The organism is Rhodovulum sp. 12E13, assembly GCF_003340565.1.
Lineage (GTDB): Bacteria > Pseudomonadota > Alphaproteobacteria > Rhodobacterales > Rhodobacteraceae > HLUCCA09.
The window spans coordinates 56,418-275,465 of sequence record NZ_QPLK01000002.1; the positions used below are offsets into that span (position 1 = coordinate 56,418).

A 219,048-nucleotide genomic window follows, 5' to 3' on the forward strand; every position below is an offset into this window, starting at 1 on the left:
CCCAAGAAAAAGGGGGGCGGACACGAGGAGACCCACATGGCCAACAAGCCGATGACTAAGACGCAGCTCGTCGCCGCGCTCGCCGACGAAATGGGCAGCGACAAGAAGACGGCGGGCGCCGCGCTCGACGCGATCACCGACATCGTCACCAAGGAGGTCGCCGGCGGCGGCGCCGTAACGCTGCCGGGCATCGGCAAGATCTACTGCCGCGAGCGCCCGGAGCGCATGGTGCGCAACCCGGCGACGGGCGAGCAGATCAAGAAGGAGGCCGACAAGCAGGTGAAGGTCACCATCGCCAAGGCGCTGAAGGACAGCGTCAACGGCTGAGGCTTGCCTCTCGCTGAAGTTTGCTGAAAGGGTCGCCCGCGCGGGCGGCCCTTTCTCACTCCCGACCCGCCCATGGGAGGGCGTCATGGCACAGGTGACCGGCATCGGCGGCGTGTTCTTCCGCGCGAAGGATCCCGAGCAGCTGGCCGGCTGGTACGAGACGCATCTCGGCGTGGGCGGCGGCGAGGCGCCGTGGAGCCAGCAGGCGGGGTATACCGTTTTTGCTCCCTTCCCCGCCGATACCGATTACTTCCCGCCCGGGCGGGATTTCATGCTCAACTTCCGTGTCGACGACCTCGACGATCTGCTGGCCCGCCTCGCCGTCTTTGGAATCGCGGCCGAGCGGCGCGATGAATGGGACGGGCCGCACGGCCGTTTCGCCCGCATCTACGACCCCGAGGGAAACCCGGTCGAGCTCTGGCAGCCGCCCTCCTGATGGAGCTGCGCGCACTGGTCATGGGGCTGGCCTTCGCGGTCATGTGGTCGTCGGCCTTTGCCTCGGCCCGCATCATCGTGGCCGATGCGCCGCCGCTCGCAGCGCTCGCCATCCGCTTTCTGATCTCGGGCACGCTGGCCGTCGGCATCGCTGCCGCGCTGGGTCAGACATGGCGGCTCACCAAGGGGCAGGCGCGGGCGACCGTCGTCTTCGGCCTGTGCCAGAACGCCCTCTATCTGGGGCTCAACTTCGTGGCGATGCAGACGGTCGAGGCCTCGCTCGCCGCGATCATCGCCTCGACCATGCCGCTGGCCGTGGCGCTCGCCTCGTGGCTGGCCTTCGGCGAGCGCCTGCCGCCGCTCGGTATCGCGGGGCTGGTGGCGGGCCTTGCAGGTGTCGCGCTGATCATGGGCACGCGGGTGCAGGGCGGGGCCGACCCCTGGGGGGTCTCGCTCTGCGTCGTCGGCGTGGTCGCGCTCACCTTCGCCACGCTGTCGGTGCGCGGCGCCTCGTCGGGCGGCAACGTGCTGATGATCGTGGGCCTGCAGATGTGGGTAGGTTCGGCAGCGTTGTTCGTGCCGGCCGTGCTGTTCGAGACGTGGGAGGTGCAACCGTCGTGGACGCTCGCCGCCGCCTTCGCCTACACCACGCTGGTGCCCGGCCTCGCTGCGACGGTCGTCTGGTTCCTGCTGGTGGGGCGGATCGGCGCGACGCGGGCGGCCACGTTCCACTTTCTCAACCCGTTCTTCGGCGTGGCCATCGCGGCGCTGGTGCTGGGCGAGCGGATGGGCTGGACCGATCTCGCCGGCGTGGCGATCGTGATGGGCGGCATCCTTGCCGTTCAGCTCGCCCGGGCGGCGCCGGCGCCGCTGGCACCCGACAAGGGATAAGGCCGGGCGCCGGCGGGGCAGGCGCGCACGGCCGCCCTCGCGCCGGGCGCCGCCGGACCGGAACAGCGCGCGGGAACCTCGCCGGCCTCAGCCGATGCGGCCGCGGATGCCGCCGGTCTGGGCGCGGTCGAGGAGCAGGTGGTCGAGCAGCACACAGGCCATCATAGCCTCGCCCACAGGCACTGCGCGGATGCCCACGCAGGGGTCGTGCCGGCCCTTGGTGACGATCTCGGTTTCCGCTCCGCCCGTGGTGATCGTGCGGCGGGGGGTGAGGATCGACGAGGTGGGCTTGACCGCGAAGCGCACCACGACGTCCTGTCCGGTCGAGATTCCGCCGAGGATTCCGCCGGCGTGGTTGGACGAATAGACCGGCCCGCCCGCGCCCATGGCGATCTCGTCGGCATTCTGTTCGCCCGTGAGGGCCGCGGCCGCCATCCCTGTGCCGATCTCGACGCCCTTGACCGCGTTGATCGACATCATCGCCGCGGCGAGGTCGGCATCCAGCTTGGCGTAGATCGGGGCGCCGAGGCCGGGGGGCACGCCCTGCGCCACCACCTCGATCGTGGCACCCACGGAACTGCCCGACTTGCGCTGGGCGTCGAGATAATCGGCCCATTCCACGGCCGCGGTGGCGTCGGGCAGGAAGAACGGGTTCTTGTCGATCTCGCCGAGATCCATCCGGTCCCGGTCCAGCCGCTTCGGCCCCATCTGCACCATGTAGCCGATGATCCGCAGCTCTGGTGCCAGCGCCGTCAGCGCCGCGCGGGCGACGCCGCCCGCGGCCACCCGCGCCGCCGTCTCGCGCGCCGAGGAGCGGCCGCCGCCGCGATAGTCGCGCAGGCCGTATTTCTGCCAGTAGGTGATGTCGGCATGGCCGGGGCGGAACTTGTCGGCGATCTCGGAATAGTCTTTCGACCGCTGGTCGGTATTGCGGATCATCAGTTGTATCGCGGTGCCCGTCGTCACCCCCTCGAACACACCCGACAGGATCTCGACGGCGTCGGCCTCCTTGCGCTGGGTGGTGTAGCGGCTCTGCCCGGGCTTGCGCCTGTCGAGCCACACCTGCAGATCGGCCTCGGTCAGCGGCACGCCGGGCGGGCAGCCGTCGATCGTGGCGCCGAGGGCGGGCCCGTGGCTCTCGCCCCAGGTGGTGACGCGGAAGACGTGACCGAACGTGTTCAGGCTCATGGGGCGCGCTCTCCTTCCCCGCCCGTCTAACGGGGCGGGAGCGGCCCCTCAAGCGATCATCCCGGCAGGAACGGGACGTGCGGCGCTCAGCCGGCCATGTCCTCGACGCGGGTGCCGTCCGGCCCGATCAGGTACCATTCGCCGCCGAAGCTCTCGACATGGTTGCCTCGTGGTGGCTCGCCGGCAGTGTCGCGCTCGAACGTATAGAGCGGCCAGCCGTTGTAGGTGGCGACGGAGCGCCGGTCGAATTCGACGGTGCCGGCCATCTCCGCGTTCACGTCGTCGCCAAGACGCACGTCGCCCTCGACCTCGACAGGCGGCCAGACCTCCCTGCACTCGACCGGGCACGAGAGGACGGGCGGCTCCCCGTTGCCCTGCGTGTCGGTGGTGAAGAGGTAGACGGGCTTGCCCTCGGGGCCGACGAGGTAGTCGCCGGTTTCGGCGACCGACAGCGTCGCCCGGCCCTCCTGAGCCGAGACGTGGGCGGCGAGGCCGGCCGCGACCAGCGCGGCGAGGGGAAGGGCGGTTGCAGTGCGGGGGGGCATGGCAAACTCCGGTGCTGGTCGGATCTGATCCGCCGGGGCAACGGCAGGCCGTGACGCGTGTTCCGCTCCTCCGGGGGAGCTGCGCAACGAGAAAGGGCGCGCCTGGCAGGCGCGCCCCACTCATCGCGTCGTCGCTGGCGCGAGATGTCACTCGGCCGGCGTTTCCTTCGCGCGGGCCTTGATGGGGGCCCAGAGCCGCTTGTTGGTGAGATACAGCAGCACCGTCAGAACGCCGAGGAAGATCACGGCGGCGAAGCCGGTCTGCTTGCGCGCCATCATCTTGGGCTCGGCCGTCCACATCAGGAAGGCTGCCACGTCCTGCGCCTGCTGCTCGATCGTCGCCGCGGTGCCATCCTCGTAGAGGACGTCGTCGCCGTAGAAGACGGGGGCCATCTGCGTCCAGCCGCCCGGGAAGACGGTGTTCTCGTAGAGCAGCGTGCCCGCCTCCATCCTGTCCTCGCCGGTATATCCGCTGAGGTAGGACGCGATGTATTCCGGGCCGCCCATACCCTTGAAGAGCTGGGCGAGGCCGGTGCCATAGGGGCCGCTGAAGCCCGCCCGCGCCTTGGCCATCAGGCTCAGGTCGGGCGCACCCTCGAACTGGCTCTCGGGAAAGTGGTCGACCGGCGTGGCCGGGCGGAAGCCACCGAAGCCGCCGTCGAGTTCGGGATCGAACACCTCGAACATCTCGGCATAGGCGCGCACCTGATCTTCCGGCAGGCCGGGGCCGCCCGGGTCGCCCAGCGTGCGGAACGGCACGTAGCGCAGGCCGTGGCACGCCGAGCAGATCTCGGTGTAGACCTGCATGCCCCGCTGGAGCTGCATCTGGTCGTAGGTGCCGAACGGCCCCTCGAACGAGAAGTCGTAATCGGTCACCTGGCCTGCCTCGCCGGCAGCCATCGCCCCCCCGGCCGTCAGGCCGAGGGCAGCGATCACGGAAAGGGTGAGGTTTCTGAACATCTGTCTTGCGTCCTTTCCGGTCATTCCGCGGGCGTCGGCGCCGCGACGGCATCGTCGTCGTCGTCACGCTCCACGTACTTGGCCTTGAAGTCGTCCTCGATCGTCGCGGGCTGCGGCAGCGGCTTCTCGATCACGCCGAGCAGCGGCAGGATTACGAGGAAATAGGCGAACCAGTAGGTCGAGCCGATCAGCGCGATGTAGGGGTAGATCCCCTCGGCCGGCATCGCCCCCGCCCACATCAGGACGAAGAAGTTGACGACGAAGAGAGCGAACCACCACTTGAACATCGGACGGTAGCGACCCGAGCGCACCGACGACGTGTCGAGCCACGGCGCCAGCGCCATCACCACGATCGCGCCGAACATCGCCAGCACGCCGAAGAACTTGGCGTCCACGATGCCGAAGGTGATCCAGTCGACGAACATCACCAGCCACACCTCGGAGTCGAAGGCGCGCAGGATCGCGTAGAACGGCAGGAAGTACCATTCGGGCACGATGTGCGCCGGCGTCACCAGCGGATTGGCCTCGATGTAGTTGTCGGGGTGACCGAGATAGTTCGGCATGAAGCCCACGATGGCGAAGAACACCACCATGATCACGCCCAGCGCGAACAGGTCCTTCATGACGAAGTAGGGCCAGAACGGCACCGTGTCGCGTTCGGCCTCGTCCTTCGAGGTGCGCCGCACCTCGACCCCCGTCGGGTTGTTGTTGCCCGTCGTGTGGAAGGCCCAGATGTGCACGACCGTCAGGCCCGCGATCACGAACGGCAGCAGGTAGTGCAGCGAGAAGAAGCGCTGCAGCGTCGCGTTATCCACCGCCGGGCCGCCCTGCAGCCACACCAGGATCGAGTCGCCCACGAAGGGGATCGCGCCGAACAGGCCGGTGATCACGGTGGCGCCCCAGAACGACATCTGCCCCCAAGGCAGCACGTAGCCCATGAAGGCGGTGCCCATCATGCAGAGGTAGATGAGGATGCCGATGATCCACGTGATCTCGCGCGGGCTCTTGTAGGAGCCGTAGTAGAGATTGCGGAAGATGTGCGCATAGACCGCGACGAAGAACAGCGACGCGCCGTTCTGGTGCAGGTAGCGCAGCATGTGGCCGCCGTTCACGTTGCGCATGATGTGCTCGACCGAGGCGAAGGCCAGGTCGACATGCGGCGTGTAGTGCATGGCCAGCACGATGCCGGTGACGATCTGCAGCACCAGCGCGACGGTCAGCACGATCCCCCAGATCCACATCCAGTTCAGGTTCTTGGGGGTGGGGATCATGATCGTGTCGTAGATCAGCCCGACGAGGGGCAGGCGGCTGTGCAGCCACTTCTCGCCCCGGCTCGTCGGCTCGTAATGGTCGTGGGGAATTCCGGACATCTCTGTGCTCTCCCTCAATCAGTCAGCCGAGCAGGATGGTCACGTCGTCGACGAATTCTGCTGCCGGGATGGGCAGGTTCTCGGGCGCGGGCCCCCTGCGGATGCGGCCCGACGAGTCATAGTGCGACCCGTGACAGGGGCAAAACCACCCGCCGAAATCGCCGGCGCCATCGCCGATCGGCACGCAGCCGAGGTGGGTGCAGACGCCCCACTGGACGAGCCATTCTCCGGATTCGTCGAGGGCGCGGTTCTCGTCGGTCGCCGGCACGTTGCCGGGGATGTTCACGTTCCGCGCGATCTTGTCGGGAAGCGAGTCGACGTCAACGGCGCGCGCCTCGGCGATCTCCTCCTCGGTGCGACGGCGGATGAAGACCGGCTTGCCGAGATACTTCACGGTCATCTGGCTGCCGACCTCGATGGTCGAGATGTCGACCCGGATGGTCGAGAGGGCCTGAACGTCGGCCGACGGGTTCATCTGGTTGACGAGGGGCCAGATCGCCGCGCCGGCGGTCACGGCCCCGGCCCCCGCGGTGGCATAGTAGAGAAAATCGCGGCGCGAGCCGCCGCCGTGGTCTTCTGCCTGGGACACGTGGCTACTCCCTTCTTGCTCGTATCGTCGGATAGAGTCCGCGCAGGGCGTACCCGTCCTCGCCGACCTTGGCGGGGTATCTAGAGGGCGGTTGGCGAACAGTCCACCGGACACGCGCGCACAGATGCGGCAGGTTGTCGCGATTGGGGCGCTAACATCAGCCAGTGTGCCGATCCGACCGCGCGTCGCGTCCTTCCGGCCGCGTCGGCGCCGCCTCCGGGCCGGCCCCGAACGGGGCGGAAGCCCGTCCCCCAACGGGGCGGATGCCGGTCAGCCGGGCCGGGTTGCCGCCAGCGCCGGCCGCTCGGCGAAGCGCGCCTCCCATGCCGCGAGGGCTGGCCGCCCCTGCCGCCAGTCGCGCCCGTCGTGGCGCAGGTCGAGGTAACCGAGGGCACAGGCGACGGCGACCTGCGCCATCGTCAGACGGCCGGCGAGGTGCGGCATCCACCGGTCCTCGAGCGCGTCGAGCGCGCGGCTCGCCTTGCCCCACTGCGCCTCGACCCACTCCGCGCTCACCCCCTCGGGGGGGCGGCAGCGGTGCTCGTAGACCATCAGCACGGCGGCATCCATGATCCCGTCGGCCAGCGCCTCGAGCGTCAGCACCTCCCACAGGCCGGCCTCGGGGTAGAGGCCGCCGCCGGCGCGCGCGTCGAGGTAGCGGCAGATCACCCGGCTGTCGAAGAGGGTCGGCCCGTCGGGGCGCACCAGCGCGGGGATCTTGCCCAGCGGGTTGACCGAGATGCGCCGCGGGTCCGGCGTGGTCGGCGTGGCCTGCGTGTCGATCAGCTCCACCTCGTCGGCGTGGCCGGTCTCGATCAGCGTCACGACCGCCTTGCGCGCGAAGGGCGAGGCGGGGGTGTGGTACAGCTGGAGGGGGCGCGCGCTCATTCGCCCGGGCCCACGAGGATGTAGAGCACGACCTTCGCCGCGATGACCAGGGCGATAATCCGCATGGCGCTCTCCTTTCGTCGTGGCGTAGGCGACGGCGGGGCGCTGATCAACCGCTTCCGTGCGCCGTCAGGCCGGCTCGGCCAGCAGACGTGTGCCGTCGTGCCCGACGACACGGGCGGCCACGATGCGACCCACCGGCTGATCGGTGGCGAAGATCACCTCGGCGAACTGCTCCGTCCGGCCCATGCGCGGACTCTCGACCAGCACGGTCGGCTCCCGCCCGACCTGATCGGCCAGGAAGGCGGCGACCCGCTCCGTCCCCAGCCGGCGCAGGCGCGCGGCGCGGGCCTTGATCGTGCCGCCGTCGACCTGCGGCATCCGCGCGGCGGGCGTGCCGGGGCGGGGCGAGAACGGAAAGACATGCAGCCATGTCAGCCCGCATTCCTCGACAAGGCGCAGGGAGTTGGCAAACATCGCCTCGGTCTCGGTCGGGAAGCCCGCGATGATGTCGGCTCCGAAGGCGATGTCGGGTCGGCAGGCACGCGCCTCCTCGCAGAAGCGGATCGCGTCGTCGCGCGCGTGCCGCCGCTTCATCCGCTTGAGGATCATGTCGTCGCCCGCCTGAAGCGACAGGTGCAGGTGCGGCATCAGCCGCGGCTCGGTCGCCAGCGCCTCCATCAGCGCCGGGTCGGCCTCGACCGAGTCGATCGAGCTCAGCCGCAGGCGCGGGAGGCCCGGCACCAGCCTGAGCACCCGCCGCACCAGGTCGCCCAGCCGCGGCGTGGCGGGCAGATCGGCCCCCCACGAGGTGAGATCGACGCCGGTCAGCACCACCTCTTCGTAGCCGCGGTCGACCAGCCGCGCGATCTGCTCGACCACGACACCCGCGGGCACCGAGCGCGAGTTGCCGCGGCCGTAGGGGATGATGCAGAACGTGCAGCGGTGGTCGCAGCCGTTCTGGATCTGGACATAGGCGCGTGCCCGCGTGCCGAAGCCGTCGATCAGGTGGCCCGCCGTCTCTCGCACCGACATGATGTCGTCGACCTGCACGCGCTCGGTTTCGCCCAGCGCGAGCGCGCCCCATGTCTCCGGGCGCATCTTCTCGGCGTTGCCGACGACATGATCGACCTCGGCCATGTCGGCGAAGGTCTGCGGCTCGACCTGCGCGGCGCAGCCCGTCACCACGATCCGCGCGGTGGGGTTCTCGCGGCGCAGACGGCGGATTTCCTGCCGGGCCTTGCGCACCGCCTCGGCGGTGACGGCGCAGGTGTTGACCACCACCGAGTCCGACAGGCCCGCGGCTTGCGCGAGTTCCTTCATCGCCTCGGTCTCGTAGGCGTTGAGGCGGCAGCCGAGCGTGGCGAAGCGGGGGGCGCGCGCATCCATCAGGCGGGCTCCGTCTCTGCGAGCGCGGCGAGGAAGGCTGCGGTCAACACCCCGTCGAAGACATGCGCGGTCGCTCCGGTCATCCACACCCCGTCGTCGCGCCAGTCGACATGCAGCGTGCCGCCATCGACCTCGACCCGCACGGCGCGGCCGGTCAGCCCCCGCCGCGCCGCGGCGACCGCCGCCGCGCAGGCGCACGAGCCCGAGGCGAGGGTCACGCCCGTCCCCCTCTCCCATATCCGCAGGCGGATCGTCTCTGGCGAGCGCACCTCGACCACCTCGACATTCGTGCGCTCGGGGTAGAGAGGGTGCGTCTCGTGCGCGGGGCCGAACGCGGCGAGGTCCACGGCGTCGGCGTCGCTCACGAAGAACACGCAATGCGGGTTGCCCATGCCCACCGCGACGGGGTCGCCCGGGATCGGCAGGTGCAGCGTGTCGACCGTTTCGGCCAGCGGGATCGCGCGCCAGTCGAGCACCGGCGGCCCCATGTTGACCCGAGTCAGCCCCCCGCCCGCATCTTCGCAGGCGAGCAGGCCGCGCTCGGTGCGCAGGGCGAGGGCGCGCGCGCCCGTCTCGTCCATCAGGTGACGGGCGACGCAGCGGGTGGCGTTGCCGCAGGCGGCCGACAGCGAGCCGTCGGCGTTGCGGAAGGTCAGCCGGGCCGCCGCCTCGGCATCCGCCTCGATCACCGCGAGCTGGTCGAAGCCGACGCCGCGGTGCCGGTCGCCCAGCGCGCGGGCCAGCGCAGGCGTCACCGTCACGCCGCCCGCGCGGGCGTCGAGCACGACGAAGTCGTTGCCGAGGCCGTGCATCTTCATGAAGCGCAGGCGCGTCTGCGGGTCGGTGCCATCCATCGCGCGCCGGATACACAACGCGCGCGGTCTGATCCAGTCCGTCGCGCGGAGCATCGGGGTTTTCGCCCTTGACCGGGCGCGCCCCGGGCCGTATCTGCCCGCCCCTGAGTGGGCCCGTAGCTCAGTGGTAGAGCAGTTGACTTTTAATCAATTGGTCGAAGGTTCGAATCCTTCCGGGCTCACCATCCTCGGCCATTCACGTCCGGTGTGACCGCCGCCGCAGCGATGGGCTGCGATGCCGAACCAAAGGGCATCGGCGCCATCGGGCGACACGCTGTCCCGGGCCGCACGCTGCTCGTCCGGTCAATGCTCGGGCGGGCCCTGCGATTCGGGCAGGCGCCGCGATGCGACGGCCCCGCCCTCAGTCGGGGTCGGTTCCGCCCATCTCGCAGACTCGCCGCCATTCGGCCTCGGTGACCGGCTGCACCGACAGGCGCGAGTTCTTCAGCAAAGCCATGCCGGCCAGCGCGGGCTCGGCCTTGACCTGATCGAGCGTCACCGGCCGGGCGAAGGGGCGCACCGCCTTGACGTCGACGCACTCCCACCGGTCGTCGTCGGTGGTGGAATCGGGATGCGCCTCGGCGATCACCTCGACGATGCCGACGACCGCCTTCTCCTTCTGGGAATGGTAGAAGAACCCGCGGTCGCCCTCCCGCATCGCGCGCATGTGGTTGCGCGCCTGGTAGTTGCGCACGCCGTCCCATTCCTCGCCGGCCGCGCCCCTCGCCACCTGGTCGTCCCACGACCATGTCGACGGCTCGGACTTGAACAGCCAGAAGGCCATCAGCCAACCGTCTTCTTCCAGGCGTCGATGGTGACGCTCTCGAAGAGACCGGCCCTGACGTACGGGTCGGCCGCCGACCATGCCTTCGCCGCCTCGAGACTCTCGATCTCGAGGATGATGAGCGAGCCGGTCATGTTGCCCGCCTCGTCGAGGAACGGCCCGCCCATCCACACCGCGCCCGTCTCGGCGGCGTAGGCGAGATGCGCGTCGCGGTTGGCGGCGCGGATGTCGTGCGCCCCCGGCTTGTCGCGGCAGATGAGCACCACCTTCATTCGTCCCTCGCTCCGGCCTGTCCTTCTGGTCGCGCCGCACTTTCGCGCCCCGGGCCGTCGGGTGCAAGGCTCAGGCCTTGGCGCCCTTGCGGCCGCCGCCCACGAGCGGCGCGGCGCCCGAGTCGAGCGGCCAGCGCGGGCGGGCCGGCAGGTCGAAGCCATCGCGCGCGCCGAGGCGCAGGCGCTCGATCCCCGCCCAGGCGATCATCGCGGCATTGTCGGTGCACAGCGCCAGCGGCGGCGCGGTGAAGGGCACGCCCGCCTCATCGGCCACCTGCATGAGCGCGGTGCGGATCTCGCCATTGGCCGCGACGCCGCCCGCCACGGCGAAGGCCGCGACGTCTCCGGCGACCGCCAGCGCGCGGCGGCTCTTCTCGGCGAGCACCTCGGCCACGGCGCTCTGGAACCCGGCGCAGAGATCGGCCCTGTCCTGCCGGCGCAGCCCGCCCGCCCCGGCCATCGCCGTGTCGCGGGCGCGCAGGACGGCGGTCTTGAGCCCCGAGAACGACAGGTCGCAGCCCGGCCGGTCGAGCAGCGGTCGGGGGAAGGCGAAGCGGGCGGGGTCGCCCTGCGCCGCCGCGCGCTCCACCGCAGGGCCGCCGGGCTGGGGCAGGCCGAGCAGGCGCGCGACCTTGTCGAACGCCTCTCCCGGCGCGTCGTCGATCGTGCCGCCCAGGCGGCGGAAGCTCTCTGCCCCCTCGACCACGAGGAACTGGCAGTGCCCGCCGGAGACGAGGAGCATCAGGTAGGGGAAGGTCAGCCCGTCGGTCAGCCGGGGCGTCAGGGCGTGGCCGGCGAGGTGGTTGACCCCGATCAGCGGCAGGCCGGCGCCGAGCGCGATCCCCTTGGCGCACATCACCCCCGCCATCACGCCGCCGATCAGCCCCGGCCCCGCGGTGACGGCCACCGCATCGAGGTCGGAAAGCCCGAGCCCCGCCTCGAAGAGCGCCCGCTCCGCCACGAGGTCGAGCTTCTCGGCATGGGCGCGGGCGGCGATCTCGGGCACCACGCCACCGAAGGCCGCATGCAGATCGGCCTGCCCGGCGACCACGTTCGACAGGATGGCGGGCGGCGCCCCCTCGGCCCAGCGCACGACGGCCGCGCCGGTATCGTCGCAACTGCTCTCGAGGCCGAGCACGGTGAGGGGGGTAGGTGAGGCGGCTTGCATGGCGGCGAGGCGGTGGCTTAGGTCGGGCAGCCAGTCAAGCCCTGGGCGCCTGCACGTGACCCCGATCGACATCACGCTCCTGCTGACCCGGCCCCGCCCGGCAGCGATTCGCTTCGCCGCCGAGCTCGAGGCGGCGACCGGCCCCTTTGCCGCGGCCGTGATCTCCCCTCTGCTCGACATCGTGCCGTCCGGGTCGTTTCCACGAGTCTCCGCGGAGGCCGCGCTCGCCTTTACCTCGGAGAATGCGGTGGCCATCGCCGCCGCGCGGCTGGCGCCCGCGGGGCGGCGCGCGTGGTGCGTCGGCAGCCGCACGGCCGAGGCGGCGCAGGCGGCCGGGTTCGACGCGGTGGCCGCGGGGGGCGACGCCGACGCGCTGGTGGCGATGCTTCTCGCCGAGCGGCCGGCGGGCGAGATCGTGCACCTCGCGGGCGCGCATCAGCGCGGCGAGCTCGTCGAGCGGCTGGCCGCCGCCGGTCTGACCGCGCGCCGGTCGGTGATCTACGATCAGGCGCCCGTGCCGCCAACGGCCGAGGCGTTGGCCGCCCTTGGCGGGCCGCGCCCGGTGCTGCTGCCGCTCTTCTCGCCGCGAAGCGCCGCGCTTGCCGGGGCGATGGCAGAGGGCGCGGAGGCGCCGCTGCTGCTTGCCGCGTTGTCGTCCGCCGTGGCGCGGGGCTGGGCCGGACCCACCCCGATGGCGCTGGCGACCGCATCGCGGCCCGGGTCGGAGGCGATGATCGACGCCATATCCAGCCTTCTCGCCGCAGCGCCCGGCGCTTGAGGCTCCGATACCGGCGGGATAAGGTTGCGTCCGGCGGGGCCGCCCGGCTCCCGTGGGAAGATTCGCAGCAGGACAGGGGGGCCGTTTCGTGACCGAGCCGAACAAGCCGGAGGATGCCCCCCCGGGCGCGGGCGAGGATGCGCGCAAGCGCCCCGACGACGACACCCGAGACGATGCCGCGTCGACCGAGGCCGAGACGGGCGAGGAACCCTCGCACACCGACGGCGATACGGCGGGGGCAGAGGCAAAGCCAGACGAGCTTGCCGCCGAGGAGCCAGCCGTGATGGGCGGGTCCGATGCGCCCGACCTCCCTGACACGCCCGATGCCCGCGCCCACGACGAGACCACGCAGGAGGAGGGCGAAGCCGCGCGCGCCGCCGACGCGTCCGACGGGGCCGACCGGCCCCACGAGGCCGAAGATGCACCGGCGGAGACGGGGGCGGAGACGGGCTTGCGGGCCGTGAGCCACGATCCCCGAACCGGGGGGCAGGACGCCGGTGAGACCCCCGGCACTGCCGGCGACGCGGCCGAGTCGCCACCGCCGGAGCCCGAGCCGGTTGCCTCCGAGGCGGCCGCTCCTGCAACCGCCGCGGCCGAGGCGCCGGCCGGCGAAAAGGTCGTGGTCGAGCGCCGCGGCGGTGTCATACCCGGCTTTCTCGGCGGTGTGATCGCGGTGGCCGGCGCCGCCTTCGCCGCGCCCTACGTCCTGCCCGACGCGATGCGCCCCGTCATGTCGCTGGAGCCGGTCGAGGCCCGTCTCGCCGAACAGTCGGACGAGATGGAGACGATGGCCGGCCGCCTCGACGAGGCGATCGGAGCGCTCGAGGGCGCGCCCTCGCAGGCCGACCTCTCGGCCCTGTCCGAGCGGGTCGCCGCGCTCGAGAGCGACCTCTCCGCCCGGCTCGACGACCTGTCGTCGCGGATCGCTGCGCTTCAGACGACCGACGACGAACTCGCCACCCGGATCGAGGAGGCCGAGCGCGCGCCGCTCGAGGATGCGACCGACCCCGCCGTGGTCGCCGCCCTCGAGTCCTACGGCCGCGAGGTCGAGGCGCTGCGGGCCGAGGTGCAGCGCCAGACCGAGGAGAATCAGCGCCTGATCGAGGAGGCCGCGGCCGCCACCGCCGAGGCGCGCGCCGCGGCCGAGGCCGAGGCGCAGGCTGCGGCGGAGCGGGCCGCGATGGCCGCACGCCAGCAGGCCCTCGTCGACGTGCAGGCAGCGCTCGATGCCGGCCAACCCTTCGCCGAGCCGCTCGCGGAGCTGTCGGACATGGAGATCCCCGCCGCGCTCTCCGCCGTGGCCGACGCGGGCGTGCCGACGCTCGCCGCGCTGCAGGCCGACTTCCCCGGCGCTGCACGCGAGGCGCTCGACGCCGCGCGCCGCGCCAATGCCGGCGACGATCCGGGCGACCGCGCGCTGACCTTCCTGCAGTCGCAGCTCGGCGTCCGCTCGCTCGAGCCGCGCGAAGGCGACAGCGCCGACGCGATCCTCAGCCGCGCCCAGGCCGCCGCGCAGAACGGCGATCTCTCGACCGCGGTCGAGGAACTTCAGGCCCTGCCCGAACCGGCGCTCGCCGCGATGCAGGGCTGGATCGACCGCGCCCGCACCCGAGCCGAGGCGACGGACGCGGCCGATCAACTCGCGGCGTCGCTCGCGACCAACTGAGGAACCGCCCATGCTCTGGTCACTCATCAAGATCCTGTTTTTCGTGGCGCTCGTGGCGGCCCTCACCATGGGCGCCAACCTGCTGATGGAGACAGGCCCCGGCGTGCGCCTCGCCGTCGGCACGCTCGAGTTCAACCTCGGTCCTCTGCAAGCGGTCATCGCCGCGCTTGTGGGCCTTGCGGTCATCTGGGGTGTGTTCAAGCTCGCGGGCCTTCTGGTCGCGTTCCTTCACTTCCTCAACGGCGACGAGACCGCCGTGTCGCGCTATTTCAGCCGCAACCGCGAGCGGAAGGGCTACCAGGCGCTGTCGGAAGCTCTGCTGGCGCTGTCGTCCGGCGAGGGGCGGCAGGCGATGGCCAAGGCCGCCAAGGCCGAGAAATATCTCAGAAAGCCCGAGGTGACGGCACTCGTCACGGCGCAGGCCAGCGAGATGGTGGGCGACCGCAAGCGTGCCGAGGCGGCCTACAAGACGCTTCTCAAGAGCGACAAGACGCGGTTCGTCGGCATTCGCGGCATCCTCGGCCAGAAGCTCGACGAGGGCGATACCGACACCGCCCTTGCACTCGCGCAGAAGGCCTTCGCGCTCAGGCCCCGCAACGAGGGCGTGCAGGACACGCTCCTGAAGCTGCAGGCGGAGAAGCACGACTGGAAGGGCGCGCGCCAGACGCTCGGCGCCAAGCTCAAGCATGGCGGCATGCCGCGCGACGTGCACCGGCGCCGCGATGCGGTGCTCGCCGTCAGCCAGGCCAAGGAGGTGCTGGCCGAGGGCAACTCGATCCAGGCGCGCGAGGCCGCGATCGAGGCCGCGCGTCTCTCGCCCGATCTCGTGCCTGCCGCGGCCATGGCCGCGCGCGCCTACATCGAGCAGGACAAGGCGCGCTACGCTGCCCGCGTCATCAAGAAGGCGTGGGAGTCGCAGCCCCATCCCGAGCTGGCCACCGCCTTCGCCGAGATCGAGGCCGGCGAGGGGCCGAGGGATCGTCTCAAGCGCTTCGAGCAGCTTCTTCGGCTCAAGCCCGATCACCCCGAATCGAAGATGCTGCGCGCCGAGCTTCTTATCGCTGCCGAGGATTTCCCCGCCGCCCGCCGTGCCATGGGCGACCTCGCCAGCGAGGACCCGACGACTCGCACGCTCGCCATCATGGCCGCGATCGAGCGGGGCGAGGGCGCCGACGAGGCCGTCGTGCGCGGCTGGCTCGCCCGTGCGGTCACGGCGCCGCGCGGTCCGCAATGGGTCTGCGACAAGTGCCAGGCCATCGCTGCCGAATGGGGGCCGACCTGCAGCAATTGCGGCGCGTTCGACACCCTGTCGTGGCGCCGCCCGACCGTGCCCGAGACCACCGCTTCGCCCACCGGCGCCGAGATGCTGCCGCTGATCGTGGGCGCCCCGGCCCCGGCGCCCGACGCCGCGCCCGAGGCCGATGTGGTCGACATGCCCGGCGCCAGGGCGGAAGACGGTGACGGGGCGACCCCGTCGAAGGAAGCGGAAACCGCCCGCGCCTGACGCGTCTGCAGGCGCTGTCAACGGGGCTGTCGTGCGCTGGCGGTCCTCGCCCGACGGGCGGGGCAAAAATCGGCCGCTCGGCTGCGGAAGGGATTTGCAGTCGGTGCCAACAGTGGCTAAGACGCCCGCGAGGCCGGTGTAGCTCAGCTGGTAGAGCAACGCATTCGTAATGCGTGGGTCGGGGGTTCGAGTCCCTTCACCGGCACCACAGGAAGAGGTTGCACGCTGAAGGCGCGGGCGCAGGCGTGGATGGTGCCAAGGTGCGCGCGGTCGGCTCGCCCGGGATCGGCGCGCCGCGAGGGCGGGGCGGCGTCGGGGCCCTGCTCCGGAGACGTGGCGCCCACCGTGGTTCGTCGCCCCCGCATCAGGCGACATATTCCCAGGTGCCCGGAACGGCCTCGAACAGCGTATCGACCAGGTCGTCGTTGGCCTCGCGGTATTCCTGGCTCTTCGAGAAGTGGAAGACGAGGTCTTCGCGGGGCACGCCCTTGTTGACGATCGCGTCCACCCAGTAGTCGAAGCCGCCCGAGTCCGGCACGCGATCGAGCGTGTTCAGGTAGAGTTGGCGGACATACTGGTCGGCCGGCAGGCTCTCGATCGGCCCGTAGAGCTGCTCGAACTCGCCACCCTCCTCGTTGGTCATGAACTTGGCGATCTGGAAGATCGACATGCCCGACTCGTACTGGTCGATCCAGTAGTTCAGGCCGCCGATGTCAGGGTCGCGGTCGAAGGCGCAGCCATAGAGGAACGCGACCATCTTCTCGTAGGACACCTCGCGAGCCGGGTCGGCTTCGGGCAGAAGAAACTCGCCGTCATCGAACAGCAGGCTCTCGACATTGGCGAGCACGTCGATGCCCTCTGGGCCCTCGATCCGGGCGTTCAGGGTCGAGCCGCTGATCTCGTAATCCTGCTTCCGGCCCAGGAAGCGGGCGATATCGAAGTTCTCGCCGCCGTCGATGAAGTCGTTGCCCGGCCCGCCCATCAGTACGTCGGTCCCGAAGCCGCCGTCGAGGTGGTCGTTGCCGCTGTCGCCGCGCAGCGCGTCGTTGCCGCGGCCGCCGTCGAGCATGTCGTCGCCGCCGAGCCCGACAAGGAGATCGTTGCCGAAGCTGCCCGGTTCCAGTCGATTGCCGCTCGAGTCGCCGAGAATGTTCTCGCCGGAGGCGAGCCGCTCCAACTGGTTGGTTGTCCCGACGACATCGAGATATTTCAGGTCGCGCAGGTCCTCGCGGTAGAGGTCGTCGCGGGCCTCCGACCGGGCCTGGCCGCGTTCGATGGCGAGCCGTGCGAGGAAGACCGTGTTGGGTTCGAAGAATTTCTGCTCGATCCGGAAGGTCTCGGAATTGCCGGTGTTCAGGCTCTTCCACGTCTCCTGGTAATAGCCGGGGGCGAGACCAAGGGTCGGAAACGGGAGCGGGGGGAGCGCGGCGACTGCGTTGTCCTGCTCGCGGTAGATCGCGCTGCGCAGCAGGCCTTCTGCCGCCTCGAACAGATCGCTGGCCGTCGTCACCTGCTCGCGGACCCCGAGGGCGCCGAGCAGCCCCGCCTCGAGCTCGAGCCCCACCTTGAACCGCACGCCCAGCGCGAAGCTGACGGCGCCCAGCGTCTCCATGACGGTTTCGTAGCTTGCACCGGCCGACAGGCGCGCATCGGCCTGCGCGAGGACGTCGTTGAGCGCCCCGTCGGCGCGGTCGACGATCTGGTCGCGCTCGCGCTCTCGAACGCCGGGGTCGGATGTGTCGAGCACCGCGAAATTGTCGAGCTGCTGGCGTGCCGTGCGCGCCTCCGACACGGCGCTCTGCAGGATCTGCGAGCTCACGGTGCCGATACCGGCATCTATATCGTCCAGCTTGCTGTCCATCTCCTCCAGCTTGGCAGAGGTCTGGGCATCGCTCCCCAGCCCCACGACCGCCAGTACGAATTCCAGGCCCGCTACGGCCACTCCCACTCCCGCCATTTTCGTCCTCCTGACATGGCATGTGGCCGACGTCTCCGCCCCGGGGCGTGCGGCGCGCGGCCGCCCGTCGGCATCTGCGAGCCTTGTGCCGCACCGGGGCGGGGCCTGGCGCATGTCGCACCGGATGCGACAGGGGCCGCGCGTCGATGACCGGCCCCGATTCCGGCGGGGCGGTCGCCGTGCGCCCACGCGGTGCGCCGGACCATCCGCTTGTCGGCGCGCGCCGGGCGGGATAGCACCGGACAAGGGGGAGCCAGATGACACAGCAATCGCCCGAGACCCTCGACTTCCTGCGCCGCCGCCGCTCGCGACCGGCCAAGACGCTGTCGCCGCCCGTTCCCGGCCTCGACGAGGTGCGCGACCTGCTCGCCATCGCGGCCCGCACGCCCGACCACGGCAAGCTGGAGCCGTGGCGCTTTCTCGTGCTCGAACGACCCGCGCTCGAGCGGCTCGCGGCCTCGGTCGCGCCGCACGGGCACATGGTGGGCATCGAGGAAGAGAAGATCGCCAGGATGGAGCGGCAGTTCACCGAGGCTCATCTCGCGGTCGTGGTGGTGGCGAGCCCGAAACCCTCCGACAAGATCCCCGATGTCGAGCAGCTCCTGTCGGCCGGCGCCGCGTGCTACGGCCTGCTGATCGCCGCGCTCGCCGCCGGCTGGGGCGCCAACTGGCTGACAGGATGGGCGATGCACGACCGCGGCTTCGTCGAGGGCGCGCTCGGCCTGACCGAACGCGAGAGCGTGGCGGGCATCGTGCATATCGGCACCGAGACCGCCGCGCCGCCCGAGCGGCCGCGGCCCGATCTCGACGCGCTGGTGACATGGGTCGAGGCGTGATCCTGACGGCCTTCGGCCGCGCGCTGGCCCAGGCGACCGACCGGCGCTTCTTGCGGGTGCTGCTTCTCGGCATCGGGCTGACGGTCGCGCTGCTCTTTTCCGTCTACGGCGTGTTCCTGTGGTTGCTCGACTGGGTGCTGCCCGAGACGATCACCCTCCCCGGCGGGCGCGAGATCGCGTGGGTCGACGACCTTCTGTCGGTCGGCTCGATCATCCTTATGCTGGTGCTGTCGGTCTTTTTGATGGTGCCGGTCGCCTCGGCGTTCACGGGGCTGTTCCTCGAGGATGTCGCGGCGGCGGTCGAGGGCCGCTACTACCCGCACCTTCCGCCCGTGCCGCGGCTGCCGTGGTCCGATGCCCTGCGCGACTCGGTCGGTTTCTTCGGGCTTCTGGTGGCGGTGAACCTCGTGGCGCTCGCCCTCTACTTCGTGGTCGGGCCGTTTGCGCCGTTGCTGTTCTGGGCGGTCAACGGCTTCCTGCTGGGGCGGGAATACTTCCAGCTCGTCGCCATGCGGCGGCTCGGGCGGCAGGGCGCCATCGCCGCCCGCAAGCGCCACCGCGGGCGCATCTGGCTCGCCGGCACGCTGATGGCCGCGCCGCTGTCGATCCCGCTCGTGAACCTCGTGATCCCGATCCTCGGCGCGGCGACCTTCACCCACCTGTTCCATGCGTGGGAGCGGCCGGGGCAGGGCACGCGGCCCTAGTAGCGATCGGGTGTCGCGTCCTGCGGGCCGAAGCGGCGGAACAGGTCGAAATCCTCGACCGTGATGACGCCGGTGATGATGACCGTGCAGGCCACCACCCAGATCGGCAGGCTGACGAGCGTGACGATCCTGGCCTTGCGCCTGAGCTGAGGGTCGACCGGGGCGGAGCCGGGCGTTCCCGGCACCACGCTGCCCTCCTCGCTCTGCGTGCGCAGGTTGAGCGGCAGAACGACGAACAGCACCATGAACCAGATGACCGCGAGCAGGACGAGGGCCGAGGTGATCTGCACTAGACCTGCTCCAGTTCCACCAGAGTCCCGGCGAAGTCCTTGGGGTGGAGGAACAGCACCGGCTTGCCGTGCGCGCCGATCTTCGGCTCGCCGTCGCCCAGCACGCGCGCGCCCGTCTCCTTCAGGTGGTCACGGGCCGCGAGGATGTCCTCGACCTCGTAGCAGACATGGTGAATGCCGCCCGCCGGGTTCTTCTCGAGGAACCCCTTGATCGGGCTGTCCGCGCCCAGCGGATGGAGCAGCTCGATCTTGGTGTTGGGCAGCTCGATGAAGATCACCGTCACGCCGTGGTCGGGCTCGTCCTGCGGGGGGCCGACCTGCGCGCCGAGCGCGCCGCGATACTGCTCTGCCGCGGCCTCGAGATCGGGCACGGCAATGGCGACATGGTTCAGGCGGCCGATCATGCGGGTCTCCCTCTCTGGCGCCGGCGGTTATCGGAATTGCAAGGCCCCGGCGCAAGGGGCGCGTTTCTGCACTGGCATTTACCGATCGTTAGCCCCGTCGGTCGTTAAATTCTGGCAGACCTTCGACTCGCCAGGGGGACGACAGCGATGCCGGACGATCTGACGCGCCTCACGCTTACCCGCAGGCCGACCGCGGCGCAGCCACTGATGGGCCTCACCATCCTCGCCGTGGAGGACAGCCGCTTCGCCTGCGAGGCGCTGCGCCTGCTGGCCATGCGCTCGGGGGCGCGGCTTCGACGCGCCGACTGTCTCGCCTCGGCCCGGCGGCATCTCGCCGTCTATCGGCCCAGCGTGGCGCTCGTCGATCTCGGCCTGCCCGACGGCTGCGGGCTGGATCTGATCGGCGAGATCGCTCGCGGCACCGTCGCCCGCCCCATCGTGCTGGCCGTCAGCGGCGACGCCGCCCGGCGGGGCGAGGCGATGCAGGCCGGCGCCCAGGGCTTCCTCGAAAAGCCGGTCGCGAGCCTCGGCGCCTTCCAGGAGGCGATCCTCGCCCACCTGCCGGGCGAGGCCCGCCCTGCGGGCCTGCGCGCGCTCGAGAGCGGCGAGGTTCGCCCCGATACCTTTGCCCTGAAGGACGACCTCGAACATGCGGCCGAGGGGTTGGCCGCGGGCACGCTTGACGACGGGTATGCCGCGCAGTTCGTGGCCTCGGTCGCCCGCGCCGCCCGCGACGCGCCGCTGGCCGAGGCGGCGCAGCGGCTCGCCGCGACGCGGGCCGAGGGCCGCTGCGCCGACGATGCGCGCGGCCAGCTCGCCCGCGTCGTGCAGGAGCGGCTCTCGGAGAGGCGCGCGATCTGAGCCGACGCCCCGGCGGCGGCCCAGCCAGGCTCGACGGTCAGCCCGGCTAGACGGTCAGCCCGGCACGACGGTCAGTCGGGTTCGACGACGCGCAGCGAGAGCTCGCGCAGCTGCTGGTTCGTGGGGGCCGAAGGCGCGCCCATCATCAGGTCTTCCGCCCGCTGGTTCATCGGGAAGAGGATGACCTCGCGGATGTTCACCTCGCCCGCGAGCAGCATCACGATCCGGTCGATGCCGGCCGCGCAGCCGCCGTGCGGCGGGGCGCCGAAGCGGAAGGCGTTGAGCAGGCCGCCGAACCGGGTGCGCACCTCGTCCTCGCTGTAGCCCGCGACGGCGAACGCCTTGAACATGATGTCGGGGCGATGGTTGCGGATGGCACCCGACACGATCTCGTAGCCGTTGCACGCCAGATCGTACTGGAAGCCCTTGACCGCGAGCGGGTCGCCCTCGAGCGCCTCGAGCCCGCCCTGGGGCATCGAGAACGGGTTGTGAGAGAAGTCGACGCGCCCCTCGTCGTCCTTCTCGTACATGGGGAAATCGACGACCCAGGCAAAGGCGAAGCGGTCGTGCTCGGTCAGGCCGAGCTCGTCACCGATCACGTTGCGCGCCTTTGCGGCCACGCCCTCGAACTCGTGCGGCCGCCCACCGAGGAAAAACGCCGCATCGCCCTTGCCGAGGCCGAGCTGCTGGCGGATCGCCTCGGTCCGCTCGGGGCCGATGTTCTTGGCCAGCGGGCCTGACGGTTCCATTTCGCCAGTGGTCGGGAAAAAGACACGCCGAAGGTCGGAAGCTATCTGGATGTCCAGAGGATCTCCGGACCTGATCAGATCAACGATCTTGTTGAAGCGTTCAAAGCCTTCTCCTTCGGCGGCTGGACCTTGAACAAGCTCGTTAAGTCGTTCCTCGTCCACGGTGCGGTCCGCAAGCCATTCATTGAGCGTTTCCGCGGTTTTGTTTGGCGCCTGACATTCGCGCCAGAAGATGTAGCCCATCCCCGGCAGGCCCTGCTGCTGGGCAAAGGAATTCATCCGGTCGCAGAACTTGCGGCTGCCGCCGCCCGGCGCGGGGATCGCGCGGATCTCGGTGCCCTCGTTCTCGAGCAGCCTGGCGAAGATGGCGAAGCCCGAGCCGCGGAAATGGTCGGAGACGACCTGCATCCGGATCGGGTTGCGCAGGTCCGGCTTGTCGGTGCCGTAATGCAGCATCGCGTCGGCGAAGGGGATGCGCGGCCACACCTTGTCGACCGTCGCGGTGCCGCCGAACTCCTCGAACAGCCCCTCGATGACCGGCTGGATCGTGTCGAACACGTCGTCCTGCGTGACGAAGCTCATCTCCATGTCGAGCTGGTAGAAGTCGGTCGGCGAGCGGTCGGCGCGCGGGTCCTCGTCGCGGAAGCAGGGCGCGATCTGGAAGTACCTGTCGAAGCCCGACACCATCAGGAGCTGCTTGAACTGCTGCGGCGCCTGCGGCAGCGCGTAGAACCGGCCCGGATGCAGCCGCGACGGCACGAGGAAGTCGCGCGCGCCCTCGGGGCTCGAGGCGGTGATGATCGGCGTCTGGTATTCGCGGAATCCGATCCCCCACATCCGCTTGCGCAGCGACGCCACCACGTCGGAGCGGAGCGTCATGTTGCGCTGCATGTGCTCGCGCCGCAGGTCGAGGTAGCGGTAGCGCAGGCGCGTCTCCTCGGGGTATTCCTGCTCGCCGAACACCTGCAGCGGCAGCTCCTCGGCCGCGCCCAGCATCTCGATGTCGCGGATGAACACCTCGATCTCGCCGGTGTTGATGCGTGGGTTCACCAGATCGGGGTCGCGCGCCTTCACCTCGCCGTCGATGCGGATGCACCATTCGGCGCGGACCTTCTCGACCTCGGCGAAGACGGGCGAATCCGGGTCGGCCAGCACCTGAGTCACGCCGTAATGGTCGCGCAGGTCGATGAACAGCACGCCGCCGTGGTCGCGCACGCGGTGGACCCATCCGGCAAGGCGGACCGTCTCGCCCACGTTCTCGCGGGTGAGGTCGGCGCAGGTCATGCTGCGATAGGCGTGCATCGGCAGGCTCCTTGGGCGGCGTGGCGCAGTCTGGCGCCCCCAAACCGCGCGCGGGCGGCGAAGTCAAGCCAAGGGGGGCGGGCCACGCCGCGCCGTGCGCGCCCTCCGTTCGCGCGCGGGCCGGGGCCGCCCGCCCCGGGCCGCAGGAGCCCCCTGAGGGCGAATGTCACATTCACGGAAGCGAATTTTTCCTGCATGCTCGTGCGCACGGGGGAGATGGCGCGCAGGCTCGGAGGGCCGCGCGGCCGGGCTTCCCCGTCTTGGTGACTAGGTCACAGAGTGCCGCCGCCCGGCCCTGTAGACAGCGGGCAGACACACCGAATCGTCGAAAGGATTCACCCCATGCAAGCCAATGTCGGAAACATCGACCGGATCGCCCGCGCCGCGCTGGGCGTCATACTGCTGGTCGCCGCCTTCACCGCCGGGTGGGGCACCGCCGGCACCGTCATCGCCGCCGTGGTCGGCCTGGTGATGCTCGGCACCTCGGCCATGCGCTTCTGCCCGGCCTATCGCCTGCTCGGCATGAATACCTGTCAGGTGAAGTGATGGAGACGGCCTTCACCCCCTTCGCCTCGCTGGGCGGCGGTATCCTGATCGGCCTCGCGGCGACGCTCCTGATGCTCGTCTCGGGCCGGGTGATGGGCGCGACCGGCATCCTGTCGGGCGCCATCTGGGGCCCGCAGGGCCGCGACTGGCGGATCGCGCTGCTCGCCGGCATGGCCACCGGGCCGCTGGTGCTGCTCGCGCTCACCGGCAGCTTCCCCACCATCGAGGTGCCGGTCTCGACGCTGGCCATGGTGCTCGGCGGCGTGCTCGTGGGCATCGGCGTGACGTTCGGCGCCGGCTGCACCTCGGGGCACGGCGTCTGCGGCATGGCGCGGCTTTCGACCCGCTCGATCGTCGCCACGCTCACCTTCATGCTGACGACCGGGATCACCGTCTACGTCGTCCGCCACGTTCTGGGAGGCTGACATGCGCCTGATCGTCCTCTACCTGATCGGCCTCGTCTTCGGGATCGGCATCTCGATCTCGGGCATGGCCAACCCCGCCAAGGTGCTCAACTTCTTCGACGTGGCCGGCACATGGGATCCGTCGCTGATCTTCGTGATGGGCGGCGCGCTGGTCACCACCTTCATCGGCTACCGCTTCGTGCTGAAACGGCCGGCACCCCTGATGGAGGGCACCTTTCACCTGCCGACGAAGACCGACCTCGACGCGCGCCTGATCGGGGGCTCGGCGGTCTTCGGCATCGGCTGGGGCATCTCGGGCTTCTGCCCGGGCGGCGCATTGCCCGCCCTCGGCACCGGCAACCTCAACGTGATCGCGTTCGTCGTCTCGCTCGTCGCCGGCATGGCGGCTGCCCGATACGCCCAGAACATGACAGGCCCGGCCCAGCCGGCCCGCGCCTGACCGGAGGAGAAACAGATGTTCGACTACCCCGTGGACACCCAGGTCAAACCCGAGGTGACGGCCTTCTTCGACGAGGCCACCAACACCATCAGCTACGTGGTCAAGGACCCGGCCACCAACGCCTGCGCCGTGGTCGATTCGGTGCTCGACATCGACTACGCCGCCGGCCGGATCACCTACGATTCCGCCGACGAGATCATTGCCTACATCCAGAGCCACGATCTCAAGCTCGAGTGGATCATCGAGACCCACGTGCACGCCGACCACCTGTCGGCCGCGCCCTACATCCAGGACAAGCTCGGCGGCAGGATCGCCATCGGCGAGAACATCCTGATCGTGCAGGACACGTTCGGCAAGATCTTCAACGAGGGCACCGAGTTCCAGCGCGACGGCTCGCAGTTCGACAAGCTGCTGAAGGACGGCGACACCTATACCGTCGGCGAGATGGACGTCTTCGTGATGCACACGCCGGGCCACACGCCGGCCTGCATGGTGCACGTCATGGGCGACGCGGCCTTCGTGGGCGACACGCTGTTCATGCCCGACGGCGGCTCGGCGCGCGCCGACTTCCCGGGCGGCTCGGCCGAGGATCTGTACGACTCGATCCAGAAGGTGCTGGCGCTGCCCGACGAGACGCGCCTGTTCATGTGCCACGACTACGGCCCCGGCGGCCGCGAGATCGCGTGGGAGACCACCGTGGCCGAGGAGAAGGCGAACAACATCCATGTCGGCGGCGGCAAGACGAAGGACGAGTTCGTCAAGTTCCGCACCGAGCGTGACGCGCAACTCGCCATGCCGCGCCTGATCCTGCCGTCGCTGCAGGTCAACATGCGCGCCGGCGAGGTGCCCCGCGACGGCGACGGCAACATGATGCTCAAGGTCCCCGTCAACAAGCTCTGAGCCGACCGACGTGACCGGGGCCGCCCGCGCGGCGGCCCCGGCCCCTGTTCAGGCCGGGCGCAGGAGACAGCCCGCCCCATCGGAGGAGACGCGCACATGGACGCCCGCAGGATCACCGACGAGATCTCCGTCGCCCCCCAGATCACCCCGCAGGACGTGGCCGAGGCCGCCCGCGCGGGTTTCCGCGCCATCGTCTGCAACCGCCCCGACGGCGAGGGCGCCGACCAGCCCACCTTCGAGGAGATCGAGGCCGAGGCAGAGAGGCACGGGATGAAGGCCGCCTACATCCCGGTCGTCGCCGGCCGCGTCCGCGACGAGGACGCCACCGCCTTCGGTGCCGCGCTCACCACGCTGCCCGGCCCGGTGCTCGCCTATTGCCGCACCGGCACCCGCTCGGCCACGCTCTGGTCGCTCGCCGAGGCCGATTCCCGCCCGCTGCCCGACATCCTCGCCGCGACGCAGGCGGCAGGCTACGATATGAACGGCGTCGCCCGCCGCATCGCCAACGGCGGCCGCACGCCCACCGACGAGGCCGACGCGAGCTACGACGTGGTGATCGTGGGCGGCGGCGCGGCCGGCATCGCCACCGCCGCCTCGCTCAAGGCGCGCAAGCCGGGCCTGTCGGTCGCCGTGATCGACCCCGCAGACATCCACTACTACCAGCCCGGCTGGACGATGGTCGGCGCCGGCATCTTCGACCCCGCCACCACCGCCCGGCCGATGGGCGCTCTGATCCCTCAGGGCGTGCACTGGCTGAAATCCGCCGTGGCCGCCTTCGAGCCGCAGAACAATGCTGTGATCCTCGATGGCTGCCGCGTGGTGAAATACCGCCGCCTGATCGTGTGCCCGGGCCTGAAACTCGCGTGGAACAAGGTCGAGGGGCTCGTCCAGACGCTCGGCAAGAACGGGGTCACGTCGAACTACCGCTACGATCTCGCGCCCTATACCTGGCAGCTGGTGCGCGAGATGAAGAAGGGCCGCGCCCTCTTCACCCAGCCCCCCATGCCCATCAAGTGCGCCGGCGCGCCCCAGAAGGCCATGTACATGTCGGCCGACCACTGGCTCCGCAGCGGCCGGCTCAAGAACATCTCGATCGACTTCATGAATGCCGGCGGCGTTCTCTTCGGCGTGAAGGACTACGTGCCGGCGCTGATGAAATACGTGCGCAAGTACGACGCCACCCTCAACTTCCACCACAACCTCACGGCCATCGACGGGCGTGCGAAGAAGGCGTGGTTCGAGGTGGCCGAGCCTGACGCCGAGCCCCGCACCGTCGAGGCCGACTTCGACATGATCCATGTCGTGCCCCCGCAGGTGGCGCCCGACTTCATCCGCGTCTCGCCGCTGGCCGATGCGGCCGGCTGGGTCGATGTCGACCAGACGACGCTGCGGCACAAGACCTACGACAACATCTGGGCGCTGGGCGACGTCACCAACGCCCCCAACGCCAAGACGGCCGCCGCCGCCCGCATGCAGGCCCCCATCGTCGCCGAGAACGTGGTTGCCGACATCCGCGGCCGCAGCCCCGTGGCCGCCTACAACGGCTACGGGTCCTGCCCGCTCACCGTCGAGCGCGGCAAGATCGTGCTGGCCGAGTTCGGTTACGGCGGCACGCGCCTGCCGTCCTTCCCCAGCTGGTTCATCGACGACACGCATCCCTCCCGGGCCGCCTGGATCCTCAAGGAGCAGATCCTGCCGCCGGTCTACTGGAAGGCGATGCTCAAGGGCCGCGAATGGATGATCAAGCCGGAAAAGGTCCGCGCGGCCGAGCCGGCCGAGTGACCCGCCGCGCTGCCTGAGGGCGGCCACCGCCCCATGGCGTCCCCGCCCCGGCGGAGGCGCCGCCCGAAAGAGCGTCACGCGCGCCCCTCTACGCCGCCCCGTGCGCTTCTTCTTGCTCCAAGTATCCCGGGGGGTCCGGGGGGCTGGCCCCCCGGTCCTGCCGGCCCTGCCAGAGACCGATCCGAATGATTCCGCCCGCCCTCCGCCGCTATCTGCCGATCCTCGACTGGGGCGCCGCCTATGACAGGCGCACGTTCGAGGCCGACGGCCTCGCCGCCGTGATCGTCACGATCATGCTGATCCCGCAATCGCTGGCCTACGCGCTGCTCGCGGGCCTGCCGGCCGAGATGGGGCTCTACGCCTCGATCCTGCCGCTGGTGGGCTACGCGGTCTTCGGCACCTCCCGCGCGCTCGCCGTGGGCCCCGTCGCCGTCGTCTCGCTGATGACGGCCGCCGCCATCGGCAATCTCGGGCTCACCGACCCGCGCGCGATGGCGCTCGCGGCGATCACGCTCGCCTTCCTGTCGGGCGTGTTCCTGATGGCGATGGGCTTCCTGCGGCTGGGCTTCGTCGCCAACTTCCTGTCGCACCCGGTGATCGCGGGCTTCATCACCGCCTCGGGCATCCTCATCGCCACGTCCCAGCTCAAGCACATCCTCGGCGTCACCGCCCACGGCCACACCCTGCCGGACCTGCTGTCCTCGCTCTGGGCGCACCTGCCCGAGACGAATTTCTGGGCGCTGGGCATCGGCGTGGCGGCGACCGCGTTCCTGTTCTGGGTGCGCAAGGGTCTGAAGCCGCTGCTGCTGGGCTGGGGCCTCCCGCCGCGGCTCGCCGACATCCTCACCAAGGCCGGCCCGGTGGCTGCGGTGGTCGTCACCACGCTCGTCGCGTGGGGCCTCGGCCTGGCCGACCGCGGCCTGTCGATCGTTGGCGACGTCCCCCGCGGTCTGCCGCCCGCGACCCTGCCCTCGTTCGACCTCGAGCTCTGGGGCGCGCTGATCGGCTCGGCGGTGCTGATCTCGATCATCGGCTTCGTCGAATCGGTCTCCGTCGCGCAGACCCTGGCCGCCAAGAAGCGTCAGCGCATCGTCCCCGACCAGGAGCTGATCGGGCTGGGCGCCTCCAACGTCGCGGCCTCGGTCTCGGGCGGCTATCCGGTGACGGGCGGCTTCGCCCGCTCGGTCGTCAACTTCGACGCGGGCGCCGCGACGCCGGCCGCCGGCGCCTTCACCGCCATCGGCATCCTGCTCGCGGCGATGTTCCTCACGCCGCTGCTCTACTTCCTGCCCACGGCGACGCTTGCCGCGACGATCATCGTCGCCGTGCTCAGTCTCGTCGACTTCTCGATCCTCAAGACCGCCTGGGGCTACTCCAAGGCCGATTTCGTCGCCGTCGCCGCGACGATCGCGCTCACCCTCGGATTCGGCGTCGAGGCGGGCGTATCGGCGGGCGTGGCCCTGTCGATCCTGCTCTATCTCTACAAGACGTCGCGCCCTCACGTGGCCGAGGTAGGGCTGGTGCCCGGCACCCAGCACTTCCGCAACATCCGCCGCCACCGGGTCGAGACCGCGCCGAACCTGCTGACGCTCAGGATCGACGAGTCGCTCTACTTCGCCAACGCCCGCTTCATGGAGGACTACATCCTCGACCGGGTCACGCGCGACGACCAGATCCGCGACGTCGTCCTGCAGTTCTCGGCCGTCAACGAGGTGGATCTCTCCGCGCTCGAAAGCCTCGAGGCGATCGCGTCGCGGCTGCAGGACATGGGGCTCAGGCTGCACCTGTCTGAGGTGAAGGGCCCGGTGATGGACCGCCTCAAGCGCTCGCACTTCCTCGAGCACCTGACGGGCGAGGTCTTTCTCAGCCAGTACGACGCCTGGGCCAGGCTCGCCCGCCCGCCCGAGGGGCCGGGCGGCCTCGCCCGCGCGGCCGAGTAGGCTTCACAAGCGGCCCGGCTTGGGGCAGGAGGCGGGCGTCATGCCCGCGCCGCCCGATTTCCACGTCGCCCGGATGGCGAGCCTGAGCCTCGCCGGCTCGGGCCGTGCCCGCCCGATCCGCGTGCCGGAGGAGCACCGCGCCCCCGGCTTCGGTGCGGCCTACGACTTCGACACGCTGTGGTACGACGCGGTGCGGATCGGCGGCGTGGTGCACCTCGTCTGCCCGCGCCTCTACGATCTGCGCCCCCTGCTCGACACGGTCGAGGCCGACGGGCAGAGGCTGCGGCCCCCGCGCGTCAGGCGCTCGCGCCGCCACGAGATCGCGACGCTCGCCGCGCCGAAGCGGGCAGAGCGGCTGTCGCTCGCGCTGCGCGACTGGCAGGCAGACTGCGCGATCAGCGACGACGCGGCAGGGCATTTCGCCGGGCTCAACGCCTCGCTCCACATCAGCCGCGACAACCGCCCGGAATGGCTGGCCGACTGGGCGCGCTTTCACGTCGCGGAGCACGGGCTGCAGGCGATGCTGGTGATGGACAACGCCTCCGACTACCCGCCCGATGCGATCCTCGACGCGCTCGCGCCGACCGGGCTCGAACGCGCGGTCGTGCTGGTCGTCCCCCAGCCCTATGGGCCCACGCGCGGCAAGTCGGGCAAGGGAGGGGCGAAGTTCCTGCAGCCCGCGATGCTCAATCTCGCGCGGCTGCGCTTCCTCCGCCGCGCCCGTGCGGTGCTCAACGTCGACATCGACGAGCTGGTATGGGCGCACGGCGGCTCGGTCTTCGACGCCGCGGTGAAGAGCCCGCTCGGCCTCGTCTCCTTCGCCGGCGAATGGCGCCAGCCGCCGCCCCGCACCGCGCCGCCCTTCATCCACGCCCAGCATGTCCACACCCGCACCGGCGAGTGGCCGTGCCCGACGAAATACTGCATCCGCCCGGACGGCCCGCTGCGCTGGGCGGGGTGGGACGTGCACCGCCCCGACACGGCGCTCCCCGTCGGCCTGCGGCCGAGGCGCGACATGGGCTACTGGCACTGCCGCGGCATCACCACCGACTGGAAGGGATACGGCCGGCTGAAGCCCGGCGATATCGGCCCCCGCGACGCCTCGACGGCCGCGATCCTCGAGCGGGCTCTGGGCACCTGCGCGCTTGCCGGCCCGCCGCACAAGTGAGACCGTGCGCACGAGGGAGGCCCGAATGGACGGCGACACCACGACCACGGCCCGGAGCGAGGGCGACGGCAGGCAGGGCGGCCACGCGCTGCCGCAGGTGAGCGCGCCGCGCAACCCCGGCATGCCGCTCGACCTCGACCGCGTGATGCGCGTGCAGGCCAATACCTCGGCCATCGAGCGGCGCTGCGCGGCGCTGCCCGGCCGCCGCTCGATCAAGAAGGACTGGCAGGCGGCGTGGCTCGTGCGCGCGATCCAGTGCATCGACCTCACCACGCTGTCGGGCGACGACACGCCCGGCCGCGTCCGCCGCCTCTGCGCCAAGGCGCGGCGGCCCCTGCGCCACGACATCGCCGAGGCGCTCGGGGTGGAGGGTGTCACCACCGGCGCCGTCTGCGTCTACCACGCGATGGTGCCGACGGCCGTCGCGGCGCTGAAGGGCTCGGGCATCCCCGTTGCCGCCGTCTCGACCGGGTTCCCCGCGGGCCTGTCGCCCTACCGCCTGCGCGTGGCCGAGATCAGCGAGAGCGTGGCGGCCGGCGCCGAGGAGATCGACATCGTGATCTCGCGCCGCCACGTGCTGACCGGCGACTGGCAGGCGCTTTACGACGAGGTGGCCGAGTTCCGCGCCGCCTGCGGGCCCGCCCATGTCAAGGCGATCCTCGCGACGGGCGAGCTGGGCAGCCTGCGCAACGTCGCGCGGGCGAGCCTCGTCTGCATGATGGCCGGCGCCGACTTCATAAAGACCTCGACCGGCAAGGAGAGCGTCAACGCCACCCTGCCGGTGACCCTGGTGATGCTACGCGCGATCCGCGACTACCACGAGCTGACCGGCGCCCGCGTCGGCTACAAGCCCGCGGGCGGCATCTCGACCGCGAAGGACGCGCTGATGTACCTCGCGCTGGTGAAGGAGGAGCTGGGCGACCGGTGGCTCTCGCCCGACCTGTTCCGCTTCGGCGCCTCCTCGCTGCTGGGCGACATCGAGCGGCAGCTCGAACACCACCTGACCGGCGCCTACTCGGTGTCGTGGCATCAACCGATGGCCTGACACCCCGGCGGTCGCGCCCGGCGGCGCGCGCCGGATCGTGGATATTTGAAGCAAGAAGAAGCCCGATGACCGTTCAAGAGATCCTCGAGACGATGGAATACGGCCCCGCGCCCGAGAGCGCCGAGGCGGCGCTGGCGTGGATCGAGGAGGCAGGGGGCGCCTTCGGGCATTTCATCGGTGGCTTGTGGACCGAGCCGGGCGAGGGGTTCGACAGCCGCAACCCGGCCACGGGGGACGTGCTGGCGCGGCTGACGCAGGCAACGCAGGCCGACATCGACGCGGCCGTCGCGGCGGCTCGGGCCGCCCAGCCGGCATGGGAGGGGCAGGGGGGGCCTGCGCGCGCTCGGGTGCTCTACGCCCTCGCCCGCCTCCTGCAGAAGCACGCGCGGCTCTTCTCCGTCCTCGAGGTGCTCGACAACGGCAAGCCGATCCGCGAGGCGCGCGACATCGACGTGCCGCTGGCCATCCGCCACTTCTACTACCATGCCGGCATGGCCCAGCTGATGGAGGCCGAGCTGCCCGACCGCCGCGCGCATGGCGTCTGCGGCCAGATCGTGCCGTGGAACTTCCCGCTGCTGATGCTGGCCTGGAAGGTCGCGCCTGCGCTCGCCACCGGCAACGCGGTGGTGCTGAAGCCCGCCGAATACACCTCGCTCACCGCGCTGCTGTTCGCGCAGGTCTGCCAGGAGGCGGGCGTTCCCCCGGGCGTCGTCAACATCGTCACCGGCGACGGCGCGGCGGGGCGGATGCTGGTGCACGCGGAGGTCGACAAGATCGCCTTCACCGGCTCCACCGCCGTGGGCCGCGAGATCCGCCGGGCAACGGCCGGCTCGGGCAAGGCGCTGACGCTCGAGCTGGGCGGCAAGTCGCCCTACATCGTCTTCGACGACGCCGATCTCGACTCGGCCGTCGAGGGGCTGGTCGACGCCATCTGGTTCAACGCGGGCCAGGTCTGCTGCGCCGGCTCGCGCCTTCTGGTGCAGGAAGGGGTGGCGGAGCGGCTGCATCACAAGCTCAAGGCGCGGATGGACAGGCTGCGGATGGGCGACCCGCTCGACAAGTCGATCGACCTCGGTGCGGTGGTCGATCCGGTGCAGCTCGCCGCGATCCGCAGCATGGTCGACGCGGGCGGCGCCGAGGGCGACGTGTATCACGCCGCCGTGCAGGTTCCCGAGGGCTGCTACTACCCGCCGACCCTGGTGACCGGCCTCGCCCCTTCGGCCCGACTGATGCAGGAAGAGATCTTCGGCCCCGTCCTCGTGTCCACCACCTTCCGCACGCCGTCCGAGGCCGTGGCGCTGGCCAACGACACGCGCTACGGCCTCGCCGCCTCGGTGTGGTCGGAGAACGTCAACCTCGCGCTCGATGTCGCGCCGAGGCTGGCGGCGGGCGTCGTCTGGGTCAACGGCACCAACTTCTTCGACGCGGCGGCGGGCTTCGGCGGGGTGCGCGAGAGCGGATTCGGCCGGGAAGGCGGGTGGGAGGGGCTCGGGGCCTACCTGCGCGAAGACTGGCCGGCGCCGCTGCCCATCCCGCACCCCGCGCCCGCTCTCGCCGCGCCGCAGGCCGCCCCCGGCATCGACCGGACCGCGAAGATGTATGTGGGCGGCAAGCAGGCCCGGCCCGACGGTGGATACTCGCGCGCGATCCGGGCGGCGGGCGGCCACCTGCTCGGCCATGTGGGCGTGGGCAACCGCAAGGACATCCGCAACGCGGTGGACGCGGCCGAGAGGGCGGAAGCCTGGTCACGCATGACGGGGCACAGCCGCGCGCAGATCCTCTATTACGTCGCCGAGAACCTCGCCGCCCGGACGGGCGAGTTCGCGGCCCGGATCGACGCGATGACCGGAGGCGACGACGGATCGAAAGAGGTCGAAGCCGCCATCCGCCGCCTGTTCACCTGGGCCGCCTGGGCCGACAAGCATGACGGCGCCGCCAAGGGGGTGCCGATGCGGGGCCTGGCGCTGGCGCTCAACGAGCCCATCGGCGTGATCGGGGCCCTCTGCCCGGCGGAGGCGCCGCTCCTGGGGCTGATCTCCGCGATGGGGCCGGCCGTGGCCACCGGCAACCGCGTGGTGCTGATACCGTCCGAGCCGTTTCCGCTCGCGGCGACAGACTTCTACCAGGTTCTCGACACCTCCGACGTGCCGGCCGGGGTGGTCAACATCGTCACCGGCGCGCCCGCCGATCTCGCGCCCGTGCTCGCCGCCCATGCGGCAGTGGGCGCTGTGTGGAACTTCGCCGACCCTGCGCTGACGCGGGCAATCGAGGAGAAGGCCGCCGATACGATCAAGCGCACGTGGAGCCTGCGCACCGACTGGCACGCGCCTCAGGCCGAGGGTCGCTCGTTTCTGCGCGCGGCGACCGAGGTCAAGACGGTCTGGGTGCCCTTCGGCGAGTAGTCGCCACCTGTCCGATCTGGCGGGTTGCGGTCGCCGGCCTCTCGGCCGAATCTTCCCCCTGGATCGGGAACGAGAACGAAACGATGGAAATGCATCAGGTCCGCTACGTCATCGCGGCGGCGGATCACCTGAACTTCACCCGGGCCGCCGCTTCGTGCGACGTGAGCCAGCCCGCCCTGACCAAGGGCATCAAGGCCCTGGAACGGGAGCTCGGCTCGCCCCTCTTTCATCGCGAGGGCCGGCGAATCCTCGTCAGCGAGTTCGGCCGCTCCATGCTGCCCCACCTGCGCCAGATCGCGGCCGAGGCCGAGGCGGCACGCATGCTGGCGCAGAATTTCCAGTTGCTGCACGACGTGCCGGTGCGGATCGGTGTGCTCGCCTCGATCGGGCATGTCCGGTTCGGACGGTTCCTGCGCGACTTCGGCACTGCGCAGGAGGGGGTCGAGCTCGCCGTGACCGAGGGCAAGGAAGCCGAGTTGCGGCAGGCGCTGCGCGACGACGAGATCGACATTGCCGTGACCGCGCGCCTCGCCGAGACGGAAGATGCCTTCGCCCTGCTGCCCCTCTACTCCGAGCGCTATGTGGTGATCCTTCCGCCGAACCATCCGCTGGGGGGGCGCGACGCGCTGTCCCTCTCGGCGTTGAACGGTCAGCCCTACGTCGACCGGCTCGGCTGCGAGATGCGCACGCTCGTTGCCGAGGCGTGCGCCGAGCAAGGTGTGGATCTCTACGCCCGCTTCCGCTCCGAGCGGGAAGACTGGGTGCAGGCCATGGTGCTCGCCGGGCTCGGCTTCGCCTTCATGCCGGAATACTCGGTGACGCTGCCGGGCCTCGTGCAGCGCCCGCTGATCGAGCCGTCGCTCAGCCGCGAGATCTGTATCGCTTCGGTGCGCGGCCGCCCGTTCCCGCCGCCGGTGGCGGCGCTGATGCGCAGGGCGCAGAGCTTCGCCTGGCCGGGCTGATCGAGGCGCCGCGCCCCGCGTGAGCGGTGCGCCCCCCTCGCGCCGTTCGGGGGCCCGGGCCCGCCGCCTTCGTCTTGCCGTTCGCGGCGGCGCATGGCGACGGTGCGCGATACAGGACGGCGCATGCGCTCCGACGGACAATAATGTCGCAGACCCGGCGCATCGTTTGGACGGCACGGCAAATCTCCCTACCTCACCGGCAGGTTCGGCGCGCGAACAGGCCGGGCTTCATGGGTATCAGCACGTTGGCCACCCTGCTGCGACAGCAGGGCCTGGCCGGCGATTGTCCGGCGCCGGCCGGGCGAGGAGGGTCGATGGACACGCTGCTTCTGTCACGCATCCAGTTCGGGGCGAACATCTCGTTCCACATCCTGTTCCCGACGATCACCATCGCGCTCGGCTGGGTGCTCCTGTGGTTCAAGCTGCGCTACAATGCGACGGGCGATTTCAAGTGGATGGAGGCGTATCGCTTCTGGGTGAAGGTCTTCGCGCTGTCCTTCGCGCTCGGCGTCGTCTCGGGCATCACCATGTCGTTCCAGTTCGGCACCAACTGGCCGGGTTTCATGGAGACGGTGGGCAACGTGGCCGGGCCGCTCCTGGCTTACGAGGTGCTGACGGCGTTCTTCCTGGAAGCGGGGTTCCTCGGGATCATGCTGTTCGGCTTTTCCCGCGTGCCCGGCTGGCTGCACACCTTCGCCACCTTCCTCGTGGCCTTCGGCACCACGCTGTCGGCCTTCTGGATCCTCGTGCTGAACTCGTGGATGCACACGCCCGCGGGCTTCGAGCTGCGCGACGGCGTGGTGCACGCGACCGACTGGCTCGCGATCATCTTCAACCCCTCGATGCCCTACCGCCTCGCCCACATGCTGCTCGCCTCGGGCCTGACGGTCGCCTTCCTGATCGCCGGCATCTCGGCGCTGCGGCTGCTCTTCGGCGACCGTTCGCGCTCGGTGGCGGCGACGCTGCGCTTTGGCGCGGTGATGGGGGCGGTGCTCATCCCGGTGCAGATCTTCGTGGGCGACATGCACGGGCTGAACACGCTCGAGCATCAGCCCGCCAAGGTCGCCGCGATGGAGGGCCACTGGGAGCAATACCCCGACGGCGAGGGCGTGCCGCTGGTGCTCTTCGCGGTGCCCAACGCCGAGACGCGCGACAACGATTACGAGGTCAAGATCCCGCATCTGGGCTCGCTCGTCCTCACCCATAGCTGGGACGGCACGATCCCCGCGCTAGACGAGTTCGTGGCCGAGGACGGCACGGTGACCCACCCGCCGGTCGCGCCCGTGTTCTACTCGTTCCGCATCATGGTGGCGACGGGCGTGGCCATGCTCTTGCTGTCGTGGACCGCGGTCGCGCTGATGGCCCGTCGACGGGGCCCCGACGGCGCCCGCTGGAGCGTCGAGGCGCTGCCGCGCTGGGTGCTCTACGCGTTCGTGGCGATGGCGCTGTCGGGCTGGCTCGCCGTGCTCGCCGGCTGGTACACGACCGAGATCGGCCGCCAGCCCTGGCTCGTGCATGGCGTGCTGTCGACCGCGCAGGCGGTGGCCGAGGTGCCCGCGCCAATGGTTCTGTCGACGCTCGTCGCCTATCTCGCCGTCTATGCGGTGCTCACGGGGGCCTACGTGGCGGTGCTGGTCTACCTCGCGTGGACCGCGACCCACGGCAAGTCGCTGCCCACTCGCGGGGGCACGGCAGACCCCGTCGAGCGCGCGGTCGAGACGGGCGCGCGACCCGGCGCGACAACTCCGGCGGAGTGAGCGCGATGGCCGAGATTCTCGCCGACCCGGCCCTCTGGCTGCCGCTCACCTTCGCGGGGCTGATGGGGCTGTCGATCCTCATCTACGTGGTGCTCGACGGCTTCGACCTCGGGGTGGGGCTGCTGTTTCCCTTCGCCGACGAGGCCGAGAAGGATCGCATGGTCGCGTCGATCGGCCCGTTCTGGGACGCGAACGAGACGTGGCTGGTCATGGCCGTGGGCCTGCTGCTCGTGGCCTTCCCCGTCGCCCACGGCGCGATCCTGACGACGCTCTACCTGCCCGTCGCGGTGATGCTGGTGGGGCTGATCCTGCGCGGCGTCGCCTTCGAGTTTCGCGTCAAGGCGCCCGAGCGTTACAAGCGGGGGTGGAACGCGGCCTTTTTCGCGGGCTCGGCGCTGACCTCGCTGTCGCAGGGCTTCATGCTGGGCATGTACATCATGGGCCTCGAGGTGACGCTCGCCACGCTCGCCTTCTCCGCGGTGACGGCGGTGTTCCTGACGGTGGGCTACAGCTTCATCGGCGCGGCGTGGCTGATCGGCAAGACCGAGGGCGCGCTGCAGGACAAGGCGGTGGAATGGGCGCAGGGCGGCATCTGGGGGCTGTTGCTGGGGATCGGGGCGATCTCGGTCGCCTCGCCGCTGGTGAGCGCGCGCATCTTCGAGCGGTGGTTCTCGTGGCCCGAGATCCTGTGGCTGTCGCCCTTGCCGCTCCTGTCGGCTGCGCTGCTGGTCGCGCTCTGGGCGGCCCTGCGCCGCCTGCCCTCCGACGACGACCGGGGGGCCTGGGTGCCGTTCTCCTGCGGGACCGGCCTTTTCGTACTTGCCTTCTTCGGGATGGCGTATTCGTTCTACCCCTACGTGGTGCCGGAGCGACTGACGATCTTCGAGGCGGCAAGCGCGCCCGAGTCGCTCATGATCATCCTCGTGGGCGCGATCGTGGTGATGCCGATGATCGCGGCCTACACGGTGCTGGCCTACGTGGTCTTCCGCGGCAAGGCGACCGAGCTGCGCTACGATTGAGGGGCCGGCCGCGCCCCGGTCGGGCGGGGCGCCCACCCGCCCACCCCTGCGCCCCGCCCGACCGGCGCGCGGCCGGCGGAGGAGGGACGGTCGAGCCGCTCCTGCCTGGCGCCCAGCAGCCCTCGCCCTAGCGCCCGTCTGCCCCGTGGCGCCCGTCTGCCCCGTGGCGCCGTCTGCCCGTCGCTCAGAACCCGTCGCGCGCGATCAGCCGCGCCAGGTCGCGCACGGCGGCCGCGCGGGCGGCGGCGATCCCGGGCAGCCCGCTTTCGGGCGGGATCGGGGCAGAGACCGCGAATTCGGCCGACCGGTCGCGTCCGCGCTCGCTGTCGATCGCGAAGTACTGGCCCGAGATGTGAAACCGGCCGTCGGCGCCGGCGACGAAGCGATCCGCCCGGACCTCGACCCGGGCCTCGGACAGGTCGTCGAAGGGCCACGGCTCGGAGGCGACGCGCGCGCCGGTGATCGTGGCGAGCTGCCGGGCCAGTTCCAGCGTCATGCCGCGCACCGGGTCGTCGGCCCAGAGCTGCCCCTCCGACGGCACGAGCGCGCCCTCCGCCGTCTCGATCCATATCTCCTCGTCGAGCGCATAAGAGGGCAGCGAGACCTGCCGCACCTCGATGGAGCGCGCGCCAACCGCGACGCGCTCGCCCGAGGGTGCGAGCGGGGCCGCGAATCGCTCGGGGGGCGGGCCGCAGGCCGTGAGCCCGGCAAGCGACGCGGCGATCAGAAGGAGGCGCATGACGATCCGTCCAGTTGGGGCGCGGCCGACCATATCTCCCACGCCGGCAGGGACAAGGCATCCTCCCCCGGCGTGTCCGGGCGCCGCCCCTAGCGGCAGGTCTCGACGATCGGTTCGACCACGGCGCGCACGGCGTCGTCTGCGAGGCCACGGGTGGCGCCGTCGGGCAGATAGGCGAGGCGCACGCCGTCATGCACGAGGCTGCCTTTCTCGATCCAGCCCGCGGGCGGGCTCGACCAGACGCGCAGCTTCAGCCGCCAGCCTTGCGCGATCGGCGCCGGCTCGGCCATGACGGGGCTATCTGCCAGCAGGCGCTGCGCGCAGGAGAAACCCGCCGTCGCCGCGCCGCCGCGCGCCGGCTCGGGGCCGCCCGGCATCCCGAGGGGGGCGCCTGTGTCGGCCGGCGCGAGTCGGGCCGGCGTGGCGGTCGATCCGCCGCCACACCCGGCCAGACCGAAGATCGCCCCCAGCGCGAGGGCGAGGGCGAGCGGGAGGCTGCCGATCCGTGCTTGCGTCATATGTTCGTCAATGTCTTCCAACCCCGGAAGCGGCGTATCGGGCCGCCGCGCGCCGATCATCGGCAAAGACGGTTGAGGAGCCATGAAGCGATGCGACCTGCCGCCACGATCGCGCCGCAACATGCCGCCACGTCGCCCATTTCTTGCCCCTGGATGAGATTAGTGAACGATCAACCGTGTTCTGTGACGGAGGTAACGATGGACCTGTCTCTTTTCCTGCGCAGAGCGCGCGCGCTTCTGGTGCCTTTCCGCCCCGATGCGTCGGCCGGGGGTGCGGCGCCTTCACCGGTGCCGGCCCCGCATGGCGGGCGCGCCGCGCTGCTGCCCGAGATCGCGGCGAGCGCCGGGGCGCCGCGCAGGCGCCGCGAGACGCTCCGCGCGGTGATCTCCGCGACCCGCTTCGGCGCCAGGCCGCGGGGAGGGCGGCAACTCTCGCCCCGTGCCGAGCGGCGGCTCGCCGCCGACCCGTTCGTGCGGCGGCTCGCTGGGCTCGACTGACGTCAGAAGGCCACCTTCACTCCCGGCAGGTCGAGCGCGCTCATGAGGTCGCGCAGCTCCTGCCGGGCGGCGACGCCCGAGAGCGACAGCCGCGCCTCGCCCACGTCGCGCAGGTCAAGCAGCGTCAGCCCACGCGGGAACAGCTCGCGGAAGATCACCCGCTCGGAGAAGCCGGTGGCGATTCGGAAGCCGATGCGCTTCGACAGGCGGGTGAGCGCGTCGCCCACCTTGCGCTTGTTGACCATCTGCGTCTGGCCGAGCCGGTTGCGCGTGACGATCCAGTCGATGGGTTGCAGCCCGCCATGCGCCCGCCATTGCCGCGCCTGCCAGACCATCTCGGAATAGACCGAGGGTCCGAGGATCCTGCCGGTAGCCGCGTCGATTCGCCCGAGCAGGTCGAAATCGACGAAACTGTCGTTGAGAGGGGTCACCAGGGTATCGGCCAGCGTGTGCGCGACCTGCGCGAGCCGGGTATGCGAGCCGGGACAGTCGATCAGCACGAAATCGTGGCGCGAGGCGAGGTCTTCCACTGCCGCATGCAGGCGGGCATCGGCCGGATTGCCCGTCGCATCCGGCACCTCGTCGGGCAGCTGGCGGAACTCGGGGATGGCGAGGCGCCTGCCCTCGGCCGCGCACCACGCGGCGCGGTTCTCGATGTAACGGCCAAGGCTCTGCTGGCGCAGATCGAGGTCGAGGCAGCCGACCGAATGCCCCATCCGGACCAGCGCCGTGGCCACGTGCATCGCCGTGGTCGACTTGCCGCTGCCGCCCTTCTCGTTGCCCACGACGATGATGTGCGCCACGCCGACCGCCCCCTGTCTGCCTCGGTGCGCTTCTAGCCGCTCGCCGCGGCGGGCAGAAGGGCGCGCGTGGCATGGAACGCAAGGGCGCGGCGCGCGCTGGTTCGCGGTGAGCAACATGCGATGAGAAGGGGGATGACGATGAGCAGCGGATTGCAGGTACTCGACCGCAACATCGACGTCACCAACGAGTGGCTCAACCAGATCTCCGAGGTAACCGGCGCGTCGAGGCAGCAGGCCTACCATGTGCTGCGACGCGGTCTGCACGTCCTGCGCGACCGCATGACGGTGGAAGAGGCCGCGCACCTCGCGGCGCAACTGCCGCACTTCGTGCGCGGTGTCTTCTACGAAAGCTATCGCCCCGCCGCGACGCCGACGAAGGAGCGCAGCCTCGAGCAATTCCTCGACAGGCTGGCCGAGGATCTGCCCGACGGCATCGAGCCGCGCCTCGCGGCCAACGCGCTCTTCACCGTGCTCAAGCTGCACTGCGATCCGGGCGAGCTGGCCCATGTGCGCGATGCGCTTCCCGGCCCCGTGGCCGAGGTGATGGAAGCGGCCTGAGCGCCGCCCGAGCCGACACAAGCGAAGGGCCGCCCCGAGGAGCGGCCCTTTTCGTGTCGTGCGAGCGGGCGGCTCTCAGAAGCCGAGGCCCTCGTACTTCTTCTTGAACTTCGAGACGCGGCCGCCCTGGTCCATCAGGCGGGTCGAGCCCCCCGTCCAGGCCGGGTGCGAGGTGGGGTCGATGTCGAGGGTCATCGTGTCGCCCTCCTTGCCCCAGCACGTCTTCATCTGGATCACGGTGCCGTCGGTCATCTTGACGTCGACGATGTGGTAGTCGGGGTGGATGTCCTTCTTCATCGCCGTGCTCCTCAGCCCTGGGTCTGTGCCGCCGCGCCGGCCTTCGGCTTGCGGGGCTTGTAGGTGTTGTCCTCGGCGATGCGGGCCGACTTGCCGCGGCGCGCGCGCAGGTAGTAGAGCTTCGCGCGGCGCACCTTGCCGCGGCGCACCACCTGGATGTGCTCGATGTTCGTCGAGTAGAGCGGGAACACGCGCTCCACCCCCTCGCCGAAGCTGATCTTGCGGACGGTGAACGAGCCGGCGATGCCCTCGCCGCCCTTTCGGGCGATGCACACGCCCTCGAAGTTCTGCACGCGGGTGCGCGTGCCTTCCGTCACCTTGTAGCCGACGCGCACGGTGTCGCCGGCCTTGAAATCGGGGATGTCCTTGGCCAGAGCGCTGATCTGCTCGGCCTCCAGTTGTGCGATCAGGTCCATCAGACCGATCTCCTCTGTCGCTCGCGGTTACGCCGCGAAGGTGGGTGCGCCCTCAGAGCTCTCGGTCTCCGTCCGGGTCCCTACCCTGACGCTCAAGGTAAGCCCGCCAGAGATCAGGGCGGCGTTTCCGTGTCAGCCTCTCGGCCTCGGCCTTTCGCCAACGGGCGATCTCCGCGTGGTGGCCGGACAGGAGAATGTCGGGCACCGCGCGACCCTGCCAGACGGTCGGCCGCGTATACTGGGGATGTTCGAGCAGACCCTCGGAGAACGACTCCTCCTCGGTGGACGCCTGATTCCCGAGCACGCGCGGTATAAGGCGCACGGTGGCGTCGATCAAGGCATGTGCGGCGATCTCGCCGCCGGTCATCACGAAATCGCCGAGCGACACTTCCTCGATCTGCCGTGCCTGCAACACCCGCTCGTCGACCCCCTCGAAGCGGCCGCAGAGCAGGGTCACGCCCTGACCCTCGGCAAGGCGCCGAACGCGGCCCTGCGTCAGCGGCGTGCCCCGTGGCGAGAGGTAGATCACGGGCCAGTCGGCGCCGGGGGGCACGCCGGCGCCGGCCGCGGCCAGCGCGGTGTCGACCACGTCGGCGCGCAGCACCATGCCGGCGCCGCCGCCCGCGGGCGTGTCGTCGACGTTGCGATGCTTGCCTTCGCCGAAGCGGCGGAGATCCAGCGTCTCCAGCCGCCACAGCCCCGCGTCGAGGGCCCTTCCGGTGAGCGAGGCGCCGAGCGGGCCCGGAAAGAGCTGCGGGAACAAGGTGATCACCTGTGCCGTCCAGGCGCCGGCGAGGGCAGGCCGGTCGTCCATCAGGTCGCGCGGGCGGGTGCTCGGCGCTATCGAGAGGCGGCCGTGCGAGCGGCCGGCCTGCCGGGGCGTGTCAGGCATCGGCGCCGTTCTCCGCCTCGAGCGCCAGATCCTCGATCCGATGGGCAAGCGAGATCAGCGCCTCGGCCTGATCCTCGTGGTTGTCCTCGATCTGGTCGGCTATCTCGATCAGCCGGGCGACTCCGGGCATGTCGGCCCGCGCCTCGGCATCAGCGTCGAGCAGGGCGTCCGCAAGCGCGACGAAGTCGGCGAGAGCCGCCGCGTCGGCTGCGGCGACGATGGCCTCGAATGCCGCGGCCGCCTCGCCCGCGCCCCGTCGCCGCATGGCCAGCGAGGTGTCGAGAGCGTGCAGCAGCAGGGCGCGGCGGTCTCGACGGGGCCGGTCGGGCGCGGCGCGGGCGACGAGCGCGGCAAACACCCGGTCGGGCGGGCCGGCACCCGCCACCTCCCGCAGGCTGGCGCGCACACGTTCGGCGCTCGCCGTTTCGGGCAGCGCGTCAAGCGCCGCGAAGGCGGGCTGCAATTCCGGATCGACCGTGGCGCCGGGGCGCGCGCGGTCATCGGCCGGCGAGTCCGGCGACGGGGCCGGATCGGTCGATGCGGCCTCCGCCATGGCGGGGGGGGCGTCGATCGACCGATCGCGGGTGTGGCGCGGCGTGGCGCGCGGATCGGAGCGGGGAGGCAGGCGCCGCTCGCCCGACCTCCGCTCGGCCCCCCGCTTCGCCGGCCGATGCGTGGCCCCCTTGCGCTCTGCCGCGCGCCGGTCGGAGACGGCCTGCTCCGTCGCGCGGTGGTCGGTCTCGGCCGCCTCCTCCCGCGCCCGCTCGCCCGCGCGATGGACTTCCCGCAGGGCGGCCTCGGCACTGCGGGCGGCCCGGTCGGTCAGTCCCGGAGGCCAGACGATCCGCGCGAGCACAAGGGCCCAGGCCCCGGCAAAGAGCCAGCCGAAGAGCTCCACGCGGCCCTCGATGCCGGCCAGCGCCCGCAGCGACTGGCCGAGGCCAACGAGCAGCGCGGCGAACGCCGCCGCCGTCACCGCCTGCACGGCAAGGTCGCCGGGCGCGTCGAGCCGTACCGAAGTCGGGCGCATGACCGCGTTGCCCAGCAGGAAGAGGCCCGCGAAGCCGAGCATGGCGAGCGAGGCGTGGCCCGATGCACCCGCCCCCACCGGCATGGCGACGAAGACGAGCATGGCGAAGATCAGCCCCGCGCGGCGCATCAGAACAGCCCCTCGGGCGGGTCGGCCACGATCTTTCCCCCCGCGATGTCGACCGTCGGCACCGCCTCGTGCGTGAACGGCAGCAGCACCGTCTGCTTCAGGCCCGGACCGTGGACCTCGAGCAGGTCGCCCGCGCCGTGGTCGTGGATCGCGCGGACATGGCCGAGAAGGTGGCCCCCGGTGTCGCGCACTTCAAGCCCGATCAGGTCGGCGTGGTAGTATTCCCCCTCCTCGGGCGGTGGCAGGGCGGCGCGGTCGGCATAAAGCCGGGTGCCGCGCAGGGCGTCGGCCGCCTCCTTGCTGGTCACGCCCGACAGGCGCGCGGCATATCCCGCCTTGACCGGCTGCATCAGCGTCACCTCGAAACGGCGCGTGCCGTCCTCGGTGGTGAGCGGTCCGTAGGCGGCGATGGCCTGCGGCTCGGCGCAGAAGCTCTTGAGGCGCACCTCGCCGCGCACGCCGAAGGCGCCCGCGATGGCCCCGACGCAGACGCGCCCGGTCATGCCGCCGCGTCGCGCCGCGGCGCCACACGGCAGGCGGCCGCCTGCGGTTCGGGCCCTGCCCTGCGGCGGTGCGACACGCTGCCGTGGCGCTGCGGCATGGGCGACCTCCCCGGCTTATGCCTCGGCCGATTCCCCGGCGGGAGCGGACGCCTCGGCGGCCTTGGCCGCGCGCTGCTCGGCGCGCTCCTTCGCCTTCTTGCCCGGCTCGCCCTTGTTGGGGTTGGCGCGCTCGGTCTTCGCCCTGACGCCCGCCGCCTCGAGGAAGCGCGAGATGCGGTCGGTCGGCTGCGCGCCCTGGTCGAGCCAGTACTGCACCCGCTCCATGTTCATCTTCACCCGGTCCTCGCTGTCCTTGGGCAGGAGCGGGTTGTAGGTGCCGAGCTTCTCGATGAAGCGGCCGTCGCGCGGCATCCGGCTGTCGGCGGCGACGATCGAGTAGTGGGGGCGCTTCTTGCTGCCGCCGCGGGCGAGTCTGATCTTCATGGCCATGCGTTCTCTCCTTGGTTCGATGGCTTGGCGGCGGTGCCGCCGTGGTCTCTTCGGCCCGTCAGGACTGGTGGGCCTCGTGGTTCTTGATGACTTCCTGGATGACGAAGGCCAGGAACTTCTTGGCGAATTCGGGGTCGAGGTCGGCGCGCTTGGCCAGGTCCTCGAGCCGGGCGATCTGGGCCGCCTCGCGGTCAGGGTCCGACGGCGGCAGGTCGTGCACGGCCTTCAGCCGGCCCACCGCCTGGGTGTGCTTGAACCGCTCGCCGAGCGTGTAGACGAGGATCGCGTCGAGCCGGTCTATCGACTCGCGGTGCTCCTTGAGCAGATCCGCCGCGCGGGCGGCCTCGTCGGGGAGAGCGGTCTCAGTCAAGGGCCCATCCTTTCGGCGTGAATTGCGGGTCGGCGTAGTTGGCGATCTCCATCGCGATCCCGTCGGCGAGCTGGGTGTTGCGCAGTTGCGCGGGCGCGGGGTGGCGGTAGACCACATCGTTGCCGTCGACGGTGCGGGCCTGCGCGTCGCGCTTCGCCCCCAGCCGCTCGGCCAGGCGGATCGAGGGCAGGTTGTGCGGGTCGATATAGCTCACCGCGCCGTCCCAGCCGCGTTCCTCGTAGAAGTAGCGGCGCGCGCGGTCGGTCGCCTCGAGCGCATAGCCGTTGCCGGCCACGTCGGGCCAGATGATCCACGCGATCTCGGGCTCGGGCCACATCGCGGGCTGCCAGCCGCCCGCCATGCCGTAGGTCTGGCCCGTGCGCCTGTCATGGATCACCCACATGCCGAATCCGCGGATCTCCCAGTGGCCGATCTCGGCGGCGTAGAGCATCCACGTCTCGTAGGCGTTGAGCGGCCCGCCCATGAAGCGCGAGCGGTAGGAGGCGAAGGTCGCCTTGAAATCGGGGTAGTCGCCCGGCTCAGGCCCGGCGAGGATCAGCCGCTGCGTCTCCAGCACGGGGATGTCGCGATGTCCCATCAGGCCGCCTCCCCCGGGGCCGGGTGGCGCCAGACATCCATCGCGCCCAGGCTCGGATGGTGGAACACGCCTTCGCGCGTCGCCCCGAGCCGCTCGGCCAGCGCCGCCGAGCGCGCGTTGCGCGCGTCGATCAGGCTGACGACCGTGCTCCAGCCCAGCGTTTCGTAGGCGTGGCGGCGCGTCGCACAGGCGGCCTCGAAGGCGATGCCGCGGCCCTCTGCCTCGTCGAACACCGACCAGGCGATCTCGGGCTCGAGCCAGTCCTCGGGGTAGTAGAGACCGACGACGCCGAGGGGACGGTCGCTCTGCCTGTCGGCGACCATCCAGCGGCCGTAACCGCGCAGCAGCCAGTGGCCGATCAGCGCCGACAGCTGATCGAACGCTTCGGCCCGCGTGTAGGGGCCGCCGAGAAAGGTCGCGCGCGGTCCGGTGCGGAAATCGGCATAGGCCTCGAAATCGGATGCCAGCGGCGCGCGCAGGCGCAGCCGCTCCGTCTCGAGCGTGGGGATGCGGAGGACCGTCTCGCTCATGCCGCGCTCCGCGCCGGCGCGGGGTGCCGATAGACGAGGTCGCCTTCGTCGACGACCGCGGCCTGCGGATCGCGCACCGCACGAGGCTGCTCGACCAGAGCGACCGAGCGGGCGTTGCCCGGGGCGATGGAGCTGACGGCCGTTTCCCCGCCCAGCACGTCGAAGGCATGGGCGCGGGCGGCCTGCGCGGCCTCGAAGGCATAGCCCTTGCCCTCGGCGGCAGGGTCCCACACCGCCCCGCCGATCTCGCGCTCGGGCCCGCCCTCGGGAAACCACGGGCCGCCATGGCCGAGCGGCACGTCGCTGCCTTCGAGGCCGAAGACGAACTCTCTCCAGCCACGGAGCACCCAATGCCCGACGACATTGGCGAAGGCGCGCCACGGGTCGCGCGCCCTGTAGGGCCCGCCCATGTATCGTGACCGATCGCTCTGCGCGGAGGTGTCCCACATGCCGAAATCCCCGGCGCGCGGGACGCGCAGGACCAGACGCTCGGTTTCGGGCACGGGGGTGTCGGAGAGGTGAGGCATCGGCTCGGGTCGGGGATCAGGCGGCGCGGGGCAGGGGGCGGCGGGGCGCGCGGGGATGGCGGTAGGCGATGGCCCCGGCACAGTCGGCGAAGGGATCGGCCAGCGCGCCGGTGAGCTCCGCCACGGCGAGCGAGCGGGCATCGGCCGGGCAGAGAAAGCTCGCCGCCTCGCGCCAGCCGAGCCGGGCGCAGGCATGGTCGCAGGCCGCCGACACCGCCTCGGCCGTCAGCTCCACCGCGTCGTCGGCCTGCCGCCAGACCAGCCAGCCGATCTCGGGCTCGGGCCAGCCCGAGGGCTGCCAGGGCCCGACGAGGCCCATCGGCACGTCGGCGCCCTCGGGCACCGCGGCGAACAGGCCGAAGCCGTTCAGGTGCCAGTGCGTCATCAGCACGGGGAACTGCCGCCGCGCGGCCGCCCCGCTCAGCGGTGCCGTGGCGAGGCAGGCGCCCGAGGCGAGGTGGCGCATGGCGCAGGCGAGATCGCGCTCGGACGGCGGGCGGAGAAACAGCCGCCCCGTTTCGATGATGGTCAGTCTCATCGGTGACATCCTCGCTGCGAAAGGCCGGCCCGCGGCGCGGAACGACGTGACACGGCCATGGCCGTCATTTCTTCTTGCCGAAGCCGGACAGCCCGGGGGGAAGTTGGCCGCCCGGCATGCCGCCGAAGCCGCCCATCCCCTTGGGCATCTTGGCGGCCTGCGCCTGCGCCGCCGCTTCGAGGGCGGCCATGTCGGGCTGCCCGCCGCCGCCGCCCTTGCCGAACATGCCGCCCATCATCTGCTTGAGCATGCCCTTCTTGCCCATCTTCTTCATCATGTCCGACATCTGCCGGTGCATCTTGAGCAGGCGGTTCAGCTCCTGCACCTCCAGCCCGGCGCCCTTGGCGATGCGCTTCTTGCGGCTGGCCTGCAGGATCTGCGGGTTGGCACGCTCCTTCCTGGTCATCGAGTTGATCAGGGCGATCTGGCGACGCAGCATCGAATCGTCGATGCCCGCCTCGGTCATCTGCGCGCCCATCTTCTTGGCGCCGGGCAGCATGCCCATCATGCCTTCCATGCCGCCCATCTTCAGCATCTGGTCGAGCTGCATCTTCAGGTCGTTCATGTTGAACTGACCCTTCTGGAAGCGCTTCATCATGCGCTCGGCCTGCTCGGCCTCGATCGTCTCCTGCGCCTTCTCGACGAGGCTGACAATGTCGCCCATCCCGAGGATGCGGCCGGCGATCCGCTCGGGGTGGAACTCCTCGAGCGCGTCCATCTTCTCGCCGAGGCCGACGAACTTGATCGGCTTGCCGGTGACCGCGCGCATCGACAGGGCCGCGCCGCCACGGCCGTCGCCGTCCATCCGCGTGAGCACCACGCCCGAGACGCCGATCCTGCCGTCGAACTCGGTGGCGACGTTCACCGCGTCCTGCCCGGTCAGGCCGTCGACCACCAAGAGAGTCTCGCGCGGCTCGGCCACGTCGCGCACATCGGCGGCCTGCTGGATCAGCTCCTGGTCGATGTGCAGCCGGCCCGCCGTGTCGAGCATGTAGACGTCGTAGCCGCCCAGCGTGGCCTGCTGCTTCGCCCGCCTGGCGATCTGCACCGGCGTCTCGCCCTTGACGATGGGCAGGGTATCGACCCCGACCTGCGCGCCGAGGATCTGAAGCTGCTCCATCGCCGCGGGGCGGTTGGTATCGAGCGAGGCCATCAGTACCCGCTTGCCGTCGCGCTCCTTGAGCCGCTTGGCGAGCTTGGCGGTCGTCGTCGTCTTGCCCGAGCCCTGCAGGCCCACCATCAGGATCGGCGCGGGCGGGTTGTCGATCTTGAGCGTGCCGATCTCACCGTCGTCGCCGGCGAGGAAGTGCACCAGCTCGTCGTGCACGATCTTGACCACCTGCTGGCCGGGCGTGACCGATTTCGTCACCGCCTGGCCCGTCGCCTTGTCCTGCACCGCCTTGATGAAGTCGCGCGCCACCGGCAGCGAAACGTCGGCCTCGAGCAGCGCGACGCGCACCTCGCGCAACGCGGTCTTGACGTCGTCCTCGCTGAGCGCGCCCTGCTTGGTGAGCCGGTCGAAGACGCCGGACAGGCGTTCGGAGAGATTTTCGAACATGTCGGCCCCTCTGCCTTTTCCTCGTCGCTCTCAGATGGGAGAGCGCGCGCCAAACCGCAAATGCCCCCACGGGCGCGACGCGCTGGTGGGGGGCGATCCCGCCGCCGGGGCGGGACCGGAAGCCTGACACTCCCGGAACGTGACGGGGCGGTTAGCGCCTCGATCCCGCCAAGTCAAGCCGGCGGCTGCGGCAACGGGACCCGGCGCCCCGACCTAAGGTGAATTTCGCTTCCCGGGCCCTTCCGGCTGGTGCAGGCTGGCCGCGATCATTGCCTTCCCTAACGGAGCCATTTCGCCATGTGCCATTCCTGCGCCGAGGCCGCCGCAGCCGGGGCGGCCATCGACATGTGCCTGTGCGGTGCGCCGCAGACGCAAGCCGCCTTCGCCCGGATGGAGGCGGACCTGACACGCCGCCAGATGCTCGGTGGCACGGCGGCGGTGCTGGGCATGTTCGCAGGCTTCGGCCTCGCGCCGCGCGAAGTTCGGGCGCAGACGCCGGGGCGGCCTCTCCTGCTGACCAACCTGCGCTTCTTCGACGGCACGACGCCGGCGATGCGGGAGGGGCGCGACATCCTGATCGAGGGCGGCCGCGTCGCCGCGCTGCCCCCCGCGGGGCAGGGCCCGGAGGATGCCGAGCGGATCGACTGCGGCGGCCGCGCCGTCATCCCCGGCCTGATCGACGCGCACTGGCACTCCACCCTCGTCGCGGTGACGCAGACGCAGGCGATGGCCGCGGACATCGGCTTCGTCCACCTCATGGCCGGGCGCGAGGCCGGCGCGACGCTGATGCGCGGCTTCACCACGGTGCGCGATACCGGGGGCCCCGCCTTCGGCCTGCAGCTTGCCATCGACCGGGGGTTGCTGCCCGGCCCGCGCATCTTTCCCTCCGGCGCGATGCTCTCGCAGACCTCGGGCCACGGCGACTTTCGCCTGCTCAACGAGCTTCCGCGCGCCGACGGCGATCTCTCCCACGCCGAGCGGGCGGGTGTCGCCGCCCTCGCCGACGGGCGGGCCGAGGTGCTGCGCCGCACCCGCGAGCAGCTGATGAAAGGCGCGAGCCAGATCAAGATCATGGCCGGCGGCGGCGTCTCGTCGCTCTACGACCCGCTGGAGTCGCTCCAGTTCCTCGAGGAAGAGATGGAGGCCGCCGTGCGCGGCGCCGCCGACTGGGGCACCTATGTCTGCGCCCATGTCTACACCTCGGAGGGCATCCAGCGGGCGCTCCGGGCCGGCGTGAAGTCGATCGAGCACGGCCAGCTCGCCGATACCGCGACGATCCGCATGATGCGCGAGGAGGGGGCGTGGTGGTCGATCCAGCCCTTCCTCGCCGACGAGGATGCCAACCCCAAATCCGATCCCCGCCAGCAGGCCAAGCAGACGGAGGTGGCGCAGGGCACCGTGCGGGCCTTCGAGGAGGGACGGGCCGAGGGTGTCAACATGGCCTTCGGCACCGACATCCTGATGAACCCCGCCGGCACGGCCAGCCAGGGCCGGCAGCTCGCCAAGCTGACCCGCTTCATGCCGCCGCTCGAAGCGCTGCGCATGGCCACCGGCGCGGCGGGCGAGCTTCTGGCTCTGTCGGGCGAGCGCGCGCCCTACGAGGGCCGGCTGGGCGTGATCGAAGAGGGGGCGCCGGCCGACCTGCTGGTCGTCGAGGGCGACCCGGAGGCGGGGCTCGACTGGCTGGACGACCCGGCCGCCAACCTGCCTCTCATCCTGAAGGGCGGCGCTCTGGTGAAGGACGCGCTCGCATGATCCGCCCGGCCGCCGCCCTTGCCGTGGCGCTCGGCGTTCCCGCCGTCGCCCCGGCACAGCCTGCCGACCGTGCCGCGCAGATCACGCCCTACGTCTGGGCGACCGGCATCGGCGGATCGATCCGGCCCGTGGCGCGCGGCCCCGAGCTAGAGTTCGACAGCTCGTTCTCGGAGGTGCTCGAGGATCTCGATGGAGCGTTCTTCGTCTCGGGGCTGGTGCGGCAGGGGCGCTTCGTTGCACTCGGCGATTTCAGCACCTCGACCAGCTCGCGCGGGGGCACCCTTCCGCCCGGGCTGCCCGCCGAGGGCGAGGTCACGCAGAGCTCGCTCACCCTCGCCGCCGGGTACCGGGCGCAGGCCGATCCGGCATGGACGATCGACTTTCTCGCCGGTGTCCGCTTCTGGACCCTCGACGCTCAACTCGACGTGCCGGCCCTCGGCGTCTCGGCCAGCCGCGACGTGACCTTCGCCGACCCGATCCTCGCCGCTCGCACCCGCGTGAGCCTGGCCGATGACTGGTCGCTCATCGTCTATGGCGACGTCGGCGGCTTCGGCGTCGGCTCCGAGCAGACGGGGCAGGTCATGGCGACGGTCAACTACGCCGCGACCGATCGGCTCTACCTTTCAGCCGGCTACCGGCAGCTGCATGTCGACTACGAGGACGACGGGGTGGCGATCGACGCCACGTTCTCAGGCCCAATCCTCGGTGTCACCTTCGCGTTCTGAGGCTCAGGCGCGGATCTCGAAGCCGTCGCCGGCCGGCGCGTCGGTCGGCTCGGTGTCGACCCGCGCGACCCTGGCGAGGCGCGGCCCCTCGTTCAGCCGCGCGAGCAGGGTGTCGACCGCGCCCGTAGGGCCGGCGGCCACGCCCTCGACGTCGCCATCGTCGCGGTTGCGCACCAAGCCCGACAGCCCGAGACGCCGTGCCTCGGCCTCGGTCCAGGCGCGGAACGACACGCCCTGCACCCGGCCGGCCACGCGGAACGCCACCGATTTCGTCTCCAGCGTCATGGGCGTGAGTCTGGCGCACGACGTCACCGTGCGCAAGGCGGCGGGGCTCGTGCCCTTTTGCAAGACATGCGCAAGAAGCAGGCTGGAACCTCTTGATCGTGCGATTTTGCACAATTAGACCAGGCGTCATTCGCAAGGGAGCAGCACATGGCCGTCGACACCTGGGACGAGATCCGCACCGCCTTTCACGTCGCGCGTATGGGCACCGTGTCGGGCGCGGCCGAGGCGCTCGGCGTTCACCACGCCACGGTGATCCGCCACGTCGACGCGCTCGAGGCGCGTCTCGGCACCAAGCTCTTCCAGCGGCATGCCCGCGGCTACACCCCCACCGAGGCCGGGCAGGATCTGCTGCGCGTCGCCGCCACGACCGAGGACCAGTTCACGCAGCTCATCGGCCGCATCAAGGGCCAGGGCGCCGGGGTGACGGGCGACCTGATCGTCACCTCGCTGCCCATCCTGTCGCCCCGCGTCGCGCCCGCGCTGGTGGAGTTCATGGAGGGGCATCCGGACGTCTCGGTGCGCTTCCTCTCCGACGAGCGGCTCTACCGCCTCGAATACGGCGAGGCGCATGTCGCGATCCGCGCGGGCGCGCGACCGGAGGAGCCCGACAACGTCGTGCAGCACTTCTTCACGATGGAGATGGCGCTCTACGCGACCGGGGGCTACCTTGACCGGCACGGCCCCGTCACGCCCGGCGAATGGGCCGGGCACCGCTTCGTGTCGATCCAGTCGGACGGGGCGCGCGCGCCCTTCTACCGCTGGATGCACGAGACGATCCCCGCAGACCAGATCCGCTACCGCGCCTCGCGCGACCGCACGGTGACCGACGGGGTGGAGGCAGGCGCCGGTATCGGCTTCATGCCCGTCTGGATGGCCGAGCAGCGGCCCGGGATGGTGCAGGTGGCGCCCCCCGAGCCGGATTGCGCGGTGCCGGTCTGGCTCGTCACCCATGTCGACCTGCACCGCACCGCGAAGGTGCAGACGCTGGTGAAGTTCCTCAAGGACAAGGCCGGGGAGTGGGGCGGCAGGGTCTGACCCTCACGGTGCCGCGTCGTCCTCTGCCGCGTCGGGTCGCGGCAGCAGCCCGCCGCCGACGAGCAGGCCTTCGAGGCTGTCGAGGTCGAGCGGCTCGAACTGGCCGAAGCCCTGCATCCAGGCAGACGCGGCGCGCAGCGCGTCGGGCTCGAGCCGGCACCAGGTGATCCGGCCGCGCTTGTCCTGGCTGATCAGCCCGGCGCGGGTCAGCACGCCCAGATGCTTGGAGATGGCCGCGAGCGACATCTCGAAGGGGTCGGCCACGTCTGTCACGGCCATGTCGTCTTCCAGCAACATCGCCAGAATGCGACGGCGGGTCGGGTCAGCCAGCGCCGCGAACACGGCGTCGAGCGCGGCGGCCTCGGCCTCGGGGCCGGGGCGCCGATGCAGCGGAACGATATCGGCGCCCGTGTGGCTCATGACCACGTTCGCATGGCAGCGCCTGCCCTACGCGTCAACATGCTCCGTGCGTCATGCCTCGTGCGTCCGGGGCGCCATGCTCAACCGAGCGGTTGAACTTGGGGCTTCCGCCCGCGCCCGCGCGTCGCCGGGCGCCCAAGGTGGGGTCGCGCAGAAATCCATTACAAATCAAATATTTGACGCTTTCTGCCGCGCCGCGGCACGGCGATTGACTCCCGCGTGCCCTCTGCCTAGACACCTCGGCGACGGAGCGGGGGGCGCCACGTGCCCGACGAAAGCGACAGCGAGCGTCTGCGCCGGCTCGAGGCGAGGATCGCCGCGGCCAAGGGCAGGACGGAGCCGCGCCCGCACCAGGAAGAACACTACAGCCAGGCCAACATCGCCTGGCGGATGGTGACGGAGCTGGTCGCCGGTCTCGGCATCGGCCTCGCCATCGGGCTCGGGCTGGACACGCTGTTCGGCACGACCCCCATCCTGATGGTGATCTTCCTCGGCTTCGGGCTGGCCGCGGGCATCAACGTGATGCTGCGCACCGCCCGCGAGGTGCAGGCCCGCGCGCCGCAGGCGCACGAGGCGGGCGGCGACAAGACGGGGCAGGGCGGCGACGCCCCGCGCGACAGGACGGAAGGGCAGCCCGTCGGGGCGCCCGACAGGACGGACGAGAGGTAGGCACGTGGCAGACGAGGCGACAGGCGGCGGCTTCTCCATCTACCCGATGGACCAGTTCATCGTGAAACCGCTCTTCGGCGGCGACGTGGTGCACTGGTACACCCCCACCAACGTCACCCTTTGGATGGCGCTCGGCGTGGCGGGTATCGCGCTGCTGATGGTGGCCGGCTCGTCGGCGCGCGCGGTCATTCCCTCGCGCGGGCAGTCGATGGCCGAGCTGACCTACGGCTTCATCCACAAGATGGTCGAGGACGTGGCCGGCCGCGACGGCCTGAAATACTTCCCCTACATCATGACGCTGTTCCTGTTCATCCTGTTCGGGAACATGCTGGGCCTCGTGCCCACCGCCTTCACCACCACCAGCCACATCGCCGTTACCGCCGTCATGGCGCTCGCCGTCTTCGTCACGGTCACGGCCATCGGATTCGTCAAGAACGGCAAGGACTTCCTCAGCCTGTTCTGGGTCGAGAGCGCGCCGCTGGTGCTGCGCCCGGTGCTCGCGGTGATCGAGCTGATCTCGTATTTCGTGCGGCCGGTCAGCCATTCCGTCCGTCTGGCGGGCGCGATCACGGCCGGCCACGCGGTGATGAAGGTGTTCGCCGGCTTCGCCGCCGCCGCCGCCATCGCGCCTCTCGCCATCGGCGGCATGGTGGCGATCTACGCGCTCGAATTGCTCGTGGCCTTCATTCAGGCCTACGTCTTCACGATCCTCACCTGCGTCTATCTGAGGGACGCACTGCACCCGCATCACTGAACGCGGGCCGCCGAGGACATCACCCAACGCCAAATCCGGACAAACGCAAGGAGCATCGGACATGGAAGGCAACATCGCGGAAATGGGTCAGTTCATCGGTGCGGGCGTCGCCGGCCTCGGCGCGGGCCTCGCCGCGCTCGGGGTGGGCAACGTCGCCGGCAACTTCCTCGCCGGCGCCCTGCGCAACCCCTCGGCCGCCGCGGGCCAGACCGCGACCCTCTTCATCGGCATCGCCTTCGCCGAGGCGCTGGGCATCTTCTCGTTCCTCGTCGCGCTTCTGCTGATGTTCGCCGTGTGATCGCCCCCGCGCCGATCCTTGCCGCCGGCGGCGGGGTCCGACCCCGCCGCGGCACCCTTTCTCGACGGAGGGCCTGAATGGAGAGCGAAGAGACGGCAGGCGCGGTCGGCCGCTGTGTCGGGCCCGACGGTGGCGCCATCGGGATGCCGCAGCTGTGCTTCGACTGGTTCCCCAACCAGATCTTCTGGCTGATCGTCGCCCTGGGCGCGATCTACCTGATCCTCACGCGCGTGGCCCTGCCGCGCATCGAGGCGGTGATCGCAGAGCGCAACGGCGCCATCACCAACGACATCGCCGCGGCCGAAGAGCTCAAGCTCAAGGCGGCCGAGGCCGAGCGTGCCTACGAAAGGGCGCTCGCCGACGCCCGCGCCGAGGCCCAGAAGATCGGCGCAGAGACCCGCGCCGAGATCGACGCCGAGGTGGCCACCGCGACGGAAAAGGCCGAGGCCGAGATCGCCGCGCGCACCGCCGAGAGCCAGAAGCGTATCGGCGAGATCCGCGACACCGCCGTGCAGAACGTCGAGGCCGTCGCCAAAGACGTCGCGGCCGAGATCGTCGCCTCCCTCGGGAGCAGGGCCGACCCGGCCGCCGTCGAAAAGGCGGTGGCGCGCCACATGACGGGAGATGCACCATGAAGCCTGCCCGCGTCGCTGTCGGGGCTGTCGGGGCGCTGGCCCTCGCTGCCGCCCCCGCGGTCTCTGCCACCGGCGACTACCCCTGGGTGTCGCTGCGCAATTCCGACTTCGTGGTGCTGATCGCCTTCGTGCTGTTCGGCGGAATTCTCGTCTACTTCAAGGTGCCCTCGATACTCACGGGCATGCTCGACAAGCGGGCGGACACGATCCGCAAGGAGCTCGACGACGCCCGCGCCCTGCGCGAGGAGGCGCAGACCCTGCTGGCAGAGTTCGAGCGCAAGCAGAAGGACGTGCAGGACGAGGCGCAACGGATCGTGGCCCAGGCCAGGGCCGACGCCGAGGCCGGCGCTGCCGAGGCGAAGCGCGACCTCGAGCGCACCATCGCCCGTCGCCTCAAGGCGGCCGAAGACCAGATCGCCTCGGCCGAGGAGGCTGCGGTGCGCGACGTCCGCAATCGCGCCGTGCAGGTGGCCGTCGCCGCCTCGGCTGATGTCATCCGTGCCCAGCTCGGTCCGAAGGACAGTGCGCGGCTCATAGACGAGAGCCTGTCGGTGGTCGACGCCCGGTTGCACTGACGCGAGGCCGGGTCCGGCCCTGCGTCCCGGCCGCGGTCGGGGGGTGTGCGATGGCGCGGCTATCGGCGCGTCTCGTGCTCCAGCCGCTGTCGCGCCACTGTTTCGTTCCGCTCGGCCTTGCGGCTCTCCACCAGCGCCTGCTCGACATAGTCGAGATGTGCCGCCACCGCCGCACGGGCAGCCGCGGCGTCGCGCGCCTGCAGGGCGTCGTTGATCGCCCGGTGCTGGGCGAGCAGCGCCGCCCGCGTCGTCCGCCGGCGAAACATCATCTGCCGGTTGTAGAACACGCCCTCGCGCAGCAGGTCGTACATCGACCGCATCATGTGCAGCATGATCACGTTGTGACTCGCCTCGACGATGGCCATGTGGAACTCGGCGTCGAGCGCCGCCTCGTCGGCGCCCGAGCGCTTGGAGTGCGCCGCCTCCATCTTGCCGAAGATCGTGTCGATCACGGCAAGATCGGTGTCCGACCCCAGCCGCGCCGCCCGCTCGGCGGCCAGCCCCTCCATGTCGCGGCGAAAGGCGATCGTGTCGAACACCGCCTCGTCATGCGCCGAGAACAGCCGGACGAGCGCCGGCGAAAAGGCCGAACCCAGCACGTCGGCCACGAAGATGCCGGCCCCCGCCCGCCGCGCGAGCAGACCGCGTGCCTCGAGCTCCGCGATTGCCTCGCGCAGCGAGGGGCGCGAGACCCCCAGACGCTCCGCGAGATCGCGCTCCGCCGGCAGCCGCTCGCCGGGCCGCAGGATGCCCCGCAGGATGAGGAGTTCGACTTGCCGCACCACTGCGGCGCTGATCTTCTCAGGCTCAACCGGTGAAAACGGCATGCCGTCACTCCCGCCAGTCTGGCCCGCGCGCCCTGTCCCCATCATCTTGGCCGAAATACTCCGGGGGGCGCGGGGGGCTGGCCCCCCGCCCCGGTCGGCTCAGCGCGAGGGGCGGATGATGATCTCGACGCGCCGGTTCTGCGCCCGGCCCTCGGGCGTCAGGTTCGACGCGCGCGGCTGGTCGTCGCCGACCCCTCGCACGACCAGACGCCCCTGCGGCACGCCGGCCGCGGTCAACACGTTGGCGACCGACTGCGCCCGACGCTGCGACAGCTGCAGGTTGTAGCTCGCGGCGCCGGTATTGTCGGTATGGCCCACCACCTCGACCGTCCCGTCGGGGAAGCGGTTGAGGTTGGCGGCCACCGCCCGCAGGTCGGGCACCACGGCCGGCTGCAACTCGGCGCTGTCGACGGGGAAGAGGATGTCCTGAGGCATCCGCACGATCAGCACCTCGCCGGTATTCTCGATCGTGATCCGCCCGTCGCCGAGCTCCTGGCGGAGCGCGGCCGCCTGCCGGTCGAGCCGGTTGCCGATCGCCGCGCCGACGCCCGCGCCCAGCGCGGTGCCGATGATCGCGTTGCGCCCCCTGTCCTCCTCGTCGGAGCCGAGCGCGCCGGCCGCGCCGCCGATGATGCCGCCGATGATGGCGCCGCCCTGAGTGCGGTTCGGGTCCGGGCCGGTCGAGAACGCGGCCGGGTCGGTGCAGGCCGAGAGGGCCATGACAGCCGAGACGGACAGGGCGGCGGTGATGCGGATGCTCATGGGACTGCCTTCGATGCTTTTGCCTGTTGCGTGGCATGGTAACGTCTGCGCGGCGGTATTGCACCGTCGATCCGCCGATGAAAGGGCGCGGCTCGGCAGAGGCCCGCCTACCGGGCCGTCGCGTCCGCTCCTGCCTCGGCGCGCGCCGCCTCCCACGCCAGCATCGCGCGCTTGAGCGGCAGGCCCCAGTGATAGCCGCCGAGGCCGCCCGACCTGCGCAGCGCCCGGTGGCAGGGGATCAGCCAGCCGACCGGGTTGCGCCCCACGGCCGTGCCGACCGCACGCACCGCCCTGGGGTGGCCGATGGCCGAGGCGATGTCGGAATAGGTGGTGACATGGCCCGAAGGCACGGTGACCAGCGCCTCCCACACCTTTATCTGGAATGGTGCGCCGATCATCATCACCCGTGCCTCGCCGCCCCCGCCGAACGCCGCCTCGACCCAGCCGCGCAGGGGGGCAGCCTCCCCGACGAAGGTCGCCGCCGGCCAGCGCCCGGCGAGGTCGGCGAAGGTCTCCGCACGCCCCGCCTCGGCGGCGAAGCCGATGCCGCAGAGCCCCCGCTCGGTGCCCATCGCCAGGGCCTCGCCGAAGGGCGTGTCGAACCACCCCCAGCGGATCACCAGCCCAGCGCCGCCTTTCGCGTAGTCGCCCGGGGCCATCGCCTCCCACCGCAGGAACAGGTCGTGCAGCCGCCCGCCGCCCGACAGCCCAACCGCGCCCGCGGTCTCGAGCGTGGTGTGCCGCGCGCGCAGGAGCGCGCGGGCATGGTCGATAGCGAGGTATTGCTGGTAGCGCTTGGGCGAGACGCCTACCCAGCGGCTGAACACCCGCTGGAAATGCGCGGGACTCATCCGCATCCGCGCCGCCAGATCCTCGAGCGAGAGCGGCTCACTGGCCGCGTCGATCTCGTCGAGCGCCCGCCGCACCACGTGAAAATGATAGCCCTCGCGCGCCGTGTCGATTTCGGTGCCATCCATCTCTCGCCCTCCTGGCCGCCGATCTAGCGCCGGGGAAGCGCCCGCGCGACCCGGATCCTGCGCCTCGCTTGCATCGCCCGCCGCGCACGCTACACCGCGCAGGACCCCAGCGACAGGAGCGACCGTGCCCGCCAAGCAGCTGCCCTACGCCGCGATCAAGACGATCTTCGAGCGATTCCGGGCCGCCGAGCCCGAGCCGAAGGGCGAGTTGGAGCACACCAACGCCTTTACCCTGCTCGTGGCCGTGGCCCTCTCGGCACAGGCGACCGACAAGGGCGTGAACAAGGCGACGAGGCCGCTTTTCGAGGTGGTCGACACCCCGCAGAAGATGCTCGCCCTCGGTGAGGAGGGGCTGATCGAGCACATCAGGACGATCGGTCTCTACCGCAACAAGGCCCGCAACGTGATGAAGCTCTCGCGCATCCTCGTCGACGAATACGGCGGCGAGGTGCCCTCGTCGCGCGCCGCGCTGCAATCCCTCCCCGGCGTGGGGCGCAAGACGGCCAACGTGGTGCTCAACATGTGGTGGGGGATGCCGGCGCAGGCCGTCGACACCCACATCTTCCGCGTCGCCAACCGCACCGGCATCGCACCGGGCAAGGACACCCTTGCCGTCGAGCGTGCGATCGAAGACCATGTGCCGGCCGAATTCCAGCGCCACGCCCATCACTGGCTGATCCTGCACGGTCGCTACGTCTGCACCGCGCGGAAGCCCCGCTGCGACGTGTGCCTGCTGGAAGAGTATTGCTGCAAGGAAGGAGTCGCATGACCCGCACGTATCAGGTCGCCGGTATCGGAAACGCCATCATGGACGTGCTCACCCACGCCGGCGAGGACTTCCTCGAGATGATGGACATCGAGAAGGGGATCATGACGCTGGTCGACCGCGACCGCGCCGAGCGCCTCTACGCCGCCATGGACGGGCGCACGCAGGTGCCCGGCGGCTCTGTCGCCAACACCATGGCGGGCCTCGGCGCGCTGGGGGTGCAGACGGCGTTCATGGGGCGCGTCCACGACGACGCTCTGGGCCGCCACTACGCCGACGGCATGGCCGAGGTGAACTGCGATTTCGTCAACCCGCCCGTCACCGTCGGCGAGCTGCCCACCTCGCGCTGCATGATCTTCGTCTCGCCCGACGGCGAGCGCTCGATGAACACCTATCTCGGCATCTCCGCCGAACTGGGGCCGCGCGACGTGCCCGACGAGGTGGCGAAGGGCGCAGAGATCCTATTCCTCGAGGGTTACCTCTTCGACAAGGACAAGGGGAAGGAGGCGTTCCTGCGGGCTGCGCGGCTGTGCCACGAGGCCGGCGGCAAGCCCGGCATCGCGCTGTCCGATCCCTTCTGCGTCGACCGCCACCGCGAGGATTTCCGCGTGCTCGTGCGCGACGACATGGCCTTCGTCATCGGCAACGAGAAGGAGTGGCTGGGCCTCTACGAGACCGCCAGCCTCGACGACGCGCTCGCCCATGCGGCGAAGGACTGCGAGACGGTGGTCTGCACGCGTTCGGGCGACCCGGTGATCCTGATCCGGGGCGGCGAGCGGGTGGAGGTGCCTGTCGAGACGGTCACCCCGGTCGACGCCACCGGCGCGGGCGACCAGTTCGCCGCCGGCTTCCTCTACGCGCTGTCGACGGGCCGCGACCTGGAAACCTGCGGCAGGATGGGAGTGATGGCCGCGGCCGAGGTGATCTCGCACATGGGTCCGCGCCCCGAGGCCGACATGCGCGCGCGCTTTGCAGAGGCAGGGCTGGCCTGACCGGCCAGGCCAGCCAGCGCGCGCCCGGCAAAAGGCTGACTGCCCGCGGTATCACAGGGCAGGGACGGACGAGGCCGGGGGAGGACGTTGGTGCTGCGGCGAGGCGCGTGATCCGGGCCGCGCCGGCACTGTCCGCGAAAGACCTCGCGGAGTTTCGTGCGAGAGTTCGACCCCATTCTTCGTACGAAGAATGGGGCCCGGTCCCGGGCTGCCTCACTCCCCCAGCGTCGCGTGGACCTCGTCGAGGTCGACGCCCCGTTCGGGGTCTTTCCGGGCGGGGTCGAAGGCATAGCCGAAGAGCTGGAAGTCGCGGTGGTAGATCTCCCACATCAGGTGCATCGCGAGGTCGTCGAAATAGGCCTCGACCGGGTGCGCCCGCCTGGGGCCGTGTCCCTCGCTCTCGTTGAAGCGGGGGATCGCCGCGAGGTCGACCGGGTGGGGTGTCGTGCAGCGGGCCAGCACCCCGGCCATGCCGGCGTCGAAGCGCTCGACGGGAAAGATCGCGTCGTAGCGGCCGCCATTATGCACGAAGGTCGCGATGTGGCTCGACATCGCCGACCAGTGAATGTCGGGCTCCATCGGGCGCTTCCAGCGGATCGTGTCGCGCGCGAACAGCAGGAAGCGACGGAAGCTCCTGACCTGGTCGAAGGCGAAGCCGTCGTCGGGGCTGCCCACCTCCACCCCGTATTTCTCGATCAGAAGCGGCACGAGGTTGCCGCGATAGCGCCGGCCGTTGCGCTGGATGCCGCAGATCTTGTCGAAGAACGACGACAGGATGCGCGAGAACGGGTTGCGCACTGCGGTGAAGGCGGGCGCCCCGCGCTCGCGCACGACCCGCGAGATGGCGTCGCGGCTATCCTCGCGCGCCCATTTGTGCAGGCCCTCGGTCGCGTCGTGGATGTCGCCGTCGAAGAAGCGGCCGTGGTCGGAGTGAAACATGATCTGACCGATGGTCGAGCAGGCGCATTTCGGCACCACGCGATAGACCATGCTCTCGCTCTCGGTCATCCACACGCCGGGAAAGCCCATCTCCCTCGCTCCCTGCCCCTCGCCGCCTGCGCGCCGCGCCGCCACATTGACCCCACAAAGGATCGACCTGCAATTGCCCCCGCCGCCGTGATGGGCAAAGTCGGCTCGAGTGTGTGACAACGGAGCTTCGATGGCGCGGATCGCCTTTCTCCTTATCGCCCACAAGGAGCCGGAGACGGTGATCGCCCAGGCCCGCGGCCTGCTGGGCGGGGGGAGCGCGGTCGCCATCCACTACGACGCGCGCGCGCCGAGGGCCGAGTTCGACCGTATTCGCGCGGGACTGGCGGGCGAGGCGGGCGTCGCCTTCGCCCCGAGGCGGCTGCGCTGCGGCTGGGGCGACTGGTCCCTCGTCGCCGCCACGCTCGCGACGATGCGCGCCGCCCTCGCGGCCTTTCCCGACGCGACCCATGTCTACCTTCTGTCGGGCGATTGCGCCCCGGTGAAGTCGGCGGCATATGCCGGGGCTCTCCTCGACCGCGAGAACGCCGACTTCATCGAGAGCCACGACTTTTTCGACAGCGCCTGGATCAGGACCGGCCTGAAGGAAGAGCGCCTGATCTACCGCCATGTCTTCAACGAGCGGCGTGCGAAGCGGCTGTTCTACGCCGCGCTCGCCGTGCAGGAGCGTCTGCGCCTGCGACGGGCCCTGCCGCAGGGCCTTCGGGTGCACATCGGCAGCCAGTGGTGGTGCCTGCGCCGGACCACGGCCGAGCGTGTGCTCGACTTCGTCGATCGCAGGCCCGACGTCGTGCGCTTCTTCCGCACGACATGGATCCCCGACGAGACGTTCTTCCAGACCCTCGTGCGCCACCTCGTGACCCGGGACGAGATCCGAAACCGGTCGCTCACCTTCCTGCTGTTCACCGATTACGGGATGCCCGCGACCTTCTACAACGACCATTACGACCTGCTCGTGGCGCAGGACGCGCTGTTCGCCCGCAAGATCAGCCGCGAGGCGGCGGGGCTGCAGGGGCGGCTGCGCGCGCTCTGGGCCGACGACGACGCAGAGTTCCACGTCTCGGGCGAGGGCGCGCGGCTCTTCCGCTTCCTCACCGCGCAGGGGCGTGAGGGGCGCCGCTTCGCCCCCCGCTTCTGGGAGGCCGACGCGACGCTCGAGCGCCACCAGGAACTGCTGCTCGTCGCCTGCAAGAAATGGCATGTGGCGCAGCGGCTGGCCGAGGCGGTGCGCGCCGCCGGGCTTGTGCCGGCGCACGGATACGTCTTCGACGACTGGGGCGCGGCGCTGCCCGACTTGGGCGGTGCCGAGGGCTCGCTCGACAAGCGCACCCGCCATCGCCGGGCGCTGGTGCACCTGCTGCTTGCCCATCACGGCGCCGACCGACTGCTGCTCTGCGTCGATCCCGAGCGGCTCGACATCATGCAGGATTTCGATGCGGCGCATGCCACCGTCCGCGTGCTCGAGATCCAGTGCGCCATGGATGACGACTGGCTCGCGGGCCATGCCCGGCGCTCGGGCCTCGCCGGCGAGGGGACGCCGCCCGAGGTGATGGCAGGGCTGCTGCCCGTGGTGCGCCGGGCGATCCGCCACGAGAGCGACGTGCTCGCCACTGCGGGGCTCACCCACCTGCACCGCCTGCGCGAGGAGGCGAGCGGGGCCGGGGGGGACGGGGCGGTGTCGCTCGCCGCGTTTCTCTCTATACCCGAGGGCGAGGCAGAGGCGCTGCTGCAGGCGGCCCGCCTGTTCGACGATTGAAGGAGGAACGCATGCCCTACGCTTACGACGACGACAACATCTTCGCCAAGATCCTGCGCGGCGAGATTCCGAACACCACCGTGGTCGAGACGGAGCACACGCTCGCCTTCGAGGATATCCGTCCGCAGGCGCCTGTGCACGTCCTGGTGATCCCGAAGGGCAGGTACGTCAATTTCGACCACTTCGCGTCGGAGGCGTCGGACGCCGAACTGGCCGATTTCAACCGCGTCGTGGGCGAGGTGATCCGCAAGACGGGCGTCGCGCCGGAAGGGGCGGAGAAGGGCTATCGCCTGCTGTCCAATGCCGGGGTCGACGGTGTGCAGGAGGTGCCGCATTTCCACCTGCACGTGGTGGGCGGGCGCAACCTGGGCCGGATGCTCCAGCCGGGGTGAGGCTCAGCGCGACAGGGCGTCGGTCACAAGGTCCAGCGCGGCCTGCCACTGGGCCGCGCCGTGGCTCGCGTAATAGTCGAGGCCAGGCGCGGCGTTGACCTCTATCACCACGGCGTCCGCCGTGCCTTCCGCCAGATCGGCGGCGCGCAGGTCGACCCCGGCAAGGCGCAGCCCGACCGTCTCTGCCGTTCGGGTCGCAAGCGCCTCGGCCTCGGGCGAAAGGCGCCCCGTCAGGTCGTCGAGCCGCCCGCCGGCCGACAGGTTCGCCGTGTCGAGCAGGCGCAGTTCCGCCCCGGCAGCGGGCACCGTGTCGAGGGCCGCGCCCTGCGCCGCGAGCGCCCGCGCCACGCGCGGGTCGTCGACCGACAGCTTCGGCCCCCGGTGCCGAGCGGCGAGCGCGGCCAGCGCCACCTCGGCCAGCGCGCGCACGTTCTGCACCCCGTCGCCCACCACCATCGGCGGCAGGCGGCGGTAGGCCAGCCGCACCGCCCCGTCGAGCACGGTGACCCGCGTGTCGAGGCCCGGCACCCATTCCTCCATCCGCACCCGGTCGTCGGTGGAAAACAGCGCGGCGAGGTCTGCGGCGAGGTGCCCGGGCGTCTCCACGCGCGACACGCCGCGCCCTTCCGACCCGCTGTTGGGCTTGACGATCAGTGGCCAGCCCAGCCCGTCGGCGGCCGACAGCGCCGCATCGGGGCCGGGCAGCGCGGCGGCGACGGCTTCGTTCTTGAGCTGCATCCGCGCGGCATAGGCGGGCGAGAACAGCACCGCGCCCCTCGGCACGGGCAGCCCGGCGGCGGCCAGCGTCTCGGCGGTATAGCTCTTGTCGGCCGCCAGCATCGCGGCGGCCTCCGCGTTCAGCCCCAGCGCGTTGCCGAAGATCGGGCGCACGGCGCCGCCGGGCGCGTGGTAGCGCCCGACATGGCCGAACCGCTCTTCCAGCTCCAGCCGTCCGCCGAGGTGCTCCGCCGCCTCGGCCATCAGGGTGAGGAAGGGCCGGCGGCCCGCGAGCCAGGCGTCGCCCGGCCGCACGGTGCGAAACATCAGGCGGCCCGGGCCGCGGTGCTCGAGGTCAGCGCGAGGAACACGTCCTCGAGGTCGGGCTCTTCGGTCGCCACGTCGGCGATGCGGATGCCGGCCGCGCGCACCGCGTCGAGAACGTCTTCGACCCGCGTCCGACCGCGCCGGTAGCCGAAGGCGAGCGTGCCGCCCGCCCGCCGCTCCAGCGTCACGCCCTCGGGGAGCGGGATGTCGGCCGGCGCCTCGGCCTCGGGCTCGATCACCATCGTCTTGGCGTCGAGCCGGCCGAGCAGGTTGGCGGTGCTGTCCTGCGCCACCACGCGGCCGTGGTTCACGATGGCGATCTCGTCGCACATCTCCTCGGCCTCCTCGAGGTAGTGGGTCGTCAGGATGATCGTCATGCCGGCCTCGTTGAGCCGGCGCACGTTTTCCCAAAGCATCTGGCGCAACTCGATGTCGACGCCGGCGGTCGGCTCGTCGAGCACCAGCACGGCGGGCGAATGCACCAGCGCCTTGCCCAGCAGGAGCCGCCGCCGCATCCCGCCCGAGAGCGAGCGCGAATAGGCGTCGGCCTTATCCGAGAGCCCGATCATCTCGAGGATCTCGTCGGTGCGCCGGGCCTTTCTGGGCACGCCGTAGAGGCCCGCCTGCGTGTCGAGGCTCTCGCGCGGGGTGAAGAACGGGTCGAGGTTCAGCTCCTGCGGCATCACCCCGATCGCGGCGCGGCTCTGGCGCGGGTTCACGTCCTGGTCGAACCCCCAGATCGAGACGCGGCCCGTGGTCTTGGTCACCAGCCCGGCGAGGATGTTGATGAGCGTCGACTTGCCCGCTCCGTTCGGACCGAGCAGGCCGAAGATCGCGCCGCGCGGGATCGCGAGGTCGACGCCCTCCAGCGCCACCTTCTCGGGCATGCCGCCCTCGGCGCGATACGTCTTCGACAGGCCCTCGATGTCGATGGCGTTGCCCGCCATGGGCGTTCCTCCCGCTTGTCGGACCGGCTGCGATTGCGTAAGCCGCACCTAGCCGGCCCGCGGACCGGCGGCAACAGGAAGGCCCCGCAGATGAGCGCCACCCCACAGGATTACGCCCCGCCCGAGTTCGAGATCGTGTCGGCCTGGCGCGTGGCCTGCGACGGCGGCGAGGGCGCGCTGGGGCATCCGCGCGTCTGGCTCTCGGTGGATCGCGACGAGGGCTATGTCGAGTGCGGCTATTGCGACAAGCTCTTCGTCCACGAGGATTTCGCGGCCCGGGTGCTGCCGCGCTTCGGGCTCGAGGCACCCTGACGCGGCGCTTGCCCGTCTTCGGCCCGCCGCTGCCTTCGCTGGACCGCCGCCGCCCGGCGCGATAGATGCGTCGGCGCATCGCGCGGGGAGAGACGGCCATGGCGTTCGGCAAAGGCGACCATCTGCATCTGATCGACGGGTCGGCCTTCATCTTCCGGGCGTTCCACGCCCTGCCGCCGCTCACCCGCAAGTCCGACGGCGCGCCCATCGGCGCCGTCGCCGGCTTCTGCAACATGCTGTTCCGCTACCTCGACGGGAACGGCGGCGACGACGGGCCGACCCATATCGCCGTGATCTTCGACAAGGGCAGCCACACCTTCCGCAACGATCTCTACGATGCCTACAAGGCCAACCGCGACGAGATGCCGGAGGATCTGCGCCCCCAGATCCCGCTGACGCGCGAGGCGACGCGCGCCTTCAACGTCGCCTGCGAGGAGATGGAGGGCTACGAGGCCGACGACATCATCGCCACGCTCTGCCGGCAGGCGCGCGAGGCGGGCGGGCGCGTCACCATCGTCTCGTCCGACAAGGATCTCGCGCAACTGGTGAACGACGCGGTGGAGATCGTGCGGCCCGGCATGCAGGGCAAGCCCGACGAGCGGCTCGGCATCGAGGGCGTTCGCGCGCGCTTTGGCGTGCCGCCGGAGCTGATGATCGACCTGCAGGCCATCGCCGGTGACACGATCGACAACATCCCCGGCGTGAAGGGCATCGGCGCGCCCTCGGCGGCGCTGCTCCTGCAGGCCGTCGGCCCGGTCGAGCGGCTGTTCGACGAGGGGGCGCGCGAGGCGGCGCTGGCCGAGGTGGCCGACGAGATCGAGACCTGGCAGCGCGACGTCGAGGAACGGCTCGAGCGCAAGGTCAAGCTCGGCTCCAAGGCCGACGCGGCGGCCATCGTGCAGGTGCTTTCGGGCGAGGACGTGGGGCCGGAGCTGTCGCCGAAGGATCTCGAATTGCTGGTCGCCAAGGGCAACGAGGCGGCGCGCCAGCTGGTCACGATGCGCGAGAGGGGCAAGGTGCTGCGCTCGATCGCGCCCAAGGTCGCCGCCGCCGAGGACGCGGTGCGCCTGTCCAAGAAGCTCGTGGCGCTCGACGATCAGGTGCCGCTCGACTTCGCGCTCGACGATCTGGCGACTCGCGCGCCCGACATGGACCGGCTGATGGAGTTCCTCGCCCGGATGGAGTTCCGCACGCTGACGCGGCGCGTGGCCGAGGCCTTCGGCATCTCCGCCCCCGCCGTGCCGGAGCCGACGAAACCCGAGGGCGAGGCCACGCCCGAGATGCCGCCCATCGACCCCGGCGCCTACGAGGTGATCCGCAACGAGGCGGCGCTGCAGGTCTGGCTCGACCGGGCCGATGCCAGGGGCGTGATCGCCGTCGATACCGAGACGACGGGTCTGAACGAGATGACCGCCGAGCTGGTCGGCGTGTGCCTGTGCGTGGAGCCGGGGCAGGCGGCGTATCTGCCGCTCACGCACCGGGGCGAGGGCGGCGGAGACCTGTTCGGCGAAGCCGCACTGGCCGAGGGGCAGATGGACCGTCGCCGCGCGCTCGAGATGCTCAAGCCGATGCTCGAGGATCCGGCGATCCTCAAGGTCGGGCAGAACATGAAGTACGATGCCAAGATCTTCGCCCGGCTCGGCATCGACGTCGCCCCCATCGACGACACGATGCTCTTGTCCTACGCCATGCACGCCGGCCTGCACGGCCACGGGATGGACACGCTGGCCGAGCGCTACCTCGCCCATACCTGCATCCCCATCAAGGAGCTGATCGGCTCGGGCAAGACGCAGATCACCTTCGACCGGGTGCCCATCGACAAGGCCGCCGCCTATGCCGCCGAGGATGCCGACGTGACGATGCGGCTCTGGCGCACCTTCAAGCCGCAGCTCCACCGGGCTCGCGTGACGACGGTCTACGAGACGATGGAGCGCCCGCTGATCCCCGTGCTCGCGGCGATGGAGATGCGCGGCATCAAGGTCGACCGCGACGTGCTGAGCCGCATGTCGGCCGCCTTCGCACAGAAGATGGCCGGCCTCGAGGCCGAGATCCACGAACTGGCGGGCGAGCCCTTCAACGTCGGCTCGCCCAAGCAGCTCGGCGAGATCCTGTTCGAGAAGATGGGGCTGGAGGGCGGCAAGAAGGGCAAGGCCGGCGCGTGGTCGACGCCTGCCGACGTGCTGGAGGACCTTGCGACGCTGCACGACCTGCCCGCGCGGGTGCTCGACTGGCGTGCCCTGTCGAAGCTGAAATCGACCTATACCGACGCGCTGCAGGACCACGTCAACCCCGAGACAGGCCGGGTGCACACCTCATATTCCATCGCCGGGGCGAACACGGGGCGCCTCGCCTCGACCGACCCCAACCTGCAGAACATCCCCGTGCGCACCGAGGAGGGGCGGCGCATCCGTCAGGCCTTCGTCGCCGAGCCGGGCAAGGTGCTGGTGTCGCTCGACTATTCCCAGATCGAGCTGCGCATCCTCGCCCATATCGCGGGGATCGAGGCGCTGAAGCAGGCGTTCCGCGAGGGGCAGGACATCCACGCCGCGACCGCCTCGGAGATGTTCGGCGTGCCGCTGGGCGAGATGACGCCGGAGGTGCGGCGCCAGGCCAAGGCGATCAATTTCGGGGTGATCTACGGCATCTCGGCCTTCGGCCTGTCGCGCAACCTGCGCATCCCGCGCGAGCAGGCGAAGGACTTCATCGACCGTTACTTCGAGCGCTTCCCCGGAATCCGCGCCTACATGGACGAGACCGTGCGCTTCGCCAAGGAGCACGGCTACGTCCAGACGCTCTTCGGGCGGCGCATCAACACGCCCGAGATCAACGCGAGCGGGCCGGGTGCCGGGTTTGCCCGGCGGGCGGCGATCAACGCGCCGATCCAGGGGACGGCGGCCGACATCATCCGCCGCGCGATGGTGCGGATGGAGACGGCGCTGGGGGATCTGCCCGCCGGTATGCTGCTGCAGGTTCATGACGAGTTGATCTTCGAGGTCGACGAGACGGCGGCCGATGACGTGATTGCCCACGTGCGCGAGGTCATGGAGGGGGCGGCCCGGCCGGCCGTCGAACTGTCGGTGCCACTGGTCGTCGATGCCGGGCGCGGCAGGAGCTGGGCCGAGGCACATTGATCGGGGCCGCGGCAAGGCGCTTGGAAGCGCCTTGAGACGCGCGTTCGAACGCGCGTGCGCAACGCCTTTTGAAAGGCGTTTCGGGCGTTGCGCGGAGGGTCAGCCCGTCCCGCGCCGAACCGCGCCCCTGATCTCGCGCAGCGAGGTGGCCCCCAGGATCTGGGCGGCGGCGAAATAGACCGCGATGCCGGCGGCGACGAGGGCGGCGAGGGCGGCGTAGCGCAGGGTCGTGGCGTAGAGCGCGCCGCCGAGCGCGGCCTCGAGCGCGACGAGCGCCGCGCCCATCAGGGCGGCGGCAGCGGCGATGCGGGGGGCGCGGCGGCGCATGCGCGGGTCGAGACGCGCCGCCTCGCCCATGCCGCGGCTACCCCACCACAGCAGGCCCACCATCGCCCAGCCGGCGAGCGTCGTGGCCCAGGCGGCGGCGGTGAAGCCGATGAGGGGTGCGAGGCCGATGGCGAGCACGGCATTGACCACCATCGCCACCACGGCGAACCGGAAGGGCGTAACCGTGTCGGCGCGGGCGAAGTAGAGCGGTTGCAGCACCTTCTGCAGCACGAAGGCGGGCAGGCCCGCGCCGTAGATCGCGGTGACGCTGGCGGTGTTCGCCACCGCCTCGGCGTCGAAGGCGCCCCGCCCGAACAGGACCGAGACGATCGGGTGCGCGACGAGGATCAGGGCCAAAGCGGCCGGGACGGTGAGCAGGAGCGCGAACTCGGTGGCGCGGTTGAAGGCGTCGCGCCCGCCTTGCGTGTCGTCTGCCGCGAGCTTGCGCGAGAGATCGGGCAGCAGCACCACGCCGATGGCGATGGCGACCACGCCGAGGGGCAACTGGTAGAGCCGGTCGGCGAGATTGAGATACTGGATCGCGCCGTCGAAATAGCTTGCCACCTGGCGGCCGACGATCAGGTTCACCTGCATCACCCCGCCCGCGAGCATCGCGGGGGCGGCGATCCTTGCCAGGCGCCGCAGTTCCGGTGTCAGCCGCGGCAGGCGCGGCGCGAGTCGAAAGCCGGCGCGCCTGGCAGCGACCCAGAGCAGCGCAAGCTGGGCGATGCCGGCGATCGGCACGGCCCAGGCGAGCGCGAGGCCGATATCGGCGCCGATCCAGCCGGCGCCCAGCATCGCCGCCACGAGGATCAGGTTGAGCACCACCGGCGCGGCGGCCGCCACCGCGAAGCGTCCCGTCGCATTGAGCACGCCCGAGAGCAGCGCGGCGAGCGAGATGAACAGGATGTAGGGAAAGGCGATACGGCCGAACACCGTGGCAAGGTCGAGCCGTTCGTCGCCGGCGAAGCCCGAGGCCATCGCCAGCACGAGCCACGGCATGACCACCTGTGCGGCGACCGTGAACACCACCAGGATCGCCGCAAGGCCCGAGAAGGCGTCGCGCGCGAACCCTTCGGCGTCGGCCCCGCCTTCGAGCTTCTTCGAGAACATCGGCACGAAGGCCATGTTGAAGGCGCCCTCGGCGAAGAAGCGGCGGAACATGTTGGGCAGGGCGAAGGCCACGACGAAGGCCTCTGCCACCGGGCCGTCGCCCAGTTTGGCCGCCAGCAGGATGTCGCGGGCGAAGCCGAAGACGCGGCTCGCCATCGTCCAGGCACCGACGGTGAGGAAGCCCGCAACGAGGCGGATGGGTTTCATGCGGCCGGGTCTCCCTCCGGTCCGGCGGTGCCGGTGCCAGAATTTTCATGAAAATTCTGTGCAAAATCTTCTGGAAGATTTTGCTAGCCGCCGGGGTGGGCGGGTGCAAGCGGCCTCACCCGGCGCGGTGGGCGCGCTCGGCGCCGGCGGCGATCGCGGCGCGCAGCTTCCTCTCGAGCGCGGCCTGCTTGGCCTCCTGCCGGATCTTCAGCCCGAACATGTCCTTCACGTAGAAGCTGTCGACCACCTGTGCGCCGTAGGTCGCGATCACCGCCGACGAGATGTAGATGTTGGCACCGGCCAGCGTGCGGGCAAGATCGTGCAGCAGGCCGGGCCGGTCGCGCGTGTCGACTTCGATGATCGTGTAGATGTCCGAGCCCGAATTGTCGAAGGTGATCGAGGTGGGGAAGCGGAAATCCTGCTCGCGCTTCTTCAGCTTGTCGCGGCGGCCGAGCGCTTCGTTCGCCACCACCTCGCCCGCGAGAGTCTTGAGGATCATCTGGCGCAGGCGCGGCAGGCGCTCGGCCTCGTAGGGGCGGCCCTCGCCGTCCTGCACCCAGAAGATCGCGGTCGCGTAGCCGTCCTTGGTGGTGTAGGTCCGCGCGTCGACCACGTTGGCGCCCACAAGCGCCAGGGCGCCGGCCATGCGGGCGAAGAGGCCCGGGTGGTCGGCCAGCACGAAGCAGACGCGCGTCGCGTCGCGGTCGGCGTCGGGCGTGAGGTCCATCCTGATCTCGTCGGGGCCGATCCCCTGCAGAAGCCGCGCGAAGACGACGTGCGCCTCGGTCGGCAGGCCCTGCCAGTAGGGCGGGTAGTGCCGGCCGATCTCGGTGCGCAGCGCCCCCTCGGGCCAGTCGGGCAGCGCCTCGCGGAAGGCGCGGCGCGCCTCGTTGCCCCGCCGGTCGCGGTTGAGCGCCTCCATCCCCTCGTCGAGCACGGTCGAGGTTTCGCGGTAGAGCGCGCGCAGCAGCTGCGCCTTCCAGTTGTTCCAGGTGTTCGGGCCGACGCCGCGGATGTCGCAGACCGTGAGCACCGTCAGCAGGTCGAGCCGCTTCTGCGTCTTCACGATCTTGGCGAAGTCGCGCACCGTGCGCGGGTCGGAGATGTCGCGCTTCTGCGCGTAGTCGGACATGGCGAGGTGATAGCGTACCAGCCATTCGACCGTCTCGCATTCGCTCTTCCTCAGTCGCAGGCGGGGGGCGACGATGCGGGCGATGCGCGCGCCGAGGATCGAGTGATCCTCGGGCCTGCCCTTGCCGATGTCGTGCAGGAGCATCGCCACGTAGAGCACCTTGCGGTTGACACCGTTGCCGACGATGCGCGTCGCCAGCGGCAGCTCTTCGGCCAGCTCGCCGTTCTCGATCTGCGCCAGCGCCCGGATCACCTGGATGGTGTGCTCGTCGACCGTGTAGGAATGGTAGACGTTGAACTGCATCATCGCCACGATCGGCTCGAACTCGGGCACGAAGGCCGAGAGCACGCCGAGCTCGTTCATGCGGCGGAGCGCCCGCTCGGGATTCCCGTGCTTGAGCATCAGGTCGAGGAAGATGCGCGCGGCCTCCGGGTTGCGGCGCATCCTGTCGTCGATCAGGTGCAGGTTGGCCGTGATGAGCCGCATCGCGTCGGGGTGGATCAGCAGGCCCGTGCGCAGCCCCTCGTCGAAGATGCGCAGCAGGTTCAGCGGATCGTCGAGAAAGCTCTCGGGGTCCGCCAGCGCGAGGCGGCCCTGCTTCACCGCGTAGCCCGCGCGCACCCTGCGCCGCCGCCGGAACAGGCCCGCGAGCGGCGGCGCGCTCTTGACGTGGGCGGCCTCGAGCGCGGTCAGGAAGATGCGGGTCAACTCGCCCACGCGCGTGGCGTGCCGGAAATAGGCCTGCATGAAATGCTCGACCGCCCGCCGCCCGCCGTGGTCGCGGAAGCCCATGCGGTCGGCCACCTCCACCTGCATGTCGAATGTGAGCTGATCCATCGCGCGGCCCGCGATCAGGTGCAGGTGCGCGCGCACCGCCCAGAGAAAACCCTCCGCTTCCTCGAAGGCGCGGTATTCCTCCGCCGTGAAGACGCCGAGGGCCACAAGGTCGTCCGTGCGGTCGACGCGGTGGATGTACTTGGCGATCCAGAACAGCGATTGCAGGTCGCGCAGGCCGCCCTTGCCCTCCTTCACGTTGGGCTCGAGCATGTAGCGCTGCCCGCCCTGCTTCGTGTGGCGCTCGCCCCGCTCGGCCAGCTTGGCTTCGATGAAGTCCTTTCCGGTGGACCTGAACAGCTCGTTCCACAGCCTCTCCGAGAGGTCTTCGGCCAGCGCCGCGTCGCCTGCGATGCGCCGATGCTCGAGCAGCGAGGTGCGGATCGTGTAGTCTTCCCGCCCGAGGCGGAGGCACTCCTTCACCGTGCGCGTGGCGTGTCCGACCTTCAGCCGCAGGTCCCAGAGGATATACAGCGTCTCCTCGATCACCGTCTCGATCCACGGTGTCACCTTGCCGGGGGCGAGGAACAGTAGGTCGATGTCGGAATGCGGCGCCATCTCGGCCCGGCCGTAGCCGCCCACCGCGAGCAGCGCGAGGCGATCGGCATTGCTCGACGAGAGGCGCGGGTGCAGCAGGTCGGTCGCCACCCAGAGCGCAGAGGTCACGATGCCGTCGGCCAGCCAGGCGTAGGAGGCCGCGAGGGGGCGTGCGGCGAAGGGGTCGGCGGCGAATGCCGCCTCCAGCCGCGCGCGCCCGGCCTTCAGCGCGGCGGCGAGCACCGGCACGGCGGCCGCACGCCCCGCGCTCGGCCCGTCGCCCGACGCACGCGCCGCCGTCACCTCGCGCGACAGCGCCGCGCGCAGCGCGTCGACGTCGAGGATCTCTCCCGCGGGAAGGAGAAGCCGCCGGTTGCCGCTCGTGCCGTCCAGTGGCGCGGCGGGGGCGCGGGCCGGCTCAGAAGCCGGCGCCGCCGAACCGTCTTGGAGCAGGGTCAATCACTACCACCTGGTTGTTCCGGATCTGCGCGACCGCGAGGCCGCGCTCGTTCGTTCCGTCGGCCCTGAGCCTGAAGATCCCGTTGACGCCGACGAAGCCCGAGCCCGTGGTCAGCGACGAGCGCGACAGCGCGTCGCCGCGGGCCGCCAGCGCGCCGATCGCGGCGATCCCGTCATAGGCGAGGCCGGCCAGCGGATGCGGTTGCCCGCCGAAGGCCTGGGCGTAGCGACCTCGGAAGTTGGACTGCAGCGCCGGGTCGGGCAGGGCGAACCACGCGCCCTGCAGGCCGGGCTGCGACAGCGCTTCCGGCGGGATGTCGAGCCGGGTGAGACCGATGAACTGCGTCGTCTGCGAACTGATGCCCTGCTCGCGGAGGTATTGCGGCAGGAAGGCCATGGCGCCGGCATTGCCCGAAGTGAAAAAGATCGAGTCGGCCCCCGTTGCGCGCACCTGCTCGGCGATGCGCGGAGCGGCGCCCCGGATCGCCGCCTCGTTGAGCGCGAACGAGAGGTTGCCGACGAGGTTGGCACGGCTCGCGCCGACAGCGCGGGCGACCGCGTCGCGCCCTGCCTCCTCGGCCGTTGTCTGGGCGGAGACGAGGAAGATGTCGCCCTTGCCCTGCGACGCGGCGTAGGCGGTCAGGCGCCCGGCCACGTTGTCGAAGGTGTTGCCCAGAACGAAGACGTTTCCGCCGGCGATGGCGGCGTTGTTGGAGAAGGCGAGCACGTTGAGCCCGTCTCCTGCCACGGTGCGGCCGGCGGCGTTGGCGGCCTCGGCGTAGAGCGGACCGAGCAGGATCAGCGCGCCCTCGTCGGCGGCCTGCCGCGCGGCGGCCTGGGCGCCGCCGGCGGTGCCGCCCGTGGGATAGACGCGCAGATCGACCGCGACGCCCTCGAGATCGGCGATGGCCAGGCGCGCGGCGTTCTCGAGATCGCGCGACACCACCGCGTCGCCGGCATTGCCGCCGCCGCCCGGCACGAGCAGCGCCACGGGCACGGGCTCGCCGGCTTGCACCCGAGGACCGCCCCCCGGGCCAGGGCCGGCAGTGGGCGTGCAGGCCGCGAGCACCAGGGCCGCGGCGAGGGCGAGGAAGCGGGCGGAGAAGGCGCGGGGGATGTTCGGCAGTGCCGGCATGGTCTAGACCTCAGGCAGTTTCTGGCCGTCAGGGGTGGGCGGGCGACGCGGAGGGGGGCGCCCCGGCGTCGCGGGCGCAACAGGGCGCGCATCGGTTCGCGTGGCTCGGCCTCGTCGGTCGGTTCGGGTCGCGGGTCGGTCTCGCTTCGTGTCGGTCCACCGGGTGTTGCCGGCGAAGGGCAAAGCCCTCGGCCACGTTATGCGGCGGAGAAAGGCAAGGCAATGACGGAAGCCGAGGGCGAGCGAGGGGCCGCCGGAGCGCGCGGGACCGGGCAGGAGAGCGGCCACGGCATTGCGGCGGAGAGCGGGCACCCCCTCGCTCCCGGGCTCTACCTCGTCGCCACGCCCATCGGGGCGGCGCGCGACATCACCCTTCGGGCGCTCGACGTCCTGGCGGCGGCCGACGATCTGGTGGCCGAGGACACCCGCACCCTGCGCCGGCTGATGGAGATCCACGGCATTCCGCTGCGCGGCCGGCGCGTGACCTCCTACCACGACCACAACGGCAAGGCGCGGCGACCGCGACTGCTGGCGGCGCTGGCCGAGGGGCGCAGCGTCGCCTATTGCTCCGACGCCGGCACGCCGCTCGTGGCCGACCCGGGATACCGGCTGGCGCGCGAGGCGGCCGGGGCAGGCCACGCGGTGCATGCCGTGCCCGGCGCCTCGGCCCTGCTCGCCGCGCTGAGCGTCGCGGGCCTGCCCACCGACCGCTTTCTCTTCGCGGGCTTCCCGCCGCCGCAGGCCGGCCCGAGGGCGCGCTGGATCGCCGAGATCGCGTCGGCGCCGGCGACTCTGGTGATCTACGAGACCGGCCGGAGGATCGGCGCGCTGGCTGCAGAGCTGGCTGCGGGCGGACACGGGAGACGCGACGCCGCGCTCTGCCGCGAGCTCACCAAGCTCCACGAAGAGGTGCGTCGCGCCCCGCTGGCCGACCTGGCCGAGACGCTTGCGAAGGGAGAGCCGCCCCGGGGCGAACTCGTGCTGGTCGTCGGCCCGCCGGTGCAGGCCGCGCCGAGCGAGGCGGAGGTCGAGGCACAGCTGCGCACCGCCCTCGCGGAGATGCCGCTGAAGCGGGCCGCGGCACAGGTCGCGGAACGGACGGGGATGGGGAAACGAGATGTTTACCAGCTGGGTTTACGCCTCAAGCGGGATGACCGATAGGAAGGGCCATGACACATCCGAGCCTGTTTTGTGACACCGGGCGGCAGGATCGCCGGGGCGATCGTGCCGATGCCGCGGCGGCCCTTGGGGGCAAGCGCAGACGCGGCGAGCGTGCGCATCTCGGCGGTGCCGCGGCAGAGGACAGCGTCGCGCGCCACTATGCCCGCTGCGGCCGCGAGGTCACCGAGCGCCGCTGGCGGGGCACGGGCGGCGAAATCGATCTCGTCACGCGTGACGGCGACGGCCTGATCTTCGTCGAGGTCAAGCGCGCGCGCACCCTCTCGGAGGCGGGCTGCCGCCTGACGGAGCGCCAGATCGCGCGAATCGTCTCGGCGGCCTCCGAGTATCTCGGCCGCATGCCCCAGGGGCAGCTCACGCCGGTCCGCTTCGATCTCGCCCTTGTCGACGGGGCCGGGCGCGTCGAGGTCGTGGAGAACGCCTTCGGCGCCTGATCTCGATCGTTCGCCCGGCTTGCGCCCCTTCGGCTCATCGGCGATGAAGACGTGCCGGGCAGGGCGAGGGAGCGGGCGATGCGCGTGGCGTTTCAGATGGATCCGATCGGCGCGGTCGACATCGACGCCGACAGCTCGTTCCGGCTGGCCGAATCGGCGCAGGAGCGAGGGCACGAGCTGTTCTACTACGACCCGCAGGATCTCGTCTGGGCGGGCGGGCGCGTGCGCGCGGCGGGGCATCGGATGACCGTCAGGCGGGTGAAGGGCGACCACGCCACGCTGGGGCCACGCGAGACGCTCGACCTGCACGCGATGGACGTGGTGTGGCTGCGGCAGGATCCGCCCTTCGACATGGGCTACATCACCACCACCCACCTTCTCGACGCGCTCATGCCCGAGGTGACGGTCGTCAACCACCCGTTCTGGGTGCGCAACCTTCCCGAGAAGCTGCTCGTCCTCGACTTTCCCGAGCTGATCCCGCCCACCGTGATCGCCCGCCGGCTGGACGAGCTGCGCGCCTTCAAGGCCGAGCATGGCGACATCATCGTCAAGCCGCTCTTCGGCAACGGCGGCGCCGGCGTCTTCCGTCTGCGGCGCGACGACGGCAACCTCGCCTCGCTGCACGAGCTCTTCGCGCAGATGAGCCGCGAGCCGCTGATCGCGCAGAAATTCCTGCCCGACGTGGCCGAGGGCGACAAGCGCGTGATCCTCGTCGACGGCGAGCCCGTGGGCGCGATCAACCGGGTGCCGGCGAAGGGAGAGACACGCTCGAACATGCATGTCGGTGGCCGCCCCGAGCCCGCGCAGGTGACCGAGCGCGACCGCGAGATCTGCGCCGCGATCGGGCCGCTGTTGCGCGAGCGGGGGCAGGTCTTCGTCGGGATCGACGTGATCGGGCCCTACCTCACCGAGATCAACGTCACCTCGCCCACCGGCATCCAGGAGCTCGAGCGCTTCGACGGGATCGACGTGGCCGGCCGCATCTGGGATGCCGTCGAGGCGAAGCGGCCGGCGTGATACGGTCGCGCGGGTCGGTGCCCGCGCCCTCCCGGCGCCTCCGCGCGCTGGTCGCCCTCCTGCGCGTGACGGCGAAACCCGCCCTCGCCCGGATGTCCGGCCCGGAAGCGGCGCGCCGCGCCTTCGAGCGGGCGGCGGCATGGGGGCTTTTGCGGCGCCCGCCGTTCGTGCTGCACCTCGTCGACGACGGCGCGCCGCCCATCCACTGGGTGTCGTCTGGCCGCAGCAGGGTGCGCGGCGTCATCCTCTATCTGCACGGCGGTGCCTACATCGCCGGCAGCCCGGCGACCCACGCGGGGCTTGCGGCGCGTCTGTCGCGGCTGTCGGGCGTGCGTGTGGCGCTGCCGGCCTACCGCCTGGCGCCGGACCACCCCGGGCCGGCGGCCTTTGACGATGCGCGTGCGGCCCACGCGGCGCTGTGCGCGCGGGGCTATCGGCCGGGCGAGATCGTGCTGGCGGGTGACAGCGCGGGCGGCGGCCTCGCGCTGGCGCTGCTCGCCGATCTCTGCGCAAGCGGTCAGGCGCCGGCCGGCGTGATCGCCTTCTCGCCCTGGGTCGACCTCACCCTCTCGGGCGCCTCCCTGCGCGAGAACGCGCGTGCCGACCCGCTCCTGCCCGTCGCCCGGGCCGAGGAGGTCGTGGGCTACGTGCGCGGCCCCCTCGCCGCAGACGATCCGCGCCTCTCGCCGCTCTTTTCCCGCTTCGAGCGGCCGCCGCCCGCGATGATCGAGGTCGGCGAGACCGAGATCCTGCGTGACGACGCGCTGCGGATGGCCGATCGGCTGCGGGCGGCCGGCGGCGAGGTGCGCCTCGGCGTGCGCCCGCTCGTGCCCCATGCCTGGCCGCTTTTCGACGGCTGGGTTCCCGAGGCGCGGCAGACGCTGCACGGGGCGGCGCGTTTCGTGGCCGAGGTGCTGCCTAGGCCCCGGGGCCGAAGCTGAGGCGAAAGCCGACCGCCTCGGCGACATGGGCGCGGCCGACTGCCTCGGCGCCGTCGAGATCGGCGATGGTGCGCGCCACCCGCAGCACCCGGTGATAGCCGCGCGCCGACAGGCCGAAGCGTTCGGCGGCCTTCTGCAGCAGGTCGCGGCCTTCGGTGTCCGGCGTGGCGATCTCGTCGAGCAGGGCACCCTCGGCGTCGGCGTTGCAGCGGGCATGGTCGTGGCCCTCGAACCGCCCCGCCTGCACCTCGCGCGCCGTCGCCACCCGCGCGGCGATCTGCGCCGATCCCTCGGGGGGCGCCGGCAGGTCGAGATCGGTGAAGGGGACGGGCGGCACCTCGACCCGCAGATCGAACCTGTCCATCAGCGGGCCCGAGATGCGGCCGAGATAATCCGCGCCGCAGGCCGGGGCACGGGCGCAGGCGCGGCCCGGGTCGGCGAGGTAGCCGCACTTGCAGGGGTTTGCGGCGGCGACCAGCAGGAACCGGCAGGGGTAGCGGACATGGGCATTGGCGCGCGCCACCACGACCTCGCCGGTCTCGACGGGCTGGCGCAGGGTTTCCAGCACGGGGCGCGCGAACTCGGGGAACTCGTCGAGAAACAGCACGCCGTTATGGGCGAGCGAGATCTCGCCAGGCTTTGCCCCCTTGCCGCCGCCGATGATCGCGGCGGGCGAAGCGGTGTGGTGCGGCGACCGGAAGGGGCGGGTGCGCGAGATCCCGCCCTCCTTCAGCAGGCCCGCGAGCGAGTGGATCATCGACGTCTCGAGCGCCTCGGCGGCCGAAAGCGGCGGCAGGATGCCGGGCAGGCGAGCCGCGAGCATCGACTTGCCCGAGCCGGGCGGGCCGACGAGCAGCACGTGGTGGCGCCCGGCGGCGGCGATCTCGAGGGCGCGCTTGGCGCGTTCCTGCCCCTTGACCTCGGCGAAGTCGCGGTGGCCGGCCTCTGTCACCACCTCGCCCGGTGTCGAGGGGGCGAGGGCCGCCTGCCCGGTGACGTGGCGGATCACCTCGGCCAGCGTCTCCGGCGCGATGACCTCGGTCGCGCCGACCCACGCGGCCTCGGCCCCGCAGCCGCGGGGGCACAGGAGCGCGCGGTGGTCGCCTGCTGCCGCCATCGCCGCGGGCAGGGCGCCGATCACCGGCACCAGCGTGCCGTCGAGCGACATCTCGCCCAGCGCCAGCATGCCGTCGACCGCGTCGCGCGGCACGATCTCGAGCGCGGCGAGCAGGGCGAGCGCGATCGGCAGGTCGAAATGCGAGCCCTCCTTGGGCAGGTCGGCAGGCGCGAGATTGACCGTGATCCGCTTGGAGGGGAGCGCGATGGCCATGGCCGACAGCGCCGAGCGGATGCGCTCGCGCGCCTCGCTCACCGCCTTGTCGGGCAGGCCAACGATGGAAAAGGCAGGCACGCCGGGCGAGACGGCGCACTGCACCTCGACCGCGCGCGCGTCGATCCCCTCGAATGCCACCGTATGGGCGCGCGCCAGCACCTCCCGCCTCCCGAACCCGCCGAATATGGTTAATCAGTAGTCGCCGGCGCGTTACGGATGGGTTAACGCGCGACTGTCCGTGCCGCGGCGTATCGGCGCGCGGGACGCGCGGTCAGGGCTGCCGGTTGATCTCTTCGAGCCGCCATCGCCCGTCGCAGACGATCCGGGTGACCGAGAGCGGCGCGACTTCGCGGGTGAAGACCTCGGCCGCGGTGCAGCCCGTGGCCCGCTGCACCTGGGTCAGGATCGGGCCGAAATGAGCCACCGCGATCACGTCGCCCGCCATGCCGGTCAGCGCGTCGACGGCGTCCGAGACGCGTGCCGCGAGCGCGTTCCACGATTCGCCGCCGGGCGGCGCGACGTCGCCCGGCTGATCGAGGTAGCGGCGCACGAGCGGGCCGTCTTCGGCCTCGATATCGGCGAAGGGGCGTGCCTCCCACGCGCCGAAATGGATTTCGCGCAAGGCCCGCTCGTGCGGCAGGCGGGGGCGGCCGGCCGCGATCGCGTCGGCGGTGGCCACGGCGCGTGACAGGTCGGACGAGATCACCGGCGCGTCTTCGGGCAGGAAGGCGGCCACCCGGGCGAGTGCCGCCCGGTCGGAGAGATCGGCGGGCACGTCGGTCCAGCCGTTCATGTCGGTCCTGCGGGTCGGCCCGTGCCGCACCCACCACCAGCTGACCATCGCGCCTCCGTTAACCTGAAATACAGCGCCTGCGGGGAACCATGAGGCACCGTCAATCGTTGCCTTGCGATTATCCCGAAGGTGTCATGCGATGAACTACCCGATCCAAGTCCCGGCAGGCAGCGCGGCATACGTGCCGCAGGTGATCCGATCGGGTCGCGCTGTCGTATCAATGTCGCAAAGCCAAGAACGGGCGGCGCGTGCAGCCCGGAACCGGGGGGTTTGACATGGCACTTGATGGCACGTTTGACCGGACGCTCTCGCGCCGCGCGATGCAGGCGGAATTGCTCGACGCCGAGACCGAGCTGGAGCTCGCCTATCGCTGGCGCGACCAGCGCGACGAAGAAGCCCTTCACAGGCTCGTGACCGCCTATATGCGGCTAGCTATCTCGATGGCGGCGAAGTTCAAGCGCTACGGCGCGCCGATGAACGACCTGATCCAGGAGGCGGGGCTGGGCCTGATGAAGGCCGCCGACAAGTTCGACCCCGACCGCGGGGTGCGGTTCTCGACCTACGCGGTTTGGTGGATCAAGGCGTCGATCCAGGACTACGTGATGCGCAACTGGTCGATGGTGCGCACCGGCTCCACCTCGTCGCAGAAATCGCTGTTCTTCAACATGCGGCGCGTTCAGGCCCGGCTGGAGCGGGAGGCCGCCGCCGAGGGCATGACCCTCGACAGCCACCAGCTTCGCCAGCTGATCGCCACCGAGGTCGGCGTGCCGCTTGCCGACGTCGAGATGATGGAGGGCCGGCTTTCGGGTTCCGACTACTCGCTCAACGCCACCCAGTCGGCCGAGGACGAGGGGCGCGAGTGGATCGAGACCCTGGAAGACGAGAGCGAGCAGGCAAGCGAGACGGTCGAGGCCGCCCACGACACCGAGCAGCTGCGTGAGTGGCTTCTGGTCGCGCTGCAGGGCCTCAACCAGCGCGAGCGGTTCATCGTGACCGAGCGCAAGTTGCGCGACCAGCCCCGCACGCTCGAAAGCCTCGGCGACGAGCTGGGCCTTTCCAAGGAGCGTGTGCGCCAGCTCGAGGCGGCCGCCTTCCAGAAGATGCGCAAGAGCCTCGAAGGCCAGTCGCGCGAGGTGCTGCAATTCCTCGCCTGAGTTTCATCGGGTCCCTCGTGGCGGGCGCCGCACTTGCGGCGCCCGTTTTTTCGTCGGAGCTGACCGATCTGGCAGAGTTCGATCCGGGTGCGGCGCAGGTCGTGATCCTCGGCGAGGTGCACGACAATCCCGCACATCACGAGGCGCAGGCCGAGCTCGTCGCGCGGATGGCCCCGGCGGCCGTGGTGTTCGAGATGCTGACGCCCGAGCAGGCCCGAACGATCGTCGACATGGGCGCGGATTCGGGCGTCGAGGCGCTGGCCGAGGCTCTGGGCTGGGCGCGCTCGGGCTGGCCCGACTTCGCGATGTATCACCCGATCCTCGCGGCCGCGGGCGACGCCGCGATCTACGGCGCCGCCCTGCCGCGAGACCGGGTGCGCGCCGCGGTGACCGACGGGGCGGCCGAGGTCTTCGGGCAGGGCTACGAGCGGTTCGGCCTTGGCGACCCTCTGCCCGATGCCGAGCAGGCGACGCGCGAGGCCGGCCAGATGGCCGCCCATTGCGACGCGCTGCCCGAGGACATCCTGCCCGGCATGGTCGCCGCCCAGCGCCTGCGCGACGCCCATTTCGCCCGCGTCACGCTCGATGCCCTGGGCGAGACGGGTGGCCCCGTCGCCGTCATCACCGGCAACGGACATGCCCGCACCGACTGGGGCATCCCCGCGGCGATCGCCCGCGCCGCGCCGCAGGTCGATGTGCTTTCGTTCGGACAGGTCGAGGCGCCGCCCGAGCCGCCCGTGCCCTTCGACCTCTGGCGCGTCACCGTGGCGCCCGAGCGAGACGACCCTTGCGCCGCCTTCCGATAGGCTATGTTCTCCGGGCGAGGCCGGGGTTGGCCGGGGCGCGGAGCGGAGAAGGTCATGGTGGCGGGAAAACGGCTGCTCTTGGTGATCGGGGGCGGGATCGCCGCCTACAAGAGCCTCGATCTCATCCGCCGCCTGCGCGAGCGAGGGGCCACGGTAACGCCGGTGCTGACGCCGGCCGCCGAGCATTTCGTCACGCCGCTGAGCGCCTCGGCGCTGGCCGCCGAGAAGGTCTGCCGCGACCTGTTCGACCTGACCGACGAGGCCGAGATGGGCCACATCGAGCTGTCGCGTGCCGCCGATCTCGTGGTCGTCGCCCCGGCCACGGCCGACCTGATGGCGAAGATGGCAGGGGGGCACGCCGACGACCTCGCCACGACGCTGCTGATGGCTACCGACAAGCGCGTGCTGATCGCCCCGGCGATGAACGTGCGGATGTGGGAGCACCCGGCGACCAGACGCAACCTCGCCAAGCTGCAGGGCGACGGGGTGATCGTGGTCGGCCCGGACGAGGGGCCGATGGCCTGCGGCGAATACGGGCCGGGCCGCATGGCCGAGGTGCCCGCCATCGTGGCGGCCATCGAGGCCGCCTTTTCCGGCGGGCCGCTCGAGGGGCGGCATGTCGTGGTCACCTCGGGCCCCACGCACGAGCCCATCGACCCGGTCCGCTACATCGCAAACCGCTCATCGGGCGCGCAGGGCACGGCGCTGGCCGAGGCGCTGCTCGCGCTCGGCGCGCGCGTCACCTTCGTCACCGGCCCGGCCGAGGTGCTGCCGCCCGAGGGCGCCCGCGTCGTGCCGGTCGAAACGGCGCGCGAGATGCGCGACGCGGTGCTGGCGGCCCTGCCGGCCGATGCCGCCGTCTTCGCCGCCGCGGTGGCCGACTGGCGGGTGGCCAACGCCTCCGACCAGAAGATGAAGAAGGACGGAACGGGCCGGCCCCCCGCGCTCGACTTCGCGGAGAACCCCGACATTCTGGCCGAGGTGGCGCATCTCGCCGAGGGGCGGCCGCGCCTCGTGGTCGGATTCGCCGCCGAGACCGAGGACGTGGTCGCCCATGCAGAACGCAAGCGCGCGCGAAAGGGCTGCGACTGGATCGTGGCCAACGATGTCTCGCCCGCGTCCGGCGTCATGGGCGGCGCCGAGAACGCGGTGACGGTGATCGACGACGCGGGCGCCGAGGACTGGCCGCGCGCCTCGAAGCGCGAGGTCGCCCGCCGCCTCGCCGCCCGCATTGCCGAGGCGCTGGCATGAGGCCCCGGGTCGCCTGCTTGCGGGAGGACTGGGCCGACCCCGCGGTTCCGCTGCCCGCCTACGAGACGGGCGGTGCCGCAGGGGCCGACCTGCGCGCCAACCTGCCCGAAGAGAGCCGCGCCCACGGCCTCGCTCTCGCCCCGGGCGCGCGGGCGCTGGTGCCAACGGGCCTGCGCGTCGCCGTGCCCGCGGGATGGGAGATGCAGGTGCGCCCGCGCTCGGGGCTCGCGCTGAAGCATGGCGTGACGCTGGCAAACGCGCCCGGCACCGTGGATGCCGACTACCGCGGGCCGCTCGGCGTGATCCTGGTCAACCTGGGGGCCGAGCCCTACGCGATTGCCCACGGCGAGCGCATCGCGCAGGCGGTTCTGGCCCCGGTTGCGCAGGCGGAATTCGAGCCGGCCGAGGCGCTCGACGAGACGGCCCGCGGCGCGGGCGGCTTCGGCTCGACAGGGCGCGGGGTGACGCGGTGATCCTCGTCGGCCTGCTCGCCCTCGGTATCTGGTTCGGCGGCCGTGCCTTCGGCATCGACCGGCAGGCGCGCGCCCTGCTGCTGGGCCTGCTGTTCGTCGTCGTGCTCGCCCTGCAGGTCGCGCTGCCCGATGGCCATCCCGTGCGCGAGGCGACGGGCGGAGAGCCGGGCCTGTGGCTGCTGCTCGCGGGCATCGCCGGCGTCGTCTACCTCTACCGCGCCGTGCTGAAACGGGTGCGGGCGCGCGCGGGCACCGACGTGCCGGTCGAGGCGCCGCGATCCGAGGGGTTCTCGGAAGCCGAGCTCGAGCGCTACGCCCGCCACATCGTGCTGCGCGAGATCGGTGGCGCGGGGCAGACGCGGCTGCGCGAGGCGCGGGTGCTGGTGATCGGGGCCGGCGGCCTCGGCTCGCCCGCGTTGCTCTATCTCGGGGCGGCGGGCGTCGGCACGCTCGGCGTGATCGACGACGACAAGGTGGCCAACGCCAATCTCCAGCGGCAGGTCATCCACCGCGACTGGGTCATCGGCATGCCCAAGGTGTTCTCGGTGCAGGAGGTGATCGGCGCGCTCAATCCCTGGGTCACGGTGCGCCCCTACAACCGCCGCCTGACCGACGAGATCGCCGCCGACCTGCTGGCGGACTATGACCTCGTTCTCGACGGTTCCGACAATTTCGAGACGCGCGATCTCGTCAATCGGGCCTGCGTCGCGGCAGGCAAACCGCTCGTCTCGGGCGCGCTCAGCCAGTGGGAGGGGCAGGTGAGCGTGTTCGACCCTGCCCGCGGCGCCCCCTGCTATGCCTGCATCTTTCCCGAGGCGCCGGCTCCGGGCCTCGCCCCTTCCTGCGCCGAGGCGGGCGTGCTCGGGCCGCTGCCCGGCGTGGTCGGGTCGATGATGGCGGTCGAGGCGGTCAAGCTGATCGCCGAGGCGGGCAGGGTCCTGCGTGGGCAGATGCTGATCTACGACGCGCTCGAGGGCGAGACCCGGCGCATCTCCGTCGCCCGCCGCGAGGGCTGCCCGGTCTGTGGCGTGGTCTGATCCTCTCCGATTGCCGTTTGCGGTGCGTGTGCTACATTTCGCCGCATGTGACAGGGAGGAGCCACGTCATGAAACCGATCCTTGCGGCACTCTGCCTCGCGGCGATGCCTGCGCTCGCCACCGCGCAGGGCACACCCCGGCCGGACGCGGCCGAACTCTACTTCGTCAACGTCGACGACGGCGACACGGTCGCCTCGCCCCTGACGCTCGTGTTCGGTCTGCGCGGGATGGGGGTGGCGCCGGCAGGGGCGGAGATCGAGAATACCGGCCATCACCACCTGATGATCAACCGGCCGCCGCTGGGCGAGGGCCAGTTCGGCGCGGAGGAGTTCACGCTGCCCCTGCCGGCCGACGACAACCACCGTCATTTCGGCGGCGGGCAGACAGAGGTGACGCTGGAACTGCCCCCGGGCGAGCACGTTCTGCAACTGGTGCTGGCCGATTACGGCCATGTCCCCCACGACCCGCCGCTGCTGTCGGACCGCATCACGATCACCGTCGAGTGATCCGGGATCGGCGCCCGCGCCGCGGGCGCCGATCCGCTCTGGTCGGCTCGCGGGTGCGCCCCTAGCTTGCGTGGAGCACACGCAGGAGCCCGCCCCCATGACCGACGCCAACCCCCTGCTCGCCCCGCGCGAGACGCCCTTCGGACTGCCGCCCTTCGCCGCTATCGACGACATGCACTTTGCAGAGGCGGTCGACACGGCGCTCGCCGATGCGCGCGCCGAGGTCGAGGCGATCGCGACCAGCCCGGAGCCGCCCAGCTTCGCCAACACGATCGACGGGCTGGCGCTTGCGGGAAAGACGCTGTCCGACGTGCTGTCGGTCTTCTTCACGCTGGCGAGCGTCGAGTCGAATCCCGCGCGCGAGGCGCTCCAGCGCGAGATCTCGCCGAAGCTCGCCGCCTATTCCTCCGACGTGATGCTGAATGCCGCGCTCTTTGCCCGGGTCGCGGCGCTGTGGGAGGCGCGCGAAACGCTGGGCCTCACCCCCGAGCAGATGCGCGTGCTGCACCTGACGCACCGCAATTTCGTGCGCGCGGGCGCGGCGCTCGACGGGGCAGGGCGGGCACGGCTGCGCGAGATCGCCACGCGGCTCGCGGAACTCTCCACCGCCTTCGGTCAGAACCTGCTCGCCGACGAGCGCGACTGGGCGCTGCCGCTGGCCGAGGCCGATCTCGACGGGTTGCCGGGCTTCGTCGTCGAGGGGGCGCGCGCGGCGGGTGCCGAGCGTGGGCTCGACGGGCCGGCGATCACGCTGTCGCGCTCGCTGATCGTGCCCTTCCTGCAGTTCTCGCCGCGGCGCGACCTGCGCGAGCGGGCGTATCGCGGCTGGGCCGCCCGGGGGATGCAAGGTGGCGCAACCGACAACCGCGCCATCGCCGCCGAGACGCTGAAGCTGCGTCACGAGCGCGCGCGCCTGCTGGGCTACGACAGCTTCGCCGACTACCGCCTCGAGGTGGAGATGGCCAAGACCCCCCAGGCGGTGCGCGACCTGATGCACGCGGTCTGGGCGCCCGCTCGCGCGCAGGCCGAGGCGGACGGCACCGCGCTCGAGGCGCTGCTGCGCGCCGACGGCGTGGCCGGCCCGCTCGAGCCGTGGGACTGGCGCTACTATTCCGAGAAGCGGCGGCAGGCCGAGCACGATGTCGACGAGGCTGCGCTCAAGCCGTATTTCCAGCTCGACCGGATGCGCGAGGCTGCCTTCGATTGTGCGACCCGCCTTTTCGGGCTGGAATTCGCGCCGCTCGACGTGCCCCTGCACCACCCCGACGCCCGCGCCTGGGAGGTGAGGCGCGAGGGACGACATCTCGCCGTCTTCATCGCCGACGACTTCGCCCGTGGGGGCAAGCGGTCTGGCGCGTGGTGCTCGGCCCTGCGCCCGCAGAGCCGCCTTGCCGGCGAGGTGCGGCCACACGTGCTGAACGTGTGCAACTTCGCCAAACCGCCTGCGGGGCAGCCGGCGCTCCTGAGCTATGACGACGCGCGTACGCTGTTCCACGAGTTCGGTCACGCGCTGCACCAGATCCTGTCGGACGTGACCTACGAGATGATCTCGGGCACGTCCGTCGCGCGCGATTTCGTCGAGCTGCCCTCGCAACTCTACGAACACTGGCTCGAGGTGCCGCAGGTGATGGAGCGGTTCGCCACCCATGCCGAGACCGGCGAGGCGATGCCACGCGAGATGCTCGACCGCGTGCTCGCCGCGGCGACCTACGACATGGGGTTCCAGACGGTGGAGTTCATCGGCTCGGCGCTGGTCGACCTCGAATTCCACGCGGGCGAACCTCCGGTCGACCCGATGCAGAAGCAGGCCGAGGTGCTGGAAGGGATCGGCATGCCGCGGGCCATCGGGATGCGTCACGCCACGCCGCATTTCGCCCATGTCTTTTCGGGCGGCTACGCGTCGAGCTACTATTCCTACATGTGGTCCGAGGTGATGGATGCCGACGCCTTCGCCGCCTTCGAGGAGGCGGGCGACCCGTTCGACCCGCCGACCGCTGCAGCGCTCGAGCGGCAGGTGCTCTCGGCAGGCGGCTCGGCCGAGCCCGAGGATCTCTACACCGCGTTTCGGGGGCGGCTGCCGGGGATCGAAGCCCTTCTGCGCGGCAGGGGGCTCGATCGTGCCGCCTGATCGACGAACGGGGCGCGCGCCTTGCGGCCCATGCTCACCGCCGGCGCCCCCGCGGGAGAGCCGTCAGGTGGCAGGCTGCGCCTCGCGGATGGCGTCGATCTCGGAGGCGGGCACGGCCTCGCCGCTGGCGAAGACGACCTCGGTGCCGTCGGCCCCTGCGCGCACCTCGGTGATCCGGCCGTAAACCTCGGGCACCGTCCGGTCGAGCACCTGGCCGCTTGCGTCGTAGCTGACGACCTCGAACTGGTAGGTGCCGGGCTCGAAGGCGACGGTGCCGCCGCCGCCCGGCCAGTCGACTGGGCCGCCCTGCACAGCGATGTCGAAGCGGTCGACGACGCTGCCGAACGCGTTGGCGATCACCAGCTCGGCGCGCCGGGCCTCGGCCGTCGGGGCCGTCTCGACGGTCAGCGCGTTGCCCTCGTAGCGGGCGGGCACCGCGGCGCGCCCCTCCATCCCGACCCAGCCGGCCACCTGCGACAGGCCGGACGAGGCGAGCTGGCCGAGCAGTTCGTTGGTCTTGACCTGTTGCTCGACCGTCGAGAACGTCGCGAGTTGCACGGCGAACTCGGTGGAATCCATCGGGTTGAGGGGATCTTGGTTGACGACCTGCGTTGTGAGCATGCGCAGGAACGTCTCGAAATCCGAGCTGATCAGGCGGCGGTCGTCCGATGCGTCTGCCGTCTCCGGGGCGGCTCCGGCTGACCGGGCCGCAGCGGCGGGCGGCGGCGGCGCCTGCGGCGGGGCGCCGAGGGGGGCGGCCGGAGAAAGGGGGGCGGTATCGCTCACGGAACCTCCTGTTCTTGTGCAAGGGGACGGGCCGCTGCCCTAGAGCCTCAGGTCGAGGCCACCGGAATGCGCGGTCTCCAGCGTCGGGATTGCGGGGGAGACTGGATCGTGCTGCACCGGTCCGTCCGGCCCGGCGGTCTCGGCCGACGAAGGCGCTGGACCCCGCGTGTCGGCGCCGCGCCCGTCACGGCCGCCCTGGGCGCCGAACTCGAAGGAAATCGTGCCGAAGCCCTGCTGACGCAGATCGTTGCCGAGCAGGTCGGCGTGGCGGCGAAGAAGATCGAGCGTGTCTGGCCGATCTGCCTGGATCGTGACGGTGAGACCCGCCTCGGCCGGGCTGAAGGATAGGCGGACGCGGCCGAGCTCCTCCGGGTGCAGGGCAACGTCGACCGAGCCGCGCGCAAAGCCCTGGCGCACTGCGTCGGCCACCTGTTGCGCCGGCCCGGCCGCGCCGTTGAAAGACCCTCCTGCGGCGTTGCCCGCGCCGGAGCCGCCGGCGGCGCGAGAGGCGCCCGCCTCGGCTGCGACGAGCGAGGGGAAGGATCCCGAACGCCCCTCGCCGCCAGCCCGGTCGCCCCGGGTGTCGCCGTCAGCGAGGGGCGCCTCGGGCTGCAGGAGTGCGCCGGAGGGGCCATCGGCCCCGACCGGGGCCGCCTGGGCGACGCCTGCATTGGCCGGCGTCGCCATGCCGGTTGCGGCCGGCCCAGCCGTGCCGGTTCCGGGCCGGGGGGCGGGGATCGACGCGCGGTCGTCCGCCCTCTCCCTGTCACGCCCGTGCCGGCCGGACGGGTCGCTCGATGCGGCCCGTGCCGCGGCGGTGTCGGGCGTACCGGTCATCGCCTGCGGGGCCGGCGGAGCTGTTGCCTGCACCGGAAGCGCGTGCGCCGGAACCACCGCCTGCGGGGCAGCCGCTTGTGCCGCAGACGATGCGACGGTCGCCATGCCCGGTGCCTGTCCGGAAGCGCCTCCTGGCGGAGTGCCCTCCGCCTCGCCCGCTCCCACCGCTTGGCGCCCGCCATGGGGCGCGACAGATCGCGTCTCGCCGACAGGCCCGACAGGCACCCCCTGGGGGGGGCGGACGCCGCTCGTTCCGTTCCGATCGACACGGGAGGCCGGCTTGGCGGGTGCCACGGATCCAGTCGTGCTCTGGGCGGCGATCTCCGCCCGGGCGGCATCGTGCAGGCCGGGTGACGCTGCGGGAGAGGGCGAGCGCAAGGTCTCATCGATGACAGGCCCCGACGCTGCCAGCCTGCCTCCGCTGCTCCCACCTGGCGGGGCTGGACGAGCGGGAACGGCGGATCGGTCCGACAGCTGCCCCGCGCCGGGCGAGAGACGTGCCACCGGATCAACCGCTTCGGGCCGCGCGCGCGTGCCGGTCGCGGGCGCCTCGGAGCCGATCGCTCCCGGTGCGACGGTCTCGGCCCCCGGACGTGCCTGTTCAGGCACTAATGCCGATCCCGAAACATCCGGGCGGCCGAGGGCACGCAGGCTGCCCGCCGGCAGGCTCTGCCTTTCGTCGCCGCGCGCGTCGATGGCGGAGGACACCCTCGCGGCCACCGGCGGAAGGGCGCTGTCCGAGGTCTGCCGGCTCGACCGGTCTCCCGGTTCGACGTTCATTGATACGCGCATCTCGATGGATTCGGCCCCGCCGGGGGGGAGGCGCGGTGCGGTGGCCTGCCGTTCGGCGCCGGCGGCCCCGCGTGTTCCGGTCACCGGCTGTGAGGGTGAGGTCACTTCGGCGTCGGCCGACGGGATCGGACGAAGCAGGCGGCGGGGCGCCGTCGATCCGGATGTTTCCTGCCGCGGCGCCGTCGCGGTGTCGTCAGGGCGGGAGGCGGCGAGCGCGCTCCCGCCCGGTATCGGCCCTTCTCCGGGGCTCTCTCGTCTCGAAGCGGGCGCGGCCGACAGATTGCGGCTCTCGAGCGCTCCGGTGCCGATCCGCGAGCCGCAGCCATGGTCCGATGCCAGCGCCCCCTGCGGGGCGCCGGCCGCCTCCGGCGCCGGGGTTGCTCGAGGGGGCGCAGAGGACTGTCCGGTGCGCAGGTCATCCGGCCGGGCGAGCGGGAGCGGGTCCGGCCGTGTCGCCCCGCGACGCGACCCGCCTGCGCCGTCGACGTCTCCTGTCGCGGCGGCCTCGCGGACAGTCGCCGGCCTTGGCCCCCCGGTAGAGAGCGGCGGAGATACCTCGGGCGAGACCTGCGGCAACGCGCCTTCGGCGTCTCCAGACGCGTTCGGCTCTGGCGCGGGGCGGGTCGGCCTGTCCGCCGCCTCTGCGCCGGGGGTCTCTCCGACGGCGCGCCTTGCCGCCGGTCCGACCTCGTTCTCCCGCATGCGGCTCTCGGGGAGGAGGCGCATCTCGGATGCACCTTCCCCTGCACCTTCCCCGTCGACATGCCCGGCGAAGGCGGTGCCGCTGTCGGACGTGCCGGGCCCTGCTGCGGCCGACCCAGGGTCGGCCCGGCCCGTGACCGCCCGGAATACGTCGAACAGCGCGCCGATCTGCATGTCTGACAGCCTTCTGCCGAAACTCTGGCCGAAGTCGTGCCATGCGGAGGCTTACCAAGCCTTTACCGAATTCTGCGACAAACCGAGAAATTGCAGCAAACTGACGAGGCTTCCGATGGCCGATTCGACCCACGGCGCGACCGGCGCGCTTCCGCCGGCGGCCGCGCTCCGCCCATCGCGCGCGGCGGAAGAGGCCACGCGCGAGGCGATGCGCGCGGCGGCGCGCGCCTTCGAGGCCGCTTTCCTGGCCGAAATGCTCAAGCACGCGGGTCTCGGTGAGACGCCCGAGGCCTTCGGCGGCGGGGTCGGCGAGGATCAGTTCGCCAGTCTCATGCGCGAGGCACAGGCCCGCCACATGGCCGAATCGGGCGGCATCGGGATCGCGGAGCGCCTGTTCGAGGCGATGATCGCACGGGAGCAGGCAGATGGCTGATACCCTTGCCGGGCGCCTGCGCGCCCTCCTCGACGCCGAGCGCGCGGCGCTCCGCGACGGCGCGCTCGAGCGGCTCGGCGATATCCTGGCCGCCAAGGAGAGCCTCGCGGAGGAGCTCGCCACGAGCGGCCTCGGCTGCGCGGAGGGCGAGGCCGAGGCGCTGCGCGAGGCCGCCCGCCGCAACGCCCGGCTGCTCGAGGCCGCCCGCGCCGGCCTGCGCGCGGCGATGGAGCGGATGGCCGAACGCGCCCGCCTCGCCCGCAGCCACGACACCTACGACGCGGAGGGGAACCGCCGCGCGCTGGCCTCTACCCCCGGCAACCTGCACCGCCGCCTGTGACGGCCCGCTTGCCCGCGCGCGCGGCGCCCCCGGTCGTCACCGATGAACGAACGGAGTTTGCATCGAATGCAGACCAATCCCGGCCCTTCCCTTAGGCGTCTGTAAACCGGCCCCCGCCAGTGTCGCCCTCGCACTTCGAGAGGGGGTGGCACGGTCAGGGCCCGGATCAGGGCCTCCCGTAGAGGGCAGAACGCCTCGCGAGCGCCGGCACGCGACCCAACGCGCCGGCTGACGGGACCGCGGCGAAACTGCCGCCCAAGGGAAGGACCAGAGATGTCCAGCATTCTCACGAACACCGGCGCGATGACCGCGCTGCAGACCCTGCGCGGGATCAACCAGAATCTGACCAAGACGCAGGACATGATCTCGACCGGCAAGAAGGTCGCCACCGCGAAGGACAACGCGGCGATCTGGTCGATCTCGAAGGTCATGGAGTCGGACGTCAAGGGATTCACGGCGATCTCCGAGTCCCTGTCGCTCGGCCAGTCGACCGTGGCGGTCGCCCGAAACGGTTCCGAGCAGGTGACCGAACTGCTGGGTGAGATCAAGAAGAAAATCGTTGCCGCGCAGGAGGATAACGTCGATCGCGCCAAGCTGCAGGACGATCTCGAATCCCTGCGCAACCAAGTGACAAGCATCGTCAACGCCGCGCAGTTCAACGGCCAGAACCTGCTCAAGCAGACGTCCGTGACGGCGGGCGACGGCACCATGGAGGTGCTCTCGTCGCTCGATCGCAACGCGTCCGGCGGCGTCGGCAATTCCACCGTGGATGTCACGAAGCGGGATCTTTCGGTGGACGCGGAACAGGCTGTTGGTAGTGATGGTGCCGGCACAGCGGTTGACTTAAGTGACGCCAAGACTGTCGCCGACGGTGACGCTGTTACGGCGGTCACCGATTCCACCGGACAGGACGCCGTCGCGGGGGCGCAATACTCAGCGACTATCGGCGGGCTAGCCTCCCAGACCTACGTTGCCCGCGACGGTGACACCTTCACCGACGTCTACCGCCAGCTCGCTGCGCGGCTGAATGCGGCGGCGGGCGAAGCCGGCGAAGATCTAGTCTTCTCCATTCAGAACGGCGAACTCGCCCTGCAGAACAATTCAGGGACGGATGTCACCATCGCTGCGAATGACATCCAAGGCGACAACAATACCGATGGAACCGCCGGCGGCGGCCTCGAACTGCTGGACGACCTCGACATCTCGACCGAAACTGGCGCTGCCGGCGCGCTCGGCGCCATCGACGGGCTGATCGAGATCGCGGTGGGCGCGGCCTCGGAGTTCGGCGTTTCCGAGAGGCGCCTCGAAATCCAGAACGACTTCGTCTCGCGGCTCTCCGACAGTCTGAAATCCGGCATCGGCGCGCTCGTCGATGCCGACATGGAGGAGGCCTCGGCACGGCTGCAGGCGCTCCAGGTGCAGCAGCAGCTCGGCGTGCAGGCCCTCTCGATCGCCAACCAGGCGCCGCAGAACATCCTCGCGCTCTTCCGGTAAGCGAGCGGGGGAGGGCGGCGTGATCCGCCCTTCCCTCGCCCTGCGGGGCACCAGCCCACGTGACACGGACATCGCAACCGGAAGGACCGACCGTGACCATGATGACCACGGCCAAAATGGCCGAAACCGCCTACGGCGCCCAGTCCGCCGCCGCCCGCACCCCCCGCGGCACCGAATACGCCGTCTTCTCGCAGGTCACGCGCCGCATGAAGGCCGCCGCCGAGAAGGGCCGCGCGGGCTTTCCCGCCCTCGCCGAGGCGCTGCACGACAACCGCAGGCTGTGGACGACGCTCGCCGTCAACGTCGCCGACGGTGACAACGGGCTGCCGCGGGACCTGCGCGCGCGGCTGGTCTACCTCGCCGAGTTCACCTTTCAGCACAGTTCGAAGGTGCTGGCCCGCGAGGCCGACGTGCGCCCGCTGATCGAGATCAACGCTGCCGTCATGCGGGGCCTGCTCGGCCAGCCCCCCGCACAACCGGCAGAGACGGCAGAGCCCGCCACGCGGCCGGAGGTCGTGCGATGAGCGGGCTCGTTCTCAAGCTCGGGCCGAAGGAGCGGGTCCTGGTCAACGGGGCCGTGATCGAGAACGGTGACCGCCGGGCGCGAATCTCGATCCTCACGCCGGGCGCCAACATCCTGCGCCTCAAGGACGCCATCCACCCCGAAGAGGCGACGACCCCGGTGCGCCGCGTCTGCTACATCGCCCAGCTCGTCCTGTCGGGCGACGCCGATGCCGAGGAGGCGCGGCTGCAGCTGCTGCGCGGCATCGAGCAGCTCAGCCAGGTCTTCCTCGACGAAGACAGCCGCATCCAGCTCGCCGCCGCGACGCGCGCCGTCAACGAGGGCCAGGCCTACCAGGCGCTCAAGGCGCTTCGCGCGCTGCTGCCGCGCGAGGAGCGGCTGCTCGCCGCCGCCCCGGCCCCGAACGGCGACTCCGGCGGGCCGCGATCCTCTGCGCTGGGCTCTGCCGAGCCGCGACGGGCGATGGGCCGGGCGCAATGAGCTTTCAGCCCGTCGTCCCGTTCGGCGGCATCGCCGGCTGGCAGTTCCTCAAGCGGACGATGGAGACCCAGCGCGCGGCGTTCGACGCCGCGCCCGGCCGTCAGCGCGACCTGGACTATTTCCGCCAGAACATCGCGAAGGTGACCACCGCCGAGCAACTGGTGGACGACCGGCGCCTTCTGTCGGTCGCTCTCGGCGCGTTCGGCCTGGACGACGACATCAACAGCAAGGCGTTCATCCGCAAGGTGCTCGATGAGGGCACGCTCGATCGCGGGGCGCTCGCCAACAAGCTGGCCGACAGCCGCTACCGCGAGTTCTCGGCGGCCTTCGGCTTCGGCAACGGGGTTCTGCCGCGCACTGCCCTGTCCGGCTTCGCCGACGAGATCGGCGGGGCCTATCTGCGTCGCCGGTTCGAGGCCGGCGTGGGCGAAAGCGACCAGACGATGCGCCTCGCCCTGACGCTGGAGCGCGAGTTGCCCGGGATCGCGTCGCGCGACGTGAGCGACGACACCAAGTGGCTGACGGTCATGGGCAACCCTCCGCTGCGCCGGGTCTTCGAGACGGCGATGGGCCTGCCGCAATCCTTCGGCGCGCTCGACCTCGACCGCCAGCTCGTCGAGTTCCGCGAGCGGGGGGAGCGCCTGTTCGGCCTGTCCAGTTTCGCCGACCTTGCCGATCCCGAAAAGCAGGAAGAGCTGATGCGCATCTTCCTCGCGCGTGCGCAGATCTCGGGCGGGTTCGGGGCTGGCGCCGGCCCGACCTCCCCCGCGCTGCAACTGCTGCAGTCGGCGTCCGCCGGCGCGCCGATCTCGCTTTTCTAGGCCTTCCCCTCCGCAGGGCGTGGCGCGGCGCCGCCGGGTGCCGGCTGACCGAGACACGCGGCGAGGCGGCGGAACGCGGCCGCCGCGCCGTCGGACGACGGTTCGGCCACGAACGCGTCGAGCGCAGGCCAGGTCGCTACCGCAGTATCGGTCTCGCCGTCGGTGCCGGGGGTATAAAGCCCTGACTGGATCATCAATTCTGCGTCCTCGTAGGCCGCGAGCCGCCGCCGCGCGATGCCGATCAGGCGGTTCTCGTCTTCGCTGGCGCAATCTGGCAGGCTGCGCGAGACCGAGCGCAGAACGTCGACGGCGGGAAAGCGGCCGCGCTCGGCGATCGCCCGCTCGAGCACGACGTGGCCGTCGAGAACGCCGCGCAGGATGTCGGCCACGGGCTCGTCCATGTCGGCGCCCGCGACCAGAACGGCGAAGAGCGCCGTGATGTCGCCCGCCGCGCCCTCGGCGCCGGGCCCCGCCCGCTCGGCCAGCGCCATGATCGCATGCGCCACCGAGGGCGGATACCCTCGCAGAGCCGCGCTCTCGCCCGAAGCGAGCGCGATCTCGCGATGCGCCTCCGCGAACCGGGTGACGGAGTCCGCCAGAAGCAGAACGTGCCGCCCTGCATCGCGGAAATGCTCGGCCACCGCCATCGCCGTCCAGAGCGCACGGCGGCGGACGAGCGGCGGCTGATCCGACGTGGCCACCACGATCACTGCACGCGCCATCCCCTCGGGCCCGAGCGCGCGCTCGACGAACTCGCGCAGCTCGCGACCGCGCTCGCCGATCAGGGCGATGACGGTGACATCGGACTGCACCTGCCGCCCGAGCGCGCCGAGCAGCCGCGACTTGCCGACGCCAGCCCCGGCGAAGAGGCCCATGCGCTGCCCCCGCACGATGGGCAGGATTGTGTCGAACACGGCCATGCCGGTGGCCAGCCGCGGCCCGAGGGCCCGCCGCGCCACCGCAGGCGGAGGCAGGCCACGCAGCGGGCGCGCGGTGTCGCCGCGCGGCAGGGAGCGCCCGTCGAGCGGGGATCCGTCGGCATCGACGATCCGGCCGATCCAGCCGTCGTGCGGCGCCACGCGTGCGGGGCCGAGGTGCAGCGCCGCGTCGCCCACACGCAGCCCCTCGCCTGGCCCCTCGGGCAATATCTCGGCCCCGTCTGCGCGGATCTCGACGATCTCGCCCGCGATCGGGCCGTCGCGCGACTCGAGGCGCACCCGGTCGCCCAGAGCCGCCGCGTCGGCCAGCCCCGTGACGTGCACGAGGCCACCGCCCGCCCGCGTGACGCGCCCCACCGCGCGCGCCGGCCTGATCGCGGCAATCTCTGCCGCGAGCCCCGTCAGACTTCTGCCCTGCATCCTGCCCTCCTGGCGATGGTGCACCGTTTCTAAAGGAATCAGCCTTAAGCCGACGTTGAAGACAGAGGGAGAAGCCCGATGTTCGGCGAATTGCAGATCTTCCGCATGGCGCAGGGCCTCGCCCGCCATGCCGCCGCCCGGCAGGAGGCCGTCGCCCGGAACGTGGCCAACGTGAACACGCCGGGCTACAAGCGGGTCGGCATCCCCGATTTCGCGGCGCTCTACGCCCACCGCACCCGCTCCGGCGAGGGTCTGGGGCTGCAGGCCACCCGCGCCGGCCATTTCGGTGCCGGCCACGGCTATCCGACGCCGGCCGCGCGCGAGGTCGCCGGAGCACGCGAGGCGCCCAACGGCAACTCGGTCTCGCTCGAGACCGAGATCATGGAGGCCGCCACACTCCGGCGCGACCACGACATGGCGCTCGCCGTCTATCGCAGCGCGATGACGGTCCTGCGCGCCGGCATCGGGCGGAGGTAAGGCGATGAGCGATCTGCTTCGCACCATGGCGCTGTCGGCCTCGGGCATGAAGGCGCAATCGACCCGCCTGCGCCACGTTTCCGAGAATATCGCCAACGCCGACACGCCCGGCTTCCGGCGCAAGCTCGTCTCGTTCGAGCCGGCGCCGGCGCGGATGGGCGAGCCCGCGCTGGTCGAGACCGGCCGCGTACGCCTCGACACGTCCGAGCTGCCGCTGGTTCACGACCCCGGCAACCCGCTGGCCGACGAGAGCGGCAATGTCCGAGGGTCAAACGTCGATCTCGTGGTCGAGATCGCCGACGCCAGGCAGGCCCAGCGAAGCTACGAGGCCAACCTCAAGATGTTCGACCAGGCACGGCAGATGACCACGAGCCTGCTCGAGCTGCTGCGCAGATAAAGGAGACCAGAATGGATATCCGCGCGACCCAGGCCGCCCGCCTCTACCAGGGTGCGGCGGCGCCCAGCCCGTCGCTCACCGCACCCTCTTCGTCGGGTCCGCCGGCCGCCGGCCCGTTCGCCCCCGGCAGCTTCGGCCAGACGGCGACCGCCGCAGCCCGCGACTTCGCCGAGACGCTCGGCGCGGCGGAGCGCACCGCGCAGGACGCGCTCGTGGGCAAGGCCGACCCGCACGCCCTGGTCGAGGCGCTCAGCCAGAGCGAGCTCGCGGTCGAGGCCGCCGTCGCCGTGCGCGACCGGGTGGTCGAGGCCTACCAGGAAATCCTGCGGATGCCGGTCTGACCCATGCAAGAGGCCGTCTTCTACGACACGATGCGCCATGGCCTTTGGGTGTCGGTGATCATCTCGGTGCCGATCCTGTCGATGGCGCTGATCGCGGGCCTCGCGGTCGGCCTCTTCCAGGCGCTGACCTCTGTCCAGGAAATGACGCTGACCTTCGTGCCGAAGCTGCTGGCCATCGTCCTCGTCTTCTGGGGGTCGATGGGGTTCATGACCCAGACGCTGACCGGCTACTTCCAGGCCGACATCGTGCCCCAGATCGCCGGAGGCGGCCCATGAGCACCTCGATCGTCACCCTCGCCCGCCAGGTCGGCCTGATGCGCGAGATGAACACCGTCGCCAACAACATCGCCAATTCCGCGACCACGGGCTACCGTCGCGAGGGCGTGCTCTTCACCGAGTACATCAAGGCGACGCCGGGCGGCGACAGCCTGTCGATGGCCGCAGCCCGCGCTCGCACGATCGACCTGTCGCAAGGCGCGCTGACGCAGACCGGCGGCACGTTCGACCTGGCCATCGAAGGCGAAGGGTTCTTCCTCGTGCAGACTCCCGCGGGTGAGCGGCTGACCCGGGCGGGCACGTTCACGCCAAACGAGGCGGGAGACCTGGTCACCCCAGACGGGCACCCCCTGCTCGACGCCGGCGGCGCCCCCGTATTTGCCCCGCCCGGCGCCGAGGTCGTGACCATCGCGCCCGACGGCACGATGTCGGCCAACGGCGCGCCGATCGCCCAGATCGGTCTCTGGCGGCCCATCGACCCCACCGACCTCGTGCGCGAGGCGGGCGCCCTCTTTCGCGCCGAGCAGGGCACCGAGCCCGTGATCGACGGCGGGCGCATCCTGCAGGGACGGATCGAAGGGCCGAACGTCGATCCCGTCACCGAGATCGCCCGCATGATCGAGGTCCAGCGCGCCTACGAGCTCGGGCAGGCCTTTCTCGACCGCGAATCCGACCGCCGCTCCAAACTGATCGACACGCTCACCCGCTGAGGAGATACCGATGGAATCGCTCAAGATCGCCGCCACGGGGATGGGCGCGCAGCAGATGCGCGTTGACACCATCGCCAACAACCTCGCGAACATGTCGACCACCGGCTACAACGCCCGCCGCGCCGAGTTTGCCGATCTGCACTACCGGCAGGAGGTTCGCCCCGGCACGGTCAGCGCCAGCGACGGCACGGTGCTGCCCACCGGCGTGCAGATCGGTCTTGGCGTTCGGCCCGCAGCGGTCAGCGTCCAGCTCGCCCAGGGCGCGCTCGGCCGCACGGGCGGCGAGCTCGACGTGGCCATCGAGGGGCGCGGCTATCTCGAGATCGAGCTGCCGGCGGGGCTGCCCGCCTATACCCGAGACGGCGCCCTCAAACGCTCGCCCGACGGCCAGATCGTGACCGCGCAGGGCTACCCTGTGGTGCCCGACATCACGATCCCCGACGACGCCCGCGCGATCTCGATCTCGGCCGACGGCGAGATCTACGCCTTCTTCGCCGACGAGGTGGAGCCCGAGCTGCTCGGCCAGTTCACCCTCGCCACGTTCTCCAACGAGAAGGGCCTCGAGGCGATGGGCGACAACCTCTTCCTCGAAAGCCCCGCCTCGGGCCCGCCGCTCGTGTCGAACCCGGGCGAGGACGGGCTCGGCACCCTCCGGCAGGGCTTTCTCGAGGAGAGTTCGGTCGACGCCGTGCGCGAACTGACCGAGCTGATCGAGGCGCAGAGGGGCTACGAGCTCAATGCCAAGGTGATCACCGCAGCCGACCAGATGCTCGGCACGACCACGCAGATCCGATGACGCGGATCGCCTCCCTCCTGCTTCTCGCCGCGCTCGCGCCGCCCGCGTCCGCCGAGACCCTGATCGCCGCAGCGACCATCCGCAGCCACACCGTGCTTGCGCCCGAGCATCTCGCGGTGGTGCCCGAGACGGTGCCGGGGGCGCTCGCCGACCCGGTCGAGGCGGTCGGGCTGGAGACCCGCGTGGTGCTCTATGCCGGCCGGCCGATACGCGCCGCCGACCTCGGCCCGCCCGCCCTGATCGACCGCAACCAGATCGTGCCGCTGATCTACCGGCAGAACGGGCTGGCCATCGAGACCGAGGGCCGCGCCCTCGACCGTGCCGCCGCCGGCGAGGCGGTGCGCGTGCTCAACCTCGCCTCGCGCAACACTGTGACGGGAATCCTCGACGCCCAGGGCCGCGTGCACGTGGGCGACCTGCCCCAAACGACGGAGTGATCATGACCGCCAATCGCCCGCTCGCCGGCCGCCCCCTCACGAGGGCGCTCGCCCTTTGCTGTCTCGGCGGCGTCGCGCTCGCCGGCTGCGACCGGCTCGACCATGTGGGAAAGCCGCCCGCCCTGACACCGATCGAAGGCAACTCGGAGCAACGGGCGATGTCGGTCACGCCGCTGCCCGACCGGCTCGATCCGGCGCTTCCCGCCGACGCGGCCTCGCTCTGGAGCCGCGACCGCAGCTCTTTGCTCGGCGACCGCCGCGCGCGCGCCCGCGGCGACATCCTCACCGTGGTGATCGAGATCGACGAGAGCGCGCAGATAGAGAACTCGACCGAGCGCTCGCGCAACGCCGGCGAGGAGCTGGGTATTCCGCAGCTGTTCGGCCTGCCGCAGCGCGCCAACGAGCGTCTGCCCGAGGGGGTGACCCTCGACGACGCCGTGTCGCTGGACTCCTCCAGCCGCTTCGGCGGCGAGGGCTCTGTCCAGCGGAGCGAGGAACTGACGCTTCGGGTCGCCGCGACCGTGGTCGAGGTGCTGCGCAACGGCGTGCTTCGGGTCGAGGGCCGCCAGGAGGTGCGTGTGAACTTCGAGGTGCGCGAGCTGATCGTCAGCGGCTACGTCCGGCCCGAGGACATCTCGCGCCGTAACGAGATCACCTATGACAAGATCGCCCAGGCGCGCATCTCCTATGGCGGTCGCGGCCAGATCACCGACGTGCAGCAGCCGCGCTACGGGCAGCAGATCGGCGACATCCTCCTGCCGTTCTGAGGCCCGCGATGAAGGCGCTGATCCTCCCCATCGTTCTCGGCCTCGCGGGCGCCGGCGCCGGCATCGGCGCCGGTCTGTGGCTGCAGCCAACGCCGCAGTCGCCGTCCGGTGGCGAGGCCGGCCCCTCCGACCCCGGTCAGGAGAGCCCCGGCGGCGATCCGGTCTCCGGCGGAGATCCCTCGGCAGAGCCGGGGCCAGGCATGTCGCCGATGTCGGGTCGCGACCGCCCGCCGATCGAGCAGATCGACTTCGTCCGCATGACCAACCAGTTCGTCGTCCCCGTCCTTCGCCAGGGCGACGTGGCCGCGCTGGTCGTCGTGTCGGTCGGTGTCGAGGTTCGGGCGGGCCTGCGCGACATGGTCTTCGCGCGGGAGCCCAAGCTGCGCGACGCCTTTCTGCGCGTGATGTTCGATCACGCGAATGCCGGCGGGTTCGACGGGGTCTTCACCTCCGGCCCGCAGATGGCCACCTTGCGCCGCAACCTGTGGGAGGCCGCACGACCCGTGCTCGGGGCCGATCTCTTCGACGTGCTCATCACCGACATCGCCCGGCAGGACACCTAGCGCCGGGTCTCCTTCTCGCGCGCAAGAAGCCGCTCCAGAACGGAATGGCGCGCGATCAGGCGCGCGCTGTCCTGCCGGATCGTCAGGGTCTCGGCGCGGCGCGCGGCCTGCTCCGTCAGCAGCCGGCGGCGCTCGCGCTCGGCCCAGCGCAGCCAGGCCGCCGCCGCCCGTGCCCCGGCCGGGCCGTCGGCAGGCCCGGCGGCGAGCGCCGCAAGACGCCCGCCCTCGAGCCGGCCGAGGCTCTGCCGCGTCTCGACTTCCGCACGCTGGGCGGCGGCAAGCCGCTGCCGGGCGGCCCGGGCCTGCAGGTCGGCCAACCGCTCCAGCCGCTCGAGCTGCGCCTTCCGCCGCGCCGCCCGGCTCACAGCACCGACCGGCGCGCCCGCGCGCGCACCTCCTCGGAGAAACGGATCGCGGCGGCGACCTGGGCGTAGAGCTCGGGGCCGATCTCTTCGCCGATCTCGACGGTCGCGTGCAGGGCGCGCGCCGTCGGCGGATCGTGTCGGATGGGCACGCCCGCCTCCTCGGCCACCTCGCGGATCCGCAGCGCCACCTGATCGGCGCCCTTGGCCACGCAGATCGGCGCGCCCTCCTGTATCCGGCTCCATTTCAGGGCGACGGCATAGTGGGTGGGGTTCACCACCACGACCGAGGCCTGCCCGACATCGGCCAGCATCGCGTTCTGCGCGATCGTCATGCCTTTCTGCCGGCGCCGCTCCTTGAGGTACGGGTCGCCCTCGGATTCCTTGACCTCGTCGCGCAACTCCTTGTGGCTCATGCGGTTTTTCCGGCGATGTTCCACATGCTGCCAAACGAGATCGAGCGCCCCGATCACCAGCATGATCCCGACGACGATGGCGAGGAACTCGACTCCCAGCCGTCCGACCAAGAGGGCCACCTGACGCGGGTCGAGCGTCGCCGAGAGCACCAGGTCGTCGAGCGCGCTCGCGATGTAGACGGCCAGCGCGCCCGAGTAGACCACGAGCTTGACGAAGCTCTTGAGGAACTCCACCAGGCCCGACAGGCCGAACTTGTTCTTGGCGTTCTGCAGGGGCGAGATGCGCGAGATCTTGGGCAGCAGCTTGTCGGGTGTGAAGATGAGCGCCCGCTGCACGATGAGCGCCAGAACGACAAGCGCCGCCGGCGCCGCCCAGATCGGCGCAAGCGCTACCCCGGTCGCCCCGAGCAGCGCCCCCGGCAACGCTGCACCGTGCCCGTCGAACAGCAGCGGCGCGATCCGCTCGGGTCGGGCGATCAGCGCGGTGGCGAGTGCGCCGAGCCGATCGACGATCATGCCGCCCGCCGCCACCAGAGCGAGCAGGATGCCGGCATAGCCGATCGCGGTGGCCAGGTCGGCCGAGCGGGGTATTTCGCCCTTGCGCCGAAGCTCGTCGAGCCGCCGCGGCGTCGGGTCGTGGATCTTGCTTTCCTGGCTCTTCTCTTCGGCCATGTCGGTCGCCTCTCACGGGGTGGCGAAGGGCCGGTCGAGCGTGGCATGCAGCGCCGTCAGCCAGACCTCGAGCATCAGGGGGGCGGTGAGCGCGAGCAGGGCGAGGGCGGCGCCGGTGATCGCGGGGGCGCCGACGAAGGCCACCATGAGCTGCGGCATGGCGCGATTGATCGCCCCGAGCGCGAGATTGTAGACGAAGGCGGCGAGCACGAAGGGTGCGGCGAGGCTGAAGGCCAGCGAAAAGGCGCGCGCCACGTGGCCGATACCCAGTTGCGCGAGTTCGCCCGAGGCGAGCGGGGTGCCGGCGGGAAAGAGCTGGTACGTCAGGATCAGCGCCTCGGCCACGCGCAGATGCAGGTCGGTCATCGCCGCGAGCGCGAGCCCGCTCACCACGAGAAGGTGGCCGATGGCGGGCAGGGGCTCGGCCGCCGCACCGCCGAAGAGCTGGGCGAGCGACGTCGATTGCGCGGCTATGGTTCCGGCGATCTGCAGGGCGTGGATCAGAAGGCGCAGCATCAGCCCGAACGCGAGACCGACCGCCGTCTCGGTGCCGAGCAGGCGGGCGAACTCGCCCCAGGCGGGCGGGGCCATTCCGTCGGCCACGGCAGGCGCGACCAGCAGGGTGAGGGCCAGCGTGGCTGCGAGGCGGACGCGCATCGAGAGCGTCTGCTCGCCGAAGCCGGGCAGCACGGCCATGGCCGCCCCGATCCGCAGGAACACGGCCAGACCGCCGGCCAGCGCCCCCTCCCACATCAGGGTCGCGGCCGCGATCAGCTCGGTCACGCCGGCACCTGGCCGACCATCGCGGGGCGCGCATCGAGGCCGATCTCCTCGAACGACAGCACCGGCGCCGACAGGCCCTTGGCGGCGACGAGCGTTGTCAGGAACCGCCGCCGTCGCATGGAGGTCACGAGGGCGGGGAAGGTGCCGCTGTCGGCGGCGCTCGACAGTCGCTCGGCGATGCCGTTGACGAGGCGGGTAAATTCGTCGGGCGGCAGCGCCACGTCGCCGCCGCCTGCGCCATCGACCTGGTAGCGCTGGAACCGCTCTTCCCATTCGGGGGCCAGCTGTATGAGCGGCACGGTGCCGTCGTCGCGCCGCAGCTCGGCCACGAGCTGGAAGCCGAGCCGCTGGCGGACATGCTCGCAGATCGCCTCGGGCGTGCCGTAGCTGCCGCGGGCCTCCGAGATCGCCTCGAGAATGAGCGGCAGGTTTCGGATCGACACCCGCTCCTCGAGCAGCAGGCGCAGAACCGACAGCAGCAGATCGACCGGCACCTTGTCGGGCACCAGTTCGTCGATCATCTTGCGGTTCGCCTCGGCGCGGGCGGGGTCGGAGACCTCGGTCAGAGAGGCGAGCAGGCGGCGCAGGGCCTTGAGCGTCATCAGGCGGGGGAAGTTGCGCTTGATGATCTCGAGAAGGTGGGTGGCCAGCACCTCGGCCGGGGTGACCACGGTCGCGCCGTCGAGCGCGGTGCGTTCCCGATCGTCGGCGCCGATCCAGCGCGCGGGCGCGCCGTAGACGGGCTCCGACACGTCTTCGCCCGGCGGCAGGGCGCCCGCATCCTCGGGCTTGAGTGCGAGGAAGCCCTCGGGCCGCAGCCGGTCGCGCGCCTGCACCACGCCCTGGATACGGATCGCGTAGGTGCCTGGGGGCAGGGTCGCGTTGTCGGTCAGGCGTATCTCGGGCAGGATCAGGCCGTAGGTCTGGGCGACGTGGTTGCGCATGTTCGAGATGCGCGCGTCGAGCCCGGTTGCCGGATCGAGCACCATCGACACGAGATCGGGCGCGAACTCGACGTGGATCTCGTCGAGATCGAGCATGTCGCCGATCGACGGCTCCGCGCGGGCGGGCGGCTCCACGACTTGCTCGGTGGCGGCCTCGGCCTCTTCCCGGCGCCGGCGGGCCTGGGCGCGCAGGCCGATCGCGATCAGCGCGAGCGCACCCAGCATGAACGGCAGGAAGGGCAGGCCGGGCACCAGCGCGAAGAGACCCATCAGCACGCCCACGGCGAAGAGCGCTGCGGGGTGGCGTCCGAGCTGGGTGGCGAGCGCGAGGTCGGTCGCGCCGGTTGCGCCGCCGCGGGCGAGCAGCAGAGCCGAGGCGATCGAGATGATCACGGCGGGGATCTGCGTGACGAGGCCGTCTCCAACCGTGAGGATCGCGTAGGTCTGGAAGGCCTGGCCGATCGGCATGTCGTGCATCGCCAGCCCGACGGTCAGCCCGACGACGAGGTTGAGCAGGGTGATGAGCAGCCCCGCGATGGCGTCGCCCTTGACGAATTTCGAGGCGCCATCCAGCGAGCCGAAGAAGTTCGTCTCGGCCTGCTCGCGCTCGCGCCGTTCCTTCGCCTCGGCATGATCGATGGCGCCGGCCGACATGTCGCTGTCGATGGCGAGCTGCTTGCCCGGCATCCCGTCGAGGGCGAAGCGCGCGCCCACCTCGGCCATCCGCGCGGCGCCCTTCGTGATCACGATGAAGTTCACGATCAGCAGGACGCAGAAGATCACGAGGCCCAGCACCGTCGAGCCGCCCATCACGAAATTGGCGAAGCCCTCGATCACGCCGCCTGCTGCGTCGGTGCCGGTGTGCCCCTCGCCGATGATCAGCTTGGTCGACGAGACGTTGAGCGACAGGCGCAGCATCAGCGAGGCCAGCAGCACCGTCGGAAAGGCGGAGAAATCCAGCGGGCGCTCGATGAACAGCGTGACGGTGAACATCAGGATCGCCAGCGAGAACGACAGGGCGAGACCGATATCGAGCACCCAGGCGGGCACCGGCAGGATCATCATGACGATGATCGCCATGAGCGCGATGGCCAGCAGGACGGGCGGGCGGAAAAGCGCCCCGAAGTCCAGCCCGCTCATCGTGTCGCCCCGAGCGCCGCCGTTGGCGTGGCCGAGGGGCCGCCGAGGGGCACGAGGCTGCCAAGCCGTGGTGGCTGCGTCGCGGCGAGCGGGCGCGCAGTGGCCGTGCCGACGGAAGGCGTGGCGAGAGGCAGGAGCGCTGCGAGCCCTTTACCGTCGGAGTCGCGGGCGCGCTCGGGGATCGTCTCGACGATCGCGGCGAGACGGGCCACGTAGGCGCGGCCGTGCTCCGGCGTCCGCGAGTGGTAGGCGGCGGCGGCTCGCGTCCAGTCGCCGAACTCGTCGTGGAGAGCGGCGAGGAAGCGGGCGGCATAACGGGCGTTGCGCGCCGGGTCGATCATCTGATCGAGCCCGGCGAAGGCGCGCGCGTGCCAGCCGACATTGAGCTGGAAGCAGCCGATATCAACCTGCGCGGCGCCGGCGGCGAGCCGCGCGCCGGCATAGTCCAGCGCCTCCTGCCGGCTGTCGAACCAGTGGCCCTCACCCTCCACATTCACGGCCCAGGGCCAGGCGCGCACGGTTCCCAGGCGCTCGCGCCCGGTCTCGGCGCGGGCGATGGCGCGCATGAGACGCTCCGGCACGGCGTGCTCGGCAGCCGCGACGGCGGCCCAGTCCTCGCACAGGGTGGCGGCGTCGGCTTCTGCCGTGATCGGGCGGACGGCCTCCGCGACGCTGGCGTGGGCTAACAGGCCCAGCAGGCTCGCCGCGATAGCGGCCCGACGCGCAGGGCCGGTCGCCCTGCGCCGGCCGGTCGCGCAGATGCGGCCGTCGACACGCGAGGTGGGTCGAGCGCCGGGCTCGTGGGCTGCACCCCGCGTGTTGGCGGGGCGGGCTGGAGGAGTAGCCATGGATCGCACCGTTCTGGTGTCTGCCTGTCCCGGTTAGGGCATTTGCCTTAACCAACGGTTTTCGAGCGATGCACGCGGCGGTCCTTGCATCGGCTCGTTCACGCGCCTGGACGTCTCAGGGATCGGTCTGGCTCGCATCCAGCAGTCGCTCCAGAGACTGCCGCAGGGACGTGGTGTCATCCACGAGAGAGCGGGCGGCCGATAGCGAGGGTGGCCCCGAATCGGGTAATGCGCGAGCCTCGGGCGGGTCGGCCGCGGCGGATACTCCCACCGTGCCGTCGTCGAGGGGCTGGCGCGGGTCCGCCCCCGCATCGGCCGCCATGGTGCTCGCTGCGGGGGCCGTGCCGCCCGGTGCGGTCGCGGACGTGACTGCAGGGATTACGGCCTGCGCCGCGGAGTCCGCGGTGTCGGTCTCGGGCCGAGCACGTGGCGGAAGGATCGCCGCGGCGAGGTCGCGCTGGTCCTGATTGCCGTAGCGTTCGATCGAATCGGCGTCGCCCGACAGCCAGGCCTCGCGGGCGGCACGCTCGGGCTCTCCCGCTGCCGCGAAGGCGGCCGCGGCGAGCGCGTGGCTGCCCAGTTGCGCGAGGGCGGCGCCGCGCAGACGAGCCGCTTCCGGCGTGTTCTGCCCGGCGACGAGGGCGAGCGCCCGCGCGGCGTCTCCGGTGGCGAGCGTGGCCCGCGCCCGCGCGCGTTCCGCGGCGGAGCCCGGCGTGATTTCGATCGTCTCCAGCGCCGCGAGCCCGAGCGCAGGGAATCCCAGCTTTGTGAGGCGATCGGCGACATCGGCGGCCTGCGCCGAAGTGAGCTTTTGCATCAATCCGGGCGCGGATGGATGCAGGGCGAGAGCCAGCAGGTCGGAATCGGGCATGGCCGCGATCGTGGCCGCGGTCGCGCCGCGCAGGGCGGCGCGCCAGCCGGGATCCTCCGGCCGGCCTGGGCGGAGGAGGATCTCCGCCGCGGTGTCGAGATCGCCGTCGGCCAGAAGGCGCAGACCCACCAGCCCCTCGAGGCGGTCGCCCCGCTCGGTTCCGGCATGTTCCCGGGTGAGCGCCTCCGCGACGGCGAGGTCGTCCGGGGCTGGCAGGCGGTTTCGCTCGAGCCGGCTGCGCGCGTCGTCCAGCAGTGCATCGACCCGCGCCTGCGACTGGCCCGGCACGATCCGAGGTGTGCCAACGGTGTCGGACGCCCCGTCCTCGTCGGGGTCGTCGGGCCCGGGGTCCGGAGGGCGCCCATCGGGTGCATTCAGGACCGCGAGGTTGCCGTCGATGGCAGCGGCGGCAGCGGGCAGGCCGCGCAGGCGGAGAAGCGTGGCCAGATCGGGCCCGGTCTGCAGCCGCAGATGGGCGGGCAAGGCGAAGAACGCCCGCTGCAGCGCGCCGGAATCGGTCGGGGGTGCGCCCGGCTCGGGCGTATGACCAAGGAATGCCCAGAGCGCCGCCGCAGACGGGCAGCGCTGCATCCCCGACCAGACAAGGGGCGCCTCGTCTCGACCGAAGTCCAGGATGCGTGCGAGGCTGCCATAGGTCTGTGTCAGCGGTGCCGGAAGGGGGCTGTCTTCGGCCAGCGCAGCCGCTTCGGCGCCGAAGCCGAGAGCGAGCCAGGCTTCAGTCAGGCGGCGTGCCCCTTCCGGGTCGAGCGCACCGGCTTCGTCCACGATGCCGGCGCGCAATTCGGGAAGTCTGCCGAGAAGCTCGTCGGATGTGCCGTGCCCGTGGAAGAAGGCGAAGCGATCAGCCGGTGGGCAGGGATCGAGCCCCGCGGCCGCCCCGTCGTCGGGGCGTGCGGGGGCGAGCGAGGTGCGCAGCGCGATGTTCCTCTCCGGGTCCGGTGGGGGCGCGTCCGTGCCCCAGGCAGCCTTGGCGTCATCATGGACCGGGGGCGCCGCGTTCTCCGGCGCTCTCGTGTCCGGCGGCGCTCGGGGCTCGGCCGCGGGGGCGGGCCCGGTCGCTCTGGTCGCCGGCGGCTGATCGTCGGCGAGCTCCACGAGTCCGGCTTCTGCGGCGCGGCGCATGTCCTCGCGCAGCGATGCTTCGAGGTTGGCTCCGGCGATCGCGCGGTCGAGGGCCTCGGCGGCCAGGTCGGAGGGCCGCTGCGGAAGGGGCGCGGAGCGGATCCCCGTTTGCGGCACGGCCGGTGGTACCGGAGGCGGGACGGCCTGTGCCGGCGTCGCCGTCGATCGGATGGTCAGATCCGCTGGTAGCGCCGAAGAGGCGGGCGCAGAAGCCGAGGGTGTCGCGCCCGGCTGTCGCGCATCGACGGCGTCGGGGTCCGGGCCATGCTTGACATCGAGGGCGACGACGCTCGGCCCCGCGTCGAAGGCGTCGAGGTGGCAATCGCAAGCGCTGGCAATGAACAGGCTTCCATCCGCCTCGTCCTGTCGGACGGCTTCGATGCGGTCACGCGGTATCAGGTCGAACACACGCCCAAGGTCGATCTGTCCGACTGGTGGCTCGAAGGTCACGCGCCAGCCACCCTCGACCCGCTCGGCGTCCCACTCCGTCTGCGCGGGTAGAATCACCGCAAGGCGCGAGAAATCCTCGTGTTCGCCCGAAAGGATGCGCGCCTGACCCCAGGCGCACGCCGGCCACAGGAGAACCGCCATGACCGCGGCGATGCTTCGCAGACTCGCGGTATCCGGAGCGGTCATGCAGCCTCCTGGTTCTTCACGGCGCGCAAGGCATCTTCGAGGTCAGAGAAAGCGGGGCGGATGTGGCTCGGCGTATTCTGGCGGCCGACCTCGATGCAGATGTTGGTTGCGTGATTGTGCAGGTTGGCGACCAGAACCTCGCGGATCAGTTCGTAGAAATGCGCGTCTTCCTCCGTCACCGTTCGGATGCGGTTGGCGAACGGGCCGACCAGCCCGTAGGAGAGGAACACACCGAGAAACGTCCCCACGAGCGCGCCGCCGATAAGCTTGCCGAGTACCTCTGGTGGCTGGTCGATGGAGCCCATCGTCTTGATCACGCCGAGCACGGCGGCCACGATCCCCAACGCGGGCAGGCCGTCGGCCATGGTCTGAAATGCGTGCGCGGAATGCAGCGCGTGATGCCGATTCGCTTCCATCCGCTTTTCGAGCACCTCCTCGACCTGGTGCGGGTCGTCGAAGTTCATCGAGGCGGAGCGCAGCGTGTCGCAGATCAGCTCCGTCGCCTCGCGATCTGCCAGGACCTTGGGATATCGCTGGAAAATCGCGGAGTCCTTCGGGGCCTCGGTGTGCTCTTCGAGGGCGACCGCATTCTGCCGGGCGAGGCGGATCAACTCGAAGAGCAGGCAGAGCAACTCCCGGTAGTCCTCCGGTTTCCACTTGGGACCCTTGAAGACCTTGCCGAGATCCTTCACCGCGTGCTTCACGGAGGCGAAGTCGTTGGAAATGAGGAATGCGCCGATCGCGGCGCCGCCGATCATGGTGAACTCGTAGGGCAGGGCCTTGAGGATGATGCCCATCTTTCCGCCGGCGAGCAGGTAGCCGCCGAACACCATGACGAACACCACGACGATGCCGACGATTCCCAACATGCCCGTCCGCTCCCCTGCCCATTCGTGACTTGGCGATGCGGCGACTTTGGCGCCGGCCGGTTAACATTCCATCTTCGGTCGGATGAAACCGGGCCTGCTCGTCCGGTCGATCACGGCTGAATCGATCACCCGGTGCAACGAGAGCTGCCGGCGGGCCGCCCGGCGGGCTTCGCGCTGTGAAGAGTGCCGTTGCGGCGCCATCGTGACGGCGTCGATCGCCGCGGGGCTGCCTGCCTATTCGGTCGGGACCCGCATGTTGCGGCCTGCGAGCACCAGGCTGATCGTGTAGGCCGTCTCGGGGGTGAGGCCGGCCAGGACGGCTGCCGCTGCGTCGGGCCGCATCTGGCCGAGAAAGCCCGCCGCGAAGTTCGGGTCCATCGTCTCGAAAAGGGCGGCCGCTTCCTTCGGCTTCATCGTTTCGTACATTCGCGTCAGGCGCGCGAGGTCGTCCGCCGCGGCGCCGTCGGCGAGCGCGATGGTCTCGCGCAGCCGGCGTTCCGCCTCTTCCATCGCGTCGAGGTTGGCTGCGATGCGCTCTTCGGCGATTGCCACGGCCCGCTCGCGATCGGCCAGCGCCGCTGCGCGGCGATCGAGGTCTCTCTCGCGCTCGGCCAGGGCGGCGAGCAGTGCGTCGGGCGAAGGTCGCACCTCCTGCGAGGTTGCTCCCGGGTCGGATGTCTCTCCGTCGGTGTCCGAGGCTGCGAAGGCGCGCAGACTGTCGCCGATATTGCTGCCGTTGCCCTCTGCGAGGCGGAGCCCGCCCGAAACGAGGAACAGGGCGGCGAGGAGACCGAGCGTGCCCCGGCCGGCCGCCCTTCGCCGGCGGGCCCGCGCCGGTCGCATCTGCGCCGTTCGGCTCCGACCGTCCTGCTGCCGCGATGCGTCGCTCATCCCGTCTTACCCCTTTTGATTACGCTCTCGGTGACGGCACGCCGCCACGGCGCCGGCAAGGCGGTCCTGGCCATCGTGCCGGCTGTCATCGATGGCTCCGGAGGCGTGCCCCTGGCACGGCCGCCTCCGATCGAGCGCCGATTGCGCGAGGCCCGCGATGGCATTTCGAGGCGATTCCGGCGAGACGAGGCAGGCAGTCGGGCATCAAACGGCAGGGCAAGTGCCGAGAGCATGTAAGGGAACGCCGGCGCTGCCCGCGCGTCATCTTGCGCCCGCCGAGATCCCGTGCGGCGGTCAGTCTCGCCCGCGCGCCCGTCAAGGCAACATGCCGCGCCTGCATGGGACAGATGGCCTCGTCGAGCGTGCGCCGCAGACCGGCCAGGCGCAGCATACCGTCGTGCCGGGCGAACCATCGAGGGTGACGCCGTTCCTGCGACGAGGGCAATGCGCTCAAGCGTCTCTGCTAGCGGAACGCCGTCTCTGCCGTCGCAGTCGCAGACCCGCTCTCCCGGGGCTTGCGTGACCGCAAGCGACGCAACGGGACGCACCGCACCGAGGCGGTCAACGCGCTCCCACGGGGCCGCGTCGCCGCGATCCCGACCATGCTCTGGCGCCGCGAAGCCTTCGATCGCGGTCGCACGGCCGCTTGCCCTGCCCATCACGCGGCTTCGCCGACAGCGCCCTCGGCACCGCCGCGTCGGCGACGTCTGACCTGTCGCTCCCGGCCATCCGGCGCGCTGCGGCCATGCGGAACGTCGTGGCTGGACGCCATCGCCAGCTCGAGCCGTCGCGCGGTCTCTTCCGCGCGCTCGGTGGTGTCTTCGAGGTTGGCGGAGGCTTCGGCCGCGGTGGCCTTCGCCTGTTCGAGCGCCCGCTTGAGGTCGTCGACCTGCACCGAGAGCATCGCCACCGCGCCGCCCATGCCGTTCTCGAGGTCGTTGAAGCGCGTGAGACGCCGCGACAGGACGAGGCAGTAGAACCCCGCCCCGATCGCGCCGGCGGCGAGAAGGATATCGGCGATAAGCATCATCTTGTCGGCCTCCTAGTTGAGCACGAATTCGGTGACGAGCAGGTCGCGCACCGCTCCTTCCGCGGTGACGAGCTGGATCCGGCGCAGCATCTGCGCGCGCAGGCGCACCAGAGCCGCCGGCGACTCGATCTCGGAGACCGGGACGGCTCTCAGGTAACTGTTCAGCACGTCGAGGATGCGCGGCATCTGGCCCGAGACCGAGGCAGCGGCTGCAGGCGCGACCTCGAGCTGCGCACGGAAGCGCAGATGCCGGCTCTCTGCGGACTGTCCGAGCATCACCACCATCGGCTCGATCGGCACGAAGACCGGCATCTCCTTGCCCGTGTCCTGCGCGACGGCCTCCGCTGTCGAGGGCGCGTCGCGCGTGGTCTCGTGCCCGGGGCCGAACGGCAGGAGGCCCGACCACGCTGCATAGAAGCCGCCCGCCCCCAGCGCGAGCGCGAGGACGATCCCGAGCAGCAGCGGCAACCTGGACTTGCGCGGCGGTTCTGCCGCGTCGGCGGTGTCGGTGGCGGACATCGACGCGAATCCCCTGTCGTGACGCCCGTCCTTCATAGGTCGTCGGGGCTAACCGAATCTTAAGCGAAACCGGCGAGGGATCGGGGCATCCCAGAAGGGTGCACACGAGGGAGTGGCCGATGCAGAATGTTGCCGGGGTATGGTCTGGTCTCGACTTGCGTCAACGGGTGACGGTGGCGGTCGCCACGGTGGCCATGTTCGCCGCGGTGCTGTTCCTGTCGCGGCTCGCGATGTCACCCAGCATGGCGTTGCTCTATGCCGGGCTCGAAGGGCCGGCTGCGTCGGAGGTGATCACCGCGCTCGAGCAGCGCGGCGTGCCCTACGAGGTGCGGGGCGCCGCGATCTATGCCCCCGAGGCCGAGCGCGACGCGCTGCGCATGGCCCTCGCCGGCGATGGCCTGCCGCAGAATGGCTCGGCGGGGTACGAGCTGCTCGACGGGCTGTCGGGCTTCGGCACCACGTCGCAGATGTTCGACGCCGCCTACTGGCGCGCCAAGGAAGGCGAACTGGCGCGCACGATCACGGCAAGCCCGCAGGTCCGGTCGGCGCGAGTGCACATCGCCAATCCCGCATCGCAGCCGTTCCGGCGCGACTCGGCGCCGTCAGCCTCGGTCTTCGTGACCCCCGCCGGCGCGAGCCTGTCGCAAGAGCAGGCGCAGGCGCTGAAGTTTCTCGTGGCTTCCGCGGTCTCGCGGCTCCAGCCGCAGAACGTCTCGGTGATCGACGCCGCCTCGGGGACGGTGATCGACGGGCAGGCCGAGGCCTCGATCGGCGAGATGGAGGCAGAGCGCGCCGCCGAGCTTCAGCGCTCGGTCGAGCGACTTCTGGAGGCGCGCGTCGGGCCGGGCCGGGCGGTCGTCGAGGTGCGGATCGAGCCGCAGACCGACCGCGAATCGATCGTTGAGCGGCGGATCGACCCGGAGGGCCGGGTGGCCATCGCCACCGAGACCGAGGAACGCAGTTCGCAGAGCCAGGGACCCGCGGACGGCGCGGTCACGGTCGCCTCCGACCTTCCCGACGGCGATGCCAACGCCGAGGGCGGGCAGCGCAGCAGCCAGGACACCGAACTGCGCGAGCGCACCAATTTCGAGGTGTCCGAGACGAGCCGCGAAATCCTGAGGGAGCCGGGCGGCATCCGTCGGCTCACCGTGGCCGTTCTGGTCGACGGCACGCGCGAGACGGGGCCCGACGGCGCCGAGATCTGGCAGCCGCGCAGCGCGGAAGAGCTGTCTGACATGCGCGAACTGGTAGCCTCGGCCGTCGGATTCGACGAGGCGCGCGGGGACGCGATCACCATCAAGTCGCTGCCCTTCGAGACCTTGCCCGGGGCCGACGAGGCGACCGCGCCGGCAGAGGCCTTTCCGCTCGACATCATGCAGCTTGCGCAACTCGCCACACTCGCCGTGGTCGCGCTCGCGCTGGGGCTCTTCGTCGTGCGTCCGATCCTGACGGGCGCACGCAGCACGCCCGACGCGCTGCCGTCCCCGGATGGCGAGGCGGGCGCCCCGCCCGCGCTGACGGGCGAGATTGCCGACGATTTCGGCGGCCCGGCCATGAACACGGTCGCGGATTTCGACTTCGATCTCGGGGACGGCGGCGCCTTGTCGGGCCTCGAGGGCGACGACGCCGTCGCCCGTCTCAAGACGCTGATCGACGAAAGACAGGAGGAGACGATGGAGATCCTGCAGAGCTGGATGGATGACGGAAAGGAACGGGCCTGATGGGCAAACCCCTGACGCTGGAGGATTTCGACCGCAGCGTGCCGGCGCGGCAACAGCCCGAAGGCGACAACCCGGGCCCCACCGCCGCGGAGCTCGAACAGGAACGGCTGCAGGCCTTCGAGAAGGGCTACGGCGCCGGCTGGGAAGATTCGGCGCGCGCGCACCGCGAGGAGCAGGACCGGATCTCGGCCGAGTTCGGGCGCGCACTGCAGGAGATGTCGTTCACGTTCCACGAGGCGCAGGCGGCGCTGATGCAGGAGGTCGAGGGCGTGCTCGCCGGGCTGGTTGAGGCCGTGCTGCCCGAGGCCCGCGTGCCGGCACTGGCCGCGCTGGTCCGGGACCGGGCGCGCGAGCTCGCCGGGCAATCGGGCGCGACGGTGGAGATCGTCGTGGCGCCCGACAACGTCGCCCGTATCGAGGCGCTGGCGGAGGGCCGGCCGGCACCACCGCTGCGCGTGGTCGGCGAGCCCTCGCTCGGCGCCGGGCAGGCCTTCCTGCGCTTCGGTGACGGCGAAGAGAAGGTCGATCTCGACGCGGCGCTCGCCGATCTGCGCGCCGCTGTCGCCCGCTTCGCGGCGGAGGGGAGCGCCGGCGCGACCGCAGCGGGCCGGGACGACGCTCCGGAGGGGGACGACGAGACAGGCCGGGGCGAGTCGATGGAGATGCGATATGCCTGAGGATGGACCGAGCCACGCCAGCCCCTTCACCCAGGTCCCCGTCGAGGTCACGGTCTGCGTCGGCCGTGCGCGCCCCCGAGTGCGCGATCTGCTGCGCCTCGGCCCCGGCGGCGTTCTGCCCCTCGACCGCAGCGTTGACGACCCCGTGGAACTCTTCGTGGGCGACCGGCTCATCGCCCGCGGCGAGCTCGTCGAGGACGACGACGGCCCCCCCGGCCAGCTCGCCGTGCGCCTCACCGAGATCGTCGCCATCGAGGATCGGGTCTGACCGGATGCGCGAGGCCGCCCATCCGGAGCCGCCCTGCCGTGGCCGGGCGTCCCTGCCGGACGGGGGCCGCGCTCGCGTGAGGTCTTCCCCGATCGTGCCAACCTCCCCCGTGCCGGGTCTCCGCGGGAGAGCGGGCAGCCCCCCCGTGGTGCGCCCGGGCTCCGCCGGGCGCGCGGCGCCCGGCCGCAGCGGCACGGCCAGCGCCCTCGTGGTCTGCGCGGCGGCGTTCCTGTGCGCAGCGGCCCCTGCCGGGGCTCAGGAACTGTCGATCTCGCTCGGCGAGGATGCCTCGCTCACCGCGACCACACTCCAGCTCATCGCCGCGATCACCCTGCTCAGCCTCGTTCCGGGCCTTGCGGTGATGGTCACCTGCTTTCCGTTCATCGTGACGGTGCTGTCGATCCTGCGGATGGCGATCGGCCTGCAGCAATCGCCGCCCAACATGCTGATCGTCACGCTGGCCCTGTTCCTCACCTACTTCGTGATGGACCCGGTGCTGACCGACGCCTGGCAGGCGGGCATCCGCCCCCTGCTCGACGAGGAGGTCGACCTCGCCACCGGCTTCACGCAGACGATGGAGCCGTTCCGCCTGTTCATGGCCAGCCGCGTCGATCCGCAGACCTTCGCCACCCTGCAGGATCTGCGCCCCGACAGCGCCACGCCCGGGGGGCTGACGCAGGATGCGGCGTTGTCGGTGCTGGTGCCCTCGTTCCTGCTCAGCGAGATCGAGCGCGCCTTCGAGATCGGCTTTCTCATCTTCATGCCGTTCCTGATCATCGACCTCGTCGTGGCGGCGGTACTCATGTCGATGGGCATGATGATGGTGCCGCCGGCGCTCGTCTCGCTGCCCTTCAAGCTCGCCTTCTTCGTGGTGGCCGACGGCTGGAGCCTCATCTCGGAGGCGCTGGTGCGCAGCTACCTCTAGCGGACGCGTCGGCCATGGCGGGGCGGCTGCCGCCGGGCCGTCAGCCGCGGCAGGGGCCGGCGCCCGCCTCCGCGAGGCGGCGCAGCGTTGCTGCGTCGACCAGCCCTTCCGTCGCTGTCCCTCCCACCACGGCCGAGGGGGTGCCGCGAAAGCCGAACAGGGCGGCGAGGCGGGCAGTCTCGGCGAGGCGGGCCGCGACTGCCGGCCCCTGCATGTCGGCCACGAGGCGCCCTGCGTCGAGCCCGATCGCCTCGGCCGCTTCGTGTGCGCCCGCTTCGGAGGGGCGCAGGAAGCGGCGGGTGAGGTGGGCGTGCATCTCGTCGTGGCGCCCCTGCAGCCCCGCTGCCAGCGCCACCTTCGCCGAGAAGACCGATGCCGCCCCCAGGATCGGCCATTCGTGCCACGTGATCGACAGGGCCGGCCCGCCCAACCCGCGCAGCCGGCTCGCGAGCGCGGGGCAGGTGGGGCAGCGGTAATCCGAGAACACCGCGACGGGCACCCCGGGGTCGCCGGCGCGGAACAGTGCGGCGCAGAGCGCCTCCCGCGCCATCGGCTCGGGGGGGGTGCCCGCGTCCAGTCCGAGGGTCAGGAGGTCGGCGCCCGACGCGGATGCGCCCCTGTCGAGGCGAAGGAACCCCGGCGCGGTGGGGATCGGCCGTGTGGGGGGCGGGCCGGCCCGGTCGCGCCAGGCGCCCCAGCCCGCCAGGGCCGCGAGCCCGAGCGCAGCTGCGCCGAGCAGGGCGTGGCGGCGGCTCTCGCGCCGGGTCGACGGCGCCCCGGTGCTCACCTCAGGCGGGCGGCTGACCGGCGGCCGCGGGCTGCCCCTCAAGCACGCGCCGGCGCGCGGCGCGCTCGGAGGCCGACTTCAGCTGGCCGCAGGCGGCCATGATGTCTTCGCCGCGCGGGGTGCGGATCGGCGCGGCGTAGCCCGCCTTGTAGACGATGTCGGCGAAGCGCTCGATCCCCTCCCAGTCGGAGCGTTCGTAGGGCGCGCCGGGCCACTCGTTGAAGGGGATGAGATTGATCTTGGCGGGGATGCCCTCGATCAGCTTCACCAGACGCCGCGCATCGGCATCGGTATCGTTCACACCCTTGAGCATGACGTATTCGAACGTGATCCGCTCCGAATTGGACAGCCGCGGATAGGCGCGCAGGCTCTCGAGCAGCTCGGCGATCGGCCACTTGCGGTTGATCGGCACGAGCCGGTCGCGCACCTCGTCGGTCGTGGCGTGGAACGACACCGCCATCAGGCAGCCGATCTCCTCGGCGCAGCGGGCGATCTCGGGCACGACGCCGGAGGTCGACAGCGTGATCCGGCGCCGCGAGAGCGAGATGCCCTCGCCGTCCATCACGATCTGCATCGCGTCGCGCACGTTGTCGAAATTGTACAGGGGCTCGCCCATCCCCATCAGGACGATGTTCGACAGAAGGCGCGTCTCGTCCTTCGGCGCGCGGTCCGGCTCGGGCCATTCGCCGAGATCGTCGCGCGCCAGCATCACCTGCCCCACGATCTCGCCCGCCGTCAGGTTGCGCACCAGCCGCTGGGTGCCGGTGTGGCAGAACGAGCAGGTCAGGGTGCAGCCCACCTGGCTGGAGATGCACAGCGTGCCGCGATCCGCCTCGGGGATGTAGACCGTCTCGACCTCGTGCCCCCCGGCGATGCGGACGAGATACTTGCGCGTGCCGTCGGCGCTCACCTGCCTGGAGACGATCTCGGGCACCTCGATGGCGAAGTGTTCGGCAAGGTGCGCGCGATAGTCCTTGGCGAGGTTGGTCATCGCGCCGAAGTCGCGCACGCCCTTCTGGTAGATCCACTGCCAGATCTGCCCGACGCGCATCTTTGCCTGCCTCTCGGGCGTGCCGGCCGCGATCAGCGCCGCGCGCAGCTGCGCGCGCGTCAGGCCGACGAGGTTGCCCCGCCCGTCGGCCGCCTCGGGCAGCTTGCGGGGCAGCGTCAGCACGTCCTGCGTGATGGGCGCGGTTGCGGTCATGGCTCGGCTCTCCGGCGGTCAGGGCTCGACCGACTCCATATAGCGCGCGTCGACCCCGGCGAAACCCGGGCGCGGCCGACGCCAGGCGAGGTCACTCGGCGCAGCGGCTCTCGGCGTCCTCCATCGCGGCGGTGAAGCCCATGAGCGAGAACGTGTCGATGGTCGTCGTCCCGCGCGACGAGACGGCCGTCACCGTCGCCTCCGCGCCGGCCTTCATCGCCTCGACGATGGCGGCGTCCGATTCGGCGTCGGCCGGCCAGGCCCACTCGCCGTCGGTGAACATCTGGTATTCCTGCCCGCCGATCTCGACCGTCGCGGTCGAGCCGCCGGCGAAGGGGTAGCCGCCGGTGAACGATACTTCACCGGCCGCGCCCGAGCCGGGGCGGAACGTGACGAAAAGGAGGATGTCGCCGCGGAGCACGTCGTCGGTCACGTCGGAGCCGTTGCGCTGCGCCTGCCACGATTTCGGGGCCGAGACGCCCCAGCACTCGCGCGGGCTGTCCTCGACGAAGACCGACCAGTCGGTCTTGGCCGCCACGCGGTTGGTCGATTCCTCCTGCGCCTGCGCGCCGTTCGTTCCCGCGAGAATCGCGCCCGCGAGCGCCAGTGCAAAGGCCACGTGTCCACCCTTCGCCCGTGCCGTCATCTGTCCGCTGCCTCCGTCCATTGCCTGATCGCCTGCCCCGCGTTCGGGATGCCCGGTCCGTGTCTCCCGCGGCCCCATCGGCCCGGCCAGTGCCGGACGACCATCGACCGCGCCGCGGCATGGCGGAAAGTCGGGGGCGACCGCAAGCTCCCGTCGGGACACTAGCGCAAATTTTACAGGGCGCGAAAGCCGTTCCGGCGAAAACTCGCCGCCCGCGCGGGACGGCGGAGCGCCACCGGGCCTCAGGCGAACGCGCCGGCGGAATAGCCCTGCAGGTAGAGTGCCGCGGTCAGGTCGCCGTGATTGATCCGCAGGTCGCATTGCGCGGCGACGGCCGGCTTGGCGTGCATGGCCACGCCCATCCCTGCGCGCCCCAGCATCCCGAGGTCGTTGGCGCCGTCGCCCAGCGCGATGACGTCGGCCGCATCGATGCCGAGCCGCGCCGCGCCGGCCTCGAGCGCGGCGACCTTCGCCGCGCGCCCCAGGATCGGCTCGGCCACGCCCCCGGTAAGGCGCCCGTCCGCCTCGAGCAGCACGTTCGCCTGATGGTCGTCGAAGCCGAGGCGCGCGGCGACGGGCCCCGAGAAGGACGTGAAACCGCCCGAGACGAGCAGCGTGTGCGCCCCGTGCGCCCGCATCGTGGCGACGAGCGTTCGCCCGCCCGGCGCCTCGGTGATCCGCTCCTCCAGCACCCGCGCGATGACGGCGGTCTCGAGCCCTTCGAGCAGGGCCACCCGTTCGCGCAGCGCGCCCTCGAAGTCGATCTCGCCGTTCATCGCCCGCGCCGTCACCTCCTTCACGCGGTCGCCGACGCCGGCCGTCTCGGCCAGCTCGTCGATGCATTCCTGCCCGATCATGGTGCTGTCCATGTCGGCGATCAGCAGCCGCTTTCGCCGGTCCGCCTCGGGCACGACGCACAGATCGACGTCCAGCGCCTGCATGTCGGTCCAGGCCTGTCCGAGAGTGTCCGGGATCTGCGGAATGGTGAATTCGACCGCCAGGTCGGGTGCGAGCCAGGTCGCCGCGCCCCCGCCCCAGGCATCGCGCAGGGCGCGCACGGCTGCGGGGTCGAGCGTGGGCCGGGCGGGGTTCGTGATCAGGACGACGACGGGCATGCGGTCTCCGGTTTGCGGCGGCGGGTAAAGCACGGCACGGCCCGACGGGCCAGCCCCGGCGAACCTGCGACAAAGCTCATCATCTTCCTGCGGATTTCCCAATTGCGCTCATGTCTGCGCAGGCGTAGGGCCAAAGGCGGGACACCTCTCCCCAACGAGGGGCGCATATCTGGAAGGATACCATGACAGAGCCCGTCAAACCGGCCGCGCGGCCGGACAATCCGCGTTTTTCCTCCGGCCCCTGTGCCAAGCCCCCCACCTTCTCGCTCGACAAGCTGGCCGACGCGCCGCTCGGACGCTCGCATCGCGCAAGCGCCGGCAAGGCGAAGCTCAAGGCCGCGATCGAGGGCACCCGCGAGGTGCTGGGCATCCCCGCCGACTACCGCATCGGCATCGTGCCGGCCTCCGACACCGGCGCCTTCGAGATGGCCATGTGGACGATGCTGGGCGAGCGCCCGGTCGAGATGGTGGCGTGGGAGAGCTTCGGCGCCGGCTGGGTGACGGACGCGGTCAAGCAGCTCAAGCTCGACGCGCAGGTGCACGAGGCCGACTACGGCGAGATCGTCGACATGGCCGCCCTGAACTACGACCACGACGTCTGTTTCACCTGGAACGGCACGACCTCGGGCGTGCGCATGCCGTCGGGCGACGCGATCCCCGCCGACCGGGGCGGCCTGACGCTGTGCGACGCGACCTCGGCCGCCTTCGCGATGGAGCTGCCGTGGGACAAGCTCGACGTCGCCACCTTCTCCTGGCAGAAGGTGCTGGGCGGCGAGGCGGCGCATGGCGTGCTGATCCTCTCGCCGAGGGCGGTCGAGCGGCTCGAGAGCTACACCCCGCCCTGGCCGCTGCCCAAGATCTTCCGCCTCACCAAGGGTGGCAAGCTGAACGAGAGCATCTTCGAGGGGGCGACGATCAACACGCCGTCGATGCTGTGCGTCGAGGATTACCTTTTCGCGCTCGACTGGGCGCGCTCGCTCGGCGGCCTGCCGGCGCTGATCGCCCGGGCCGACGCGAACGCCGCCGTGCTGGACCGCTTCGTGCATTCGCACGACTGGATCGACTACCTGGCGAACGACCCTGCCACGCGCTCGACCACGTCGGTCTGCCTCAGGTTCACCGACCCGGCCATCGCCGACCGCGAAGCCTTCGCCAAGGCCGTGACGAGGCGGCTCGAGGCCGAGGCCGTCGCCTGGGACGTGGGCGCCTACCGCGACGCGCCGCCGGGGCTGCGCATCTGGTGCGGCTCGACCGTCGAGGCTGCCGATCTGGAGGCGCTGATGCCCTGGATCGCATGGGCCTACGAGACCGAGCGCGCCGCGCTCTCGGTCGACGCCTGACATCGCGGACGGGCTCCAGAATTTTGGACAAAATTCTGGAGCCCGGCGGCACCGTAGTCATTCCATTCCAGAGGCTCATCCATGGCTCTCGATTCCAATCTTCCCCGCGTGCTCGTCTCCGACAAGCTGTCCGAGACGGCCGTCCAGATCTTCCGCGACCGCGGCATCGACGTGACGTTCGATCCGTCCATCGGCAAGGACAAGGAGCGCCTGCTCGCCGAGCTGCCCGACTACGACGGGCTCGCCATTCGCTCCGCCACCAAGGTGACCGAGAAACTGCTCGAGGCCGCGCCGCGGCTCAAGGTGATCGGGCGGGCGGGCATCGGCGTCGACAACGTCGATATCCCGGCCGCCTCGAAGCGCGGCGTGATCGTGATGAACACGCCGTTCGGCAACTCGATCACCACCGCCGAGCACGCCGTCGCCATGATGATGGCGATTGCACGGCAGATCCCGCAGGCCAATGCCTCGACCCATGCCGGGCTCTGGGAAAAGTCTCGCTTCATGGGCACCGAGCTCACGGGCAAGACCCTGGGCGTGATCGGTGCCGGCAATATCGGCGGGATCGTCTGCGACCGCGCCCACGGCCTGCGCATGAAGGTGCTGGCCTACGACCCCTACCTCTCGGAGGAGCGCGCCGCGAAGATGGGCGTGACCAAGGCGGAGCTGGACGAGCTGTTGCACCGCGCCGACTTCGTCACCCTGCACGTGCCGCTCACCGACAAGACGCGCAACATCCTGTCGGCCGACGCGATCCTGAAGATGAAGCCGGGCGTGCGGATCGTCAACTGCGCCCGGGGCGGCCTCGTCGACGAGGCGGCGCTGGCGGAGGCGCTGAGGAACGGGCATGTCGCCGGCGCGGCCTTCGACGTCTTCGCCGAGGAACCGGCGACCGAGAATCCGCTCTTTGGCCTGGACAACGTGGTGGTCACCCCGCATCTCGGCGCCGCCACCTCCGAGGCGCAGGAGAACGTGGCCCTTCAGGTGGCCGAGCAGATGTCGGACTACCTTCTGACGGGCGCGGTGCAGAACGCGCTGAACATGCCCTCTGTCACCGCCGAGGAGGCCGCGGTGATGAAGCCGTGGCTCAAGCTGGCCGAGCATCTGGGCGCCTTCATCGGGCAGATGACCGACGAGCCGATCGAGGCCATCAACATGCTCTACGACGGCGCCGTGGCCGAGATGAACCTCGAGGCGATGGGCTGCGCGGCTATCGCGGGCGTCATGCAGGCCACCAACCCCGACGTGAACATGGTTTCCGCGCCGGTGATCGCGGCCGACCGGGGCGTTCGCGTCAGCCGCACGACCCAGCCGCAGACGGGCGTCTTCGAGGCCTACGTCAAGATGACCGTGGTGACGAAGACGCGCGAGCGGTCGATCGCCGGCACCGTCTTCTCCGACGGCAAGCCGCGCTTCATTCAGATCAAGGGCATCAACATCGACGCCGAGATCGGGCGCCACATGCTCTACACCACCAACGAGGACGTTCCGGGCATCATCGGCACCCTGGGGCGCACGCTGGGCGAGAACGGCGTGAACATCGCCAACTTCACCCTCGGCCGGTCGGAGAAGGGGCGCGACGCCATCGCGCTTCTCTACGTTGACGACGTGGTGCCAGAGCCGGTGCTGACGCAGTTGCGCGACACCGGTCTGTTCGGCCAGGTGCGGCCGCTCCAGTTCGACATGTGACCCACGCGTCCCTGCGCGCCCTGCCGAGGGCGCGCAGGGCGCGCACGAGCGTCACACCGAAGAAGAGGCCCGCGACGGCAAAGACCTCGGCCAGAGCGGCGGCGTTGGGCACGCCATGGACCGCCACCGCCACGCCGAGCAGCACGAGGCCGCCCACGCTGATCGCGACACGCAGGCGAAGTTCGGAGCGGTCGGGCGCGCGGGACATGGGCAGAGCGATACCGTTCGTGCGCCGCCCGTCAATCGGGCACTCGCGCTGGGGTTGATTCCTTTTTCGGCCTCGCGGCGAAATCGGGCCGCACAGGGCGTCTTGCCCGGCCATTCTTCATACCCTCTCAATCATCTGGCGGTTCCCTCGTTGTCCACGATGGCCACGAGGAGGCGGTCATGACCATCACCCCCCCAGGCGGCCCGGGCGACGGCCGCCTTCCGACGGCAGAGCGCGGCCCCCTGGCCGAAAGCCCGCTGCTGCGCGCGCTCGTCGCGCGGTTTCTCGACCCCGAGGCGGCGCGCGCCCATGTCGCCCCGCCCGCACCGCTGAACCGTCCCGCACCGCTGCGCTGATCCGCACGGGACGTTACGTCATCTCGGCGCCGGCTCGCGTTCGGCGCTAGCCTTCGCCCGTGACCAGACGGGGAGGGCAGGCGCATGGACGATATCGTGATTCTCTCGGGGCGCCGCACGGCGATCGGCACCTTCGGCGGCGCGCTGGCGGGCACCCCGCCCATCGCGCTGGGCGCCGCGGTGACGCAGGCCGCTCTCGCCGATGCCGGCGTCGAGGGGGCGCAGGTGGGCACCGTCGCCTTTGGCCACGTCATCAATACCGAGCCGCGCGACATGTATCTTTCCCGCGTCGCGGCGATGGAGGCGGGAATCCCCGACACCTGCCCGGCGATGAACGTCAACCGGCTCTGCGGCTCGGGCGCGCAGGCGGTCGTCTCGGTCGTGCAGGGGCTGGCGCTGGGCGACGCGGAGTTCGGCGTGGCCGGCGGGGCCGAGAGCATGAGCCGCAGCCCTCACGTGCTGACCGAGGGGCGCTGGGGGGCCAGGATGGGCGACGTGCGCGCGCTCGACATGATGCTCGGCGCGCTCAACTGCCCGTTCGGCACCGGGCATATGGGCGTGACCGCCGAGAACGTGTCGGACGAGCGCCAGATCAGCCGCGAGGACCAGGACGCCTTCGCCCTCGAGAGCCAGCGGCGCGCGGCGCGCGCGCTGGCCGACGGTCTTTACGACGGCCAGATCGTGCCGGTCGAGGTGAAGCGCAAGCGCGAGACGGTCGCCTTCGCCTGCGACGAACACCCCAAGGAGACGAGCGCCGAGGCGCTGGCGGGGCTGCGGCCGGCCTTCCGGAAGGACGGCACCGTGACCGCCGGCAACGCGAGCGGCATCAACGACGGGGCGGCGGCCCTCGTCTTCGCCCGCGCCGAGGCGGCGGAACGCGCGGGGCTGAAGGCGCGGGCGCGGGTGCTGGGCTATGCCCATGCCGGCGTCCGGCCCGAGGTGATGGGCGTCGGCCCGATCCCGGCGGTCGAGGCGCTCTGCGCGAGGGCCGGGCTGAGCGTGGACGACTTCGACGTGATCGAGTCGAACGAGGCCTTCGCGGCGCAGGCCATCGCGGTCAATCGCGGGCTGGGGCTCGACCCGGCAAAGGTGAACCCCAACGGCGGCGCGATCGCGCTTGGCCACCCGGTCGGGGCGACCGGGGCGATCCTGATGGTGAAGGCGCTCCACGAGCTGGAGCGGATGGGCGCGCGCCGGGCTCTCGTCACCATGTGCATCGGCGGCGGACAGGGCATCGCGCTGGCCATCGAGCGGGTCTGACGCGCGTTCGGTCGCGTTTGGTCCGGCGGCGCCGTGGCGTGGGGCGCTGCCCCCGCCGCCCCGTTCCGGGGCGGCTCCCCCGGAGTATTCGGGCCAGGATGATTATGGGATCGGCGGTGTCTGCGGCGTGGGCGGACTCGACTCGGGGTGGATTCAGCAGGTAGAACATAAAGAGAACAACTGGCTGCCGGTTCGCACGCTGCCCCATGCCGACCCGACGGATCCTTTCGCTGTGGTTTCCGCGCCTTGCCGCGGAGCGCTGCCTGCGCGCCGAGCCGGGGCTCGGCGCTGCGCCCTTCGCCGTGGTGGGCGAGCGGCGGGGCGTGCCGCTGCTCGTGGCGCTGTCGGGAGAGGCGCAGGCGGCGGGGCTCGCCCGCGGCCAGCCGGTGCGGGATGCGCGCGCGATGTGCCCCGAGCTCGTGACCCGGATCGAGAACCCGAGGGCCGAGGCCGATTTCCTCGCCGCGCTCCAGCGCTGGGCCGGCAAGTTCTCGCCCTGGATCGCGGCCGAGCCGCCGGCGGGGCTGGCCGCCGACCTGACGGGCTGCGCCCATCTGTTCGGGGGAGAGGCGGCGCTGCTCGCGCAGGTCGAGGCGGACTGCGCGGGGCTAGGCCTGACGGTACGTGCCGGGATCGCCGACACGCTCGGCGCGGCCTGGGCGCTCGCCCGCTATGGCGGGGCCGGCGGCCCGGCGGCCGCGCGCAGCGGCGACGCGATCGACCAGGAGGCGCGGGCGACGCGCTCTCGTGCGGCCAGGCGCCGGCACTGGGAGCGGGGCGGCGTGCGCCCCCCGCCACAGGCCGTGCCGGCGCCCGAGGGGCGGATCGCGCCGCCGGGGCGCACGCGCGGCGCCATCGCCGCGCTGCCCGTCGCCGCGCTCAGGCTGCCCGACGCGGTGGTGACGCAGCTCGCCAGGCTGGGGCTGCGGCGGATCGAGGATGTGGCCGGCCAGCCCCGGGCCGGCCTCGCCCGGCGGTTCGGGCAGGAGCTGGTGCTCCGGCTCGACCAGGCGTTCGGCACGGTGCCCGAGCCGCTTGCGCCCGCCGCGCCGCCGCCCCGCTTCGCCGTGCGGCTGACCCTGCCCGAGCCGATCGGGCTCGAGGCCGATCTCGCCGCGGCGCTCGACCGGCTGCTGCCCGAGCTCGCGCAGCGGCTCAAGGCGAAGGGGAGGGGCGCGCGTCGGGTGCGCCTGCGGGTGGAGCGCACCGACCGCACGCAGCACTGGGCCGAGGTGGGCCTCGCCCGGCCCACGGCCGACCCCGAGCGGCTGCGGCCCCTGCTCGCGATGCGGCTGCCCGACATCGAAGCCGGCGACGGGATCGACGTGGTGCGCCTCGAGGCGCACGTGACCGAGCCGGTACACACCGCCCGCCATCGCGGCCAGCTCGCGGTGAGCGACGCGGTGCAGCGGGGGGAAGCGGCCGGCGCCGCAACGGCGCTCGACGACCTTGTGGGGCGGCTCGGCGCGCGGGTCGGCGAGGCTTCGGTGCTGCGCCTGCATCCTGGCGACAGCCACATCCCCGAGAAGACGACACAGGTGCAGGGCGCGGCCTGGTCGGAGCCTGCACGCGGCTGGGTCGTGCCCGCCCCGGTGCCTCGGCCGCTGGCCGTTTTCCGCCCCGAGCCCGTGCACCCCGAGCCCGTGCACCCCGAGCCCGTGCACCCCGAGCCCGTGCACCCCGAGCCCGTGCACCCCGAGCCCGTGCTCGCAGCGCCGGTAGGTGCCGACCCCGGCGCTGTGCCCAACGCTCCCCCCGAGCCCGCCCCCGAAGCGACAGCATCGGTCCGCTCCGCGGGCCCGCCCGCGCGGTTCCGCTGGCGGCGGCGCCGCTTCGAGACGGTGGCGGCCACCGGGCCCGAGCGGATCGCGCCCGAGTGGTGGCTCGACGAGCCCGACTGGCGGACGGGCGTGCGCGACTACTGGCAGGTGGAGGTGGCAGGCGGCGAGCGGCTCTGGCTCTACTACGCCCATGGCGCCGCGCTTTCCGCCGGCTGGTTCTGCCACGGGCGGTTCGCCTGAGCGCCCGAGGGCCGACCCGCAGCCGGCCTCACCCAAGCCCAGGCAGCGCGCCCGGCCGACGACAGGGTCGCGCGTGCCCCGCGTCTTTCTGTTCCAAATACGCAGGCGCCCGACCGCCGCCGCGCTGCGCCGCGGGATCGGAGCGCCTCGCCTGCCACGGGCGGCGCGCGCAGGCGAGGGCTGCCGGGGCGGGTGGGCCGATGCCGAAGGCGAGGTCCGCGCGTCCCGGCGCGGGGCGCCTCAGTCCGCCGCCTCCGCGACCCCCACGATGGGGCCGAGCGGCCAGCCGACATCGGCTCGGCCGATCGCGGGTGCGTAGAGGCGCGAGACCTTGCCGTCGAGATAGAGCGCGTTCGGCACGCCCAGGCCGTCGCGGAACAGCCGTCCGAAGGCATGGAAATTCACCCGCTCGTCTGAGATGGCGAAATGGACCGTCACCCCGTCGGCTGCCACGCCCACCCCGTTGCGGATGTGCACGCTGTCGGAGGCAGGCAGGAAACGCGGGTGGAGCGCGCCGTCGATCACCAGCATCGGGCCCGACTGGGTGGCGAAGCGGCAGGCGGGCCGGCGGGCGGCGTAATCGGTCGTCTCGATCACCGCCGCGCGGCCGTCGCCCCAGCAGAACACGCCGTTGGGCAGAAGGCCGAAATTTCCCGGCCCGTCCCCCTCGATCAGCGGCACCCGTTCGACCCCGTTCTCGACGTAGTGGCCGACCGGCGCGCGGTCGTCGTGATACATGCCGCCGTTCGTCGCGAAGGCCAGCCGCAGCCCCTCCCCCCGCAGCGCGCGGTCGATCGCGTTGAACGAGCCGTAGAGCGCGCCGGTCGCGTCGCTGTGCCAGAGGCGGATGTCGTCGGTATCGGCGCGGTAGCTGCACACGGTGTAGGCGGCGCCGTCGTGCTCCATCGCACGGCAGGCGGCTTCGGCGTCGGCCGCGGCGGCCGTGCCCCCGGTCAGCGCGGCGAGGACGAGCGCAACGAATCGGAGCATCCGGCTACTCGTTGTCGGGCGTCTCGCCCGCATGGGGGGCGAGGTCGCGCGCCACCCTGTCCTGCGAGAACAGGCGGCGGGTCTCGTCCATCCTGTCGAACGTGTCGTCGATCCGAAAGCGCAGGTCGGGCGCGTATTTCAGCGTCAGCTGCTTCGAGACGAGCCGGCGCAACTCGGAGTGGTTGCGCTTGAGCGCGGCGAGCATCTCGTCGGCGCCCTTTCCGCCCAGCGGGAGCACGAATACCGTCGCGTGCTTGAGGTCGGGCGAGAGGCGCACCTCGCCCACGGTGATCGAGACGCCCGACAGGTCGGGGTCGTGCACCTCGCCGCGGGCGAGCACGTCTGAGAGCGTCCGGCGGACGAGTTCGCCGACCCGCAGCTGCCGTTGCGACGGGCCGGGGCCGGAGTGATGCGCGTTGCGAGCCATGCGGGTCACCTAGGGCGGGCCGCGCCCCCGCGCAAGCGGCGCGGTTTGCAGCCCGCGCGCGCCCGGCGTAGAGGGGGGCGAACGGGAGCGGGAGGGCGCAGATGTCCGAGATGCCGAGGATCGTGGTCGCGGGGGCGTCGGGCCGGATGGGACGGATGCTCCTGCACGAGATCGCGGGGCGCGACGACATGGAGCTCTCGGCCGCGCTCGAGCGGCCCGGCCACGCCTGGCTCGGCGAGGATGCCGGCGTGGCGATGGGCGCGGCCCCCCTCGGCGTGCGCGTCACCGACGACCCGTGGGAGGCGCTTGCGCAGGCCCAGGGCGTCGTCGACTTTACCGCCCCCGAGGCGAGTTGCGAGCTTGCGGGCATCGCCGCGCAGGCCCGCGCGGTGCACGTGATCGGGACGACGGGCTTCACCGAAGATCATCTCGCGCGGATCGACGCGGCGGCGCGGCACGCGGTGATCGTGCGGGCCGGCAACATGAGCCTCGGCGTGAACCTGCTGCTCGCGCTGACGCGCCAGGTGGCCGCCGCGCTCGGCCCCGAGTTCGACGTCGAGGTGATCGAGGCGCATCACCGCCACAAGGTCGACGCGCCCTCGGGCACCGCGCTGATGCTGGGCGAGGCCGCGGCCGAGGGGCGTGGCGTGGCGCTGCGCGACGTCTACGAGGCCGCGCGCGACGGCATCACCGGCGCCCGCGAGCCGGGGCGTATCGGCTTTTCGGCGATCCGCGGCGGCGACATCGTGGGCGAGCACGACGTGCTTTTCGCCGGTCCGGGCGAGCGGATCGTGCTGCGCCACGCCGCCTCCGACCGGGCGCTGTTCGCCCGCGGCGCGCTGCGGGCGGTGCTCTGGGGGCAGGGGCGCCCGCCCGGCCACTATGCCATGACCGACGTGCTCGGGCTCTGACGGCGGCAGCGGCCGACCGCCTTGCGGTCACATTCCCGTGAGGGTGCGGGTGCCGGAAATCCATTCCCGGGCCGCGCTGCGTTAAAACGCCGCGAACCTGGGAGACGACCATGCCTGCCAAGACTTCGATCGCGGCGCTTGCCGCAGCGACAATCGCCATGTTCGCCGCGGAGGCGAGCGCCGAGTCCTTCGAGCTGGTGCGCGACCGCTCGGAATTCGTGAGCCTCGTGGACGGGCGCACCCTCAAGTACCCCGGCGTGCGCCTGCGCGTGACGCCCGACGGCGCGATCCGGGGCAAGGGCCTGGGCATCGACGTGACCGGCGACTGGCGCTGGCGCGACAACTTCTTCTGCCGCGACCTCTACTGGGGGGATCGCGAGATCGGCTACAACTGCCAGGCTGTCCTGCGCAACGGCTCGACCCTGCGTTTCGTGTCCGACCAGGGGCAGGGGCAGTCCGCCGATTTCCGCCTGCGCTGAGCGGGTATCGCCCTTGGCGTCCGAGGGGGCTGTGGTGCCGGCTCAGAAGTCGCTGGCGATGCCCTTGCGCTCCCAGTCGCCGTAGCGCGCGGGCTCGGGGCCGTCGCGCCCGCCGATCTCCTTCGGCAGGGCGGCACTGCGGGCGTCGATCCCGGCCCGCCGCGCCTCGGCCTCGGCAAGCGCGCGTTTCGCGGCCTCGGGCAGGTCGGGCGGGCCGGGCTCCGCCTCGCCGGTGTCGCTATCGTCGCTCATAGCCGCCTCCGTCGCTTGTCGGCCCCGTGCGCCTGATATACGCGCGCAGCGAGTTCCGGCAACGTGGCCGGCGCCCACGCAGGGAGAGAGACGATCGCCGAGGATGCGCGCGCCCTGGCCCTTCGCCTGCTGACCGGCGTGCTGGAGCGGGGGCAGACGCTGGCCGAGCAGGAGGACGCGCCGCCCCTCACCGCGGCCGCCCCGGCCGAACGGGCGCGTGCCGGCCGTCTGGCCCGCGCCACGCTGCGCAAGCTCGGACAGGCCGATGCGGTGCTCGCCCCGCTCCTGCGCCGCCCGCCGCGCGCCGACATCCGCACCGTCCTGCGCCTCGGCACCGTCGAGATTCTGGAGGAAGGGGCCGCGCCCCATGGCGTCGTCAACGCCTGCGTCGATCTGGCCCGTCTGCGGCAAGCCCGCGCCGCCGGAATGGTCAACGCGATCCTCCGCCGGGTGGCCGAGACCGAGCCGGAGATGTGGGCCGCGTTGCCGCCGCAGCGGCTGCCGGGCTGGCTGCGCGGTCGGCTCTCGTCGGCCTACGGCAACGCACGGGCGGCGCGGATCGAGGCAGCGTGCTCCGCGCCCGCGCCGCTCGACCTCACCCTGCGCGACAATCGCCGCGACTGGGCCGAGCGGCTGGAGGCCGACGTGCTGCCGACCGGCACGCTGCGGCGACGCGCGGGCGGGCAGGTCTCGGCCTTGCCGGGATACGCCGAGGGGGCGTGGTGGGTGCAGGACGCGGCCGCGGCGCTGCCGGCGCGGGCCCTCGCGCCGTCGCCGGGTCAGCGCGTTCTCGACCTTTGCGCTGCGCCGGGCGGCAAGACCCTGCAACTGGCCGCCACGGGGGCCGAGGTCACCGCCCTCGACGTGTCGGATGCGCGGCTCGACCGCCTGCGGGATAACCTTGCGCGCACGGGCCTCGCCGCGCAGATCGTCACGGCCGATGCGCTGCAGTGGGCGCCCGAGGCGCCCTTCGACGCGATCCTTCTCGACGCGCCCTGCAGCGCAACGGGCACGCTGCGCCGGCACCCCGACCTGCCCTTCGTCCGCAAGCGGGAAGACCTCAAGCCGCTCGCCACGATCCAGTCAGCCCTGCTCGAGCGTGCGACGGGGTGGCTGCGGCCGGGAGGGCGGCTTGTCTTCTGCACCTGTTCGCTGCTGCCCGAAGAGGGCGAAGCGGTCGTTGCCGACGCCCTGGCGTGCCATCCGGGGCTCGCGCCCGACCCCGCGGCGATCGGGGCGCTGCCGGGGCTCGAGGCGGCGTGGGATGCCGGGCCGGGCGCCCTGCGCATCACCCCCGAGACCTGGGAGGACCGTGGCGGTCTCGACGGTTTCCATATCGCCGCGTTGCGCCGCGAGTCCTGAGGCGGACCGCCCGGGCGACGGAGGAAACGGCCTTCGAAGGCCGTTGGCCCAAGCCGCGTCGACGCGGCTTGTCACGCGGCTTCGAAGCCGCGTCGTCACGGCGTTTCGAAACGCCGTGCCGCGAGTCCCGCGCCCTGCGCCGTGCAGTCCCGCCACGCCCCGACCAGGCTCGGGGCCCGGACCGCCCGGCCGTCGTGACAGCGCCGGCCGGCTCGCCTAGCCTGGCGCGGCGGCTGAGAGAGGCGAGCGGCGGAATGGCGGCGGCGAGGAAGCAGGCGGGGCGGAGCGAGGCGGACGGCGCGTGGAACCGGGTGCACGCGCGTCTTGCCGGCCGGGGTCGCGGCGCGACCGGATTCGTGTCGCAGCCCGAGCCGCGCAGCTTCGGTTCCGTGGCGCGGGGGCGGCAGCTCGTCGCCGGCAACTTCCTGTTCTCGGGGTTCCTGATCGAGGCGCCGGGCACGCCGCTGTGGGATCTGCCGATTCCGGCGCCGCGCTTCGAGCAGGAGCTGCACGGGTTTCTCTGGCTCGACGATCTCGCCGCGCTCGGCACCGCAGAGGCCCGCGCCAAGGCACAGGACTGGCTGCAGGGCTGGATCGCACGCTACGGCACCGGCCGTGGCCCGGGCTGGACGCCCGACCTGACGGGACGGCGCCTGATCCGCTGGATCAACCATGCGCTCTTTCTTCTCCATGCCCGCGACCGGGCGGCATCCGACGCCTATTTCGCCGCGCTCGGCCGTCAGGCCGCCTACCTCGCGCGGCGCTGGCGGGCCGCCTCGCCCGGCCTGCCGCGCTTCGAGGCGCTGTGCGGGCTTGTCTATGCCGGGCTTTCGCTCACGGGGCTCGAGACGCGGCTCGAGCCCGCGCTCGCCGCGCTCGACACGCAGTGCGACCGCGAGATCGACGCGGCGGGGGGCATTGCCTCTCGCAACCCGGAGCAGCTGATGGAGGTGTTCACGCTGCTGAGCTGGGTCGCCGAGGCGCTGCATGGCCTGGGTCGGGGGGGGCGCCCGCCGCTCACCGCCGCGCTGGAGCGGATGGCGCCGACCCTGCGCGCCCTGCGCCATGTCGACGGGGGGCTGGCCCGCTTCCACGGCGGCGGGCGGGGTGCCGAGGGGCGGCTCGACCAGGCGCTCGCGGCCGCCGGCATCCGCGGCGGCGCGCGGCGGGAGGGGCTGGCCATGGGCTTCGCCCGGCTCGCCGCGGCGCGCACCTCCGTCATCGTCGATGCCGCCGTGCCGCCCGGCGGCGCGGCCTCGCGCAACGCGCACGCCTCCACCCTCGCCTTCGAGCTCACATCGGGCCGGCGGCCGGTGATCGTCAACTGCGGCTCGGGCGCGATCTTCGGCGAGACGTGGCGACGCGCGGGGCGGGCGACGGCCAGCCATTCGACCCTCGCCATAGACGGAACGTCGTCGTCGAGGCTGGCTCTCTCGGCGCTGAACCGCGGTCGCGGCACGGGCGAGGTCGAGGTGCTCGAGGAGATCCCCCGCGACGTGCGCGCCCAGGTCACCCGCAACGCCCGCGGTCAGCACCTGATGGTGGGCCACGACGGCTACGTGCCCACGCATGGCATGACCCATGTCCGGAAGCTTTCGCTGAGCCGCGACGGGCGGGTGCTGACGGGCGAGGACACGCTGGGTGCCCTCACCGAGCGCGATCGCGCGGCCTTCGACGACGAGATGACGCGCAGCCGCATGCAGGGCGTGCCCTACTCGATCCGATTCCACCTGCACCCCGATGTCGACGCCGAGGAGGACATGGGCGGCGGCGCGGTGAGCCTCGTGCTGCGCTCGGGCGAGACATGGGTGTTCCGCCACGACGGCAGCGCCGAGATGCGGCTGGAGCCGTCGGTCTACCTCGAGGCGGGGCGGCTGCGGCCGCGCGGCACCGAGCAGATCGTGCTGTCCGGGCATGTGACCGAGGGCGCGCGCCAGATCGGCTGGACCTTGGCGAAGGCAGAGGATACCCCGCGCGTGACCCGCGACTTCGCCCTTGCCGAGGTGGAGGACGAGGCGGGCTGAGCCGATCCCGGAGGGCTTGACCATGGCCGACCCCGACATCCTGCCGATCCGCCGTGCGCTGATCTCCGTCTCCGACAAGAGCGGGCTGGTCGACTTCGCCACCGCGCTCGCCGGCGCCGGGGTCGAGCTTATCTCGACCGGCGGCACCGCGCGGGCGCTGCGCGAGGCCGGCCTGTCGGTGCGCGACGTCGCCGAGGTCACGGGCTTCCCCGAGATGATGGACGGGCGGGTCAAGACACTGCACCCCCGGATCCACGGTGGCCTGCTCGCCCTGCGCGACGAGGTCGATCACCTGACGGCGATGCAGGAGCATTCCATCCCCACGATCGACCTGCTGGCGGTCAATCTCTACCCGTTCGAGGCGGCCGTGGCCGGTGGCGCCGGCTGGGACGAGGCGATCGAGAACGTCGATGTCGGCGGCCCGGCGATGCTGCGGGCTGCGGCCAAGAACCATGCCTTCGTGACCGTGGTGACCGACCCCGAGGATTATGCGGAAGTGCTGGCCGAGATCGAGGCCGAGGGCGGCACGCGCCACGCCACGCGGCGGCGCCTCGCGGCAACCGCCTTCGCCCGGACGGCGGCCTATGACGCCGCGGTGTCGGGCTGGATGGCCGCGCGGATCGGCGACGAGATGATGGAGCCGCACGCGCCTCGGCGCGTCGCTGTCGCGGGGCGGCTGGCGCTCGATCTGCGCTACGGCGAGAATCCCCACCAGCAGGCGAGCTTCTACGCCGACGGCTCGGGCGGTCCCGGCGTGGCCACGGCAGAGCACGTGCAGGGCAAGGCGCTGTCGTACAACAACATCAACGACACCGACGCCGCCTGGGCGCTGGCGGCCGAGTTCGAGCCGCACCACCCCACCTGCGTCATCGTCAAGCATGCCAACCCGTGCGGCGTGGCCCGCGGCGACACGCCTGCGGAAGCCTATCGCAAGGCGTTCGACTGCGACCGCGTTTCGGCCTTCGGCGGGATCGTGGCCCTCAACCGGCCGCTCGACGAGGACACGGCGCGCGCCATCACCGAGATCTTCACCGAGGTCGTCATTGCCCCCGGCGCGTCGGACGCCGCGCGAGAGGTGTTCGCGGGCAAGAAGAACCTGCGCCTGCTGCTGACAGGGGGCATGCCCGACCCCCGCGCGCCCGGGCAGGCGATCCGGCAGGTCTCGGGGGGCTTCCTCGTGCAGGATCGCGACACGGCGCTGGTCTCGGCCGAAGACCTGAGCGTGGTGACCGAGCGGGAGCCCACCGAGCAGGAAGTGGCCGACCTGCTCTTCGCCTGGGCCGTTGCCAAGCACGTCAAGTCGAACGCCATCGTCTATGCCAAGGGCGGCGCGACCGTGGGCATCGGCGCGGGCCAGATGAGCCGGGTCGATTCCACCCGCATCGCCGCGCGCAAGTCGGCCGACATGGCCGGGGCGCTCGGCCTGCCCGAGCCGACCGTGAAGGGCTCGGTCGTCGCCTCCGACGCCTTCTTCCCCTTTGCCGACGGTCTGATCGCCGCGGCCGAGGCGGGGGCGACCGCGGTCATCCAGCCGGGCGGCTCCGTGCGCGACAAGGAGGTGATCGCGGCGGCCGACGCGCGGGGCCTCGCCATGGTCTTCACCGGCATGCGCCACTTCCGGCACTGATGCGCGCGCTCTGGATCGCGGCAGCGATGGCCTTCGCCATCGACCAGGCGACGAAATACGGCGTCATCTGGGGGCTCGATCTGATCACGCTGCGCCAGATCGACGTCGCGCCGCCCTACCTCGTCTTCCGCAAGGGGCTGAACACGGGTGTCAATTTCGGGCTTCTCTCGGGCGACTCCGATGCGCTGCGCTACGGGCTGATCGCGGTGGCCCTGGTGCTCTGCGGGCTGGTGCTGTGGTGGGCGCGCGGCTTTTCCCGGCGCGTCGAGTTCGTCTCGGCGGGCCTTCTGGTGGGCGGTGCGCTCGGCAACGCGCTCGACCGGGTGTTCCATCCGGGCGTGCTCGACTTTCTCAACATGTCGTGCTGCGGCATCGACAATCCCTACATCTTCAACGTGGCCGACGTGTTCATCTTCGCCGGCGCCATCGGGCTGGTGCTGTTTTCGGGCGACGGACGGCGCGACGCCCGACAGAATGGGCCGTGACGGCGGCGGCGACCCCTGCTAGGAGAAGGGCAATGATCGGGGCGCGGACATATCGGGCGGTCGCGGCTCTGGCGCTCGTGGCGCTGGTGTCTGCCTGCGCGCGGGGCGAGCCCAATCTCATGCGCATCCAGAGCACGCAGGGTCCCGACGAGTTTGCCATCGTGCCGGGCAAGCCCATCGAGATACCCGACGACCTGTCGGCGCTTCCGCCGCCGTCGGCCCCCGGCAGCGGCAACCGTACCGATGCCACGCCGGATCGCGACGCGGTGGCGGCCCTCGGCGGCAGCCCGTCGCGGCTGGTGCGCGACGGCCGCACGTCCGCCCCCGATCTGGTGCGCTCGGCCAGCCGGTACGGCGTGCAGCCCGGCGTGCGCCAAGAGCTGGCGGCGGCCGATCTCGAGTTCCGCCGCAACAATCGCGGGCGGGTGCTCGAGCGGCTGTTCAACGTGACGACCTATTTCGACGCCTACGCGCAGACCGAACTGAACCAGCATGCCGAGCAGGAGCGCTGGCGGCGGGCCGGGGCCCGCTCCTCCGCCGCGCCGCCCTTGCCTGCCGAGTGACGCCCGAGTCCCCGGCAACCGCCCCTCTGAACAGGCCCGCCGCGTCGCTGCCGAGGCCGGTGCGGCGCTCACAAGCGCGTAGCCCGGCTTGAAGCGGGCCGCGCCGGCAACACCTATGGGCGGCCAAGTCAGAACGGAGAGCCCATGCGCCTGATCGCCCCGCTCGCTGCGCTCCTCCTCGCCGCGCTGCCCCTGCGCGCCGCCGAGGTCACCACCTTCACCCTCGACAACGGAATGGACGTCGTCGTGCTCGAAGACACCCGCGCGCCCGTCGTCGTGCACATGGTCTGGTATCGCGTCGGTGCCGCCGACGAGCCCCCGGGCGCCTCGGGCATCGCGCATTTCCTCGAGCACCTGATGTTCAAGGGCACCGAGACGCTGGGCCCGGGCGAGTTCTCTGCCGTGGTCGAGGCGCAGGGCGGCAGCGACAACGCCTTCACCGCTCAGGATTACACGGGTTACTTCCAGCGCGTCGCCGCCGACCGCCTCGGCCTGATGATGGAGATGGAGGCCGACCGGATGACGAATCTCGCGCTCGACCCGGCGCTCGTCGCCACCGAGCGCGACGTGATCCTCGAAGAGCGCAACCAGCGCATCGAGAACAGCCCCGGCGCCGTCTTCGCCGAGCAGCGGCGCGCGGCGCAGTATCTCGCCCATCCCTACCGCATTCCCGTCATCGGCTGGGAGCACGAGATGCGCGAGCTGACGCGCGAGGACGCGCTTGCCTTCTACGAGGAGCACTACGCCCCCAACAACGCCATCCTCATCGTCGCGGGCGATGTCACCCCCGACGAGGTGCGCACGCTTGCCGAGGCGCATTACGAGCCGATCCCCGCCAACCCTGACATCGTGGATCGCGCCCGCCCGCAGGAGCCGCCGCAGCGTGCGCCCCGCACGGTCACCTACGAGGATCCGCGCGTGGCGCAGCCCTACGTCATCCGCACCTACCTCGCGCCCGAGCGCGACGCCGGTGCGCAGAAGGAGGCGGCTGCGCTGACGCTGCTGGCCGAGCTTCTGGGCGGCGACGGGCCGACGCCGCTGATGAAGCGGGTGCTCGAGATCGAGGAGAGCCGCGCGCTCTACGCCGCCGCATTCTACAACGGCACCTCCCTCGACGACACGACCTTCGGCCTCGTCGTGGTGCCCACGCCCGACAGGACGCTGGCCGAGGCCGAGGCCGACATGGATCGCATGATCGCCCGCTTCCTCGACGAGGGCGTCGACGCCGCGGCGCTCGAGCGGCTCAAGCTGCAGGTCCGCGCGCAGGAGATCTATGCCCGCGACGACCTGCAGGGCCTCGCCCGCCGCTACGGCGTGGCGCTCACCAGCGGCCTGACGGTCGAGGACGTGGAGGCCTGGCCCGAGATCCTCGACTCGGTGACCGAAGACGACATCATGGCGGCCGCCCGCGCCGTGTTCGACCCGCGCCGCTCGGTCACCGGCTACCTGCGCACGCCAGAGCGCGACGAAACCGCCGAGGTCGCGCCTGTGCCTGGCGCCGGCGCCGCGGAGGTGACGCAATGACCGCCCCGCTCCGCCTGGTCGCGGCTCTCGGCCTCGCGCTCGCCGTGGCGGCGCCCGCCCGCGCGGCCATCGACATCACGCCGGTCACCTCGCCCGGCGGCATCGACGCCTGGATGGTCGAGGAGCACTCGATCCCCATGGTCGCGCTCGAGCTTCGCTTCGAGGGGGGCGGCTCGCTCGACGCCGAGGGAAAGCGCGGCGCCATAAACCTCATGGCCGCGCTGCTGGAGGAGGGCGCGGGCGACATGGACGCGCAAGCCTTCTCCATCGCCGCCGACGAGCTGGCCGCCCGCTTCGACTTCGACGTGGGCCCCGACTCGCTCGCCGTGTCGGCGCGGTTCCTCAGCGAGAACGCCGACGAGGCCCTGGAGCTTCTGCGCCTCGCCCTGACCGAGCCGCGCTTCGACGAGAGCGCGATCGAGCGGGTGCGCGGGCAGGTTCTGTCGAATCTCGCCTCGGACGCGAAAGATCCGCAGACCATCGCGACCGACCGCTACAATGCGCTCGCCTTCCCGAACCATCCCTACGGCTCCCCGCACGAGGGCACGCCCGAGAGCGTCGCCGCGCTTACGCGCGACGACCTGGTGGCGGCGAGGGGCCGTGTGATGGCACGGGACCGGGTGCATGTCGCGGCCGTGGGCGACATCGACGCCCAGGAGCTCGGCGCGATGCTCGACGACCTGCTGGGCGGTCTGCCCGAGACCGGTGCGCCCTTGCCCGATCAGGCCGCGAGCGCCCTCGAGGGCGGTCTGACGGTGGTGGAATTCGACACGCCGCAATCGGTCGTCGCCTTCGGCCACGAGGGGATCGGGATGGATCACCCCGATTTCTTCCCCGCCTTCGTGCTGACGCAGATCCTGGGCGGTGGCGGGCTCAACTCGCGCCTGATGGAAGAGGTTCGGCGCGAGCGCGGCCTGACCTACGGCATCTATGCCGGGCTCTGGACGCAGCTCTACGCCGACCAGCTGCGCGGCTTCGTCTCGACGGTCAACGACCGGGTGGGCGAGACGGTGAGCGTCGTGCGCGACGAGTGGCAACGCATGGCCGAGGAGGGCGTGACCGAGGAAGAGCTCGAGCGCGCCAAGACCTACCTGACCGGCGCCTACCCGCTGCGCTTCGACGGCAACGAGCGGATCGCCAACATTCTCGTCGGCATGCAGCTCGACGACATGCCGATCGACTACGTCAACACCCGCAACGCCAAGGTCGAGGCGGTGACGCTCGACGACGTGCAGCGCGTCGCGGCCCGCGTGATCCGCCCCGACGACCTGCATTTCGTCGTGGTGGGCAAGCCGCAGGGGCTGGACGCGGGCAACTGAGCCCGCTGGACGGGAGGCGCCGTGCCATGCTACCCCTTGTGGCATGGTGCTGCACGACCGCAACATAGGCGCTGAACGGCGCGGGATCGCTCAACTCGACGAGACGGTCGTCAACCGCATCGCCGCCGGCGAGGTGGTCGAGCGCCCCGCCTCGGCGGTCAAGGAGCTGGTCGAGAACGCGCTCGATGCGGGCGCGCGGCGCATCTCGATCGAGATCGCCGAAGGCGGCAAGCGGCTGATCCGGGTGGCCGACGACGGTCATGGCATCGCCGCGGCCGACCTGCCGCTTGCGCTCGCCCGCCACGCCACATCCAAGATCGACGGCGCCGACCTGCTCGATATCCGCTCCTTCGGCTTCCGGGGCGAGGCGCTGGCCTCGCTTGACGCCGTCGCCCGGCTGACGCTGACCTCGCGGGCCGAGGGCGCGGCCGAGGCCGCCGAGATCCGCGTCGACGGGGGCAGAGGCGGCGCGGTGCGCCCCGCCGCCCTGTCGCGGGGCACCGTGGTCGAGGTGCGCGACCTGTTCCACGCCACGCCGGCGCGGCTGAAGTTCCTGCGCACCGATCGGGCCGAGGCGCAGGCCATCGGCGATGTCGTGCGTCGCCTCGCCATGGCCGAGCCCGCGATCGCCTTCACCCTCACCGACTGCACCGCCGAGCCGCGCGTCACCTTCCGTGCCGACGCCGAGACGGGCGACCTGTTCGGTGCGCTCGCGGGCCGGCTCGCGCGGATCGTGGGAGCGGAGTTCGTCGACAACGCCGTGCGCATCGAGGCCGAGCGCGAGGGACTGCGGCTGACCGGCTTCGCCGCGCTGCCGACCTTCTCGCGCGGATCGGCGGTGGCGCAGTATCTCTTCGTCAACGGCCGCCCCGTGCGCGACAAGCTGCTGATCGGCGCGCTCCGCGCCGCCTATGCCGACCTGATGTCGCGCGACCGGCACCCGGCGGCGGCGCTCTTCCTCGACTGCGACCCCCAGCGCGTCGACGTCAACGTGCACCCGGCCAAGGCCGAGGTGCGCTTTCGCGAGCCCGGGCTGGCGCGGGGGCTGATCGTCTCGGCCCTGCGTCACGCGCTGGCCGAGACCGGGCATCGCGCGTCGACCACGCTCGCCGGCGCCGCGCTGGGCGCGATGCGGCCCGAGCCCGCCGGAGAGGCCCATGGCCGCCGCGTCTACCAGATGGACAGGCCCGGCCCCCGTGCCCTGTCTGCCGCCCGGGCCGCGCAGGCGCCGGCCGGGTGGGGGGCGCCGCTGCCCGTGTCGCCAGAACCTGCCGCGCCCGGCTTCGCCGAGGCGCCCGCGGCGCGGGTCGAGCCGCTGGCAGACGATGCGCCCCTGGACAGGCCCCTCGGTGCGGCGCGGGCGCAACTCCACGAGACCTACATCGTCGCGCAGACCGAGACGGGGATGGTGCTGGTCGACGCCCACGCCGCGCACGAGCGCCTCGTCTACGAAAAGCTCAAGCGGCAGGCGGCCGAGGCGGGCATCGCCGCGCAGGCCCTGCTGATCCCCGAGATCGTGGAATTGTCGGACGACGATTGCGCCCGCCTGCTCGCCGTGGCCGATGACCTGTCGCGTCTCGGCCTGACGGTGGAGCCCTTCGGGCAGGGCGCCGTCGCCGTGCGCGAGACGCCCGCCCTGCTCGGCCCTGTCGATGCCAGGGGCCTTGTGCACGACATCCTCGACGAGATCGCCGACATGGGGCACACGACCACGCTCGGCGCGCGCCTCGACGCCGTGCTCTCCCGCGTCGCCTGCCACGGGTCGGTCCGCTCGGGCCGCCGCATGAGCGCCGACGAGATGAACGCGCTGCTGCGCGAGATGGAGGCGACGCCGCATTCCGGCCAGTGCAACCATGGCCGGCCCACCTGGGTCGAGCTGCGGCTCGCCGATATCGACCGCCTGTTCGGCCGGGCATGAGCCCCGAGTCGGTGCTGGCCGCCCTGCCGGTCGACCCCGCCGACCCGCTGGTGCAGGCGGTGGGCGGTGCGGTGGCGCTCCTGTTGCTCCTTCTTGCGCTCGCCGTGATCCGCGCGGGCCGCGCCGCGCGCACCGCCGCGCGCCTCGCCGCGCAGGTCGAGGCGCTGGCCCACGCCCAGAGCCGCAGCGCGGGCGCGCAGGCGCAGGCCGTGCAGGCGGTGGAGGCGCGGCTGGCCGACGTCTCGGAGCGGATGGGCGAAAGCCTGTCGGGGGCCGCCGCCCGCACCGCCCATTCTCTGGGCGAGTTGCAGGAGCGGCTGGCGGCGATCGACCGGGCGCAGGCCAATATCGAGAAGCTGTCGGGCGACGTTCTGGGCCTGCAGGACATCCTGTCGAACAAGCAGACGCGCGGCGCCTTCGGCGAGATCCAGCTGCACGACATCCTGTCGAAGGCGCTGCCGCCCGACGCCTTCCGCTGGCAGGCGACGCTGGCGAACGGCAAGCGCGCCGATTGCGTGATCGACCTGCCGCCGCCGACCGGGCCGCTGGCGATCGACGCCAAGTTCCCGCTGGAATCCTACGAGGCGCTCCGTGCAGCCGCGACCGAGGCCGAGCGCAAGGAGGCCGCACGCGCGTTTCGGACGGCCGTGCGTGGCCACATCCGGGCGATCGCGGAGAAATACGTGGTGCCGGGCGAGACCGCCGACGGCGCGCTGATGTTCCTGCCGTCGGAAGCGGTCTATGCCGAGCTCCACGCCCGCTTCGGCGACGTGGTGCGCGAGGGCTTTGCCGCACGGGTATGGATCGTCTCGCCGACGACCTGCATGGCGGTATTGAACACGCTGCGCGCCGTGCTCAAGGACGCGCGGATGCGCGAGCAGGCGGGCGCGATCCGGGCCACGCTCGGTCTGCTGCACCGCGATGTCGAGCAGGTGGTCGAGCGCGTCGGCAAGCTGCAGACACACCTCGCCCAAGCGCAGGGCGACCTCGACGGCATCGGCACGGCCGCGCACCGGGCCATGGGACGGGCGGCGAAGCTGGAGAACTTCGAGCTCGACACCACGGCGCCGGACGAGCCCCAGCGCAAGGGCGTGACGATCCTGCGGCCCTGATCAGATGCCGATGAAAGGCTGCGCGAGCCGGGGAAGCAGCCCCGAGAACCTCAGCCTGCCCTCGCAGGCCACGAGGCACACGCAATCCTCGCCGACATCGGCGATGGGGCGGTGCTCCATCCCCTCGTCGGCCACGTCCACGTCGCCACGGGCATAGCGGGCGTCGCCGTCGAGAAAGGCGCCCTGCAGCACGAGCGTCATTTCGAGCCCCTTGTGGCCGTGATCGGGCAGCTCCGTTCCGGCCGGAATGTGCAGCAGCCGGGCGCTCGCCTCGCCCGAATCGTGCAGGATCGCCTGCCGCGCGCCCAGGCCCACCGGCCGCCAGCGCACCGCGTCGATCCCGCCCCCGACGTATTCGCGGATGGGGGCAGGCAGCACGTCGCAGGGCGCGGATACCGCTGCGTCGGCCTCGGGTTCCTGCGCCTGCTCGGCGATCTTCTTCAAGGTCGCCTCGAAGCTGCCCAGAGCCATCTTGCGGCTCTCGCCGAGCGCCAGCAGACCGCCGCCGATCGCCTCGAGTTCGCGCAGACGCTCGCGCGTGACCGGGCAGATCGACGCCTGCGCGGCCACCACGATCGCCAGCGCCTCGGGCAGGGTGCCTGCCGCGTAGGCTGCCAGTATCTCTTCGTCGAGCTGGTGCGCGGCGGGGGTGGCCGCGTGCAGGGTCGCCTCTGTCGTCATCGTCACTCGCTCACCTTCATCTCGTGGCGGAGCTTTTCCAGCGCCAGCCTGATCCGCGACTTGATGGTTCCGAGCGGCAGGCCCGTGGCCTCGGCGATCTCGGAATGGCTCAAGTCGGCGAAATAGGCCTTTTCCACCAATTCCCTCTGCTTTTCCGGTAGCCGTCGCAGGGCCGCGACGAGCTGCTCGCTCTCCTGCCTGAGCGCGACCTGCTCGGCCGGCTCCGGCTCGTGTTCCGGGCCCCAGGGCAGCGCCTCGGGCTCGGGCCGTCTCTCGCGGCGGATCATGTCGATCCGCCGGTTTCGCGCGATGGTGAAGATCCATGTCGCCACCGTCGCGCGCTGCCGATCGAACATGTGCGCCTTGCGCCAGAGCGTGGCCATCACGTCCTGCGCGCATTCCTCCGCCGTCGTCTCGTCGGCCCCCGCCTTCATCAGGAACCACTTCACCCTCGGCGCGAAATGGGCGAAGAGCTCGGCGAAGGCCGCGTGATCCTTGTGCTCGTGTATGCGACGCAGGTGCCAGACCCACGCCTCGTCCGGTGTGTCGGTCTCGCGATCCTCCGCATCCTCCGCGTCACGCGCGTCGGTCGTCCGCGCGAGGCTGTCGTCCTTGGCCACGAGGCGCCTCCAGTCCTGCGCCGGCGAAGGCGCATGGGGGGAAGGGCCGCACGGCAGGACCGTGGATGAGAAGTGCGACACGTCGGTCAACATGCCACGGATACGCGCGCCGGCCTGGACTGGATCAACGCGGCAAGCTGTGATCCGGTTCCACCGGGCCTCCGTAAGAATTAAGCAACGACCAAGGAACGACCTCTCCATGCCATTCGAAGCCATTGCGCCCGCCCCCCGGCGGATCGCCGTCGTCGGCGCCGGGATCGCCGGAATGGGCGCGGCGCACATGCTCGCCGACAGCCATCGCTTGACGCTCATCGAGGCCGAGCCGCGCCTCGGCGGCCATGCCCGCACGAAAATCGCCGGAAAACGGGGCGACCAGCCGGTCGACACCGGTTTCATCGTGTTCAACGAGCCGAACTATCCGCATCTGACCGCGCTGTTCGAGCGGCTCGGGGTTCCGCGCGTCGACAGCGAGATGTCGTTCGGTGCCTCGATCCGGGGCGGCTGGCTCGAATACGGTCTGGCGAGCTACAATTCGATCTTCGCGCAGCGCCGCAACGCCGCCCGCCCGGCCTATCTGCGGATGATCCGAGACATCGTGACGTTCAACCGGCAGGCCGAGGCGGCGGCGCGGCCGGGCATGACCATCGGCGGGCTGATCGACGCGCTGCGGCTCGGGCCGTGGTTCCGCGACCATTACCTCACGCCGTTTTCCGGCGCGATCTGGTCGACGCCGGTCGATCGCATCCTCGACTTCCCCGCGAAGGCGATGATCGACTTCTTCCGCAACCACGCCCTGCTCGACTACGAGGGCCAGCACCAGTGGTACACCGTGCCCGGCGGCTCGATCCAGTATGTCACGCGACTCGAGGCCGCCATGCGGGCGCAGGGCGTCGACATCCGCCTTGGCACGCCGGTGGCGGGCGTGCGCCGCGTGGGCGCGGAGGTCGAACTGCGCGTGGCGGGGGCGGAGTGGGAGGCGTTCGACGAGGTCGTGTTCGCCTGCCATACCGACCAGGCGCTCGCGGCACTCGCCGACGCGACGCCGGAGGAACAGGGCGACCTGGGCGCGATCCGCTACCAGCCAAACGAGGTGGTGCTGCATTCGGACACGCGGGTGATGCCGCGCCGCCGGCTGTGCTGGTCGTCGTGGAACTACACCGAGGACGCGGGCGAGCGGCCCGAACGAATCGGCGTGACTTACTGGATGAACGCGCTCCAGCCCATCCCCAAGGACGATCCGCTCTTCGTGACCCTCAACCAGACGGGCCGCATCCGCGAAGAGCTGATCCACGACGCCACGGTGATGCACCACCCGATGTACGATCTCGCCGCGCTTGCCGCGCGCGAGCGGATCGCCGCGCGGAACGGGAGCCGCAACACGTGGTTCTGCGGGGCATGGATGAAGAACGGCTTCCACGAGGACGGGCTGGCGAGCGCCGTCGACGTGGTCGAGGCGCTCGGCCGCGAGCGTGCATCCGAGGTCGCCGCGGAATGACCGCCGTGCTCGATCACGTGCCGGGGCAGACCTTTCACGGGCGACGGGGCGGCGTGGGCAACACGTTCCGCTACGGGGTGGATTACGTCATCCTCGACCCTGAGGCGGCGTATGACCATCTGCCGCGCCTGTTCTCGCGCAACCGCGCCAACCTCGCCGCGCTGCACGATGCCGACCACGGCGGCCCGCCGAAGCTGGGGCGCGGCGCCCCATGGGCACGCGAGGTGCTGGATGCCCACGGTCTGGTCGAGGCCGACGGGCAGATCCTGCTGATGGCGCAGCCGCGGGTGCTGGGGCATGTCTTCAACCCGGTCTCGTTCTGGCTGTGCCACGATCGGGCGGGCGCGCTGCGGGTGGTGATCGCCGAGGTGAGCAACACCTTCGGCGACCGTCATTCCTACCTCGCCTATCGCAACGACAGGCAGCCCATCGCGCGCGAGGACGTGCTGGAGGCGACCAAGATCTTCCATGTTTCGCCCTTTCAGCCCATCGAGGGGGGCTACACCTTCCGCTTCGACATCCGGCCCGACAAGGTGGGCATCTGGATCGACTATGCCCGTGGCAACGGCGGCCTGATCGCCACGCTGACCGGTCCCCGCCTGCCCCTGACGAGCCGCGGCATCCTGCGGTCGAGCCTGCGCCGGCCCTTCGGTTCGCGCCGGGTGCTGGCGCTGATCCACTGGCAGGCGCTCAAGCTGTGGTGGAAGGGGGCCACCTTCCGCTCCCGACCCGAGCCACCGCTGGAGGAGGTCTCGCGGTGACAGGGCGCGCTCCGGAAGGGATCCTGGGGCCGTGACGGCCGTCGTCTCGCGGGCCGGGGGGGACAGGCTGTGGGCCTATTCGCTCTACGCCGCCGTGCTCTCAGGGGCGGGGCTGCCGATCTACATCTATGCGCCCAAGTTCTACGCCGACAGCTATGGCGTCAGCCTGACGGCCCTCGGCGCGGTGCTGTTCGGCCTGCGCCTGTTCGACGTGGTGCAGGATCCCGCCCTCGGCTGGCTTTCGGAGCGACTGGGGTCGGCGCGGCCCGCGGCCGTGGCCCTCGGCGCGGCCGTGCTTGCGGGCTCGATGGTGGCGCTCTTCGCCGTCGCCCCGCCCGTCGCGCCGCTCTGGTGGTTCGGCATCGCGATCACGGGGCTCTTCAGTGCCTTCTCGTTCCTGACCATCAATTTCTATGCCCGCGGCGTCGCCAAGGCGGGCACGCTGAGAGGCGGCCATGTCGGTCTCGCCGGCTGGCGCGAGACGGGCGCGCTGCTCGGCGTCTGCCTCGCTGCCATCGCGCCGACCGTCCTGAGCGGCGTGGCGCCCGCGCCCTTCGCCGTCTTCGCGTGGGGCTTCGCGGCGGTGACGGTTCTCGCCGCGCTGGCCATGGCGCCCGAATGGGGGACGGTGGCCGGGGGCGAGGCGACACCGATCCGCGAGATCCTTTCGGACCGGCAGGCGCGGCGGCTCCTGATCCTCGCCCTCGTCAACGCAACGCCGCTTGCCATCACCTCGACCCTGTTCCTGTTCTACGTCGAGAGCCGGCTCGAGGCGCCCGGCTGGGAGGGGCCGCTTCTGGTGCTGTTCTTCCTCGCCGCAGCCGCCTCGGCCCCCGTCTGGAGCCGCCTCGCCGCGCGCTTCGGCGAGAAGCGGGTGCTGCTGGTCGCCATGGTGCTCGCCATCGCCTCCTTCGCCGTCGTGCTCGCCCTCGGCCCTGGCGATACCGTGGCCTTCGCGCTCGTCTGCATCGTCTCGGGCGCCACGATCGGCGCCGACCTTGTCCTGTTGCCCGCGCTCTTTGCCCGGCGGATGGCCGCGGTCTCGCCGAACGGGGGGCAGGGCTTCGGCCTGTGGTCGTTCACCACCAAGTTCACGCTCGCCTTCGCCGCCGCGCTGCTGCTGCCCGCTCTCGAGGCGGCGGGATTCCGCGCCGGGGCCGGGGCGGACAATCCCGAGGACGCGCTGCGCCTGCTGACCCTGCTCTACGCGCTCGTGCCCTGTGTGTTGAAAGTCGCGGCGATCGCGCTGCTCGCCGCCACCAAGCTGGAGGAAACGCCATGACCATCCTGTGGCTGCTGATCGGCGCCGCCCTCGCGCTCGGCGCCGTCTGGGCGCGCACGCGCTTCGCCGACTTCCCCGCGCAGGCGCCGGCCGACTATGCCGCAGCGCCGGGGCCGGTGCTCGACATCCGCGAGCACCTGAACGGCAAGATCCTGTGCGAGGGGGTGATCTACGGGCCGACGGGCCGCGTCACCTCGCGCTTCGTGGCCGATTTCGAGGCCACTTGGGAAGGCGACACGGGCCGCATGACCGAGCATTTCCGTTATGATTCGGGCCGCACGCAGGACAGGGAGTGGACACTGAGCGTCGGCGCGAACGGGCAGGTAAAGGCCGCCGCGCCCGATCTCGTGGGCACCGGGCGGGGCCGCCAGCAGGGGCCGGCCCTGATGCTGAGCTACCGCATGAAGCTGCCCGAGGAGGCGGGCGGGCACGAACTGGACGTCACGGACTGGATGTATCTGACCGAGAACGGCACGATCATGAACAGGAGCCAGTTCAGGAAGTTCGGGATCAAGGTGGCCGAGCTTGTGGCCACGATGCGGCCGGTCGCCGTGGCCTGAGACGAGGGCGCGGGACCGGGGTCTGAGGACGGGGGCCAAAAGCGTGGCCCGAGGAAGGAGACGACATGCGGGAATGGGCGGGCAAGCGCTACTGGGTCGTGGGCGCGAGCGAGGGGCTCGGCCGGGCGCTGGCCACGAAGATGAGCCGTGCCGGCGCGCATCTCGTCGTTTCGGCACGCGACGAGGGGCGGCTCGCCGAACTGGCCGAGGAGTTGCCGGGGCAGACGACCATCGCGCCGTGCGACGTGTCCGACGACGAGTCCGTGAAGGAGGCCGCCGGCCTCGCCGGCGATGTCGACGGGGTGGTCTACCTCGCCAGCGTCTACTGGCCGCAATCGGCGCGGGAGTGGAACGCCGGCCAGGTCACGGCGATGTGCGACATAAACTTTACCGGATGCGCCCGCGTTCTCGGGCAAGCCGTGCCGGGGATGGTGGCGCGCGACTCGGGCCATGTCGTCATCACCGGCTCGCTCACGGCGTTCCGCGGCCTGCCCGGCTCGATCGGCTATACCGCGTCGAAGGCGGCGCTGCTGTCGCTGGCCGAGTGCATGCATTACGATCTGCGCAAGACCGGCGTCGACGTTCAGGTGATCCACCCCGGCTTCATCCGGACACGGCAGACCGAAAAGAACGACTTTTCGATGCCGTTCATCATGGATCCAGAGCCCGCAGCCGAGATCATGTTCGATTTCATGCAGACCGATCGCTTCAAGAAGAGCTTCCCGGCGCTGTTTTCCTACGTCTTCCGCGGCAGCCAGTTCCTGCCCGACTGGGCCTATTACCGCATGTTCGGCGGGTGAGCCGCTCCTGTTCCGGGTGCGGCGCCGCGGGGCGCTTGTGACCGCGGGGGGCCGCGCCTAGGCTGACGCTCATGAGCGCCGATCCCCTCCCGCGTCTGCGTGCCGAGATCGATGCCCGGCGGGGCGAGATGGTGGCTCTCGCGCAGGAGCTTGTCCGCATCCCGACGCTCAACCCGCCCGGCCTGCGCTACCGCGAGATCTGCGAGGCGCTGGGCGCGCGGCTCGAACGGTCGGGGTTTTCGGTCGAACTCATCCGCGCCGAGGGGGCGCTGGCCGATAGCGAGGCCCATCCGCGCTGGAACCTCGTCGCGCGGCGCGAGGGGGTGCGGCCGGGCGACTGCGTGCATTTCAACGGCCATCACGACGTGGTGGAAGTCGGCCACGGCTGGACGGTCGAGCCGTTCGGCGCCGAGCTGAAGGACGGGCGAATCTACGGCCGCGGTGCCTGCGACATGAAAGGCGGCATCGCGAGTGCGGTGACGGCGGCCGAGGCGTTCGCCGCCGCCTTCCCCGACTTTGCGGGCGCCATCGAGATCAGCGCGACGGCCGACGAGGAATCGGGCGGCTACGGCGGCGTGGCGTGGCTCGCCGAGCGGGGCTGGTTCTCGCCCGAGCGGGTGCAGCACGTCATCATCCCCGAGCCGCTCAACCCCGACCGCATCTGCCTCGGCCATCGAGGGGTCTGGTGGGCCGAGATCGAGACGCAGGGGCGGATCGCGCACGGCTCGATGCCGTTTCTCGGCGACTGTGCGGTGCGTCACATGGGGGCGGTGCTGGCCGAGATGGAGGCGACGCTCTTCCCCCTGCTGGCCGCACGCGGCACGGCAATGCCTGTGGTGCCCGAGGGCGCGCGGGCCGCGACGCTCAACATCAACGCGATCCATGGCGGCGAACCGGAGCAGGCCGAGGATTACACGGGCCTGCCCGCGCCCTGCGTCCCCGACCGCTGCCGCATCACCATCGACCGGCGCTTTCCGGTCGAGGAGTCGCTCGACGCCGTCAAGGCCGAGATCGCCGCGCTGATGGAGCGGGTAAAGGCAAGCCGACCGGGCTTCTGCTACGAGATCCGCGACCTGTTCGACGTCGCTCCCTCGATGACCGATGCGGAGGCGCCAGTCGTGCGGGCGGTGGGCGCGGCGGTGGGGCGGGTGCTCGGCAGGGCGCCGGCGCATGTGGCGAGCCCCGGCACCTACGACCAGAAGCACATCGACCGGATCGGCCGGCTGAAGAACTGCATCGCCTACGGCCCGGGCATCCTCGACCTGGCCCACCAGCCCGACGAGTGGGTGGGGATCGACGACATGGCCGACGCGGCGCTCGTGATGGCGCTCGCTCTGCACGACCTGCTCGGGCGCTGACCGGCAGCGGACAAGCGGCGTGCCTGCGGCGGCTACCTGCCCGCGACTGGCGCGCGCTGGGCCTCGTCGCCAAAAGGCGCGTTCGGCAACAACCGCTAATCGGGGGAAACCGGGGCCCTTGGCCGGCCAGATCGTCGGACGGCACGGGCGTGCGCCACCCGTGCCGAGGTCGCCGCGCGCGCCTTCGCCCCGGAGCGCCGCCTGGGCGCCTGGCAGCCCGTCGATGCCGGAGCCGCGAGCATCCGGGCGAAAACGCCCCTTTTGCTCCCGCGCGTCCGGCGCTTGCCGGGCGTCTCGGGCCGGCCGTATTCCCGGAGCGCGTCACGCCAGCACAAGCCATTGTGATCGGCGGGGTTGCGCGCGGGGTCGGAACGAACGAAACGGCGGCCCGCACGAGGCCGCCGTTCTGCTAGTGCCCGGAGCTGGGGAGAGCCGCGGCTTGCAGCCCTCCGGCGCTCACTGCCGGTTTTCGACGAACGCCGCGAGGGCCGCAGGGCCCAGCGCAGACAGGCCCTTGAGGATGTCGATGGCGTAAGCCAGCTGGTAGTCGTCCTGCCGCAGTTGCGCCGCCTCCTCGGCGGTGCGCCGCTCGTCCTCGATCTGGCGGCGTTCGTCCTCCGAAAGCGAGTCGTTGTCGAGACGGCCGCGAAGCCCCGCCTCGGAGCGGGAGGGAAGGTTCGACGCCTCGTCGTCCTCCGCGACCTCGGGGGTGCGGGGCGGCTGCTCGACCACAATGTCGGGCGACACCCCCAGCGCCTGGATCGAGCGGCCCGAGGGCGTGTAATAGCGCGCCGTGGTCAGTCGCATAGCCCCCTCCGAGCGCAGCGGCATCACCGTCTGGACAGAGCCCTTGCCGAAGGATTGCGTGCCGATGACCACCGCCCGGCGATGATCCTGCAGGGCGCCGGCCACGATCTCGGACGCCGAGGCCGAGCCGCCGTTGATCAGCACGACGATGGGCTTGCCCTCGGCGAGGTCGCCGGGGGTAGCATTGTAGCGGTCGCCGTCCTGCGGGTTGCGGCCGCGGGTCGAGACGATCTCGCCCTTGTCGAGGAAGGCGTCGGCCACCTTGATCGCCTGGGTCAGCAGGCCGCCCGGGTTGTTGCGCAGGTCGAGCACGATTCCGTTGACGCTCTCCATGCCGCCCTTTTCCTCGACGGCCTCGGCGAGCCCCTCCTCCAGATTGGGGTAGGTCTGGTCGTTGAAGGTGGTCACGCGCAGCACGACCGTGTCGCCCTGGGTGCGGGTGCGCACGGCAGTCAACTTGATCGTGTCGCGCACGATGGTCACGTCGAACGGGTTGTCGACACCCTCGCGCACCACGGTGATCACGATGTCCGATCCCACGGGGCCGCGCATCAGCTCCACCGCCTCGTCGAGGGTGAGGCCCAGCACCGACTCGCCGTCGACATGCGTGATGAAGTCGCCCGCCTCGATGCCCGCCTCGTCGGCCGGCGTGTCGTCGATCGGCGAGACGACCTTGACGAAGCCTTCTTCCTGCGTGACCTCGATGCCGAGGCCGCCGAACTCGCCCCGGGTCTGCACGCGCATGTCGTCGGCATCCTGCGGGGAGAGGTAGCTCGAATGCGGGTCGAGCGACGTCAGCATTCCGTCGATGGCCGCCTCGATCAGCTCGGCCTCGTCGACCTCCTCGACATACTGGGCGCGGATGCGCTCGAAGATGTCGCCGAACAGGTCGAGCTGCTCGTAGACGGAGGCGTTGCGGTCCGCCTCCTGGGCGATGAGGGGGCCGGCCACCTGCGTGGCGATCACCGCCCCCGCGAGGGTGCCGCCCAGGGCGGCCATGACGAATTTCTTCATTGGCTCCTCATTCCTGTCTGTCGATGGCGAACCATCCGGCCGGGTCGACCGGCGTCTCTCCGCGTCGCACTTCGATATAGAGCGTCTCGCTCCGTTCCACACCTGTCGAGTCGACCAGTCCGGCCGCGGGCGGGGCGGACGCGCCGTCCATCAGCCCCAGCGGGTCGCCGGCGGCCACGATCTGCCCCGCGCGACCATAGAGCGTGCCGAGGCCGGAGAGCACGAGCAGAGTGTCGGCTTCCGGCTCCAGAATCATCACGTTTCCGTAGTCGAGCAGGGGCCCCGCGTAGCGCACGGTCGACGAGACGGGCGCGGTGACCAGTGCGGCGGGTCGCGTGGCCAGCGTCACGCCGGGGCGGGCGGTGCCGGAAGCGTCGGCCTCGCCGAACCGGCGCAGGACGACGCCGGCAGCGGGAAGGGGCAGCGCGCGGCCCGCACGCGGCGGCCACCGGGGCGGCCCGGACCCGGGGGGGCGGGCTTCCGGCGAGGGTGGAGGGGCAGCCTTGGCCTCGAGCGTGCCGAGCCCGGCGACGAAGGCGGCCAGCGTGTCGGACGCGGCGACCAGGTCGCGCAGGCGCTCGGGGTCGGCATCGAAGCGACGCGGCAGCTCGATCCTCTCGGCGATGGCCTGCGACAGGTCGGTGCGCGCCTGTTGCACCGCGCGCAATGCCTCTTCCAGCGTTTCCTGGGCGCCGCGCTGCACGTCGCGCAGGGCCCGGATCTCTGCGAGGTCTCGGCGCAGGCGCTCGGCCTCCGCCTGCATCGCGGGTGTCACCTCGCCCAGCATCATTGCGGCGCGTGCCGTGCCGACCGGACCCGCGGGGTGCAGGAGCGTGAGCGCCGGCGGCGCCCGCTCGATGCCCGCGAGCGCTCCAAGCAGGCGCGACACCTCGCCCGAGCGCGCCTCGAGCGCCGCGCCGAGCCGGGCCTCGGCGGCGGCGGCCTGCCTCAGCCCCGCGCGCAGGGCGGCGAGCCCGTCCTCGTAGGCGCGCACCGTCGCGGTGAGGGCGGCGACGCGGTCGGCCCGTGTCTCGGCCGCCGAATGCGCATCGGCGGCCTGCGCCAGCCGTTCCATCGCGGCGCCGGCGAGCGCCGCGGGATCGTCGGCCGCGGCGGGGGCGCCCGAGAGCAGGGCGGCGATGAGGGCTGTCGCGGCGGCCTTCATCGCGCGATCAGGCTTTCCCCGGTCATCTCCTGGGGTTGCGGCAGGCCCATGAGCTCGAGCAGCGTCGGCGCGAGGTCGGCGAGGCGGCCGTCGCGCAGCCGTGCCCCCTCGGGGCCGCCCACGAGGATCACCGGCACGAGGTTGGTCGTGTGGGCGGTGTGCGGCCCGCCGTCCTCGGCGATCATCGTCTCGCAATTGCCGTGGTCGGCGGTGACGACGGCCGCGCCGCCGGCCCGTTCCAGCGCCGCGAGCGCCCGCCCGAGGCCGGTGTCGACGGCGTGGCAGGCGGCCTTGGCCGCCTCGAGATCGCCCGTGTGGCCGACCATGTCGGGGTTGGCGTAGTTGACCACGATCAGGTCGTAACCCGCCCCGATCGCCCCCACGAGCGCATCGGTCACCTCGGCCGCCGACATCTCGGGGGCGAGGTCGTAGGTGGCGACCTTCGGCGAGGCCGGCATGAACCGGTCTTCGCCCGCCTCGGGCGTCTCCCGGCCGCCGTTGAGAAAGAAGGTGACGTGCGGATACTTCTCGGTCTCCGCGAGGCGGAACTGGCGCAGCCCGTGCTTCGCGACCCATTCGCCCAGCGTGTTGACGATCACCCGGTCGGGAAAGATCGCGGTGAGGTGGCGGTCGAGCTCTTCCGAGTATTGCGCCATCCCGGCCGCCGCGGCCCAGTCGGGCCGCGGCCCGGGGTCGAAGGCGTCGAAGCCGGGCACGACGAGCGCCGACAGGATCTCGCGCGCCCGGTCGGCGCGGAAATTGGCGAAGAGCAGGCCGTCGCCGTCCTTCGGGGCGACGTAGGCGGAGAGCTTCGTCGGTGTCACGAATTCGTCGGTCTCGCCGCGGGCATAGGCGGCTTCCACGGCGCCCTCGGCCGTCTCGGCCGCGTGCCCCTCGCCGCGCAGGACGAGGGCGGCGGCCCTTTCGACCCTGTCCCATCGCTTGTCGCGGTCCATCGCGTAGTAGCGGCCGACGACCGAGGCGATGCGGGCGGGCTCGGGCAGCGCGGTGTCGAGTTCGGCAAGCTGCGTCGAGGCCGATTTCGGCGGCACGTCGCGCCCGTCGGTGACGGCGTGGATCAGCACCGGCACGCCCGCGTCGGTCAGGATGCGGGCGAGGGCGGCCACGTGGCGCTGATGGGCATGCACGCCGCCCGGCGAGCACAGGCCCATCAGGTGCGCGGTGCCGCCCGTCTCCTTCAGCCGCGCGACGAACTCGACGAGGGCGGGCTGGTCGGCGAGCGTGCCCTCCTCGATGGCAAGGTCGATCTGGCCGAGATCCATCGCCACCACGCGGCCCGCGCCGATATTGGTGTGGCCTACCTCGGAATTGCCCATCTGCCCCCTGGGCAGGCCCACATCGGGGCCGAACGTGGTCAGCGTGGCGTGCGGGCAGGTCGCCATCAGCCGATCCATCGTGGGGGTGTCGGCCAGAAGGGGCGCATTGCCCTCGGGCGAGGGGCCGATGCCCCAGCCATCTAGAATGCACAGGATCACGGGCTTCGGCGCGGCCATGGCGGTCTCCTCTCCGGTGCCCCGGTTTCCGCCCGTTCTAGGGGGGCGCTGGCGCGGCCACAACAGGGGCAAGCCCGTCGCAGCGCGCTCCGGCCACGACGGGAGACGGGCGGCGCCGGCGCAGGGCAGGGGGCTGGCGCGGGCCCCGCCCGCAGGGACGGTGCGGGGCGCCGCCGCTCATGCCGCGGCATCGAGACTTGCAAGCTCGATGGCGGGACGCCGGGCGCTTCCGGATCACGCGGCGGGGCGGACCTGCCCCTGCCGGACAGACCGGCGCGCTCACCCCCGGTGATAGGGTGCGCCGGCGAGGATCGAGGCGGCGCGGTAGAGCTGCTCGGCCACCATCACGCGGGCCAGCAGGTGGGGCCAGACCATCCGGCCAAGCGAAAGCGAGAGGTCGGCGCCGGCCACGAGCGCCGGGTCGAGCCCGTCGGCCCCGCCGATCAGGAACGCCGCGCCGCGGTGGCCGCCGTCGCGCCAGCCGGCGATCGTTTCGGCAAGGTCGGGTGAAGACAGCTGCCGGCCCCGCTCGTCGAGACAGACCAAGACCGCGCCGTCGGGGATCGCGCGGCGGAGCGCCTCGGCCTCGGCCTCCGGCCCCCCTCGGCCGCGCGGCTCGACCTCGGCGAGGCGCACCTCCGTCAGACCGACGGCGCGCCCGGTCTTCGCGGCCCGGGTGAGATAGTCGGCAACAAGCTCTCGCTCGGGCCCCGTGCGGGTGCGGCCCACGGCGACCAGGGTCAGGCGCATGGCGCGCTCAGGCGCAGGGCGACAGGCTGGCCGCGGTGCCCACGCCTGTCAGTCGGCGGATCCGGCCCGGCCCGGCTGGCCCTGTGGCAGCCACATCTTCTCGAGCTGGTAGAACTCGCGCACCTCGGGGCGGAACACGTGAACGATCACATCGCCCGCGTCGATCAGAACCCAGTCGCCGGAGTCCTGCCCCTCGACCTTGCAGAGCACGCCGTGGTCGTGCTTGAGCCGGTCGGTGAGCTTTTCGGCGATCGATTGGACCTGACGCGACGACCGCCCCGAACAGATCACCATGTGGTCGGCGATCTCCGATTTTCCGGCGAGCGGTATCGTGAGGATATCCTCGGCCTTGTCGTCGTCGAGGGAAGCGAGGACCGCGTCGAGCAGCCGGTCGGCCGCCTGCGTTTCCTGGGTGCCTGTCATGGCGGGGTAACCGCCGGGAGAGGCGTTGGTTGCCGCCGTTCGCGTGGCGACCTGCGCATAGGTGGACAGGATCGTCTCCCTTCGCTATCGCGCCGCTCGGCCCCGGCGCTCGGGCTGTGAGTAAGATAGCATCGAGGCCGTGACATAACAATGACTCGCGGATTAACCGGTGGCGGAGCAGGGCGCCGCGCCAGTCAGAGCGCGACGGCCGCCGCCGTCCGCTCTGGCAGGAACTGGCCCGAGGCGACGGTGTTTTCGTCGGCGGCGGCGATGGCCGCGACGAGCATCGCGGCAATGAGCAGGATGTGGAGGACGGGATAGGCCCGGCGCATGGGGCGACCTTTCATCAGAGGTCTCGGCCAACACGCGGGGCAGCAGGGCGGTTCCCCAATGCGCCGGGACAATCCGGGATCCGGCCCATCTGTCGCACCTTGCCCGGCCGCCCGCCCTGCGCTAACCCCCGCGGCATGATCCGGACTCGTGTTCTCGACCTTGCCGACCATGCGCGCCTGCCGTGGCGCTTCCACGGCGCGCTCCGCGGGGCGCCGCCGGCGGGGTGAGCGCCACCCCCCCCGTCGACACACGCCCCCGTCGACTACGCCCCCGCGACCGATCTGCCGGAGACCCGAGAATGACCGCCCCCAAGACGCTCTACGACAAGATCTGGGATGCCCATGTCGTCCACGAGGCCGACGACGGCACCAGCCTGCTCTACATCGACCGCCACCTCGTCCACGAGGTCACGAGCCCGCAGGCCTTCGAGGGGCTGCGCATGGCGGGGCGCGGCGTGCGCGCGCCCGACAAGACGGTCGCCGTGCCCGACCACAACGTGCCGACCGATCCCGACCGGCTGTCGGGCATCAAGGACGAGCAGAGCCGCATCCAGGTCGAGGCGCTGCGCCAGAACGCGAAGGACTTCGGCATCGAGATGTACGATGTCGACGACGTTCGGCAGGGGATCGTGCACATCATCGGCCCCGAGCAGGGCTGGACCCAGCCGGGCATGACCATCGTCTGCGGCGACAGTCATACCGCGACGCACGGCGCCTTCGGCGCGCTCGCCCATGGCATCGGCACGTCCGAGGTGGAGCACGTGCTGGCCACGCAGACGCTGGTGCAGTCGAAGTCGAAGAACATGAAGGTGGAGGTGACGGGCAGCCTGCCGCCCGGCGTGACGGCGAAGGACATCGTGCTGTCGATCATCGGCGAGACGGGCACCGCCGGCGGCACCGGCCACGTCATCGAGTATTGCGGCGAAGCGATCCGCGAGCTTTCGATGGAGGGCCGGATGACCGTGTGCAACATGGCCATCGAGGGTGGCGCGCGGGCGGGCCTGATCGCGCCCGACGACAAGACCTACGCCTACGTCAAGGGCCGGCCCCACGCGCCCAAGGGCGCCCAGTGGGAAGCGGCGCTGGCGTGGTGGGAGACGCTCAAGACCGACGAGGGCGCCCATTTCGACAAGGTGCTGACGCTCGAGGCGGCCAAGATCGACCCGGTCGTGACCTGGGGCACCTCTCCCGAGGACGTGCTGCCGATCAGCGGGGTGGTGCCGCATCCCGACAGCTTCGAGGGCGGCAAGCGCGAGGCCGCGCGGCGGTCGCTCGAATACATGGGGCTCGAGCCGGGCACGAAGCTGTCCGACATCGCCATCGACACCGTGTTCATCGGCTCGTGCACGAACGGCCGCATCGAGGACCTGCGCGAGGTCGCCCGGATCATGGAGGGCAAGCGCGTCAAGGAGGGCTTGCGCGCGATGATCGTGCCGGGCTCGGGCCTCGTGCGCGCCCAGGCCGAAGAGGAGGGCATCGCGCAGAAGCTGCAGGAAGCCGGCTTCGAGTGGCGCATGGCGGGGTGCTCGATGTGCCTTGGCATGAATCCCGATCAGCTGAAGCCCGGCGAGCGCTGTGCCTCGACCTCGAACCGGAACTTCGAGGGCCGGCAGGGCCGCGGCGGCCGCACCCACCTGATGAGCCCGGCCATGGCGGCGGCCGCCGCGATCACCGGCCGCCTGACCGACGTGCGCGAGGTGGTCTGATCGCGCCCCCCGCCCCCGGAGGACACGAGCGCGCGGCGCGGTCGCGCCGCGCGCAGCGCGAGGCCGGATCACCGAGGGCAGATGCCCCGGCGACGATGCAGCCCACGTGGCGCCCGCGGCTTACACAGCTTCACGAAGTCGTGTAGGGTGCAGCCGGAAACGCCGCTCACTGCTTGAAGGACCGGTCGCATGTCGGACTGGCTCAAATGGGTCGTGCTCGGCCTCATCTCCATCGCCTTCGGCGTCTTCGCCCTCAACCACGCCGTCCTCACCTCGGTCTCGGTGACCATCGTCGTGGGCGCACTGCTGCTGGTCACCGGCGCCGTGCAGACCTATGCCGGTGTCACCGACATCGGGTGGGGCAACAAGATCCTTTCGATCCTGCTCGGCCTCGTGCTGCTGCTGCTTGGCGTGTCGTTCCTCGCCGACCCGCTGGCCGGCACGATCTCGCTCGCGGTGCTGGTCACCATCTTCATCGCCGCCGGGGGCGTGTTGCGGCTGTTGTTCGCGCTGCGGCTGCGCGGCACGCCATTCTTCTGGATGATGCTCGCCTCGGGCGTGCTCTCGCTCGGGCTCGCCGCCTTCATCCTGCTGAACCCCGAGGTGACAGTCGCGTTGCTCGGCATCCTCCTCGGCGTCGAACTGCTGTTCAACGGTGCCGGGTTGATCGCGCTCGGCCTGTTCCGGCGCAGCTACCTGAAAGGGCAGCGTGCCGGCCGCGAGGCTGACGGCGAACCGGCCTGAGCCCACTGGACCTGCGGCGCGGAACAACCGCGCCGCTCGCCACGCTTGGTCTCCGAACCTGAACGGAGAAACGCCATGTCGGATTCGCTGAAATGGATGCTGCTGGGGGGGCTGTCGATCGTGTTCGGCCTCCTCGCGCTCAACTTCGCCGTGCTCACCTCGCTCTCGGTCACGCTGGTCGTCGGGGCGATGTTCGTCGTCGCGGGCGTCGCGCAGGCCGTGGCGGGCTTCCGCGACAGGAGCGGCGGGTCGAAGGCCTGGGCCATCGGCCTCGGCGTGGTAATGGCGCTGCTGGGGCTGTCGTTCCTGATCAACCCCTTCGCGGGCACGATCTCGCTGTCGATCCTCGTGACCGCCTTCATCGGGGCGAGCGGGGTGCTGCGGCTGATGCATGCCCGGGAGGCGCGCGGCACGCCGACCTTCTGGATGATGATCGTGACGGGCCTCGTCTCGCTCGCGCTCGCGGTCTTCATCATGGTCAACCCGCAGGTGACGCTGGTGCTGCTCGGCATCGTGCTCGGCGTCGAGCTGATCGTGAACGGCGCGGCGCTCATCGCGTGGGGCTGGCACCGCCGCACGCGCGAGCGCCGGGGCGACCCCCACGGCAGCGACCCGCGCACCGTGTGAGTCGCCTCACGGCTTGACGAACTGGAAGGCGCGGCGCTTGCCGGGGTTCGCGGCGAGCGACGCGCGCGTCTGCTCGATCCGACCGGCGAGGCCGAGGGGCGCGAGCCACGCCCCGGCCGCAGCGAGGCTTGCGTCGAGCGCGGCATCGTCGAACGGGGCGATCCGCGCCGCCTCCAGTTCCTGCGCGCCGGGCACCCGCTCGCACAGAAACACGACCGTGTCGCGCGGCGCATGGCCGACGGGGCGGAAGCACCCCCCCAGCCGCTCCATCTGGGCGGGCAGCCAGGGCTGCGACCAGTGCAGGCAATCCTGCTGAACGACGAGGCTGCCGCCCGGCACGAGATGGGGAAAGAAGGTCGCCGCCATCGCGTCTCCGCTTTCCACCGTCTTGGAGGCGTCCATGACGAGCACCTCGATCGCACCGCCCTGCCAGTCCATCCGGTCGATCTCGCCCCGGTGAAACACGATCCCGGGCGCCCATGGCGCGAGCGCGGCTTGCGCCAGGGGCAGGATGTCATCGCCCTCGAAGGGCGCGACGCCCTGCCGGTAGAGGATCGCCTCCTTCGTGCGCGCGTCGGCAGTGAACCGGTCGAAGGCGTGAATGGGCGGCACAAGGCCGGCCACCCGCCGCCCCTCGGCGAGCCGCGCGGTCGAGCCGCCGGCGAAGCAGCCGAGATCGACGATCGCGCCTGCCCCCTCGGCCCAGAAGCCGGCGAGCCAGTAATAGAGCTTCTGCTCCTCGGTCGAGAGCATGGTCGGCACGTCGCGCGCGGCCCCGAGCGCGCGCTCGAGCAGACGCCGCCAGGGCCGGGCGGAGAGCGCGTCGGTCCTGTCGATGAGGGCGGGACGGTCCATGCACCGGGCTTAGCGCACAGGAGGGGCGGCCGCCATGCGAGCCGCGTCCAGCCGGGCGCAAGGGGGCCTTGTCGTGGTGCGAGAGTGTGTTCGGGCCGTGCCGCCCCGGGGCGGGCCGATGCTGGCCCGTCTGGGGCGGTCGTTCCGGCTCTGGCGGCGGGCGACAGGGTCTGCCGCCCGTCACGGTGTCAGCGTCGGGCGGTCAGCGCGCGGACAGGCGGCTGATCTCTTCCTTGAGGCGAAGCTTCTGCTTCTTCAGAGCGGCGATCTGGAGGCGGTCGGCCCCCGGCTGGCGCTGCTGTTCCTCGACCTCGGCGGAGAGATGCTCGTGCTTGCGGCGCAGTTGCTCGACATGGGCGCTGACGGACATTCGGATCTCCTCTCTGATCGTGTCGTTCGACAAGTGCAGCACGTTCGCGGGCACCTGTCATCAGACTTTCGCAATACGATGGGAGCGGCGAAATGTTGCAAACCCGTTAATCGGCCCCCCAGCGCAGCGCCGCACCCTCGCGCAGGATGGCGCGCAACGCCGGCGTGTGATCCTCCCCGTCGTGCGTATGGGCGCGCCCTGCATGCATCACCAGCGGTGGCAGCAGGGCGAGGGGCGCGCGCCCGCCCTTGCGTGCCCGCACGAGCACGCGCTGTGCGCGCCGCCCCTCGCGCGGCGCAAGCGGCTGAATCTGCACGCTCCCGAGGGCGGCGAGGCCGTCGAGCAGGTCGGCCAGTCGCTCTGCCTGGTGGATTGCCGTCATCCACCCGCCAGGGGACAGGCGCCGCGCGCCGGTGGCCAGCCAGTCGGCCAGCGGCAGGTCGGGCGACTCGCCCATCGCCGCCTCGCGCCCGGGGTGATCCGAGGCGCGCGAGGCGTCACGCCGGAAGTAGGGCGGGTTCAGCATGACATGGTCGAAGCCGATTTGTCGCACCTCGCGCGGCATGGCGCCGACGTCGGCGGTGATGACGTCGAGCGCCGCGCCGGCCTCTGCCGCGTTGCGGCGGGCCAGGGCGGCCGCCGTCTCGTCGCGCTCGATTCCGGTCAGCGACAGGCCCGGCACACGCGCGGCGAGGCACAGTGCCGCGGTGCCCACGCCGCAGCCGAGCTCGAGCACGCGCTGTCCGGGCCGGGCATCGATCGCGGCGGCGAGCAGCACCGCGTCGACGCCGGCGCGGTAGCCGCGTGCGGGCTGCCAGAGGCGCACGCGCCCGCCGAGAAACCCGTCGTGGGTAAGCCCCTCGCCGCCCGGCTCAGGACGGCTCACCGGTCCTCGGTGACGGGCAGGCCGTTGTCGCGCATCACGGCACGGGCCATGAACAGGTCGCGGTCACGGACCATGAGCCGCCGCGGAAGGATGCCGATCGAGCCTTCGAGCACGCTCATGTGGACGTCCATTTCGAAGTAGTCTATCCCCTCGCCGTCGAGCAGGGCCTTGGCCAGCGCGGTCTCGGTGGGATCGTTGGTGCGCAAAAGCTCTTTCATGGTCTCGGCTTAGCCTGACGCAGGGGCGGGTGTCGAGCGCGATGCCCGGAGTGGTGAGAAGATGGACGACGCGGCCGCCGCGACCAAGCCCCACGAACGCCTCTCGGCGCTGCTCGCGCCCGAGATGGAGCGGGTCAACGCGCTCATCCGCGAGCGCATGGCCTCGCGCCATGCGCCCCGCATCCCCGAGGTGACGGCGCACCTGATCGAGGCAGGCGGCAAGCGGCTGCGGCCCATGCTGACGCTCGCCTGCGCGCGGATGTGCGGCTACGAGGGCGACAACCACGTGCGCCTCGCCGCGACGGTGGAGTTCATCCACACAGCGACGCTTCTGCACGACGACGTGGTCGACGAGTCGGGCCAGCGGCGGGGGCGGCCAACGGCCAACCTCTTGTGGGACAACAAGTCGTCGGTGCTGGTGGGCGACTACCTGTTCGCCCGCGCCTTCCAGCTGATGGTGCAGACCGACAGCCTGCGCGTGCTCGACATCCTGGCGAACGCCGCCGCCACGATCGCCGAGGGCGAGGTGCTGCAACTCACGGCGGCGCAGAACCTTGCCACGACCGAAGAGATCTACCTGCAGGTGGTGCGGGGCAAGACGGCGGCCCTGTTCGCCGCGGCCTGCGAGGTGGGCGGCGTGATCGCCGGCGAGCCCGACGCGGTGAGCGAGGCCCTGCGCGTCTACGGCGACGCGCTCGGCGTCAGCTTCCAGATCGTCGACGACCTGCTCGATTTCGAGGGCGACGCGGGCGCCACGGGCAAGAACATCGGCGACGACTTCCGCGAGCGGAAGCTGACGATGCCGCTGATCAAGGCCATCGCGGCGGCGGACGAGACCGAACGCGCGTTCTGGGTGCGCACCATCGAGAAGGGGCGGCAGGAGCCGGGCGACCTCGAGCACGCGCTTGCGCTGCTCGAACGTCACGGCGCTCTGGAGGCCACGCGCGCAGCCGCGCTGGGCTTTTCCGAGGCTGCCCGGACGGCGCTCGACGGCCTTCCCGACAGCGAGATCAAGGGGTTGCTCGCCGACCTCGCCGGCTACGTCGTCGCGCGCATTTCCTGACCCGGGCCGCCTGCGTCGCGCCGGTCAGGCGGCGACCGGCAAGGCGCGAGTGCCCTGTCCGCCGATGATCGCGGACTTGACCCACCAGCCCGGGTGGCCGGCTGCGAGACGGTCCGCCGCGGCCCAGGCTGTGTCCTTGTCGGGGAAGATGCCGAAGCACGTCGCCCCCGACCCCGACATCCGGGCGAGCATCGCGCCCTCGCAGGCCGCGAGGGCATCGGTCACGGTGCCGATCTCCGGAAGGATCGTCCGTGCGGGCGCCTCGAGGTCGTTCCGCTGCGTGGAAAGCCACGCCACGAACGTCTCGAGCGAGGGGAACTCCGGCAGCGTCTCGGGCATCGGCGGGTTGTCGGGCGTCTCCAGCGCGGCGAAGACGCGCGGCGTCGGCATCGCGCGGAGGGGGTTCACGAAGACGGCGGGCAGGCGCGGCAGGTCGGGCAGCAGGTCGATCCTTTCGCCGATGCCGCGCGCCCGCAGGGGGCGGGAGATCAGGCACATGGGCACGTCCGCCCCGAGGGGCAGCAGCGTCTCGGCCATCGGGCGCAAGGCGGCATCGGACCAGGAGGCCATGTCGTCCCATCCGGTATCCAGGGCCAGTGCCAGCATCCCGCGCACGGCAGCGGCTGCATCCGCCGAGCCGCCGCCGATGCCCGAGGACGGCGGCAGCATCTTGTTCAGCACGATGTCGGCAGGGCGGGCGTGCCCCACCAGCGCCGCCGCGCGCAGCACGAGGTTGTCCCCGCCCTGGGGCACGGCGCGCCCGAAGGGACCCGAGACCGAAAACCGCGGCACCTCCGCCTCGGTCAGCGTCAGCGTGTCGCCGATGCCCGCGAAGGCGACGAGGCTGTCGAGCAGGTGGTAGCCGTCGTCCCGCCGACCCACGACGTGCAGGGTCAGGTTGACCTTCGCAGGGGCGAAGACGGAAACCGCCGTCACGCCCCGGCCTCAGCCGTCGTCGCCAGCCGGCGTTCCGCCATCCGCGATGTCGGCGCCGGCGGAGCGCGCCTCGTCGCCGTGCAGCGGCGGCGCCCCTTCCTCGGCCAGCACCCGGTCGAGGCCGACCTCGAGCTTGCGGCGGATGCGCTCGGCCTCCTCGGGCTCGGGCTCGAAGGAGAGCGCGCGGTTCCACTGGAAGCGCGCCTCGATCCTGCGGCCCACCGCCCAGTAGACGTCGCCCAGATGGTCGTTGACGATGGGGTCGACGGGCAGAAGCTCGGCCGCGCGCTCCATGTGCTCGACCGCCTCCTCGTAGCGGCCGAGCCGGTAGAGACCCCAGCCGAGCGAATCGACGATGTGCCCCGAATCGGGGCGGGCGGCGACGGCCTCGCGGATCATGTCCATCGCCTCGTCGAGGTTCTCCTGCATCTCGACGAAAGAGTAGCCGAGGTAGTTGAGCACCGAGGGCTGGCCGGGGTTGAGCTCCAGCGCCTTGCGGAAATCGGCCTCGGCCTGCGGCCACTGATCCTCGCGCTCGTGGGTGATGCCGCGGGCGAAATGGACGACCCAATGCTCCTCGCGCTCCTCGGTGAAGAGCGCGATGGCACGGTCGTAGGCGGGGGTGGCGTCGGCGTAGCGCTCCATCCGGCGCAGCATGTCGCCGAGGGTGATGTGCACGATGGGCTGGTCGCCGTGGGTCTCGGCCAGCCGCTCGAGCACGGCGATGGCCTCGTCCTCGCGCTCCGACCGCTCGAAGGCTTCGGCGCGGCCGATCTCGGCGACGTGAAAGCGGGGATGATCGCGCGGCACCCTCTGGTAGGTCTCGGTGGCCAGCGCATATTGCTCCATCTGGTCAAGCAGGCCTGCCGAGAGAAGGATCGCGTCGACATGGTCGGGGCGAAGCGCTTCGGCGGCACGGGAATAGAGGAGCGTGTAGCTCGACTGCGCTTCGCCGCGGAGCGCGCCCGCCACGGTGAAAAAGACCTCGGCCGCGCCGTCGCGCGCGTCGCGCACGAGGTCGAAGGGTACGGTTTCGCCGGCGGCGAGGCGGGCGCGGAGGGCGGCGAGGCCGGGGTCGAGATCGGCGCCGAACGTGTCGGCGATGAGCGACAGGGCCTCCTCGTTGCGGCCGAGCTGGCTGAGCACCTGCGCGCGCGCGATCAGGCCACGGCGGGTCAGGCGCATCTCCGAGCCGTCAGCGCCGCCCGAGAATATCTCTTCCGCCGCCGCCATGTCGCCTGCCGCGGCACGGGCGAGGGCGGCGTGGTAGCGGCCGAAGGCGGGCATGCCGGTCGCGTCGGCCACGGCGTCGAAGGCATCGTGCGCGGCATCGATATCGCCCGCGCCGTAGCGCGCCCAGGCTTCCACCAGCCCGTCGACGAGGGGGCCGACCGACATGCCGGCCTCGAAATCCTCGAGCGCGCCCGACCAGTCCTCGCGGGCGAGCCGGTCGGTCAGCAGGACGAGGTTGGCGATCTGGCTGTCGGCGCCCGTCGCCCGCATCTGCCGGGCGATGGGCTCGGCCCGGGCGAGGTTGCCGAGGCCCATCTGGGCCACGATGGCGTTCTGCAGAAGCTCGGGGTTGCGCCCGTCGCGGATGAGGGCGCGGGCATAGTAGCGCGCTGCGGCCTCGTAATCGTTCGTTCCGATCGCGGCGCGGGCGGCGAGGTAGGACCCGGCGAGCCCCCGCGTCTGCTGCGCGGCGACGGGGGCGGCGGCGGCCGCGGCGGCGGCGGCGAGGGCGAGGGCGAACAGGGCGGCGCGGCGCTGGGTCAAGGGACACCTCTTCGGGGACGGCTAAGGGAAGCCTAGACCTGCCGCGCACATGCGGCAACCGCCGCCCGCGGCGCGCGGCCTGCGCGCCACGGCTTCGTGATGACCCGCCGGGGAGCGCCCGGCCGCTTTCGGTTGGCCGGGCGTCGCCCGCGGCGCGCGGCGCAGGCGCACCTGTGCGGCCCGCATGCCCGGGCCCGCATGCCCGGGACCCAGCCGGTGGAGGGGGCGCTGCCCCCGCCGCCCGTTCCGGGCGGCCCCCCGGGATACTTGGAGCAAGAAGAAGGAGCAGGGAGGTTGATGCGGTCGGGGAGCGATGCGATGCCGGCCGGGTTCGGCGCGCGAAAGGGTCGCCGTGGTCTCGGCCGGTGGCGCCCCGCATCGCGCGGCCGTGTCGTGGGAGCGGGCTCGGGGCGGGGGCGCGTGCCCACCCCGGGCATCCAGGGCCGTCACATGTTGGGGTAGTTCGGCCCGTCGCCGCCCTGCGGCACCGTCCACTCGATGTTCTGCAGCGGGTCCTTGATGTCGCAGGTCTTGCAGTGGACGCAGTTCTGGAAGTTGATGACGAAGCGCGGGGCCTGCCCGTCTTCCTCGACGAACTCGTAGACGCCGGCCGGGCAGTAGCGGGCCGAGGGGCCGGCATAGGTCGGCAGGTTGATCTCGACCGGTATGCTGGCGTCCTTGAGCTTGAGGTGGGCGGGCTGGCTCTCCTCGTGGTTGGTCATCGAGAACGAGACGTTGGTCAGCCGGTCGAAGCTGAGCACGCCGTCGGGCCGGGGATAGTGGATCGGCTCGTGCTTCTCGGCCGGTTCGGTGTGCTCGGCGTCGGACTTGCGGTGCCGGATCGTGCCGAACATCGTGTTGCCGGTCAGCGTGGCCCACCACATGTCGATGCCGCCCAGCACGACACCGCCGAGGATGCCGTAATGCGACCAGAGCGGCTTGACGTTGCGGACGGGCTTGAGATCCTTCGCGATCGGGCCGTCCTTGTGGATGTAGTCGTCGTACTCGGTCAGTTCGTCGCCGGCCCGGCCCGCCGCGATGGCCCGCGCCGCGGCCTCGGCCGCCTCGATGCCCGAGAGCATCGCGTTGTGGTTGCCCTTGATGCGGGGCACGTTCACCAGCCCCACGCCGCAGCCGAGGAGGGCGACGCCCGGCGCCACGGCCCTGGGCATCGATTGCCAGCCGCCCTCCGAGATGGCGCGCGCGCCGTAGGCCACGCGCTTGCCGCCTTTCAGGAGGTCCGCCACCATGGGGTGGTGCTTGAAACGCTGGAACTCCATGTAGGGGTAGACGTAGGGGTTCTCGTAGTTGAGGTGGACGACGAAGCCCACGTAGACCTGGTTGTTCTCGAGGTGGTAGATGAACGACCCGCCGCCGGCGTTCTTGCCGAGCGGCCAGCCCATCGTGTGGGTGACGGTGCCCTCTTGGTGCTTCTCGGGATCGATCTCCCAGATTTCCTTCATGCCGAGGCCGAACTTCTGCGGGCAGCGGCCCTCCTGCAGGTCGTACCTTGCCATCACCTGCTTGGTGAGCGATCCGCGCACGCCCTCGCCGAGGAACACGTACTTGCCGTGCAGTTCCATCCCCGGCTCGTAGTTCGGCCCGGGCGTGCCGTCGGCCTGCCGGCCGAACTCGCCGGCGACGACGCCCTTCACGCGGCCGTCCTCGCCGTAGACCAGCTCGGAGCACGACATGCCGGGGAAGATCTCGACCCCGAGCGCCTCGGCCTGCCCGGCCAGCCAGCGGCAGACATTGCCCATCGAGACGATGTAGTTGCCGTGATTGTTCATCAGCGGCGGCATCATCCAGTTGGGCACCCGCACCCGGCCGGCCTCGCCGAGGATGTAGAAGTTGTCTTCCTTCACCGGCACGTTCAGCGGCGCGCCGCGCTCCTTCCAGTCGGGGAAGAGCGTCTCGATGCCCACCGGGTCGAGCACGGCGCCCGACAGGATGTGCGCGCCCACCTCCGAGCCCTTTTCCAGCAGCACCACGTCGAGGTCGGGGGCGATCTCCTTGAGCCGGATCGCGGCAGACAGGCCGGCGGGGCCGGCGCCCACGATCACCACGTCGTATTCCATCGCCTCGCGTGCCGTCTCGCTCATCGCCGTCCGTCCTCGCTGTCGGTGCGCTGGGGCGGGGAAAGATTGTTACCCCGCACGGGAAAGTAAGCGCGGGCCGGACTATCGACAGCCCCGGGCGGCGTCAATCGCGACCGTGCGGCTGTCCGCCGCGCCGCGGTGGTGCATGGGGGGGCGATCGTCAGGTATTGCGCGCCGCGACCAGACGGATGCCCGGGCAGGCGCGGCACGACGTGCGCGTGGTGCGTGGAGCCGCACGGCGAGGCGCGCGCGTCGCACGACTGCCGCATGCCGGTCGGCCGCGCGCCCCGTCGGCGCGCGCAGGGCGGACCGAGGGGGCGATTTGCGGTGTCCGGCCCTTGCGGCGGCGGATTAGAGGTTGCAGAGCGGCGCCCGCGTCCGCACCTTCGGGGACGCAGACGCAAGCATTCAAGGCGACAATGGAAAAGATCCCGATGACGCGCACGGGCGCCGCCGCGCTCGATGTCGAACTCAAGCAGTTGAAGTCGGTGGAGCGGCCGGCGATCATCCAGGCGATCGCCGAGGCACGCGAGCACGGCGACCTGTCGGAGAACGCCGAGTATCACTCCGCCCGCGAGAAGCAGAGCTTCATCGAGGGGCGGATCAAGGAGATCGAGGGCCTGCTCGCCCGTGCGGAGGTGATCGACCCGGCCAAGCTCTCGGGCCCGATCAAGTTCGGCGCCACGGTCACGATCGTCGACGAGGATACCGACGAGGAAAAGACCTATCAGATCGTGGGCGAGCCCGAGGCCGATCTCGAGAAGGGGTTGCTCAACGTCCGCTCGCCGATCGCCCGCGCCCTGATCGGAAAGGACGAGGGCGACAGCGTCGAGGTGCGCACGCCGGGCGGCGAGAAATCCTACGAGATACTCGCCATCAGGTACGTCTGAGCGCAGGTGGCGCGGCCGGGGGATGGCAGCACGATGACCTCACCCAATGGCACCGTCGAGGGCACGAGCGACCGCGAGACCGCGCCGGAGCCACGCCCCGCCGGGACGCGGCGCGCGGGCGGCGGGGGTGCTTCGCCCGGCTTTCCGTCGGGTGCAGGCAGGCGGCGCGCGCACCGGGAGGGGCTCGACCCGGCCGGCGCTGCCGGGCTTGCGCTGTCGGCTGTCTGGGTGCTCGTCGTGGTGGCCGTGCTGTTGTTCTTCCCCCCGGGCGCCGGGGCGGGGCCGGCGGGGCTCGGCTGGATCGGCACGCTCGTCGCCATCGTCCTGCCGGTCGCGCTGATCTGGGTCGCCGCGCTGTCGGCGCGCGCCGCCCGCGTGATGCGGGAGGAGGGCGCGCGCCTCGAGGCGGCGGTCGACGCGATCCGGCATCTTGCGGCGCAGCAGCAACCGGCGCAGGGCTCGGGCATCCGCCCCGCCATCGAGGCGCGGCTCGAGGAGATCGCACGCGCCCAGCGTCAGACCGAGGCGGCGATCACACGGCTCACGCAGGCGGGTGCGCCGGTTGCCGGCGGGCCGGCGGCGGGGGCCGCGGGGCCGGGCCGCGGGCGCGTGCCCCCGGCGCCGGCGGCTGGGCCGAGCCAGTCGCGGCGGGCGGGGCAGGGGCCGGGCGGTGGCGGGCCTGTAGCGGGGCCGGCCGGTGCACCCGCGACCGATGCCGCGCAGCAGAGCCTCGCGCTCGGCACGCCGGAGGACGCGGGCGAGCCGATCTCGACCTCCGACCTGCTGCGCGCGCTCAACTTCCCCGAGGACGAGGCCGACACCGAGGGCTTTCGCGCGCTGCGTGCCGCCCTGCGCGACCGGCCGACCGCCGGGCTGGTGCGTTCGGCTCAGGACATCCTGACGCTGCTCGCAGAGGACGGGATCTACATGGACGATCTGGCGCCCGACCGCGCCCGCCCCGAAGTGTGGCGCCGCTTCGCGCATGGCGAGAGAGGCAAGGGCGTGGCGAGCCTCGGCGGCGTGCGCGACCGCTCGTGCCTCGCGCTGACCACGGGGCGCATGCGGCAGGATCCGGTTTTCCGCGACACCGCCCACCATTTCCTGCGCAAGTTCGACAAGACGTTCGCCGAGGTCGAGCCCGGGCTGTCGGATGCCGAGATCGTGACCCTTTCCGAAACCCGCACGGCCCGTGCCTTCATGCTGCTCGGCCGGGTGTCGGGAACCTTCGACTGAGAGCCGCGCCAAGCTCGCCACCCGCCGGATGCCCGGCGTCAGTCGGACGGTGCGCACCCTGCCGGCGCGATGAGGGGGGCGACGGGCCGCGCCATCGTCGTCGCCGCCCGCACGCCGAGGGCGGCGCCGGCGAGGCCCATGGGGCGCGGTGCCACCGGGCGGAAGCCGAGACGCTCGTAGAGCGCGCGTGCGCGGTCGTTGCCATCGACCACGTCGAGGCGCACCTCGACGCAGCGCCGCTCCGCGGCTTCCTCCAGCACCGCCCTGACGAGGTGCGTGCCGACCCCGCGTCTGCGCGCCTGTTCGGCCACGAACAACCCGTCGAGAATCAGCGCATCCGCCGCGATCCGTCGCTCGGTCATCTCGAGCAGTGGCGCCCGCCAGAGGGCGCCGAGGGGGCCGTAGGCGCGCGCGAGGTCGCCGAACCCGCCGACGACGAGGCCGCCTGCCCGTGTCTTGATCCCGGCCGCGCCCAGCAGCCGCCCCCGCCTGTCGCGCGCGACGATGGCGAAGTCGGGGTGGAGCGCACCTTCGAGGAACGAGAGCGCACGCGGCTCGGGTGCCATGATCCGGCCGAGCTTGCCCGAGAAGGCCTGCCAGAAGAGGCGAGCGATAAGCGGGCGCTCGGCGTCGGCGAAGCCGCGGGCGACATGCACGTGCGCAAGGTCTGGCCGGTCGCTCACAGCCGCGCCTCGGCCAGCGCCAGGTCGTCCGGCGCGTTGACGTTGAAGAAGGTGTCGTCGCCGGGGAAACGAACCCGCACCGCGCCTGACCGGTCGGCAAAGCCGGTCATCCGCCGCGCGCCGCCCGCCAGCGCCGCGCGCAGGGGAGCGGCGAGTGCGCTGCGCCACAGGCCGAAGGTCGGGTGCAGGCCATTGCCGTCTTCTGCCAGCGCCGCCGCCGCCGCGCCCCGCCCCGCGGCGAGACGGGTGGCGAGATCGGCCGGGAAGAACGGCGTGTCGACGGCTACGGTGAGCAGGTCGGCATGTCCCTCCGCCTCGGCCCAGTCGAGCGCGGCCGAGAGGGCGGCGAGCGGCCCCTCGTAGCCCGGCAGCGGGTCGGCGAGGCTCGCGGCGCCGGGCGGGAGCAACCCTGCAAGGCGGGCGGGATCGGGGCCGGCGCAGACGGCGAGCGCGGGGACCTGCGGCGCGAGGCGGCGCGCGGCTCGCGCCAGGAGCGTCTCGCCGCCGAGGCGCAGGCCCGCCTTCACCGTGCCGCCCATCCGCCGCCCGGCACCGCCGGCCAGGATCGCGCCCGCCGGCGGCGCCCCGTCGCCCTGCGGCCCTGCTGCCTGAGGTTGCATCCGTTCTCCGTCCGTCCTACCGCACGCGCGGTTTCGCCGGTCTTGCGCCTGCGCCCGGCCTGATCGCCCCGCCCGATCGCCCCGCCCGATCGCCTTGACAGATTACGGAGCGCCGATGCCTGCTGCCAGCCCCTCCGCCCGAAGGCCGGGGCCGCCCGCCACCCTCGGCGCGGCCTTCCGCCGGGGCCTGGTCGACAGCGCGCCCTTCCTGCTGGTGGTCGGCCCCTTCGCCCTGCTCTTCGGCGTGGTGGCGACCGAAGCGGGCCTCGACCTCGCGCAGACCATGGGATTCTCGGTGCTGGTCATCGCGGGCGCGGCGCAGCTGACCGCTCTGCAGCTGATGTCGGAGAACGCGCCGGTCATCGTGATCCTCGCCTCGGCGCTGGCAGTCAACCTGCGAATGGCGATGTATTCGGCCTCGCTCGCGCCGTGGATAGGGGCCGCGCCGCTCTGGCAGCGGGCGCTTGCGGCCTACCTGCTGGTCGACCAGTCCTACGCGGTGTCGCTCGCCAATTACGAGGCCGAGCCGCGGTGGAGCCTGCCGCAGCGCATGGCGCTGTTCCTCGGCACCGTCGCGCTGATCGCGCCGGTCTGGTATGCCTGCACGCTGGCCGGTGCGCTGCTCGGGCGCGGCATCCCGCCCGCGCTGGCCCTCGACTTCGCAGTGCCGATCACCTTCATCTCGCTGATCGCGCCGGGCCTGCGTACGCTGGCCCATGTCGCGGCTGCGCTGGTGGCGGTGATCCTCGGGCTGGCGCTCGCCGGGCTGCCCTACAATCTCGGCTTGCCGCTTGCCGCGCTGGCCGCCATGGCCACGGGCGCCGAGGTAGAGCGGCAGGGCCTCGCGCGGCCGATCCGGCGGGAGAGAGTGGAATGAGCGGCTGGTCCGACGCGGCGATCTGGGGGATCATTGCGGCGCTGGCTCTCGGCACCTGGCTGATCCGCTTTTCCTTCCTCGGTCTGATCGGCGGGCGCCGGCTGCCGCCCTGGGTGCTGAGGCACCTGCGCTACACGCCGGTCGCCGTCATCCCCGCGCTGATCGCGCCCCTCGTCGTCTGGCCACGGGCGACCGAGGGCGAGACCGACCCCGCGCGCCTGCTCGCCGCGCTCGCAGCCCTGGCCGTGGGCTTCGGCCTGCGCTCGGTGCTCGGCGCCATCGGGGCGGGGATGGGCACGCTCTACCTTCTGAACGCGGTGTTCTGAGGCGGCTCAGCGGACCAGCGGCACCCGCATCAGGTCGCCGCGGTTGTCGGGGCTGTCGTCACGGTGCAGCCGCGTCACCACCCCCGGCTGGCTCTCGATCCAGCGCATCGTGTTGAGGGGGAACCACGAGCGGGGGATGTCGCCGATGCCGGCCTCGCGCAGCACCTCGACGATGGCGATGTTGCAGCGGGTAGGCGGCACCGGCCCGGCCTGCTGGATCAGCCGAATCACGCGCTCCGCCTGTTCGGGCGTCACGACCAGCGTGTTTTCCTTCACCCGGAAGGTCTCGCGTGCGTGGTAGTCGATGTAGAAGTCGTGCGCCGCCGGGGTGATCCCGAAAAACACGTCGTTCCGCTCGGGGATCTGCGGGTGGTTGAAGCTGCCGGCCGGGTCGAAGATCAGCCGTTGCGAGCCGTTGACCATCAGGCCCGCATGCGCCCCCTCGTTGGAGCGGTTGTTGATCATCGTGAACAGAGTGATCGAGGGCGGCCCGTCGTGGCGGTAGATCGCGCGCTGCACCTCTTCCTCGGGCGCCCATACCTCTTCGACGGCGCAGGCACCGAGGGCGAGCGGCAGGCAAAGCAGGAGGGCGGCGCGCCATGCGCGCGCGGTCAGGGCAGGCATGGGCGCCGGATCAGCCGGCGATCGCGTAGAGGAAAATCAGGAAGACGATGACGCCGATCGCTGTCCAGGTCGCCACCTTCATGAAGCCGGCGAAGGTCTTTTCCTGGTCGGTGATGTCCATCTTGCCGTGTTCGTGCTTGCTCTCGGCCATGGCCCCGTGTCTCCCGTCTGTCCGCGCCCCCTGTTAGCGGAGGCGGGGCGCGGTGTTAAGCGCGGGCCGCGGGCAAAGGGCCGCAGGCGCCGCACCTGTCGCGCTCACGCGGCGTGCCAGAGCCACGCGCCGTCGCCCCGCTCGGAGCGCGTCGCCGCTCCCGTGCGCAGCAGATGGTTGAGATGCCCCACCGCCTCGCCGAGGGCGAGCCCGTACTCGCCCGGCCCGATCTCGCGCCCGAAAAGCGGCGCGAAACACTCGTGCGCGGTGCGGGGGGCCTCCGACAGCCAGGCCCGCAGGCGGGCGAGCGCCTCGACGTGGTTCTGCTCGAGCTGCACCATCCGTGCGGGCAGGCCGGTGAAGGGCAGCTTGTGCCCTGGCAGCACGAGCTGGTCGTCGCGGGCATGGGGCGCGAGCCGTCGGCAGGAGGCGAACCAGGCCGCGATGGGGTCGGACTCTGGTTCGGTCGGATAGACGCCGAGATTTGGGGAAATCGACGGCAGCAGTTGGTCGCCCCCCAGCACCAGCCCGTCGTCTCTGCTCCAGAGGGTGGCGTGGTCGGGCGCGTGGCCGGAGCCTGTGCGCACGTCCCACGCCCGCCCGCCGGCCTGCAGCGTGTCGCCCTCCTCGATGCGGGTAAACCCCAGCGGCAGCGGCGCCGTGCAGTCGGCGAAGTTGAAGGGCCGCTCGCCCATGCGCTGCTCCAGCACGGCCTCGGGCATCCCCGCGCGGCGCCAGAAGGCGACCGCCTCGGGCGCGGGCCGTTCCTGCACATCGAGCTGGAGCATCCGGGCGAAGAGCCACGTGGTGCGCGTCGCCACGATCTCGGCCCCGTGCTCGGCGCGGAACCAGCCGGCGAGGCCGACGTGGTCGGGGTGGTAATGGGTGACGAGCACCCGCCGCACCGGGCGCCCGGCGAGCGGGCCGGCCAGCGTCGCCTCCCACGCGGCGCGGGCGCGCCGCCAGTCGAGGCCGGCATCCACCAGCGTCCATCCGTCGCCATCGTCCAGAGCGAAGACGTTGACGTGGTCGAGCTTCATCGGCAGCGGCAGGCGCAGCCAGAGCACCCCTTCCGCCACCTCGATCGCCGCGCCCTCCGCCGGCGGCTCGGCCCACGGGAAATCGATCGGCGCGTGGCTCTTTGCCCGCTCTCCTGCCGCGAGCGCCATCAGGCGGCGGCCAAGTCGCCGGGCGACAGCGCATAGAGCCCCTCGGACCCGGCGCGCGCCTGCGCAAGCAGGCCATCGTGCGCCGGCAACAGGCGGTGGATGTAGACGCCCGCCAGCGCCCGCCGCGCCTCGCCTCCCGCCAGCGCCGCGGCCAGATGGGCGTGGCCGCCCAGCACCCGCGCCGTCGCGTGCAGGAACGGCACCGCGCCCGCGTAGCGCTCCTGCAGGGGCTGGTCGATCATCCACTCCGTCGCCTCGCGCAGGTTCTCGGCTGCCTGCCACACGGGCGCGGCGAGGGCGGGCAGCGAGCCCCGTGCCGCCTCTGCCCCCGCCTCGATCTCGTCAAGCAGGCGGAAAAGCGCCTCGCCCCCGTCGGCCAGCTTGCGGCCCACGAGATCCATCGCCTGGATGCCGTTGGTGCCCTCGTAGATCGCCGCCACCCGCACGTCGCGGGCGAACTGCGCCACGCCCGTCTCCTCGACATAGCCCATGCCGCCATGTACCTGGATCGCCTCCTGCGCCACCGCGTGGCCCACCTCGGTGCCCCAGGCCTTGGCGATGGGCGTCAGCAGGGCCGCCCGGGCCGCCCACTCCGGCGCGCCGGTCGCCGTCTCCATGTCGATCGCCACGGCGCAGGAGAGCGCGATGGCCCTTGCGGCGAAGGTCTCGGCCCGCATCGCCGCCAGCATCCGCCGCACGTCCGCATGGTCGACGATGGCGCCGGTGCCATCGGGCAGGGGAGAGCGCCCCTGCCGCCGCTCCAGCGCCCAGGCGAGCGCGGCCTGCGTCGCGCCCTCGGCAACGCCGATGCCCTGCACGCCCACGGCGAGGCGGGCGTTGTTCATCATGGTGAACATCGCGGCCATGCCGCCGCCCTCCTCGCCCACAAGCCAGCCCGTGGCGCAATCGTATTCCATCGTGCAGGTCGGCGAGCCGTGCAGGCCCATCTTGTGCTCGAGGCCCGACACGCTCACCGCGTTGGCCACGCCCGCCGCGCCGCTCTCGTCGGGCAGGCGCTTGGGCACGAGGAACAGGCTGATCCCCTTCGTCCCCGCGGGCGCATCCGGCAGGCGCGCAAGCACGAGATGAACGACGTTGTCCACGAGATCGCTGTCGCCATAGGTGATGTAGATCTTGCGGCCGGTGATCGCGTAGGTGCCGTCGCCGTTGGGCTCGGCCCTCGTTGTCAGCGCGCCCACGTCCGAGCCCGCCTGCGGCTCGGTCAGGTTCATCGTGCCCGACCATTCGCCCGAGATCAGCCTGGGCAGGTAGACCGAGCGGAGCGCGTCCGAGGCATGGGCAGCGATTGCCTCGATCTGACCCTGGCTGAGCAGGATGCAGGTGTGCAGGCCCAGGTTGGCCGCGCTCATCATGTCGTTGACGGCGGTCTGCAGCGTCACGGGCAGGCCCATGCCGCCGTGCTCGGGCGGCGCGGCGACCGAGACCCAGCCGCCCCGGGCCACCTGTCCATAGGCCTCGGCAAAGCCCGGCGGCGTGCGGACCACCCCGTTTTCGAGCCGTGCGGGCTGCGTGTCGCCCACCCGCCGCAGCGGCTCCAGCACCTCGGCACAGAGCCGCCCCGCCTCGGCCAGCGCGGCGGCGGCCACATCGTCGGTCGCCTCGGCGAAGCGCCCGGTCGCCTGAACCCGGCCGAAGCCGACCACGTCGCGCAGCAGGAAGCGGAGCTCGTCGAGCGGCGGGGTGTAGGGCATGGCACGTCTCCGGGTGGCGCTGGATCGCGCGGCACCCTAGTGTTCCCGCGCCGCGCGCCAAAGCGCAACGCGGCGTCACGACCTTGCGGGCGGGGAGCGGCATGACGGAAACGGCCGGCAGGCAGACGGAGCGGCTGCCGGGCGACGCGGCGGGCGTGGCACGGGCCGCGGCCCTGTTGCGGGAGGGGCGGCTCGTGGCCTTCCCGACCGAGACGGTCTATGGCCTCGGCGCCGACGCGCGGTCGGGCCGGGCGGTGGCGGCGATCTACGCGGCCAAGGCCCGGCCCCGCTTCAACCCGCTGATCGTGCACGTGGCCGACGCCGCGGCGGCGGCGCGGATCGGCCGGATCGAGGGCGACGCCGCCCGCCTCGCCGACGCCTTCTGGCCCGGGCCACTGACGCTGGTCGTGCCGCTTCGCCCCGAGGCCGGTCTGTCGGATCTGGTGACGGCGGGGCTCGACACGGTGGGCCTGCGGGTGCCCGACGCGCCCCTCGCCGGCGCGCTGCTGGCCGAGGTCGGCGGGCCGGTCGCTGCGCCCTCGGCCAACCCGTCCGGCCGGGTCAGCCCGACTACCGCGGAGCACGTGTTCGAAGGTCTCTCGGGGCGCATCGCCGCGGTGCTCGACGGTGGGCCCTGCCAGGTCGGCCTCGAGAGCACGATCGTCGGGGGGGCGCCCGATCCCCTGCTGCTCCGCCCCGGCGGCGTGCCGGCCGAGGCGCTCGAGGCCGTTCTCGGCCGGCCCCTCCTGCGCCCGGGCGAGGGAGCGGCGGTCAGCGCGCCCGGGCAACTCGCGTCGCATTACGCGCCGTCCAAGCCGCTCCGGCTCGACGCGGACGCGCCGCGCGCGGGCGAACTCTGGCTCGGCTTCGGGCCGGGAGAGGCTCACCACGGCCTGAACCTGTCGGAGGCGGGCGATCTCGGAGAGGCGGCTGCCAACCTTTTCGCCCATCTCCGCGCCCTCGACGCCATGGAGGGAAAGGGGATCGCCGTGGCCCGTATCCCCCGAACCGGCCTTGGCGCCGCGATCGCCGACCGCCTCGCCCGCGCGGCCGCCCCCCGCGACTGAGCCAGGACAGGCCCCCGACCGACCGGGCCGGCGCGGACCTCGCGCTGCGCGCATCGGCCCGCCCGCCCCGACGCCCTCGCCTGCGCGCGCGCCGCCCCGCCCCTTCTTCTTGCCCGAAAATATCCCGGGGGAGTCGCCCGGAACGGGCGACGGGGGCGGCGCCCCCGAGCACCGCGCCGAAGGGCGATCTCGCCGGGGCGGTGCGCGCGTGCCTCAGAACCGGTCGAGCAGCCGGCGCAGGTAGTCGAGCTCGACCTCGGGGCGCTCCTGCTCGGCAGCGCGGCGGCGGATCTCGTCGAGCAGGTCGCGGGCCCGGCGGTAGACATCTTCGCCCTGCAGCAGGTTTTCCTGCGTGCCAAGCGGGCCGTTGTTGCCGCCGTCGCGGCCCAGCGGGTCGCGTTGACCGTTGGGGGTCGACTGGCCCACCTGCTCGCCCTGCTGGCCCTGCCCCTGCTGCTGTTGTTGCGCCAGGGCCTCGCCGAGATCGCGCATACCCTCGCGCAGCGCCTCCATCGCCTGGGCCTGCTCGTCGATCGCGCCGGCGAGGTCGTCGCCGCGCAGCGCCTCCTCGGCCCTGTCCATCGCCTCTCCGGCCCGGCCGAGGCTGTCGCGCGCCGTGCGCCCCTCTTCGGTGCCGGCACCGGGCAGGTTCTGCATCTGTCTGTCGAGCTCGCGCCGAAGCTCACCTTGCCGGCGCGCGAGATCCTCGGCCGACGGCATGCCGTTCGCCCCCGGCTGACCCTGGCCGGGCCGGCCCGGTTGCCCTTGTCCCGGTTGTCCCTGCCCGGGCTGACCCTGCCCGAATTGCTGCCCCTGCTGCCCGGGTTGCTGGCCCCGTCCCTGCTGGCCCTGCTGGCCCTGGCCGAACTGTTGACCCTGCTGGCCCTGCCCCTGCTGGCCCTGTTGACCCTGCTGGCCGGGATTGAACTGCTCCTGAAGGTTGCGGAATGCCTCGTCCGACAGGCCCTGTTGCTCGCGCAGCGTCTCGGCGAGGCCTTCCATCGCCTGCTGCCCCGGGCTTTGCTGCCCCTGGCCCGGCTGGCCCTGCGTGACCTGCATGTTCTCCATCATCTGGCGCAGCTGTTCGAGAAGCTGTTGCGCTTCCGCGGTGCGGCCCTCTTCCATCAGCTGCTGCAGCCGATCGAGCATCTGCTGGAGCTGGTCGCCCGTCATCTCCTGCATGTTGTCCGACATCTGCGGCTGCTCGCCCTGCTCGCGCTGCTGCTGGGCGAGCTGGTTCATGTAGTCCTGCATCGCCTCGCGCAGCTCCTGCATGAGCTGGGCGATCTCCTCGTCGGAGGCGCCGTTGCGGATCGCCTCGGCGAGCCTGTCCTGCGCGCGGCGCAACCGCTCCATCGCGTCGGACAGGTCGCCCTCCTCGATGTCGAGCGCGATCTGCCAGAGCGCCTCGGCGATCTCCTCCCGCGCCTCCTCGTCGAGGCCGCCGGGCGCCGCCGTGGCGGTCTCGAGCCGCATCAGCGCGAAGCGGAGCTGCAGGTAGTTGGAAGTCGATCGGAAAACGTCGTCGGGGCGATGGCTGACGGCGCGAATCACCTGTGCCACGCGCGGTGCGTTCGACGTCGACCACAGCAGGTCGCGGCGCTGCTCGATCAGCGCGTTGGCGAGCGGGTCGAAGAAGCGGCGTCCGGGCAGGGCGGCGAGGTCGAGCGGCCGGGAATACCCCTCGTTGCCCGAGGCGTCGATCGCGGTCAGCCGGAACTCGACCGGCAGGCCCGACCACGGGTGCTTGGAAAAATCCTCGACAATGGTTTCGGCAAACTCTGCGCGGTCGCCGCTGATGGGCAGCGGCAGGTCGATCACGATCGCTTCGCGCGGGTCGGGCTCGGCGGCGAGCCCGTGGCGGCGATCGACCTCGGTCAGGTCGAGCCGAATCGTGCCGCGCCCCGCGACGACGCCGTAATCGTCCTCTGCGGCGAAGGGCTGGGCGAATTGCCCGTTCGCCTCGCGCCGCATCGCGCCGTCGAAGGCGACCGAGGGCGCCCCGTCGGGCACGACGGCGACCTCCCAGGCGCGGCCGCCCGCGCCCTCGATGGCGATGCGCCCGTCCTGCGCGACCTCGAAGCCCTGCGCAGCGGCGGTCGCCGGCACCTCTGCCTGCGTCACCGGATCCTCGGCCACGCCCTCGGCAGTCACGGCCCCGGCCGGCTCCTGGCGGCCCGAAACACTCTCCTCGACGCGCAGCGCGCCCACCTCGCCGTAGAGGCGCAGCGACACGCGGCTTCCCGCGGGCACCGAGATCTCGGCCGCGGCAATGTCGTTGAGGTAGAGGCTCGGCTTGCCGGTGTGGAGCGGCGGCTCGATCCACCCTTCCCACGCCGGGCCGGCTGCGAGCGCCGCGCCGGGGCCGGGAGCCGCCACGTCGGTCACGCTGGCCGCGCGCCAGACCGAGCCGAAGAGCAGCGCGGCGACGAAGAAGGTGAGGGCGACATAGCGCAGGGCATAAGGGTCGCGCGACGACAACCGCAGGTCGGGCTCGACCGGCCTCGCCGCCGCGGCGCGATCGGCCATGCGGCGGACATGTGCCGCCCAGACCGCCACCGAGGCGTCGTCGGTCGCGCCGATCGCCTGGCTGTCGGCCAGGGCCTGCAGAGGGCGGCCGGGCAGCGTGGCGTCGAGCCGCGCCACCGCCTCGTCGCGCGTCGGGACGCGGAAGGCACGCCCCCCCCGCCAGGCGGCCCAGAGCGCGGCGGCGAGGCCGAGGGCGCCAGACGCCCAGACCGCCTCGACCGGGACCGTCTCGTGCAGGCCGAGGAACAGCGCGGCGGCGAGCAGGATCAGAATCGACCAGAGCGGCCAGAACGCCCGCGTGACGCGCTCGGCCAGCATGCCCGCCCGCGTCAGGCGCAGGGGGCGCACCAGCCGGGCCAGCGTTTGCTGCCGCGGATCGGAGAACGCGGGCGCACTCGGTGTCGGCGCGGGCGCCGAAGCGGGGACGTCGGGGCGGTCGGCGGTCATCTCGCTCCTTTCGGCGGCCGCATTCCCGGTCGGGACGCGTGCGGCGGGCGGTCCGTCGGCGGCCGGAGCGGCCTGGCGCGCCGTGCTCACGGCGCCCCGCGCATCACGCCAGCCAGGGCGGAATGGTATCGCGGCCGATCATTTCGTCAAAGGTCGGGCGCGGGCGAATGACGGCCACGTGATGACCGTCCACCAGCACCTCCGGCACCAATGGGCGCGAATTGTACTCCGAAGACATGACCGCGCCGTAAGCGCCGGCGGATCTGAAAGCCACGAGATCGCCCTCGGCGAGCGGTGGCAGCGCACGTGCTCTCGCAAAGGTGTCACCCGATTCGCAGACCGGGCCGACCACGTCATGCTCCCGCGTCTCGGCGCCCGGCGCCGGCTCCGCCAGCGGAACGATGTCGTGGTGCGCTCCGTACATGGCGGGTCGGATCAGGTCGTTCATGCCGGCGTCGAGGATCAGGAAGCGCCGGCCCTCGCCTTCCTTCACGTAGACCACGCGGGAGACGAGGATGCCCGCGTTGCCCGAGATCAGCCGCCCCGGCTCGATCTCGATCTCGCAGCCGAGGTCGCCGACCGTCCGCTCGATCAGCGCGCCGTAATCGGCCGGAAGCGGCGGCGGCTCGTTCGAGCGCGTGTAGGGAATGCCGAGGCCCCCGCCGAGGTCGAGCCGGCGGATGTCGTGCCCGTCGGCGCGCAGCGCCCGGGTCAGCTCGGCGACCTTGAGATAGGCGGCCTCGAACGGCGCGAGGTCGGTGAGCTGCGAGCCGATATGCACGTCGATGCCCACGACCTCGACGCCGGGCAGCCGCGCTGCCTCGGCATAGATCTCCCGCGCGCGGGAGAGCGGCACGCCGAACTTGTCCTCCTTGCGGCCCGTCGCGATCTTCTCGTGCGTCCTGGCGTCGACGTCGGGGTTGACCCGGAGCGCGATCGGGGCGACGGCCCCCATCAAGGCGGCGACCTCCGACAGCGCGGCGAGTTCGGGCTCGGATTCGACGTTGATCTGCCGCACGCCGCCTTCGAGGGCGAGCCGCATCTCTTCCCGCGTCTTGCCGACGCCCGAAAAGACGATCCGCTCGCCCGGCACACCGGCCGCGGTCGCGCGCAGGTATTCCCCGCCCGAAACCACGTCCATCCCGGCGCCGAGCCGGGCGAGCACGCGCAGCAGCGCCACGTTCGACGCCGACTTGACCGCGAAGCACACCAGATGCGGCCCCCACGACAGCGCATCGTCGAAGAGCTGGAAGTGCCGTGTCAGCGTGGCGGTGGAATAACAGTAGAACGGCGTGCCGACCTCGGCCGCGACCTGAGAGAGGTCGACGTCCTCGGCGTGCAGCCGGCCGTCGCGGTAGAGGAAATGATCCATCCCCTCAGGCCGTCCGGGCCGTTCCAACGCCCGGCCGCGACCGCAGGAAGAGGTAGAGCGGCAGGCCGCAACTCACGCCGATGCAGTAGATCGCTGGGATGGCGGCGAGGGCCAGCCAGTCGCGCCGCTCCAACGCCTCGGCCACGATCCAGACCGTCAGCGCGATGGCGGCGATGGTCAGGTCCCAGACGAGGCCGGTGGTCGAGGCGTTGACATACCACGCGTCGATCAGGCCGCCGAGGCCGCCGCCTTCGGTCGTCATGTGGGTCACGAACCAGTACATCGGGTGGATCGCCCCCCAGATCGCAAGGGCGAGGAAGATCAGGCGCATGGGCGACATGAACGGCTCCGCTGTCTCTCGCGCCCAGGTAGCCCGGCCGGCCGCCCCTGTCCATCCGCTGCGACGGGGCGCAAATTCCTTGTCCAAGGAATTTGCAAATCCCTTCCTTCAAGGGATTTGCGCGCGCCATCAGAGCCGGTCGAGCAACTCTCGCGTGGGCCAGGCGTCGGCGGGCAGGCCGAGGCGCTCCTGCTCGGCCTGTACCGCGGCGCGGGTCATCGCGCCGAGGATGCCGTCGATGCCGCCAACGTCGTGGCCGCGTGCGGCGAGCTTCTCCTGAAGCTGCCGCATCTCTGCGTCCGACAGCCCGGGGCCCGCATCGCCCGCGAGGTAGACCGGCGCGCCCTCGAGCCGCGTGGCGAAATAGGCCGCCGTCATCACGTAGACGAAGCTCTGGTTCCACTCGAAGAAGACGTCGAGATTGGGGTAGGCGAGAAAGACCGGCCCGCGCCGCCCCTGCGGCACCAGAAGACGCGCTTGCAGCTCGGCGGACCCGAGGTCGCCCCGGCGCGCCGCGACCCCGAGCGCCGCCCACTCCGCCACCGTCCGGCCGCCATCAAGGCCCGAAAGAGCCCAGTCGAAGTCCGCGGGCACGGTCACCTCGCGCAGCCAGGGCTCCCCCGGCCGCCAGCCGTAGCCGGCCAGCATCGCCGCGCCCGAGAGCAGGGCGTCCTGCGGCGAGGTCTTGAGCGACACGCGCCCGTCGCCGTCGCCGTCGCGGCCATGCTCCAGGATGTCGGAGGGCAGCATCTGCACCATCCCGACCTCGCCGGCCCAGGCGCCGGTCGTGCGGTCGGGGTCGAGATCGCCCCGCGCGAAGAGGTCCAGGGCCGAGAAGACCTGCGGGCGGAAGAGGTCTGGCCGCCGGCAGTCATGTGCCAGCGTCATCAGCGCGTTGACCGTGTTGTAGTCGCCCTGGACCGCGCCGTAATCGGTCTCGAACGCCCAGAAGGCCAGCAGCACGCCGCGCGGGATACCGTAATCCGCCTCGATCCGGTCGAAGAGCGCGTCGTGCCGCTCGGCGTTGCGGCGCCCGTTCTCGATCCGGCTGCGGCTGATCAGGCGGCGCGAGAAATCGACGAAGGGCAACTGGAAGATGCCCTGCGCCCGGTCCGCCCGGATCACGGCCGGGTCCTGGCGCACGCCGTCGAAGAAGCGCGCGGCGACGCGCGGGTCGGCGCCGCGCGCCACCGCCTCGCGCTCCATGGCCGTGCGGAACGCGCCGAAGCTGCCGCCGCAGGGCACGCTCGCCGCGGCAGGAAGGGTGGCCGCGACAAACGCCCCGACGAGGATGGGGAGTCTCGTGCAGGATGGGGAAGAGGGCATGGGAACAATCCGTCTCGTCGGCGCTTTGCAGGGCGCGAGCCTAGCCGAGCGGCGCCGGCCTGCAACCCGCGGCGTCCCCCGCCCGCTCCGCCTCGGCCCGCCGTGCCGAGGCCCGGCCGCCAGCGCGGGACAGCCGCGAGACCGGCGAGGTTCCGCGCATGTGCGACGACGAATTAACCTTTGTTGAGTGGATGTTAACGCGGAGGTAAGACTTATGATGATATCCGTTAAGCGGGCTGTGGTGCCGCCGGCGCGGCACGGAGGAGTCATGCACATCCTTGTCGTGCAGGAGAATGCGGAGCTCGGGCGCATCTGGGCCCGTCACCTCGAACGCGAGGGGCACAGCGTCGACCTGGTTGCGACGCAGGATGCGGCGATGGAGATCATGCGCCACCGGGAAGTGAACGTGATCGTGCTCGACGTGGTCCTGCCCGGGGGCAGCCCGCTCGCCATCGCCGATTTCGCGAGCTACCGCTGGCCCGAGGCCAAGGTCGTCTTCGTCACCAACACCACCTTCTTCTCCGATGGCTCGATCTTTCGCCATGCCCCGAATGCCTGCGCCTACCTGCAGAGCGACACCGACCCCACCGACCTCGCCATGATGGTCAGCCATTACGGGGGGGCGGCGCGCCCGGCCTGACCCGACCGCGCTCCGCCGGCGAACGCCTTCGCCCGGGGCGGTGCCGTCACGCCGCCCGCAGCGCCTCACGGCCGTGCGGTGCGTCCCAGTCGATGCGCGGGCCGATCGGCACGATCCGGTGCGGATTTATGCTTTCATGGCTGTAGTGGTAATGACGGACGATGTGGTCGAAATGGACCGTCTCCGCCACGCCGGGGACCTGGTAGAGGTCGCGCGCATAGGCGAAGATCGACGGGTAGTCGACGATCCGCTGACGGTTGCACTTGAAGTGGCCGTGATAGACCGGATCGAAGCGCAGAAGCGTCGTCAGCGCCCGCCAGTCGGCTTCGGTGATGCTGTCGCCGGCGAGATAGCGCTGGCGCGACAGCCGCTCCTCCATCCAGTCGAGCGTTTCGAAGACCTCGGTCACCGCCTCGTCGTAGGCGCCCTGCGTGGTGGCGAAGCCGGCGCGATAGACGCCGTTGTTCAACCCCGGGTAGATGCGCGCATTGACGGCCTCGATCTCCTCGCGCAGCCGCGCGGGATAGAAATCCTGGCGGTCGTCGGTGATGCCGTCGAACGCGGAGTTGAACATGCGGATGATCTCGGCCGATTCGTTCGACACGATCGTGTCGCGCTGCGTGTCCCACAGCAGGGGCACGGTCACGCGGCCCGTCATGTCGGGCCGCGCGCGCAGGTAGACGTCGCGCAGGTAATGCAGGCCGTGCAGGCGGTCGCCGGTGGCGCCCGGCCAGTCGTCGCGCAGCTCCCACCCCTCCGTCAGCATGTCGGGGTGGACGACCGAGACGCCGATATGGGGCTCGAGCCCCTTGAGCGCGCGGAAGATCAGCGTGCGATGCGCCCAGGGGCAGGCATGCGAGACGTAGAGGTGGTAGCGCCCGCTCTCGGCCGCAAATCCGCCCTCGCCCGAGGGGCCGGCCGAGCCGTCGGCCGTGATCCAGTTGCGGAACGACGCCTCGCTCCGCTCGAACTTTCCGCCCGTCGACTCGGTGTCGTACCAGCGGTCGTGCCATTCGCCGTCGATCAGCAATCCCATCGCGCTCTCCTCAGCTTTGGACAAAGATCGGCCCGGAGTGCCGTTGCGCCAACCGGCAAGGGCGCGGAGGCGTCCTGCGTCAGCGCACAGCGTGCAACGCGCGGCGGCGCAGAGCGATCCACCCGCGGGGCGTGCCGCCCTCATGTTGCGCGCGGCGACGATCCTGCATTGACAGGGCGACACCCTGTCGCATCTTCTTGGAGCAGGGGCACATGCCCGACCGGTCGAAGGGGGACAGCCCATGTCGTATCTGCCGCAGGATGTGTGCGACGGGCTGGAGGCTGCTCGCGTCGCCCGGCTCCGGTCGCGCAGCCGCATGCGGGTGCGGGCCGGCGAGCACGAATTCGTCATCCTTCGCCACTGGTCGACCGGCTTTGCCCTTGCCGCCGAAGACGCGGCGAGCCTTCCCGGCCGGGTCGACCTCTACGACGGCGCCCGCCACCTGTGCCAGGCGCTCATCCTCGCCTCGACGGAGGAAGGGGGAGAGCGCGTGTTCGAGTTCAAGTATGCCACGCCCGTGGCCGATACCGCCCCCCCTGCCGATTTCGCGCGCGACGCCGACGCGCCGGTGGCGCTGCTGCCGCCCGCCTGAGCCGGCGGAGCGGTGCGCGTCACGCCGCGCGCTTCACTGGAGGTCGGCAAAGGCCGTGCGCAGCCGCTCCATCGCTTCCGCCACACGCGCCCGTGGCGTGGCCAGGTTGAACCGAAGGAACGTCTCGCCGCCCGTGCCGAAGGTCGTGCCCCGGTTCACGCCGATGCGCGCCCCCTTCTCTACCCGCGCGGTGAACTCGTCCGCGGCCATGCCGGTGCCGGCGAAGTCGATCCAGGCGAGATACGTCGCCTCGAGCGGCATCGAGGCGAGGCCGGGGATCGCCGCAACGGCCTCGTCGACGAGCGCGCGGTTGGCGTCGAGGTAGGGCAGCAGCCCCGACAGCCACTCCGCTCCCTCGTCGGAATAGGCGGCCTCCGCGATCACCGGCGGAATCGCGCCCGGGTAGAGGGCGAGCGACGCGAGCCGTTCGGCGAAAGCCGTGCGCAGTCGTGGATCGGCGATCGTCACCTGCCCGATATGCGCCCCGGCGAGGTTGAACGTCTTGGTCGGCGCCGTCAGCGTGACCAGCCGATCCTCTACCCCGTCGATCAGCGCGGTCGGGGTATGGCGCGGCGAGCCGGGCAGCACGAGGTCGTGGTGGATCTCGTCGGAGACGATCAGCAGGTCGTGCCGCCGCGCGAAGGCCGCCACCCCCTCGAGCTCGGCGCGCGACCAGACCCGCCCGCCCGGATTGTGCGGAGAGCACAGCAGCAGGATGCGCTCGCGCCCCGTCATCTGCGCATCGTATCGCTCGAAATCCAGCGTGTAGCGGCCGTCTTCCAGCGCCAGCTCGCACTCGACCAGCTCGCGCCCCGCCGCCCGCACGACGCGGCCGAATGCGTGGTAGACCGGCGAGAACACCACCACCGAGTCGCCCGGCGACGACCAGACGTCGAGGCACAGCGCGACCGCGTTCACCAGCCCGTCCGTCGAGAAGATATGCGCAGGGTCCACCTGCCAGCCGTGCCGCTCGGCCATCCAGCGCGCGACCGCTTCGCGCATCCCGGCATCGCCTGCCGCGTATCCGAACACCCCGTGGTCGATCATCCGCTGCAGCGCGGCGGGCACCGAGGCGGGCGGGCGGAAGTCCATGTCGGCGACCCACATGGCGATCCCGTCCTCCGGCGAGACGCCGCAGCGCTCGGCCATCCCGTCCCACTTCTGGCAATTGGTGCCGCGGCGGTCGATGATCCGGTCGAAGAAGGCGGACTCGTAGGGCATGGGCGCTCCTCGTGCGTTGCGACGGCGAAAGAACCGCCCCGCGCCGCGAACTGCAAGACCCCGCGACGCGGCCCTTGCGTCAGAGCCAGTGCGCCGCGATCGCGCCCACGTCGACCCGCGCGCCGAGCCGCCGCGCCAGCAGGTAGAGACCCGCGAACTTGCGTTGCAGGTAGAAAACGTCCGTCGGCGGCACATGGACGAACGTGCGGTCGGCCGACATCTCCATCGCCCGGTCGCGCAGGCGCAGCACCATGTCTGCATTGCCGAAATCGAACGGGCCCCGGTGCCGCAGCGCGCCGAAGGCGATGCCGGTCATCTCCACCACCGCCCGCTTGTGGTGCTCGGCCGTGTCCTCGGCGAAAAATCCCAGCCGCAGCGCTGCGCACGCGATGTCGCCCGCATCCCCGCCGATCCCGGCGCGCAACAGGTCACGATACCCCTCCGTCACCGCCTGCGGAAAGGCGCGCGTCGCGCCGAAGTCGAGCAGCACGAGCCGTCCGCGCTCCCCGTCCCACCGGTAATTGGCGAAATTCGGGTCGGTCTGCATGACGCCGAACTCGAACATCTCGCGAAACAGCAACTCGAGCAGAAGCCGCACGATCCGGTCGCGCTCCGCCTGATCCGCCTCGGCCATTCGTTCCACCGCCACGCCGGGCTCGAACGACATCGCCAGCACGTCGCGGGTGGTCAGGTCGTCGGCCAGGCGGGGCACGGCGTAATCCTCCTCGCCCGCGAGCAGTGCGCCGAAGCGGGCCAGCTCCTGCCCCTCGCGCGCGTAGTCCGCCTCCTCGTGGAGCTGCCGCTTGGCCTCGGCCAGGAGCGGGCGCAGGTCCATCCCCGGCGGCGCGAGGCCCGCCCAGCGGATCAGCGCCGCGACGTTCTCCACGTCGCTGTCGATCGACCGTCTGACGCCGGGATACTGCACCTTGATGGCAAGATCCCGCCCGCCACGCGCCCGCGCCCGGTGCACCTGCCCGATCGAGGCGGCGGCGAGGGGGCGCACGTCGAACCGCTCGAAGCGCCCCGTCCAGCCCGGCCCCCAGGCCGCGTCGAGGGCACCGCGGAGCTGCTTCGGCGGCATGTAGTCGGCCTCGGCCCGGAGCCGCCCCATGATCTCGGCCAGCTCGGGCGGCAGCACGTCGCCGGCATCCATGCTCACGAGCTGGCCGACCTTCATCGCCGCGCCGCGCATCCGCGCCAGTTCGTCGGCCACGCGCCGCAGGTTGTCGGGCGTCAGCAGCAGCCCCTGCCAGTCGGGCCGTGCGCCCCCCGCATAGGCCCGCGCCCCCCGCCACGCCACGCCCCCCGCGATTCCGGCCGTCATCGTGCCGAAGCGCGACAGCCGCGCGAGACGGCTCGCAGGCACGGTCAGCGCCTTTCCCCTCGGGCTCTCGTCGGCCATCGGCTCTCCCTCTCAGGCGCGTCACGTAATGCGCCCGTCTGCGAAGTCAGCAGCCGTGCCCCCCTCGCCCGGCCCCGCCCATCATCCTGGTCCAAGTACTCTCGGGGGGAGTCGCCCGGCACGGGCGAGGGGGGGGCGCCGCCCCCCCCCCCCCCCCCCCCGGGGGCGCGGCACGCCGGGAGGGCAGGGCTCTCCGAGCGGTCGATCTCGTGCCCGCCCTGATGCCAGTGCAGCGCCACCTCGGCCCCCTGCCGCTCCAGCCAGGGCGCCAGCGCCTCGGTCTGCGCGGCCGGCGAGATCGGGTCGCGCCGCCCCGCGGTGATCAGCACGCGCCGCCCGGCGAGGCCCGGCTGCGGCTCGGGCGTCCACGGGATCAGCGGGTGCATCAGCGCCAGATCGTCGACGAGGCCGGGATGGGCGAAGGCCATGGCCGCGAGGATGTTGGCCCCGTTGGAGTAGCCCAGCCCGATGACCCGGGCCGCCCCCGTCTCTGCCCGGGCCGCCGCCACGAAGCCCGCCATCTTTCCAACCGCGCGGGCGAGGTCGTCCATGTCGTAGACACCCTCTGCCCGGCGGCGGAAGTAGCGGGCATGGCCGCCCTCGCTCACGTCGCCGCGGGGCGAGATCACGTGCGCGCCCGGCACCAGCTCTCCGGCCAACCCGTGGAACTGGCGCTCGTCGCCGCCCGTGCCGTGGAAGGTCAGCACCAGTGGCGCGCCCGGAGCGCCCTCCGTGCGGGCATGAGGGTAGCCCGCAAGGCCCGTCCCGGACACGTCTTCTGCCCCCGCCCCCGTTGCTGCCCCCGCCACGGACCCTGCCTCAGTCATGGATCGGCTCCAGGTACTTCTCCTCCAGCACCTCGCGCAGATGGGCGTGCTGCGAGGGCAGTTTCAGCGCCTGCCCGAGATGGGCGGTGTCCTCGTCGCGCTCGAAGCCGGGCTCGTTGGTGGCCACCTCGAACAGCACGCCACCGGGCGAGCGGAAGTAGATCGCCCAGAAATAGTCGCGGTCGATCACCGACGTCACCGAGTAGCCGGTATCGGCCAGCGCCTTGCGCACCTCCAGCTGCGCCTCCCGGTGATCGACCGAGAACGCGATGTGGTGGACCGAGCCCGCCCCCTGCCGGGCGTGGGTGCCGTCCGCGAGGGTCTCCAGCTCGATCAGGTCGGCCCCGTTGCCGCCCGGCACGCCGAGCCGCACGAGGCCGTCGGCGCGCTCCCTCACCTCGTAGTTCATGAAGCGCAGCAGTTCCTCGGTCGCGCCGCCGTCCGACAGGCGGACATGCGCGCCGCGGAAGCCGCGGATGGCATGGTCGGCATCGACGCCGCCCGCGAGCCACGGCGCGCGGGCGTCGCCCGGCACCTCGGCCAGCGCGAAGCCGTCGCCGTCGGGGCCCTCGAAATACAGCCGGTTCTCGCCGAACACCCTCGCTTCCTTCAGCCCGTGCAAGTCGAAGCTGGCCAGCCGCTCGCGCCACCAGGGCAGGGCGCCCTCGGGCACCGAGAAGATCGTGGTGCCGACTTCGCCTGCGCCGGCGCGGCCGCGCTTCGCGCCGGGAAAGGGGAAGTAGGTCATCACCGAGCCGGGCGTGCCCGTCTCGTCGCCGTAATAGAGGTGGTAGACCTCCGGCGCGTCGAAATTGACCGTCTTCTTCACCCGGCGCAGGCCCAGCACCCTGGTGAAGAAAGCGTTGTTCTCCTGCGCGCCGGACGCGAGGGAGGTGACATGGTGCAATCCGTTGATCTGGGTGAGCATGGCTCTCGTCTCCCGATGCGAGCGGCCTTCGGGCCGCGATCCTGCCTTCGGAGATAGCGATGCGACGCTCTCGCACAAATGCAGAAGGGCGGATACGATCTGTGCAAATTCGCGCAGACAGGACGGCGGCGGCCCCTCAGCCGAGCGTGTCGGGCACGTCCATGCCGCGCAGGATCTCGGCGGCGGGCATCGGGCGGCGCCCCTCGCGCTGGGCCTCGGTCACCTCGACCGCGCCCGTCCCGCAGGCGATGGTCAACCCCCCGAGCCGTTGCCCCGGCGTGCCGGTGCCGGCCACGGGACGGGCGCGGTGCAGCTTGAGTCGTTCCTGCCCCGCGAGGCACCACGCGCCGGGAAAGGGCGAAAGCCCGCGGATCTGCCGGGCCACCGTCTCGGCCGGCTGCGCCCAATCGATCCGTGCCTCGGCCTTGTCGATCTTGTCGGCGTAGGTCACGCCCGCGTCGCCCTGGGCGATCGGGGTGAGCGCGTCGATCCCCTCGAGCGCGGCGACGATGGCCTCGGCGCCGAGCGCGGCGAGGCGGACCTGCAGGTCGCCCGTCGTCTCGTCCGCGCCGATGGGCGTGGCGCGGCGCAGCAGCACCGGGCCGGTGTCGAGGCCCGGCTCCATCTGCATGATGCAGACCCCCGTCTCGGGGTCGCCCGCCATGATCGCCCGGTGGATCGGTGCCGCGCCGCGCCAGCGCGGCAGGAGCGAGGCGTGGATGTTGAGGCAGCCGCGTGCGGGCGCGTCGAGAATCGCGCGGGGCAGGATGAGCCCGTAGGCGACGACCACGGCAATCTCGGCGCCAAGGGCAGCGAACGCCGCCTTCTCCTCGGCGGGCTTCAGCGAAGGCGGGTGGCGCACCGTCAGGCCCAGCGCCTCGGCCCGTGCCTGCACGGGCGAGGGCCGGTCGCGCTGGCCGCGGCCCGCGGGCCGGGGCGGCTGGGTATAGACGGCGGCGATCTCGTGCCCTGCGCCGTGCAAGGCGTCGAGTGCCGGCACCGAGAAATCCGGCGTGCCCATGAAGACGATGCGCATCTAGCCGCTCCCCGCCAGCTTGCCCGCCCGCTTGAGCAGGCGCTCGCGCTTCAGCCGGGACAGGCGGTGGAAATACAACCGACCGTCGAGATGGTCGATCTGGTGCTGGACGGAGGTGGCCCAGAGACCCTTGAACGTTTCCGCCACGCGCACGCCGAACGGATCGACGAACGACACCCGCACCGTGGCGGGCCGTTCGATCGTCGCGGATACGCCCGGCAGGCACGGCGAGGCCTCGTCGTGGGCGCGCATCTGCGGCGCGGCGTCGATCACTTCCGGGTTCGCCATGCGCACCGCCTGACCGCGCGTGTCGGAGGCGTCGACCACCGCCAGGCGCAGCATGACGCCGATCTGCGGTGCGGCGAGGCCGACGCCCTGGCCCGGCATCGCCTCCATCGTGTCGATCATGTCGTCCCAGATGCCGCGAATCTCGTCGGTGATCGCGTCGACCGGCGCGGCCGGCGTCGAAAGGCGGCGATCGGGCCAGCGCAGGATCGGGCGGGCCGCCACCGCCTCAGGCCCGCGCCCGCTCGCGCTTGAGCTTCTGCATCTTGCGGGTGATCATCTGGCGCTTGAGCGGCTTGAGGTAGTCGATGAAGAGCACGCCGTCGAGGTGGTCGATCTCGTGCTGGATGACCGTCGCCCACAGAGCGTCGAAATCCTGCTGCCGCTCCGTCCCGTCAGGGTCGATCCATTTCACGGTCACCTCCGTGGGGCGCTCGACCTCGGCATACTGCTCGGGCAGCGAGAGGCACCCCTCCTCGTAGGTCGACCGCTCGTCGGACGCGGCCACGATCTCGGGGTTGAACATGGTGATCGGGCGCGGCTCGGCCTGCGGATCCTTGATCGCGTCGACCACGATCAGGCGCTGGGTGATGCCGACCTGGGGCGCAGCCAGGCCGATGCCCGGCGCGTCGTACATGGTGGCGAGCATGTCGTCGGCGAGCCGGCGCAACTCGTCGGTGATGTCGGAGACGGGCGCGCACACCGTCTTGAGGCGCGGATCGGGGTGGATGAGGATCGGGCGGATCGGCATGGATCTGGAATTAGGCGGGGCCGTGGCGCGATGCAAGCGGGCTGCAGGGCGGGCGGAGGGGGCGGCGGCGCCGGCCCGACGCCCCGCCCGCCCACCCGCGCCGGGCCGGCGCCGCCGTGCGCCCGGCCTGCGGTGCCGAGGCCGGGCCCTGGCGGTGCATCCTCTCGCGGGGCAGGCGGGCCGCGTCCGGTGCCGCGCCGGCCCGCGGCCGGATCAGGAGGTCGGCGCGTAGCGCGGCTGGGGCGAGAACCTGATCGGGTTGCGGTAGCGCATCCGGCGGACCGAGCCGGTCTTGGAGCGCATCAGGATCGTCTCGGCCGTGAGATAGCCGACCTCGCGCTTGATGCCCGGCAGGATCGAGCCGTCGGTGACGCCCGTCGCGGCGAAGATCACGTGCTCGGTCACCATGTCGTCGAGCGCGTAGATGCGGTCGAGATCCTCGATCCCGGCCTTGGCGGCGCGCGCGCGCTCGTCGTCGTTGCGGAACATCAGTCGCCCCCACATCTGCCCGCCCATGCACTTGAGCGCGGCCGCCGCCAGCACGCCCTCGGGCGCGCCGCCCGCGCCCATGTACATGTCGATGCCCGTCGTCTCTTCGGCCACATGCATCGCGCCGGCCACGTCGCCGTCGGTGATGAGTCGGATCGCGGCGCCCGTTTCGCGGATCTCGCGGATCAGGTCCTCGTGGCGCGGCCGCTCGAGGATGCAGACGGTGATGTCCGATGTCGTGCAGTTCTTGGCCGCCGCGAGCAGGCGCACCCGCTCGCTCGGCGACTGCTCGAGGCTGACCAGCCCCTCCGGATAGCCCGGACCGATGGCCAGCTTGTCCATGTAGACGTCGGGGGCGTGCAGCATCGAGCCGCGCGGGCCCATCGCGATCACCGTCAGCGCGTTGGGCATGTCCTTGGCCGTCAGCGTCGTGCCTTCCAGCGGGTCGAGCGCGATGTCGACGGCCGGTCCCTGTCCGGTGCCCACCTCCTCGCCGATGTAGAGCATCGGCGCCTCGTCGCGCTCGCCCTCGCCGATCACCACGACGCCCTGGATGTCGAGCTTGTTGAGCTGGTCGCGCATGGCGTTGACAGCCGCCTGGTCGGCCGCCTTCTCGTCGCCGTGGCCGATGAGCAGGGCAGAGGCCAGGGCCGCGGCCTCCGACACGCGGGCGAGACCGAGCGAGAGCATGCGGTCGTTGAAATCGGTCGGGGGGGTCGTCATCGGGGCCTCGCGGGTCAGCGGCGGGAGCGGCGTGGCGTCCGCGTAGCGGCGCAGGGTGACGGGAACAAGACCGTTAGCGCAAAAGGGCTGCGGTGGGGCGGGGCGGGCCCGGCGCCGCCGCCCCGGCGCCGGGCCTGGTGGCGTCGACACCGGCCGTGCAGCCGGCGGCGCCGCGCACCATCTCCCAGTAGAGATCGGCGATCTCGTCGCGCCTCAGCCGGCCGCCTTCGCGGAACCAGGTGCTCACGCCCGTCAGCATGGCGATCAGCGCCATCGCCGCGAGCCGCGTGTCGGCTACCGCGAAGGCGCCGGCGGCGCGCCCGTCGTGCAGGATCGCCTCGAGTTCCCTCTCGTAGGTGCGCCGCAGCCCCTCGATCTCGGCGAAGTTCTCCGCCGTGAGGTTGCGCAGCTCCATGTAGGAGAGGAACACCTCGTCGGGCCGGTCGAGATGATAGGCGATGTGGAAGCGGGTGAAGTGCTCCAGCCGGTCGATAGGCGCCTCGGGCTGTCGCTCGGCGCCCCAGGTCTCGAGCAGATGGGCCATGTGGTTGCGGAGCAGGTCGGCGAGCAGGGCCTGCTTGTCGGGCGTGTAGGTATAGAGCGCGCCGGCCTGCACTCCCACCTCGCGGGCGATCTGGCGCATCGAGACGGCGGCGTAGCCGTGGCGGGCGAAAAGCCTCAGCGCGGCTTGCCGGATGCGGGGGCCCGTGATCTGCCCGTGAGAACCCGTCTTGCGCGGCATGGGGCGAGTGTGCGCCTGAACGGGCGTTCAATTCAAGCCCGCGGGGCTTGCCGTGCCCGCGCCCCCCGCTAGGCTGGCGGCGGCGCAACGCAGGAGACCGTCTTGGGCCGGCTGCCTTCCCTCAGATCCGCTCCGGCGATCCGTCCGCCCTGGTGCCGCGCGCTTGCGTCGGCCGTCGCGGCGCTCGCTCTGGGGGGGTGCGCGCAGTTTCCCGAGCTCGACCGCGCGATCTCGCCCCAGGCCCGCGCCGCGCCCGCGCCGCGGATCGAGCCGCTCGGGCCTCTGCTCGCGGAGCCGGGCGCGGGGCAGGCAGAGATCGCACGCGACGAGACGCTCGCCCGGGCCGAGGCCCTGCGGGCCGCCGGCGCGGCGCTTGCCGGGCAGGCGCCCGACCCGCAGGCGCAAGAGCGCATCGCCGAGCGGCGGCGGCGGCTCGCGGCAGAGCGCGCGGCGCTCTCCGAATAGGGCGGCGTCCCCCGTCCGGCATCATTTTCGCCATATTCCGCTGATACTGCCGCCCGGACGCAGCAGGGAGAGAATCGTCGATGGACCCGCGCAAGCGCATCGAAAAGGTGGAGCACGACCGGCGAGACGCGGGGCCGGCGCGGCACCATACCTGGTATCGCGGGCCGCACACGAACCGTGCGCCCAAGCAGCCCGCCATGATCGCCCCCAGCTCGGTCGCCGAGCACGTTCTGAAGGGCTGGGCGCCCGAGGCGCCGGCGATCGACCGGCAGACGCGGATCACCGCCTTCGGCTCGTGCTTCGCCGCCAACATCTCGACCTGGCTCGGCAAGCGCAACTACCGCGTCTCGGCCAGGGATCCCGACGCGCAGGGCGCCTACGTCGTCTCGATCGGCGAGGGGATGGTGAACTCCTTCGTGATCCGCCAGCAATTCGAGTGGGCTTGGGAGGGGCGGACCTTCGACCAGCCGCTCTGGCACGGCTACGACGCCTCGGAATTCGGCTACGACGAGAGCGTGCGTCGGGCGACGCGGCGGCTGTTCGACGAGACCGACGTGTTCATCCTGACCTTCGGCCTGTCGGAGGTGTGGTACGACGCCCCCACCGGCGAGGTGTTCTGGCGCACCATCCCGAAGGACGCCCACGACCCGGAGCGCCACCGCTTCCGCGTCTCGTCGGTCGAGGAGAACCGCGACAACATCGCGGCCATCGTCCGGCTGATCCGCGCCCATCGCCCTGGCGCCAAGGTCATCATGACGCTCTCGCCCATCCCGCTGATCGCCACGTTCCGGGACAATTCCTGCATCACCTCCAACGCGGTGTCGAAGGCGGTGCTGCGCGTGGCCATCGACGAGACGATGCGGGCCGAGCGCGGGGCGGGCGATGTCTTCTACTGGCCGTCCTACGAGATCGTGACCGACGTGTTCCGCTCGCCCTACAAGGCGGATCGACGGCATCTGCCCGCGCCGGTGCTCGACTTCGTCATGACCCAGTTCGAGCATTGCTGGTGCGTCGACGAGGGTGCGCGGCCGCCGCTCGACCGGGCGTGGGTGCTGGCGCTCTCGGCCGCCGGCATCCTGCCCCGGCGAATCGGGCGTTTCGTGCAGAAGGGCGCGCTCGACCGGATCGAGGCCTGGGCCGGCAAGGACCTGGACGAGGATCCCGAGGTGAACGAGGCCCTCCAGCAGCTCCTGCACGATTTCGTCGAGGTCGAGGCCGCCCGCAGGGCAGCCTGACGGGCCGGCCGCCCGCAAGCGGTGGGCCGCCCTTTCGGCGCTTCGCCGCAATCCTGTCGCCGCCGCGCCCACAATCGGCGCCAAAGGGAGGTCATTGTCACGCCGTCTCATGCTATGGAGTGGGCCATGGACCTCGACTTCCTTTCGGCGAACTTCTCCGGCGGCGCGATCCTGACGCTGTTGATCGCGGCGCTTCTGATCCTGTCGGTCTTCCTCGGGGTCAAGATCGTGCCGCAATCCGAGAAATACGTGATCGAGCGCTTCGGCAAGCTGCGCGCCGTGCTCGGCCCCGGCATCAACCTGATCGTGCCCTTCATCGACCGGGTGGCGCATCGCGTGTCGATCCTCGAGCGGCAGTTGCCCAACTCGTCGCAGGACGCGATCACCGCAGACAACGTGCTGGTCAAGGTCGAGACCAGCGTGTTCTACCGCATCCTCGAGCCGGAAAAGACCGTCTATCGCATCCGCGACGTCGACGGCGCGGTTCTGACCACCGTCGCCGGCATCGTGCGCGCCGAGATCGGCAAGATGGAGCTCGACCAGGTGCAGTCGAACCGGTCGCAGCTCACCGAGACGATCAAGCAGAACGTCGAGGAGGCGATCGAGTACTGGGGTATAGAGGTGACGCGCGCCGAGATCCTCGACGTGAATCTCGACGACGCCACGCGCGAGGCGATGCTTCAGCAGCTCAACGCCGAGCGGGCGCGGCGCGCGGCGGTGACCCAGGCCGAGGGTCAGAAGCGCGCCGTGGAGCTGCAGGCCGACGCCGAGCTCTACGCCGCCGAGCAGGCCGCCAAGGCCCGTCGGGTCGAGGCCGAGGCAGAGGCCTTCGCCACCGCCGTCGTGTCGGCCGCGATCCAGGACAACGGGCTCGAGGCCGCGCAATATCAGGTGGCGCTCAAGCAGGTCGAGGCGCTCAACGCGCTCGGCGGGTCGGGCGGCAGCCAGACGGTGATCGTGCCCGCTCAGGCGCTCGAGGCGTTCGGCAACGCATTCAACATGTTGAAGGGGGGCCGTTCCTGATGGACCTGACCACGATCCTCGCCCTGCTCGGCGAGAGCTGGTGGCGCGAATGGTGGGCCTGGGGGATGCTCGCGGCGCTCATGGGTATCCTCGAGCTGATCGTGCCAGGCTACATCTTTCTCGGCTTCTCGATCGCGGCGACGGCGATGGCCGGCATCTTTCTGATCGGCGAGCCGGTTGCGGGCTGGCTGCCCGAGGGGCTGCCCGCGCTCGCCCTCGTCTTCGCCGTGCTGTCGATCCTGTCGTGGGTCGCGCTGCGGCTGATGTTCCGCCTCCCCAGGGGCCAGGTGAAGACCTTCGACTACGACATCAACGAGTAGGTCCGCCGGCGTGGAGCCAGGGCCCGGCGTGCCGCCGCGACGGGGCGGCAGCGTGGGAACCCGGCGTGCGACGGCCCGTTGTCATGCGGCAAACGCGAGTCACGACGTGGGGAAGGCCGATGGAGACCGTCGCAGTCGTCGGCTATGACGACTTTACCGAAGAGTATCTGGGGGGCCGCGTCGGCACGCGGGAAGATGTCCGCTTCGTGCCCGCCCTCACGCGGCAGGAGGTGATCATAGAGGATGGCGGCTTTCCCTTCGAGGCACGTCTCGACCTGGCCGAGCGCCGGTCGCGTGAGGCCGGCGCCAGCGCCGTCATCACCTACTGGGATTTTCCCTCGTCGCTGATCGCCCCGCTTCTGGCCGAGCGCTGCGGCTACCCTTACGCCAGCACGACCTCGGTGATGAGGTGCGAGCACAAGTACTGGTTCCGCAAGGAGCAGGCAGAGGTCATCGGAACGCCGCGCTTCTGCGGGTTCGATCCCTTCGCCGACGACCCGCTTGCCGAGATCACGCTCGACTTTCCGTTCTGGATCAAGCCGGTCGTGGGCCATTCCTCGATGCTGGGCTTCGAGATCGCGCGCCGCGAGGATTTCGACGCGGCGCTCGCCGAGATCCGCCGCGACATCGGCGAGCTGACGAAGCCGTTCGTCTATCCGCTCGGTCGCGTCGACCTGCCGGAAGAGCTCGCGCGGCGCGGCGCGACGATGTGCATGGCCGAGGAGCTTATCTCGAAGGGCGAGCAATACACGATCGAGGGCTACGTGCATCGGGGAGAGGTCGTCGTGTACGGTGCGGTCGCCTCGATGCGCGAGCCCAACGGCCATACCTTTTCGCGCTACCAGTATCCGGCCGATCTGCCCCGCGAGACCGTCGCCCGGATGGAGGAGATCGCGACGAAGATCATCACGCGGATCGGCTATGACGGCTGCCCGTTCAACATGGAGTTCTTCCTCGAGCCCGAGACGGGCGACCTGCACGTGCTGGAGATGAACTCGCGCCTGTCTCAGTCGCATTCGGACCTGTTCCACAAGGTCGACGGCCAGCCCCATGAGGTGCTCGCGGTCGAACTGGCGCTCGGGCGCACGCCGCGGTGGCGGCGGGGCGCGGGCCGGTTCGACCTCGCCGCCAAGTGCTTCGTCCGCCGCTGGGAGGACGGTGTCGTGCGCCGCGTGCCCGGCGAGGCCCAACTCGCGGCACTGCACGAGGAGCAGCCCGAGACGCTGGTCGAGCTGAAGGTGGCCGAGGGGCAACGCCTGAGCGAATTGCCCGAACAGGAAGAATACAGCTACGAGCTCGCCGACCTGTTCATCGGCGCGCGCGACGAGGCGGAGCTGCTGCGCAAGAAGGACCGCGCGGAGGCGATCCTCGATTTCGAGATCGGGTGACGGCCGGGGCATCCGCTGCACGTCGCCGGCTTCCCTTGTGCCTCTTGCTTGGGGCGCGACGTGACCGCCGCTCCGCCCGGGGAGTGAGCAGGGGATGCATGTCGGTCCGGCGATACCGGACGGCGCAGAGGGCAGGCGGCAGCCTCGGCCTTACACCAGCATTCGCGGGATGCGCTCGTCCCATTCCTGTTCGTGCACCAGCGTCTCGCCCTCCCAGGCGCGCAAGCGGGCCTGCACGATGAAATCGGTCGCGTCGGCCGTGAGCATCGTCTCGGTCTCTGTCGAGACGTGCCAGTCGCCGCGGGCCATCTCGTAGCGCCAGCGCGTGCGGCCGGTGGCCGAAGTCAGCTCGGCCGGGCCGATTCGGTAGGATTCGGTTCCCTGCGAGTAGGTGACGAGGTCGTTGTCGTGGAAATGCACACGTCCGCCGCCATCGGCCAGACGCATCTCCATCGCGCCGGTGCGCGCATCCTCGACGATCTCCCAGTATTCCTCGGGTTCTTCCAGCACGTCCTTGGCGAGCGGAGGGGCGCCCTCGGCTTCCTCGAAGGGGCGCAGGGCGGCGTCCTCCGGCGCGGGGGCGCGAACAGGCAGGATCAGGCGCGACGCCTCGGTATGCACGCGGATCGTGACGCGCTCGGGGGCGGGCCAGATCATGGGGAAATAGTTGGTCGAGATCGCCAGCCGCAGCCGGTGGCCGGGGCGAAAGCGCTGGGCGACGTGCTTCATCGGCACGCGGATCGTGGTGCGGCGGCCGGGCTCCAGCGGCTCGGGGTGCTCGTGGCCGTCGCGGTGAGTGAGGTTGAGCACGCCGAAGGTGACGCGCGTCGCCCGTCCGTCGGGATGGACGTCGGAGATGCGCACGGCGAGCTGCGCCACGGGGCGGTCGGCCTCGAGGTCGAGCAACACCTGCGCGTCGCCCGCGATGTCGAGCGCCTCGTCCAGCGGTGTGGTCTCGAAGGTGAGCGAGCCAGCGTCGTCGCGGCGCTTGTCGAGGGGCGCGTCGCCCGGCTTCGAGTAGCCGCACCACTTGCCCGAGGCCATGCCCACGTCGGGCGGCGAGGAATGCTCGCACACGCCATGCGGCCCCCCGTTCCGAGGCGCCAGCGAGCGGTCGGCGGCCAGGTAAAACTCGGCCGGCCGCACGTTGGGCGAGGGCCACGAGGGCTCTGCGATCCACTCCCCCTCCCGGTGTTCGTAGTGGCCGGCCGGCTCGGCGCTGTTCATCCGGTAGAGCCGCAGCATCGGCTCGTCCATGATGCCGGTCTCGCGGCCCTTGAGCCAGTGATCCCACCAGCGCAGCTCTTCCTGCAGGAAGCCGATCGCCGGCCCCGGCTCGCCGATATGGGGGTAGCGGTGCGCCCATGGCCCGACGAGGCCCTTCCGCGGCCCCTGCAGGTTTTCCATCAGGCGGAAGACGGCCCGGCAATAGCCGTCGGGCCAGCCAGAGACGGCATAGACGGGGATGCGGATCGCCGACCAGTCCTCGCAGATCGAGCCGTGTTTCCAGAAGGCGTCGCGCGTCTGGTGTGCGAGCCAGTTCTTCAGCCAGAGGCCCGAGCCCTCCAGCCGCCCCATCCACATCTCGCGCCAGCGGTCGCCCACATTGGCGGGGTCGGGCGGCAGCGAGTTGCGGCCGAACATGATCGAGGCCCACGACAGCTGTTCACCCAGCAGGCACCCACCCATGTAATGCACGTCGTCGGCATAGCGGTCGTCGGTCGAGCAGAGCGTGACGATCGCCTTGAGCGCCGGCGGCTGCAGGGCGGCCACCTGCAGCCCGTTGAAGCCGCCCCAAGAGATGCCGATCATGCCGATATTGCCGTCGCACCAGGGCTGCGCGGCGATCCAGGCGATCGCGTCGACCCCGTCCTGCAGCTCCTGCGGGAGGTATTCGTCGGGCATGATGCCCTCGGAATCGCCCGCGCCTCGCAGGTCGAGCCGCACCACGGCGTAGCCGTGGCCGGCGAGGTAGGGCTGCATCGTGGCATCGCGTGCGGCGGTGAAGTCGTTCTTCCGGTAGGGGAGGTATTCGAGGATCGCCGGCACCGGCGCCCCCTCTGCCCCTTCGGGCATCCAGATGCGGGCGGCGAGACGGGTGCCGTCGGGCATCGGCACCTCCGTGTGGGATATCTCGCGCACGGCGTGGGGGAAGGTGTCGACGATCTTCATGCGCTCCGCTCCTTGACTGGCCTGGCGACCTCAGCATCCGCGCCGTGCGAACGCAACGCGGCCGGCCGGCTCAGGGAAGCCGGGGCCGGCGGCCCATGGGCACGGCGGGTCGGTCGTCGGAACGTGCAGGGGCGGAGGAATGTTCGCCGGTGAACACCGCCGCACGCGACATCTTCCATGCAAGGTCACGCGCTGCGGGGCGACTCCGCCGGCGCACGACCCTGCAGGCGCGTCACGTCTGGTCCCGTGCCAGCCTGCGCAGGCCGAGCGCAAGGCTCGCCAGATAGACACGCTTCGCGGTGAAGTCGCGGATCTTGTTCAGAATCCGCCGCGGGGTCTTGCCGCGCGCTGCCGCGCGCTCGACGTCACGCTGGCCGCTCAGCGTCGATGGCGCCTGCCGTTCCAGCAGCGGAAACGGAAACAGCACGCAGTTCCCGAGGCCCTTTTCCCAGAACCGGCCGAGTTCGTCATCGATCGGGCGGCGAATCGACTCGATGCTCGCGACGAGACGGGCTGCCGCGCGGCGCGAGACGAGGTAGCCCTGCGTGCCGTACGGATCCGACGCGAGGAACAGGATCTGACGGTCGCCGAGCGACCTGACGGGCCAGCCGCGCCGCCACTCCCGGCAGAACAGCCGCAGGTATCCCAGCCCTTCCTGCTCGAGCGCCGCGACGAGGGCGGGAAAGTCGAAGGACGTATCGAGGCAGACATCGTCTTCGAGCACCAGCAGCCAATCGAGCGACGGGTCGGCCTCGAATGTCCGCCAAACGGCATAATGGCTCTTGAAACAGCCGATTTCGCCCGGCGTGAGCGGGCGGCCGAAATGATCCACCTGCTCCGCGACGCGACATGCGATCCCGATGTCGTCATCGGGGCCGAGGGCGTCGAAGAACGACCAGGGCAGCGCGAGATCGGCCAGATTCTCCGCGATCGCCTGACGCCTGTCCCGGCTGTGCGGCAGGCTGACGACCCTCACCGCAAGATGCCGGGCGGGATCGTCCACGGCTGCGCCGGAACGGATAGGCCCTGTGCCGCCAGGTGGCGTGCCTCTCGATCGCATGGCCGTCTCCCGCGGTTGGTGAACTGACGAACGGCTCGGAAACGATCGAAACATGACGTGCGCCCCGGCCTCGCGCCGCCGTCGTCCGGCGTGCAAGGCCCTCCCGTGACATTGAGCCTTGCGCCTAGCAGGCTCTGTGCCTCCGTCTCAATGCCGAGGGGGGCGCGCGGCGGCCTTGATCACCCGCCGGAGACGATGCCGCGCGGATTGCGCCTCAATGCGCGGGGCGGCGACAATCGCGGGGCCTCGCGGATGGTGATTCCCGCCCGGACTCGCGCTGCGGCTCACCGGTCGGAGAGAAAGCGGCGGGCCATCCGCGCCTCCTGCACCTCCATCAGGTCGCGCGCGCCGCGCATGTGCGCGGCCATGGTGCGCCGCGCCGCTTCGGCATCGCCGTCGCGCAGCGCCTCCACCAGGGCGCGCTGGTGATCGCGCCCGCGCCGCCACAGGTCGTAGTTGCGTGGCTCGTAGAGACGGCGCGAGACGGTGATGTCGGAGAGCATGCTCGCCATGAAGCCGATGACGAAGCCGAGCAGCGGGTTCTCCGCGTAGCCGGCCAGCATCCGGTGGAAGTCGAGCGAGGCGACGTGCTGGGCGCGATCCTCGTCGGCCGTGGCGGGGGGCGTGTCGTAGCGGGCGATGTTGGCCTCGAGCGCGGCGAGGTCCGCCTCGCCGAGCCGGCCGGCGAGCGAGGCGGCGAGTTCGGGCTCGAGGGCGATGCGCAGATCGTAGATGTCGGCGATGGTGAGGTTCTTGAAGTAGAAGTAGTTGCCGAGCAGCGCCTGCGCCCGTGCCTCGGAGACCGCATGCACGAAGGATCCGCCGCCGGGCCCGGTCCGCGTCCTGACGAGTCCCTGCGCTTCGAGCAGGCGCATGGCCTCGCGGATCGTGCCCTTGGCCATGCCGAAGCGCTCGATCAGTTCCTGCTCGCCGGGCAGCTTGTCGCCGGGTGCCATGTTCTCGGCGACGACCCAGCTCTTGATCGCCTCTGCCACGCGCTCGGGCCGGCTGCGGCGCGAGGCGTTGCCGGCGGTGCGAGGGTCAGAGCGGGTGGTGACAGGCGGCATACTGGTCGTCGTCCATCTTCGTGAGCGCGGGATCCTCGCGGCGGCAGAGCTCGGTCGCGCGGGGGCAGCGCGCGGCGAAGGCGCAGCCCGGCGGCGGGGCGAGCGGGTCGGGCAGCTCCGTTCCCTTCGCCTCGGGCGGGCGCAGCGGCCGGCCGACCACCGGCGCGGAGCCGGCGAGGAGACGCGTATAGGGGTGGCGCGGCGCCGAAAAGATGCGCTCGGCCGCGCCGACCTCGACCACGGCGCCGAAATACATCACCGCGACCCGGTCGCTGACGGCCTCGACCACGGCAAGGTCGTGCGAGATGAAGATATACGTGAGGCCGAAGCGGCGGCGCAGCTCGGCCAGCAGGTTGAGGACCTGCGCCTGCACCGAGACGTCGAGAGCCGAGACCGGCTCGTCGAGGACGAGGATGCGCGGGCTCGCCGCGAGCGCGCGGGCGATCGAGATGCGCTGCGCCTGACCGCCCGAGAACTCGTGGGGAAAACGGTCGAGGAACTCCTCGCGCAGGTTCACCGAGGCGAAGATCTCGGCGATGCGCCGGGCCCGTTCGGCGCGGCCCATGCCGTGCAGGCGCGCGAGCGGGATTTCCATGATCCGGCGGATCGACTTGCGCGGATTGAGGCTCGAGACCGGGTCCTGGAAGACGTACTGGATCATCCGGCCGAAGGCTGCGGGGTCGGAGCGGTCGAAGGCGCGGCCCTCGATCTCGATGGTGCCTGCCGTGGGCGTCTCCAGCCCGACGAGCATGCGCGCGAGGGTCGACTTCCCGCAGCCGGATTCGCCAACGATGCCGAGCGTCTCGCCCTTCGCGACGTCGAGCGAGACGGGGCGCACGGCACGCACCGCCCCACGCGGCGGGCGGAAGAGACGCGGCCCGACCGGGAAGGTCCTGGCGACGCCGTCGAGGCGGAGCGCGTGGGTCATGGGCGCGCCTCGTCACCTGTCGCGCGGGCAGGCCGGCCGGGACGGGGGCGCTGCCCCCGTCGCCCGTTCCGGGCGACTCCCCCGGAGTATTTGGGCCAAGATGATGGGGCGGGTCCGGCGACGGCCCCTGCGCCGTGGCGCGGGATCATTGCGCGGCCTCGGGCGCATGCGCCGCATGCTCGGGGTAGAGGCAGCGGACAGCGCGTCGCCCCCGGCGCTCGAGGGCGATCGGGCCCTGCCGGCAAGCATCGCGGGTCTTGTCGCAGCGGGGTGCGAAGGCGCAGCCGGCCGGCAGGGCGTCGACGGCTGGCGGCAAGCCCGGGATGGCGTGGAGCTGGCGACGGCCGCCGCCGAGCTCGGGTACGCAGGCGATCAGGCGGCGGGTATAGGGGTGGCCGGGGCGGTCGAGCACCTCGCCCGTCGGCCCCTCCTCGACGATCTGGCCGGCATACATCACCGCGACCCGGTCGCAGAGCTGGGCGACCACGCCGAAATCGTGGGTGATGAACAGGATCGACAGACCGCGCTCGCGGCGCAGGTCGTCGAGCAGGGCGAGGATCTGGGCCTGCACGGTGACGTCGAGCGCGGTGGTGGGCTCGTCGGCGATGATGATGTCGGGGTCGTTGGCGAGCGCCATGGCGATGCCGACGCGCTGGCGCATGCCGCCCGAAAGCTGGTGAGGGTAGGCGTCGATGCGGCTCTCGGCGTTGGGGATTCGGACGGCCTTCAGCAGCTCGACGGCGCGTCTGCGCAGGGCGTCCCGGCCGACGGCGTGGTGGACACGGATCGCCTCGGCCAGCTGGTCGCCCACGCGCATCAGCGGGTGGAGCGTCGAGAGCGGGTCCTGGAAGATGTAGGCGACGCGGTCGCCCCGCAGGCGGCGGAGCGTGTCGTGGCGCGCGCCGACCAGGTCGTCGCCCTCGCGGAACACGGCGCCGCCGGTGATGACGCCCGGCGGCGAGGAGACGAGCTTCATCACCGAGAGCGCGGTGACCGACTTGCCCGAGCCGCTCTCGCCGATCAGGCCGACGCATTCGCCCCGGCCGACTGTCAGGCTCACCTCGTTCACCGCGCGGAAGACGCGGCGGCCGACGTGGAACCGCGTCTCGAGCCGCTGGAGGTCGAGCGCGCCGGCGCCGGGGCCGTCCGGCACGGGACCGGTGCGCCGGACGGTGGTTGCGGGCTGGGGGCGGCTCAGGGCGCCCGACCGCAGGCGGGGGTCGAGCGCGTCGCGCACGCCGTCGCCCAGCAGGTTGATGGACATGACGATCACGAAGATCATCAGTCCCGGCACGAGGGAAGTATGGGGGTTGGTGATGAGCGCAGAGCGCGCCTCGCCCAGCATCGAGCCGAGGTCGGCCACCGGGGGCTGGCTGCCCAGCCCGAGGAACGACAGGCCCGCCGTCTCGAGGATCATCCAGCCCACGGTCGTCGACATGGCGATGACGATGACGGGGACGACGTTGGGCAGAAGCTCGGTCGTCAGGATGGCGAGGTGGCCCTTGCCCGAGAGGCGGGCTGCATCGATGAACTCGCGCCCCGCGATGCCCACGGTCACGCCGCGGATGTTGCGGGCGAAGAAGGGGATGTTGACGGCCGCTACGGCTATGAGCGCGTTCAGCAGCCCCGGGCCGAGGGCGGCGACGATGGCGAGCGCCAGCAGGATGTAGGGAAAGGCCATCAGCATGTCGACGCCGCGCATGACGACGTTGTCGATGCGGCCGCCGAAATAGCCCGCGACGATGCCGATGGCCGAGCCGATCACGGCGGCGATGACCGCCGCCGCGAAGCCCACGGAGAGCGACAGCCGCGTGCCCCAGATCAGCCGCGAGAGCAGGTCGCGCCCCAGATGGTCGGTGCCCAGGAGGTGTCCATCGGAAAAGGGCGGCAGGAAGCGGTCGGCGGTGTTCGTCACCTGCGGCGCCTGCAGGGGCAGGATCGGCGCGGCGGCGGCGATGACCACGACGATGGCCAGCACGACGCCCCCCGCCAGCGCCAGCTGGTTGCGCGCCAGCAGCCGGACGAATCCGATCATGGCTTGATCCGCGGGTCGAGCAGGCTCTGCGCCACGTCGACCACGATGTTGAACATCACGTAACAGGCGGCGACGAACACCACCCCCCCCTGCACCAGCAGGATGTCGCGGGTGAGGATGGCATCGACCAGCATCCGCCCCACGCCCGGCCACTGGAACACGATCTCGATATAGACCGAGCCCGACAGCACGAAGCCGGCCTGGATGCCGAGGACGGGGATGATCGAGACCATCGCCGCCTTCAGCGCGTGCCGCCAGATCACCCCGCGCTCGGGCACGCCCTTGGCGCGGGCGGTGCGGATGAAGTCCTGCCGCAGCACCTCCAGCATGGCCGAGCGCGAGAGGCGGGCGATGACGCCGGTGGCCACGACCGCCAGCGCCGTGGCCGGCATCGCGAGATGCCGCAAGAGGTCGGGCAGGTCGCCGCCACCGTAGATCGCGTACATGCCGGAGACGGGCAGCCACCGCAGGTTCACCGCGAACAGAAGGATCATCATCATGCCGAGAAAGAACGACGGGATCGAGATCCCGATCAGCACGGCGAAGGTGATCGCCTTGTCGGCCAGCCCGTACTGGCGCGCGGCCGAGACGACGCCGGCCAGGATGCCGAGCAACGCGCAGATCACGAAGGAGGTGCCGGCGAGGATCAGCGTCGCGTTGAACCGCTCCAAGATCTCGTCGAGCACCGGCCGGTTGAGCGAGAACGACCGCCCGAAATCGCCCTGCACCATGTTCCCCAACCAGATGAAATACCGCTGCACCAGCGGCTTGTCCAACCCGAGGTCGCGGTTCAGCTTCTCCACGTTGTCGGGCGTGGCGTAGGAGCCGAGGATGGCGGTCGCCGGATCGCCCGGGATCATCGCCATGATCAGGAAGACGATCACCGTGATCCCCAGCAGCACGGGCACCGCCGAGACCAGCCGCTTCAGGATATAGGCGCCCATCGCCCCGCCCCTTCTTCTTGCTCGAAATATCCCGGGGGAGCGCGAGGGGGCTGGCCCCCTCGCATGGGTCGGGCCGGCCCCCGCCGGCCCGAAATCAGTTCTTCTCGACGTCGTGCAGCAGCAGGAAGAACGACGGCTCGAGCTGGAAGTTCTCGACATTCGCCCCTGTCACCGCGTTCTGCTTCCAGTTCGCAACGAACACCCACGGCGCGTCCTCGTGCACGATCGCCTGCATCTGCTTGTAGAGGTCGGCGCGCCGCTCCTGGTCGGTGGCCACGCGTGCCTCTTCCAGCAGCGCGTCGACCTCGGGGTTGGAATAGTAGCCCGAGTTGAAGCCGCCCTGGTCGGGCATCGCCTCGGTGCGCAGCGCGAGGAAGGGCAGGGTGTCGGGGTCGTTCGTCATCCACGCCATCTCGGCCATGTCGGCCTTGCCCTCCAGCCCCGGGTTCACCTCGCCGAGAAAGGTGTTCCACTCGTAGGTCTCGATGGCCACGTCGAAGCCCACCGCCTCGAGATCGGCCTGGATCGCGGTGCCCATCGCCACCGGGTCGAGCATGCCCGAGCCGCCCTCGGTGACGAAGAAGGTCAGCTCGGCCCCCTCGGCGCCGGCCTCGGCGATCAGCTCGCGGGCACGGTCGGGGTCGTGGGGGTAGGGCTCGAGCGCGTCGTTGTAGGCCCAGGCGAAGGCGGGCGGCGTCGGCCCGGCGGCGACCTCTGCCGTGCCCTCGAGCACGTCGTTGACGATGGCCTCCTTGTCGATCGCGTAGTTGGCGGCCTGCCGCACGCGCCGGTCGGTGAAGGGGCCCTCGCGCAGGTTGAGGATCAGGAACCAGACATGCGGCCCCGCCTGCTCGTGCACCGTGTAGTCCTCGGTGTCCTGAAATTCCGACAGCGCGACGGGCGGCACCTCGACCATCAGGTCGATGCCTCCCGCCAGCATCTCGGCGGTGCGGGTGTTGGCGTCGGTGATCGGGCGGAAGACGACCGCCTCGAGCTCGGGCGCGCCGTCCCAGTAGTCCGGGTTGCGCTCCACCACCACGCGCTGGTTCGACTGCCACTCGACGAAGCGGAAGGGGCCGGTGCCCGAGGGGGTGCGGCCGTAATCGCTGCCGTGCTCCGCGACAGCGGCGGGCGAGACGAGCAGGCCCGTGGGGTAGGCGAGGTTCGACAGGAAGGGCGCGTAGGGCTCGTTGAGGTGGAAGCGCACCGTCATGTCGTCGACCACCTCGGTCTCCTCGATGGCCGAGAAGAAGAAGGCGAGCGGGAAGGGGCCGGTGTCGTGGTAGGGGTGATCCTCGTTCAGCATCCGGTCGAAGTTGAACTTGACCGCCTCGGCGTCGAAAGGCGAGCCGTCGTGGAAGGTCACGCCCTCGCGCAGGGTGAAGGTGTATTCGGTGCCGTCCTCGCTGGTCTCCCAGGCCGTCGCCAGCGCCGGCTCGACCTCCAGCGTGCCCGAACGGTAGCGCACCAGCCCGTCGTAGACGTTCATGAGGATGCGGAAGTCGTTGACCGCCGTCACCGCGGCCGGGTCGAGCGCCTTGGGCTCTGCGATCTGTCCGACGACGAGCACGCCCGGCGGCGTCTGCGCCGCGGCCGGCCCTGCGAGCGGGGCGAGGCCGAGCCCGAGCCCTGCGGCCGCGACGGTCGCGGCCAGCACCGTCCGGCGGGTCCAGGTGATGATCATGGTGCAGCTCCCTGTGAGAACGTGTTTGAGGGCAAATTATCATGAAAATTTGCTTCGGGCAAAATTTTCATGATAATTGTGTGGAAGGAGGGCCTGCATGACCTTTTCGATCCTCGCGCGCGATCCCGCCGGCGGCGAGGTCGGCGGCGCAGCCGCGACCGGCAGTCTGTGCGTCGGCGGTTGGGTGCTCCGCGCCGACCCGCGTGCCGGCGCCTCGGCCAGCCAGGGGGCTGCACCCTCGACGTTCTGGGGCGAGGACGTGCTGGTGCGGATGCGCGCGGGCGAGGCTGCCGCGCAGGCCGTCTCGGCCGTGACGGGGGGCGATGCGGGGCGCGACCACCGCCAGCTTGCCGCGATCGGCCCGGACGGCGCCACCGGCCACTTCACCGGCACCGCAAACACGCCCGCCATGGGCGCGCGCGTCGCACCGGGCCTCGTCGTCACCGGAAACCTGCTGACGGGCGAGAGCGTTCTCGACGCGGCTCTGGAGGCGTTTCGCGCCGCGCCCGGCGCGCTGGCCGATCGCCTGCTCGCCGCGCTGGAGGCCGGCGCGCAGGCGGGGGGCGACAAGCGGGGCCTGCAATCGGCCGCTCTGCTCGTCGTGGGGCCGGCCGCGCCCCCCCTGACCCTGCGCGTCGACTGGAGCGCGAACCCGCTTGCCGACCTCGCCAGTCTGCGCGCCCGCGCGGCGCGCCCGCCCTATGCCGACTGGCTCTCCAGCGTGCCCGTGCTGACCGACCGCGAGCGGCCCGGCCCCGCGTGACAGCCGCGTCCTCGGTGACGGCCGCATCCCGACAATTCTACGGGTTCGGGGCGTTCTTCACCGAAGCTTAAGGGCGCGGGCCGCATGACCCCATCGGCCGCGGGCATGTGCGCCGCGGGTGCGTTTCTTGGAAGGGAACCCGGATGGAACGGCGTCACAGGCTTGTGCTCGCGCTCGTGATAGCGCTGTCGGCGCTGACGGGTCCGCTTCTGGCCGTGGCGGGCACGGCGCCCTCGGAGGGCGGCCTCGTGCTGGTCGTCGGCCCTGCCGGTTCCGCAGCGCGCGACGCGACCGTGCGTGCGGCCGGCGGCATGCCTGTCGGTCCGGCACAGGCGCCTCTGGCCGGCTTCGCGACATCCGACGCGCCAGGTTTTGCCGCACGCCTGCATGACGCCGGCGCCTGGTTCGTGCTCGACGGCGATCGCCTCGCCCTGCTCTGTGGATTGCAGACATGACCCAGACCTCCCCGATCCCGCTCGGCCCCGCGGCGAACGCCGCTACCGACGCCTCCGCGGCGGACGCCGCCACCGACGCGTCCGAGGCCGCCCGCCGGCGCGGACATGTCCTCATCGCCCGGGCCGCCACAGCCTGCGGCCTGCTGCCTCTCGGCGGCGCCGCGATGGCGGGAACTCCCTTTCTGGCGGCGCTGGCGGCGGGCGCAATCTTCGCGGTTCTCGGCGCCGGTTCGCTGCGGATGGCACCCGCGCTCGGCCGCCCGGTCGCGGCGATCGCGCTGGTGGCCCAGGTCGCCGCGCTGACCGGCACGCTGTCCGGCCACCCGTGGCAACTCGACAGCCACATGTACTTCTTCGCAGCCCTCGCTGCGACGCTGGTCATGAACGACCGGTCCGCCACGCTCGCCGCCGCGGCGGCCATCGTGGTGCATCACGGCGTGCTGACGCTCGCCATGCCCGCGTTGATCTACCCGTCGGTCTCGCTTCTGGTCGACCTCGAGCGCCTTCTGGCTCACGGCGCAGCGGTCGTGGTCGAGACGGCCGCGCTGGTCTACGCCATCGACACACGCGCCCGCCTGGATGCGCAGGGGCGCAAGGATGCCGAGCGCCTGCGCGCCGCGATGGACGAGGCCGAGGCGACCCGGGCCGAGGCGGAGAATGCCCGCACCCGCGCCGAGGCCGCGAAGGCGGAGGCGGAATCGGCAAGCCGCGCGGCGCGCGAGGCCGCCCGTGAGGCCGAGGAGGAGAAGGAGCGCGCCGAGCGCGCCGACCGCGATGCGCGCGAAGCCGCGGCCCGCGAGGCCGCCCGGAGAGACGAGGTCGCCCAGGCCCAGCGCATGGTTGTCGATGCCCTGCGCGGCGGACTCAAGGCGCTGTCGGAAAAGGACCTCGCCCGTCGCCTTTTCGAGCGCTTCCCCGACGAGTACGAGGAGTTGCGGCAGGATTTCAACCGCGCGGTCGAGGCGCTCGAGGGAGCGATGCGCAGCGTGCTGTCGGGGGCCGACGCGATCGGGCGGGAGACCGCCGAGATCACCTCGGCGGCCACCGACCTGTCGCGCCGCACCGAGAGCCAGGCCGCGACCCTCGCCGAGGTCTCGGCGTCCGTCTCGTCGCTCGTCGCCACCGTGCGCGAGACCGCCGAGAGTGCTGGGCATGCCAACAGCGAAGTCGCGCGCACCCGCACCGATACCGAGGAGAGCGCGAGCCTCGTGACCCGCGCGGTCGAGGCGATGAACGAGATCGAGCATTCGTCGACGCGGATCCAGTCGATCATCAAGGTGATCGACGACATCGCCTTCCAGACCAACCTGCTCGCGCTGAACGCCGGCGTCGAGGCGGCGCGTGCCGGCGAGGCGGGACGGGGCTTCGCCGTGGTGGCCTCGGAGGTGCGCGCGCTCGCGCAGCGCTCGTCGGAGGCGGCCGACGAGATCAAGCAACTCATCGAGGCGAGCGGCACGCAGGTCGGCACCGGCGTCGATCTCGTGCGCAAGACGGGCGAGGCGCTGACCACGGTGACAGAGAGCGTGGCGCGGGTGACCGAACGCATATCGGAGATCGCGCAATCGGCCGAGAGCCAGTCGGCGAGCCTCGCCGAAATCGACACTGCGCTGGGCGAGCTCGACAAGGTCACCCAGCGCAACGCCGCGATGTTCGAGGAGACGACGGCCGCCAGTCAGTCGCTCGCCCGAGGCGCCGAGGCTCTGGTCGGCACGATCGCCGTCTTCGTCCCCGACGCCGACGTCGCCAGAGCCGGCGGCGGCCGGTCGCCGAAGGCGGCCTGAGCCGCCGGGCAGAACCGCTCGGTTTGCGCCGCGCCGGCCTGTCCCGGCATGCAGGGGCGCAGCCGGGCCCGGTGGATCGGTGTCGGTCGATGTTGCTCCATGCGGCGGGCACTCTGGTGCCGGCCGTCTTCGAGTCCGCTTCCCCCCGCCGCGCCGCCCGCCGCGCCGCGCCCGTCGCGCGGGCCGACACGGGCGCTCGGACACGGGCCCTTGGACACGGGCCCTTGGACACGGGCACGATGGCGCGTGTCCTGGCGTTCGTTGTGCGCCCCCGCCGCAGTCGCAGGTCCCGGCAGGCCGGCCTCGCCGATCCGCGGACGGGCGCCGCATCGGCGCATCCCGGGCGAGGGTCGCTTGTTGGCGAGGCCGGCCTCGCGTAAGGGAGGGCCAAATTCGCGGTGGGCGCAGCCTTGAAAGTCATCTCCCTGTCGTCGATTCCCCCCAGGTTCGAGGTGATCGGGCCGACGCTCGAGTGCCTCGTGGCGCAGGGCTCGGCGGCCGATTCCGTGGAACTCTACATCCCGCGCACCTACCGCCGCTTCCCCGATTACGATGGCCGGCTGCCCGCCGTGCCCGCCGGCGTGACGGTGCTGCAGCCCGAGGCCGATCTCGGACCGTCCTCCAAGGTGTTGCATGCCGCGCGCCGCTACCGCGATCAGCCCGAAGCGCAGATCCTCTTCTGCGACGACGACCGCGACTATTACTCCGGCTGGGCCGCGCGCCTGTTCGCCGAGCAGGCCGCGCGCCCCGACGAGGCGGTGGCGCTCACCGGGTGGGACGTCGAGCGCACGGGCCTCGACGCCTACGCCCCCCGGCCAGAGCCACGCCATGCCCGGCGCGCCCGCCGGTGGGACTGGGACTACCGCGCCAAGCGGATCCGCCAGATCCTGTCGGGCAAGGCCAAGGTGCCGATCCGGCTCAAGCCGGCCCGCCGGCTGATCGCGCGCCCGGGCTACGCCGACATCTTCGAGGGCTATGGCGGCGTCGTCGTGCGACCCGGCTTCTTCGACGACGAGTGCTGGGACATCCCGAAGGTGCTCTGGGCGGTCGACGATGTGTGGTTGTCGGGCATGCTTGCCCGCCGCGGCATCGGCATCTGGGTGCCTGCCGGCCTCTACGAACCGAAGAACACCGTGGCCGACCTGACCGAGGCGCTGTTCCGCTGGCGCACCTCGGACATGGGCCGCGCCCAACTCAACGCGCATTGCGCCCGTTACCTGCGCGACACATATGGCGTCTGGAGCGACAGGGCGTCCGACCTGCAGATGGCCCGTTGAATCCAGCCGCGCACACCAGCTAGACAGCGCGCCCGAGACCAACGGGGCCGCGACACGGGGCCCGCGCCCGGACCCGACCCGGCCGAGGGGGCCGCCGCCGATGAGCACCGAAACCGAAGACCGCCCGAGCGAGCCGCGCCGCGCCGGCCTCGGCGCGCGGCTGTCGACGCTCTTCGGCAGCCGCGCGACCGGGGCCGCGACCGAGGGCGAGGCCGACGAGGCAGATCTTCGGCAACAGCTGTTCACCACGCGGGACCGCGACAACATCCTGTGGTTCTGGAACAGCTATCTCAAGAAGCGCACGCCCTGGCTGTTCGTCGTGCTCGGCATGATCATGGTGCAGGGCGTCGTCTACCAGCAGTTCCTCGCGCTCACCGAGTCGGGCCTGCGGGTGATCTTCGAGGAGGGCGATTTCAGCGACCTGGTGCGCGTCTGCGCGATCGTCTTCGGCCTGTTCGTCGTGCGCGCGGCGATGTCCTACCTCGTGCCGCGGCTCTCGGTCTTTCTCGCCTCGAACGCCGTGCAGGAGCTCCGGCACGACCTGATCGACCGGGTCATGATGCTCGACCTCGCCTATTTCGAGCGCACCAAGCCGGGCGATCTGATCCTGCGGCTCGTTCTCCAGGCGCAGCAGCTGAGCGTCTTCGTGGGCCAGGGCACGGTGGGGGCGGTGCGCGACGCGGTCACGATCCTGATCGTGTCGGGCTACCTGATCTACAAGTCGGCGACGCTTTTCCTCGCCACCGTGGTGATCCTGCCGGCAATCGTGCTGCTGATGCAGTACGTCTCGCACCGCATCAAGGACGTGCAGCGCAAGGCCGAGAACGCGATGGGCGCCTACATGGGCGGCATCGAGGAGATGGCCAACGGCATGCGCACCGTGAAGATCTCCAACCAGGAGGAGAACGAGAAGGGCCGGCTGCGCAAGGCCACGGAAGACATCAAGGATCTCGCCCTGCGGCTGCAGGCGGCGCAGGCGCTGGTGGTGCCGACGATCGACCTCGCCTCGGCCATCACCTATGTGCTGGTGATCGGTGGCGGCGGCTGGTTCGTGCTCATGGGCACGAGCGGCATGGACGGCGCGGCGATCATCACCTACCTGCTCGGCCTCGTCCTGATCTTCGATCCTGCGCGCATGCTCGCGCAGTTCTTCGCCAAGCTGCAGGCCAACCTCATCATCCTCAACAGCGTGCGGGAGCTGTACGAGGAGGTGCCGACGATCACCGACACGCCCGGCGCGACCGACGACTTCGACGTCGCCGGCGACATTCGGCTCGAGGACGTGCGCTTTTCCTACAGCCCCGACGTGCCTCTCTTCGAGGGGCTCGACATGACCGTTCCAGGGGGCAAGACGACCGCGGTGGTCGGCGCCACCGGATCGGGCAAAACGACCGTGCTCAGCCTGATGACACGGCTCTACGACGTCGAGGGCGGGACGGTGACGATCGGCGGCAAGCCGATCCGCGAGATCCGCATCCGCCCGCTGCGCAGCGCTTTCTCCGTGGTGGCGCAGGACATCGTGATCTTCAACGCCTCGATCTGGGAGAACATCCGCTATGTCAAGCCGGAGGCGACCGAGGCCGAGATCTGGGCCGCCGCCGAGGCCGCGGAGATCGCCGACCTGATCCACCAGCGGGGCGACGCGCCGCTCGGGCCCAAGGGCAGCCAGCTCTCGGGTGGACAGAAGCAGCGCATCGCCATCGCCCGCGCCTTCCTGCGCTCGGCGCCGATCCTGCTGCTCGACGAGGCGACCTCGGCGCTGGATCAGCAGACCGAGGACAAGGTGAAGGCGGCGCTCGCCCGGCTCGGCAAGGACAAGACGACGATCATCGTGGCGCACCGACTGTCGGCCGTGACCCATGCCGACTGGATCTACGTTCTCGATGCCGGTCGTATCGTCGAGGAAGGGCGTCACGCCGACCTGATGGCCAAGCGCGGCCTCTACGCCGGGATGTACGAGGCGCAGAAGGGCGGCTACGAATAGCCCCGGGCGGGGCGCCCGCCGCGGCATCGCGGCGCCGGTGCCGCAGTTGCCTGCCCCGCCGGCCTGTGCCAAGCCGGACGCCGGTGGCAGAGCGCGGAAAGAGGACCGGATGATCAGCTACGAGCAACGGCGCCGCATGATGGTCGACACCCAGGTTCGGCCGGCCGATGTGACCCATTTCACGGTGATCGACTCCATGCTGTCCGTTCCGCGCGAGCGCTTCGTGCCGGAAGGCTGGCGCGAGGCGGCCTATGCGGGCGAGAATGTGCCGCTCGCGCCGGGGCGCGTCCTGTTCGAGCCGCGCACCGTGGCCAAGATGCTCGATTCCGCCGACATCCAGCCCACCGACGTGGTGCTCGACGTGGGCTGCGGCCTCGGTTACACGACCGCCCTCGCCGCGCGGATGGCCGAGGCGGTCGTCGCGCTGGAGGAAGATCACGGGCTCGCCCACGAGGCCGAACAGCTGCTCGCGGCCGAGGGCGCCGACAACGCGGTGGTGATCGAGGGACCGCTCGCCGAGGGCGCCGGCCGGCACGGCCCCTACGACGTCATCCTCGTGCAGGGCGCGGTCGAGGAGCTGCCCGACAGCTTCGCCGACCAGCTCACCGAGGGCGGCCGCATCGTGTGCCTCTTCATGGAGGGCGAGCTCGGCGTGGTGCGCCTGGGCGTCAAGGCCGACGGCGCGGTGACCTGGCGCTTCGCCTTCAACGCCGGGGGACCGGTGCTTGCAGGCTTCACCCGCGAGCGCACCTTCTCGCTCTGATGAAACCGCGCTCGCGGGCCGGGGATGCGACTGATATAGTCGAGAAAACATGCCCAAGGCAGGGAGCAACGAGGTGATAATCGACAGAACCGCCCCGCGGCACGTCCTACGGGTCGGGCTCATCTGCGCGTCGCTCGCGCTCGCGCCGCTCTCGGCCGCCGCCGAGACGCTGACCGACGCGCTGATCGACGCGTATCGCAATTCCAACCTGCTCGAGCAGAACCGAGCGGTGCTGCGTGCCGCCGACGAGGATGTGGCCCTGGCCGTCTCGGCCCTGCGCCCGACGCTCGACTTCATCACCAACCTGCGTGGCGACCTGATCGACCAGAGCGCCACGCCCCGCACCGACGACCTCAACGACCTGTCGGCCACCTTCTCGCTCGCGGCGCGGATCGTCCTGATCGATTCCGGCCAGCGCGGGCTGCAGATCGACGTTGCCAAGGAAACGGTGCTCGCCACCCGCGAAGCGCTGCGCGTGGTCGAGCAGAACGTGCTTCTGACCGCGGTCGACGCCTACTTCAGCGTGCTCTCTGCGCAGGCCTTCGTGGAGCTTGGCGAAAACAACGTGCGCCTGATCGGCGAGGAGCTGCAGGCCGCGCGCGATCGCTTCGAGGTGGGCGAGGTGACGCGTACCGACGTGGCTCTGGCCGAGAGCAGCCTGGCCGCCGCGCGCAGCACGCTCGCCGCTTCCCGGGGCGACCTCGAGCGGGCGCGCCAGCAGTTCCGCACCGCGGTGGGGCGCCCGCCGGGCGATCTGCAACTGCCCCCCGACACGCCCGCGGTCGCCAACACGCTGGACGAGGCCGTGGCGATCGCCGTGCGTCTCCACCCCGACATCAAGCGGGCGCAGCGCGAGGTCACCGTGTCGGACCTGAGTGTCGACATCGCGAGCCGTGCCTACGGGCCGACGATCTCGGCCACCGGCCAGATCTCCACCGACAATACCGGCAACGAGCAGCAGATCGTCGGGCTCGAGTTTCGCCAGCCGATCTATTCGGGCGGTCGCCTCGCCGCGCTCGAGCGTCAGTCCATCGCGCGCGCCGACCAGACCCGCGCGGCGCTGCACCAGACGACGATCGAGATCCAGGAGCGGGTGCGCGTGGCATGGTCGAATGTCGAGGTCGCACAAGCGCAGATCGCGGCGACCGACCAGCAGATCCGGGCCGCGCGCATCGCCTTCGAGGGCACGCGGGAGGAGGCACGGCTCGGCGCGCGCACCACGCTCGACGTGCTCGACGCCGAGCAGGACCTGCGCAACGCCCGGGCCAGCCGGATCGAGGCCGTGGCCCAGCGCTACTTTGCCATTTATTCACTCCTGTCCTCTATGGGTCTTCTGACCGTCGAGCATCTCAATCTCGGCGTGCCGACCTACGATCCGGCGGCCTATTACAACGCGGTCAAGAACGCCCCGGCGCGGCACAGCGCCCAGGGCGAGGCGCTCGATCGGGTGCTGCAGCGGATCGGCCGCGAGTGAGGCAGGGTGCGGCATGCGCCTGTCTCGGGCGCGGCCGTGCAGAGGGCGCAGGCGCGTCGGTGAACGACAGGGTCTGACCGGGAGAGTTTCATGTCCGACCAGCCGAAGCCGGCCGAAATCGAGGATGTCCTGTCCTCAATCCGCAGGCTCGTCGCCGGCGGCGATGCCGAACGCGCCGCGCCGCCCGGGCCGCCGGCATCCGATGCGGAGGGGGCCGACGCTGAAGGGCGCGATGCTGCAGGAAGCGATCCCGGGGCGGATCTGATCGCCGCCCCCGATGCCGAGGCGGCCAGCGCGACGCCGGAAGGACAGAGTGCCCTGGCCGGCGCGTCGCAAGACGCGGGCGCCGGAGGGCCGGGTCGAGACGAGGCCGGCTTGCCCGACGATCCCGAGGCTGCGGCGGATGCCGCTTGGTCCGCTGCGGCAGGAAACGTTGAGAAAGAGGGGGGCGTGGGCGGCCTCGACGCCTCGAACGAACTCCCGGGCGGAGCGACGGTCGCACCCGACGGTGCGGTTTCTGCCGCCGGGGCGGAGCCTGCCGAAGACATCACTTCGGAGGAAGGCTGCGACGACGAGGCCGAGGCCGAGGCCGGGCCTTCCGCGCCCTCCCCCGCTGCGGCTGAGGCCGGCCATCCGGGCGGAGACGCGGGCGACCTGCCCGCTCCGGATGCAGAGACCGGCTTCGACGCGGGCACTCTCGCCGGGCCGCCCGAGGACGGCGATAACCGCGACGGAGACTCCGCCGATGCGGCCGGCGGTCACGCTTCCGATACGGCCGACGCCCCCGACGAGCGCCTCTCCGCCCTCGTCCTGACTCCGGCCCTGAGGATCGAGCCGGGACGCGACGCCCCTGACGTCGACACTGCAGGGCCGGCGGAAGGCAGGCCAAAGAGCAGGCCCCCGCATGCGGCGTCGCCCGTCTCTCCGCTGCTGTCGCGGGCGATGCAGGCAGGCGGGCCGGCCGCGCCCCGCCAGGGATTCGGCTTCGGCATGGGCCGCACGGACGAGCAGGCGCCTGCCGCGACGTCTCCGATGGGCGAGGAAAGCCCCGATGCACACGCCGCACCGGGCCCGAAAGCTCCGGTGGACGGGGGGAGGGCCGCGCACGATCCCTCACGGGGTGCGGCCCCCCCGCCGACCGATCACGGCGACGGAGAGGCCGGTGCCGACCCGTCAGGCGAGACACGCACCGCCGCTGGCCCGGCCTCGTCGGAGGCCGCGCCAACGCATGAGCCGATCATCTCGCGCGACTTCGCACGCCGCTCGCCCTTCCGGTCGCGGCCCGCTCCCGGGGCGACGCCGGGCGCGCGGACGGGCTCCGACGCGGCAGGTGCCGCAACCGGGGGCACGATCACTGACGACGGGCCGACCAATCGAGAGCCGGCCTCTGCCGCGGAAGAGTCGCGCCTCGACGCGCAGTCGGGGAAGGAGACCTCCGAAGCGCAGTCGCCGGACGCGAACACGACCCCATCCGATGATACCGTCTCGCAGGACGGATCTCTGGACGGATCGCGGGACGGGGCCGAGAACGGCCTGCCGCAGGCCGCGGAAGACATCGAGCCTGCCGGCAGCGGGGCTCTCGGCGAGGCCGACACCCCGTCGGATGACGAAGGCCCTCTGGCCCCCGAGCCGGACACCCGGACGCCCGCGGCGGCGGAGCCCCATGCGGGGGCGGACGCCCTCGAAGGCGCGACGCGCGGTCAGGCCCTGTCGACGCCGGGCGCCGTGGAACCCGCCGAGACGCCGGCTCGCAGCGACGCGACCGGCCCCGGCGCCCCGTTCAACCTGTTCGGCGACGAAGACGGCGCGATCGACGAGGCCGCTCTCCGGGCAATGGTCGCGGACGTCGTTCGGGACGAATTGAAGGGCGCCCTCGGCGAGCGGGTCAGCCGCAATATTCGCGCCCTCGTGCGCCGCGAAATAGCGCGGGCGCTGACACGAGGCGACCTCGAGTGAGACGAGGCAATACCGGCTGAGCCGCCACGACGTGGCGGGGAGGCCCGGTGCGCGTTCGCTGCGCGAGCGGGCACCGGCAGCACCGGTCGCCCTGCCGGCGCATGCCCATGCGTGCCCGGCACACTCGCGCAGCATGACCTACAAGGCCACGCTCGGCCGCCGTCGGCCAATGGCCCCGACGCAACGAAAAAGGGCGCCCCGGTCGGGGCGCCCATGACTCGTTCGCCGGCGTCGCGTCAGGCGGCTTCGGCCTGCTCGGCGGCCTGCCGGCGCTCGCTCTCCTCGCGGGACAGAGCGACAGAGGTGCGCACGCCCTTCGCCACGAAGTCCATCAGGCCGGTGACCACACGCTCGTTGGGGTCGATCCCGGCGCAGCTCAGCACCTCGCGACCGTCGCGCGAGCGCGCCCAGCGGGCGATCTGCTCCGGGCCGTTGCCATACTTCTTGTCGTCGGCGATGGCGTCATCCAGAGCAGCGAGCACCACGGCGGCGAAGAGCTTTCGCGCGCGCTGGCCCTGCTCATGATTGAACGCCGTGCCGTCAACGAATTCCGACATGTCCATGTCCTTATTCTTGGTCTTGTCTTTTCGGCTCGCGGCCGAATATGACGTTTTTGCGGCGATTCGGTATGTCAGTTTCTGCATGGCTTGCATGCGCTGAGCGCATGGCTTGCCGCGCAGAACCCACCCTGTCCGCGCCCGGGCCACATCAGCTTGCCACCCGCACGACCACTCGATATAGGCTCGCCCGACCAGTCAGCCAAGGGTTCGACCACGCCATGCCCAAGATCAACGGCAACGAGATCCGCCCCGGGAACGTGCTGGAGCATAACGGCGGCCTGTGGGCCGCGGTGAAGGTCGAACACGTCAAGCCCGGCAAGGGCGGCGCCTTCGCCCAGGTGGAGCTGCGCAACCTGCGCAACGGCTCGAAGCTGAACGAGCGGTTCCGCTCGGCCGACAAGGTCGAGCGTGTCCGCCTCGAACAGCGTGACCAGCAGTTTCTCTACGAGACCGACGGGATGCTCGTCTTCATGGACACCGACACGTTCGAGCAGATCGAGCTGCCGGCCGAGATCCTCGGCGACCGGCGCCCCTTCCTGCAGGACGGGATGACGATCCAGATCGAGTACTACGACAGCGAGGCGCTGAACGCGACGCTGCCGCAGAAGGTGACGTGCAAGGTCGTCGAGACAGAGCCGGTGGTGAAGGGGCAGACGGCGGCGAACTCGTTCAAGCCGGCCGTGCTCGACAACGGGGTCAAGGTGATGGTGCCGCCATTCGTCGGCCCCGACGAGGATATCGTCGTGAATACCGAGACGATGGACTACGCCGAGCGGGCCTGACCGGCGGCGCGGGCCCGACCACGGGCCACGGCGGTCTGCCTCAGCTCACGGTCTCCGGCGCCCAGTCCACCCGGGCGCCGCCCGCCTCCATGCCCTCGCCCGCGCGGTCGAAGCGCAGATGGGCGATGCCGCGATCGCCCGCGACGGTGTAGAGCGTGCCGGCCACCTTTCCGCCGTGCGTGATCTCGGTGCCCGGCGGGGGCGCCTCGCCCGAGACGGCGACGGTGGCGAGCCCCTTCTTCAGCACGGTCTTGTGCTTCATCCGGGCCGTCACTTCCTGCCCGACATAACAGCCCTTGCGGTAATCGACACCGTGCAGCCGCTCGAAGCCCGCCTCGAGGATGAACGTGTCGTTCGGGATCAGCTCGACACCGGTTTCGGGGATGCAGTGGGCGACGCGCAAGGCCTCCCAGTCGGTGACCGGCTCGCCTCCCGGCGTCTCGGAATAGAGACGCCAGCCGAGCGCGGGGTGGCGCGGGTCGGGCAGGGCGCCCTCGGGTGCGGGGCCGAGGCCGCGGATCGCGTGCAGCCCAGTCTCGTCGAGCGTGACGTCGGCCCGCAGCTTGTACATCCTGAGCCGCTTGAAGAGGTCGGCGGCGAGCGGCGTCGCGACATCGACCAGCAGGCGGTCGCCGTCGTCCTTCACGAAGAAGTCGGCGAGATACTTGCCCTGCGGCGTCAGCAGGGCGGCATAGACCAACCCCTCCGACAGCCCGGCGAGATCGTTCGTGACGATCCCCTGCAGGAAGCCCGTCCGCTCCGACCCTCCGAGCGCCAGCACCGTGCGTCCGTCGTGACGTTCCCCGTCCATCGCGTCCTCCTTGCCTTTGGCCCGATATAATCGCCGCGGGAAAGCTGCGAAACCGGGTCAGGGGCGCGTGGCGTCGCGGTATTTCGCCGGAACCGGCTTGCCCCGCGCACGGGCGAAGCTGATCGCGGCATCGCGGGCGGTGTATTCGGTGCGGATCCAGTCCTCGAGCGAGATCGGGCTCTCGGCGGCACGCGCCTCGTACATGTCGAGAATATGGTCGACGACACCGGTGGCGGTACCCCTGAAGTGGATGTAGCGCCAGTGCAGGTGCCTGCGCGCCTCGGCCAGCGGCTGCCCGTCGATGACATGGGCGTAAAGCACGGCGGCGAGCCCCGCCCGGTCGGCGCCCGACTTGCAGTGCAGCACGAAGGGCCTCGGCATCTCGCGCAGCGTGTCGATCAGGCGGATCATCTCGGCCTGTGTCGCGGGCTTGCGGGCATAGATCTTGGCCACCCGCAGGTCGAGCCCGAGCGC

222 protein-coding genes, 2 tRNA genes and 1 pseudogene (1 of these 225 cut by a window edge) are annotated in these 219,048 nt (G+C 71.4%); 116 read left to right on the forward strand and 109 right to left on the reverse strand.

Annotation, left to right across the window (positions count from 1 at the left end; all coding sequences use genetic code 11):
- Window positions 1-36: 36 nt before the first annotated feature.
- The 3 genes from DLJ49_RS01925 to DLJ49_RS01935 all read left to right on the forward strand — a co-directional run bounded on the left by DLJ49_RS01925 (window position 37) and on the right by DLJ49_RS01935 (window position 1,653).
- Window positions 37-327, forward strand: coding sequence for an HU family DNA-binding protein (locus DLJ49_RS01925; protein WP_115391836.1), 291 nt, complete (start codon window positions 37-39; stop codon window positions 325-327).
- An 85-nt stretch (window positions 328-412) separates the two neighbouring features.
- On the forward strand, window positions 413-763 hold the full coding sequence (locus DLJ49_RS01930; RefSeq protein ID WP_115391837.1) for a VOC family protein: 351 nt from the start codon (window positions 413-415) through the stop codon (window positions 761-763).
- Window positions 763-1,653, forward strand: a complete 891-nt coding sequence (locus DLJ49_RS01935; protein WP_115391838.1) for a DMT family transporter — start codon at window positions 763-765, stop codon at window positions 1,651-1,653. The genes DLJ49_RS01930 and DLJ49_RS01935 overlap by 1 nt, the downstream gene beginning before the upstream one ends.
- An 87-nt stretch (window positions 1,654-1,740) precedes the next feature.
- On the opposite strand, the gene aroC is transcribed toward DLJ49_RS01935, so the two are convergent.
- The 8 genes from aroC to dapF form a co-directional block, all read right to left on the reverse strand.
- Window positions 1,741-2,841, reverse strand: a complete 1,101-nt coding sequence (gene aroC, locus DLJ49_RS01940) for a chorismate synthase (RefSeq protein ID WP_115391839.1) — start codon at window positions 2,839-2,841, stop codon at window positions 1,741-1,743.
- Window positions 2,842-2,927: 86 nt separating this feature from the next.
- Window positions 2,928-3,386: a COG4315 family predicted lipoprotein gene (locus DLJ49_RS01945; RefSeq protein ID WP_115391840.1), complete on the reverse strand. Its 459-nt coding sequence runs from the start codon at window positions 3,384-3,386 to the stop codon at window positions 2,928-2,930.
- A gap of 147 nt (window positions 3,387-3,533) precedes the next feature.
- Window positions 3,534-4,346 carry a cytochrome c1 gene (locus DLJ49_RS01950; protein ID WP_115391841.1) on the reverse strand — a complete coding sequence of 271 codons (813 nt, stop codon included), beginning with the start codon at window positions 4,344-4,346 and terminating at the stop codon, window positions 3,534-3,536.
- Window positions 4,347-4,366: 20 nt separating this feature from the next.
- The gene (locus DLJ49_RS01955) at window positions 4,367-5,716 is read right to left on the reverse strand and encodes a cytochrome b (protein ID WP_115391842.1); all 1,350 of its coding nucleotides are present in this window, start codon (window positions 5,714-5,716) and stop codon (window positions 4,367-4,369) included.
- A gap of 22 nt (window positions 5,717-5,738) precedes the next feature.
- The gene (gene petA / locus DLJ49_RS01960; protein ID WP_115391843.1) at window positions 5,739-6,305 is read right to left on the reverse strand and encodes a ubiquinol-cytochrome c reductase iron-sulfur subunit; all 567 of its coding nucleotides are present in this window, start codon (window positions 6,303-6,305) and stop codon (window positions 5,739-5,741) included.
- Between the two features lie 270 nt (window positions 6,306-6,575).
- Complete coding sequence (locus DLJ49_RS01965; RefSeq protein WP_115391844.1) at window positions 6,576-7,193, reverse strand: glutathione S-transferase; 618 nt, start codon at window positions 7,191-7,193, stop codon at window positions 6,576-6,578.
- A gap of 129 nt (window positions 7,194-7,322) precedes the next feature.
- Window positions 7,323-8,582, reverse strand: coding sequence for a tRNA (N(6)-L-threonylcarbamoyladenosine(37)-C(2))-methylthiotransferase MtaB (gene mtaB, locus DLJ49_RS01970; protein WP_115391845.1), 1,260 nt, complete (start codon window positions 8,580-8,582; stop codon window positions 7,323-7,325).
- Window positions 8,582-9,436: a diaminopimelate epimerase gene (gene dapF, locus DLJ49_RS01975; protein ID WP_115391846.1), complete on the reverse strand. Its 855-nt coding sequence runs from the start codon at window positions 9,434-9,436 to the stop codon at window positions 8,582-8,584. The genes mtaB and dapF overlap by 1 nt, the downstream gene beginning before the upstream one ends.
- A gap of 110 nt (window positions 9,437-9,546) precedes the next feature.
- Between dapF and DLJ49_RS01980 the strand changes: the two genes are divergently transcribed.
- Window positions 9,547-9,621: transfer RNA gene (locus DLJ49_RS01980), tRNA-Lys, on the forward strand.
- Window positions 9,622-9,797: 176 nt separating this feature from the next.
- Here the strand turns inward: DLJ49_RS01980 and DLJ49_RS01985 are convergent.
- The 3 genes from DLJ49_RS01985 to tsaD all read right to left on the reverse strand — a co-directional run bounded on the left by DLJ49_RS01985 (window position 9,798) and on the right by tsaD (window position 11,660).
- Entirely contained in the window at window positions 9,798-10,220 is a 423-nt protein-coding gene (locus tag DLJ49_RS01985) for an EVE domain-containing protein (RefSeq protein WP_115391847.1), read from the reverse strand.
- Entirely contained in the window at window positions 10,220-10,492 is a 273-nt protein-coding gene (locus DLJ49_RS01990; RefSeq protein ID WP_115391848.1) for a YciI family protein, read from the reverse strand. The genes DLJ49_RS01985 and DLJ49_RS01990 overlap by 1 nt, the downstream gene beginning before the upstream one ends.
- Before the next feature lie 70 nt (window positions 10,493-10,562).
- Window positions 10,563-11,660: a tRNA (adenosine(37)-N6)-threonylcarbamoyltransferase complex transferase subunit TsaD gene (tsaD, locus tag DLJ49_RS01995; protein ID WP_115391849.1), complete on the reverse strand. Its 1,098-nt coding sequence runs from the start codon at window positions 11,658-11,660 to the stop codon at window positions 10,563-10,565.
- A gap of 55 nt (window positions 11,661-11,715) precedes the next feature.
- On the opposite strand from tsaD, the gene DLJ49_RS02000 reads away from it, so the two are divergent.
- From DLJ49_RS02000 to DLJ49_RS02015, 4 genes are all read left to right on the forward strand, one after another.
- Window positions 11,716-12,438: a uroporphyrinogen-III synthase gene (locus DLJ49_RS02000; RefSeq protein WP_158547376.1), complete on the forward strand. Its 723-nt coding sequence runs from the start codon at window positions 11,716-11,718 to the stop codon at window positions 12,436-12,438.
- A gap of 88 nt (window positions 12,439-12,526) precedes the next feature.
- On the forward strand, window positions 12,527-14,104 hold the full coding sequence (locus tag DLJ49_RS02005) for a COG4223 family protein (protein WP_115391851.1): 1,578 nt from the start codon (window positions 12,527-12,529) through the stop codon (window positions 14,102-14,104).
- A 10-nt stretch (window positions 14,105-14,114) separates the two neighbouring features.
- Complete coding sequence (locus tag DLJ49_RS02010) at window positions 14,115-15,608, forward strand: heme biosynthesis protein HemY (protein ID WP_115391852.1); 1,494 nt, start codon at window positions 14,115-14,117, stop codon at window positions 15,606-15,608.
- 132 nt (window positions 15,609-15,740) lie between these two features.
- Window positions 15,741-15,816, forward strand: a tRNA-Thr gene (locus DLJ49_RS02015).
- Window positions 15,817-15,972: 156 nt separating this feature from the next.
- On the opposite strand, the gene DLJ49_RS02020 is transcribed toward DLJ49_RS02015, so the two are convergent.
- Window positions 15,973-17,565 (reverse strand): DUF4214 domain-containing protein, encoded by a 1,593-nt coding sequence (locus tag DLJ49_RS02020; RefSeq protein WP_115391853.1) that lies wholly within the window; start codon window positions 17,563-17,565, stop codon window positions 15,973-15,975.
- A gap of 257 nt (window positions 17,566-17,822) precedes the next feature.
- Here DLJ49_RS02020 and DLJ49_RS02025 point away from each other — a divergent pair, with 257 nt between their 5' ends.
- Both DLJ49_RS02025 and DLJ49_RS02030 read left to right on the forward strand, forming a co-directional pair.
- Complete coding sequence (locus DLJ49_RS02025) at window positions 17,823-18,401, forward strand: nitroreductase family protein (RefSeq protein ID WP_115391854.1); 579 nt, start codon at window positions 17,823-17,825, stop codon at window positions 18,399-18,401.
- Window positions 18,401-19,105: an EI24 domain-containing protein gene (locus tag DLJ49_RS02030; RefSeq protein ID WP_199533281.1), complete on the forward strand. Its 705-nt coding sequence runs from the start codon at window positions 18,401-18,403 to the stop codon at window positions 19,103-19,105. The genes DLJ49_RS02025 and DLJ49_RS02030 overlap by 1 nt, the downstream gene beginning before the upstream one ends.
- Here the strand turns inward: DLJ49_RS02030 and DLJ49_RS02035 are convergent.
- Both DLJ49_RS02035 and mce read right to left on the reverse strand, forming a co-directional pair.
- Window positions 19,102-19,395 (reverse strand): DUF1467 family protein, encoded by a 294-nt coding sequence (locus tag DLJ49_RS02035; RefSeq protein ID WP_115391856.1) that lies wholly within the window; start codon window positions 19,393-19,395, stop codon window positions 19,102-19,104. The two genes, DLJ49_RS02030 and DLJ49_RS02035, sit on opposite strands and share 4 nt — an antisense overlap.
- On the reverse strand, window positions 19,395-19,799 hold the full coding sequence (gene mce, locus DLJ49_RS02040; protein WP_115391857.1) for a methylmalonyl-CoA epimerase: 405 nt from the start codon (window positions 19,797-19,799) through the stop codon (window positions 19,395-19,397). Before mce ends, DLJ49_RS02035 begins: the two co-directional genes overlap by 1 nt.
- Window positions 19,800-19,946: 147 nt before the next feature.
- Between mce and DLJ49_RS02045 the strand changes: the two genes are divergently transcribed.
- Entirely contained in the window at window positions 19,947-20,660 is a 714-nt protein-coding gene (locus tag DLJ49_RS02045) for a response regulator (protein WP_115391858.1), read from the forward strand.
- 71 nt (window positions 20,661-20,731) lie between these two features.
- Here DLJ49_RS02045 and aspS read toward each other — a convergent pair whose 3' ends face one another.
- Window positions 20,732-22,711: an aspartate--tRNA ligase gene (aspS, locus tag DLJ49_RS02050; RefSeq protein ID WP_115391859.1), complete on the reverse strand. Its 1,980-nt coding sequence runs from the start codon at window positions 22,709-22,711 to the stop codon at window positions 20,732-20,734.
- A gap of 342 nt (window positions 22,712-23,053) precedes the next feature.
- Here aspS and DLJ49_RS02055 point away from each other — a divergent pair, with 342 nt between their 5' ends.
- The 12 genes from DLJ49_RS02055 (at window position 23,054) to DLJ49_RS02110 (ending at window position 37,096) form a co-directional block, all read left to right on the forward strand.
- Window positions 23,054-23,257 (forward strand): YgaP family membrane protein, encoded by a 204-nt coding sequence (locus DLJ49_RS02055; RefSeq protein WP_115391860.1) that lies wholly within the window; start codon window positions 23,054-23,056, stop codon window positions 23,255-23,257.
- Window positions 23,257-23,682, forward strand: coding sequence for a YeeE/YedE family protein (locus tag DLJ49_RS02060; RefSeq protein WP_115391861.1), 426 nt, complete (start codon window positions 23,257-23,259; stop codon window positions 23,680-23,682). The genes DLJ49_RS02055 and DLJ49_RS02060 overlap by 1 nt, the downstream gene beginning before the upstream one ends.
- Window position 23,683: 1 nt before the next feature.
- Entirely contained in the window at window positions 23,684-24,121 is a 438-nt protein-coding gene (locus DLJ49_RS02065) for a DUF6691 family protein (RefSeq protein WP_115391862.1), read from the forward strand.
- Window positions 24,122-24,136: 15 nt separating this feature from the next.
- Entirely contained in the window at window positions 24,137-25,021 is an 885-nt protein-coding gene (locus DLJ49_RS02070) for an MBL fold metallo-hydrolase (RefSeq protein ID WP_115391863.1), read from the forward strand.
- A gap of 96 nt (window positions 25,022-25,117) precedes the next feature.
- On the forward strand, window positions 25,118-26,803 hold the full coding sequence (locus DLJ49_RS02075) for a bifunctional protein tyrosine phosphatase family protein/NAD(P)/FAD-dependent oxidoreductase (protein ID WP_115391864.1): 1,686 nt from the start codon (window positions 25,118-25,120) through the stop codon (window positions 26,801-26,803).
- A 185-nt stretch (window positions 26,804-26,988) separates the two neighbouring features.
- A complete protein-coding gene (locus DLJ49_RS02080) occupies window positions 26,989-28,743 on the forward strand; it encodes a SulP family inorganic anion transporter (protein WP_115391865.1) in 1,755 nt (584 codons plus the stop codon).
- 40 nt (window positions 28,744-28,783) lie between these two features.
- The gene (locus DLJ49_RS02085) at window positions 28,784-29,911 is read left to right on the forward strand and encodes a hypothetical protein (protein WP_115391866.1); all 1,128 of its coding nucleotides are present in this window, start codon (window positions 28,784-28,786) and stop codon (window positions 29,909-29,911) included.
- Window positions 29,912-29,936: 25 nt separating this feature from the next.
- Window positions 29,937-30,956, forward strand: a complete 1,020-nt coding sequence (gene deoC, locus DLJ49_RS02090; RefSeq protein WP_115391867.1) for a deoxyribose-phosphate aldolase — start codon at window positions 29,937-29,939, stop codon at window positions 30,954-30,956.
- 65 nt (window positions 30,957-31,021) lie between these two features.
- On the forward strand, window positions 31,022-33,358 hold the full coding sequence (locus tag DLJ49_RS02095; RefSeq protein WP_115391868.1) for an aldehyde dehydrogenase family protein: 2,337 nt from the start codon (window positions 31,022-31,024) through the stop codon (window positions 33,356-33,358).
- An 83-nt stretch (window positions 33,359-33,441) separates the two neighbouring features.
- Complete coding sequence (locus DLJ49_RS02100) at window positions 33,442-34,320, forward strand: LysR family transcriptional regulator (protein ID WP_115391869.1); 879 nt, start codon at window positions 33,442-33,444, stop codon at window positions 34,318-34,320.
- A gap of 314 nt (window positions 34,321-34,634) precedes the next feature.
- Entirely contained in the window at window positions 34,635-36,077 is a 1,443-nt protein-coding gene (locus DLJ49_RS02105) for a cytochrome ubiquinol oxidase subunit I (protein ID WP_115391870.1), read from the forward strand.
- A gap of 5 nt (window positions 36,078-36,082) precedes the next feature.
- Window positions 36,083-37,096 carry a cytochrome d ubiquinol oxidase subunit II gene (locus DLJ49_RS02110; RefSeq protein WP_115391871.1) on the forward strand — a complete coding sequence of 338 codons (1,014 nt, stop codon included), beginning with the start codon at window positions 36,083-36,085 and terminating at the stop codon, window positions 37,094-37,096.
- 184 nt (window positions 37,097-37,280) lie between these two features.
- On the opposite strand, the gene DLJ49_RS02115 is transcribed toward DLJ49_RS02110, so the two are convergent.
- Together DLJ49_RS02115 and DLJ49_RS02120 are read right to left on the reverse strand one after the other, a co-directional pair.
- Complete coding sequence (locus DLJ49_RS02115; protein WP_115391872.1) at window positions 37,281-37,835, reverse strand: PqiC family protein; 555 nt, start codon at window positions 37,833-37,835, stop codon at window positions 37,281-37,283.
- A gap of 89 nt (window positions 37,836-37,924) precedes the next feature.
- Entirely contained in the window at window positions 37,925-38,353 is a 429-nt protein-coding gene (locus tag DLJ49_RS02120) for a hypothetical protein (protein WP_115391873.1), read from the reverse strand.
- A 198-nt stretch (window positions 38,354-38,551) separates the two neighbouring features.
- Between DLJ49_RS02120 and DLJ49_RS02125 the strand changes: the two genes are divergently transcribed.
- Window positions 38,552-38,851, forward strand: coding sequence for a hypothetical protein (locus DLJ49_RS02125; RefSeq protein ID WP_115391874.1), 300 nt, complete (start codon window positions 38,552-38,554; stop codon window positions 38,849-38,851).
- A gap of 2 nt (window positions 38,852-38,853) precedes the next feature.
- On the opposite strand, the gene DLJ49_RS02130 is transcribed toward DLJ49_RS02125, so the two are convergent.
- The gene (locus DLJ49_RS02130) at window positions 38,854-39,654 is read right to left on the reverse strand and encodes a division plane positioning ATPase MipZ (protein WP_115391875.1); all 801 of its coding nucleotides are present in this window, start codon (window positions 39,652-39,654) and stop codon (window positions 38,854-38,856) included.
- 138 nt (window positions 39,655-39,792) lie between these two features.
- Between DLJ49_RS02130 and DLJ49_RS02135 the strand changes: the two genes are divergently transcribed.
- A complete protein-coding gene (locus DLJ49_RS02135) occupies window positions 39,793-40,212 on the forward strand; it encodes a DUF2267 domain-containing protein (RefSeq protein WP_158547377.1) in 420 nt (139 codons plus the stop codon).
- Between the two features lie 75 nt (window positions 40,213-40,287).
- Here DLJ49_RS02135 and rpmE read toward each other — a convergent pair whose 3' ends face one another.
- The 12 genes from rpmE to ffh form a co-directional block, all read right to left on the reverse strand.
- Window positions 40,288-40,509 carry a 50S ribosomal protein L31 gene (gene rpmE, locus DLJ49_RS02140; protein WP_115391877.1) on the reverse strand — a complete coding sequence of 74 codons (222 nt, stop codon included), beginning with the start codon at window positions 40,507-40,509 and terminating at the stop codon, window positions 40,288-40,290.
- Between the two features lie 11 nt (window positions 40,510-40,520).
- Complete coding sequence (gene rplS, locus DLJ49_RS02145) at window positions 40,521-40,925, reverse strand: 50S ribosomal protein L19 (RefSeq protein WP_115391878.1); 405 nt, start codon at window positions 40,923-40,925, stop codon at window positions 40,521-40,523.
- 52 nt (window positions 40,926-40,977) lie between these two features.
- Window positions 40,978-41,817 (reverse strand): tRNA (guanosine(37)-N1)-methyltransferase TrmD, encoded by an 840-nt coding sequence (gene trmD / locus DLJ49_RS02150; protein WP_115391879.1) that lies wholly within the window; start codon window positions 41,815-41,817, stop codon window positions 40,978-40,980.
- Window positions 41,810-42,976 carry a hypothetical protein gene (locus tag DLJ49_RS02155; protein ID WP_115391880.1) on the reverse strand — a complete coding sequence of 389 codons (1,167 nt, stop codon included), beginning with the start codon at window positions 42,974-42,976 and terminating at the stop codon, window positions 41,810-41,812. The genes trmD and DLJ49_RS02155 overlap by 8 nt, the downstream gene beginning before the upstream one ends.
- A complete protein-coding gene (gene rimM, locus DLJ49_RS02160; RefSeq protein WP_115391881.1) occupies window positions 42,976-43,479 on the reverse strand; it encodes a ribosome maturation factor RimM in 504 nt (167 codons plus the stop codon). Before rimM ends, DLJ49_RS02155 begins: the two co-directional genes overlap by 1 nt.
- A gap of 114 nt (window positions 43,480-43,593) precedes the next feature.
- Entirely contained in the window at window positions 43,594-43,968 is a 375-nt protein-coding gene (rpsP, locus tag DLJ49_RS02165; protein WP_115391882.1) for a 30S ribosomal protein S16, read from the reverse strand.
- A 58-nt stretch (window positions 43,969-44,026) separates the two neighbouring features.
- The gene (locus DLJ49_RS02170) at window positions 44,027-44,338 is read right to left on the reverse strand and encodes a chorismate mutase (protein WP_233488622.1); all 312 of its coding nucleotides are present in this window, start codon (window positions 44,336-44,338) and stop codon (window positions 44,027-44,029) included.
- Entirely contained in the window at window positions 44,331-44,936 is a 606-nt protein-coding gene (locus tag DLJ49_RS22285; RefSeq protein WP_115391884.1) for a GNAT family N-acetyltransferase, read from the reverse strand. Before DLJ49_RS22285 ends, DLJ49_RS02170 begins: the two co-directional genes overlap by 8 nt.
- Complete coding sequence (locus DLJ49_RS02180) at window positions 44,936-45,466, reverse strand: GNAT family N-acetyltransferase (protein WP_115391885.1); 531 nt, start codon at window positions 45,464-45,466, stop codon at window positions 44,936-44,938. The genes DLJ49_RS22285 and DLJ49_RS02180 overlap by 1 nt, the downstream gene beginning before the upstream one ends.
- Complete coding sequence (locus tag DLJ49_RS02185) at window positions 45,463-45,993, reverse strand: GNAT family N-acetyltransferase (RefSeq protein WP_115391886.1); 531 nt, start codon at window positions 45,991-45,993, stop codon at window positions 45,463-45,465. The genes DLJ49_RS02180 and DLJ49_RS02185 overlap by 4 nt, the downstream gene beginning before the upstream one ends.
- Before the next feature lie 16 nt (window positions 45,994-46,009).
- Window positions 46,010-46,531, reverse strand: coding sequence for a GNAT family N-acetyltransferase (locus DLJ49_RS02190; RefSeq protein WP_158547378.1), 522 nt, complete (start codon window positions 46,529-46,531; stop codon window positions 46,010-46,012).
- 64 nt (window positions 46,532-46,595) lie between these two features.
- Window positions 46,596-48,089, reverse strand: a complete 1,494-nt coding sequence (gene ffh / locus DLJ49_RS02195) for a signal recognition particle protein (protein WP_115391888.1) — start codon at window positions 48,087-48,089, stop codon at window positions 46,596-46,598.
- Window positions 48,090-48,386: 297 nt separating this feature from the next.
- On the opposite strand from ffh, the gene DLJ49_RS02200 reads away from it, so the two are divergent.
- Both DLJ49_RS02200 and DLJ49_RS02205 read left to right on the forward strand, forming a co-directional pair.
- Entirely contained in the window at window positions 48,387-49,844 is a 1,458-nt protein-coding gene (locus DLJ49_RS02200) for a metal-dependent hydrolase family protein (RefSeq protein ID WP_115391889.1), read from the forward strand.
- A complete protein-coding gene (locus tag DLJ49_RS02205; RefSeq protein ID WP_115391890.1) occupies window positions 49,841-50,569 on the forward strand; it encodes a porin family protein in 729 nt (242 codons plus the stop codon). Before DLJ49_RS02200 ends, DLJ49_RS02205 begins: the two co-directional genes overlap by 4 nt.
- A 3-nt stretch (window positions 50,570-50,572) precedes the next feature.
- Here DLJ49_RS02205 and DLJ49_RS02210 read toward each other — a convergent pair whose 3' ends face one another.
- Entirely contained in the window at window positions 50,573-50,854 is a 282-nt protein-coding gene (locus tag DLJ49_RS02210; protein ID WP_115391891.1) for an acylphosphatase, read from the reverse strand.
- Window positions 50,855-51,001: 147 nt separating this feature from the next.
- Between DLJ49_RS02210 and DLJ49_RS02215 the strand changes: the two genes are divergently transcribed.
- On the forward strand, window positions 51,002-51,889 hold the full coding sequence (locus DLJ49_RS02215) for a LysR family transcriptional regulator (protein ID WP_115391892.1): 888 nt from the start codon (window positions 51,002-51,004) through the stop codon (window positions 51,887-51,889).
- Window positions 51,890-51,892: 3 nt separating this feature from the next.
- On the opposite strand, the gene DLJ49_RS02220 is transcribed toward DLJ49_RS02215, so the two are convergent.
- Window positions 51,893-52,309 (reverse strand): ArsR/SmtB family transcription factor, encoded by a 417-nt coding sequence (locus tag DLJ49_RS02220; protein WP_115391893.1) that lies wholly within the window; start codon window positions 52,307-52,309, stop codon window positions 51,893-51,895.
- A 264-nt stretch (window positions 52,310-52,573) separates the two neighbouring features.
- Between DLJ49_RS02220 and DLJ49_RS02225 the strand changes: the two genes are divergently transcribed.
- From DLJ49_RS02225 to DLJ49_RS02245, 5 genes are all read left to right on the forward strand, one after another.
- On the forward strand, window positions 52,574-52,978 hold the full coding sequence (locus tag DLJ49_RS02225; protein WP_115391894.1) for an AtpZ/AtpI family protein: 405 nt from the start codon (window positions 52,574-52,576) through the stop codon (window positions 52,976-52,978).
- Between the two features lie 4 nt (window positions 52,979-52,982).
- The gene (locus DLJ49_RS02230) at window positions 52,983-53,732 is read left to right on the forward strand and encodes a F0F1 ATP synthase subunit A (RefSeq protein WP_115391895.1); all 750 of its coding nucleotides are present in this window, start codon (window positions 52,983-52,985) and stop codon (window positions 53,730-53,732) included.
- A 61-nt stretch (window positions 53,733-53,793) separates the two neighbouring features.
- The gene (locus DLJ49_RS02235; RefSeq protein WP_115391896.1) at window positions 53,794-54,030 is read left to right on the forward strand and encodes a F0F1 ATP synthase subunit C; all 237 of its coding nucleotides are present in this window, start codon (window positions 53,794-53,796) and stop codon (window positions 54,028-54,030) included.
- A gap of 77 nt (window positions 54,031-54,107) precedes the next feature.
- Window positions 54,108-54,665 carry a F0F1 ATP synthase subunit B' gene (locus tag DLJ49_RS02240; protein WP_115391897.1) on the forward strand — a complete coding sequence of 186 codons (558 nt, stop codon included), beginning with the start codon at window positions 54,108-54,110 and terminating at the stop codon, window positions 54,663-54,665.
- A complete protein-coding gene (locus DLJ49_RS02245; RefSeq protein WP_115391898.1) occupies window positions 54,662-55,240 on the forward strand; it encodes a F0F1 ATP synthase subunit B family protein in 579 nt (192 codons plus the stop codon). Before DLJ49_RS02240 ends, DLJ49_RS02245 begins: the two co-directional genes overlap by 4 nt.
- A 59-nt stretch (window positions 55,241-55,299) precedes the next feature.
- Here the strand turns inward: DLJ49_RS02245 and DLJ49_RS02250 are convergent, their stop codons facing one another.
- From DLJ49_RS02250 to DLJ49_RS02260, 3 genes are all read right to left on the reverse strand, one after another.
- On the reverse strand, window positions 55,300-56,067 hold the full coding sequence (locus DLJ49_RS02250; RefSeq protein ID WP_115391899.1) for an FCD domain-containing protein: 768 nt from the start codon (window positions 56,065-56,067) through the stop codon (window positions 55,300-55,302).
- Between the two features lie 99 nt (window positions 56,068-56,166).
- Complete coding sequence (locus tag DLJ49_RS02255) at window positions 56,167-56,829, reverse strand: YiaD family glycine zipper/OmpA-like lipoprotein (RefSeq protein ID WP_115391900.1); 663 nt, start codon at window positions 56,827-56,829, stop codon at window positions 56,167-56,169.
- A 107-nt stretch (window positions 56,830-56,936) separates the two neighbouring features.
- A complete protein-coding gene (locus DLJ49_RS02260) occupies window positions 56,937-57,806 on the reverse strand; it encodes a methylated-DNA--[protein]-cysteine S-methyltransferase (protein WP_115391901.1) in 870 nt (289 codons plus the stop codon).
- A 124-nt stretch (window positions 57,807-57,930) separates the two neighbouring features.
- On the opposite strand from DLJ49_RS02260, the gene nth reads away from it, so the two are divergent.
- Window positions 57,931-58,575 carry an endonuclease III gene (gene nth, locus DLJ49_RS02265; protein WP_115391902.1) on the forward strand — a complete coding sequence of 215 codons (645 nt, stop codon included), beginning with the start codon at window positions 57,931-57,933 and terminating at the stop codon, window positions 58,573-58,575.
- The gene (locus DLJ49_RS02270; RefSeq protein WP_115391903.1) at window positions 58,572-59,564 is read left to right on the forward strand and encodes an adenosine kinase; all 993 of its coding nucleotides are present in this window, start codon (window positions 58,572-58,574) and stop codon (window positions 59,562-59,564) included. The genes nth and DLJ49_RS02270 overlap by 4 nt, the downstream gene beginning before the upstream one ends.
- Window positions 59,565-59,777: 213 nt before the next feature.
- Here the strand turns inward: DLJ49_RS02270 and DLJ49_RS02275 are convergent, their stop codons facing one another.
- Complete coding sequence (locus DLJ49_RS02275) at window positions 59,778-60,593, reverse strand: sulfotransferase family protein (RefSeq protein ID WP_115391904.1); 816 nt, start codon at window positions 60,591-60,593, stop codon at window positions 59,778-59,780.
- 130 nt (window positions 60,594-60,723) lie between these two features.
- Between DLJ49_RS02275 and DLJ49_RS02280 the strand changes: the two genes are divergently transcribed.
- Together DLJ49_RS02280 and DLJ49_RS02285 are read left to right on the forward strand one after the other, a co-directional pair.
- Complete coding sequence (locus tag DLJ49_RS02280; RefSeq protein WP_115391905.1) at window positions 60,724-62,307, forward strand: DUF5928 domain-containing protein; 1,584 nt, start codon at window positions 60,724-60,726, stop codon at window positions 62,305-62,307.
- 11 nt (window positions 62,308-62,318) lie between these two features.
- Window positions 62,319-62,699 (forward strand): histidine triad nucleotide-binding protein, encoded by a 381-nt coding sequence (locus DLJ49_RS02285; protein WP_115391906.1) that lies wholly within the window; start codon window positions 62,319-62,321, stop codon window positions 62,697-62,699.
- A gap of 3 nt (window positions 62,700-62,702) precedes the next feature.
- Here DLJ49_RS02285 and DLJ49_RS02290 read toward each other — a convergent pair whose 3' ends face one another.
- Both DLJ49_RS02290 and DLJ49_RS02295 read right to left on the reverse strand, forming a co-directional pair.
- The gene (locus DLJ49_RS02290) at window positions 62,703-63,743 is read right to left on the reverse strand and encodes an ATP-dependent carboxylate-amine ligase (RefSeq protein ID WP_115391907.1); all 1,041 of its coding nucleotides are present in this window, start codon (window positions 63,741-63,743) and stop codon (window positions 62,703-62,705) included.
- Window positions 63,743-64,690: an ABC transporter ATP-binding protein gene (locus tag DLJ49_RS02295; protein WP_115391908.1), complete on the reverse strand. Its 948-nt coding sequence runs from the start codon at window positions 64,688-64,690 to the stop codon at window positions 63,743-63,745. Before DLJ49_RS02295 ends, DLJ49_RS02290 begins: the two co-directional genes overlap by 1 nt.
- Before the next feature lie 90 nt (window positions 64,691-64,780).
- On the opposite strand from DLJ49_RS02295, the gene DLJ49_RS02300 reads away from it, so the two are divergent.
- Complete coding sequence (locus DLJ49_RS02300) at window positions 64,781-65,002, forward strand: zinc-finger domain-containing protein (RefSeq protein WP_115391909.1); 222 nt, start codon at window positions 64,781-64,783, stop codon at window positions 65,000-65,002.
- Window positions 65,003-65,100: 98 nt separating this feature from the next.
- A complete protein-coding gene (gene polA, locus DLJ49_RS02310; RefSeq protein WP_233488624.1) occupies window positions 65,101-68,133 on the forward strand; it encodes a DNA polymerase I in 3,033 nt (1,010 codons plus the stop codon).
- 99 nt (window positions 68,134-68,232) lie between these two features.
- Here polA and murJ read toward each other — a convergent pair whose 3' ends face one another.
- From murJ to DLJ49_RS02325, 3 genes are all read right to left on the reverse strand, one after another.
- Window positions 68,233-69,780 (reverse strand): murein biosynthesis integral membrane protein MurJ, encoded by a 1,548-nt coding sequence (gene murJ, locus DLJ49_RS02315; RefSeq protein ID WP_115391910.1) that lies wholly within the window; start codon window positions 69,778-69,780, stop codon window positions 68,233-68,235.
- Window positions 69,781-69,895: 115 nt separating this feature from the next.
- Window positions 69,896-72,742 (reverse strand): [protein-PII] uridylyltransferase, encoded by a 2,847-nt coding sequence (locus tag DLJ49_RS02320; protein ID WP_115391911.1) that lies wholly within the window; start codon window positions 72,740-72,742, stop codon window positions 69,896-69,898.
- Window positions 72,702-73,877: an ABC transporter substrate-binding protein gene (locus tag DLJ49_RS02325; protein WP_115391912.1), complete on the reverse strand. Its 1,176-nt coding sequence runs from the start codon at window positions 73,875-73,877 to the stop codon at window positions 72,702-72,704. The genes DLJ49_RS02320 and DLJ49_RS02325 overlap by 41 nt, the downstream gene beginning before the upstream one ends.
- Before the next feature lie 222 nt (window positions 73,878-74,099).
- Here DLJ49_RS02325 and rsmI point away from each other — a divergent pair, with 222 nt between their 5' ends.
- From rsmI to DLJ49_RS02345, 4 genes are all read left to right on the forward strand, one after another.
- Window positions 74,100-75,038 carry a 16S rRNA (cytidine(1402)-2'-O)-methyltransferase gene (gene rsmI, locus DLJ49_RS02330; protein WP_115391913.1) on the forward strand — a complete coding sequence of 313 codons (939 nt, stop codon included), beginning with the start codon at window positions 74,100-74,102 and terminating at the stop codon, window positions 75,036-75,038.
- An 8-nt stretch (window positions 75,039-75,046) separates the two neighbouring features.
- The gene (locus tag DLJ49_RS02335; protein ID WP_115391914.1) at window positions 75,047-75,490 is read left to right on the forward strand and encodes a YraN family protein; all 444 of its coding nucleotides are present in this window, start codon (window positions 75,047-75,049) and stop codon (window positions 75,488-75,490) included.
- 78 nt (window positions 75,491-75,568) lie between these two features.
- Window positions 75,569-76,507, forward strand: a complete 939-nt coding sequence (gshB, locus tag DLJ49_RS02340) for a glutathione synthase (protein ID WP_115391915.1) — start codon at window positions 75,569-75,571, stop codon at window positions 76,505-76,507.
- A gap of 17 nt (window positions 76,508-76,524) precedes the next feature.
- Window positions 76,525-77,448 carry an alpha/beta hydrolase fold domain-containing protein gene (locus tag DLJ49_RS02345; RefSeq protein WP_233488625.1) on the forward strand — a complete coding sequence of 308 codons (924 nt, stop codon included), beginning with the start codon at window positions 76,525-76,527 and terminating at the stop codon, window positions 77,446-77,448.
- Here DLJ49_RS02345 and DLJ49_RS02350 read toward each other — a convergent pair.
- Together DLJ49_RS02350 and DLJ49_RS02355 are read right to left on the reverse strand one after the other, a co-directional pair.
- A complete protein-coding gene (locus tag DLJ49_RS02350; RefSeq protein ID WP_115391916.1) occupies window positions 77,426-78,940 on the reverse strand; it encodes a YifB family Mg chelatase-like AAA ATPase in 1,515 nt (504 codons plus the stop codon). The two genes, DLJ49_RS02345 and DLJ49_RS02350, sit on opposite strands and share 23 nt — an antisense overlap.
- Window positions 78,941-79,052: 112 nt before the next feature.
- Window positions 79,053-79,622, reverse strand: coding sequence for a histidine phosphatase family protein (locus DLJ49_RS02355; RefSeq protein ID WP_115391917.1), 570 nt, complete (start codon window positions 79,620-79,622; stop codon window positions 79,053-79,055).
- 227 nt (window positions 79,623-79,849) lie between these two features.
- Here DLJ49_RS02355 and DLJ49_RS02360 point away from each other — a divergent pair, with 227 nt between their 5' ends.
- The 7 genes from DLJ49_RS02360 (at window position 79,850) to DLJ49_RS02390 (ending at window position 86,929) form a co-directional block, all read left to right on the forward strand.
- Entirely contained in the window at window positions 79,850-80,728 is an 879-nt protein-coding gene (locus DLJ49_RS02360; RefSeq protein WP_115391918.1) for an RNA polymerase factor sigma-32, read from the forward strand.
- Between the two features lie 17 nt (window positions 80,729-80,745).
- On the forward strand, window positions 80,746-81,534 hold the full coding sequence (locus tag DLJ49_RS02365) for a ChaN family lipoprotein (RefSeq protein ID WP_233488627.1): 789 nt from the start codon (window positions 80,746-80,748) through the stop codon (window positions 81,532-81,534).
- A 54-nt stretch (window positions 81,535-81,588) separates the two neighbouring features.
- Entirely contained in the window at window positions 81,589-82,785 is a 1,197-nt protein-coding gene (gene coaBC, locus DLJ49_RS02370) for a bifunctional phosphopantothenoylcysteine decarboxylase/phosphopantothenate--cysteine ligase CoaBC (protein ID WP_115391919.1), read from the forward strand.
- Window positions 82,782-83,258, forward strand: coding sequence for a dUTP diphosphatase (dut, locus tag DLJ49_RS02375; protein WP_115391920.1), 477 nt, complete (start codon window positions 82,782-82,784; stop codon window positions 83,256-83,258). Before coaBC ends, dut begins: the two co-directional genes overlap by 4 nt.
- The gene (locus tag DLJ49_RS02380; protein WP_115391921.1) at window positions 83,255-84,295 is read left to right on the forward strand and encodes a HesA/MoeB/ThiF family protein; all 1,041 of its coding nucleotides are present in this window, start codon (window positions 83,255-83,257) and stop codon (window positions 84,293-84,295) included. Before dut ends, DLJ49_RS02380 begins: the two co-directional genes overlap by 4 nt.
- A 68-nt stretch (window positions 84,296-84,363) precedes the next feature.
- Entirely contained in the window at window positions 84,364-84,801 is a 438-nt protein-coding gene (locus DLJ49_RS02385; RefSeq protein ID WP_115391922.1) for a DUF4399 domain-containing protein, read from the forward strand.
- Window positions 84,802-84,898: 97 nt separating this feature from the next.
- The gene (locus DLJ49_RS02390) at window positions 84,899-86,929 is read left to right on the forward strand and encodes a M3 family metallopeptidase (RefSeq protein WP_115391923.1); all 2,031 of its coding nucleotides are present in this window, start codon (window positions 84,899-84,901) and stop codon (window positions 86,927-86,929) included.
- A gap of 63 nt (window positions 86,930-86,992) precedes the next feature.
- Here DLJ49_RS02390 and DLJ49_RS02395 read toward each other — a convergent pair whose 3' ends face one another.
- Complete coding sequence (locus DLJ49_RS02395; protein WP_115391924.1) at window positions 86,993-87,715, reverse strand: flagellar hook capping FlgD N-terminal domain-containing protein; 723 nt, start codon at window positions 87,713-87,715, stop codon at window positions 86,993-86,995.
- A 39-nt stretch (window positions 87,716-87,754) separates the two neighbouring features.
- Window positions 87,755-88,402 (reverse strand): flagellar hook-length control protein FliK, encoded by a 648-nt coding sequence (locus tag DLJ49_RS21630; RefSeq protein ID WP_158547379.1) that lies wholly within the window; start codon window positions 88,400-88,402, stop codon window positions 87,755-87,757.
- A gap of 1,933 nt (window positions 88,403-90,335) precedes the next feature.
- On the opposite strand from DLJ49_RS21630, the gene DLJ49_RS02405 reads away from it, so the two are divergent.
- From DLJ49_RS02405 to DLJ49_RS02430, 6 genes and pseudogenes are all read left to right on the forward strand, one after another.
- The gene (locus DLJ49_RS02405) at window positions 90,336-90,653 is read left to right on the forward strand and encodes a rod-binding protein (protein ID WP_115391926.1); all 318 of its coding nucleotides are present in this window, start codon (window positions 90,336-90,338) and stop codon (window positions 90,651-90,653) included.
- Complete coding sequence (locus DLJ49_RS02410; protein WP_115391927.1) at window positions 90,646-90,993, forward strand: hypothetical protein; 348 nt, start codon at window positions 90,646-90,648, stop codon at window positions 90,991-90,993. The genes DLJ49_RS02405 and DLJ49_RS02410 overlap by 8 nt, the downstream gene beginning before the upstream one ends.
- A 273-nt stretch (window positions 90,994-91,266) precedes the next feature.
- On the forward strand, window positions 91,267-92,487 hold the full coding sequence (locus DLJ49_RS02415; RefSeq protein ID WP_115391928.1) for a flagellin: 1,221 nt from the start codon (window positions 91,267-91,269) through the stop codon (window positions 92,485-92,487).
- 98 nt (window positions 92,488-92,585) lie between these two features.
- Window positions 92,586-93,011 carry a flagellar biosynthesis regulator FlaF gene (gene flaF, locus DLJ49_RS02420; RefSeq protein WP_369932459.1) on the forward strand — a complete coding sequence of 142 codons (426 nt, stop codon included), beginning with the start codon at window positions 92,586-92,588 and terminating at the stop codon, window positions 93,009-93,011.
- A pseudogene (gene flbT, locus DLJ49_RS02425) lies at window positions 93,008-93,409 on the forward strand (flagellar biosynthesis repressor FlbT); the annotation flags it as partial. The gene flaF and the pseudogene flbT, both read left to right, overlap by 4 nt.
- A 77-nt stretch (window positions 93,410-93,486) precedes the next feature.
- A complete protein-coding gene (locus DLJ49_RS02430) occupies window positions 93,487-94,311 on the forward strand; it encodes a DUF1217 domain-containing protein (protein WP_115391930.1) in 825 nt (274 codons plus the stop codon).
- Here DLJ49_RS02430 and DLJ49_RS02435 read toward each other — a convergent pair.
- On the reverse strand, window positions 94,308-95,669 hold the full coding sequence (locus DLJ49_RS02435; protein ID WP_115391931.1) for a FliI/YscN family ATPase: 1,362 nt from the start codon (window positions 95,667-95,669) through the stop codon (window positions 94,308-94,310). The two genes, DLJ49_RS02430 and DLJ49_RS02435, sit on opposite strands and share 4 nt — an antisense overlap.
- A 78-nt stretch (window positions 95,670-95,747) precedes the next feature.
- Here DLJ49_RS02435 and DLJ49_RS02440 point away from each other — a divergent pair, with 78 nt between their 5' ends.
- From DLJ49_RS02440 to DLJ49_RS02480, 9 genes are read left to right on the forward strand one after another with little or no spacing between them, the layout of a single operon-like run.
- Window positions 95,748-96,146, forward strand: a complete 399-nt coding sequence (locus DLJ49_RS02440; RefSeq protein WP_115391932.1) for a FlgB family protein — start codon at window positions 95,748-95,750, stop codon at window positions 96,144-96,146.
- Between the two features lie 4 nt (window positions 96,147-96,150).
- Window positions 96,151-96,543, forward strand: coding sequence for a flagellar basal body rod protein FlgC (gene flgC / locus DLJ49_RS02445; protein ID WP_115391933.1), 393 nt, complete (start codon window positions 96,151-96,153; stop codon window positions 96,541-96,543).
- Window positions 96,544-96,554: 11 nt separating this feature from the next.
- A complete protein-coding gene (gene fliE, locus DLJ49_RS02450) occupies window positions 96,555-96,884 on the forward strand; it encodes a flagellar hook-basal body complex protein FliE (protein ID WP_115391934.1) in 330 nt (109 codons plus the stop codon).
- Between the two features lie 3 nt (window positions 96,885-96,887).
- Window positions 96,888-97,160, forward strand: coding sequence for a flagellar biosynthetic protein FliQ (locus DLJ49_RS02455; protein WP_115391935.1), 273 nt, complete (start codon window positions 96,888-96,890; stop codon window positions 97,158-97,160).
- Window positions 97,157-97,870 (forward strand): flagellar hook-basal body complex protein, encoded by a 714-nt coding sequence (locus DLJ49_RS02460; protein ID WP_115391936.1) that lies wholly within the window; start codon window positions 97,157-97,159, stop codon window positions 97,868-97,870. The genes DLJ49_RS02455 and DLJ49_RS02460 overlap by 4 nt, the downstream gene beginning before the upstream one ends.
- A 10-nt stretch (window positions 97,871-97,880) precedes the next feature.
- Window positions 97,881-98,666, forward strand: a complete 786-nt coding sequence (flgG, locus tag DLJ49_RS02465) for a flagellar basal-body rod protein FlgG (protein ID WP_115391937.1) — start codon at window positions 97,881-97,883, stop codon at window positions 98,664-98,666.
- Window positions 98,663-99,103 carry a flagellar basal body P-ring formation chaperone FlgA gene (gene flgA / locus DLJ49_RS02470; RefSeq protein WP_115391938.1) on the forward strand — a complete coding sequence of 147 codons (441 nt, stop codon included), beginning with the start codon at window positions 98,663-98,665 and terminating at the stop codon, window positions 99,101-99,103. Before flgG ends, flgA begins: the two co-directional genes overlap by 4 nt.
- Before the next feature lie 2 nt (window positions 99,104-99,105).
- Entirely contained in the window at window positions 99,106-99,870 is a 765-nt protein-coding gene (flgH, locus tag DLJ49_RS02475) for a flagellar basal body L-ring protein FlgH (protein ID WP_115391939.1), read from the forward strand.
- 8 nt (window positions 99,871-99,878) lie between these two features.
- Complete coding sequence (locus DLJ49_RS02480) at window positions 99,879-100,433, forward strand: flagellar basal body-associated protein FliL (protein ID WP_115391940.1); 555 nt, start codon at window positions 99,879-99,881, stop codon at window positions 100,431-100,433.
- Here the strand turns inward: DLJ49_RS02480 and DLJ49_RS02485 are convergent.
- From DLJ49_RS02485 to fliL, 10 genes are all read right to left on the reverse strand, one after another.
- Complete coding sequence (locus DLJ49_RS02485) at window positions 100,430-100,798, reverse strand: hypothetical protein (protein WP_115391941.1); 369 nt, start codon at window positions 100,796-100,798, stop codon at window positions 100,430-100,432. The genes DLJ49_RS02480 and DLJ49_RS02485 overlap by 4 nt on opposite strands.
- On the reverse strand, window positions 100,795-101,883 hold the full coding sequence (locus DLJ49_RS02490) for an EscU/YscU/HrcU family type III secretion system export apparatus switch protein (RefSeq protein ID WP_115391942.1): 1,089 nt from the start codon (window positions 101,881-101,883) through the stop codon (window positions 100,795-100,797). The genes DLJ49_RS02485 and DLJ49_RS02490 overlap by 4 nt, the downstream gene beginning before the upstream one ends.
- A gap of 12 nt (window positions 101,884-101,895) precedes the next feature.
- Window positions 101,896-102,666: a flagellar biosynthetic protein FliR gene (locus tag DLJ49_RS02495; protein WP_369932403.1), complete on the reverse strand. Its 771-nt coding sequence runs from the start codon at window positions 102,664-102,666 to the stop codon at window positions 101,896-101,898.
- Complete coding sequence (flhA, locus tag DLJ49_RS02500; protein WP_115391943.1) at window positions 102,663-104,750, reverse strand: flagellar biosynthesis protein FlhA; 2,088 nt, start codon at window positions 104,748-104,750, stop codon at window positions 102,663-102,665. Before flhA ends, DLJ49_RS02495 begins: the two co-directional genes overlap by 4 nt.
- Window positions 104,747-105,598 carry a transglycosylase SLT domain-containing protein gene (locus DLJ49_RS02505; RefSeq protein WP_115391944.1) on the reverse strand — a complete coding sequence of 284 codons (852 nt, stop codon included), beginning with the start codon at window positions 105,596-105,598 and terminating at the stop codon, window positions 104,747-104,749. The genes flhA and DLJ49_RS02505 overlap by 4 nt, the downstream gene beginning before the upstream one ends.
- Before the next feature lie 115 nt (window positions 105,599-105,713).
- The gene (locus tag DLJ49_RS02510) at window positions 105,714-108,248 is read right to left on the reverse strand and encodes a hypothetical protein (protein ID WP_115391945.1); all 2,535 of its coding nucleotides are present in this window, start codon (window positions 108,246-108,248) and stop codon (window positions 105,714-105,716) included.
- Entirely contained in the window at window positions 108,245-109,117 is an 873-nt protein-coding gene (gene motA, locus DLJ49_RS02515; protein WP_115391946.1) for a flagellar motor stator protein MotA, read from the reverse strand. The genes DLJ49_RS02510 and motA overlap by 4 nt, the downstream gene beginning before the upstream one ends.
- A gap of 234 nt (window positions 109,118-109,351) precedes the next feature.
- Window positions 109,352-110,008 carry a MotE family protein gene (locus DLJ49_RS02520; protein ID WP_233488629.1) on the reverse strand — a complete coding sequence of 219 codons (657 nt, stop codon included), beginning with the start codon at window positions 110,006-110,008 and terminating at the stop codon, window positions 109,352-109,354.
- Window positions 110,009-110,666: 658 nt separating this feature from the next.
- On the reverse strand, window positions 110,667-111,038 hold the full coding sequence (locus DLJ49_RS02525; protein ID WP_199533276.1) for a DUF6468 domain-containing protein: 372 nt from the start codon (window positions 111,036-111,038) through the stop codon (window positions 110,667-110,669).
- 12 nt (window positions 111,039-111,050) lie between these two features.
- A complete protein-coding gene (gene fliL, locus DLJ49_RS02530; RefSeq protein ID WP_115391948.1) occupies window positions 111,051-111,557 on the reverse strand; it encodes a flagellar basal body-associated FliL family protein in 507 nt (168 codons plus the stop codon).
- Between the two features lie 119 nt (window positions 111,558-111,676).
- Here fliL and fliF point away from each other — a divergent pair, with 119 nt between their 5' ends.
- The 4 genes from fliF (at window position 111,677) to fliP (ending at window position 115,148) form a co-directional block, all read left to right on the forward strand.
- Window positions 111,677-113,278, forward strand: a complete 1,602-nt coding sequence (fliF, locus tag DLJ49_RS02535; protein WP_115391949.1) for a flagellar basal-body MS-ring/collar protein FliF — start codon at window positions 111,677-111,679, stop codon at window positions 113,276-113,278.
- The gene (locus DLJ49_RS02540) at window positions 113,278-113,955 is read left to right on the forward strand and encodes a FliH/SctL family protein (protein WP_115391950.1); all 678 of its coding nucleotides are present in this window, start codon (window positions 113,278-113,280) and stop codon (window positions 113,953-113,955) included. The genes fliF and DLJ49_RS02540 overlap by 1 nt, the downstream gene beginning before the upstream one ends.
- The gene (locus tag DLJ49_RS02545) at window positions 113,948-114,223 is read left to right on the forward strand and encodes a FliM/FliN family flagellar motor switch protein (RefSeq protein WP_115391951.1); all 276 of its coding nucleotides are present in this window, start codon (window positions 113,948-113,950) and stop codon (window positions 114,221-114,223) included. Before DLJ49_RS02540 ends, DLJ49_RS02545 begins: the two co-directional genes overlap by 8 nt.
- A gap of 208 nt (window positions 114,224-114,431) precedes the next feature.
- A complete protein-coding gene (fliP, locus tag DLJ49_RS02550) occupies window positions 114,432-115,148 on the forward strand; it encodes a flagellar type III secretion system pore protein FliP (protein ID WP_233488671.1) in 717 nt (238 codons plus the stop codon).
- A gap of 40 nt (window positions 115,149-115,188) precedes the next feature.
- On the opposite strand, the gene DLJ49_RS02555 is transcribed toward fliP, so the two are convergent.
- From DLJ49_RS02555 to serB, 4 genes are all read right to left on the reverse strand, one after another.
- Window positions 115,189-115,935: a DsbA family protein gene (locus DLJ49_RS02555; RefSeq protein ID WP_115391953.1), complete on the reverse strand. Its 747-nt coding sequence runs from the start codon at window positions 115,933-115,935 to the stop codon at window positions 115,189-115,191.
- A 1-nt stretch (window position 115,936) separates the two neighbouring features.
- Window positions 115,937-117,139: a dual-specificity RNA methyltransferase RlmN gene (rlmN, locus tag DLJ49_RS02560; RefSeq protein WP_115391954.1), complete on the reverse strand. Its 1,203-nt coding sequence runs from the start codon at window positions 117,137-117,139 to the stop codon at window positions 115,937-115,939.
- A gap of 91 nt (window positions 117,140-117,230) precedes the next feature.
- The gene (locus tag DLJ49_RS02565) at window positions 117,231-117,785 is read right to left on the reverse strand and encodes an invasion associated locus B family protein (protein ID WP_115391955.1); all 555 of its coding nucleotides are present in this window, start codon (window positions 117,783-117,785) and stop codon (window positions 117,231-117,233) included.
- A gap of 242 nt (window positions 117,786-118,027) precedes the next feature.
- The gene (gene serB / locus DLJ49_RS02570; protein ID WP_115391956.1) at window positions 118,028-118,900 is read right to left on the reverse strand and encodes a phosphoserine phosphatase SerB; all 873 of its coding nucleotides are present in this window, start codon (window positions 118,898-118,900) and stop codon (window positions 118,028-118,030) included.
- 182 nt (window positions 118,901-119,082) lie between these two features.
- Here serB and DLJ49_RS02575 point away from each other — a divergent pair, with 182 nt between their 5' ends.
- The 5 genes from DLJ49_RS02575 to DLJ49_RS02590 all read left to right on the forward strand — a co-directional run bounded on the left by DLJ49_RS02575 (window position 119,083) and on the right by DLJ49_RS02590 (window position 125,774).
- Window positions 119,083-120,240, forward strand: a complete 1,158-nt coding sequence (locus tag DLJ49_RS02575) for a phosphoserine transaminase (protein WP_115391957.1) — start codon at window positions 119,083-119,085, stop codon at window positions 120,238-120,240.
- Window positions 120,241-120,321: 81 nt separating this feature from the next.
- Complete coding sequence (gene serA, locus DLJ49_RS02580) at window positions 120,322-121,929, forward strand: phosphoglycerate dehydrogenase (RefSeq protein ID WP_115391958.1); 1,608 nt, start codon at window positions 120,322-120,324, stop codon at window positions 121,927-121,929.
- Window positions 121,930-122,316: 387 nt separating this feature from the next.
- Window positions 122,317-122,493 (forward strand): hypothetical protein, encoded by a 177-nt coding sequence (locus tag DLJ49_RS21635; protein ID WP_158547380.1) that lies wholly within the window; start codon window positions 122,317-122,319, stop codon window positions 122,491-122,493.
- A gap of 84 nt (window positions 122,494-122,577) precedes the next feature.
- A complete protein-coding gene (bktB, locus tag DLJ49_RS02585) occupies window positions 122,578-123,753 on the forward strand; it encodes a beta-ketothiolase BktB (protein WP_115391959.1) in 1,176 nt (391 codons plus the stop codon).
- Between the two features lie 206 nt (window positions 123,754-123,959).
- Window positions 123,960-125,774, forward strand: coding sequence for a Y-family DNA polymerase (locus DLJ49_RS02590; protein ID WP_233488631.1), 1,815 nt, complete (start codon window positions 123,960-123,962; stop codon window positions 125,772-125,774).
- A 240-nt stretch (window positions 125,775-126,014) separates the two neighbouring features.
- Here DLJ49_RS02590 and DLJ49_RS02600 read toward each other — a convergent pair whose 3' ends face one another.
- Window positions 126,015-126,764, reverse strand: a complete 750-nt coding sequence (locus DLJ49_RS02600; protein ID WP_115391960.1) for a phosphodiester glycosidase family protein — start codon at window positions 126,762-126,764, stop codon at window positions 126,015-126,017.
- 4 nt (window positions 126,765-126,768) lie between these two features.
- The gene (gene rbfA, locus DLJ49_RS02605; RefSeq protein WP_115391961.1) at window positions 126,769-127,191 is read right to left on the reverse strand and encodes a 30S ribosome-binding factor RbfA; all 423 of its coding nucleotides are present in this window, start codon (window positions 127,189-127,191) and stop codon (window positions 126,769-126,771) included.
- 101 nt (window positions 127,192-127,292) lie between these two features.
- Here rbfA and dapB point away from each other — a divergent pair, with 101 nt between their 5' ends.
- Together dapB and DLJ49_RS02615 are read left to right on the forward strand one after the other, a co-directional pair.
- Window positions 127,293-128,102 carry a 4-hydroxy-tetrahydrodipicolinate reductase gene (gene dapB / locus DLJ49_RS02610; RefSeq protein ID WP_115391962.1) on the forward strand — a complete coding sequence of 270 codons (810 nt, stop codon included), beginning with the start codon at window positions 127,293-127,295 and terminating at the stop codon, window positions 128,100-128,102.
- A 110-nt stretch (window positions 128,103-128,212) separates the two neighbouring features.
- The gene (locus DLJ49_RS02615) at window positions 128,213-128,581 is read left to right on the forward strand and encodes a dihydrodipicolinate reductase (RefSeq protein ID WP_115391963.1); all 369 of its coding nucleotides are present in this window, start codon (window positions 128,213-128,215) and stop codon (window positions 128,579-128,581) included.
- 42 nt (window positions 128,582-128,623) lie between these two features.
- On the opposite strand, the gene DLJ49_RS02620 is transcribed toward DLJ49_RS02615, so the two are convergent.
- Window positions 128,624-128,833: a DUF1674 domain-containing protein gene (locus tag DLJ49_RS02620; RefSeq protein WP_115391964.1), complete on the reverse strand. Its 210-nt coding sequence runs from the start codon at window positions 128,831-128,833 to the stop codon at window positions 128,624-128,626.
- A gap of 93 nt (window positions 128,834-128,926) precedes the next feature.
- Here DLJ49_RS02620 and DLJ49_RS02625 point away from each other — a divergent pair, with 93 nt between their 5' ends.
- From DLJ49_RS02625 to DLJ49_RS02665, 9 genes are all read left to right on the forward strand, one after another.
- Complete coding sequence (locus DLJ49_RS02625; RefSeq protein ID WP_115392086.1) at window positions 128,927-130,195, forward strand: RsmB/NOP family class I SAM-dependent RNA methyltransferase; 1,269 nt, start codon at window positions 128,927-128,929, stop codon at window positions 130,193-130,195.
- A gap of 254 nt (window positions 130,196-130,449) precedes the next feature.
- Complete coding sequence (locus DLJ49_RS02630; protein WP_115391965.1) at window positions 130,450-132,219, forward strand: heparinase II/III family protein; 1,770 nt, start codon at window positions 130,450-130,452, stop codon at window positions 132,217-132,219.
- Between the two features lie 22 nt (window positions 132,220-132,241).
- Window positions 132,242-133,846, forward strand: a complete 1,605-nt coding sequence (gene purH / locus DLJ49_RS02635; protein ID WP_115391966.1) for a bifunctional phosphoribosylaminoimidazolecarboxamide formyltransferase/IMP cyclohydrolase — start codon at window positions 132,242-132,244, stop codon at window positions 133,844-133,846.
- Window positions 133,846-134,331 (forward strand): signal peptidase II, encoded by a 486-nt coding sequence (lspA, locus tag DLJ49_RS02640; protein WP_115391967.1) that lies wholly within the window; start codon window positions 133,846-133,848, stop codon window positions 134,329-134,331. Before purH ends, lspA begins: the two co-directional genes overlap by 1 nt.
- Before the next feature lie 32 nt (window positions 134,332-134,363).
- Window positions 134,364-134,894 carry a DUF3035 domain-containing protein gene (locus DLJ49_RS02645; protein WP_115391968.1) on the forward strand — a complete coding sequence of 177 codons (531 nt, stop codon included), beginning with the start codon at window positions 134,364-134,366 and terminating at the stop codon, window positions 134,892-134,894.
- A gap of 144 nt (window positions 134,895-135,038) precedes the next feature.
- The gene (locus DLJ49_RS02650; protein WP_115391969.1) at window positions 135,039-136,418 is read left to right on the forward strand and encodes a M16 family metallopeptidase; all 1,380 of its coding nucleotides are present in this window, start codon (window positions 135,039-135,041) and stop codon (window positions 136,416-136,418) included.
- Entirely contained in the window at window positions 136,415-137,737 is a 1,323-nt protein-coding gene (locus tag DLJ49_RS02655) for a M16 family metallopeptidase (protein WP_115391970.1), read from the forward strand. Before DLJ49_RS02650 ends, DLJ49_RS02655 begins: the two co-directional genes overlap by 4 nt.
- Before the next feature lie 43 nt (window positions 137,738-137,780).
- Window positions 137,781-139,655, forward strand: a complete 1,875-nt coding sequence (gene mutL / locus DLJ49_RS02660; protein ID WP_115391971.1) for a DNA mismatch repair endonuclease MutL — start codon at window positions 137,781-137,783, stop codon at window positions 139,653-139,655.
- Window positions 139,652-140,767, forward strand: coding sequence for a DNA recombination protein RmuC (locus DLJ49_RS02665; RefSeq protein WP_115391972.1), 1,116 nt, complete (start codon window positions 139,652-139,654; stop codon window positions 140,765-140,767). Before mutL ends, DLJ49_RS02665 begins: the two co-directional genes overlap by 4 nt.
- Here DLJ49_RS02665 and DLJ49_RS02670 read toward each other — a convergent pair whose 3' ends face one another.
- A complete protein-coding gene (locus DLJ49_RS02670; RefSeq protein ID WP_115391973.1) occupies window positions 140,768-141,448 on the reverse strand; it encodes a ChrR family anti-sigma-E factor in 681 nt (226 codons plus the stop codon).
- Window positions 141,449-141,450: 2 nt separating this feature from the next.
- Window positions 141,451-142,068: a sigma-70 family RNA polymerase sigma factor gene (locus tag DLJ49_RS02675; protein ID WP_369932414.1), complete on the reverse strand. Its 618-nt coding sequence runs from the start codon at window positions 142,066-142,068 to the stop codon at window positions 141,451-141,453.
- Window positions 142,069-142,267: 199 nt separating this feature from the next.
- Here DLJ49_RS02675 and DLJ49_RS02680 point away from each other — a divergent pair, with 199 nt between their 5' ends.
- The 6 genes from DLJ49_RS02680 (at window position 142,268) to DLJ49_RS02705 (ending at window position 148,324) form a co-directional block, all read left to right on the forward strand.
- Entirely contained in the window at window positions 142,268-143,563 is a 1,296-nt protein-coding gene (locus DLJ49_RS02680; protein WP_115391975.1) for an NAD(P)/FAD-dependent oxidoreductase, read from the forward strand.
- Window positions 143,560-144,324 carry a DUF1365 domain-containing protein gene (locus DLJ49_RS02685; RefSeq protein ID WP_115391976.1) on the forward strand — a complete coding sequence of 255 codons (765 nt, stop codon included), beginning with the start codon at window positions 143,560-143,562 and terminating at the stop codon, window positions 144,322-144,324. Before DLJ49_RS02680 ends, DLJ49_RS02685 begins: the two co-directional genes overlap by 4 nt.
- A 31-nt stretch (window positions 144,325-144,355) precedes the next feature.
- Window positions 144,356-145,606 carry an MFS transporter gene (locus DLJ49_RS02690; protein ID WP_115391977.1) on the forward strand — a complete coding sequence of 417 codons (1,251 nt, stop codon included), beginning with the start codon at window positions 144,356-144,358 and terminating at the stop codon, window positions 145,604-145,606.
- Complete coding sequence (locus DLJ49_RS02695) at window positions 145,603-146,166, forward strand: DUF3833 family protein (RefSeq protein ID WP_115391978.1); 564 nt, start codon at window positions 145,603-145,605, stop codon at window positions 146,164-146,166. Before DLJ49_RS02690 ends, DLJ49_RS02695 begins: the two co-directional genes overlap by 4 nt.
- Window positions 146,167-146,231: 65 nt before the next feature.
- A complete protein-coding gene (locus DLJ49_RS02700; RefSeq protein WP_115391979.1) occupies window positions 146,232-146,966 on the forward strand; it encodes an SDR family NAD(P)-dependent oxidoreductase in 735 nt (244 codons plus the stop codon).
- 71 nt (window positions 146,967-147,037) lie between these two features.
- On the forward strand, window positions 147,038-148,324 hold the full coding sequence (locus tag DLJ49_RS02705) for an acetylornithine deacetylase/succinyl-diaminopimelate desuccinylase family protein (RefSeq protein ID WP_115391980.1): 1,287 nt from the start codon (window positions 147,038-147,040) through the stop codon (window positions 148,322-148,324).
- Between the two features lie 456 nt (window positions 148,325-148,780).
- Here the strand turns inward: DLJ49_RS02705 and DLJ49_RS02710 are convergent, their stop codons facing one another.
- The 6 genes from DLJ49_RS02710 to DLJ49_RS21640 all read right to left on the reverse strand — a co-directional run bounded on the left by DLJ49_RS02710 (window position 148,781) and on the right by DLJ49_RS21640 (window position 154,344).
- A complete protein-coding gene (locus DLJ49_RS02710; RefSeq protein WP_115391981.1) occupies window positions 148,781-150,145 on the reverse strand; it encodes a S41 family peptidase in 1,365 nt (454 codons plus the stop codon).
- Window positions 150,146-150,152: 7 nt separating this feature from the next.
- Window positions 150,153-151,310 (reverse strand): murein hydrolase activator EnvC family protein, encoded by a 1,158-nt coding sequence (locus DLJ49_RS02715; protein ID WP_115391982.1) that lies wholly within the window; start codon window positions 151,308-151,310, stop codon window positions 150,153-150,155.
- On the reverse strand, window positions 151,307-152,824 hold the full coding sequence (gpmI, locus tag DLJ49_RS02720; RefSeq protein ID WP_115391983.1) for a 2,3-bisphosphoglycerate-independent phosphoglycerate mutase: 1,518 nt from the start codon (window positions 152,822-152,824) through the stop codon (window positions 151,307-151,309). The genes DLJ49_RS02715 and gpmI overlap by 4 nt, the downstream gene beginning before the upstream one ends.
- Window positions 152,825-153,103: 279 nt before the next feature.
- Window positions 153,104-153,574, reverse strand: a complete 471-nt coding sequence (rlmH, locus tag DLJ49_RS02725; RefSeq protein ID WP_115391984.1) for a 23S rRNA (pseudouridine(1915)-N(3))-methyltransferase RlmH — start codon at window positions 153,572-153,574, stop codon at window positions 153,104-153,106.
- A 48-nt stretch (window positions 153,575-153,622) separates the two neighbouring features.
- Window positions 153,623-153,997: a ribosome silencing factor gene (rsfS, locus tag DLJ49_RS02730; protein ID WP_115391985.1), complete on the reverse strand. Its 375-nt coding sequence runs from the start codon at window positions 153,995-153,997 to the stop codon at window positions 153,623-153,625.
- A gap of 194 nt (window positions 153,998-154,191) precedes the next feature.
- Window positions 154,192-154,344, reverse strand: a complete 153-nt coding sequence (locus DLJ49_RS21640; protein ID WP_158547381.1) for a hypothetical protein — start codon at window positions 154,342-154,344, stop codon at window positions 154,192-154,194.
- A 284-nt stretch (window positions 154,345-154,628) separates the two neighbouring features.
- On the opposite strand from DLJ49_RS21640, the gene leuC reads away from it, so the two are divergent.
- The 3 genes from leuC to DLJ49_RS02745 all read left to right on the forward strand — a co-directional run bounded on the left by leuC (window position 154,629) and on the right by DLJ49_RS02745 (window position 157,406).
- A complete protein-coding gene (leuC, locus tag DLJ49_RS02735) occupies window positions 154,629-156,035 on the forward strand; it encodes a 3-isopropylmalate dehydratase large subunit (protein WP_115391986.1) in 1,407 nt (468 codons plus the stop codon).
- A 189-nt stretch (window positions 156,036-156,224) separates the two neighbouring features.
- Complete coding sequence (locus DLJ49_RS02740; RefSeq protein WP_115391987.1) at window positions 156,225-156,779, forward strand: HdeD family acid-resistance protein; 555 nt, start codon at window positions 156,225-156,227, stop codon at window positions 156,777-156,779.
- 75 nt (window positions 156,780-156,854) lie between these two features.
- The gene (locus tag DLJ49_RS02745; RefSeq protein WP_115391988.1) at window positions 156,855-157,406 is read left to right on the forward strand and encodes an HdeD family acid-resistance protein; all 552 of its coding nucleotides are present in this window, start codon (window positions 156,855-156,857) and stop codon (window positions 157,404-157,406) included.
- A 6-nt stretch (window positions 157,407-157,412) separates the two neighbouring features.
- Here the strand turns inward: DLJ49_RS02745 and DLJ49_RS02750 are convergent, their stop codons facing one another.
- The 4 genes from DLJ49_RS02750 to DLJ49_RS02765 all read right to left on the reverse strand — a co-directional run bounded on the left by DLJ49_RS02750 (window position 157,413) and on the right by DLJ49_RS02765 (window position 159,735).
- Window positions 157,413-158,261, reverse strand: coding sequence for a class I SAM-dependent methyltransferase (locus DLJ49_RS02750; RefSeq protein WP_115391989.1), 849 nt, complete (start codon window positions 158,259-158,261; stop codon window positions 157,413-157,415).
- 202 nt (window positions 158,262-158,463) lie between these two features.
- Window positions 158,464-158,631: a YdcH family protein gene (locus DLJ49_RS02755; protein WP_115391990.1), complete on the reverse strand. Its 168-nt coding sequence runs from the start codon at window positions 158,629-158,631 to the stop codon at window positions 158,464-158,466.
- Window positions 158,632-158,737: 106 nt separating this feature from the next.
- Window positions 158,738-159,517: a tRNA1(Val) (adenine(37)-N6)-methyltransferase gene (locus tag DLJ49_RS02760; protein WP_115391991.1), complete on the reverse strand. Its 780-nt coding sequence runs from the start codon at window positions 159,515-159,517 to the stop codon at window positions 158,738-158,740.
- The gene (locus tag DLJ49_RS02765) at window positions 159,514-159,735 is read right to left on the reverse strand and encodes a putative signal transducing protein (protein ID WP_115391992.1); all 222 of its coding nucleotides are present in this window, start codon (window positions 159,733-159,735) and stop codon (window positions 159,514-159,516) included. Before DLJ49_RS02765 ends, DLJ49_RS02760 begins: the two co-directional genes overlap by 4 nt.
- Before the next feature lie 61 nt (window positions 159,736-159,796).
- On the opposite strand from DLJ49_RS02765, the gene DLJ49_RS02770 reads away from it, so the two are divergent.
- Entirely contained in the window at window positions 159,797-160,798 is a 1,002-nt protein-coding gene (locus tag DLJ49_RS02770; protein ID WP_115391993.1) for a polyprenyl synthetase family protein, read from the forward strand.
- Window positions 160,799-160,822: 24 nt separating this feature from the next.
- On the opposite strand, the gene DLJ49_RS02775 is transcribed toward DLJ49_RS02770, so the two are convergent.
- The 3 genes from DLJ49_RS02775 to DLJ49_RS02785 all read right to left on the reverse strand — a co-directional run bounded on the left by DLJ49_RS02775 (window position 160,823) and on the right by DLJ49_RS02785 (window position 165,612).
- Window positions 160,823-161,734 (reverse strand): 4-(cytidine 5'-diphospho)-2-C-methyl-D-erythritol kinase, encoded by a 912-nt coding sequence (locus DLJ49_RS02775; protein ID WP_115391994.1) that lies wholly within the window; start codon window positions 161,732-161,734, stop codon window positions 160,823-160,825.
- Between the two features lie 9 nt (window positions 161,735-161,743).
- Window positions 161,744-163,510: a tetratricopeptide repeat protein gene (locus DLJ49_RS02780; RefSeq protein ID WP_233488633.1), complete on the reverse strand. Its 1,767-nt coding sequence runs from the start codon at window positions 163,508-163,510 to the stop codon at window positions 161,744-161,746.
- Between the two features lie 446 nt (window positions 163,511-163,956).
- A complete protein-coding gene (locus DLJ49_RS02785) occupies window positions 163,957-165,612 on the reverse strand; it encodes an electron transfer flavoprotein-ubiquinone oxidoreductase (protein WP_115391995.1) in 1,656 nt (551 codons plus the stop codon).
- Between the two features lie 416 nt (window positions 165,613-166,028).
- Here DLJ49_RS02785 and greA point away from each other — a divergent pair, with 416 nt between their 5' ends.
- Both greA and DLJ49_RS02795 read left to right on the forward strand, forming a co-directional pair.
- Window positions 166,029-166,499, forward strand: a complete 471-nt coding sequence (gene greA / locus DLJ49_RS02790) for a transcription elongation factor GreA (RefSeq protein WP_115391996.1) — start codon at window positions 166,029-166,031, stop codon at window positions 166,497-166,499.
- Between the two features lie 33 nt (window positions 166,500-166,532).
- The gene (locus tag DLJ49_RS02795) at window positions 166,533-167,732 is read left to right on the forward strand and encodes a hypothetical protein (RefSeq protein WP_199533278.1); all 1,200 of its coding nucleotides are present in this window, start codon (window positions 166,533-166,535) and stop codon (window positions 167,730-167,732) included.
- Between the two features lie 38 nt (window positions 167,733-167,770).
- Here DLJ49_RS02795 and DLJ49_RS02800 read toward each other — a convergent pair whose 3' ends face one another.
- Complete coding sequence (locus DLJ49_RS02800) at window positions 167,771-168,415, reverse strand: GNAT family N-acetyltransferase (RefSeq protein WP_233488634.1); 645 nt, start codon at window positions 168,413-168,415, stop codon at window positions 167,771-167,773.
- Window positions 168,412-169,035, reverse strand: a complete 624-nt coding sequence (gene mobA / locus DLJ49_RS02805; protein WP_115391997.1) for a molybdenum cofactor guanylyltransferase MobA — start codon at window positions 169,033-169,035, stop codon at window positions 168,412-168,414. Before mobA ends, DLJ49_RS02800 begins: the two co-directional genes overlap by 4 nt.
- A 115-nt stretch (window positions 169,036-169,150) precedes the next feature.
- Between mobA and DLJ49_RS02810 the strand changes: the two genes are divergently transcribed.
- Together DLJ49_RS02810 and DLJ49_RS02815 are read left to right on the forward strand one after the other, a co-directional pair.
- Entirely contained in the window at window positions 169,151-169,912 is a 762-nt protein-coding gene (locus DLJ49_RS02810) for an AzlC family ABC transporter permease (RefSeq protein WP_115391998.1), read from the forward strand.
- On the forward strand, window positions 169,909-170,238 hold the full coding sequence (locus tag DLJ49_RS02815) for an AzlD domain-containing protein (protein WP_115391999.1): 330 nt from the start codon (window positions 169,909-169,911) through the stop codon (window positions 170,236-170,238). The genes DLJ49_RS02810 and DLJ49_RS02815 overlap by 4 nt, the downstream gene beginning before the upstream one ends.
- Window positions 170,239-170,244: 6 nt before the next feature.
- On the opposite strand, the gene DLJ49_RS02820 is transcribed toward DLJ49_RS02815, so the two are convergent.
- The 4 genes from DLJ49_RS02820 to DLJ49_RS02835 all read right to left on the reverse strand — a co-directional run bounded on the left by DLJ49_RS02820 (window position 170,245) and on the right by DLJ49_RS02835 (window position 173,894).
- Complete coding sequence (locus DLJ49_RS02820) at window positions 170,245-170,862, reverse strand: hypothetical protein (RefSeq protein WP_199533279.1); 618 nt, start codon at window positions 170,860-170,862, stop codon at window positions 170,245-170,247.
- 10 nt (window positions 170,863-170,872) lie between these two features.
- Window positions 170,873-171,013 (reverse strand): aa3-type cytochrome c oxidase subunit IV, encoded by a 141-nt coding sequence (locus tag DLJ49_RS02825; RefSeq protein ID WP_115392000.1) that lies wholly within the window; start codon window positions 171,011-171,013, stop codon window positions 170,873-170,875.
- Between the two features lie 104 nt (window positions 171,014-171,117).
- Entirely contained in the window at window positions 171,118-172,182 is a 1,065-nt protein-coding gene (locus tag DLJ49_RS02830; RefSeq protein ID WP_115392001.1) for an MBL fold metallo-hydrolase, read from the reverse strand.
- On the reverse strand, window positions 172,182-173,894 hold the full coding sequence (locus DLJ49_RS02835; RefSeq protein ID WP_115392002.1) for an acyl-CoA dehydrogenase: 1,713 nt from the start codon (window positions 173,892-173,894) through the stop codon (window positions 172,182-172,184). Before DLJ49_RS02835 ends, DLJ49_RS02830 begins: the two co-directional genes overlap by 1 nt.
- A gap of 101 nt (window positions 173,895-173,995) precedes the next feature.
- Here DLJ49_RS02835 and DLJ49_RS02840 point away from each other — a divergent pair, with 101 nt between their 5' ends.
- On the forward strand, window positions 173,996-174,961 hold the full coding sequence (locus tag DLJ49_RS02840; RefSeq protein WP_115392003.1) for an L-threonylcarbamoyladenylate synthase: 966 nt from the start codon (window positions 173,996-173,998) through the stop codon (window positions 174,959-174,961).
- A 213-nt stretch (window positions 174,962-175,174) separates the two neighbouring features.
- Here the strand turns inward: DLJ49_RS02840 and DLJ49_RS02845 are convergent, their stop codons facing one another.
- The 4 genes from DLJ49_RS02845 to DLJ49_RS02860 all read right to left on the reverse strand — a co-directional run bounded on the left by DLJ49_RS02845 (window position 175,175) and on the right by DLJ49_RS02860 (window position 180,975).
- Complete coding sequence (locus DLJ49_RS02845; protein ID WP_115392004.1) at window positions 175,175-177,937, reverse strand: DUF4175 domain-containing protein; 2,763 nt, start codon at window positions 177,935-177,937, stop codon at window positions 175,175-175,177.
- Window positions 177,938-178,040: 103 nt separating this feature from the next.
- Complete coding sequence (lysA, locus tag DLJ49_RS02850; RefSeq protein WP_115392005.1) at window positions 178,041-179,309, reverse strand: diaminopimelate decarboxylase; 1,269 nt, start codon at window positions 179,307-179,309, stop codon at window positions 178,041-178,043.
- 4 nt (window positions 179,310-179,313) lie between these two features.
- Entirely contained in the window at window positions 179,314-179,649 is a 336-nt protein-coding gene (locus DLJ49_RS02855) for a DUF2834 domain-containing protein (protein ID WP_115392006.1), read from the reverse strand.
- A 129-nt stretch (window positions 179,650-179,778) separates the two neighbouring features.
- Window positions 179,779-180,975 (reverse strand): lytic murein transglycosylase, encoded by a 1,197-nt coding sequence (locus DLJ49_RS02860; RefSeq protein ID WP_115392007.1) that lies wholly within the window; start codon window positions 180,973-180,975, stop codon window positions 179,779-179,781.
- Window positions 180,976-181,243: 268 nt separating this feature from the next.
- Here DLJ49_RS02860 and DLJ49_RS02865 point away from each other — a divergent pair, with 268 nt between their 5' ends.
- On the forward strand, window positions 181,244-181,615 hold the full coding sequence (locus tag DLJ49_RS02865) for a response regulator transcription factor (protein WP_115392008.1): 372 nt from the start codon (window positions 181,244-181,246) through the stop codon (window positions 181,613-181,615).
- Between the two features lie 46 nt (window positions 181,616-181,661).
- On the opposite strand, the gene DLJ49_RS02870 is transcribed toward DLJ49_RS02865, so the two are convergent.
- The gene (locus tag DLJ49_RS02870) at window positions 181,662-182,651 is read right to left on the reverse strand and encodes a glutathione S-transferase family protein (protein ID WP_115392009.1); all 990 of its coding nucleotides are present in this window, start codon (window positions 182,649-182,651) and stop codon (window positions 181,662-181,664) included.
- A 241-nt stretch (window positions 182,652-182,892) separates the two neighbouring features.
- Here DLJ49_RS02870 and DLJ49_RS02875 point away from each other — a divergent pair, with 241 nt between their 5' ends.
- The gene (locus DLJ49_RS02875; RefSeq protein ID WP_115392010.1) at window positions 182,893-183,243 is read left to right on the forward strand and encodes a hypothetical protein; all 351 of its coding nucleotides are present in this window, start codon (window positions 182,893-182,895) and stop codon (window positions 183,241-183,243) included.
- 33 nt (window positions 183,244-183,276) lie between these two features.
- Here DLJ49_RS02875 and DLJ49_RS02880 read toward each other — a convergent pair whose 3' ends face one another.
- The 9 genes from DLJ49_RS02880 to DLJ49_RS02920 form a co-directional block, all read right to left on the reverse strand.
- The gene (locus DLJ49_RS02880) at window positions 183,277-184,464 is read right to left on the reverse strand and encodes a MalY/PatB family protein (protein ID WP_115392011.1); all 1,188 of its coding nucleotides are present in this window, start codon (window positions 184,462-184,464) and stop codon (window positions 183,277-183,279) included.
- Window positions 184,465-184,543: 79 nt separating this feature from the next.
- The gene (locus DLJ49_RS02885) at window positions 184,544-185,866 is read right to left on the reverse strand and encodes an ABC1 kinase family protein (protein ID WP_115392012.1); all 1,323 of its coding nucleotides are present in this window, start codon (window positions 185,864-185,866) and stop codon (window positions 184,544-184,546) included.
- Entirely contained in the window at window positions 185,833-186,693 is an 861-nt protein-coding gene (locus DLJ49_RS02890) for an alpha/beta hydrolase (RefSeq protein ID WP_115392013.1), read from the reverse strand. Before DLJ49_RS02890 ends, DLJ49_RS02885 begins: the two co-directional genes overlap by 34 nt.
- Window positions 186,686-187,621 (reverse strand): VOC family protein, encoded by a 936-nt coding sequence (locus tag DLJ49_RS02895; RefSeq protein WP_115392014.1) that lies wholly within the window; start codon window positions 187,619-187,621, stop codon window positions 186,686-186,688. The genes DLJ49_RS02890 and DLJ49_RS02895 overlap by 8 nt, the downstream gene beginning before the upstream one ends.
- Window positions 187,622-187,757: 136 nt before the next feature.
- Window positions 187,758-188,657 (reverse strand): methionyl-tRNA formyltransferase, encoded by a 900-nt coding sequence (gene fmt / locus DLJ49_RS02900; protein WP_115392015.1) that lies wholly within the window; start codon window positions 188,655-188,657, stop codon window positions 187,758-187,760.
- A complete protein-coding gene (gene def, locus DLJ49_RS02905; RefSeq protein WP_115392016.1) occupies window positions 188,658-189,167 on the reverse strand; it encodes a peptide deformylase in 510 nt (169 codons plus the stop codon).
- A 4-nt stretch (window positions 189,168-189,171) separates the two neighbouring features.
- A complete protein-coding gene (def, locus tag DLJ49_RS02910; RefSeq protein ID WP_115392017.1) occupies window positions 189,172-189,693 on the reverse strand; it encodes a peptide deformylase in 522 nt (173 codons plus the stop codon).
- A 213-nt stretch (window positions 189,694-189,906) separates the two neighbouring features.
- The gene (gene glpX, locus DLJ49_RS02915; RefSeq protein ID WP_115392018.1) at window positions 189,907-190,905 is read right to left on the reverse strand and encodes a class II fructose-bisphosphatase; all 999 of its coding nucleotides are present in this window, start codon (window positions 190,903-190,905) and stop codon (window positions 189,907-189,909) included.
- A 73-nt stretch (window positions 190,906-190,978) separates the two neighbouring features.
- Window positions 190,979-191,647: a TetR/AcrR family transcriptional regulator gene (locus tag DLJ49_RS02920; RefSeq protein ID WP_115392019.1), complete on the reverse strand. Its 669-nt coding sequence runs from the start codon at window positions 191,645-191,647 to the stop codon at window positions 190,979-190,981.
- Window positions 191,648-191,749: 102 nt separating this feature from the next.
- Between DLJ49_RS02920 and DLJ49_RS02925 the strand changes: the two genes are divergently transcribed.
- The 5 genes from DLJ49_RS02925 to DLJ49_RS02945 all read left to right on the forward strand — a co-directional run bounded on the left by DLJ49_RS02925 (window position 191,750) and on the right by DLJ49_RS02945 (window position 196,078).
- Window positions 191,750-192,112: a hypothetical protein gene (locus tag DLJ49_RS02925; RefSeq protein ID WP_115392020.1), complete on the forward strand. Its 363-nt coding sequence runs from the start codon at window positions 191,750-191,752 to the stop codon at window positions 192,110-192,112.
- A gap of 80 nt (window positions 192,113-192,192) precedes the next feature.
- Window positions 192,193-193,347, forward strand: coding sequence for a GSCFA domain-containing protein (locus DLJ49_RS02930; protein WP_115392021.1), 1,155 nt, complete (start codon window positions 192,193-192,195; stop codon window positions 193,345-193,347).
- 126 nt (window positions 193,348-193,473) lie between these two features.
- A complete protein-coding gene (locus DLJ49_RS02935; RefSeq protein WP_233488636.1) occupies window positions 193,474-194,370 on the forward strand; it encodes an SPFH domain-containing protein in 897 nt (298 codons plus the stop codon).
- Entirely contained in the window at window positions 194,370-194,690 is a 321-nt protein-coding gene (locus tag DLJ49_RS02940; protein ID WP_369932433.1) for an NfeD family protein, read from the forward strand. Before DLJ49_RS02935 ends, DLJ49_RS02940 begins: the two co-directional genes overlap by 1 nt.
- Window positions 194,691-194,809: 119 nt before the next feature.
- On the forward strand, window positions 194,810-196,078 hold the full coding sequence (locus DLJ49_RS02945) for an ATP-grasp domain-containing protein (RefSeq protein WP_158547382.1): 1,269 nt from the start codon (window positions 194,810-194,812) through the stop codon (window positions 196,076-196,078).
- Window positions 196,079-196,228: 150 nt separating this feature from the next.
- On the opposite strand, the gene DLJ49_RS02950 is transcribed toward DLJ49_RS02945, so the two are convergent.
- The 7 genes from DLJ49_RS02950 to DLJ49_RS02980 form a co-directional block, all read right to left on the reverse strand.
- Complete coding sequence (locus DLJ49_RS02950; RefSeq protein WP_115392024.1) at window positions 196,229-198,250, reverse strand: CocE/NonD family hydrolase; 2,022 nt, start codon at window positions 198,248-198,250, stop codon at window positions 196,229-196,231.
- Between the two features lie 232 nt (window positions 198,251-198,482).
- Window positions 198,483-199,253, reverse strand: coding sequence for a glycosyltransferase family 25 protein (locus tag DLJ49_RS02955; protein WP_158547383.1), 771 nt, complete (start codon window positions 199,251-199,253; stop codon window positions 198,483-198,485).
- A gap of 341 nt (window positions 199,254-199,594) precedes the next feature.
- Window positions 199,595-200,377, reverse strand: a complete 783-nt coding sequence (locus tag DLJ49_RS02960; protein WP_115392026.1) for a FadR/GntR family transcriptional regulator — start codon at window positions 200,375-200,377, stop codon at window positions 199,595-199,597.
- A complete protein-coding gene (locus tag DLJ49_RS02965; RefSeq protein WP_115392027.1) occupies window positions 200,352-201,305 on the reverse strand; it encodes an ABC transporter ATP-binding protein in 954 nt (317 codons plus the stop codon). The genes DLJ49_RS02960 and DLJ49_RS02965 overlap by 26 nt, the downstream gene beginning before the upstream one ends.
- 145 nt (window positions 201,306-201,450) lie before the next feature.
- On the reverse strand, window positions 201,451-203,340 hold the full coding sequence (locus tag DLJ49_RS02970; protein WP_199533280.1) for a dipeptide/oligopeptide/nickel ABC transporter permease/ATP-binding protein: 1,890 nt from the start codon (window positions 203,338-203,340) through the stop codon (window positions 201,451-201,453).
- Window positions 203,337-204,284, reverse strand: a complete 948-nt coding sequence (locus DLJ49_RS02975) for an ABC transporter permease (RefSeq protein WP_115392028.1) — start codon at window positions 204,282-204,284, stop codon at window positions 203,337-203,339. Before DLJ49_RS02975 ends, DLJ49_RS02970 begins: the two co-directional genes overlap by 4 nt.
- A 94-nt stretch (window positions 204,285-204,378) precedes the next feature.
- Entirely contained in the window at window positions 204,379-205,968 is a 1,590-nt protein-coding gene (locus DLJ49_RS02980; protein ID WP_115392029.1) for an ABC transporter substrate-binding protein, read from the reverse strand.
- A 97-nt stretch (window positions 205,969-206,065) separates the two neighbouring features.
- Between DLJ49_RS02980 and DLJ49_RS02985 the strand changes: the two genes are divergently transcribed.
- The 7 genes from DLJ49_RS02985 (at window position 206,066) to DLJ49_RS03015 (ending at window position 214,465) form a co-directional block, all read left to right on the forward strand.
- Window positions 206,066-206,731: a DUF1028 domain-containing protein gene (locus tag DLJ49_RS02985; protein ID WP_115392030.1), complete on the forward strand. Its 666-nt coding sequence runs from the start codon at window positions 206,066-206,068 to the stop codon at window positions 206,729-206,731.
- 164 nt (window positions 206,732-206,895) lie between these two features.
- Window positions 206,896-207,186, forward strand: coding sequence for a hypothetical protein (locus DLJ49_RS02990; protein WP_147277256.1), 291 nt, complete (start codon window positions 206,896-206,898; stop codon window positions 207,184-207,186).
- Window positions 207,183-208,967 carry a methyl-accepting chemotaxis protein gene (locus DLJ49_RS22010; RefSeq protein ID WP_233488644.1) on the forward strand — a complete coding sequence of 595 codons (1,785 nt, stop codon included), beginning with the start codon at window positions 207,183-207,185 and terminating at the stop codon, window positions 208,965-208,967. The genes DLJ49_RS02990 and DLJ49_RS22010 overlap by 4 nt, the downstream gene beginning before the upstream one ends.
- A 410-nt stretch (window positions 208,968-209,377) precedes the next feature.
- Window positions 209,378-210,244: a glycosyltransferase family 2 protein gene (locus DLJ49_RS03000; protein ID WP_115392032.1), complete on the forward strand. Its 867-nt coding sequence runs from the start codon at window positions 209,378-209,380 to the stop codon at window positions 210,242-210,244.
- Window positions 210,245-210,344: 100 nt separating this feature from the next.
- Complete coding sequence (locus DLJ49_RS03005) at window positions 210,345-212,228, forward strand: ABC transporter ATP-binding protein (RefSeq protein ID WP_115392033.1); 1,884 nt, start codon at window positions 210,345-210,347, stop codon at window positions 212,226-212,228.
- A gap of 109 nt (window positions 212,229-212,337) precedes the next feature.
- The gene (locus DLJ49_RS03010) at window positions 212,338-212,991 is read left to right on the forward strand and encodes a protein-L-isoaspartate O-methyltransferase family protein (protein ID WP_115392034.1); all 654 of its coding nucleotides are present in this window, start codon (window positions 212,338-212,340) and stop codon (window positions 212,989-212,991) included.
- A 73-nt stretch (window positions 212,992-213,064) separates the two neighbouring features.
- Window positions 213,065-214,465: a TolC family outer membrane protein gene (locus DLJ49_RS03015; protein ID WP_369932439.1), complete on the forward strand. Its 1,401-nt coding sequence runs from the start codon at window positions 213,065-213,067 to the stop codon at window positions 214,463-214,465.
- 135 nt (window positions 214,466-214,600) lie between these two features.
- Here the strand turns inward: DLJ49_RS03015 and DLJ49_RS22290 are convergent, their stop codons facing one another.
- The gene (locus tag DLJ49_RS22290) at window positions 214,601-215,227 is read right to left on the reverse strand and encodes a hypothetical protein (protein ID WP_158547384.1); all 627 of its coding nucleotides are present in this window, start codon (window positions 215,225-215,227) and stop codon (window positions 214,601-214,603) included.
- A 963-nt stretch (window positions 215,228-216,190) separates the two neighbouring features.
- Between DLJ49_RS22290 and DLJ49_RS22295 the strand changes: the two genes are divergently transcribed.
- Window positions 216,191-216,421, forward strand: a complete 231-nt coding sequence (locus tag DLJ49_RS22295) for a hypothetical protein (RefSeq protein ID WP_158547385.1) — start codon at window positions 216,191-216,193, stop codon at window positions 216,419-216,421.
- A gap of 236 nt (window positions 216,422-216,657) precedes the next feature.
- On the opposite strand, the gene DLJ49_RS03025 is transcribed toward DLJ49_RS22295, so the two are convergent.
- Entirely contained in the window at window positions 216,658-216,978 is a 321-nt protein-coding gene (locus tag DLJ49_RS03025) for a DUF6280 family protein (RefSeq protein WP_115392093.1), read from the reverse strand.
- Between the two features lie 221 nt (window positions 216,979-217,199).
- Between DLJ49_RS03025 and efp the strand changes: the two genes are divergently transcribed.
- The gene (gene efp, locus DLJ49_RS03030) at window positions 217,200-217,763 is read left to right on the forward strand and encodes an elongation factor P (protein WP_115392037.1); all 564 of its coding nucleotides are present in this window, start codon (window positions 217,200-217,202) and stop codon (window positions 217,761-217,763) included.
- A 40-nt stretch (window positions 217,764-217,803) separates the two neighbouring features.
- Here efp and DLJ49_RS03035 read toward each other — a convergent pair whose 3' ends face one another.
- Window positions 217,804-218,574, reverse strand: a complete 771-nt coding sequence (locus tag DLJ49_RS03035; RefSeq protein ID WP_115392038.1) for a CAF17-like 4Fe-4S cluster assembly/insertion protein YgfZ — start codon at window positions 218,572-218,574, stop codon at window positions 217,804-217,806.
- 57 nt (window positions 218,575-218,631) lie between these two features.
- Window positions 218,632-219,048: the 3' portion of a tyrosine-protein phosphatase gene (locus DLJ49_RS03040; protein WP_115392039.1), read on the reverse strand. Its footprint extends 330 nt past the window's final position; the window shows 417 of its 747 coding nt (coding positions 331-747); the start codon falls outside the window, past its right edge — the gene reads right to left on this strand; its stop codon occupies window positions 218,632-218,634.

Excerpts from the sequence above, each read along its gene's own strand:
- DLJ49_RS01925 (WP_115391836.1), top strand. The coding sequence starts at position 37 with ATGGCCAACAAGCCGATGACTAAGACGCAGCTCGTCGCCGCGCTCGCC.
- DLJ49_RS01930 (WP_115391837.1), top strand. The coding sequence starts at position 413 with ATGGCACAGGTGACCGGCATCGGCGGCGTGTTCTTCCGCGCGAAGGAT.
- DLJ49_RS01935 (WP_115391838.1), top strand. The coding sequence starts at position 763 with ATGGAGCTGCGCGCACTGGTCATGGGGCTGGCCTTCGCGGTCATGTGG.
- aroC (WP_115391839.1), bottom strand. The coding sequence starts at position 2,841 with ATGAGCCTGAACACGTTCGGTCACGTCTTCCGCGTCACCACCTGGGGC.
- DLJ49_RS01945 (WP_115391840.1), bottom strand. The coding sequence starts at position 3,386 with ATGCCCCCCCGCACTGCAACCGCCCTTCCCCTCGCCGCGCTGGTCGCG.
- DLJ49_RS01950 (WP_115391841.1), bottom strand. The coding sequence starts at position 4,346 with ATGTTCAGAAACCTCACCCTTTCCGTGATCGCTGCCCTCGGCCTGACG.
- DLJ49_RS01955 (WP_115391842.1), bottom strand. The coding sequence starts at position 5,716 with ATGTCCGGAATTCCCCACGACCATTACGAGCCGACGAGCCGGGGCGAG.
- DLJ49_RS01965 (WP_115391844.1), bottom strand. The coding sequence starts at position 7,193 with ATGAGCGCGCGCCCCCTCCAGCTGTACCACACCCCCGCCTCGCCCTTC.
- mtaB (WP_115391845.1), bottom strand. The coding sequence starts at position 8,582 with ATGGATGCGCGCGCCCCCCGCTTCGCCACGCTCGGCTGCCGCCTCAAC.
- dapF (WP_115391846.1), bottom strand. The coding sequence starts at position 9,436 with ATGGATGGCACCGACCCGCAGACGCGCCTGCGCTTCATGAAGATGCAC.
- DLJ49_RS01985 (WP_115391847.1), bottom strand. The coding sequence starts at position 10,220 with ATGGCCTTCTGGCTGTTCAAGTCCGAGCCGTCGACATGGTCGTGGGAC.
- DLJ49_RS01990 (WP_115391848.1), bottom strand. The coding sequence starts at position 10,492 with ATGAAGGTGGTGCTCATCTGCCGCGACAAGCCGGGGGCGCACGACATC.
- tsaD (WP_115391849.1), bottom strand. The coding sequence starts at position 11,660 with ATGCAAGCCGCCTCACCTACCCCCCTCACCGTGCTCGGCCTCGAGAGC.
- DLJ49_RS02010 (WP_115391852.1), top strand. The coding sequence starts at position 14,115 with ATGCTCTGGTCACTCATCAAGATCCTGTTTTTCGTGGCGCTCGTGGCG.
- DLJ49_RS02020 (WP_115391853.1), bottom strand. The coding sequence starts at position 17,565 with ATGGCGGGAGTGGGAGTGGCCGTAGCGGGCCTGGAATTCGTACTGGCG.
- DLJ49_RS02025 (WP_115391854.1), top strand. The coding sequence starts at position 17,823 with ATGACACAGCAATCGCCCGAGACCCTCGACTTCCTGCGCCGCCGCCGC.
- mce (WP_115391857.1), bottom strand. The coding sequence starts at position 19,799 with ATGATCGGCCGCCTGAACCATGTCGCCATTGCCGTGCCCGATCTCGAG.
- DLJ49_RS02045 (WP_115391858.1), top strand. The coding sequence starts at position 19,947 with ATGCCGGACGATCTGACGCGCCTCACGCTTACCCGCAGGCCGACCGCG.
- aspS (WP_115391859.1), bottom strand. The coding sequence starts at position 22,711 with ATGCACGCCTATCGCAGCATGACCTGCGCCGACCTCACCCGCGAGAAC.
- DLJ49_RS02055 (WP_115391860.1), top strand. The coding sequence starts at position 23,054 with ATGCAAGCCAATGTCGGAAACATCGACCGGATCGCCCGCGCCGCGCTG.
- DLJ49_RS02060 (WP_115391861.1), top strand. The coding sequence starts at position 23,257 with ATGGAGACGGCCTTCACCCCCTTCGCCTCGCTGGGCGGCGGTATCCTG.
- DLJ49_RS02065 (WP_115391862.1), top strand. The coding sequence starts at position 23,684 with ATGCGCCTGATCGTCCTCTACCTGATCGGCCTCGTCTTCGGGATCGGC.
- DLJ49_RS02070 (WP_115391863.1), top strand. The coding sequence starts at position 24,137 with ATGTTCGACTACCCCGTGGACACCCAGGTCAAACCCGAGGTGACGGCC.
- DLJ49_RS02075 (WP_115391864.1), top strand. The coding sequence starts at position 25,118 with ATGGACGCCCGCAGGATCACCGACGAGATCTCCGTCGCCCCCCAGATC.
- DLJ49_RS02080 (WP_115391865.1), top strand. The coding sequence starts at position 26,989 with ATGATTCCGCCCGCCCTCCGCCGCTATCTGCCGATCCTCGACTGGGGC.
- DLJ49_RS02085 (WP_115391866.1), top strand. The coding sequence starts at position 28,784 with ATGCCCGCGCCGCCCGATTTCCACGTCGCCCGGATGGCGAGCCTGAGC.
- deoC (WP_115391867.1), top strand. The coding sequence starts at position 29,937 with ATGGACGGCGACACCACGACCACGGCCCGGAGCGAGGGCGACGGCAGG.
- DLJ49_RS02095 (WP_115391868.1), top strand. The coding sequence starts at position 31,022 with ATGACCGTTCAAGAGATCCTCGAGACGATGGAATACGGCCCCGCGCCC.
- DLJ49_RS02100 (WP_115391869.1), top strand. The coding sequence starts at position 33,442 with ATGGAAATGCATCAGGTCCGCTACGTCATCGCGGCGGCGGATCACCTG.
- DLJ49_RS02105 (WP_115391870.1), top strand. The coding sequence starts at position 34,635 with ATGGACACGCTGCTTCTGTCACGCATCCAGTTCGGGGCGAACATCTCG.
- DLJ49_RS02110 (WP_115391871.1), top strand. The coding sequence starts at position 36,083 with ATGGCCGAGATTCTCGCCGACCCGGCCCTCTGGCTGCCGCTCACCTTC.
- DLJ49_RS02115 (WP_115391872.1), bottom strand. The coding sequence starts at position 37,835 with ATGCGCCTCCTTCTGATCGCCGCGTCGCTTGCCGGGCTCACGGCCTGC.
- DLJ49_RS02120 (WP_115391873.1), bottom strand. The coding sequence starts at position 38,353 with ATGACGCAAGCACGGATCGGCAGCCTCCCGCTCGCCCTCGCCCTCGCG.
- DLJ49_RS02125 (WP_115391874.1), top strand. The coding sequence starts at position 38,552 with ATGGACCTGTCTCTTTTCCTGCGCAGAGCGCGCGCGCTTCTGGTGCCT.
- DLJ49_RS02135 (WP_158547377.1), top strand. The coding sequence starts at position 39,793 with ATGAGCAGCGGATTGCAGGTACTCGACCGCAACATCGACGTCACCAAC.
- rpmE (WP_115391877.1), bottom strand. The coding sequence starts at position 40,509 with ATGAAGAAGGACATCCACCCCGACTACCACATCGTCGACGTCAAGATG.
- rplS (WP_115391878.1), bottom strand. The coding sequence starts at position 40,925 with ATGGACCTGATCGCACAACTGGAGGCCGAGCAGATCAGCGCTCTGGCC.
- trmD (WP_115391879.1), bottom strand. The coding sequence starts at position 41,817 with ATGCCTGACACGCCCCGGCAGGCCGGCCGCTCGCACGGCCGCCTCTCG.
- DLJ49_RS02155 (WP_115391880.1), bottom strand. The coding sequence starts at position 42,976 with ATGCGCCGCGCGGGGCTGATCTTCGCCATGCTCGTCTTCGTCGCCATG.
- rimM (WP_115391881.1), bottom strand. The coding sequence starts at position 43,479 with ATGACCGGGCGCGTCTGCGTCGGGGCCATCGCGGGCGCCTTCGGCGTG.
- rpsP (WP_115391882.1), bottom strand. The coding sequence starts at position 43,968 with ATGGCCATGAAGATCAGACTCGCCCGCGGCGGCAGCAAGAAGCGCCCC.
- DLJ49_RS22285 (WP_115391884.1), bottom strand. The coding sequence starts at position 44,936 with ATGGGACATCGCGACATCCCCGTGCTGGAGACGCAGCGGCTGATCCTC.
- DLJ49_RS02180 (WP_115391885.1), bottom strand. The coding sequence starts at position 45,466 with ATGAGCGAGACGGTCCTCCGCATCCCCACGCTCGAGACGGAGCGGCTG.
- DLJ49_RS02185 (WP_115391886.1), bottom strand. The coding sequence starts at position 45,993 with ATGCCTCACCTCTCCGACACCCCCGTGCCCGAAACCGAGCGTCTGGTC.
- DLJ49_RS02190 (WP_158547378.1), bottom strand. The coding sequence starts at position 46,531 with ATGAGACTGACCATCATCGAAACGGGGCGGCTGTTTCTCCGCCCGCCG.
- ffh (WP_115391888.1), bottom strand. The coding sequence starts at position 48,089 with ATGTTCGAAAATCTCTCCGAACGCCTGTCCGGCGTCTTCGACCGGCTC.
- DLJ49_RS02200 (WP_115391889.1), top strand. The coding sequence starts at position 48,387 with ATGTGCCATTCCTGCGCCGAGGCCGCCGCAGCCGGGGCGGCCATCGAC.
- DLJ49_RS02205 (WP_115391890.1), top strand. The coding sequence starts at position 49,841 with ATGATCCGCCCGGCCGCCGCCCTTGCCGTGGCGCTCGGCGTTCCCGCC.
- DLJ49_RS02210 (WP_115391891.1), bottom strand. The coding sequence starts at position 50,854 with ATGACGCTGGAGACGAAATCGGTGGCGTTCCGCGTGGCCGGCCGGGTG.
- DLJ49_RS02215 (WP_115391892.1), top strand. The coding sequence starts at position 51,002 with ATGGCCGTCGACACCTGGGACGAGATCCGCACCGCCTTTCACGTCGCG.
- DLJ49_RS02220 (WP_115391893.1), bottom strand. The coding sequence starts at position 52,309 with ATGAGCCACACGGGCGCCGATATCGTTCCGCTGCATCGGCGCCCCGGC.
- DLJ49_RS02235 (WP_115391896.1), top strand. The coding sequence starts at position 53,794 with ATGGAAGGCAACATCGCGGAAATGGGTCAGTTCATCGGTGCGGGCGTC.
- DLJ49_RS02240 (WP_115391897.1), top strand. The coding sequence starts at position 54,108 with ATGGAGAGCGAAGAGACGGCAGGCGCGGTCGGCCGCTGTGTCGGGCCC.
- DLJ49_RS02245 (WP_115391898.1), top strand. The coding sequence starts at position 54,662 with ATGAAGCCTGCCCGCGTCGCTGTCGGGGCTGTCGGGGCGCTGGCCCTC.
- DLJ49_RS02250 (WP_115391899.1), bottom strand. The coding sequence starts at position 56,067 with ATGCCGTTTTCACCGGTTGAGCCTGAGAAGATCAGCGCCGCAGTGGTG.
- DLJ49_RS02255 (WP_115391900.1), bottom strand. The coding sequence starts at position 56,829 with ATGAGCATCCGCATCACCGCCGCCCTGTCCGTCTCGGCTGTCATGGCC.
- DLJ49_RS02260 (WP_115391901.1), bottom strand. The coding sequence starts at position 57,806 with ATGGATGGCACCGAAATCGACACGGCGCGCGAGGGCTATCATTTTCAC.
- DLJ49_RS02270 (WP_115391903.1), top strand. The coding sequence starts at position 58,572 with ATGACCCGCACGTATCAGGTCGCCGGTATCGGAAACGCCATCATGGAC.
- DLJ49_RS02275 (WP_115391904.1), bottom strand. The coding sequence starts at position 60,593 with ATGGGCTTTCCCGGCGTGTGGATGACCGAGAGCGAGAGCATGGTCTAT.
- DLJ49_RS02280 (WP_115391905.1), top strand. The coding sequence starts at position 60,724 with ATGGCGCGGATCGCCTTTCTCCTTATCGCCCACAAGGAGCCGGAGACG.
- DLJ49_RS02285 (WP_115391906.1), top strand. The coding sequence starts at position 62,319 with ATGCCCTACGCTTACGACGACGACAACATCTTCGCCAAGATCCTGCGC.
- DLJ49_RS02290 (WP_115391907.1), bottom strand. The coding sequence starts at position 63,743 with ATGTTTCGCACCGTGCGGCCGGGCGACGCCTGGCTCGCGGGCCGCCGG.
- DLJ49_RS02295 (WP_115391908.1), bottom strand. The coding sequence starts at position 64,690 with ATGGCGGGCAACGCCATCGACATCGAGGGCCTGTCGAAGACGTATCGC.
- DLJ49_RS02300 (WP_115391909.1), top strand. The coding sequence starts at position 64,781 with ATGAGCGCCACCCCACAGGATTACGCCCCGCCCGAGTTCGAGATCGTG.
- polA (WP_233488624.1), top strand. The coding sequence starts at position 65,101 with ATGGCGTTCGGCAAAGGCGACCATCTGCATCTGATCGACGGGTCGGCC.
- murJ (WP_115391910.1), bottom strand. The coding sequence starts at position 69,780 with ATGAAACCCATCCGCCTCGTTGCGGGCTTCCTCACCGTCGGTGCCTGG.
- DLJ49_RS02325 (WP_115391912.1), bottom strand. The coding sequence starts at position 73,877 with ATGCCGGCACTGCCGAACATCCCCCGCGCCTTCTCCGCCCGCTTCCTC.
- rsmI (WP_115391913.1), top strand. The coding sequence starts at position 74,100 with ATGACGGAAGCCGAGGGCGAGCGAGGGGCCGCCGGAGCGCGCGGGACC.
- DLJ49_RS02335 (WP_115391914.1), top strand. The coding sequence starts at position 75,047 with ATGACACATCCGAGCCTGTTTTGTGACACCGGGCGGCAGGATCGCCGG.
- gshB (WP_115391915.1), top strand. The coding sequence starts at position 75,569 with ATGCGCGTGGCGTTTCAGATGGATCCGATCGGCGCGGTCGACATCGAC.
- DLJ49_RS02355 (WP_115391917.1), bottom strand. The coding sequence starts at position 79,622 with ATGGTCAGCTGGTGGTGGGTGCGGCACGGGCCGACCCGCAGGACCGAC.
- DLJ49_RS02360 (WP_115391918.1), top strand. The coding sequence starts at position 79,850 with ATGGCACTTGATGGCACGTTTGACCGGACGCTCTCGCGCCGCGCGATG.
- coaBC (WP_115391919.1), top strand. The coding sequence starts at position 81,589 with ATGGTGGCGGGAAAACGGCTGCTCTTGGTGATCGGGGGCGGGATCGCC.
- dut (WP_115391920.1), top strand. The coding sequence starts at position 82,782 with ATGAGGCCCCGGGTCGCCTGCTTGCGGGAGGACTGGGCCGACCCCGCG.
- DLJ49_RS02385 (WP_115391922.1), top strand. The coding sequence starts at position 84,364 with ATGAAACCGATCCTTGCGGCACTCTGCCTCGCGGCGATGCCTGCGCTC.
- DLJ49_RS02390 (WP_115391923.1), top strand. The coding sequence starts at position 84,899 with ATGACCGACGCCAACCCCCTGCTCGCCCCGCGCGAGACGCCCTTCGGA.
- DLJ49_RS21630 (WP_158547379.1), bottom strand. The coding sequence starts at position 88,402 with ATGGCGACGCCGGCCAATGCAGGCGTCGCCCAGGCGGCCCCGGTCGGG.
- DLJ49_RS02405 (WP_115391926.1), top strand. The coding sequence starts at position 90,336 with ATGGCCGATTCGACCCACGGCGCGACCGGCGCGCTTCCGCCGGCGGCC.
- DLJ49_RS02410 (WP_115391927.1), top strand. The coding sequence starts at position 90,646 with ATGGCTGATACCCTTGCCGGGCGCCTGCGCGCCCTCCTCGACGCCGAG.
- DLJ49_RS02415 (WP_115391928.1), top strand. The coding sequence starts at position 91,267 with ATGTCCAGCATTCTCACGAACACCGGCGCGATGACCGCGCTGCAGACC.
- flaF (WP_369932459.1), top strand. The coding sequence starts at position 92,586 with ATGATGACCACGGCCAAAATGGCCGAAACCGCCTACGGCGCCCAGTCC.
- DLJ49_RS02430 (WP_115391930.1), top strand. The coding sequence starts at position 93,487 with ATGAGCTTTCAGCCCGTCGTCCCGTTCGGCGGCATCGCCGGCTGGCAG.
- DLJ49_RS02435 (WP_115391931.1), bottom strand. The coding sequence starts at position 95,669 with ATGCAGGGCAGAAGTCTGACGGGGCTCGCGGCAGAGATTGCCGCGATC.
- DLJ49_RS02440 (WP_115391932.1), top strand. The coding sequence starts at position 95,748 with ATGTTCGGCGAATTGCAGATCTTCCGCATGGCGCAGGGCCTCGCCCGC.
- flgC (WP_115391933.1), top strand. The coding sequence starts at position 96,151 with ATGAGCGATCTGCTTCGCACCATGGCGCTGTCGGCCTCGGGCATGAAG.
- fliE (WP_115391934.1), top strand. The coding sequence starts at position 96,555 with ATGGATATCCGCGCGACCCAGGCCGCCCGCCTCTACCAGGGTGCGGCG.
- DLJ49_RS02455 (WP_115391935.1), top strand. The coding sequence starts at position 96,888 with ATGCAAGAGGCCGTCTTCTACGACACGATGCGCCATGGCCTTTGGGTG.
- DLJ49_RS02460 (WP_115391936.1), top strand. The coding sequence starts at position 97,157 with ATGAGCACCTCGATCGTCACCCTCGCCCGCCAGGTCGGCCTGATGCGC.
- flgG (WP_115391937.1), top strand. The coding sequence starts at position 97,881 with ATGGAATCGCTCAAGATCGCCGCCACGGGGATGGGCGCGCAGCAGATG.
- flgA (WP_115391938.1), top strand. The coding sequence starts at position 98,663 with ATGACGCGGATCGCCTCCCTCCTGCTTCTCGCCGCGCTCGCGCCGCCC.
- flgH (WP_115391939.1), top strand. The coding sequence starts at position 99,106 with ATGACCGCCAATCGCCCGCTCGCCGGCCGCCCCCTCACGAGGGCGCTC.
- DLJ49_RS02480 (WP_115391940.1), top strand. The coding sequence starts at position 99,879 with ATGAAGGCGCTGATCCTCCCCATCGTTCTCGGCCTCGCGGGCGCCGGC.
- DLJ49_RS02490 (WP_115391942.1), bottom strand. The coding sequence starts at position 101,883 with ATGGCCGAAGAGAAGAGCCAGGAAAGCAAGATCCACGACCCGACGCCG.
- flhA (WP_115391943.1), bottom strand. The coding sequence starts at position 104,750 with ATGAGCGGGCTGGACTTCGGGGCGCTTTTCCGCCCGCCCGTCCTGCTG.
- DLJ49_RS02505 (WP_115391944.1), bottom strand. The coding sequence starts at position 105,598 with ATGGCTACTCCTCCAGCCCGCCCCGCCAACACGCGGGGTGCAGCCCAC.
- DLJ49_RS02510 (WP_115391945.1), bottom strand. The coding sequence starts at position 108,248 with ATGACCGCTCCGGATACCGCGAGTCTGCGAAGCATCGCCGCGGTCATG.
- motA (WP_115391946.1), bottom strand. The coding sequence starts at position 109,117 with ATGTTGGGAATCGTCGGCATCGTCGTGGTGTTCGTCATGGTGTTCGGC.
- DLJ49_RS02520 (WP_233488629.1), bottom strand. The coding sequence starts at position 110,008 with ATGAGCGACGCATCGCGGCAGCAGGACGGTCGGAGCCGAACGGCGCAG.
- DLJ49_RS02525 (WP_199533276.1), bottom strand. The coding sequence starts at position 111,038 with ATGATGCTTATCGCCGATATCCTTCTCGCCGCCGGCGCGATCGGGGCG.
- fliL (WP_115391948.1), bottom strand. The coding sequence starts at position 111,557 with ATGTCCGCCACCGACACCGCCGACGCGGCAGAACCGCCGCGCAAGTCC.
- fliF (WP_115391949.1), top strand. The coding sequence starts at position 111,677 with ATGCAGAATGTTGCCGGGGTATGGTCTGGTCTCGACTTGCGTCAACGG.
- DLJ49_RS02540 (WP_115391950.1), top strand. The coding sequence starts at position 113,278 with ATGGGCAAACCCCTGACGCTGGAGGATTTCGACCGCAGCGTGCCGGCG.
- DLJ49_RS02545 (WP_115391951.1), top strand. The coding sequence starts at position 113,948 with ATGCCTGAGGATGGACCGAGCCACGCCAGCCCCTTCACCCAGGTCCCC.
- rlmN (WP_115391954.1), bottom strand. The coding sequence starts at position 117,139 with ATGACCGCAACCGCGCCCATCACGCAGGACGTGCTGACGCTGCCCCGC.
- DLJ49_RS02565 (WP_115391955.1), bottom strand. The coding sequence starts at position 117,785 with ATGACGGCACGGGCGAAGGGTGGACACGTGGCCTTTGCACTGGCGCTC.
- serB (WP_115391956.1), bottom strand. The coding sequence starts at position 118,900 with ATGCCCGTCGTCGTCCTGATCACGAACCCCGCCCGGCCCACGCTCGAC.
- DLJ49_RS02575 (WP_115391957.1), top strand. The coding sequence starts at position 119,083 with ATGACAGAGCCCGTCAAACCGGCCGCGCGGCCGGACAATCCGCGTTTT.
- serA (WP_115391958.1), top strand. The coding sequence starts at position 120,322 with ATGGCTCTCGATTCCAATCTTCCCCGCGTGCTCGTCTCCGACAAGCTG.
- DLJ49_RS21635 (WP_158547380.1), top strand. The coding sequence starts at position 122,317 with ATGACCATCACCCCCCCAGGCGGCCCGGGCGACGGCCGCCTTCCGACG.
- bktB (WP_115391959.1), top strand. The coding sequence starts at position 122,578 with ATGGACGATATCGTGATTCTCTCGGGGCGCCGCACGGCGATCGGCACC.
- DLJ49_RS02590 (WP_233488631.1), top strand. The coding sequence starts at position 123,960 with ATGCCGACCCGACGGATCCTTTCGCTGTGGTTTCCGCGCCTTGCCGCG.
- DLJ49_RS02600 (WP_115391960.1), bottom strand. The coding sequence starts at position 126,764 with ATGCTCCGATTCGTTGCGCTCGTCCTCGCCGCGCTGACCGGGGGCACG.
- rbfA (WP_115391961.1), bottom strand. The coding sequence starts at position 127,191 with ATGGCTCGCAACGCGCATCACTCCGGCCCCGGCCCGTCGCAACGGCAG.
- dapB (WP_115391962.1), top strand. The coding sequence starts at position 127,293 with ATGTCCGAGATGCCGAGGATCGTGGTCGCGGGGGCGTCGGGCCGGATG.
- DLJ49_RS02615 (WP_115391963.1), top strand. The coding sequence starts at position 128,213 with ATGCCTGCCAAGACTTCGATCGCGGCGCTTGCCGCAGCGACAATCGCC.
- DLJ49_RS02620 (WP_115391964.1), bottom strand. The coding sequence starts at position 128,833 with ATGAGCGACGATAGCGACACCGGCGAGGCGGAGCCCGGCCCGCCCGAC.
- DLJ49_RS02630 (WP_115391965.1), top strand. The coding sequence starts at position 130,450 with ATGGCGGCGGCGAGGAAGCAGGCGGGGCGGAGCGAGGCGGACGGCGCG.
- purH (WP_115391966.1), top strand. The coding sequence starts at position 132,242 with ATGGCCGACCCCGACATCCTGCCGATCCGCCGTGCGCTGATCTCCGTC.
- lspA (WP_115391967.1), top strand. The coding sequence starts at position 133,846 with ATGCGCGCGCTCTGGATCGCGGCAGCGATGGCCTTCGCCATCGACCAG.
- DLJ49_RS02645 (WP_115391968.1), top strand. The coding sequence starts at position 134,364 with ATGATCGGGGCGCGGACATATCGGGCGGTCGCGGCTCTGGCGCTCGTG.
- DLJ49_RS02650 (WP_115391969.1), top strand. The coding sequence starts at position 135,039 with ATGCGCCTGATCGCCCCGCTCGCTGCGCTCCTCCTCGCCGCGCTGCCC.
- DLJ49_RS02655 (WP_115391970.1), top strand. The coding sequence starts at position 136,415 with ATGACCGCCCCGCTCCGCCTGGTCGCGGCTCTCGGCCTCGCGCTCGCC.
- mutL (WP_115391971.1), top strand. The coding sequence starts at position 137,781 with ATGGTGCTGCACGACCGCAACATAGGCGCTGAACGGCGCGGGATCGCT.
- DLJ49_RS02665 (WP_115391972.1), top strand. The coding sequence starts at position 139,652 with ATGAGCCCCGAGTCGGTGCTGGCCGCCCTGCCGGTCGACCCCGCCGAC.
- DLJ49_RS02670 (WP_115391973.1), bottom strand. The coding sequence starts at position 141,448 with ATGACGACAGAGGCGACCCTGCACGCGGCCACCCCCGCCGCGCACCAG.
- DLJ49_RS02680 (WP_115391975.1), top strand. The coding sequence starts at position 142,268 with ATGCCATTCGAAGCCATTGCGCCCGCCCCCCGGCGGATCGCCGTCGTC.
- DLJ49_RS02685 (WP_115391976.1), top strand. The coding sequence starts at position 143,560 with ATGACCGCCGTGCTCGATCACGTGCCGGGGCAGACCTTTCACGGGCGA.
- DLJ49_RS02695 (WP_115391978.1), top strand. The coding sequence starts at position 145,603 with ATGACCATCCTGTGGCTGCTGATCGGCGCCGCCCTCGCGCTCGGCGCC.
- DLJ49_RS02700 (WP_115391979.1), top strand. The coding sequence starts at position 146,232 with ATGCGGGAATGGGCGGGCAAGCGCTACTGGGTCGTGGGCGCGAGCGAG.
- DLJ49_RS02705 (WP_115391980.1), top strand. The coding sequence starts at position 147,038 with ATGAGCGCCGATCCCCTCCCGCGTCTGCGTGCCGAGATCGATGCCCGG.
- DLJ49_RS02710 (WP_115391981.1), bottom strand. The coding sequence starts at position 150,145 with ATGAAGAAATTCGTCATGGCCGCCCTGGGCGGCACCCTCGCGGGGGCG.
- DLJ49_RS02715 (WP_115391982.1), bottom strand. The coding sequence starts at position 151,310 with ATGAAGGCCGCCGCGACAGCCCTCATCGCCGCCCTGCTCTCGGGCGCC.
- gpmI (WP_115391983.1), bottom strand. The coding sequence starts at position 152,824 with ATGGCCGCGCCGAAGCCCGTGATCCTGTGCATTCTAGATGGCTGGGGC.
- rlmH (WP_115391984.1), bottom strand. The coding sequence starts at position 153,574 with ATGCGCCTGACCCTGGTCGCCGTGGGCCGCACCCGCACGGGGCCCGAG.
- rsfS (WP_115391985.1), bottom strand. The coding sequence starts at position 153,997 with ATGACAGGCACCCAGGAAACGCAGGCGGCCGACCGGCTGCTCGACGCG.
- DLJ49_RS21640 (WP_158547381.1), bottom strand. The coding sequence starts at position 154,344 with ATGAAAGGTCGCCCCATGCGCCGGGCCTATCCCGTCCTCCACATCCTG.
- leuC (WP_115391986.1), top strand. The coding sequence starts at position 154,629 with ATGACCGCCCCCAAGACGCTCTACGACAAGATCTGGGATGCCCATGTC.
- DLJ49_RS02740 (WP_115391987.1), top strand. The coding sequence starts at position 156,225 with ATGTCGGACTGGCTCAAATGGGTCGTGCTCGGCCTCATCTCCATCGCC.
- DLJ49_RS02745 (WP_115391988.1), top strand. The coding sequence starts at position 156,855 with ATGTCGGATTCGCTGAAATGGATGCTGCTGGGGGGGCTGTCGATCGTG.
- DLJ49_RS02750 (WP_115391989.1), bottom strand. The coding sequence starts at position 158,261 with ATGGACCGTCCCGCCCTCATCGACAGGACCGACGCGCTCTCCGCCCGG.
- DLJ49_RS02755 (WP_115391990.1), bottom strand. The coding sequence starts at position 158,631 with ATGTCCGTCAGCGCCCATGTCGAGCAACTGCGCCGCAAGCACGAGCAT.
- DLJ49_RS02765 (WP_115391992.1), bottom strand. The coding sequence starts at position 159,735 with ATGAAAGAGCTTTTGCGCACCAACGATCCCACCGAGACCGCGCTGGCC.
- DLJ49_RS02770 (WP_115391993.1), top strand. The coding sequence starts at position 159,797 with ATGGACGACGCGGCCGCCGCGACCAAGCCCCACGAACGCCTCTCGGCG.
- DLJ49_RS02785 (WP_115391995.1), bottom strand. The coding sequence starts at position 165,612 with ATGAGCGAGACGGCACGCGAGGCGATGGAATACGACGTGGTGATCGTG.
- greA (WP_115391996.1), top strand. The coding sequence starts at position 166,029 with ATGGAAAAGATCCCGATGACGCGCACGGGCGCCGCCGCGCTCGATGTC.
- DLJ49_RS02795 (WP_199533278.1), top strand. The coding sequence starts at position 166,533 with ATGACCTCACCCAATGGCACCGTCGAGGGCACGAGCGACCGCGAGACC.
- mobA (WP_115391997.1), bottom strand. The coding sequence starts at position 169,035 with ATGCAACCTCAGGCAGCAGGGCCGCAGGGCGACGGGGCGCCGCCGGCG.
- DLJ49_RS02810 (WP_115391998.1), top strand. The coding sequence starts at position 169,151 with ATGCCTGCTGCCAGCCCCTCCGCCCGAAGGCCGGGGCCGCCCGCCACC.
- DLJ49_RS02815 (WP_115391999.1), top strand. The coding sequence starts at position 169,909 with ATGAGCGGCTGGTCCGACGCGGCGATCTGGGGGATCATTGCGGCGCTG.
- DLJ49_RS02820 (WP_199533279.1), bottom strand. The coding sequence starts at position 170,862 with ATGCCTGCCCTGACCGCGCGCGCATGGCGCGCCGCCCTCCTGCTTTGC.
- DLJ49_RS02825 (WP_115392000.1), bottom strand. The coding sequence starts at position 171,013 with ATGGCCGAGAGCAAGCACGAACACGGCAAGATGGACATCACCGACCAG.
- DLJ49_RS02830 (WP_115392001.1), bottom strand. The coding sequence starts at position 172,182 with ATGGCGCTCGCGGCAGGAGAGCGGGCAAAGAGCCACGCGCCGATCGAT.
- DLJ49_RS02835 (WP_115392002.1), bottom strand. The coding sequence starts at position 173,894 with ATGCCCTACACCCCGCCGCTCGACGAGCTCCGCTTCCTGCTGCGCGAC.
- DLJ49_RS02840 (WP_115392003.1), top strand. The coding sequence starts at position 173,996 with ATGACGGAAACGGCCGGCAGGCAGACGGAGCGGCTGCCGGGCGACGCG.
- DLJ49_RS02845 (WP_115392004.1), bottom strand. The coding sequence starts at position 177,937 with ATGACCGCCGACCGCCCCGACGTCCCCGCTTCGGCGCCCGCGCCGACA.
- lysA (WP_115392005.1), bottom strand. The coding sequence starts at position 179,309 with ATGGATCATTTCCTCTACCGCGACGGCCGGCTGCACGCCGAGGACGTC.
- DLJ49_RS02855 (WP_115392006.1), bottom strand. The coding sequence starts at position 179,649 with ATGTCGCCCATGCGCCTGATCTTCCTCGCCCTTGCGATCTGGGGGGCG.
- DLJ49_RS02860 (WP_115392007.1), bottom strand. The coding sequence starts at position 180,975 with ATGCCCTCTTCCCCATCCTGCACGAGACTCCCCATCCTCGTCGGGGCG.
- DLJ49_RS02865 (WP_115392008.1), top strand. The coding sequence starts at position 181,244 with ATGCACATCCTTGTCGTGCAGGAGAATGCGGAGCTCGGGCGCATCTGG.
- DLJ49_RS02870 (WP_115392009.1), bottom strand. The coding sequence starts at position 182,651 with ATGGGATTGCTGATCGACGGCGAATGGCACGACCGCTGGTACGACACC.
- DLJ49_RS02875 (WP_115392010.1), top strand. The coding sequence starts at position 182,893 with ATGTCGTATCTGCCGCAGGATGTGTGCGACGGGCTGGAGGCTGCTCGC.
- DLJ49_RS02880 (WP_115392011.1), bottom strand. The coding sequence starts at position 184,464 with ATGCCCTACGAGTCCGCCTTCTTCGACCGGATCATCGACCGCCGCGGC.
- DLJ49_RS02885 (WP_115392012.1), bottom strand. The coding sequence starts at position 185,866 with ATGGCCGACGAGAGCCCGAGGGGAAAGGCGCTGACCGTGCCTGCGAGC.
- DLJ49_RS02890 (WP_115392013.1), bottom strand. The coding sequence starts at position 186,693 with ATGACTGAGGCAGGGTCCGTGGCGGGGGCAGCAACGGGGGCGGGGGCA.
- DLJ49_RS02895 (WP_115392014.1), bottom strand. The coding sequence starts at position 187,621 with ATGCTCACCCAGATCAACGGATTGCACCATGTCACCTCCCTCGCGTCC.
- fmt (WP_115392015.1), bottom strand. The coding sequence starts at position 188,657 with ATGCGCATCGTCTTCATGGGCACGCCGGATTTCTCGGTGCCGGCACTC.
- def (WP_115392017.1), bottom strand. The coding sequence starts at position 189,693 with ATGCCGATCCGCCCGATCCTCATCCACCCCGATCCGCGCCTCAAGACG.
- glpX (WP_115392018.1), bottom strand. The coding sequence starts at position 190,905 with ATGACGACCCCCCCGACCGATTTCAACGACCGCATGCTCTCGCTCGGT.
- DLJ49_RS02920 (WP_115392019.1), bottom strand. The coding sequence starts at position 191,647 with ATGCCGCGCAAGACGGGTTCTCACGGGCAGATCACGGGCCCCCGCATC.
- DLJ49_RS02930 (WP_115392021.1), top strand. The coding sequence starts at position 192,193 with ATGGACCCGCGCAAGCGCATCGAAAAGGTGGAGCACGACCGGCGAGAC.
- DLJ49_RS02935 (WP_233488636.1), top strand. The coding sequence starts at position 193,474 with ATGGACCTCGACTTCCTTTCGGCGAACTTCTCCGGCGGCGCGATCCTG.
- DLJ49_RS02940 (WP_369932433.1), top strand. The coding sequence starts at position 194,370 with ATGGACCTGACCACGATCCTCGCCCTGCTCGGCGAGAGCTGGTGGCGC.
- DLJ49_RS02945 (WP_158547382.1), top strand. The coding sequence starts at position 194,810 with ATGGAGACCGTCGCAGTCGTCGGCTATGACGACTTTACCGAAGAGTAT.
- DLJ49_RS02950 (WP_115392024.1), bottom strand. The coding sequence starts at position 198,250 with ATGAAGATCGTCGACACCTTCCCCCACGCCGTGCGCGAGATATCCCAC.
- DLJ49_RS02960 (WP_115392026.1), bottom strand. The coding sequence starts at position 200,377 with ATGCCGCCTGTCACCACCCGCTCTGACCCTCGCACCGCCGGCAACGCC.
- DLJ49_RS02965 (WP_115392027.1), bottom strand. The coding sequence starts at position 201,305 with ATGACCCACGCGCTCCGCCTCGACGGCGTCGCCAGGACCTTCCCGGTC.
- DLJ49_RS02970 (WP_199533280.1), bottom strand. The coding sequence starts at position 203,340 with ATGATCGGATTCGTCCGGCTGCTGGCGCGCAACCAGCTGGCGCTGGCG.
- DLJ49_RS02975 (WP_115392028.1), bottom strand. The coding sequence starts at position 204,284 with ATGGGCGCCTATATCCTGAAGCGGCTGGTCTCGGCGGTGCCCGTGCTG.
- DLJ49_RS02980 (WP_115392029.1), bottom strand. The coding sequence starts at position 205,968 with ATGATCATCACCTGGACCCGCCGGACGGTGCTGGCCGCGACCGTCGCG.
- DLJ49_RS02985 (WP_115392030.1), top strand. The coding sequence starts at position 206,066 with ATGACCTTTTCGATCCTCGCGCGCGATCCCGCCGGCGGCGAGGTCGGC.
- DLJ49_RS22010 (WP_233488644.1), top strand. The coding sequence starts at position 207,183 with ATGACCCAGACCTCCCCGATCCCGCTCGGCCCCGCGGCGAACGCCGCT.
- DLJ49_RS03005 (WP_115392033.1), top strand. The coding sequence starts at position 210,345 with ATGAGCACCGAAACCGAAGACCGCCCGAGCGAGCCGCGCCGCGCCGGC.
- DLJ49_RS03010 (WP_115392034.1), top strand. The coding sequence starts at position 212,338 with ATGATCAGCTACGAGCAACGGCGCCGCATGATGGTCGACACCCAGGTT.
- DLJ49_RS03025 (WP_115392093.1), bottom strand. The coding sequence starts at position 216,978 with ATGTCGGAATTCGTTGACGGCACGGCGTTCAATCATGAGCAGGGCCAG.
- efp (WP_115392037.1), top strand. The coding sequence starts at position 217,200 with ATGCCCAAGATCAACGGCAACGAGATCCGCCCCGGGAACGTGCTGGAG.
- DLJ49_RS03035 (WP_115392038.1), bottom strand. The coding sequence starts at position 218,574 with ATGGACGGGGAACGTCACGACGGACGCACGGTGCTGGCGCTCGGAGGG.